Here is a 230,686-nt window from a genome sequence, read left to right as displayed (position 1 = left end):
TGTAGAGACATCTCTACACGTTTTTTAGTATACGTATCTGCTACAATTCCACGCTCATTAGGTAAGAAAGATGGCTACTACAAAGAATCCAGTTATTAAAACAATAAGTGGAATTCCAGTACTTTTCCAGCCCGAGCCTCCAGCTCCATTAGGAGAAGTGCCAATTTGCGCACGGTCTATAGCATCTCGTAAGTTTCCGGCATGATTACTTTCTAATTCCTTTTGGCGCAGCTGTTCTCGCTCATTTTCAGGTGTTCTATTATGAGTTTTCATATACACATCTCCACTTTGTCTCATTTTTAACTAAGCTCTTTTCTCATTTTTTTGCGCCAAATAACGGAACTAAGTAGTAAAAGAAAGGCTACTGCAAAAGGGAGCAGCGAATCCAGCAGTAATTCGTTCGCTTTGACATAGCGAAAAATAAATATACCGCCAAATATCAACATAATCATGAAGGAAAGCCTTATTAAATACGTATTAATACTCATTTTATTCACACCTTTCTACAAGACAATTTTAAAAGAATAGGTAAAAATAGTAAAAACTATTCCATGGACAAAAAATGCAAGGAATGGTTCTCTTTGTTATGGTGTTACCTCTACTAAAATTGCATCTCCATTTTTTCCAACCTTGACTTTGGCATGCTTTGCTTCTTGCTCGATTTGTAAACCGGTTCCTTCTGGAATAAAGTAATGCTCAATGCCGTATTGAATTCCCCAGCTGTAGTACGTACCTGTTATGAGAACATCACCTTTCTTTGCTTGATAAGGAGAATTCCACTTATCATGAATTTTATACTGCTTTGCGTATTCGAAAACACCTTGTTTATTTTTGCGAAGCAGCAGTTGAACACGTTGACCATCTTTAACCTTTTCTAATTCAATATCAGAAATTTCATAATGTAGCTCCACATAGTCTCCTTGTAAAAGAGAGCGTGGATCTAACGGAGCTAGCTCGAGCTTCACTTCTTTTCCACTTTGGAGAAGTATTTCATTTTTCATAAACAATCCGCCAAGAATCATAAGCTGTAGAGCAATGATGAATACTATTCTTTTTTTATGTTGCTCGATAAAGGAAGGGTGTTGTTTTTCAACAAGATCAAACTTATAGCTACATGCGGTAAATAAAGCACCTAATAGCAAAAGTGCGAACGATTTATCGAGAAGATCCCAAAGGTAGTCATAATATTGCGTTCCTAAAAAGATAAACCAAAAAATAATCGAAGCTGTAAACTCAAATTTCTTATCTTTCCGCACGCTTTTAAAGAGAAACGCCGTAGAAAAAGCAAAGAACAAGATGCTGTAGGTTATGTTTAGAGTAGGTGAATTCACGCTTCCAATAAGGGAAAGTGAAAAGATAAACGTAAGCAAAAGTGAGCTTCTTTTAAAAGGTAGGCAAGCTGTCAAACAACACACAATGACATTTAAAAGAATGAGCGCAATTAAAACGTAATCAAGTTGAATAGCTTCATAATAAGTTGTTGGTAGCTTAATAAGTATCAACAGCTGAGCAAGCGTGTAGATGGCTACGCGCAAGGATTTTTGTTTAGCAAACCATAGAAGTGAAACAAAGAGTGCTAGATAGATAAAAAACAACACATCGTATACAAAGAATGCGGACACTCCGCTGATTAAAAAACCTGTCATAAAAAGGGTATACTTAACGGTTGGAATAGCTGCTTTAATAAAGAAAAACGAAAGCATAATGGCTGTTCCAATCAGCATCATGAAGTTTTGTGAATACTCGCCAGTAAAGAGCGTTACAAGTCCACCAATGGATATGCTACCTAAAATAGAAGCGATTGCCGTAATTCCTATGATAATAATTTGTTTGATGACACGCAGCGATTTTTGTTGAGCATCAGTGTGAAGAGATAACCAGTTGATAAACCAAACGCTTGCTGCAACAAATAAAAACACAAATCCAAGTACCAAAAATAAGGTGAGCTCACTGTAGTTATCGAACAGATACCACAAAACTTGCTGGACAACGAGCAGCGCAGCGGCAACGATTGAAATTCCTAACAATCCTTTATGTGATTGTACTTTTGAAAAGTAAAACAGTGACACAATTGATAGAGCGATGTAAGCAATCAAAACGCTTACGCTTAGCACAGTATAATTTGGTTGTGAAATGCTTAAAAAGATGAAGTGAATGACAATAAAAGCACCATACATTACAATAGGCGACTTTACATATTGATTTTTTACGAATAGAAAGATAAGAGCGTTGATAAACGCCATTGTAAGGTAAAGAAAAATTTCTTCATTTTCTGTTCGGTGGAAAACGGCAGTTGGTGAAATATAAAAGTACATGGTGAGCTGAAGTAAGATAAACGAAAGAACATAAAACGGCTGATATTTTGTAAATACACTAAATAAAACGGCTGGTAAGAGCCAAATGAAAAATAACCAATACCCGTCTGCATGAGAGTTATAGATTTGCCCGACGAGCGCAGTGCTTAAACCAAATGAAATGGAGCTTGCAACGAGCAGCCAGTGACTAAGAAATGCTTGGTGAGGTAACAGCATTCTGCTAACAAATCCACTTCCGTAAAATAAAAGCATCATTGCCATGCTTAAGGCGATTTTTGTATAGCGGTCAAACCCTTGCCAGTTTGATGCAAAGAAATACAGTATTCCTGCCAACACTAACGAAATGCCCAGTAAATAACCAAGCTTTACAAGGTTTTGTCTCATAAAATCTCTCCTTTTTTCGCCTATACTACTATATACTAGCGTGGTAAGAAAAATTTTACAACAAACGAAGAATTTTTCTACTATTGTATAATATAGGTAGTTAAACGAAGGGAGAGGTTTACATGAATGAAGCATATATATGCAGCGAGTGTCATCAAACGTACCCTGTGAAAGACATGCTGTGGAAGTGCAAATGTGGAGGAGTATTGGATTTGTTAAAGGAAAAGGTAGCTTTCCAAAGTGAAAACATTCATCACCACCTGCCAACGATGTGGCGCTATGTTGATGCACTGCCTTTTTCAAAAGAAGCAGACAGCTGGAAGCGAGTAACAATGGGAGAAGGCAACACGCCGCTTATCTCCTTAGAACCAAATGCCCCCAATACGTATGTCAAAGTTGATTACATGATGCCTACACTCTCTTTTAAAGATCGCGGAGCAGCCGTATTGATTGCAAAAGCAAAAGAGTTAAAGGTAGAAAGTGTCATTGCGGATAGCAGCGGAAATGCTGGCACAGCGATTGCAGCCTATGCCAAAAGAGCCGGCATTGCCTGTGACATTTTTCTTTCAAGCGGTACGTCTCCAAAAAAGGTGGCGCAAATAAAAGCTCACGAAGCGCGCGTACGAGAAGTGAACGGAACAAGGGAAGACGTTGCAGCCGCTGCTCAGCAAGCAGTTCATAATGAAGAGAAGTTCTACGCAAGCCATGTATATAATCCCTATTTCTATGAAGGTACTAAAACGTATGCGTACGAAATTTGGGAGCAGCTGAACGGAGCACCTGATACACTCATTGTGCCTGTTGGAAACGGAACGCTGCTTTTAGGTGCATACTATGGATTTAAAGAGCTAAAAGAGAACGGATTAATCAAAAAAGTTCCTAAAATTGTAGCTGTACAAGCCAAAAACTGTTCTCCAATTCAACAAGCATTTAAAAGAGGAGAAAAAGAAGCCATGCCGATTTCAGGACAACCTACTTTAGCAGAAGGAATCGCCATTGCGGCTCCGGCTCGCTCTAAGCAAATTTTATCAGCTATTCGTGATACAGGTGGAGATGTTATTCGTGTGAGTGAAGAAGATATTCAAAAAGCAAGAACAATGCTTGCTGAAAAAGGATTTTACGTTGAGCCAACGACAGCTGCGAATTATGCTGGGTATTTGCGATATGCTTGTGAATCAACAGAGAAAGTCGTTATTCCACTTTGCGGAGCGGGGATTAAAGTGACGTAAGGAATAAAAGATTTTAAGCTGAATAGAAAAAAGAACAAACTCTAGAACGAGATTGAAAGAATTGGAGGAAGACAGATGATTTTAGTCAGCTCATGCCTAGCAGGAATGCCGGTGCGGTATAACGGTACGTCTTGTGAACAGTCAGTCATACAATCGTTGATTCACGCGAAAAAAGCCGTTCCTGTCTGTCCAGAGCTTTTAGGAGGTTTTACCACGCCGCGCGAACCAGCTGAAATTGTTGGAGGAAGCGGTGAAGATGTGTTAGACGGAACGGCGAGCGTAATTGAAAAGTCGGGTAGGGACGTGACAAGTTTATACATAAAAGGAGCTTACCAAACACTTAAAATAGTAAAAGAGCTAAACGCAACTGTCGTGGTTTTAAAAGAAAGCAGCCCTTCATGTGGAAGTTCGATGATCTACAACGGCGCGTTTCAAGGGACACAAGTTGTAGGAATGGGAGTGACAACAGCTCTGTTAAGAAGACATTCCATTGAAGTGTTTTCAGAAGAGGAGTATAAAGTACTACTTGGCACCAGTTCAAGTTAAATATGCATGAAAAGTGAGGAGTCCATGTGCGCAAAAGTAAAAAATTCTATACAGTAGCCATCATGATTTTTGGAGTTTTCGTAATAGCAGTTACTTTAAATTTTCAATCATTTATACATGCAAAAAATATGTGTATCCAAGATGATAAAGAGCCGCTAGCAGAGAAAACATTTTTGGCATTCAATTGGTCCGTAGCTTGCCAAGAGTAGAATGATATGTAAATTACAAAAAAGCCCAGTAACAATAAACTGGGCTTTTTACCATAATGATGTTTCACGAGTACTTATGCTTCAATTCGCTTTCTAAGCGTCCAAATTTGATAAATCATATAAAGGGATTGATAAATAGTTAGGTAGGTTAATAAAATCCATCCATTCATTAAATATGGATAGATTGATTGTTGTACAGGTGTTGATGTAAGAAAATCTCTAAAATAGATACATAACATTACAACAAATGCTATAAATAGGCATAAACTTAGTAAGCCTTGTGTTAACTTACTTTTCGTTTTCCCGTTTTCAGCAGCATACTGGTTTGCCCAGCCGTCTTTTTTAGTTGCTGTAAGGCGTTCTATCCATACTTGATTAAAGGTAACGAGATTGACCCAAAGATAAATTTCAGGGCTGATTAATAAGCCAGATAAAATAACGTCAATGGGTCGATGCATTGGGGTTTTCAGAGCTAAAATAACATTTAAAATAGAAGCTAGACCAATAGAATAGCCCATATCCAAGTCCAATAAAATTGGTCTGTTGCCAGCGCTACCGCCAGCAAAAGTACAAATAAAAGGCGAATGAGCAAATCACTAAGCGTTTTTAGCTGTGAGCGCCATAGCTTACCTTTATGTCGTGTTTTAACACCTAAGTTAGAATTAGTAAGCAAATCAACGGTTCCTGACTTCCATTTGTTTCGCTGTTCACGAAACGTATGGTAGGAGCGCATGGAGTCAACAAAGCATCTGGCAGAAGGGCTAATTAACGTTTTCCAATTTGCTTTTTGAAGCTGCCAAGTTAACAGCATATCTTCAACATCACTATCATTTTGCCAAGGACCATCGAGGTTATTTTGTTCAACAACTGTTTGTAAAGCTTCAGGTCGAAATAATGTTGCTTGTCCTCCCAATACGTACGTACTTCCACCATGATACTGCAAATCTAAAAGTCAGCTAGCCATGTCCTGCTTTTGTTGATGGGTCCACCAACGAGTAAGTGGGCCACCGTATTCACCACTTGCTAACTTTTGCTCATATTGAACATCGTCTTTAGACAGCTGGCTTTTCTTTTTCAGCATGCGCATCGTATATTTTGCCATTACACCACCAATATTTCGAGATGTCATCAAATCTTCCCAGAGGTTAATAAGGGCTTGCGGAGCCAGACGACTGTCTGCATCCATCCCTAATATCGCTTTAATGGATTCTTTATACAGCTGTTGATAAGTTGTGAGAGTTTTAGAATACAAGTCAAGCGTATCACCGTAAATACGTTTCCAAGCTGTGTTCAGTGCACCAACTTTGCGCTGTTTATTATTTTCCGTAATAAGAACTTTAACGTTTAAATTAAAGTCTTTAGCAGCTTGTTCTGCACGTTCTTTTGTGCGGTCGGTGCAGTTATCAGCAATTACAAATACATCCAAGTCTACTCGATTAGGTAAAAGTTGATCTCCTAATCCTTCCAAACAATCTCGGATTGACTTTTCTTCATTGTGAGCTGGAATAAAAGCTACAATTCGAGGCTTCATGTACTAAGCGCCAATACTTCCTGTACGCATGCTTTCGCTGTTCATCGTTAATACCCCTCCAACGGTATCAGGAAACCCAGCCATCATAGCTATTAAGCGTTAGATCTGAGGTTTTGCGTCCTAACCTTTCGATTAGTTTGCCTTTGGCTGAAAAATAAAAGTTTGTTTTCTTTCAAGAACAAAAATGAAGATTAAATACCTATATAAAGAATACTTTTTCTAGATTCTATCATAAAAATAGGTAAATATACCTTATGTTAATTCGACAAATCATGCTATATTTCCCGAAATTATATGGTAGAATATTCAATATAATGAAAAAGTAGGTGTTTCTCTATGTATACAAGTGAACAGCACGCTTCTCACATCCAGCGTGAGCTTGAAAAGTATTCACAGTCAGTTGTGAATGAGCTAAGGAAGGTGACTCAATTTACCTTCCATTCAGAAATCGATCTGCTCGATTTTACTGCTTTTCCACAGGTATTGGATTTGTCCATTACGATGTTTTCGATGGACCGTGATGCAAATGAAGTGTTTGGAGAAGAGTGCAGAAGCGATGAGTTTGCTGGAAGCTTTACGATTAGTGAAGAAGTAAACTACAATTATCTATCGGAAGAGGAAGAAGACGCATTTTGGGAGTTTTATGAGGAGAACGAAAAGGTTGAAGAAGCAGAACATAAGGCTATTGCAAGCTGGTTTTATAGCTGTTGGTTAGAAGCGGGTGGTTCTTCTATTAAGCTTCCAAGTTACTTTAGCTTCCACGACCACGACCTTTGCTTGGATTTGCATCAAAACAAGTGGATTTCCGACGGTGATAAGTGGTTTGAGTAAAGAGGAAAAATCTGCTGCTTTATTGCATAAAAAGTGATTATGAAATCGTTCGATACTTTTATTATCTGAGGTGTGAAGCGGAAAAGAAGGTAGTCACTTTACAAAGTACTAAGCTTTCTCAAAGAAATTTAAATTTTTGATATGAAACTATAGCAAACGGAAAAAGCTCTGTGAATCACTATGACAGAGCTTTTTACTGTTTATAGCACCTTCTCTAATAGCTTTCATTTGCTTTTACAAGAACAGACGATTTGACGTTTACTTTTGATAAGCAAGCGGTTAATATTCCGGCAGTTAGTATAAATCCGCCAATCATTCCGATGACGCCGTGCCAGCCGTAGTGGGACCAGAATATTCCGCCTAAGGTCCCGCCAACGCTTGACCCCGTATAGTATAAAAATAAATATAGAGATGAGGCTTGTGCTTTGTTGCGCAGGGCTCGCTGTCCTACCCAGCTGCTAGCGATGGAATGAGCGCCGAAAAAGCCAAAAGTAAAGAGGCCGATACCGATAATTTTTAATAGTAAGTGGCTCTCTAAAGTAAGGCAGACACCTGCAAACGCAACGAGTAGATTAATCAGCAGAATTGGCTGTTTACCGTGGTGATCAATGAGCTTTCCGTTCCAAATTGAACTGAATGTTCCAATCATCATGATAATAAAAATCCAGCTGATAACGGATTCGCTGAGTCCGTAAGGCTTAGCGGTTAGCACGTAGCCAATGTAATTGAACAAAGCAACATTGCTTCCTAATAGTAAAAAGCCAATGCAAAATAAAAAGAGTAATCCAGGGTCTTTTAAATGGTCAACTAGTGACTTTCCTAAGCTGACGACATTGAGGCTACGCGGTGTAAAGTGTGTAGAATGAGGGAGGCTGCGCCAAAAAAGAACCGTAGCAATTAAGCTAATAATGCCAATTAATCCAATGGAGAAATGCCAGCCTGCTGTGTCGTTGACAACTCCTGAAATGACACGCCCCGCTACGGCTCCAATGGCGTTTCCGCTAATGTATAAGCCCATGGCTGCACCTAAGCTTTTTCTTTCAATCTCTTCGCCAAGATAAGCCATTGCAACGGCCGGTAAGCCTGCTAAAGCAATTCCAACGAGTGCACGAAATACTAGTAACACATAAAAATTAGGACTAAAAGCTGTTAAAATGCAAAGCGCAGAAGCAGCAAACATTGAATAAACCATCACAGATTTTCGGCCCCATACTTCAGAAAGAGAACCAAAGACAAGCATACTGATGGCGAGGGTAATAGTTGTGATGGATAGCGACAAGCTTGCGATAGTCGGTGAAATATCAAATTCGTTTGTGAACGTTACCATTAATGGCTGAGTGCAATAAAGAATGGCAAAAGTATTGAAGCCCGCTGCAAAAAATGCAAAGCTCGTTTTGCGAAACGCTTTTGTTCCCTGCTGAATATAGCTCATACTATCATCACTTGTTCATGATCATATTCTCCACACATGTTTTATCCATCCTTTTGATTATTAATTTCGATTCTATAGCTATAGAAGAACTTCTCTCCTATATATCCTATCACTTCTGATATATAATGTATAATGCATAGTTATCATGATTTTAATGTATTTATGTAATGAGTGGAAGGGGTGTCAAACGAGGTGGAATGGCAGCAATTTGAGTATTTCCAGACTTTAGCACGCTTACAGCATATGACAAAAGCAGCCAAGGAGCTTTCGATTACGCAACCCGCTTTAAGCAGGTCGCTAGCTCGGTTTGAAGAGGAAATCGGTGTTTCACTCTTTGAACGACAGGGAAGATCGATTCGCTTAAATCAGTACGGTGAAATTCTACTAAAAAGCGTTACGAATATGATGAGTGAATTTGAGAAAGGGAAGCAAGAGATTCAGCATTTACTTGACCCTGACCAAGGTCAGGTTTCTCTAGGATTTTTACATACGCTGAGCACCAACCTCATACCTGATTTGCTTGTGGAATTTCGCAGACAGTATCCCAAGGTCAACTTTTCACTTAGACAGAGTCCAACGCATATTCTACTAGATCAGCTGGAAAAAGGAGAGTTAGACATTTGCTTAATCTCTCCCATGGGTATTAAAGAACCCGTAGCGTGGAAAGAGCTTTGGAGAGAAGAGTTATTTGCGATTGTGCCGACGAATCATGCTTTTGCCACAAAAGAAGCAATAACCATTGAAGAGCTAGTAGAAGAACCGTTTATTCATTTGAAAAAAGGGTTTAGCCTACGCGTCACGGTTGAACAGTTTCTACATGAAGTGGGCGTGAATCCTCATGTAACTTTTGAAGGAGAAGAAGCTGACACGGTTGCGGGTCTTGTTGCTGCGGGTCTTGGCGTATCAATTTTGCCAGATTTAAAAGGAGTAGATCAAAGTCATATCGTGAAAATTCCTATTCGCTATTCAAAATGTGAACGTCTTATCGGTCTAGCTTGGGTTGAAGGAAGATATATTTCACCAGCCGTGCAGAACTTTAAAGAGTTTATATTAAAAACGTTTTAGCCGTCTATCAATAAATAAAATCCCTTCTTTACGCATATACATGGGTATTAAAAGAGTGTGCCAAGCTATAAAGGAGGGATTTTACATGTCAACAGTTCCAATACCTCTTTATAAAAAATGGTGGTTTCTTGCGCTGATGCTTGCGCTAACGATTGTCTTTTTATTTTGTTCTGCACTTATTATTACGAGCTATCAAAAAATTTCACTGCTAGAAGAAGAGCTTGCTGAACTGACAGAAGAAAAGAAAGAAGTCCTCGTAGAAAAAAATCAGGCTTTAAAGCAGCTTGAACATGTAAAAATGCAGCTGTCTGAGCTTGAAGATAAGCTCGCAGGTCAAACGGCAACCAGTCATGATACGCCAACAGCTTTTTCAGCTACGCTTACGAATCCAATTTTGTCATTAGATAAAAAAGAGGTTGAGCATGTGGTTTATCAAGCTGCCGAAGAGAAATATCCTAAGAACAAAACGATGCAGCAGTACGTGATTAAAGAACAGCTTGAAAGCTATGAATATTTAAAAGAATACGAGATTACTTCGCAGTTTGAGCTAAACCACCTACATGATGCGATGAAGGCCCATCCAGATGATTTTACCGCGATGCAAATGGTATTTGAAGAAGAGTTAAAAGCTTACGAATATTAATGTCGAAATGCTATGCGGGTTATCGTATAGCTATTTTTGTCTGGAAATCTCGTGAAATTCCTGTATAGTGATAGTAGAAAATATTGAATTAACGGGTGAATAACTACATGAGCACAATTAAATGGAATGAAGCAGCTTATGAGATGCTGCAAGAATGGCTGAGCTTATATAACGAAAAAGAACCGCTGCGCTCACGCCATTTACGTAACGTAAAGGACAAGCTTCATCAGCTGACGGAACAAGAGTTTATGATGGAAGTTTCTAAAGAGCTGCATGAGGTTTATAAAGTAGTGAAAACAGAGCGCAAGCAGTATGATATGACTAACGGAGAATTTTTAGTGACAACGCTGCTTTCAACAGATTATCCAGCTTTTCTGGAAGCTCGCAGTCAAAACTTGCGCCGAGTAGAGAAGTTAAAACAACTACATACAGATATACTAAGCCTTTTTGAAACAAACATTAACACATCGTCTGACATGACCAGCTTGTTAAATCGTTTTTTCGATGTTATGTCAGCATATGGTCAAACAAACAAGCTAGCGAATCTTGAAGCGAAGTGCGCAGAATATTTGCCAGCGTTTATGGATGTTGATCAAAAGCGTGAAGGGTTAAAAGAAGATGCTTTAACTGTTCAAAAGCAAGAAAGTGAGCTGCTTGAAGAATGGAATCAGCTCCGAAAAAAGCGGTACGTGACAAAGCAAACAGCAACTGCGTTTCGTACGAAGCAGCACGAATACAATGAAAGCATTCGCCGTCTTACCGTAGCAAATAAACAGCTCGAAGAAATCGACTTACCTGGTTTGAAGAACAGTTTTGCGAATCTTGAAGCTGATATGAAAGCATACGCTATCGAGGCACTGCGGGCTATTGAAAAAGAAATTAATGAAATGATAAACGATAGCGAGCGTGCTCAACAACAGTTACAAAAACAAATCGAGAAAGTAAGCTACGTCGAAGAAATGGATGCGCATTATAAATGGCTATCATCGTTTATGAACGCTTCACGAACGTTTTTTCAAGGAAAAGAAATTGAAGCGTTCGACCAAGTAGCAGACCTGTACCGAAGCTCAGCTATTGCTGAATTTATTGAAGTTGCTGAAGAAGTACAAATGCTTACCGGGCCGGAACGTATGTCACCTGTTTCTCTTCCTTCTTATTTTGCTAGTTTGCAAGTGAAAGAAGAAAAGCTAAGCGTTCCAGCTACAGCCGACTATCCGGTTTTAGAAAAGCAGCAAAAAACAAAGCGAACGTTTCCCTTTTTCGTAGGGGCAGTTCTTGCAATCGTGCTCATTTTTATTGTGTATATGAATTTTGGCCGCGGGGTTACGGATGATAACACTGCACCAGCTATGACAGAAAAAGCAGAGGCAAAAGATAAGCAATCAGCAGAAAATGACCCAAAGCCTGTAAAAGACGTGAGTGAAACAGAGATTCACAACTTTGTAGGGTCTTATAAAGCCGCTTATTTTTCAAGCTTAAACAGCGGTGACTTTAGCGGAATGGCACCTTATATCGATGAAGATGCGCAAGTGTATAGTGATTTAGAAGCGTATATTACGTCTTTAGCTGGAAAAAACGTGTCGTTTGCCAATGATCAATTGCTTGTTAGTAAAGTTGAAAAGACAGGTGAAGGTAAGTATTCGGTGTATGCAACAGAAGAGTACACGTTTACCGATTCGTATGATGCCAGTACAAAGTTTGTAAAGAATCGAATCTATCGCGTGGAGCTAAAAGGTGAAGATAAGCTTAAAATTAAAAGTATTGAAACCACCAAAGACGTTCAAACGCCAGTTGAATAAACTATAGAGAAAGATCCTCCTCTCATCATTTAAGAGATTTTGAGAGGGGGATCTTTCTGTTCAAGCGTGTTTGCTTTAGGAGCTTTTTGAAGCGTAAGTAAAAAGACAACACCAAAGATACAAGCAGCTCCTACCCACTGAAAGAACCCAAACGGCTGCTGAAGCCAAAAGACCGTTGTCAAAACAGCAGCAAGAGGCTCCAGACTTCCTAACAAACTTGTTTCTTTTGGGGGGAGGCTATCTAAGCTTTTAATATACAGCCAAAACGCCAGCATCGTTCCAAAGATGATGACAAAGAGCAAGTAGCCGTACGCAGCAAACGTAAATGTATCAAAATGAGCTTCCCAAGGCGCTCGAATAAAGCTAAGCGCAACTCCGCCAACCACCATTGACCATCCAACAACAACCAAAGAGTTAAATCGTTTAAGAAGCCGAACTGCATACAGCGTATAAAAAGCGGAGCATACCGCAGAAAGCAGTCCCCATACGATGGCTAGATAGGGCACAGAAAGCGTTGAGAGCGACCCGTTTGTAAGAAGGAAGAAGCATCCGGTTAAAGCTAATAAAAGGATCGTTCCGTCTTGTCTAGTAAAACGCATTTGTCTTCGAAACAGCAAGTATACAATAATAATGACGGGTGCTAAATATTGAAGCAGCGTTGCGACGGCTGCATTTCCATGATGAATAGCTGCCATATATGTATACTGTACGCCAAGCATGCCCAATATGCTATAAGTGACGAGCTGAAGAGCCGTCTGCTTTTCTTTCCAAATGAAAAGGACTTCCCGGCGATTTTTACCAAAGCAGCTTAAAAGTAAAAGCAGCAATCCGGCTAGTAATAAACGCGTGGTCACTAGCCAGTTGACGTCAATTTCATAGTCTTGAAACAGCTTTTTTGTTACTGTTCCTCCAATTCCCCAAAACGTTGCGCCCACAATCACGAATAATAAGCCAGCACGTCGATTAGATTTCATTTGATTTCCTACCTTTACAAAATATCATGATAGTATAATCATAAAGAGAAAAAACGCGTATTTATATTCAAATCGAGCTTAAAAATATAAAAATATTGAGGTGGGCTATGAAGTTTAAGCAGTTTTTAATCAATGAACAAAACTTAAAAGAGCTAACGAAGCACTACACGGGAGCGCTGCCGATTGCTTGCTATGAGACGACGATACTAGAACACGCCAGCGGTTACATTCCGCTTCACTGGCACGATGAAATTCAGCTCATCTACGTTTTAAAAGGAGAAGCGATTTTTCAAGTGAACGAAGAAAAAATTAAGCTGCGTAGCGGGGATGGACTCTTTATTAACAGCGGCTGCTTGCATATGGCAGAAGATCTCAAGAAAACGGGCTGCGTGTATATTTGTTTAAACGTGCTTCCGCATCTTTTTTTACCTCAAGAGCTCTATACAACTTACGTTTTGCCTTACGTTCAATCCACCAATTTATCGTATGTATTGATTGATGGAAGCAAAGAGTGGAGCAGAGCTATTCAACAAGCTTTATTTGTCATTCGCAAGCTTGTGCAAACGAAAGAACCGCTGTTTGAAATTGAGATTACGGCTAATCTTATTAAGGTTTGGAAACAGCTCTTGGTTCACGCTTTTCAGAAGCAGTACGTGTACACAGAAGAAGTGAAAAATCAGCGCATAAAAGCTATGTTGACGTGGGTGCATATGAACTATAGCGAAAAAATTACTCTCGATGATATTGCAGCATCCGGTCAAATAAGCCGATCTGAGTGCTGCCGCTATTTTAAAAGGATGCTAGACGTTACGCCGCTTCAGTACGTGATGAAGTATCGCATTCAAAAAAGTATTCTGCTCTTAAAGCAAGAGGAAAAAAGCATTACGGACGTAGCTTTTGAAGTGGGATTTAACAGCACCAGCTACTTTATTGATCAGTTTAAAAAAATGATGGGAATGACGCCACTTGCTTATCGGAAAGGGAAGCTCTAAAAGTGTTTGTGGAAAATAATTGTAAAAAATGCGTTTCTCCCTTATCATAGTGGGTAAATCTACCAAACTATGGAATAGGATAAGGAGAATCAAATGAAATCAAGAATAAATGAACTCATTCAACATACAAAAGAGAAATTGGGCTTGCAAGACTACTATTTATATCGTTCAGACGTTAGGCGCAGTGCTACTATTTTAGGAAACACAGTCTATACACTTTCAATGGAGTGGTTTCCCAATCATGAACAAGACTTGTTAGATGAAGATCTTAACCCTACTGGAACAGCTGTAGTGGAAGTCGATTTTCACACAGGACTGTTTACAACTGCTATTTTCGTTGGCGGGATTTCTTATGCTGAAGGTGTCAAGCTTTCGATTGAAGACTCGAATGCTGTTGTTCGTTGGATTGAGAGCGAAACGGGACTTCAAGAAGGCACTCATTTTGTATTTCATAAGCGTAAGGACAAGCGAATGTCCTTTAGAAAAATCCTAAACGGTGTTTCCGTATCGCCATCTGGATTGATTGAAGTTGAAGTGGATGAAGCGGGGAATTTAACATTTTTCTCAATCAACGGAGATTTTTCAAAGAAAGAGACGTTTAACAGAGAAAAGTATGAGCTTACTCTACCGCAAGTGAAGCACATTGTGGCTGAGCAGCTAAAGTTAGCTGAATTTCCAAATATGAAGACGGAAAAAATGACGCCTGCTTATGCGATTGAAGAAGTATACATACGAAATCGCGATTTGTCGCTGATACCATTCAGCGTCATTGTTGCTGAAAAGGCCTATGTAGAACTTGATAAACTAATCAAGTGGGAAGGTGAAGTTCAACAAGCGTTTCAAGAAAAAAGCTTGACGCTAACAGAAGAAGTATCATTTAATCAAGCATTGAAACGAGAGCCACATCCTGACTTAAAAGAAGTGACGAAGGAAGATATTGAGCGGAGCATCGCAGCGGTTCAGCGCTTTTTAGCACAAGTATATAAGAGCGACTCTGGAAAGTGGTCTTTAAAATCTATACATCGAGACAAAGGCTACTTAGTCGCTAAAATACAATTAAAAGAACAAACGCAGAGTGTGTTGAAACGAAACATTCAGCTGTTTATTGATCGTTCTTGCTATGAGGTTATGAACTATATGGATACAAAGTCCCTTTTAGAAATGATTGCAGACTTTCAAAAAGCAGAAGAAGTAACAGTTGCGAAAGCAGAAGCGCTTGAGAAGCTGCACAATTTCATAGAACTTACGCCATGCTATGTTTATGACCGCAAACAAGGAAGGTACGTTCTTTGCGGAAAGCTAGACTGCCATTACGCTGTAAATGCTATAACTGGAGAAGTCGTTTCACTTGATGATCTGTAACAACAGGAGGTAAGGATATACAATGCGTTTAAATTTAAAAAGATTCACCGCTTTACTGATAGTAACGTTGAGCCTCACAGCTTGTCAAAGCGTAAACGAACAGGAAGAAACGCAACCGGAAGCGACAACAGAAGAACAAATAAAAGCAAGAGCACTCCAAGATGAATTTACGCGCAGCATGCTGAAATCCGCACAGGAAACGGAAAAAGGATACTATACGCTTGAATCCAAAACGGGGGAGTATGAGATGTTGTTTCCGGCTGGTGGGGGAATTTCTGAGACGCTTTATTCATATACAGAAAACCAAATTGAATCCTATGTAATAGGCGCAGTATACGATGATCAAGTAGAAGCGCAAATCCGTATCAACTATAACCAAGAGCTTTATAACGATAAAAAAGGAGTAAGTTATTCTATTGATTTTTTGACGAATAACTTAGGGATCTCATCAGCTTTTGAAAAAGTAGACTTGAAAAATCGAACATTGTATATAGCACCATTCAAGGTGGACGAAGACGCAGTTGGTTATGCGGCATATGTTCATCCCAAAAGTCAAAAAGGTGGAGTAAAAGTAGTATATTCAGTAGGGTGTAATCAGCTTCAGGTCCAGTGTGAACCATCAAATGAAAAAATAAAAGATCGAGCACACAAGGTAATGTCATCAATTACCTTTAAGTGAAATCGAAAACAGCTTATATAGAAATAGAAGAATTCCAAAAGGTAGGAGTTCTTTTTCTCTATAAGCCTTTTAACGTCTTCTCTGGCTATATGCTATAGTTGTTTTATGAATTTTTCTTGTGGAAAGAGATGAGATTAAGTGGATAATAAAATAGTAAGGCAGTAGAAGTTAGAACAAAACTTAAAAGACCTTAAAATAAACACGAAAGGTAGTGACCATCAATTATTTGATGAATGTATTGAAACGCTTGGAGAAAATACAGTAATCCTTTCGAACGAAAAGAGTCAAGCAATTACTAATTTAATAGAAGAAAAGTTTCCTATCTCTGTTTCTGGAAAAGTTGATTGGAGCAATATAGAAAATCATTTGCTTATTCAGAACAGGGAAGAGTTACTTCCACGCATTAAGCAAAGAGTAAAGGACTTTGAAGACAGAGTTTATCTCATTTGGGATGACAATTAACTTCCAGTAATCGAAACAAGCCTGAATCATATATTTCAATCTTTAGATAAAATTGAAGCAGTTAGTTTTTATTATTGTCTGTTTGGATAGGCTACACTTAGTTGGACAGAATTTTTAAGGTCAAGTAGACTACAGATAATACATTTGAGGAGAATCTACATGGCCAAAAGAGAACGCCGAACATTTACTGAAGATTTCAAGCAACAGATGGTGCAGCTATACCAAAATGGAAAACCAAGAAAAGAGATTATTCGTGAATATGACCTAACTCCTTCCTCTTTAGATAAGTGGGTGGGCCAGAGTCAAAGGTCAGGTTCTTTTAAGGAGAAAGATAATTTAACAGATGAACAAAAGGAATTGATAGAACTCCGAAAAAGAAATAAGCAACTAGAAATGGAAAATGACATTTTAAAGCAAGCCGCGCTGATACTAGGACGAAAGTAAATGTAATTAAGAATAACCAACACAAATACTCGATATCAGCAATGTGCAAAGTCCTACAAATCCCTAGAAGCGTCTATTATTATGAAGCAAAAGAAAGAAGAGCAGAGGATCCCGTTGTCTCTGATGTGGTCGAAATTTTTCACGCAAGCCGTCAAAATTATGGAACACGAAAAATCAAAGTTGAATTGAAAAAGCGTGGTCTTATCGTGTCTAGACGAAGAATTGGACGCATCATGCAGGAGCAGGGCCTTGTTTCTTCATATACAATCGCCCAATTTAAACCACATGCAAAATCGTGTAATGAATCAGAACAGAAGAATGAGCTGAATCGTGAGTTCGCCCAGGAACAAGAAATGACCGCAATCGTAAGCGATTTAACATACGTAAGAGTGAATCAAAAATGGAACTACGTATGTGTCTTTGTTGATCTCTTTAATCGAGAAATTGTGGGTTTTAGCACAGGACCAAACAAAGGTGCATTACTCGTTTATCGTGCATTAGCTTCTATCAAAGTCGATCTTAATAAGATACAGCTTTTTCATACGGATCGTGGAAATGAATTTAAAAATAAACTGATTGATGATGCTTTAAAGACATTTAATATCCAGCGATCCTTAAGTATGAAGGGCTGCCCATATGATAATGCAGTAGCCGAAGCGACTTTTAAAATTATCAAAACAGAGTTTGTGAAAGGAAGACATTTTAATAGTTTAGCAGAATTAACGAGGGAATTTCAGGACTATGTTCACTGGTTTAATAACATCCGAATTCATGGAACCCTTGGATATGCAAGCCCAATTGATTACAAGCATAGACACCTTAAGAAAATTGTCTAGTTTAGTGTTGACATACCAGTTTGATACAAATCTTACGCTTATAATTGAAATTTAAGATGAGCAAATCATTAAGGTTGGGTTTAGTGAACTATTAGGGAGATAGCTTAAATAACAATCTCTATACATGTTGATACCATAAAAGAAAGGTACATAAGTGCTAAAAATTAGGAGGAGAACTATGCATATAAAAACAAAAAAAACGCTAGCCATAGTTCTCAGTAGCCTGATTTTAGGTGGCTGTCAAATGAGTGACAAACAATCAAACGAAACAAAACCAGTAGAAAAGAAGCCAAGCGAAGTGGCCGTGGAGGAATTGCCAAATACCAGAGCCCTTCAAAATGAATTTACGCGAGAAATGATCAAGTCGACAAAAGAAACGGAAAAAGGATACTATACGCTTGAATCCAAAACGGGTGTGTATGAAATGTTGTTTCCAACTGGTGGGGAAATCGATGGCATTGGTTATACGCGAAAAGGTGAAAGCAGTGAGGCGTTTTTAGCTGGTATTCTGTATAACGATAAAACAGAAGCACAGCTTAGCGTTAGGTATACAACGGTTCTATCGAATGATGAAACGGGAATTGGATATGCCAAAGAACTCCTAACGAATAGTATAGGTGAAGACATGACCTTTAATCGAATTGATGGAAAAGGAAAAGTTACATATGTAGCGCCGTTTAAGAAAAAGGAAACAGGTTCGTATGGTTATGGTGCTTACATTCATCCAGATGAAGGATGGGGAGGAGTAGAGATTATTTATACTGGAAGTTGTATGGATGATCCTAAGTCATGTGGTCCTGAAGAGGAAGAGTTTAAAAAGCGTGCGTACAAGTTGATTTCCTCAGTAAAATTCTTAAACAAAAATGAGGCTAAAAAATAAGTGTTACACGTTATTACACAAACATAAAATCAGGAGGCACCAAATGCTCATAAAACGAAAACGAATCATACTCGTATTTCTCAGTAGCCTATTCGTAGGCGGCTGTCAAATGAGTGACGAACAATCAATTGAAACAAAGTCCCTAGACCAAAAGCCGAGCGAAGTGGCCGTGGAGGAATTGCCAAATACCAGAGCCCTTCAAGATGAATTTACGCGAGATATGATCAAGTCGACAAAAGAAACGGAAAAAGGATATTACACGCTTGAATCCAAAACGGGTGTGTATGAAATGTTGTTTCCAACTGGTGGAGGAATTGATGGCATTGGTTATACGCGAAAAGGTGAAAGTAATGAAACATTTTTAGCTGGTATTATGTATGATGACAAAGAGGAAGCAGAGCTTAGGATTAAGTATACAAACGTTTTATCGAATGACGAAACTGGCATTGAATATGCTAAAGAGCTTTTAACGAATAATATAGGTGAAAACATGACGTTTGACCGAATTGATGGAAAAGGCAAAGTGGCGTACGTAGCACCGTTCAAGACAAAAGAGTTTGGCTCATATGGGTATGGTGCTTATATTCATCCTAATGAAGGATGGGGAGGGTTGGAAATTATATACTCAACACGTTGTACGGATAAAACAAAGCCATGTGATCCACAAGAAGAAACGTTTAAAAAGCGTGCGTATAAGTTAATTTCCTCGGTTGAATTCTTAAACAAAAATGAGGTTAAACAATAAATGATAGTACTCGAACTAGCACAATTCAATCAAAATGCAGATGAGTAACAACCAAATAAAAAGAAAATTAGTTAGAATACATAAGTAAATTTACTCTGTAAGAATTAAATAATGATAGTTCCAAAAACCTACAAAAATCCATTTTTAAGTAATAAGCCCAATGTAAAAGCTAACCAAGTTTTTCTATAATAGAAGAATGTATACATAGAAAGAAAGTAGGAGGCACCAGATGTTCATAAAACGAAAGGGAATTGTAGCCTTACTTCTCAGTAGCTTTGTCATAGGAGGGTGTCAAATGAGTGACGAACAATCAAACGAAACAAAACCAGTAGAACAGAAGCCGAGCGAAGTGGCCGTGGAGGAATTGCCAAATACTAGAGCCCTTCAAGATGAATTTACACGAGATATGATCAAGTCGACAAAAGAAACGGAAAAAGGATACTATACGCTTGAATCAAAAACGGGGGAGTATGAGATGTTGTTTCCGGCTGGTGGGGAAATTAGTAGCGGCAGTTATACTAACAATCAAGGTGTAAATGAAGCTTTTATGGCTGGAGTGTTATATGAAGATAAAACTCAGGCAAGAATCAAAGTACAATTTAATCAAAAACAATCTAACGACGAAACGGGCATTCAATATGCACAGAAATTTCTTAAGAAAAATTTAGGTATTGAAGATGAATTTAAAAATATTGAGAAAAATGGTAATACGTTCTATTTAGCTCCTTTTCAATCAGAAAATGGTTATTATGGATATGGCGCATACATATACGACACGAGTAGAGATGTGGGAGGAATTGAATTTATCTACACAACAGAGTGTAGAGAATCTATCAGTCCCTGTCGCCCTAGCAATCAAGAAGTCATGGAGAAAGTTGAAAAAATACTTTCATCTGTAGAATTCAATAAGGAGAAATAAAGATAAGCGTTTCATCGTGTGAGCGATGGATGTAGTACTATATTTTGGTCTTTATTAATAAAAATAAACAGAATAAATATGAAAATTGATTACCTGACTTCTTTCTGCAAGTTCACTTTCTTGAGAAGGTAATCAATATGCGTAATATAATGAATGAGGCTATGAAACTAATAAAAACTTCACTTAGACGTAAAGTTTTTATATTAAACGTCACTTCTATTCCTTTCAGTAAAGCGATGACAATCATATAAGCTGTAATAGCCTGAAGTGTAAGAAGTCTAAACCATCTAGGTATCATTAACCACGTTTCCACTATAATCTTTGATAGCTTATTCAATACCTTTCACTTACCAACTAAATTAAATGACCACGCATTGTACTTTATCATATATGCCTGTCAAGGTCTAACTAAAAACCGATCTCAGTAAGAAGAAAAGACCACTTTCTCAAACTTCCTAAAATTAATGCGTAAGCAGTTTTAGCAAGAGAAAAACGCTAGTAATTTAACAAAAAAGGAGGACTTTATGAGTAGTAAAGAAAAAAGCATTCAGTTTTTTAAAGAATTTATAGATATTGACGGGCATCAAAATGGGATGTTTATTGAAACAGTGAGTTTAGAAAATCCTGTACTTTTATTTTTACATGGAGGTCCAGGGTTTCCACAGTACCCTGTTATTAAACAATCAGGCATGGGGTGGGAGGAAGATTTTACAGTTTGCTATTTGGAACAAAGGGGGACGGGTATGTCGTATAATGCATCAACACAAGGTGACATTACGTTAGGTCAATTAATTTCTGATGCATTAATTGTTACTGAATACTTAAAAACTAAGTTTAAGAAAGAAAAGATTTATTTGTGTGGACACTCCTGGGGGACTTTTTTAGGGAGTATTGTGGTTCATCGTTACCCTGAGAATTATCATGCTTACATTGGCATAGGACAAATGGGAAGACACTTTGAATCGAACAAAGACACATATGAGTTCTTGTTGGAAACAGCAATAAAAAAGGGAGATAAAAAAGCAGAAAAAGATATACGTTCAGTGACCTTTACTGAAGATTTCTACAAAAGTAAGGGTTATCGAAGGATATTAGGTCGCTACTTGAATAGGTTTGGTGGTGGCACGAAAAAAGTGGGGTATTCAAATTGGCAAAGCCTCAAAGATTTGTTTAGTTGCAGGCATTATTCTTGGAAAGAACGTGTGAATATACCAAAAGGGATTTTTGCAAGCTACGATGCTTTATCAGAAGCAATCGCAAAATCAGATGTCTCTTTATTAGCACCCAAGATTGAAGTGCCTGTTTTTATCATACATGGAGTGGATGACTATTCAACAAGTTATCGAGAAGCCAAACGATTTTATGAAAAACTAGACGCTTCTTCAAAAAAGCTATTCTCTTTTAACAACTGTGCACATTCTCCGTTTATAGAAGACCCTAATGCATTTAGAAACATTTTGCAAACTGAAGTTTTAAGATGATTTCTTTAAATAGAACGATAAAGACTGTTAAGATATAGACTAAACATATCCAAAGCAGCTCATTTACAATGTAAATGGGCTTATTGTCATGTGAAGAAATTTAAAAAATAATCGCTGTAAGTCCCCTTAGCTAACCAGTTCTAAAAGACTACCAAAATCCATTTTTAAGTAAAAAGCCTAATGTGAAAATTAACCAAGTTTTTCTATAATAGAACAATGTATGTATGGAACGAAAAAAAAGGAGGCACCAAATGTTCATAAAACGAAAAGGAATTGTAGCCTTACTTCTCAGTAGCCTATTCGTAGGTGGCTGTCAAATGAGTGACAAACAATCAAACGAAACAAAACCAGTAGAACAGAAGCCAAGCGAAGTGGCTGTGGAGGACTTGCCAAATACAAGAGCCCTTCAAGATGAATTTACGCGAGAAATGATCAAGTCGACAAAAGAAACGGAAAAAGGATATTACACGCTTGAATCCAAAACGGGTGTGTATGAAATGTTGTTTCCAGCTGGAGGAGGAATTGATGGCATTGGTTATACGCGAAAAGGTGAAAGCAGTGAGGCATTTTTAGCTGGTATTCTGTATAATGACAAAACGGAAGCGTTGCTTAGAATTAAATATACAAATGCTCTATCTAATGATGAAACTGGAATTGGATATGCAAAAGAACTCTTAACGAATAGTATAGGTGAAGATATGAAATTTGACCGAATTGATGGAAAAGGAAAAGTAACGTACGTAGCACCGTTCACGATGGACGAAGGTTTATATGGCTATGCTGCCTATATTCATCCTGACAAAGGTTGGGGAGGAGTAGAGGTTGTATATTCTGCAAGTTGTGTAGATAACTTAAAGTCCTGTAACCCGCAAAAGGAAACATTTAAAAAGCGTGCGTACAAGTTGATTTCCTCAGTAAAATTCTTAAACAAAAATGAGGCTAAAAAATAAGTGTTACACGTTATTACACAAACATAAAATCAGGAGGCACCAAATGTTCATAAAACGAAAACGAATCATACTCGTACTTCTCAGTAGCCTATTCGTAGGCGGCTGTCAAATGAGTGACGAACAATCAAACGAAACAAAACCAGTAGAACAGAAGCCGAGCGAAGTGGCCGTGGAGGAATTGCCAAATACAAGAGCCCTTCAAGATGAATTTACGCGAGAAATGATTAAATCAACGAAGGAAACGGAAAAAGGATATTACACGCTTGAATCCAAAACGGGTGTGTATGAAATGTTGTTTCCAGCTGGAGGAGGAATCGATGGGATTGGTTATAAGCAAAATGGTGAAAGTAGTGAGTCATTCTTAGCCGGTATTTTGTATGAGGATAAATCGTCAGCAGAACTTAGAATTAATTATAATACAATTCTATCAAATGATGAAACAGATATTGAATACGCCAAAAAATTCTTAACAAAAAACATAGGTGAAGACATGACGTTTGAACGAATTGATGTAAAAGGAAAGGTAATGTACATAGCGCCTTTTAAGATGAAGGAAACTGGTTCGTATGGTTATGGTGCATACGTTCATCCTGATAAAGGTTGGAGGGGATTGGAAATTATTTACTCAACACGTTGTACGGATAAAACAAAGCCATGTGATCCACAAGAAGAAACGTTTAAAGAGCGTGCGTATAAGTTAATTTCCTCGGTTGAATTCTTAAACAAAAATGAGGTTAAACAATAAATGATAGTACTCGAACTAGCACAATCCAATCAAATGAAGATGAGTAACAACCAAATAAACAGAAAATTAGTTAGAATACATAAGTAAATTTACTCTGTAAGAATTAAACGATGATAGTTCCAAAACCTACAAAAATCCATTTTTAAGTAAAAAGCCCAATGTAAAAACTAACCAAGTTTTTCTATAATAGAAGAATGTATACATAGAAAGAAAGTAGGAGGCACCAGATGTTCATAAAACGAAAGGGAATTGTAGCCTTACTTCTCAGTAGCTTTGTCATAGGAGGGTGTCAAATGAGTGACGAACAATCAAACGAAACAAAACCAGTAGAACAGAAGCCGAGCGAAGTGGCCGTGGAGGAATTGCCAAATACAAGAGCCCTTCAAGATGAATTTACACGAGATATGATCAAGTCGACAAAAGAAACCGAAAAAGGATACTACACGCTTGAATCCAAAACGGGTGTATATGAAATGTTGTTTCCAACTGGTGGAGAGATCGATGGGATTGGTTATACACGAGATGGTGACAATGGTGAATCTTTTCTGGTAGGTCTTCTGTATGATGATAAAGCGGAAGCGCAACTTAGCATTCAGTATACAAAAAATCTACTCAATGATGAAACGGGAATTGAATACGCTAAAGAGTTCTTAACAAATAACATAGGTGAAGAGATGAAGTTTGACCGAATTGATGGCAAAGAAAAAGTGACGTACGTAGCTCCATTTACGAAGAAAAATGGTGTTTTATATGGTTACGGTGCCTACATCCATCCTAAGGAAGGCTGGGGGGGATTAGAGATTATTTATACTGGAAGTTGTATGGATGATCCTAAGTCATGTGGTCCTGAAGAGGAAGAGTTTAAAAAGCGTGCATATAAGTTAATTTCCTCGGTTGAATTCTTAAACAAAAATGAGGTTAAAAAATAAGTGTTACACGTTATTACACAAACATAAAATCAGGAGGCACCAAATGCTCATAAAACGAAAACGAATCATACTCGTACTTCTCAGTAGTCTTGTCGTAGGCGGCTGTCAAATGAGTGACGAACAATCAAAGAAAACAAAGTCCCTAGACCAAAAGCCAAGCGAAGTGGCGACAGAAGAATTGCCAAATACTAGAGCCCTTCAAGATGAATTTACACGAGAAATGATTAAATCGACAAAAGAAACGGAAAAAGGATATTACACACTTGAATCCAAAACCGGTGTGTATGAAATGTTGTTTCCAACTGGTGGAGGAATTGATGGGGTTGGTTATACGCGAAAAGACGAGAGCAGTGAGTCATTTTTAGCAGGTATTATGTATGATGACAAAGCAGGAGCCGAGCTTAGCGTTAGGTATACGACACTACTATCAAATGATGAAAAGGACATTGAATACGCCAAAAGGTTTTTAACGAATAATGTAGGTGAAGACATGACGTTTAACCAAATTGATGGAAAAGGAAAAGTGACGTATGTAGCGCCGTTTAAGACGAAGGAGTTTGGTACATATGGTTATGGAGCCTATATTCATCCTGATAAAGGTTGGGGAGGGTTGGAAATTATTTACTCAACGCGTTGTGCAGACAAGACAAAGCCATGTGATCCACAAGAAGAAACGTTTAAAAAGCGTGCGTATAAGTTAATTTCCTCGGTTGAATTCTTAAACAAAAATGAGGTTAAACAATAAATGATAGTACTCGAACTAGCACAATTCAATCAAAATGCAGATCAGTAAGAACCAAATAAACAGAAAATCAGTTAGAATACATAAGTAAATTTACTCTGTAAGAATTAAACGATGATAGTTCCAAAAACCTACAAAAATCCATTTTTAAGTAAAAAGCCCAATGTAAAAACTAACCAAGTTTTTCTATAATAGAAGAATGTATACATAGAAAGAAAGTAGGAGGCACCAAATGTTCATAAAACGAAAAGGAATTGTAGCCTTACTTCTCAGTAGCCTTGTCATAGGAGGGTGTCAAATGAATGAAGAACAATCAAACGAAACAAGACCAGTAGAACAGAAGCCGAGCGAAGTGGCCGTGGAGGAACTGCCAAATACAAGAGTCCTTCAAGATGAATTTACGCGAGAAATGATCAAGTCGACAAAAGAAACGGAAAAAGGATATTATACGCTTGAATCCAAAACGGGTGTGTATGAAATGTTGTTTCCAACTGGTGGAGAAATCGATGGCATTGGTTATACGCGAAAAGGTGAAAGCAGTGAGGCGTTTTTAGCTGGTATTCTGTATAATGACAAAACGGAAGCGCAACTTAGCGTTAAGTATACAAACGTTCTATCGAACGATGAAACGGGAATTGGATATGCAAAAGAGCTCTTAACGAATAGTATAGGTGAAGATATGAAATTTGAACAAATTGATGGAAAAGGAAAAGTAACATACGTAGCACCGTTTAAGAGGAAGGAAACTGGCTCGTATGGATATGGTGCATACGTTCATCCAGATGAAGGATGGGGAGGTGTGGAAATTATTTACTCAACACGTTGTACGGATAAAACAAAGCCATGTGATCCACAAGAAGAAACGTTTAAAGAGCGTGCGTATAAGTTAATTTCCTCGGTTGAATTTTTAAAGAAGAAAGAAAGTGAACAATAAATGAGTGGTAACCAACTTGTAGAAACAAATGAACTATGGTTAAGAATTACAGACCTAGGTTATAAGGATATAAGTAAAGAAGAGTTTGCGCAAGAAGTAGAGCGGATTTATATTGAAGAAACAGGTAAGCCTTTAAAGGGAGAAATAAGCGTTGTGCGTTCTTCTGAAATTGATCAAATAGTGAAAGATGAGAATTCTTCTTATGACGGAACGGCTATACATATCTATTCAAAAGAACAGGACGTAAATGAGATGTACGTAGTATCTCAAGGGACAACAAACGCTGATGATTGGCTGTATAATATACGAGCAATGCAGGCTGGGGTAGATACTGCCCAAGCAGATAGTACTAACACTTTTGTGAAGGAAGCTCAGAAAGAGTTTAAAGAGAGAGCATCAGTAGAAGAGATTTCTAGTACCATTGGCTTGTCACATTCGTTAGCTCATAATAATAATACCGTTTCACAATTGCTAAATGGAAATTTTGACGAAGTTTACAGTGTAAATGGTGCCCAGTCAACATACTTTCAACTCTATAAAAAAGATTTTGAATTTAGAGATGAGGTAAATAAAAAATTCAACATAAGTTCAGCAGATTCTAAAGCCATCTACTCTCTGCCTCAAGACGAACTTAAAACTTTCGCAGAAGCGTATTATAAAGAAAAAGGTACGGTCATTCACCAGGTTATTTCTTCTGATGATCCATTGAACGCCCTGGCAAATATTCGAGGGTTTTTCACATTGGGTGATGTCACCATGATTGATACGAATCCTGACAAGCCAGGTCTAAAAGCCATTATTGACAAAATTCCAGATTCAGAGGTTAAAAGCTTACAAGATTTTGCATTAGTTTATGCAGAAGGGTTTCAGAACGGTGGAAACAATCAAGGGATTGAAGACTTAACGGGTGTGAATATGGACGTCGTCGATAAAATTATGAACGACGGAGTAGGAGCTGCTGTTGGCACGTATTTCAGCAAAGACCTTGATGACATGATTTCAGACGTCAATAAAAAAGTGCCGCCTTTGCTTGAAAAAGTTACGAACATCACGTCGAATGCAGATGTGATTTTTGGTGAATTGAAAAACGCAGGCTATATTACAAACGCACAGAAGCAAGTCGCAGTGGAAGAGCTTGCGAACATTGAAAAGTCATTAAAAATCATTGAAGAAAAAATTAATAGCATCGACGAGAACCGCAAGATGTCAGAAGAAATGATGAAAGGTACCAAGTACAGTCCATATGCGGGGCAAGCAGCTATGGCCAGCGGGTTTAACGTAATGGCTGGTGATGTGGATGCGGCTATTGCTATTTATCATGAAGTGCAAAATATGCAAGCGAGCGCTAAGCGATTACATGAAGAGTTAGGTTCAGTTATGGAAGAAATTATTGCAAGTCACGGAATCATTGAGATGTTAAATGCGCTAGGTGCTTCTAAAAATCAAGGATATTTAGGTAATGATTTGGTGCTGATGACTGGTGGAAACCAAGAAATTAAAGTTAATATTTCGGCTGCGGTGCGCATGTACCAAGAAGGACAGCAGGAACTTCAGAAAAAGAAAACGTATATCACTAAAATTGCTGAAAGGTTTCAAGAGCATATTATTGATGATTATGAAAACCAAAAGCAAAAGGTGCTTAGCGATATCCGTAATATTGAAACGAACCCGTGCGGTCAGCTTCCGCTTTTACGAAAGCACGTGTTTTTACCTTACTTTTCACCTGTGCAAATTGATAAAGTAGAAGTAACTGAACAGTTTAACGGTTTAAGCGGCATGGATATTTCTCACTTGATGGAAGGTTTAACTAAAAGCTTGACGGATAACGAAGACTTTTTAGAGTCAGCAAAGTCCAATATCGAACAGCTTTTCAGCAAGGACCGAGATCTTAGTATTCTATTTAACTATGTGCCTGGAGGATAACAGATGGAAGGAACTGAAAGCAAAACAGCGTTTATGTTTGAGCGCGTCTCGCCGCAAGAAGACTTGACGGATAGAACCCAACAATTTACGGAGCTCACGGATAAAATTGCCGCTATTGACGACGCATTGGAAAAGAAAATCCAGAAAATTGTAGTGGAAGACGATAGCAAAGGTAAAGTAGTAAACGCGATTGTAGAAGAAGCAAAGGAACAAAAAACAAAAAGCATCGCGCTTTTAGAAACGGTAGAAGAAGAAATTGAAAAGCTTGTTTCATCTTACAATGAACAAGTCGATGCAATAAAAAGTCAAAGCATGATGATTACATACAGAGAAATGATGTATTCTACTTCACCTTTTGGGAACGTGCCGAAAGGTCCACCTTATAAGTAATGAAGAGTAGTAGAGAAGTTGAAAATCCCGCTATTAACATAAAGTTGATAGCGGGATTTTTATGGTAAACATAAGTATTAAACTTTCTCTTCACTTCCAATTAATGATGTTCTGTATGAGTTATCAATGACGCATAGTCAGTTACATCTTGATTTTTTGGAACAATTGTATGGTTGCAGTGCTGAGCAATTTTAATGAATGCCCGCTTAATTTCCTCTTTTCCACGAGCTATTTATCCCGGCTTGATTGCTAAAATAGTATTCTCAGTATAGTACTCCATTAATTCATCAAAGCGTTCAGCTTTAACTAACAAATTACATTCTTTAATAATTTCTTTTAACTCATGCTCCATCTCAATTACTCCATTCCGTCAAAATAGTGGTAAGTTCTTCATGTGCGAACTACTTTTATCGTAACATGAATAAGTTATGGATTTTTTTAAAATAAAATGTAATATTTGTTAAATTAAGTAGTTAAAAAGTATGAAAAAAGGTCCGATATAATTAAAAATGGATATGAAATACGTTACCTCATACCTGAAATATAGTAAAGAAGTCTTGAGTGAAATCAGTATATTCTGTATATTGGATAGTAAGTGAATAAACAGATAAAAAGTCAGGTAGGAGAATGCCTATGAAAGAAACGAAAAGAGAGCGCTTTATCCGCGTAGCGGAAGCCAGAACAAACAAAATTATTGCTTTAATGGAGCTGCTTGGAAACTGCTCAAACAGAAATAACTACGAATACACGGACCAAGAGGTTGCGACCATTATGAAAACGCTAGATATGGAACTTGCGGCGCTGAAAGCGAAGTTTGATCAGCAGAGTGGGAAGAAGAGGGACCGGTTTAAGATTAAGGCAGATTAAAATATCTGCCTTTTTTATTAATAAGGCTCTGTTAAAGGTAAATGTTGATATTTGAAACCACCTCTAAATCTTATTATAATTAATTTTATGCCACCAGAAAACGAAATTAGTGCAATTGCATCAAATCTTTCTCAAGATAGTACAGTTCGCAAAGAATGGGAAAAGAAATTATCAACATTAAAGAAGGGGCAGTGTGTAGTATACGGTCCGATGTTACAACCTGATGGGACGTTAAAGCAAGTGCAGCCTGTAGTAATTAATATAAGTAGTTTAAACGGTAGATTGAATTAATAAAAAGTAGCGGTGTATGAACCGCTACTTTTTTAATATAAATCTTTAAGTAGAGAAGCAATATAAGTATCATTTAACCAATAGCATTGCTTTGTAATCATTTGACCGTCTGGTAGTGTTATTTTATCATTGCTATTTTGAGCTTTAGGGCGAATATGGCTTACACCGTTAAAATCCTTTTTAGGAAAGTTATTATGTGTTCTAGATGATTTGCCGTAAGGCTTTTCTTGGATAACAACACCGTTTTGAAGAATGGTATTTACTTCTTGCCATAACTGTTTCATCTTGGTTTCAATTGTATTAACAGGCATATTCCAAAGTTTAATACCTTTAAAGTATACTTCTCGGTTCGGATTCTCTTTTTCAGTTTCTTTATATTGAAATACAACGAATAAAAACTTTGTGTCATAGAAAGTTTGTCGAAGTTCACTTTCTTCCCAACTTTCTGTAGCCCAAGCATTAAAGTCTATATTTTTAAAAGACATACTTTCTTTAGGAACGCCATTAGGTTTTAGTCTAATTGTTTTAAACTGAATATTTGCTTTGGAAAACTCTTCAATTCCATCTAATTTCGTACCTTTAATACCAAGCAAAGAGCTAATAATTTGAGGAATAAAACTTTTAGCTTTAGGATTACTGTTAACGTTCAAACGTGCAGCCATCTCTGTAGGTGTTAGTCCTTTGTATGGTGCAAACCTATCAGCTAAAATTTCTTCTAATGATTTCTTTTTTAACTCGTTAGCCGAGGTAAAACTAACTAATTGATCGCTATGTAAATATTTTCTTACTAGAGCAGTCATATACGATTGTTTTAAAGAAAAAGCTCGTTGCATAGCACGTAGAGGAGAGTTAGGTTGTTCCCGCAAAGAATTTTTATTAGCTCCTTTAGAGCAAGCACCGAGGTAGTTTGTATCTCCCTCAGATAGTTCATGAGCTTTTCCTGCCTTAATTTTATTAACTATTGTGTGCCAATCTTGTTTAATAATTTCTAAATCCGCTTCTGGAAAAGTAAATAAAATACTTTTAAACACCTTTAAATCTTCGCGCTCTATACCTGGAATCCATTCGTAAAACATTAATAAAAGGTTTTGATTTTTTTTCCAAAAGCTTGATGTTTCAAACGTGTACTTAACTTCTTCCATGTAATTAATAATATTAAGTACCAATCTTTCTTTTGCAGAGAATGTTTTATTTTTGTTTTGCTTAAAAGGGGTCACTTTAAGTTCTAAGTTTAAATGTTCAAAGTCTGGTCGAGCATCGGAATTAATCTTATAGCCAAATAGGCTCTCTTCAATAACTTGACCAAAGCCCCCCTTAGAATTTTTGTTAGAGAGTCGATTGTAAGAGTCTATTTCTTTAAATGTTTTACCTTCAGCTTCTTTTGCTTTCAACATTACTTCATCAGTTGTTAGATATTCCATTGCTTAACTCCTTATACTATTTGTGTTTTTACAATTAAAGGATATAGTGTAATTATAATATATCAAGGTATATATTGCTAGATTTGGTGAATAATATAAGAAAAAGGCTTCTACATTAACCGTAGAAGCCTTTTTCTTATAACATTGTTGGTTGTTCAAAACCCTGTTCGTAAAATTTTTCCACATCTAGATTATAAATCTCTTTAATTCTTTCACCCATTAATGCTACTAGTCCTACAACTAAAGCATTTCCCATACAAAAATATCGAGTTCTTAAAGGCATCCCTGTTTCAGTCCATTTTGCAGGAAAGTCATTTAATCGTTCACACTCTTCTGGTGATAAATAACGAAGGCGTTTAGTATAAGGATCTTCAATAACGTGTGAACTGCGGTTTGAAGTACCTTCACTAGTTAGCATTGTTCTTCCTGGCAGCGTAAGGGGGTCTGGAAAGGACATTCCACCTTCTGAATAAATATATTTATGGCCTGTTTGTGCAATTCTCTCAATTTTTTTCGGACCTTTAAGGTATTTTAATTCTTCTAGTTCAGTGCGTCCTTTTTTATTAATCTTCGATTCATCAAGGTAAAATCTCTCATCTACTGGACCGAGTTCTTGATAAATTTCTTCGACTACTTCACCCAAAGTTTTTGGCGATTTTGTCAGAGGAATTAGTTCAGCTGTATAAACTTTACCATCACGCATAATACCTGCATTTCGATAATTTTCGCTAAACTCATCGGAGACATCGACGATATCACGTGGTAACGTAACAGATTTATCTTTATGTTTTAATGAAGGTTCTTTTTCGACTTTAAATGAAGGAGCAAAGAACCCTTTTTTATGAAGAATATCTTTTTCATCTAATTTAGCTTGCTGTGTTGCAAATTCAGTTTCAACTGTGTAAGCAAAGATAAAAACTCTACGTCTGCGTTGAGCAAAACCATAATCAGCTGCATTAATTACACGCCACTCAACGTAATAGCCAGCATCACGAAATGCTGTTAACATTATAGAGAAGTCTCTTCCACGTTGTTTAGAGGGTGATTTTAACAATCTATCTACATTTTCTAAAAGAACGTATTTTGGTTTTTTATATTGGACGATGTTCATGATTTCCCAGAACAGAACCCCTTTTTTACCTTGAATACCTTTTTCACCAGATAAGGAACGTGCAACCGAATAGTCTTGACAAGGGAAACCACCAACTAATAAATCGTGATCTGTGATGTCTTTCCATACTTTCGCGATGTCCTCATTTACATGAGACGAGTCATCTCCAAAGTTTTCTATATAGCAGTTAAACGCATGCTGACTTTTAGTGGATGGCTCCCATTGATTCATCCAACTAACATCAAAACCTCCTGCGTTTTCTAAGCCTAAACGAAATCCGCCAACACCGGCAAACAGTTCAGCTACTTTAATATCTTTCATTACCAAATAAGAACATCCTTTCGGTTTAGAATAAAGCTTAGCTTCTATTATAATAAAAATTGCTAGAAAGATCAATAGGAAAGAACCAATAGTAGTAACTTTTTAATTATACAATATGGAAGAGAAAAGATGATCAACTTAACTCGAGCTAAATTTAATTATTCTGTTAATCCTTCCCCAACCAACTCCCCATAATGCACAACCTCAACTCCATCAACTTCTCTCGCAACAACCGCAGCATCCACCATCGACAGCTGCGCAGCATAAACCCTATGGTCTGGATACGCTTTTGTTAGTTCCGCTAACCCTTGAGACACAACATCTAGATACTCTTGTTTTTCCCCGTTCATAATCAGATGAAAAGTATTAGGAATTAGATGAGACTTAGCTTCTATAGAAGAGTCAAATTTAGCTAGTGCTTGCATGGTACCATCAACTGTTTGGGGGTTGGTAAAGGCAAGGATAACAGGATTTTTTTCAGCTTTTAGCTGTGTAAATAATAGTTCGTCAATTTTAATAATGGGAACTGAGAGGTCGTTTAGCGGTAGGTGAGCCGTGAAAAAGGTGCAGGTTACTAAAATAGCATCTACGTGACAAGAAGAAATCCAGCTCATTGTATTGGCGAGCTTACTTTGAATAAATTCTGGTTTAAAGTGAGCATCAGCTTTTTGTCGGTCGAATCCGGGTTCGACGAAATGAATGAGTTCAGCTTGATGGGAGCTAAGCATTTTTTCAATGACTTCGATGTTTGAGTGGTGTGCATGTAGGCAAGCGATTGTTTTGGGCATGGTATCAGTTCCTTTTTTCGTTTACCCCATCATATCATGGAGATAAAAAAGGGTAAATGCTTATAGTTAAAAGTAGAGAAATGTGCGGAAGAATACTATGTTCTTACAATTCAGGGCTTCTAGGTAACACTTTTGCTTTTATATGTAAATGGCTTTTTGTTTAGCGAGTGCCTTCTATATGTGAACTATGTAATGACGTATTCATTTTATTATAGATAATAATATAGATATAATTTATCACTAGTGTCGCATTAAAATAATTCAACGCTTTATAAAAATCTAAATTTTCAGTAATTTTATCTTTGCATAAAAAAAGCCTTTATAATGGTTGGGCGGTAATAAACCATCCAAATCCAAAATAAAGGACAATAAGCATGGATAAGTTTACACGAAAAACATCATTTGAACAATGGTTTTCACCGATTTTCTCCACAAAACTCGAGGAATTGGTTGAAAGCTATCAATTAAATTACTATACAAAGAAGCTACACATTGCGTCATTCTTGAAATTGTTCGTATTCGCTCAGCTCAATGAAACCGAGAGTCTGCGTGCAGTCAGTGAGACATTATTTTCTGACGACCTTCAAAAAGCGACGCATTTAGAAGCGATTAGCTTTTCGCAGCTCGGACGCCGATTAAATCAAGTGCCGACTGAAGTGTTCCAACAGGTATTTTTGGATTTAGTTGCCCAAATTCACGAGAAATCACATTATGAGCAGCGCCGAGAAACGACAACACCACTGAAAATTATCGACTCGAGTACGTTGCCATTGAACTTGAAAAACCATAAGTGGGCTGAATTCCGTAAAACAAAGTCGGGCATCAAGCTTCATTTACGTCTTGTTTACGCAGAAAAAGGCTGTTCCTATCCAGATAAAGCGGTGCTGACAAACGCGAAAGAACATGATCGTGGTCAGCTGGAAGTACTCGTTGACGACAAAGAATGCATGTACGTCTTTGACCGGGGTTACTTGGATTATGAACGATTTGACCGCATGACAGACGATGGGTATTTCTTTGTGTCACGCTTACGAAAAAACGCTGTCATTCGTGTAATCGAGCCATTTAAACTGCCTGAAGACTCGCTTGTGTTTTCAGATGAAATGGTTTTGATTGGTACACCACAAAACCGTGCAGAAAACGCTTTTCGCCTCATCAAAGTGCTCGATTCAAAAGGAAACGAACTGCATCTGATCACGAATCGATTTGATTTAAGCGCTGACGAAATCGCTGAGTTATATAAGTCGCGCTGGGCAATCGAGCTATTTTTTAAATGGCTGAAGCAGCACTTGACTATTAAAAAGTTCTACGCACAAAGCGAACAAGGCGTGCATAATCAGGTGTACATCGCGATGATTGTCTATTGCCTGCATGTACTGGCACAACTGAACACGAATAGTTCGAGAACGTACTTACAAATTAGTCGTTTACTGAAGGCAGCTCCATGGAAATCCGCTCACTTATGGCTACGAAAAATCGCAGGAAAAGCGGTCCCATAAAGGGTTTCCCGCCTCTGTCACACTCGTCAACAGTTATAGTAAAAAAATGGATGTTTACTACCTCTGTTCAAGAGTATTCGTTTTTCTTTATAAAAGGAAAAATAAGAAAACAGAAAATTCAGTTAAAATTTATGCGACGCTAGTGATAATTTATGTAATAAAAAAGAAATATTTGGATAAATATGTTATGATGTTAATAAACAAATGAGTACTAACTAAAGAAATGTTTCCAGCATGTTAGGTGCGAGTATCAAGCTCACATAAACTACCTGGGACATTCGCACCTTATTATGAAGCAAATTCGGTTAAGATAGTTCATTTTTTGAAAGAATGTACAATCTTTTAACAGTTTTTTAGCTATTTTCTTAAGAATTAATGTGGTTTTTAACATATTTTGGTTGAAAGTCGCTGTCGCATCCTATATGGATGCGTGGATTGAAATACAATAGTTCTTAACATGGGGGGCAAGACTCTTAATGGCTCAGGTTTTTTGTCGAGAAAATGGGTGTGGGAACTCTGTCTCATCTCACTTATTGAAATTCACGTCATTGGAACGTGTGCGTGTGGATAGCCCAAAAAGATGAGAATCGTAATGGTTCATTGTTTAGAAGTCATTATTTTGTTATTTCCCACAATCGCTTTAAGTTATTCATAATCAAAAAGCTACGGCCAAATACTTTTAGATCATGTACGTAGAGTGGTGGCGTATTCACCTTGTTTTGTATGATAAATAAAAGCTTAGGCATAAGCGGGTTTCTTATGTCTATCTTTTCTTAAAACGATTGCCTGTATTCAAATAAATGAGCGCAAACACAATTGATACGACAAACACTATGATACCAATAACTAATAGCAGCTGGTTGGCGAGCACTTCGCTTAAACCTACCAGCAAAATCCCAAGCGAAATGGCATACATGATCTTGCCCATAAATTTACAGAGAGCCACCTCATCGTATTCCGCTTTTTTCTCAGCGGGTAAGGTATTATAGCCGGCGATCAAAAAACCGCCTTTTCCTTTTGAAAGAACAAACGCGAGAATAAGAAAAGGAATCAAAATAATAAAAGGAACAATCGCTTCTCCGATAAGAATTCCTCCTTTTTAGGGTTTCTAGACTATACGACGAGCGAATTGAAAGGTTTCATATATTTGAAAAAAACAACTTGTCTGAGCAGATAGCATGGGCTAATAAAGAAAACGCTTACATAACTATGTAGTATATCCTAAAAAAGAGGGGTGTTTGTTATGTTAGGTTTTCTTCAAAAAATCGGTAAATCGTTAATGCTTCCGATTGCGATTATGCCTGCTGCTGCGCTTTTGCTCCGGTTGGGTCAAGATGACTTCTTAGGTATACCGTTTATATCGGCAGCGGGTGACGCTGTTTTCGGGCATTTAGCTCTTTTGTTTGCGATAGGAGTTGCGATTGGATTTTCAAGAGATGGCAGCGGAGCCGCTGCGTTAGCAGGTGCTGTCGGGTACTTTGTACTGACAGAAGGAGCGGCTGCTATTAATGAAGAGATTAATATGGGCGTGCTTGGAGGAATTATCGCTGGGGTCATTGCCGGGCTTTTATATAACCGCTATCATACTATTAAATTACCAGACTGGCTTGGCTTCTTTGGTGGAAAACGTTTTGTGCCAATTGTCACATCGCTTGTGATGCTTGTGTTGGCTTTTGTGTTTGGGTATGCTTGGATCTTTGTTCAGCACTTTATCGATAATATTGGTGAGTGGATTATCGGAGCTGGAGCAGCGGGAGTCGGAGTATTTGGGTTCTTAAATCGTATGCTAATTCCGCTTGGCTTGCATCATATTTTAAATACGCTCGTTTGGTTTGAGTTTGGTGAGTTTACAAACGCTGCGGGTGAAGTTATAAAAGGAGACCTATGGCGCTTTTTAGCAAAAGATCCTTCTGCGGGAATGTTTATGACGGGCTTTTTCCCTATCATGATGTTTGGCCTTCCAGCAGCTGCATTTGCCATGGTTGCCGCTGCGAAAAAAGAGCGTCGAAAAGCGATGATGGGTGTATTTGCAGGTTTAGCACTGACCTCGTTTTTAACAGGGATTACGGAGCCAATTGAATTTTTATTTATGTTTTTATCACCGGTGTTATACGTGATTCACGCTATTTTAACCGGTTCTGCTATGTCGATTACGTACCTGCTTGATATTCATCACGGCTTTGGATTTTCAGCGGGAGCCATCGACTACTTCTTAAATTTTGGGATTGCACAGAAACCGCTGCTTTTAGCCGGTGTTGGCCTCATTTATGCGCTGCTGTACTTTATGATTTTCTACTATTTAATTATTAAGCTTGATCTAAAAACACCGGGGCGTGAGGATGGAGTAGAAGGGGAATTTGAAGAAAGCGGAGCGTTAACAGGTAGTTACGGTGACCTTGCGAAAGCTTACGCAGAAGCACTTGGCGGAAGAGGAAACTTGCTTGAAGTGGATAATTGTGTGACGCGCCTTCGTTTAAAAGTCAAAGATACGAGTATCATAAATGAAGTTGAGCTAAAAAGGTTGGGAGCGAAAGGTGTACTAAAGCTAAGTGGCCAAGACCTTCAAATAGTTGTCGGCACAGACGTTGAGTTTTTAGCCAATGAGTTGAAAAAGATGTAAAGAGAAGGAGACTGAGACATAAGTAGTTCAGCCTCTACTATACCTGAACGATTGAGAGTTCATAACTTTTAATCGTTCAGGTTTTTTGGTTGATTGTGAAAACGGAGATCCCGCAGCGCAGCGAGGAAGCTCAGGTTCCTCCCCGCGGAAAGCACGTGACCGTAGCGCAATGGAACGAACGTGTTGAGACAAATCAAAGAGATGGGAACAGCTCGTGTTCGTCTTTTAGAAGCACTCATTTTGTTATGTCCCAAACTCTTTTTTTACTATTTATGCCATAATAGTAAAATATAACATTTCGATAAGGAGAGATGTCGTGAATTCAAATCTCCAAACGTCTAAACCAGTAAAAGTCGTAATGAAAAAGATGCTTCGTATGACGACAAGCTTATTGCAGAAGCAACAAAAGAAGTAGTGAAAGCGCTGAAAGGTAAAAGCCATTAATTTAATAAGTTTTAATAATTCATAAAAAGATAACTTAAAAATGGTACTATGTTTTTATAGTGCCATTTTTATTAGAAGCAAGATAAATAGTTAGGGGAATACAAGATGAATAGTAAAAAATTAGGTAGCTTTCATGTAACTGGTCTTCAGCTTATCATCTCAGATCCGTGTTATCCAATTGAGTGTGCGGTAGACGACAGCGACGATTTTGCATGGCAATTAGAACCTGCTAAAAGGGGTGAGTGGACCGCAACAGTTTTCTATGAAGATGATTTTACGATAAGTAAATTAGTAGCTACGCACACTGATTTTAAAATGACTGATAATTGGATTGACACTGGAAAAGAAGTTGGAGTAGATTCAGCCACGGCAGGAATATTTGATGCATCCGTTTATGGAAGAGACGACGCAATTACATATCAAGTGGAAAATGTGCATGAGATTAATATGGATGAAGAAGGTCTTACGTATTATGTAGCTTGCTGCGATGCAGTCGCATCTTCTGAATATGAAGCTGGTATCGTCCCTGGTGGAGTTGTGTCGATGGCTGGAATAGGTGATGGTTACTATCCAGCTTACGTTCAATATGATAATCAAGAAATAGCCGCAGTATTATTAGATTTTTGGTTTGATGAAGAAGAGGAATAAAAACAAACTGCTTTTATATAAAAGTGTTAACATTTATAAAGGTAATCTTCAAGTGCGCTCTCTTGTGAGAACGCACTTTTGTATTTGGAAGGCCTATTTTCTGCTTTCATTAATCTTGAAATAAAATCCAAATTCAATCTAGACAGCTATATCACATTATGATATATTTTATTTAGTTATATCGTAATATGATATATCTTGAAGTGATATAAGAGGTGAGGATTTGGGAAAAACAGAGCAGTTAACAGATTCAATGTTTTACATAATGGCAGCTTTAACAAAGCCAAGGCATGGCTATGCTATTATGAATTTAATCGAAGAAACATCAAAGGGCACAATTACAATAGGGCCCGCTTCCATGTATACCATTATTAAAAAGCTGTTAGACAAAGAATGGATTTACTTATACGATGCTTCGGATTCAAGACGTAAAACGTATTTCCTTACCGATGCAGGAAGAACTGTGCTTAGAGAAGATGTAACCCTTAGAAAAATGATGATTGAGCTAGCTGAAACGGGATTGGGGGAGGATGAAGAATGAAACAAACCAAGTACATCATGTCAGGTGGCCTTGCTTTTGCTGAAGAGAAGGATATGAAAAAATTACGCCGATTTTCTTTAAAAGGATGGCACGTTACTGGTTTTAAATTTTTGGGGTACACGCTTGAAAAAGGAGAAAGCTCAGACTATATCTACAGCGTAGACTACCGATCCCTTGAAGTAGGAGAAGAAGATGAATACTTTGATGTTTTTGCATCCGCCGGGTGGTCTCACGTAACTTCAGAAGGAGATATTCATTTGTTTCGAGCAGAATCTGGTACAAAATCAATTTATAGCGACTCTGAGACGTTAGTTGAAAAATATAAAAGCTTGTCTAATTCCATGGGGTATATCGCGATTTCATTAGTAGTAATCACAGCGCTTGCGTGGTTGGGAACGATGATGAGCTCTGGAGTTTTACATTCGCTGCTGACTGTGATTGGTATCGTGCTAACAGTTGTTGCCTTTCCAGCAACTTTGACTGCCATCGCATCCTATAATAATAAATGGAAAGTGGAGGAAAAGAAGGGTTTAGTTGCTTTGTTGAAAATTATACCAGCTGCTCTTGTCATAATGGCAGTTCTTGTCTTGGTATTCGGTGATTATGACTCAGCTCGTCTGCTAGCCTATATGATTATTGGAGGAACTGTCTTTCCAGCAGTGATCTGGCTGATTATGTCTTTATTTCATAAAGTGAGAAACGAAGCTTAAATGAATAGCTCAAACAGAGAAAAGCGATTAGACTCTTTAGTTTCTAATCGCTTTTTCTTGTCATTCAAGTTTACTAGAAAAAGTGAATAATTGAATAGTAGTGAATGCTTATTGTAGCTCTTTAATCCTCTTCGTCAGTTCCACAAACTTCAAATCCAACTCTGCATAACCCTTATGATTTGGTGTAAGAAAACTTAGTTTCCCAAGTACTTCCTGGCGCTCCGTTTCAAGCGTTAAGCGGAGCTTTTCTTTGTCATCGATGGTGCTTGGCGTATCGCCTGATGTTTGTATCTGCTTTTTAATTCGTTCATTATCAATAACCAGCTGCACGGTAGTTACCTTTTCAACGAAATAGTGGTCATGAGAAACGACTAGCAGCGTTCCTTTGTACTGCGCTAGCGTTTTTTCGAGCTGTTCTCGAGAAGGTAAGTCAAGGTGATTGGTGGGTTCATCTAAAATCAGCACGTCTTTTTCGTCTAGAATGTACTTCATCAGCTTACATTTCACGCGCTCACCCATACTCATGTTGGCAATTGGCTCGTTCCACTGTGACGCGACAAAGCCTAAATGCTTCATTAAGTTTTGAACATGCCCTCGAGCTTCAAATGTTTCTCGATGAAAAAGCTCCTTTGGGGTTTGGTCAAGCGGAAGGTCAAATACTTCTTGCGTTAAGTACCCAATTTGAGCAGAAGGGGAAATTCATAGTTCGCCTTTTGTCGGCGCTTCGTTCTCCATTATCATTTGTAAAAGCGTCGTTTTCCCGCTGCCGTTAGGGCCTATAATCGCTACTTTCTCACCGTGCTGAATCGTGAAGTTTGCTTCTTTAAATAAGACACGGTCTATAAATGATTTTTCCAGCTCTTTTACTTCTAAAAAGCGGTTGCCGTGCTTATGGGTTGAAGTAAATGAAAATTGAACCTGATACTCCTCAGCGGGAGCTTCTGTTTTAAACTTTTCCAGCTCTTTTTCAAGACGCTTTTGTTTTGACTTCACCTGTGAATCTAAACGCTTGGCTTTGACGCGGTGATATTCTTTAAAACCTTCTTCTTTTGTTGATCGTGCATGACCTGACTGTGACCAAGCGGTAAGTTGCTTCATTTGTTTGTTGATACGCTCTTTCATTTTTTGTTGCTTTTCGTATTCTCGCTGCTGGGTAAGGCGAGCTTGTTCACGGTGTTTCATATAGTCGCTGTAGTTTCCGCTGTGCGCAATAACTTTTTGATTCTCAATAGACCAGATTTTTGTTGCGACCTGATCTAAAAAATAGCGGTCATGGGAAACCAAAAGGATCGTTCCTCGGTATTTCTTTATCTCTTTGATTAAAAGCGCCGTGCTGTCCGCATCTAGATGATTTGTTGGTTCATCTAACAATAAAAGGTCAGAGTAGTTCGCTAAACCTCTTGCAAGGCGGGCTTTCAGCTTTTCACCACCGCTCAGCCGCTGAAAGTTGCCGGTTGGCACGTTCCATTTCCTTAAAAGCGTTTCTTCTGATGATGACACGTCTTCAAATAAGTAGGAGCTTGCTTCTTGCTCGACCATAGAAATGGAAAGGTTGGGCTGAAAGTGCTGAATTTTTCCATCTGTTGGATTCATATCTCCAGTTAGTAAGCGAAGCAAGGTGGATTTGCCGGCACCGTTTTTACCGATAATACCTATAATGTCACCTTGCTGGATACTTACATTTACATCTTTAAACAGCGTGTATTCATCTAACTCAAGCTTCAATTTTTGTAATTGTAGTAGTTCTAACATCGAATCATCCCTTCGGTACAGGGAGAATAAAAAAATCCTCCCAATTTCATTGGAAGGATTAGTCGAGTCCGCATTATTGTCCCGCATAAAGAAGCCTATAAGCAGAGCGCTTGTAGGGATGGTTGAAAAATGGGCAGACTAATCCTAAGTTTTTAAGACTTGAAATTATGAAATTTCAAATGTAAAAAATTAGGTTAGTTATCCATTGTTCATCCATCATTCCTCTCGTATTTATTAGTGAAAATTGTAGCATGCTTACATACAATGAGCAACCCTATTTAGAAAATAAAGCCTTTTTCAAGATTTGTTACGTCCCGTTAGGATATTTATGGTAAAATAAATTCAATTTTATAGGAGGTGCAAGGAATGAATCACAATCAAGCATCTCTCAATTCTTCATCTGCTAAGCTGAAGATGATTGTATCCATGGTTATTTTTGGTTCAATCGGCTTTTTCTCAGAGCGGTCTAATTTACAGTCAGTGGAGCTTGTTTTTGTTAGATGCATGTGCGCGACGCTATTTTTAAGCACTTGTTGGGTGTTAACTGGAAAGTATAAAGAAGAAAAGTGGAGTAAAAAAGATATTTTTCAAACGTTAGTGTGTGGCGTGTTTCTTGTGTTAAACTGGGTATTTTTATTTAAGGCATTTGAACAAACGTCCGTTACGGTTGCTATTTCAATCTATCATTTGGCACCGGTGTTTGTTTTGCTTTTAGGAGCTATCCTTTATAAAGAAAAGTTAACCCTTATATCGGTGATGTCGCTGGGGATTTGTTTTATCGGTACTCTTTTGGTTTCAGGGATTAATGCTGGTACATCAATGAGCGATTTACTTTCTTCAGGGGTGGTTTGGGGGCTTTTGGCTGCGTTCTTTTATGCATTCACTGCGCTAGCAGGTAAAGGGATTAGAGAGCTAAGTCCTTATGCAACAACGTTTTTACAAACCCTGGTTGGAATCTTTATGCTGATTCCGCTCGTTAGCTTTCACTCTTTTTCTGAGCTATCTTCTATTAACTGGATAGTTGTAGCTACAACAGGCATCATACATACTGGTATCGTCTATTTGCTGTTTTTTGATAGTTTACGATTTTTATCGTCAAACGTCATTTCGGTTCTCGTGTTTTTAGATCCAGCGGTAGCTATTCTACTAGATACGCTTCTAACAGGCTTTAGACCAGATATTTTACAGAGTGTTGGCATTGTCCTTATTTTCGGAGGCATGGGGTTAACGATGATGAAAACGAAAAAGAAACCAGACTATTCATATCGTGAAGGAGAGAGTGTGAAATGATTGATCTTAAAATTAGACCCGTACATCCAAATGACGCAGAGGCTGTTCATGAAATTAGAATTCAGCCGTCCGTTGCGCGCCATACGTTAGCGGTACCTTCAGAGCGTGTGAAGACACCGAGCGAATTTATGAACAGTATGAATCATGATACGCATTTAATGGTGGCAGAGATTGAGGATAAAGTGGTTGGGATGGCTGGTCTTCATGTTAAACCAGCAAAGCAACGTCATATTGCTGTAGTGGGTATCTCTATTCATGCAGACTATCACGGAAAAGGTGTCGGCAGTGCTCTTATGGATTCACTACTGGACATTGCAGACAACTATTTAGGGCTGATCCGCTTAGAATTAGAGGTGAGTGTCTCAAATAAAAAAGCAATGAAGCTCTACGAGAAAAAAGGGTTTCAAGTAGAGGGGCAACTAAAAAAAGCGCATTTCTATGCAGGTGAATATCATGATGTGTTCATAATGGGAAGGGTGAAGTGAGGGGATTAGGTTGGGAAAGTTTGTAGAAAAAGGTTTTATATATGGTCTTGCTTTAGGCTTTTGTATAGGTGTGTTTTTTGTACCTTATAAAGAGGTATTGGACTCAGGAGAAGGATTCATTGAAATGTCACACATGGAACTTATTGACATTTTCGTGGTTTAATGCGAATCTGTGCTGCTAGTGGTCTTAGCGGAGCTGGAATTGGTTATTACTTATATGTTGATAAAATGAAGCACTCTAAGTAGTGGAGTGTTGTGCCGAGATTGAGACATAAGTAGTTCAGCCCCTGCTATACCTGAACAATTGAGAGTTCACAACTTTTAATCGTTCAGGCTTTTTGTTGATTGGGAAAAACCAGTTTGGAAACAGGGTGGAATGGAGCGTAGAACACTCGACTCCTCCCCGCGGAAAGCGTGTGGCGTAGCGCAATGGAACGAACGTGTTCAGACAAACTAAAGAGATGGGAACAGCTAGTGTTCGTTTTTTTGAAGCAATCATTTTGTTATGTCCCAAACTCATTTTTTATTAATTAATTAAGACCCTTATACTGCTATTTTCCTAACGAGGAATTTTTCCAATAATTTTAAAATGTATAATTATTTTCACTTTCTTTTATTGAAGCTATCGGAAAATTTGATTATAATGAGGTGTGTAAATTTTTCCATTATTTGAATAAGCTGATACTTATACCTTTTTCTTTGAAAAACTAGGTCAGCCATCCTTTACTGGTTATAAAGCGTTTATTCCTGTGAGAAAAATAGAGAAGTAAGATGATATAAAGGGGATTATAAATGAAGAAAGTACTGCTTGTAGCTTTTGTTTTTATATGTATAGTGGGCTGTTCACTTGGTGGGAAAACAGAAGTGGAAGGACAAGCTGTTTTCTCTGATGAAGGAAAAGAGTGGAGTGCTGAATACATATATGACCACAAGCTTTATCAAGAGCGCAAAACAAATTGGGTAACGCTAGAGCCAAAAGAGATTCAGCTAACGCCAGAACAATTGAAATACATTACGGTTGAAATTCAAACGAGTGATGGTGATACGGTAACGGGAAACGTAAAAGCTATGATGAATAAATTGGACGATAACGCTGTTTCTTTTTTAGTTGGTACGCTTAATGATCGAACATGTAAAGAAGATGTATTTAAAATGAAGATTATCTATAAAAATGAGGAAGAAGTACTGAATTTAAAGATGGCAGAGGATGAATAAAGAGAAGGCTGGTTGAAATGTTATAAAAATAATAAAAACATTTCGAAATCGACTAATACGTAGTATGATGATGGATGTACATACAGCGTGAAAGAGGTATAGAGATGGTTTTATTAGGAACGCTTGCAAATGGATTAGGCATTATTGTTGGAACGCTTTTAGGGAGCTTATGTCGGAACATTCCTGAAAGCATGAAAACTACCGTCATGCAAGCAATCGGATTAGCAATTGCGGTATTAGGAATTCAGATGGGCATGAAAAGCGAGCAATTTTTACTCGTGATTTTAAGCCTTGTTATTGGTACAGTAGCTGGTGAAGCGTTGAAGCTAGAAGAGAAGCTTTCGTCAATTGGCTCTTGGATTGAAAGCAAGGTAGGAAGCGGTCAAGGAAGTGTTGCTGAAGGCTTTGTAACGGCAACATTAATCTTCGTTGTGGGAGCAATGGCCATTATCGGTGCTCTTGATAGTGGTATTCGCGGCAATCATGACGTGTTGTATACAAAAGCCGTAATGGATGGATTTATCTCGCTGTTACTAAGCACAACGCTTGGGATTGGCGTTATTTTCTCAGCCATAGCTGTTGTTTTATATCAGGGATTAATAGCTGTTTTTGCTGCACAGATTGATCGATTAGTTCCAAATGCACTGATGGATCAGCTTATTATCGAAATGACGGCAACCGGTGGCATTATGATTCTAGCAATCGGCTTAAATTTAATTGGAATTACCAAAGTCAAGGTGGCCAATTTGCTACCGGCAATCGTTGTTGCTATTTTATTAGTGACGGGAATGTATGCTTGGATGTAGTAGACCTTTTATCAGAAGGTCTACTTTTTTGCTGGAAAATATGGATGAAAAGCTCGTTCTGTTGTGATCACTATATAAAATACGCGTACGGGGAGCAGTGAGGTGCTTTAAGTAATCCGTTTGAAAAAATCAGAAAATCTAAAAAAGAGGTAAGTTAGAAGCATTGCTATCGTAGATTAAGTAACAAAGGATAGAAAAAGGAGGAAAAGCTTTGTACTTTCCGTCTAAAAAAGATTGGTGGTTGTCGTATCTAATTTGGGGCATAAGTATTGCGGTTTTAGTAGATGGAATCTTTGTGATGGGATGGGGGATTTTTATGGTTCCGTTTATTCAAGATCATTACTTCATCCGACTAGCTGTTTTAGCGTTTTTTGCAGCTTTCTTGCTTTCGATTTGGTTTCGCACAGGGTATTACCTCACAGGCCAAACGTTAACTATTTATTATGGGCCTTTTAAGAAAAAAATAAATGTAAAGGAAATTCGCAGTATTTGCTTTGTCAAAATACCGTTTATTGCGCCCGCACTTTCGACTCAACAAATTCAAATCAAGTACAGCAAGCGTAAAACGATACGGATTTCACCTCGTGATCCAGAGGTCTTTGTTCAGTTTCTAAAAGTAAGAGCCACGTTTACGATAAAAGCTTAAAAGAGGCGTAGTAAGCTTTATTAGCTTAGCACGCCTCTTTTTTAATGCAGACATTTTCGAATACCTCCGTATTCTATCAGCGGCTTTGACACATAGCCGTCTGCTTCGAGTAAATAAATAATTGTTGCAGTGACGTATGGTACGTGAGCAGGATGAAGATCTAAATATTTTGAGAGCTGCAAGGAAGTAACGTCTCCTTTAAAGATATCGTGTCGGTTCACACAGACAAACGGGTACACATGCTTTACGATTTGCTTAGCGGTTTCTAACATCAACAAATCAATCAGGCCTCCTAATTGTATTTTAATATAAAGATATTCAGGAGTTTGTGTATTGATGACACGTATTTTTATAAGATAACGCTTACATTTGTTGGTTTTTAATTTATATGAAGATAATAAAAGAAAAAAGTAACCTGCTGAATAACTTCTTATACAGAAGCTATTCAGCAGGTTACTGCAAATGTTTCTTGCTCCAATCCCCCATGCTTTTGCATATGCTACTGGTGAAGAAGGTATTACTAAGCTACTAGCTGGAAAGAAAGGTCTTATCATTAATACCCACGGAACACCAAGCGCTGTTTATGATGAGATAGGCATGACGGCTGGATTAAAAATCACGTCAGATGTAGGGGTTTTTGATTTTACAAGAATTGAGCCTGTTGATCATTTATTATTCGGAAGTATCGGCTATTTAGATAAGGAAGGCTACAAAAAAATCTTTACTCAAATTAATGAGACGATTGATCGTCACTTCTCATAATTGTAAGCTAAGCACTAGAACCAACAGGGTTTTGGTGCTTTTTCTATTATTTGCTTTTTTTTTAATGCGTATGTGGATTAAAATGGAACTAAAAGAAAGGAAATGGAAATATGAGCTGCAAAATCATTTTTTTCGACGTTGATGGTACGCTAACGCATCACAAGAGCGGCGAAATACCTGAGAGTACAAAGTGTGCCATCAGTTTATTAAGAAATCTTGGCATTATTATTGTAGCAGCTACTGGACGCCCACTCTCTATGTGCGAAGAATTAAAAGAGCTAGGTATTGATGTGTTTATTACTGCAAATGGTGGTTACGTGACTTATCAGAATGAAGTTATACATAAAGTGAGTATGAGCAAGTCCAACGTAAAAGAGCTTGTAGAATTCTCAGGTTCCAAACAGCATGCTCTATCTTTTTACACGAAAGGCTTTCACATGAACGGAGTACAGGAAGAGGGTGTTTTAGCTGCTTTATTCGAAACCTTGTCGCTTCAAACCTATCCAGACACTCATCCTTCCATTTACGAAGAAGAAATCTATTTACTTTGTCTGTTTGGAACGGATGAAGTGGTGAATCAATACAGAGCTAGATTTCCTCACTATACGTTTCGTCGCTGGCACCCATATGTGGTAAACGTATTGGAAACAGACGTATCAAAGTCGCAGGCGATTGTAAAAGTGTTAGAGTACTTTAAGATACAACCTTCGGAGGCGATGGCTTTTGGGGATGGTGACAATGATATTGATATGCTTGAAACTGTAGGTGTTGGTGTTGCGATGGAAAATGGTAGTCAACGCTTAAAGGAAATAGCTGATTTTGTGACGAAAAAATCAGATGAAGATGGCGTGGAGTTTGCCCTTAGACATTATAACCTCATTTCACAATAAGAAAGAAGAAAGGACGTGTACAATGAACCAACCAATTCGAAAGCTTACTATAAAAGATTTAAAGCCTGCAGCTAAGCTGTTTGCGCGTGTATTTAACGAGGAACCTTGGAATGAACCATGGACGCTTCAAAGCTCTTATAAGCGGTTAATGGATATTAGCTTAACGCCTGTCTATCTAGGAATTGGTTATTTTGAAGACGAAAATGGTCCGCTTCTAGGCTTTATCGTGGGAAATGAAGAGCAGTGGATAAACAATAAGTATTTTTATCTCAACGAAATTTGTGTGGATACCAATGCTCAAATTAGCGGTATTGGGACGAGCTTATTAGAATTTCTAAAAGTACAGTTCAAACAGCAAGCAGTAGCACAAATCTACTTATCTACTGAAAAAGGTCACCGAAAGCCAGCAGCTTTCTTTCAGAAAAATGGGTTTGAATTAAACAAAGAACGTGTTGTGATGAGTGTGGAGTTAGAATAAAGTGGTTGGGAGCGACGTGAAAAGTATCTATGCACTCTGACTTATAGGAGGAACCGGCATGAGAAAATTTTTCCTGTTAATCAACTTCTGTTTTGCTATATTACTAGCAGGCTGTAATAGTAACGAATGAATTGATAGCTATGTAGTCATAAATAATACCGAATTAATTGTAGTTGAAAGCCCTGATGGACAGAAGAATGTTTTAGAAATGGTAAAAGAATAGGACGATTTAAAATGAAGAAAAAAGTAGTTAAGATTTTACTGGTTATGAGTGTAGGAATGAACGCTTACTGGCTGGTTAAGCATTATGCTTTTGATAGGATGTATGATCCCGATGAAAAGGAACAAATCATTCTAAATGAAATGATTCAAAGAACAATTGAAAGTAAAGACTATCAAGAGATTGCTAAAACAAAAGATATTAAATCTATAGAAAGCAGCATGGATAAAAATAAAGGTGGCAGATATCCATATTATTTTAATGTAAGCGTTCGAACAACTGAAGGTACATATTTGTTTGGCTGTAGTGATGAGCAGTGTACAGATATCGAAAAGTATGGAGAAACTTATTCGATTTATCAAGATGAAAAGCCGAGACTACCTCTAGAATAGTGCTGACAAAACCATAAGAGTATAGAAAATAAGTATTTAAGCCAATGATCTATTCACACAATTTAGAGGTTGGTTTAGAAAGTATGAGCTGTTTTTAGAAAAGATGTTACAGCTGTTTTTCGTGAAGAAATGATAGAAAAAGCTTTTAAGAATTTGGTTCTTAAAAGCTTTTTTATGTACTCTGAACATGTTAATAATTTTTTAAGCTCAGGTTTACAAAACGCTCACAAACGACCATTAAATCAGGAGAAAATGTTTTTCCATACGGCTTTAATTCGTTTGTGAAAAATTCTTCGTGAGCGCGCCACCAGAAGTTATAGTCACCTTCACCTTCAGCTAATGCGAATTCTTCTGATACCTCGTTCATCGGCAAAACGTCTACCGATTGAACTTGAATAACGGCAACTGGCTGATTGTTTTCGTCTAGCACAATCGAATAATCTCCTTTTTTTGGTAACTCTTCGTTTTCAAGTTCATAGAAAACATAGCCGGATGTGGTAGCTGTTTTTTTACCTTCAACAACTAAGGAAGCAAGCCAGCCAGAAGACGCGCCGAACTGAAATGCTTCTTTGTACGAGACGTTAGTAAGGTTGTTTTTTTTGCAAAAATCCTGCCAAAATTGATCGATTTCATTCATCTTTTTCACCTATTTCTTCAGAATACGATAATGATGAGAAGATACTGCTTTAAAACCAAGCTTTTCATACAAATCAACTGCTGGCTTATTTTCTTTCACAACCTGCAGGTAAACATAGTCAGCTTCTTGTCTTTGAGCACATTGAACGAGCGCGCTCACCAGCTCTTTGGCAATCCCTTTTCGGCGATGTTTAGCGTGTACAATTATGTTGCTGATGCATCCGTACCCTTGTTCAACTACCACGGATCCTAAACCCACCGTTTCTTTATTGCTTGATAAGCGCAGAAACGTCTTAGAAGCATGAATGCTGGAAAAGATATGAGTATAGGCGTCAAAGCGATCTTTTGAAAAGCCTTCTAACGTCAGAAACTCATCAATCCAAGCAGGAGTTGCTTCGCGTAAATAGTCGGCATCATACTGAATGTCCAGCTTGACATTTTGGAGCGTATCTTCACAGGCTGCCATCATCGTAAAGCATTCATCGCTTTTTTTATAACCTTTTGAACCCAGTGTTTCATCTAACTGTGCTGGTGAAAGCTGAGAGATATGAAAACATGACGCTGTGTTACGGCTTTCGTAAAAATTCTCAACCTTTTGAAGCCAGTTTAAATCAAAAGGAAGTGAGCCAACCGCGTGGACGCTATTGGCGCGCTTTGTATAACCAAACGTATAGCGCATCGTCCAATCACCGAGTTTTTCAGTTGTATGAGCTGGCCAAGCATTGGAAGCCAGTTGTTCAAGTAGGCGTAGTGTATCTGTTGTTGTTTGCATGCTGCGCCTCCTAGTCTATAAATCTTCTATAATTTTACAAGTATACACCTAATAGCAATCAGGTGGCAACCGTAAATCCTGAAGAAAACTGTGCTGGAATTCAGGTGTGTACTAAAGAGAATTGATAGCCGCTGTTTATAAAATTTTGCTGATTGGTTAGCGGAAGTGGAGTACCGAGCGTCACCTTTATGTTAGGAGGTAGTGCTTTCATGGCGATAGGAATCCACGGCCGCTTTTCTGAGACGACCACTGCATAAGCTGTTCCACCAATCACAAAGTTAAAGTAGTCATCATCTTCGTCTGTTTTCATGCTGAAAGTTTCTTTTAGCCAGCTTCGAAACTTTCCAACGTCTTTTACTGGAAATCCTACTTCTCTTATATATAATGCATTCAGCTTACCATAGCTCTTTAACTTATTTTCATGAATATAGTCATGTGCAATTAACTCAAGTAAGTTACCGTCACAATCGCGGAAATACACGTTTTTTCGACCGTTATGTTCATCGATAGGATTTCCTTCGTTTTGAGCTAACAAAAACACGCCAGATTTTTTTAAAAGTGTAACAGCATTAGTAAACAACTGATAAGACACCTGAATGGCAAAGTGTGCGGGCTTAATTGGTTCGTAGGATTCCTTGAAACTAAGCGTGCTATATGGAGTCAGTCTGAACTGAATAAACTCAGTTGTTTCGTTTGTTATTTCTAAATGTAGTGCTTTTTCATAAAATTGTTTGACACCTTGAATAGATACCGTAAGCAGTTCGAGATTTGCATAGTGGGTAATCATCATCATTCACTCCTTTACCATTAGTTTATGATGTAGTCCATAAAAACAGCCACGGTACAATGAATGAAAAGGAATACATCTTTAGTCGTAGAAAGGATAGATGTTATTTATTTACTTTTGTTATGTAAAAAAATAGAACAATAGTATAAAATGGGAACAGGGGTGTTGAAAAGTGGAAATTCGCCGCGTTGTTATTGATGACAGAGAAGAAGTCAGTCGATTCTTAGAAAAGCATTGGGGAAGTACAAAAATGGTTACTTCTGTTGGTGCGTATGACTGTTCCTCTCTGTGTGGGTTTATCTTATATGACGAGCACAATAACATCATTGGGTTAGTCACCTATGAAATACGAGAAAAAGAATGTGAAATAATCTCGTTAGATAGCTTGCAGGAAAACAGCGGATATGGCACGGCCCTCATGAAAGCAGTGGAAGAGAAAGCAAAATCCGTAGGTTGCACGAAGGTAACGCTCATTACAACAAATGATAACGTAAAGGCTCTTCGGTTTTACCAAAGGCGTGGTTATCATTTAGCTTACCTATTTCCAAACGCAGTTCAAGAAGCAAGAAAACAAAAGCCAAGTATTCCTTTGGTTGGTTATGATGAAATTCCAATTCGAGATGAACTGTTGTTAATGAAGAAGCTATAACTGAATGGAGGAGGATTTTGCATGTCAAACTGGAAAGGCGCAGCAGCGATTTGCATCAATGAAAATAACGAATTATTAATGGTGGCGCAAGAAAAGCCAAATCACCCAGAGCTATGGTCTGTTCCGTCAGGTGGGCTAGAAGGCGGTGAAACGTTTGAAGAATGCTGCGTTCGTGAAGTTTTGGAAGAGACGGGATACGAGGTTGAAATCCTAGGTCAAGTCCATGAATACGATACGGTCACATACGGTGTTGATGTGCATATTAAATATTTTGCTGTTCAGTTAGTAGGTGGAGAAAAGAAGCTCCAAGATCCTGATAACCTCATTGTTGATGTAGCATGGAAGCCTGTAGCAAAAATGGATGATTTATTTATGCTGTTTGAAGAAGAGCGGAAAATTTTACTGAGATACATTGAAGATGGAGTTTTAAAAGTGAACTAAAGCGGAGGATGGAAGTTGTTAAAGGTCATTAAAACAAAAGAGAAGCTTACGAAGTGGTTATTAATCGGGTGCTGTGGTTGTATCAGTCTTTTGGGATACGGCATATATCGGACATTTTTTGATATGAGTCGTCTTCCTGAAGGAAAATATCTTACTGAATCCACATCACCCGATGGTGCCTATACGCTAAAAGCATACCTCTCGGACGGAGGCGCAACTACCGGCTATGCTGTTCGAGGGGAGCTTGTTTTTAATAAAGGAAATAAAGAAAAGAATATTTACTGGAACTATAAAGAAAGCAGTGCGGATATTCATTGGCAAGGTAAAGATACGGTCGAGATTAACGGACACTCGCTGCATGTTCCAAATGATGTTTATGATTTTAGGCGAGAGTAATGGACGAATAGTATGAATGTATGTGAGCTTAATAGGTTTTCAGGAGGAGAAAATGAAAACAATCTATTTACTACGGCACTGTAAAGCTGAAGGACAAGATTCTGATGCCCCTTTAACGAAGGAAGGGAAAAAAGATGCCCTATCGCTAGTAGAGTACTTAAAGCCCTTATGTATTTCAACTATTATATCAAGTCCGTACATAAGAACGATTCATACGGCTGCACCTTTTGCAGCAGAGATTGGCGTTTCTATTAAGCAAGATGAGCGCTTAGCGGAACGTGTTCTAACAGGAAAACCCGTAGACAATTGGTTAGAGCTATTAAAGCAAACATTTCATGATGAAAATCTCCAATTGAAAGGTGGAGAGTCATCAAAAGAAGCAACTCAGCGTGCGCTAGCTGTTGTATATGAAGAGGTGGGTAATCTAAATGAAATCTCATTATTGGTTACGCATGGTAATTTAATGAGCTTGTTGTTACGACACTTTGATGCTAGTTTTGGATTTCAAGAATGGTCTAATTTATCGAATCCAGACTTATATCGAATAGATTTGTTTTCTACAAAAGGAGTTATGAAAAGGGTTTGGAATCAGAGGTAATGAAAAGAGGATAGACAATTTGTCTATCCTCTTTGTTTACTTAAAAATCAAAGTTGTCTGGATCTGGACCTACTCGGTGATTTTGGTTTAGTGCATCAATTTGTTTCATTTCGTCAGACGTTAGCTCGAAATCAAAAATATCAGCATTTTGGATAATACGGTGCTCTTTTGTTGATTTTGGAATCGTGATAACACCGTTTTGAACATCCCAGCGCAAGATTACTTGAGCCGTAGATTTATTGTGCTTAGAAGCAATCGCAGACAGTACATCGTTATCAAGCAGTTCGCCCTGCATAAGCGGAGACCAAGCTTCTAGCTGAATGTTTTGCTGTTCACAATAAGCACGAAGCTCTTTTTGCGTTAAGCGCGGATGATATTCGACTTGGTTGATGACTGGCTTCACCTCAGCATCTTGTAGTAAATCTTCTAAATGATGAATTTGGAAGTTGCTTACGCCAATTGCTTTTACCTTGCCGTCTTTATAAAGCGTTTCTAACGCACGCCATGCGTCCTTATATTTTCTTTCAACTGGCCAATGAATAAGGTAAAGATCTAAATAGTCTAATCCAAGCTTTTGAAGACTAGTTTCGTAGGCTTTAAGCGTTTCTTCATACCCTAAATCACTATTCCATACTTTTGACGTTACGAATAGCTCTTCACGTGAAAGACCCGTCTCTTGTAGACCTTGTCGAATTCCTTCACCAACGCCTTCTTCGTTTTCGTAGATGGCTGCTGTGTCAATACTGAGGTAGCCGTTTTTAATCGCAGCTTTTACAGCTTCAACTAACTCAGGTCCTTCTTCTACTTTAAATACGCCTAAACCAAACCCGGGCATCTTTACGCCGTTATTTAATGTTACTGTATCTTGTAAATGCGTAATCATGTTATCAACCTCCAATAGTAAGTACATGACTTATAATAAGAGAGAGTTAATAAAATGAAAAGTAAGCACTTTAAAGTGATATAGGTACTTCAAAGTGCCTATAGAGCTTATGAATAGACATGTACGTGCTCTTTAATAAAGTCTCTTAAGCTGTCAATCTCAAGCAATTCTTCTTTACAAAGCCGACCAAGATTCGTTAACTTTTCAATTTGCTTACTAGACACACGTTCGTAGTAAGCGTGCTGATGTGGCTTTTCTTGTGCAATTAGGTCATGCGAGACGTAGCCTCTTGCATCCAAATATTGATGATTTGGTAACACGCAGTATGCATGAATAAGCACCACTCTTGGTGCGCTTTCATCTTTAAACTTAAAGTCTGAATTCCACATAAACTCTATAGGATAGCCAAGCTCTTGGTGTAAGGCAATCACAAATAGGTGAGGGCGAGTAGTTATGTAGTCGAAAAGTTGAAAAGATGTATTTAGAATAGTTGTTTTTAACTGAAGTGTTGTTTCAAAGTGAGACACGCTGCATTACCTACCTTTTCTAGCAATATACCAGTATATTGTAATTTTTTCTTCCTTTTTTCTAGTTTAACTTATTTGACCAATTTAGTGTAAAATGATACCTGGAAGTATAGGGGTATTTTAACAATTTTCTCCTGATCAGAAAAGGAGAAACAGAAGGATAAACGAATATTGAATAGTATTCTTGGCTATCTTGTAAAGAACAGAAAATGGAGGTGAAGCGGTTGGAGCGAATCATTTATCATATGGAAGTAGATGGGCACCTGCTTGAGTATTCAGTTGTTGGAACAGGAACTCCGATCTTACTATTTCACGGGGGGCACTCGAACTGCCGAGAAGAGTTAGGGTATGAACGTCTTGTAAAAAGCGGGTTTTCAATCATAACACCGTCAAGACCAGGATACGGAGCTACTTCAAAAGAACTTGGCGAAACATTCGAACTAGCTTCTCGTTGCTATGCGAAGATGTTAGATCAGTTAGACATTAAAAAAGTACATATCATTGCAGTCTCAGCGGGAGGGCCGAGCGGAATTAGCTTTGCGTCAATGTATCCAAACCGTACAAATAGCTTAATTCTACAAAGTGCCGTCACAAAAGAATGGCTGTCTAAAAAAAGCCTCAATTATAAGGTAGCGAAATTTGCATTTCATCCGCTTACTGAAAAGTGGACGTGGAAGCTCGTGGCTCGTCTGTCAAACCGCAACGTACAGTTTATGTTTAAGCAGTTTGTTCCATCTTTTAGTAAACTTCCGGCAGAAGAAGTCATGAAACAAATGAAAGATTCAGACCTGGAAGCATTTCAGCGTATGAATAATCGCTATCGTTCAGGAAAAGGGTTCTTGTTGGATTTAGAGCATACGTCCAAGCAATTTCATCATTTGCTGACAGCGATTCAAAGTCCAACCCTTATTCTTCACAGCCTTAACGATCAAGCCGTCTCACTTGAGCATGCACATCATGCAAAAAAATCAATTCCAACATCAACTCTTTGTCTCCTTGATAATTGGGGACACTTGCTGTGGATTGGAAAAGATGCAGGAGATATTCATAATCAAGTTGAAGCATTTATTAAAAAGCACGACCTTGTGAATGGGCACGTTACTTTATAATATGGGGGAGAAAATGCATGACCAAAACAATTGATTTACAAATAGTAGATAACGTAGATAACTATATACAAAATTTGTCACAGCTTTTAATGACTTGCGTGGACGGAGGGTCATCAATTGGCTTTTTGCCACCTTGGTTGACTCGCGAATAAACATTACTTGACTGGCTTGGAGCGCGCATGCCAAACCTTTTTATTGGTCGATACGTCATAGGTGCTTTGAAGCTCAAGAAACTCGTGTTTTTCCAGGTAGTTTGGAAGGTACTTATTGTTTTTTCCTAAACTAAACGTAAATGCACGCTCAGTACCAATTCGCCAGGACATCATGCGCAGAAGTTCTGTTCTCGCTTGAATAGTCAGATGATCTACTGCATATAAAAATTCATTGCGGCAAAGGCCTTTGACAACGTACGTACAAACCCACCAAAATTCGTTGCAACAGTCTAGAAAGTTAGCTTCGGTTGGCATTTGAAGATGATACTGTTTATCGCTTAGAAGTTGTGGTGCCCTAAATAAATCATCTTTATCTAGCAATATGGTTGAAATACCTTCATCACCACGGTTCCAGTCTTCTTTAAGTGAAAGCGGACAAAGAGTTAAATCAATTCGCGTATAGCCTTGAAACAGCATGAGATAGCTGAACTTTCCTCCTAATGAAGGCGAAAATAACGTTGTTTGTTCCGGCATTTGGGTCAAAAAACGTTCTCCGAAATAGTCAATCCATGTCGGGTCACTTAAGAAGCTTTCCATCTCAGATACAATAAAAACAATATCGTAATCTTGAAAATGGTCACGAGGCGCCTTGGGATTGACACGTGAACCACACATCCCAACTGCTCGTACGCGGCCATCGTTTTTCGCATAGTTCAAAATAAGATTCATTACTTCTTCTTTACTGCGCACGTTCATTCTCCTTTCTTAAAAACGTTTATTTTCCATCCGCTTTTTTGATAAAATGGAATTATTAGGGTTTAATTTCATTATTTCATAGTGTAAAAGGGAGTGCAAAGATGAAGGTGCGATCTCTACAAGACCATCATGTTAAAGAGTTGATTCCGCTTATGGAACAGCTTGGTTATCCAACGAATTTGGAAGACCTTCAAGTGAGGCTATCCGCTATTCAAGCTTCGTCAGATTATCATACGCTCATCGCAGAGATAGACGGTGAAGTAGTGGGAATGGCTGGCTTATGTAAAAGCTATTTTTATGAATACGATGGCTCTTATACTCGTATTGTTGCATTTGTTGTTCATGAGAAATTTAGAAGAAAAGCCGTCGGGAAAATGTTGATCAAAGAAGCAGAAAGGTGGGCGAAGAGTCAAGGCTGCATGGCAATTGGATTAAACAGCGGCAACCGAGATGAGCGGCTGGCTGCGCATCTTTTTTATCAAAAAATGGGCTACCAGCCGAAAAGCACTGGGTTTATAAAAGAGATACGTTAAAACTTAAAGGAGCTACTGTGGCAGCGTGCTTTCAACTCTGAAAGAAAAAGATCACGCTTAGCCGGTGAGATTTTTACGCTTCCTAAAAGAGAAGATGTATAAAAGATTTCAATAGCATCCTTTGAAGCGAGAACTTTATATCCCGTAAAAACATTACGAGTTGGGGCTACCTTTGTGATTTCTTCATATGGAATACGAATCTTCAATACGCCCCCTTTAACAATAAGATAATCAGAGTGAAGTTCATACGTCGCAAAAAAACTAGACCATACCATGACGCCTCCACAAGCTAAAAATAATGCAATAGAAATAATAATATCAAGCAGAGTTGTTTCACTGTCTAAAAAAAGAGGAAGAAAAAATACTACGCCAAGGGTTGCTAAAGAAGTGGTTATTACCATACCAAAAAAGCGGTCGATATGAGATCGGAATTTCAAGAAAGCACCTCCGTTCATTTTTTGAAAACGAGTTAGTACTAGTTTATACGCTTAATGTAAGGAATTGGTTTCGCTTTTTACTAATGCGAAGTGAAAAAATAGATTTAGTATATTAGCTAAGAAAGGAAGAAACATATGAACATACCTACATTGGATACGAAGCGGCTCATTCTCCGTGAGTCAAAAGAAAGTGATGCCGTTCATATGCTAAGGTATTTATCTGACCCTGTAGTAATGAAGCATATGGGGTTAGAGCCTTTTCAAACGATTGATGATGTGAAAAGCGAGCTCAGCTGGTACAGAAATATAGTAAATGAAGGTACCGGGATGAGATGGGGCATTACATTAAAAGAAGAAGGCGTCATAATTGGAAGCTGTGGTTTTTTAGATTATGAATCTAGTCATGAAAGAGCGTCAGTTGGATACGAGCTTCATCAGGAATACTGGAGGCAAGGCATTGCAGCTGAAGCTATGAAAGCAGTCATCGAGTATGGATTTTCAAACTGGAAGCTACATCGCATCCAAGCCCTAATTGAACTAGAAAACATATCATCGCAGAAGCTTGTTGAAAAGCTTGGATTTCATCAAGAAGGATTGCTGAGAGAATATGAGCGCACGTGCGGGAAATTTGATGATTTGTATATGTACAGCTTACTAAAAAGGGAATGGAAAGAAAGAAGAGCCGACTAATGAGCGGCTTTTTTATTTATGATTCTTTATACCTATTATTTTGGCGGATTTAAGGGAACGTTGTCTTACTGTAGAAAAAAGAGAAAAATTTCCTATTTCTCTAATTAAAAGCAACTTTTAAACTATAAATATTGGAAAAAGTGGTAAAGAGGTGAACCTCATGGGATTTGAACAAATGCTTCAAAGTTTTTCAAGCACAATCTCAGGAAACGTTGCGGATGCTGAAGAGAAAATTCAGCGTTTAAAAACCGCAAAAACAGAGATTGAAAACGAAAAGAAACGGTCATTAGTAGAAATAAAAGAAGTAAAGGAACCAGACTTAGGAAATCATTGGAAAGGTGATATATCCACAAACTTTGATGATAACAGAAAGCAAGCATACAACGAAATCAACGATATTATCACGAACGATTATGACGACTATATAAATGCGATTAACCATAAAATCACGTGGTACGAGGCTCAAAAAGGCTTTTATAGCGGTGTTAGCTACCTTGTAAACGAAGCGGAATCTCTTTTAAATAAAGGGGAAGATGCAGTCGCAGATTTAGAGAATAAAATTAGTGAGATTAGGAGAAAGCTATAATGACATCAATCAAGCTCAACTATGAAGACGTCATGCAAAAGCTTGAAGACGTCGAAACAGCCATTCAAAAATTATCGCTCCCAGGAAACTCCGATGTCGGGGATAACAACCTTTCAAGCACAAACGAGTGGAAGTCACAGGAAGAAGAGCTGGGAAAGCTTTTAAAAACGTACATCACAGCCTTAGAAAAAAGCGTACAGGACACGAAAGCTAACGTGAAATTATTAAAAGAACAAGACGAAGCCATTGTGCGTTCATAATGAAAAAGGGTGAATCAAATGGGGAAAATATACGATGCAAAGGGCATTTCAACCTTTTCCAAAGAACGAGAAAAAGCGTATAAAAATCTTGAAGACCAGCTGCAGACCCTCCACAAAGCGCTAGCTGCCGTGTCTAAGCTGGATGATAGCCTTCAAGGAAAAGGTGCCGACAACATTAAGAAGTTCTATGAATACCAAGTTGATAACGCAAAGTGTTGGATTGATTTAGTCCAAATGACCAAGTCATATTTCTCAGCGCTGTACGTAAAAGCAGAAGACGCGAACCTAGCAGGAAACACGGTAGTTGACCTATCGTTTTTAGAGCATGATCTTAAACAGTCCGTAAGCCAAGCGAAAGAACTCGTTGCTCAGCAGCGAGAAGATCTTCAAACGATTTTGCATAAAGTGGACGACTTAGTCTCACTGTCTGCGTTTTCTGCCGAAGATTTTAACGATTCAATCGATAAAGCAGAAAAAAAGCGGGATGAAACGGTTGAAGCAGTTGAAAAATTGGATGCAGAGTGGTTAGAAGGTTATAGGCAAATGGAATCAAATTATTTGCTGACACAAGCTGCAACCAACAGCTTACACGGAGCTACGACGCAAGGCGGGCAGGCGTATCCAGTTTTATTTGATCAAAAAGCGTATCATGCAAGCGAGTTGTATAAAGTTCAAAAAGAAGCAAGCGAGTACGCAACGAACTACGTGACGTATCATGAAGAAATGAAAAATGTTCACGAGCTGAAAAAAGAAGCGGAGCGCCAAGCGGTTGAAGAAGCTAATAAAAAGTGGTATGAAAAAACGTGGGATACGGTTTCAACCTTTACAGGAGAGGTAACAGGATATTATGATTATAAACGAGCAGCCGAAGGCGTAGATCCCGTTACGGGACGTGAGCTTTCAACATCGGAACGCGTAGCGGCAGGGGCAATGGCAGCGGCTGGATTCATTCCCGTTGTCGGCTGGGCAGGTCGCGCAGCTAAAGGCGGAAAAGCCATCTATGTTACCGCCAAAGGTGTCAACGCTGCTGATCACGCGCTTGATGCGTACAAAACGTCCAAATCGTTTAAAGCGCTCGAACAAGCAGAAAAAGGTCTCTACGGCCTAGTCGCCGCAAACGGCATGTACGAATTCACAACGGGAAAAGACATGTTCGGCAATGCGATCTCCGAAGAACAGCGCCAAAACAGCCTGTTCCAATTGCTCGGCATTGCAGGCGCAGGTGCCCTATCGACGCGCTACGCAGCCAATATGGGTCAAGCCGTGGTGACAAAAGGAACCGAAAAGCTCACGCAAATGCGCAATACGCTTCGCACAAGTGCGGTTGCCAACGTCACCAAACAAGCGTACCAAAGTGTCAAAACCGCGCCCGCATCGTGGACACAGTCATTACATAAAACGTATACGAGTATTTTAGACAGCACCATGCCAAGGCTCATGCCCGAACTAGCGCCAGCCGGTCCAGCGCTTGCCCAGCAGACGGTAAGGGAAACCTTGCAGAATGTGAAGCAGCAAGCGATGCAGATGATCACACCCATCTACAATCCAAAAGTCAAGCGGTACCAAGACCCAGAAACAGGGAGATTTGTGGCGAATCCGAACGTGGAGCGTGTGGAGAAACCCGTTGGAGTGGAGAAGAAGGGTAAAGAGGTTGAGCGCGTTCGGAATGTTGAGAGTGTTCAGGGTGTTTCTAAGGGTACGGGTGAAGTTGCGGGGCTTAAATCCAGAAAATTATCTTCTGAACAAATTGAATTAGATTGGCTACCTGACAAGTATACTGCTGTAGAAGTAAAAGGAACAGTTAAAGTTGGTGGAAAGGAAGTAGATGTATCCAGAAGAGTGTACCAAATTGAGATTGATAAAAATTATGTACCTAATGATCCGAAGGCGCTAGGAAAGTCGAATGGAGAATTAATGGAAAAGGGGAAATCTCCATATATTGTAAAGGACGGGGTGGAAAGTAAAGTTGAATTACACCATTTAATTCAAAAAGAACCTGGTGGAATGGTTGAAATTGCGGAGTTAACTCATGATAAATACGATTCGACGCTACACGGTTTGGTTGAAAATGGAAAAAGTTTTAGAATTAATCCAGAACTTGAAAAAATGTATAATAACTTTAGAAGTAACTATTGGAAAATGCGTGCTAGTGAATAATAGGAGTGAGTTTAATTTATGGATGAAAGAATTATTAAGATGATCGAAAATTATGGTGAAGAAGATGATTTTTTTGGAGAAGTATCAGATGAATATATTAATAAGGCTGAAGAAAAACTTAGAGTTAAATTTCCTCGGAGTTATCGAAATTTTATAAAAAAATATGGTTCAGGAGGAATATGTGGAGTTGAGCTTGAAGGTGTTCAGGGTAATTTAGGAGCATCTGTAGTTGATGCAACAGAGAGGTGGAGAAAATTAGGGTTGGGTATGAACTTAATTGTTTTAGAGGACTCAGGAGAATTTGCTAGATGTATGTATTGTGCAGATATTAATGATGACAGAGTATTTAGTTTGGAAAGGGGGGGGACAGATTTACACCCAAGATATAATACATTTGATGACTATGTAATAGACATATTTCAAGAAGGAATTGATAACTGGTAAAAAACAATGAGTTAGTCCAGGGGATACTTATGAATCAATTAACGGACCCGTACAAACTCGTAAGTTTAATGCAGTAGTAGTGATGACCTACAAAGGTGTCATACTGTTAATATAAATCTTACAAATTTATGCTACTAAAAAACATACAAGCTTAGTGCACTTGATTGTCAACTGGGACTGAACCCGTTTTCGGTACAGTGATGAAAGTACCTTTAACCAGCTATCAAAAATTAATGAAATAATAGGTATAGGATTTAAGGAATTAAATCTATTTAAATTAATAAAGGACTTCACAGGTGGGCTACAGGAGATGTTGGCTCGCCTTTTGTTTATTAGGGAACTTAGAAGAGTCTATGATGACATACCGAATTCTGCTTTAAAAGAACTTATTGAATTAACCAAAAAAGTGTATCCAGAAATGAGGAAATAAAATGAATGATATTTTTGTTAAATCACTTTATGAGTCTATCATTAAAGAGAACCTTCAACTATACAAAGACATGTATGAAACAACGAATGTTATTTCTAAAACAGATGATTATTTGAAAAAAGCTATTGGTTTTTACGATAGTTTAACTGACGAAAATAAAGATACATTTATGAAGATAATTGAACAAACTATGATTGATACTATTTCAAACATGCTAGGAGTAATTGATGGAAGTTCGACTTTAAAAGATTGTTTGTTAGAACCTAAATTACTTCTCGATTCTATTGATACGGAAGGAGAACTGCAAGATTCGTTTTTAGAATTCATAGAAGAAAGAGATAGCAACAGCTAATTGGATTTTTTATTATAGAGGTCTTCATAAAGAGCGCAGTTAAAGTATATAAATAGTTTGAATGAATTCGATTACCTTGATTGGCTAAATGCCTTTCAAGTTTTTTTATTTTAATCTATATTAAATCAGCTGATACTTGAGTTAGAAAATAAGAGAATGATTTGTATGAGAATCGAGAGCTCATGAAGGTTGTACCATCATGAGTTTGGTTTTAATACTAGGATAGTGTGACAAGTACGATAATTAGGCGAGATGACGTTTTACAGGGTAGGGGTACTTATGATATAGAATGGCTAACAAACTAACGACAATGACAAAGCTCGTGGCGATAACCAATGGGTAACGTAAAGAGGTGCTGTTTTATTGTATAAGAAAATTAACTTATGGTTGTATTTTTACTAAAGACGGTCGTATAATACTCGCTATTCGTTAAAAAACGTTACGAAAATTACAATTTATGTAACGGGAGGGTGAGAAGTTGAACGTTGTTGGGTATATACGTGTATCGACACAAGGGCAAGCAAGAGATGGCTACAGCTTGAAGTATCAAGAAGATGAAATTAAAGCATATTGTGAAGAGAATAACTTGAACTTGATACATATTTTTAGAGATGAAGGAATTAGTGGCGCAAAACTAAATGAAGAAGCATTAGAAATAGACAGGGTGGGCTTACAGGAAATGTTGGCTCACCTTTCGTCTGTCCAAATTGATTATGTGGTGGTGCTGAACACAAGCCGATTATGGCGGTCAGACATTGTAAAGGTGTTGATACAACGAGAGCTAAAGAAATATGGCTGTGATATTAAAAGCATTGAACAGCCATTTTACAGTATCCATAAGAAAGACCCAAACGACTTTTTAGTGAATGGCTTAATGGAATTGTTAGACCAATACCAACGGCTTGAGATAGCACTAAAACTAACGAAAGGCAGAAATAAAAAGGCGAAGGAAGGTGGATATGCAGGGGGAAGGGCAACATTTGGCTATACAAAGCTAAAGGGTGAAAAGGAATTAAATAAAGTAATTAAAGAGTGGGAAGAAAATACTGGGCAAAAGTGGCCTGTGTATAATGAAAATGTTATTTCGGAAAGAACAGGTAAAATAATTAGGAAACAAGGAGATAAGTATGATGCTCATCATATAATTGAAAATACTTTTGGTGGAGAACATGAATGGTGGAATATGCATCCTGCAAAATTCCCAAATGAGCATCAAGCTGGTATTCATGGAGCTGGTTCACCAGCAAATACACTATTTAAAGGAGGTAAAAAATAATGAGCTATGAATTTATTAAGGAAAACCAAGAAAATAGTTTTTATCAAGTGAATGAAAACGAAATAAAAGAGGTTGAGAAGGAACTCGATTTAAAATTTCCTAAAGAGTTAGTTAATTTTTATATAGAGGTTGGCTACGGATTTATTAAAGGTTCAGAGTTTAATATTAATCGTATTATGGACCCATATTCAGTAAGGGATTTTCGATTAAGAGTTAATGATTTTGAGTTTTATCCCGACATAGAAATCTATGATGAATTTGAGAATAACAAACTAATATTTTTTGAAGGCAGTGAATCAGCTTTAATGTCAATAGAATTGAATGAAAATAATAGAAGTGCAGTTTACTATTATGATATTCAAATTGCGACTTCTCTAGAAGAATTTTTAAGAAAGATAGAAGAAAATGATAAATATTATTTGGAGTTACTAGTTGATTAAAGAACGATAATAAAACATACCTTGAATGGTTTTACGCCTTTCAAGGTTTTTTCTTTAATTTAAAATAAATTAACTGATATTTGAGTGAGACAATAAGAAAATAATTTGTTTGAGAATGGAGAGCTCATGATGGTAGTACCATCATGGAGTATCGTTTTAATACTTGGATAGTAAGAAAAGTACGATCATTAGGCGAGATGACATTTTACATGGCAGGGGTAGTTATGACAGGGTATGGCTAAAAAACTAATGAGAATGACAAAGCTCTTGGCGATAAAAGGTGGGTTACGTAAGAAGGTTACTAGTTTAGCATCAGGCAGACAAAAATTAGGTTGTATTTTTACTAGAGAGGGTCGTATAATACTCGCTATTCGTTAAAAAGCGTTACACAAATTAAAATTTATGTAACGGGAGGGTGAGAAGTTGAACGTTGTTGGGTATATACGTGTCTCGACAAAAGGGCAAGCAAAAGATGGCTACAGCTTGAAATGTCAAGAAGATGAAATTAAAGGGTATTGTAAAGAACAAGGCTTAAACTTGATTCATATTTTTAGAGATGAAGGAATTAGTAGTGCAAAACTGAATGAAGAAGCATTAGAAATTGACAGGGTGGGCTTACAGGAAATGTTGACTCACCTTTCGTCTGTCCAAATTGACTATGTGTTGGTGCTGAACACAAGCCGATTATGGCGGTCAGATATTGTGAAGGTACTGATACAACGAGAGCTGAAGAAATATGGTTGAGACATTAAAAGTATTGAACAACCCCCTTTTACAGTATCCATAAGAAAGACCCGAATGACTTTTTGATAAAAATATAACATATATTCTATTAAATTGAAAAATATGTTATTATTTTCATAACGAAACAACGGAACGATTTAAGCTAAGGGAGAGAAGAACATGGCTTCTTGGAATCCAGTTTACAGCTAGTCACAGAGATTAAAAGAAAGTACGTAGCTTCGTTTGGCTTGGGTACATATGATTTTAAAACGTGGATTGCAAAGCTTGGCAAGCAGGGGTATCACGATATATTTGACTGTTTGCATATAAATCAAAAAGATGAAGGCATGCATTTAATTGGAGCAAGGAGCGTAGAAACGGGTGAGCACCTCCCTTATTACAAGCTGATTGATCTAGCCAGCGCTTATGAGATTAAAGTGGTGGACCTTGAACGAAAAACGCTAGAACAACTACTTGTAGACATGAAGCAGATGAAATCAAATGAAAAAGAAGGCTGGGTTATAAACGTAGACGGTCACTACGTAAAGGTTAAATGCGATGACTATGTGAACATGCACCGCTTATTAGACCGAGTTTCGTCTGTGAACGTCATTATTGAAGCCATTGCGAACGAAGCGTTTGATGATTTAGTGTCAAAGATTCCAGATAGCTACAAAGAGCGAGTGAATAACGTCGCAAACCTTATTTTTACCTATTTAAAAAAGACAAAACAACAAATTAATGAGTGGTACGCAAAAGCTCCCAAGAAGACGCAGAAAGAGTTTATGATTTGGGTAGAACAAAATGTTCCTCAGCACATTAAGCCGTACGTGCGAAGCGAGTATTTAGGTGTGGAATATAACTTGCTGAAAAAAGGCAAGCTTGGCTACAAGAAAATGTCAGAGTTAGGGTACCGTGAATTCGTTTCAGAAACAAAAGAAGGTGAGTAAGATGGAAAATAAGCTCGGGGAATTAATTATGCTGGTGGGTCTTCCCGGAAGTGGGAAATCCACATTAGCTGAAGAACTAAGGGCCACTAAAAAATATGTTCACTTATCTTCTGATAACATCAGACAAGAGGTGACGGGCGATGTGAATAATCAAGACGAAAATAGAAGGATATTTGAAGTGATGAAGGAGCGAGCCATGGAGCTCTTAAAAAGCGGTCAGCATGTGATATATGATGCGACAAACGTTCATCGCAAACGGAGAAAGCATTTGATTACTCAAGTGTTCAAAGCAAGTAAAAAAAGCGTACTATTTAAATGAACATATTGACGGAGTGAAATCACGCAATCAACAACGTTCGAGAGTGGTGAAAGAGGAATCTATTAACAGGATGTATAAAAGTGTTCATATTCCTGTTGAAAACGAAGGTTGGGACGAAGTGGTCTATGTTTCAGCTAAGGAGCGTCAACTTATTGAACATAAAGAAGCTTGTGAAAAGCTTTTTATCCAGCACTTGCCCCATGATGAGTTATTTTCAGAACTAGCGCGCTATATACCAGACTTTAACGCGATTATTGACTTACCGCAAGACTCAAAGTATCACAGTTTCTCTGTTAGTCGACATACGTATTATGTTTATCAGTATATACAAGAGCACTATTCAGGCCCTAACAAGCTGGTTCTTTTGTGGGCAGCCCTGTTTCATGATCTCGGAAAAGGGACGTGTAAGTCGTTTGTGAACTACAAAGGGGAAGAAACAAAATATGTGAGCTTTATCGGTCATGACTATGTTTCTTCCCAGCTGGCAGCCTATTGGCTAACAGTGCTTGGGTATGAAGACGAGCTCGTTAAGCATGTGTCTGCACTAACTCAGTTTCATATGTATCCGATGGATATAGGCGATAAGAAGCTAAAGGAATTGAATGAGCTCCTTGGAGCGGAGCTTTTTCATCAGCTCATGATTTTGCATGAGGCAGATATACAGGCTAAATAAAAATAAGCAGCGAGGCAGAAGCCAGCTGCTTATTTCTATTAACCTTTAATCCTATCAAACGGCGTTTCTTTACCATTTATAAAGACTTTAAGCGTATGATTAGGCGAATCTAAGCTAAGTTTATAGATAAACGGCTTTTTTGTTTTGCTTTCTGATTCTGACTCATCCAGCTCAATGGTAATTACGTCATCTTTCTGTTTAAGGTCTGCTGATACTCGTTTAGATGTTTGATAAACAAGATACGTTTGATTGTCGCCGTCTTGAATGAGCTGAAGATCATATGCAGCCTTTGCTTCTTTTTCAATAGACTTTGGAGCGCCTTTCACTTCACTTATGCTTACTGTAGAGCTGTTGCAAGCTGAGAGTATAATGGCAGTAAGCAACCCGAGCATCATGTTTTTTCTCAACAACGCACCTTCTTTTTATCTTTATTTTCCAATTATTATAAGGGAAGGGTGAGTGGTTGTAAATATTTTCTTTTTATAGACGAACTTCATAGCGCTCTTTGCGCTTTAAACTTGGAAAAGCAATGCCAACTAAAATAAGAATAACGCCCATCCATTGAATAGAAGCAACCGATTCATGTAACACAAAAGTGGACATAAACACAGCGGTTGGCAGTTCTGAAGCACTTAAAATAGCACCAAGATTTCCGCCGACTTTTGGCATGCCGGTATTAAACAGAATCGGAGGAAGCAATGACCCGAATAACCCCATTAATAGCCCATACATCCATAAATGTGTAGATACGAGTTCTTCCACCATAAACGTCGGTGGCATAACAATAAAGATAAGAAGCGCAGCACCGGTTGTCATGATGGCACTTTTGCGGATTGGGTGAATCGAAATAGACGTGCGTCCGCTAAAAAAGATAAAAAATGAAAACGATACGGCAGCAAGCAGACCAAAGAGTATTCCTAGACCTGAAAAAGCAATCGTACTTTCAGCAACACCGGATGCTAAGAGTGAGCCTATCATAATAATAGCCGCTGCCACTAGCTGCTTAGAAGTAGGTGCTTTCTTGTCAAACACGTATTGTAAAATCATGCTGATCCATGTGAACTGTAGTAAAAGAATAATGGCAAACGACGCGTTGATGTAGCTAAGCGCGTAGTTATAAAAAATCCCTGTTAGTCCCATTGGCGTCCCGCTGAGCAGTAAAACAGCCCAATTTTTTTTCCGAAGAGGACTTTTGGGCACAAAGCTAGCCAGTATCCAAAGCAGAAGTGCACCTAGTAGATACTGACTTCCTGTTAAAGCATTCACACCAAACCCCGCAGCGTATCCAAGCTTCACAAAAGTTGAGACAACACCATACGAGCACCCACCTAAAAAGACAAGGAGAGCATAAAACCATAAATTCATAAAAATCCTCCTTTAAACAATACAAAAGCCACCCATCTTCGAGGAGATGGGTGGCGAAAAATAGCAGTAAAAAATCCACCTGCTGCAGGAATTGCAGCTTTTAAGGTATGTAACTAGCTTTATTATAAAATGATATCATGCAGCTATCAATAGAAATTCGATTAAGAGGTTTATATAAATATATCTCTTGCATTCCACAAAAAAACCATAGTATAGTATAATTTAAATCGTAATCGTTACTATTTAAATTAATGAGGAGGTATTTGATATGAAAAAAATACCGGTAACAGTACTAAGTGGTTATTTAGGATCGGGGAAAACCACGTTATTAAATCACGTGCTCCAGAATCGTGATGGCCTTCGCGTAGCGGTGATAGTAAATGATATGAGTGAAGTAAATATAGCGCAGAGTTGGTGAAGGAAGGTGGAGATTTATCGAGGACAGAGGAAAAGCTCGTTGAAATGTCAAACGGCTGCATTTGCTGCACGCTTCGAGAAGATCTGTTAGTTGAGGTTGAAAAGCTTGCTCAAAGAGGAAACATTGACTACATATTAATTGAATCAACAGGAATTAGTGAGCCGGTTCCAGTTGCTCAAACATTTTCGTATATAGATGAAGAGCTAGGCATTGATTTAACACAATTTTGTACATTAAACACGATGGTAACGGTTGTAGATGCCAATCGCTTTTGGCATGACTTTCAATCTGGAGATTCATTGTTAGACCGTAAAGAAGCGCTCGGTGAAGAGGATGCGCGTGAGATTGCAGATTTATTAATTGATCAAAATGTCACAAGCGGGTCCATCTGTTAGTATTGAACCCGTTTCATATTGGGTAGCGTCGCTTCCAGCCCTTGAACAAGAGCAGATCCAGCCTGCATCTGTTGACTTACGCCTGGGATTTAGCTACTTAAAGGTGAAACAGCATCAAGTTGGACTTATGTCTTTAAATGAAGAAATACAGTATGAGCATTTTGAAAATAGATAGGCTTTAAATTGGTTTTTTATGTTAAAATTAACAATAACAGAAAATCCCAAAAAAGAGGGTGACACGATGAAGGATAAAAAGAAACAAAAAATAATAATGAGCTTAATCATTGCCATTGTTGCGCTATTAGTTACATCATTCATCTTGTTTTTTAAAGGGTATTATGGGGCATCGCTAGGAGTCGGCGGCGTGTTTTTTGTGTTAGCAACAGCTTTGGGTCAGTGGTCTTCAACTAAAAACGAAGACTATGTGTATAGAAAATCAGGAGGTCCATACTTGTGATAAGGCTGTCGATGCTTATTAGATTAACTAGCGTCATAGATCTACTAGTCAAAGCCAAAAAAACAAACCAATCAAGAGGTTTGTTTTTTTATTTGAGCTCCTTAAGAACAACTTATCCTTTTTTCTTTAGCAAAAACATGATAGGGTATTAAATACTTAGAACTTTTTTAAAGAATGGTTTATTCATTTGATTAGTAACTACTCAAATATAACCTCTTTCTCATGAGGTGAATTTCTGTATCCACTTCAATACTTATATTAGAAATCCTTGATTTTCAGGCTTTGACAGAGGTTTAAATCGTAGGCACATTCATCATTTAAAAAAATTACTAAATGTGTTGACATTTATACCTATAGGGGTATATTATATGAGTAACGAAACACAGCACTTCAAAAAAGGAGGAACGCTGATGGAATATACGACTCAAATTCAAAATCGTGTTAAGCGTATAGAAGGTCAGCTTCGCGGCGTTTTACGCATGATGGAAGAAGGAAAAGACTGCAAGGAAGTTATAACGCAGCTTTCTGCAGCACGATCAGCAATCGATCGCACAATGGGTCTTGTGGTGAGCACAAACTTAGTAGAATGTGCGCTGGAAGCAGAAAGAAACGGCAAATCTGTGGATGAAATGATTCAAGAAGCCGTTGGATTATTAGTAAAAAGCCGCTAATTTTTTTAATATAAAATATACCCCTGTAGGTAAATGGAGGAATGGAAATTGAACGTAACAAAACAATTAGACGCAAAAGGTTTAGCATGTCCAATGCCAATTGTACGAACAAAGAAAGCAATGAACGAATTACAAACGGGTGAAGTACTAGAAGTTATTGCGACTGATAAAGGAGCAAAAAGTGACTTAACAGCATGGGCGAAGTCAATGGGACACACAATCGTTAAAGCAGAAGAAACAGATGACGTACTATCATTTTGGATTCAAAAAGGATAATTTTTTTAGCTAACATTATACCCATACGTGTATAAGTAAAAACAAGGAGGAATTTAACATGGAAAAGAAAAGAACAACAATTGTATTATTCAGCGGTGATTACGATAAAGCCATGGCTGCTTATATTATTGCAAACGGAGCAGCAGCTTACGATCATGAAGTAACCATCTTCCATACGTTCTGGGGATTAAACGCTCTTCGTAAGGAAGCAATGGTGCCAACTAAAAAAGGGTTTATGGAAAAAATGTTTGGTAAAATGATGCCTCGCGGCGCAGATAAAATGGGCCTTTCAAAAATGAATTTTGCAGGAATGGGACCTAAAATGATTAAAAGCGTCATGAAAAAGCACAATGCGGTGCCATTACCAGATTTAATTGAAATGGCAAAAGAGCAAGGTGTAAAGCTTGTAGCATGCACAATGACGATGGATTTATTAGGATTACAAAAAGAAGAGTTAGTAGATGGAATCGATTATGCTGGTGTAGCTGCTTATTTAGCAGACGCTGAAGAAGGTAACGTAAACTTATTCATTTAATGAGGAGGACTATTCATGAAAGAGATTTTAGCAAAAGATGTTGAAAAGAAATTAAATGAGTTAACGGTACTGGATGTGCGTGAAGTAGCTGAGGTAGCGGAAGGCAAAATTCCTAACGCTCTTCACATTCCGTTAGGGTTAATCGAATTTCGTATGAATGAGCTGGATAAAAACGTTGAGTACACGGTTGTGTGTCGCTCAGGTGGGCGCAGCTCTCAGGCAGTTCGCTTTTTAGAAAATCAAGGATTTAAGGTTCAGAACATGACGGGCGGTATGCTGGCATGGGAAGGGCCAACAGAATAAAAAAATTTGCAAGTTAATATACCCTAGGAGGTAATAAGGATGAAAGCCAACGAAATTTTAGATGCAAAGGGCCTAGCGTGCCCAATGCCGATTGTAAAAACAAAAAAAGCAATGAATGATGTAGAAGCAGGACAGGTGCTAGAAGTGCAGGCAACGGATAAAGGTTCAAAAGCGGACTTACAGGCGTGGGCAGAGCGTACAGGTCACCAGTATTTAGGCGTCATTGAAGAAGGCGACGTGTTAAAGCACTTCTTGCGCAAATCATCTAATGAAGAAGGAATTGAAAAGAAACATCCATACCTTGTTAGCAACGATGAACTAGAAGCAAAATTAGCAGCTAACGAATCGATTCTTGTAGTAGATGTGCGAGAAGAAGCAGAATATGGATTCCGCCATATTCCGAATGCAGTTAATATTCCACTAGGAGACCTAGAGGCGCGTATGAATGAGCTTGATAAAGGTAAAGAGGTATTTGTTGTTTGCCGTACAGGAAGCAGAAGTGATTTAGCAGCTCAAAAGCTGAGTGAAAGCGGATTTACAAGCGTAAAAAATGTTGTACCTGGTATGAGTGAATGGTCAGGAGAAACGAAATCATTAGCATAAATTTTTTTATCAAAATAAATACCCTAGGAGGTAATTTAGGTGACAGTAAATCAAATGAGTGCTGCTGAGGTAGCAAAAAAAGCAATTAACAAAGAGGCTTTATTTATCTTAGATGTTCGTAACGAAGATGCATTCCAAGATTGGAAAATTGAAAGTGAAAACTTTACGTATTTAAATATTCCGTACTTTGACTTATTGGATGGTGTAGAAGGTATTCTAAATCAACTGCCACAAGATAAAGACATATTAGTTGTCTGTGCAAAAGAAGGCTCATCGATTATGGTAGCAGAAATGCTTTCAGATGAAGGAAAAGACGTATTTTATTTAGCTGGTGGTATGCGCGCTTGGAGTGAGCATTTAGAGCCAGTGAAGTTAGGCGAATTAAAAGACGGCGGAGAGCTATATCAGTTTGTTCGTATCGGTAAAGGTTGTTTATCATACATGGTTGTGTCAAACGGTGAAGCAGCAATTATTGATTCAACACGCATGACGGATACGTATTTACAGTTTGCCGATGAGATAGGAGTGAAAATTACTCACGTATTTGATACGCACCTACACGCAGATCACATTTCAGGTGGACGCATGATTGCGGACAAAACAGGAGCTGCTTATTGGTTGCCGCCAAAAGACGCAACAGAAGTAACTTTTGCATATGAAGCGCTTGAAGACGGTAACGACGTGACAATCGGAAATACAACGATTCACATTCACGCGCTTTATTCACCAGGTCACACGATTGGATCTACATCTTTCATCGTTGATAATCGCTACTTATTATCAGGAGATATTTTATTTATTGATTCAATTGGTCGTCCTGACTTAGCTGGTATGGCTGAAGATTGGGTAGCTGATCTTCGTGAAAGTCTATACACTCGCTATCGTAACCTATCAGATCAATTAATCGTTCTGCCGGCTCATTTTATGATTATGGATGAGCTAAATGAAGATGGAAGCATAGCAAAACCGCTTCATGAGCTATATGCAAACAATCACGGCTTAAACATTGAGGATGAAGAAGAATTCCGTAAGTTAGTAACGGAGAACCTACCTCCTCAGCCCAATGCATATCAAGAAATTCGTCAAACAAATATGGGGAAAATGACGCCAGATGAAGATAAGCAGCGTGAAATGGAAATTGGACCAAACCGCTGTGCAGTTCGATAAAGAGGAGGAGAAATAATGGGAACTTTTGTAGATGCGACAGGATTAGCATGTCCAATGCCAATCGTAAAAACAAAAAAAGCAATGAATGAGCTAAATTCAGGTGAAATTCTAGAAATTCATACAACAGATAAAGGAGCAAAAAGTGACTTAGCTGCTTGGGCAAAATCAATGGGTCATGTGCTTGTTAAACACGAGGAAGAAGGATCTGTCTTCAAATTTTGGATTCAAAAAGCGTAACAAATAGAGGGGAACCACGCACGGTTCCCTTTTCTAATGAAAGGAGTCTATCACATGGATCTCTGGTTTGTAACGGTTATCTTTTTAATTGGGTTTATTGGTTCGTACTTATCTGGAATGCTTGGAATTGGTGGTTCAATTATTAAGTATCCAATGCTTTTATATATTCCTCCGATACTTGGTCTTACAGCTTTTTCAGCACATGAAGTCTCAGGAATTAGCGCTGTCCAAGTGTTCTTTGCGACAATTGGGGGCGTATGGGCGTATCGAAAAGGAGGTTATTTAAACAAAAACCTTATTCTTTATATGGGAGCTAGCATTTTAATCGGAAGCTTTATTGGTGGGTTTGGTTCTCAAATGATGTCAGAAGAAGGTATTAACTTCGTATATGGAATTTTAGCGTTAGTCGCTGCTATTATGATGTTTGTTCCGAAAAAAGGCATTGATGACCTGCCACTTGATCAAGTAACGTTTAATAAATGGTTAGCTGCTGGCTTAGCTTTCATTGTGGGAGTAGGATCTGGTATTGTCGGAGCAGCGGGAGCCTTTTTATTGGTACCGATTATGCTTGTTGTTCTTAAAATTCCAACACGTATGACAATCGCCTCTTCTCTAGCCATTACGTTTATCTCATCAATTGGCGCAACGGTAGGAAAAGTAACGACTGGGCAAGTTGATTACGGTCCAGCTCTTATTATGGTTATTGCAAGCTTAATCGCCTCTCCTCTTGGAGCAAAGGCAGGGCAAAAAATCAATACAAAGGTTTTACAAATCGCTCTTGCACTATTAATTTTAGCAACGGCAATTAAAATATGGATTGATATTTTGTGAGCGTAGAAATTATTCTGCGCTTTTTTCTGTTGTGAAAATGTGAACAAAAGTCGAATTTTGTCATTAAATGCTATGAATACCTATCCGAAATGAATATTTTTATGATAAAATAAAAATATTATGTTCGTCTTGCTTCATTAGAACTGCTTTGTGACTAAGGGTTTGTTAACGATTAAAAGAATGGAAAGACCAAAATAGGTTAACACTTGTACAAAAATGTATTTTTTGTGAACTTCTTCTTAGAAGTTAGTCAAATAAATAGTGAGTTGTTATTATTTAAGAAGAGCATGGAGTAGGAGACTACTTAAAACTACTTTTTTACTGCAAAGGCGGTAAAATTGACAAAGGAATGAAACAAACAATCATGCAAAGTACTACAAAAACAAATCATCATGCTGAACAAGCATCGTTACCAAAGCAAACGTTTGTGGCGATTTTATCCCAAACCATTAAAACAGGCATTATTAAATCGAATTTAATACCTATGTTTGCCGGGTTAACCTTAGCTTTGTACACATATGACATGAGTCTGTTTGATAATATTCCTGAAATTATTTTAGCTTTTATCGGCTCTTTCCTTGTGATCGGTGCAGCTGGGGCTTTTAATAACCTCTACGATCGCGACATCGATGCCATTATGGAAAGAACAAAAAGCAGACCGACTGTAACCGGTGAAGTGAAACCAACATTTGTATTAGTACTTGCAAGCAGCATGGCCATTCTCGGAATTGGAGCTCTTGCATTAACGACACCACTCGCTGCCTTGTTAGGATTTCTAGGGCTGTTTTTTTATGTGGTTCCGTATACAATGTGGACAAAGCGCCGCACAATTTATAATACAGAAGTCGGAAGTATTTCAGGGGCAATGCCTCCGTTAATCGGATGGGCAGCTATTTATCCAGACGTGACTCATCCAGCCATTATAGGATTATTCGTTGTAACTGTTATTTGGCAAATGCCACACTTTTATGCCATTGCGATCCGTAAACATGACGAGTACAAAGCAGCTAATGTACCAATGCTTCCGGTAGTTAAAGGGTTTGAGCGCACGTACATTCAAACAAATAGTTACCTCGCAATTTTAGTTGTCATTAGCTTTTTATTCGGAACGTTAAGCATAGGTTTAATGCTCGTTGCCTTGCTATTAAGCGTTGCTTGGTTTGTGCTTAGCATTACGGGGTACCGAAAAATGGATAAAGAAAAATGGGCAAAATCAATGTTTATTTTTTCACTAATTCATATGACGGTGTTATTTTCAACAATTATTATCTATTCATTAATAGGTATTTTCTTTAATATTTAAATCGAAAAGCGACTCCTTATCAAAACGGAGTCGCTTTTTTTAAATAATAACTGTTTAAATTTTCTAAAAAATACTTGCTGTTATAAAATGATTCGGTATATGATAAATATGAAACATACCAACCGGTTAATAAGTATAGCCAATTCTGCGAGGAGGGGAAAAGATGCATGTGAAAGAGCTCTTTGACCTAACAGGTCAGGTCGCAATCGTAACGGGAGGAGGCCGAGGCCTTGGTGAACAGTTTGCAACCGGATTAGCTGAAGCGGGCGCTCACGTTATCGTTTGCTCTCGAAAGTTGGAATCTTGTGAAAGCGTATCCGAAAAAATAAAAGAACTAGGCGTTGAATCGTTAGCAATACAGTGTGACATCACGAATCAAGAAGATGTTAAAAACGTGGTGGATACGGTCATTGCTCAGTTTGGAAAAATTGACATTGTGGTTAATAACAGCGGAGCAACATGGGGATCAAAGGTGGAAGAGATGCCTTTAGAAGCTTGGCAGAAAGTGCTTCAAACAAACGTAACAGGCACATTTTTAATGGCTCAAGAAGCTGGAAAACATATGATACATGCTAAAAAAGGCAAGATTATCAATATCGCATCGGTCGCTGGATTTGGAGGTTCACATCCAGAATATATGAATTCTATTGGCTATAACACAAGTAAGGGAGCCGTTATTACGTTTACGAAGGATTTAGCCGTAAAGTGGGGACAGCATAACATTCAAGTAAATGCAATTGCTCCAGGATTCTTCCCGACGAAAATGGCGGCTATGACGATGAGAGAAGGAAGAGATTACTTTTTAGAACAAACGCCGCTCAAGCGTTTTGGTACAGACGTTGATTTAAAGGGAGCAGCTGTTTTTCTAGCATCAAGAGCTTCCGATTACGTCACAGGTGATGTTCTAGTTGTAGACGGGGGGTTGCTCGCAACATAACTTATTAAATTTCAAAAGGCGGCGGAGAAAATGAAAGAACGCATCATGGAAACAAGCATTTTACTATTTGCAAAGAAAGGCTTTAAAGAAACGTCCATTCAAGATATTGCAGATGAATTGAACGTGACCAAAGGAACCTTTTATTATTATTTTAAAAGCAAAGAAGAAGTGCTGCTTGATATTCACCGCTCATATATTGAGCACTTAGTTGAAAATCAAGAAACCATTTTGCGTGCCGATGAGTTGTCTTGCGGAGAAAAACTCTATGAGATGATTTTTAAATTAATTTACGATATTGAAAAAGAGGGACTGCGAGCTAAAGTGTTTTTTCGCGAAATGCGCCATTTGAGTGATAACCACCTTTTAAGCATTGTGCCAAAGCGTGATCAGTTTAAAATGAATCTTCAAGATCTAATTGAAGCTGGAATAAAAGCTGGTGAATTTAGAAGGGACTTGCCAGCAGATATCGTAACGCTTGGAATCTTAGGCATCACAAACTGGAGCTATTTTTGGTTTCAGCCAAGCGGAGAACGTTCAGCACAAGAAGTAGCAGCGATTTTTTATAACATGCTAGTAGATGGACTACAGTTGAAAGGGGAATAAAAAAATGATCATTAAGCATATAACAGTTGTAGGTGCAGGGCAAATGGGTCATCAAATTGCCATCTTAGCAGCTTTAGGAGGTTATGAAACTACGATTCACGATATGAATGAACATTCACTCAATAGTGCAAGAAATCAGCTTCATACACTGTTAAATCGATGGATTAATAAAGGGAAATTAACCGTAAAGCAAAAGGATGAAGCGCTTGTTAGGCTATCGTATACTACTGATTTAAAAGAAGCTGTTTCTACTACTGACTTTGTGATTGAAGCGGTTGTTGAAAAGCTTGAAGTAAAGAGAAGCGTATTTGCTCAGCTTGATGAGTATGCGCCAAAGCACGCTATTTTAGCTTCCAATAGCTCGACGATCGTTAATTCTTTACTAGCTTCTGCAACGACTCGACCTGATAAAGTCGTAAATATGCACTTTTTCTTCCCACCGGTAGTCATGGACTGTGTAGAAGTTGTCATGAGTGAGAAAACAAGTCAAGAAACAGCAGCGATTACCATGAATGTATGTAAGCAAATGAATCGTACAGCAGTCTTGCTTCAAAAAGAAATCTCTGGTTTTATCGCTAATCGTATTTTAGGTGCTCTTCATAAAGAAGCGATGTTTCTTTACGAAAACGGTTATGCGGACTTCAAAGATATTGATTTAATTTGTAAAAAAGCGCTTAATCATCCGATTGGACCATTTGAATTAATGGATTTATCCGGTATTGATGTTGGCTACTACGTAATGAATCAGCGCTATGCAGAAACGGGAGATCCAAGCGATTTACCTCCCGAATTCCTAAAAGAAAAAGTAGAAAAAGGAGAGCTTGGGCGCAAGACGGGAAAAGGGTTTTATACGTATGAAAAAGAGCATATCAAAAAATAACGAGCAATCACCAAAGAAGGGGAGAGGTTAAACATGAGCGATACGAAAATTAAAGTGAGATTTTGCGAGACAGATGCGCTGGGTCATATTAACAATACAAGCTATTTTATTTATTTAGAAGAAGCGCGAATTGATTTCTTTGAAAAAATGGGTGTGAAAATGGATTCAAGCAAGTGGGCTTATTTAATTGCTTCCACCAAATGTGATTTTATTGCCCAAGGGTATTTTAATCAAACACTTGTTGTTTCCACGTATGTAACGCGCATCGGTCATAAAAGCTTTACGATTGGTCACGAAATTACGGACAGTAAAACGAATAGGTTAATTGCTAGAGGAGAAGCGGTTCTTGTTCACTTCGATTTTGACTTGCAAAAGAGCGTACCGCTTCCAGATGACGTGTGTGCGTTTTTACAGAATTATTTACAAACTGTTTAAGAGAGGGAGTGGAAACAATGTTTCAAGACGTAAAACCATCGTCGTTTGGCGGTACGTTCATAGTGAAGGCTGCGTCTGATGCATGCACTCCAGAAGACTTAACAAGTGAGCAAAAGCTAATCGCGCAAACTGCTAGTCAGTTTGCGATGGAGTGCTCAGTGTGTAAAGTATATAGCTCTGAAGCATTCGACACGGTGGTGGACGAAGCGCTTCAGCTACACGGCGGTGCTGGGTTTATTCAAGATTACGAAATTGAATCAGTTTATCGCGATTCGCGTATTAATCGGATTTTTGAAGGAACAAACGAGATTAATAGACTGGTCTTACCGACGCACTTTCTGCGAAAAGTAAAAAGTGGAGAGCTTGTTTTAAATCAGGAAACACTTGAACAAGCATATGGCGCTATAAAAGAAGAAAATGACCTTCTCCCTCTTGAAAAGAAAGCTGTTCACACAGTGCGCTATCTTCTTCTATTACTTTTAAGTGAAGCATTAAAAGTAGCAAAAGAGCATATAGTCCACGAGCAAGAAGCCTTAATGAAGCTTTCAAACCTTGCTATTGGTTTATATGCAATGGAATCAGCCGTCATCCGAACGGAAAAAGCAGTCAGGAAAAATGGGAAAGAAAACGAACAGCTGAAAGTTGATCTGACAGAGCTAGTAGTGGATTTAACGATGCGCGAGGTAAGAGATGAAGCGACGCAGCTTATTAACGGTATTGCTACTGGTAAAAAGCATCAAGCCCTTCACTATGAACTTCAGACTGTAATGAGCGATTTTCAATACGAAGGCACGTTTACTAAAACGCGAAGAGTGGCAGATTCATTGATTGAAAGCGATCGTTATACGTGTTAACTAAAAAGGAGGAGTAAAAATGAAAGCGATTCAATTCAAACAATACGGTAGTCCAGATGTACTAAGAGTGATTAATTTGGCAAGACCCGTCCCGAAAAAGAAAGACGTTTTGATTAAAGTAGAAGCGATTGGTGTTAATTACGCTGATACGGCTAGAAGAGAAGGAGCATACGTTGTTGATACGCCGCTTCCGTTTATTCCTGGTTCTGAAGTGGCAGGAGAGGTTGTTGAGCTTGGTGAAGAAGTAGAAGGAATAAAAGTTGGAATGAAAGTCGTTACGCTGCTTGGGTCACACCGAGCAACAGGATATGCGGAGTATACGCTTGCCGATTCTAGAGGTCTTATTCCGCTGTCGGACGGAGTTGATCTTAAGCAAGCAGCTGCCTTGCCGCTTCAAGGCTTAACAGCGTATCACATTTTAAAAACGATGGGGCGAATTGAAAAAGGAGAAACTGTTGTGGTACACGCTGCTGCAGGAGGCGTTGGTACGCTTGCTGTGCAGCTTGCGAAAAAGTTTGGTGCTAACGTAATTGCCACAGCGAGCTCAGATGAAAAGCTTGCTATTGCCAAGCGTCTAGGAGCCGATGTTCTCATTAATTATACGGAAGCAGGATGGCAAAACAAAGTGATGGAAGAAACAAAGCACGGAGCGGACGTAATTTTAGAAATGGTTGGAGGGTCCATTTTTTACGATTCTCTGCATTGTCTTGCGCCGTTTGGCCGTCTTGTATTCTACGGAATGGCAAGCGGTCAGCCTGTAAAATTTAATCCAGGAAGGCTGATGGAGAAAAACCAGTCCGTAATGGGGTTCTTTTTACCACAAATGATGGCAAAGCCTAGTTTGTATCAGCAAAGTTTACAAGAGCTGTTAACCTATATGAAAAACGGCGAGCTTGAACTGCTGATTGGTGGAACGTATCCACTTGAAGATGCAGCGCATGTTCATCGTTTATTACAAGGAAGAAAAACGACAGGAAAACTTATTTTAGTACCATAAATTTTCGAACTAAGAACATTTGATTTTACAGATGTTCTTTTTTTTAGTATTATATATAAGGTTACAGATCGTAACGTAAATGTAAGATTTTCAATGTAAAACAACCTATATGCATTATATCTTGCAAATATGAACAGATAGGTGGAAACAAAAAAATGAGTACTAACAAACCTTATAGAGTTCTTCTCTATTACATGTATGTTCCAATTGAAAACGCAGAGGAATTTCGTGATGAGCAGTTTGCGCTATGCGAAGAGCTTGAACTAAAAGGAAGAATTTTAGTAGCTTCTGAAGGAATTAATGGAACAGTTTCAGGAACAGTAGAACAAACAAATCGCTACATGGAAGTAATGAAGCAAGACCCTCGCTTTAGCGAAATGGTCTTCAAAATAGATGAAGCCGATGAGCATGCGTTTAAAAAATTACGCGTTCGCCATCGCCCAGAGCTCGTAACATTACGTCTTGAAAACGACATAAACCCACTTGAAACAACAGGTAACTATTTAAGTCCAAAAGAGTTTTTCGAAGCAATGCAGCAGGAAGATACGGTTGTAATTGATGCGCGAAACGACTATGAGTTTGACTTAGGTCACTTCAGAGGTGCAGTACGCCCAGATATCCGTAATTTCCGCGAGCTGCCAAACTGGATTCGTGAAAACAAAGAAATGTTTGAAGATAAAAAAGTCTTAACATACTGCACGGGCGGTATCCGCTGCGAGAAGTTCTCAGGCTGGTTAAAAGAAGAAGGCTTTGAGGATGTAAGTCAGCTTCACGGCGGAATTGTAACATACGGTAAAGACCCAGAAGTGCAAGGTGAATTATGGGACGGGCAGTGCTACGTGTTTGATGAGCGTATCAGCGTTCCTGTAAACCAAAAAGAACACGTAATTGTTGGTAAAGACCACTTTGACGGACAGCCTTGTGAGCGCTACGTAAACTGCGCAAATCCAGCGTGTAACCGTAAGATTTTAGCTTCTGAAGAAAACGAGCACAAATATTTACGCAGCTGCTCTCACGAGTGTCGCGTAAATCCTCGTAACCGCTATGTAAAAGAGCACGGTTTAACGGACGAGGAATTTGCACAGAGAGTAAAAGAAGTACAAGAACTAGCAACAACATAAAAAAACAGCATTCATTTAAGGCTCAAATCTCACACGATTTGGGCTTTTTTGGTTTGAATGAGTTACATACAAACCATTTATTTTTTTACAGGTAAAGCAGGAATGAAAGAGATATGAATGGAAAATAATGAAAAAGAAAGGAGTGTGGAAAGAATGAAGCATTTTATAGGTATCTTCACTCTAGCAGCTGTATTGACCGGATGCCAAGATCAGGCAGACGAGAAAAAGCAAGTTCCACCCACAAATCCCAAGGAAGAAGTTGAAGAAACGGTGACTACGCCGAAACCATCACAACCGATTAAGCAGCCTCCAGTTCAAGCAGTGGATGAAAATATCCACTTGTATATTAAGAAATATGCAGAGGCTTATGCAAAAGCCGTTACAGCAGGGTCAATTAAAGAAATCAGTCCGTTTTTGAAAAAAGGTAGTGTTCTATACAACGCGGAGCTTGCAAAAATCAATGAGCTAAACTCAAAGAAGATCTCGTATAAACTTTTGAACGTGAAGCTAATGGGCCTTCAAAAAACGGATGATGGGTACGTCATTAAAGTAGAAGAGTCCTTTGAACAAGCGGAACCTGGGAAAGGTTCACAAACAGTAATGTTTAACAAATCGTATACTACAAGCTACAAAGATGGTAAATTGATGATTGTAGATATAAAAGAGGAAGCGTAAACCAGTTAGCTAATCGTGCTAACTGGTTTCTTTTTAGAGTATATTTATAAATAAAACTATGTTCTAAATAATCATTATAAAGAAAAACAGCGGATTAACGAATTAAAATGTTATCAAAAATGATAATAATAAATTGATTTCTATCATAGGTGTGCTATTATTATCATATATGATAATAATGAAAGGAAGGTCTTGATGAGTTCATCAAAAGCAGACGCAATCTTACATCCAATCCGAATGCGGATTATACAGGAGCTAGCAAGCAAACCTTGTACAGTACAAGAGCTACTTCAGTGCCTTCAAGATGTTCCTCAAGCAACGTTGTATCGCCACTTAAATACGCTAAAAAAAGCGGAAGTTATTGAGGCAATTAAAGCACAAAAGATTAGGGGAACGGTTGAAAAAACGTACGCGTTAGCACAGGCTAGTGCTATTTTATCAGGAGAAGAAGTTCAACATTTATCTAAAACAGAACACTTGCAGCATTTTATGAACTTTTACACGATGCTCGCCAAAGAGTTTGAAGCATATCTAGAGGGAGACGTTAATTTTGAGAAAGATGGATTTGGGTACCACCAGCTTCCCCTTCATTTAAGTGAGAGTGAGCAGCAGGCGTTTTTAGAAGACTATAAAAAGCTGATAGATAAATATCAGCTTAAGCCACGAGAAGATCGCCGTATGCGTACGATGGCCGTCTCATTTATTCCAGAACGTCAAAGAGGAGAGAACTAAGATGCGGGAAAAAGAACTTCAGCTTACAGCTGTTAAGGCCATGCTAACAATTCCTGATGAGAAATCAGGTAAGAAGCCGGCTGTATTAATAATTAGCGGGAGTGGTCCAGTAGATTATAACGGAAACACCAAAAAGTTTGCGAGCAACGTTTATCGTGATTTAGCAGCGGTCTTTACAGAAATGGGATATGTCACACTTCGTTATGACAAGCGAAATCTCGACGCGTTTTACAAAACGACGTTAACGGACCTCATTCAAGATGCAAAAGAAGCTTTTCACGCTTTGCAAAATCAGCTTGAAGTAGATGATAAGCAACTATTTATTGCGGGACATAGCGAAGGGGCAATGATTGCTACAATGATTGCGGAAGAACTTCATGCTACAGGCTTAATTTTGCTAGCTGGTGCAGGACAAAACCTCATCGAAGCAACTGAGTATCAGCGAGAACGAGCTTATAAAGAAATCTCGGCTCAAGGTGGGTTTAAAGGTTGGTTATTCCAAAAGCTAAAGGTTATTGAAAAAGATCGACAAAAAGCTGATAATCTTTTCAAGCGTTTTAAAGAAGCAAAAGAAGACGTTGTGCGCGTGCAGCTTGTTCGTATGAATGCAGCATGGTGGAGAGAGCATATGGTGGTAAATATGCATCACTATTATGAAAAATTATCGATACCCATTTTAGCTATAACGGGATCAAAGGATGTGCAGGCAGATCCTAACGCACTTCAAACTCTAAAACCGTATCCTACAATTGAAACAGTAATCATTAAAGATATGAATCACGTATTAAAAATACAAACAGAAGAGCCTTCCATGATGAAGCTGCTGAAGCAATATAAGCAGACGTTTTCACAGCCGATTGCACCAGAGCTATGTGACGTAATGGGAAGCTGGCTTACGAAACAAATACAAGGAAGGAAGTCTCATGAATAAACTGATTTTAATTATATTTACTATTGCTGTTATTGCACAGCTGACGGGGATTGTTCTTTTATTTATAAATGCCAAGCTCGCCCTTCAGGTTTTTCTCTACTATGTGGCGGCAATTATTCTATTAGTTCCTTTATTAATCATAAAAAAACGGAAAACAAAAGAGGAGGATCCAAATGATTATCGTGACTACTGATAATGTATCAAACTATCAAGTAACAGAAACAATTGGGTATGTAAAAGGAAGCACGGTGCAGTCTAAAAACATCGGTCGTGATATTTTAGCAGGCTTAAAGAATATTGTAGGAGGAGAAATTAAAGAATATACGGAAATGATGGATGATGCTCGAAAAATCGCAGTTGCGCGCATGGTTAGAGATGCTGAAGAAAAGGGAGCAAATGCCATTGTCGGCTTCCGTTTAGTCAGTTCAGCTATTGCCAGTAACGCTTCTGAAATTGTGGCGTACGGAACGGGTGTGAAGGTAGTTAACAGTTAAGAATAGCCCCCTCTTAACACGCTTATGAAAATATATCTATGCTAAAAGTTTTAATTCTATTGTAAAAATATATTTACATAGAAATATTTACAAAGTATAATGGTTCACTGTAAAAAGTTTATGTAGGGGGCAATATACGTAATGAGTAAGTTTTTTAAAGTACTAACATCAAGTTTAGTTGTAGGAGTGTTACTGGCTGGTTGTGGTAGCAACTCTGATAGTTCTAATGGCGCAGAAGAAACAAAAGAAGAGCCAAAAGCAGCGGAACAAAAACCATTAAAGAATGATGTTCCAAAACCAGAGAAAGATGAAAGTGGAAATTACATACTGAACGTTCCTGGTCAAAAGGTAAAAGATGATGGTGCTACGGCAGAACTCTTAAAAATAAAAGAAGTAAATGAAACAGTCGATATTTCACCATTAAAAGTGACAATTGAAGATATTAAAGTAATTAAATTAACAGATCTAGACGAAGAGTTTGCTGAAGGTCTAGAGTGGATGGCTGACACAAAAATTAACCCAGAGGAAACTTCTTATGTTCAGGTTAATTACACTGCAGAAAACACATCTGACAGCAATATTGAATGGTACGATATTATGAATGTTGTTACCGATAAAGGTGAACAAATCGACGGACAACTTAAAGATTTTATTTCTGATGACGGAGATTCAGATTCACAATTCATTGGTAAAGTTAAAAAAGAATATACAGATGGTTTTGTTGTAAAAAATGAAGATATCAACTCTGTTAAGCTAGTTTTTGGTTATACTGAAGACGAAGACTATAACGAAATTACACCTGAACAAACGGTTGAATACACGTTTGAATAAGAAAAACTGCCGAAGGGAATTCCTATCGGCAGTTTTTTATACACAGATAGTTGGAATCATACATATAAAGGCATTATCCCTTTGGACGTACAAAACAATTTCTTACGAGCTGCATACAGTACAGAAATGTTGAAAAAAACGGATGGAAGAGTCGGAGTTGTGGGTAGCCCTCGTAGAAACTAAAGTAGTGGGCTTTGCAAACTTTACACCAGTTAATGAAAAATAGGAAAGTGAGCTGCTAGCGATTTACTTACTGCCAGATTATCAAAGAAAAGGAATTGGTACAGCACTTTTTGCAAAAGGAAGCCGTCATGTCAAAAAAGTGATTGTCCATGTTGAGCGCGAAAACCAAAGTGGCATGTCCTTTATCGTACACAAGGGTTTACAGTTACAGATGATTTTGATGAGGATTTTGACGGGCATCTCCTACAAACCGTTCAAATGACTCTTCAAATAAAGTAAAAGAATCAGTGAGTTAATACTGATTCTTTTTACGAACTCATTTTTATTAAACTATGTTCTAAATAAACAACAATATTAAAAACCTCAGTACTTAAAACCTCAGTACTTAAAACCTTTTCACAATATCATAATTTATTCATAATAACTACCCTTTTCATAAAAATAAAAATGCCTTTCTTTCTTAAAACGAGGTTGCTTTTCTTTTATAGAAAGCTTACACTAGTAAAGCATATTAAAAGGATGGTGTTTTATGAAAAAAAGAGATAATGTGATTCCTTTTACTCCTAAGAAAAACCCTTCGCATTATTCCCCAGCTTCCGTTAAGTTAGATAAGAAGTTAGTGGAGTTTCTCGAAATCATGGACTTTGATGATCGTAATGATTTTTTAAACGAAATGATTGATTCATTCTTTCAATATGTAAAGAGTGAAGAAGACGAAGTGCAATAAACGATAGGAAAACATCTTAACCAAACAGATGTTTTTTTGTTTGGTTTTATTTGTCTCCCCGACAAATGAGTTTTACTAGTATCTTCTTAGTAAAAGGCACAGGATATACGAATATATAGATGAATACATTCATTTTCACACATAATCTTCTCAACATATTTTCTTATTCCTAAAGTAAAAAAAGTGAGCTCAATGCTCACTTTTTTTGTTTGGACATTATAATAGAAAGAACTGAACAAACCAAAGCTTATACGCAATCATCAGAGTGCTCAGCATAATACCTGAAAACGCAGCAACTTTGTTTACTTTTCCTAATAATCCTACAAGTCCTAATAAAACGGGGACTATTTGATTAAAAACGATATCATAATGTAATAAAAAAATTTTAAAATAAATTCTTAAGAGTCAATTTGACTAATTTATATGACATAAAAGACACTATTTAGACAAGTTGTAACAAAACTAATAACCCTTTGAAATAATTATGTAATAAAACTATAGTATTCTTTATTTATCGAATTGGAAAAAGGGGAAAATTTTGATGAAAAAACTAATTATTACGTCAAGCTTAGTTCTATTATCATTGTTTGGAACAGCGACTGCAACATCTGCGGCGTCAACTACATATAAAGTAAAAAGTGGAGATACATTATATAAAATTGCTTCTGTACATAAAGTGTCGGTAAAAGACATCCAGTCATGGAATAACTTAAAATCAGCAACAATTCGTCCGAATCAAGTGTTAAAAGTAGCCAAGCCACAAGCGGCTAAAACGTCAGCTAAGCCAGCAGCAAAAGCGCCTGCTCCTGCTGCAAAAAAAGAATTTACGGTGACAGCTACGGCTTATACAGGAAGCTGCAAAGGATGCAGTGGCATTACCGCAACGGGCATCAATTTAAAGAAAAACCCTAACTTAAAAGTCATTTCTGTTGACCCAAAAGTAATCAAACTAGGTTCTAAAGTGTGGGTAGAAGGCTACGGTACTGCAATTGCGGGTGATAAAGGTAGCGCAATTCGTGGCAACAAAATCGATGTATTTATTCCAAATCAAAAAGAAGCATTAAAATGGGGACGTAAAACGGTTAAAGTTCGCATTCTATAGTCTTTAAATCATTAGCTAAATGGTGTTCTGCTATGGTATACTAAAGTCACCATTTGCTTTATTGATTAATCTTTGTTTCTCATGGCCTACTTATTCCAAATAAGTAGGCTTTTTTGTGTTTTCTCTTTGAATGAAACAATGGATACAGGGTATACAAACAGTAAGGTCAAAATATTTTTAAAGGAGAGAATACGAATGGAAACAGTGAATACAGGTGAGATTTTTACCATTGTGGATGAAAATGAACAAGAACAGGATGTTGAAGTTTTAGGAAAGTTAACCGTAGACGGAGAAGAGTATGTTGCTGTTGCGTTTGTTGAAGAGCTATTGATTGAATCAGAAGAAGATATTGACGTCTTTTTCTTTCACATTGAACCAAACGGCGAATGGGCTAGCATTGAAGACGATGAAGAATTTGAACGCATTTCTACTTTATTTGAAAATACGCATTAAATCAACTACGGAAGTCGCCGTGGTTTTTGCTCCCTTATATTCCCGCTTATAAAACCACACTCACTTTCAAATTCTATACGTATCTACACGATATAAGAAGTAGGGCATGTTTAAGAAATTAATGGTTATTTTACTTTTGATTACCTGTTTTTTTCTGCTTTTTCAATGGGATGTAAAACAAGGATATAAAAAGTACACGAAGGCTCACCCATACACGGAAACTACAGCGTATACCGGAAAGCTAACGATGTTTCCTGAAGGAAGCAAGCTATATACATCATTATTAACAGACATGAAACAAGCGGAAAGCTATATTTACCTTCAGTTTTTTATCTTTCGAGATGATCCAATTAGCATGAAGTTCATTGAATTACTAAAAGAAAAAGCCAAACATGGCGTGGACGTCAAATTTTCGGTGGATCGCTTTGGTGGGAAAGGCATTTCATCATCATTAATTAAAGAGATGGAAGAGAGTGGCATTGAGTTTGCATTTAGTCGACCTTTGCAATTTCCTCACCTTTTTTATAGTTTAAATCACCGAAATCATCGAAAGCTCGTTGCAATTGACGGCCATACGTCTTATATTGGCGGATTTAATATTGGAGAAGAGTATTTAGGCAACAACGAAAAGTTAGGATATTGGCGTGATTATCACCTTCGAATTCAAGGGAACGGTACGTATGAAATCGAAAAGCAGTTTTTAAAAGATTGGGGAGAAGATACGGGCGCTACTAAAAACCCCCATTCTTTAAACAAAACGGCGTCTTCGAACAATCAATCAGCCTATCAGCTTGTTTTCGCAACGGGAGAAACGCTCGAAAATCAAGTGTTAGATATTGATGACATTCCTATCTGGGAAAAGTTATTAGTAAATACGCCTGAATGGATTTACTATTATTTTTAACAAGCCGACGCATATTACGTCAGCTTGTATACTTCTCTGGCCGTTGCTTCAAGTATGTACATGACAGGAAGCTGAGTAGTGATGTTAAGTGGAAGATTCGCGATTTCTCTACGCTCTTCCGTTGCGTAGTATGGAATGACAATATGCGATAGGTGCGCTAAGGTAGAGGATTTTGTGTTGGTAATGCTGATAATCTTGCTTCCTTCTTCCTTTAACCGCGTGACTTGATCCACCGTTTGCGGGGATTCTCCTGACACGGAGAGCGCAATGGTAATACTATTATCAAGTTGCTGAGCGTTAATGGGAAAGTAGGGGTCATTAATCGCAATTGAAAACTTTCCTAAGCTTGAAAAATAACGTGCTCCGTACTGCGCTAATATACCTGAACTTCCAAAGCCAACGAAGAGAACATGATTAGCTCTTACGACCTCATGGGCTGCTTCGGTAATAACTTCATCAAGATTTCCCTTTAATGTACGCTCCATAAATTCATACGCGAACTCTTTCATTCCTTTTACACTTTCTTCGCTTTCGCTTTCTAAATACAGCTTTAGCTTTACTTTAAATTCACTAAATCCGTCACAGCCTACTTTTCTACAAAAACGTAAAATTGTTGAGGTAGATACGTGAGTGGCAGTTGCCAAGTCTCGAATACGCATATAGATGACCTGTTCACCGTTGTTTAAAATATAATTGTAGATGTTATAATCTAAGTCATTAAACGTTGAAATAACTTCACTTGAAAACATAATTAATCTCCCTGTGTAACAGTATGTTTTTATTGTGTAACAAGTTTCATTATGAGAGACACGTGTCTAAATTGCAAAGAAACCTATTCTTTCACAGCAAAAATATATACAATTACACTACATTATAAAAGGATGGTGCTTAGATATGGCAAACGTAACATTAAAGTTCCCAGACAATTTCTTATGGGGAGGAGCAACGGCAGCGAATCAAATTGAAGGTGCATTTGATGAAGGTGGAAAAGGGTTATCTGTTGACGATGTGATTGAACGAATTAAGCCTGAAGACCGCAAGAAACTCCATCTGCCGTTCCCGACATCAAAAGAAGTTAAAGACGCATTAGCAGACGAAGAAAATCGCCATTTCCCTAAGCGATATGGCATTGACTTTTACCATCGATACAAAGAGGATATTGCGTTATTTAAAGAATTAGGTTTCAAAACGTTTCGCATTTCCATTGCGTGGACGCGTATTTTTCCAAACGGTGTGGAAGAAGAGCCTAACGAAGCTGGACTAGCTTATTACGATGACTTATTAGATGAATTAAGAAAAAATGGTATTGAACCGATTGTAACGCTGTCTCATTATGAAATGCCTCTACACTTATCTCTTGAATACGGAGGCTGGAAAAATCGCGTGGTAGTTGACCATTTTACACGCTATGCTAGAACTGTATTAGAACGATATAAAGGTAAGGTGAAGTATTGGATTACGTTTAATGAAATTAACTCCATTTTAATGAGCCCTTTCATTAGCGGAGGCATGCTGCGAGACAAGGTTGAAGAAGGAAAGCTGTTAGAAGCAACGTTCCAAGCAGCACACCACCAGCTTGTAGCAAGTGCAAAAGCGGTAGAAGCATGCCATGAAATAAATCCAGAGGCTCAAATTGGCTGCATGGTACTCGGGATGATTAATTACCCAGACAGTCCGCACCCAGAAGACGTACACGCAGCGCTAACTGATCAGCGCAAGACGTTTTTCTTCACTGATGTTCAAGCGCGCGGTCATTATCCAGCATACATGAACCGTTTCTTCAAAGAACATGATATCGAGCTTGATATCCATCCGGAAGACGAACATACTTTAAAGAACAATCTTGTAGACTTTGTTTCGCTTAGTTACTATATGTCAACGGTGTCAGCAAGACCAGAAACAGCTGGTGAACAAGCGGTAGGCAATATTTTAACTAATTTAAAAAATCCGTACCTAGAAGCATCAGATTGGGGATGGCAGATTGATCCTGTTGGCTTGCGCACCCTGCTCAATATGTTTTATGAGCGCTATGAAAAGCCGTTGTTTATTGTGGAGAACGGACTTGGTGCATTTGATAAAGTCGAAGAAGACGGCAGTATTCATGATGACTATCGCATCGATTACTTGAAAAAACATATTGAACAAATGAAAGAAGCTATTGCTGATGGGGTAGAGCTCATTGGCTACACGGCTTGGGGGCCAATTGACTTAGTCAGCTTTTCCACGTCCGAAATGTCAAAGCGCTACGGATTCATTTATGTGGACCTTGACGACGAAGGAAACGGTACGCTAAATCGTTCGAAAAAAGATAGCTTTTATTGGTATCAGCGCGTGATTGGAAGTAATGGAGAAGAGCTTTAAGTAGGAAAGAGGCTGGGTCAGTCCCAGCCTCTTTTAATTTAATTCGTTTTTGGCGTTCCGTGAATATAACCTGGAGCTGGCTTAAGAATAGGGGCTTGTCCAGTTGCTTTTGGTTCTTCAATATATGAAAACTCTCCTTGTCCATCAAAGGAGACTGAAAAATGGATTATGTATTTTATATAGTCGTAGCACTGTTTACTTTTTTCATGGTGAAGCAATTCTTTCCCACAAAAGGAATTAGAGAAATTTCAACAGCAACCTTAAAACAAGAACTAAACGATCGCAATAAACAATATATTGATGTTCGTACACCGGGAGAGTTTCGAGGGAATAAAATTCGAGGATTTACGAATATTCCTCTTCAACAGCTTGACCAAAATACAAGCAGCTTATTAAAAGACAAAGAAGTTATTGTTATTTGTCAAAGCGGGATGAGAAGTAAAGCAGCATGCAAGCTTCTTAAAAAGAAAGGCTTCAATCACATTACAAATGTTAAAGGCGGAATGAATGCTTGGAATTAATATGAATCAGGAAATAGAAAACGATAAAATGAATTTAATAAACAAGCCCAAGAAAAACTAAAGCTACTAGGATAATCAAACGGAGGAGGGATGAGATGAGTAATCAAGATATAAAAGCTAAAGAAACAACGAAAGATTCAAAGTATATTCAGCAGCATCTCGCGAATGAACGAACGTTTCTAGCTTGGCTTCGAACGGCTATTTCAATTATTGGTGTGGGTTTTTTAGTAACAAATCTACACTTTACAATGCGAGCTACACTATCTCCGCTTGGTGATCAACTTGCAACAATCATTGGCATTTTATCTGTAGGAGTAGGAATTGTTACGATTATTGTTTCAGCTGTGGCATATGTGAGAAAGATTGAAGCCATTAACAGTCAAACATTCCGCCCAGCCGTCATCAGCATGGTACTTCTCGGTGTATTTGTCATTATTATTTCGCTTATTTTTGGCACTTATTTCTTTATCATTTAAGAGCTTTCACAGCGTAGTATGATTAACTGTTCAAGGGCAATCATCCGATCAGCTTCAGCAGTTTATATGGGGTGTTATCACATTGGCTTGCCTGCGACTATCGTCATGCTTGCTGGTGTCTTCATCGCATTGAAACATCACCTTCCGCTTATAGCTGCTATAGCAATAGGTATCATGTGCTGGCTAGTATGTTTAAGTTTACAAAAGGGAATTGAACTACTTATCACAGTAAGATGATATGGTTCAATCGAATCATACTGCGCATGAGAAACTTATGCTAAGATTGTAAAATACTAAATGATAAGCCATTATATAGAAAAAATGGATAGTAGAAGTGGAAAAGCAAATGATTGTAAGGTGACAGCACCATAATGAAAGCTCTTTATAATAGTTTTGCAAATTTGTTTTTTCTCTTAGGTGGATGCTTTTTAATAAGCCCGCTGTTATTATATCGCTTTATTCACAGTGATTATGACCGGTATATCTGGGTTATTAATGGTCCTTATCCGTTTAGTCATTTAGGAAGCGACCCCTTTCAAATACTGGCAGGAGTTTTATTTCTTAGCATAACGGTTCTTTTTCTAGTTACGGGTTTATTATTTCGAATCAGCGCAAAAAACGTTGAGTTAGACTGACGAAAAGCGGAGGAGAAAAGATGAAAGATATTATTGCAGAATTAGAGAGAATGAAAAAAGATATTTCGGAGCGTTTCGATAGTTTAAAAACAAATATCGAGCAGGATTTAGGTGGAATTGATAAACAGATTGAGTCATTGGAAAAGTTGCAAACATCACCTAAAAAGCAAAGCGAATAACATATACATAATCAGTAAGCGAGTATTACCAAAAAGGACGATAATGTTTATCTTCCTTTTTGGTTTGTTAACGCGTAGTAAAAAAGAAACACGGGTGCTAGCCTGTGAGAAGATGAAGAACGTTATTCCTCATCTTCAAAAACAATCATCACTCCAACAATCTCTTTTAATCAATTATATTTTACTTTTACCTCATACATTCCGTCACCATAACCAGATTTCGAGATTGCGCCGTTTGAAACTACCACCCCTTGCTCATTTGAAATGTCTACATCATCTAAATAATTTAACAGACGGATCAAATAAGCTAATCGCGTAGCGGGCACGGTTGTCGTATTCATTCATCATAAGTCTGGCTTGACCAACGAAGCGGCCGTTATATTCTACGCACCATTCAAGTTTGTTTTTACGAATAGCTTCGACAAATTTTAATGCACGCTCTCTTGTTTTGGGCTGAATATCGGATGAGGTACCGCCATACATACGGACGAGCTCTGGATGTGTTTCTATTTGAAGATAATCATCAACGTCACGATCAATGGGTTGACGAAGTATTACTTTTTCACCTTGGATAATAGGAACATCATTCACTTACTTCACCTCATTTATGTAGAAGGTTTATTTTAACCTGTTCTTTCAAGTAGACATACTGTTGGGCATTTGTATCTTGAAAAGCTTCACTGCGACTTGAAGGAATATGCTGATACGATATAGGTTGATTAAACTGCGAAGCGGTTAGGTCGTAGTATTCATCATTAATCCGATTGTAGAAGTGCCAACCTTCAGCAGCGGGTGTTTTTACAATATCTCCTCCAAACAAGTCGTGGATTACTAAAGATGTGACCCCACACTGACCTTTGGCTGGATTTTCTTTCGTCCATTTTGAGCTAGAGTGGAGCGACCATGCCCTTGTGAATACGCTAAATAGGGAGGCGATATCAATATTTAATTCATTCATACAAAACCTCTGTTGTTAATATTTTCTATATTATACCTGATTATGTAGGATATTGCTAGATAAAGACAAAATCTAGTGAATAAAATGAACAAAATGCACATAAAAGACGTTTTACTTATTAAAATGTTTGGAAAAAGATGCTACAGTTGTAGTATGATATTATTATCAACACTCTATTTAAAAGTGATTTCGGTGTTTTAGATGCGAAATTTTTTTACTTTTTCATCACTTTTGAATAGTTTCTAATCATCATACAATTAGACTGTGATATAGTTATAGTAGTGACGAAAAAGATAGGTTCCTACATCGCATCTCGGTTTAGCTGATTAAGAAGGGGAACATCTACATCTTTTTTGAAAATTTAGGGGATGGGGAAGGTTATCATGAGCAACGTACAGACAAAAACAGACGTTATCTTAATAGGCGCCGGCATTATGAGCGCGACTTTAGGGTCGTTACTCAAAGAGCTGGCACCTGAGTGGAAAATTAAAGTATTTGAGTCACTGACAGACGCGGGAGAAGAAAGTTCAAACGAATGGAATAATGCAGGAACGGGGCACTCTGCATTATGTGAGCTTAACTACACATCTGAAAAAGCAGATGGATCTATCGATATTACAAAGGCAGTAAATATTAATGAACAGTTTCAGCTATCAAGGCAGTTCTGGTCTTATCTCGTAAATAGTAACTTAATTGGTAATCCTAAAGACTTTATCATGCCGATTCCACATATGAGCCTAGTACAAGGTGACCAAAATGTTTCCTTTCTGAAGAAGCGTTTTGAAGCGCTTTCAAAGAATCCGCTATTTAAAGGAATGGAATTTTCAGATGACCCAAACAAGTTAAAAGATTGGGTGCCACTTATTATGAATGGTCGTAAGGTAACTGAACCAATCGCGGCAACTAAAATTGATGAGGGGACAGACGTCAATTTTGGTTCTTTAACGCGCATGCTATTTGATCATTTGAAAACAAAAAACGTAGAGCTTAACTATCGACATAGCGTAAAAAACATTAAACGTACAAGCGATGGACTTTGGGAGCTTAAAGTTCAAAACTTAAATACGGGTTTAACTGAATACCATCAAGCTAAGTTCGTCTTTATTGGAGCTGGTGGAGGGAGCTTACCGCTTTTACAAAAAACAGGTATTCCTGAGTCAAAGCGTATCGGTGGATTCCCAGTAAGTGGACTCTTCATGGTCTGTAACAACCCGGAGGTTATCGAGCAGCATCATGGAAAAGTGTATGGAAAAGCAAAAGTGGGTGCACCACCGATGTCAGTACCTCACTTAGACACGCGTTATATTGGAAACAAAAAAGCGCTGCTGTTTGGACCATTTGCCGGGTTCTCACCAAAATTCTTAAAAACAGGTTCGAATTTAGATCTTATTGGCTCAGTGAAGCCAAACAATATTTTAACAATGCTTGCTGCTGGGGTTAAAGAAATGGCCCTTACAAAATACTTAATTCAACAGGTTATGTTGTCTAATGAAAAGCGTGTGGAAGAGCTTCGTGAATTTATTCCAGATGCAAAAGGAGAAGACTGGGATATTGTTGTAGCTGGTCAGCGCGTACAGGTTATTAAAGACACGGAAGCTGGCGGAAGAGGAACGCTTCAATTTGGTACAGAAGTTGTAAGCTCTTCAGACGGAACGGTAGCTGCGCTTCTAGGTGCATCACCTGGAGCTTCAACCGCTGTTCACGTCATGCTTGAAGTATTAGAAAAATGCTTCCCAGATCAAATGAACGCTTGGGAGTCAAAAATTAAAGAAATGATTCCATCATACGGCATGTCGCTTTCTGACAATCCGGCGTTTTTCGAGAAGATTTATGCTTCAACTTCCCATACGCTTGGCTTGAGTGAGAAGGAATCGGTTTATAATTGAGAGAATACTATAGTTAGAAAAGAACCCATTACCTTGTTCAGGTGATGGGTTTTTCATAAAGAAAGGCCAAAAAACTTTCTTTTATACATATTTCTGTTATATCATTTCGTGATTATTTATTGAGATAATAAGGCTTTTGGTTTATAATGGAATTAACCATTAAAAGATTGAATTTTCTGAAATATATTTCGGTTCCAAAAATGAAATTTTCAATCTCAACGATGAAAAACTGAAAACACACTAAAATTTTGAGGAGGGGCTTTTATGGAATGGAAGTATTGGAAAGTCGTATTACGCTATGGTCATGTAGGAAAACGAAAAGATGTGACGGTTGCACGCTATCTCGTAACGCCTTCTCATTATAATTTAGTCATGGTGATGGACATTGGAAAAGAAATGCCTGGCGTAAAAAGTGAGGGAGTTGTTCGATTAACGGAAGTCGGGTTAGAAGAGTACCTGGCTGGCAAGAGAGCAGAAACGGAAAACTTTTACTTACAGCAGCTTTTTAATTACGAGCTGAGAGCATAGAAAAACTTTCATTAAGAAGCACCACTTAATTTATTTCTTCTACTACCTTCATCTTCTACCATGCAAGCTGAGCTGTTAACTGTTCCACAACTAGCCTTCAACGAAAACAGTATTCATTGTGTTCCAACATAGAAACAAGAATAGCTGAAAGATATAAATAGCTAGCGGTTCTTTTTCGGATGTAAGTAGATTCAAGTGTTGATCCGCCTAACCATTAAACTCTCGGTAAGACCTAAGACGTAGTTGAAATTGATTCTCCAGCAGCTGTTTGAACATTTAATGCTTCTCTATACTTAAGTACATACAAAAAATAGTTGGAGAAGAGAGTATGACTGAAACCATAATAAACCTTGTAGAAGAGTGGGGAATCTGGGGTGTCCTTCTTTCCTTGTTTATTGAAGGGAGTGCATTCCCCTTTATTGGAACATTTTTTATCGTAACGGTAGGCTTTATTTTAGATTTGTCTTGGTTTGGAATCGGTGGGATTTCTCTATTAGGAAGCTTCTTATATGCTGTAGGTAGTTATCTTCCTTATAGAACAACATGCATTTATTTTCAATGTCTAAAAAGGTTTTAAAATAGCTTAAAAACCTCCTGTTGCTGGTTAGAGCTAATTCTTTAGTGAATCAGTTTTGTTTAGAGATGAAAATGACAAGATATCATCTTTTAGCGAATGTCATAGGGCTCTTTCTTCTTTTCTGCATTTGCTATAGTAACTTTTATATGATAAAATTAAGTTAATTATTTTTGTTCGGTATAGAATCAAGAGAAAAGAAATCTGTTCCATCGAAATTTCAATCTTAAGATAGTATGGTTGGACAAGGGTAGTAATACATATGTGGATTATTCCACAGCAGGAGGCAATATTATGGAACAAGGTACAGTAAAATGGTTTAATGCAGAGAAAGGTTTTGGCTTTATCGAAGTTGAAGGCGGCGAAGATGTATTCGTACATTTCAGCTCAATTCAAGGCGAAGGCTTCAAATCTTTAGACGAAGGTCAAAAAGTAACGTTTGACATCGAACAAGGTCCACGTGGTGCACAAGCTGCTAACGTTAACAAAGTAGCATAATTAAATTAAGTAAAAAAGACTCCACCTCGGAGTCTTTTTTACTTATGAATTCAAATAAACAACTTTATGATTTTAATCGAAGAAAGGGGAACGGTTATGGCTGAGAAAATGTTTAAGGATGGAGAAACCGTAAGCATAAAAGCATCAAACGAATCCGTGACAATTTTAAAAGGGCAGTATGTGAAAAACATGAAAAGATACTCTTATATCGTGGATAAATATCCAAGTACTTTTTTCTTTGAAGAAGAGTTAATAAAACAGAAATAAAAGCGGGCTTTATAAAAAGTTAACATAGACAATACGAACAGTAAAAAGGAGTGGAAACCGCTCCTTTTTAGTTTTTTATAAAAACGAACTTCATTATTTCTTTCATATACGCATAAGGGTGGTTGTTGGATAAAGTCCAAAATGGAATCATCGACATTCAAAATAACTCCGATAGAAACAATTTGAAAGTTTTCAGAGTCACTTAGATAATCGTCGTCTTCATATCCGCTCAATATAGACCAACCTAAGTCACTCTCATCATGTGGTTCATCCCTAAGCATAAAGTTGAACTCCTGTTTTTCTAGTACATCATCACTTAATTTTATGACGTTGTATCCGTATCGTCGAGTTTAGTAAATACAATTGGTTTTGCACTTAGCATTGGTGATAAGTTTAATTTTAACTGCGATAGCTTTCCTTCGGTTTCCATTTCATATGCAATTAATAAATTCATTTCTGAATAAGAAATATCCCACTTTACGGTGAACATATTGTAATGATGATGTTTCATCTCCGTATGAAGGGATCCCCATTTTAAATGTAACAGGTCATTTTGTATATCAACTTCAATTTTCCCATATGCAGGGTGCTCAAATATTCCTGTATACTCTTTTAATTCATGTGTAGGGCTTGTTTCTTTTACTTGTGGAAAAGGTTTATCTAACTCTTTCATTATTTCTTTAAACTTAGCTGTATCTTCCGCAGATCTTTTATGCCAGTCGATTGCATCTAGCTCCAGAATCTCATCATAAATTTGATTTGCAAGGTAAGTTGGGAGTAGAGTCGTTCCAGCGTTTGTCAGAATAACAAGGCCGATATTTTCTTCTGGTATAAAAGAGACGAGTGCTGAAAACCCATCAATGTTCCCCCCGTGATGAATGACTTTGTAACCGCGATACGCACTAATAAACCACCCAAGTCCGTAGCAAGTGAGCGCTGTTTCAGACGTAGATAGCAGCGGATCATCAGGAATTGGAATATGCGGTTCATACATTTGCTGCAGTAAATTTGGTGTAATAAGTTCATGCTCTCCAGCTTTTCCTTGATTTAAATGAAATAAAATCCACTTAGCCATATCTTCTATCGTTGAGTTTATGCATCCCGCAGCACCAACCGTATCAATGTTACGCAACGGAATTTTAACGGTATCTTTATCTTTTTCAATGTATGGAAGTGCGTGGTTATCATTTTCTTGTGAAGTAGTAACTGAGAAATTTGTATTTTCCATATGAAGAGGTTGCAAAATATGCTCACTTACATACTGCTCCCATGTTTGGTTCGTGATTTTTTCTACCATATAGCTCATAGTTACATACATTAAATTATTATATAGAAAAGATGTGCGAAATGGTGCATCAAGCTCTAAGTGCTTAATTTTCTCCATAATTTCTTTTCGCGTGAATGAAGATTGATACCATAATAACTCATGACGACTTACCCCAGAACGATGGGAAGCTAAATCACGAGCTGTAGTTTGTGAGCTTATCAGAGGGTCATGGAGTGAAAAAGTTGGAAGATACGTTTGAACAGGTTCATCCCAGTCAAACTTTCGTTGTTGAGCAAGTAAACTTAGAGAAAGTGTACCAAAAGCTTTTGTAGATGAGCCGATTGCAAACAGCGTGCTAGGTGTAACAGGTTTTTTATTTTCAACGTCACGGTATCCAAATCCTTCAGAAAGAACAATTTCTCCATCTTTTACGATTGCGACTGCTGCTCCTGATACATTTAGCTCTTTCATCATTTCTTTTGTACAATTACGCAGGTGATCTGTAAGAGAGGACTTTATTTTTTGCATAAGGCTTTTCTCCTTTACCATTTTTTTCTACAAATAGGTTACTTCGAGGTAAAGAAGGGAAATACCTTCTTGTTAACAAAGATGTCATAATTTCCAATGTTCTTATTAATTAGTAGATTAATAATTTTGATAAAAAAGATAAGACAAAACAATTTAATTGGTTTTATGGTTCCGGTACAAAAATTAACTTAGTATAAGTATACTATCAGAAAGAAACTTTTCACTAATCTCTTACGAATTGAACAAATAGAAATTTCATTTGCTCCAACAAAAAAGCACACCCAGCATTCCAAATACAAAATATTCTCCTATTAAATTAACATTTAGAGAACAATAAACGTATTAGTTATTAATTGACTTGCACAAATGTTATACGTTACTATTGAAGAAACTTAATACTCCAAAGGGGAGTAGCTGTACAACACAGTCGTCATTACGAAACAGTCAGTTTCCGGCTTTGTTGGCAATCTTAATTGTTAGCAAGACCTTTGCCTACGCTTTTAGTTAGGTAAAGTGTGTCTTTATAAATTAAACGCTTTTATCTACTAAAGAGATAAAAGCGTTTTTTTATTTTTATCGATTAAAAATGAGTATGAGGAGTGACTATTTATGTTTAAGAAGCTGTTTAATTCATTAACGAATAATAAGCATTACAGCAGCAGTGATTATAAGAGAAGAAAGTCGAAATCTTTCAAGAGCTATAGTAGTAGTGACGATTATAGAAGAAGTCGCGATCGTCATGATAGTTATGGTCACCACCATGGATAGGCTACACTAAGTTGGACAGATAAAATAAGGGGATGTAAACTTAGACTATTAACTTAAGGAGCGTGCTACTATGACACGTCAACGTCGAACTTTTACACCCGAATTTAAACTGCAATTAGTGAAGCTTTATGAAAATGGCAAATCTCGCGCAGATATTGCCAGAGAATATGATATTACACCATCTGCTTTAGATCGTTGGATTAAAAACTATCTTGAATCTGGTTCATTCGCTGCGAAAGATAATCGAACAGAAGAAGAAAATGAACTTGCTCGATTACGTAAAGAAAACCAACGTTTACTGATGGAGAACGATATTTTAAAGCAAGCAGCGCTGATCATGGGACGAAAATAAATGTGATTCGTAACAATTCTCACAAATATTCAGTATCAGCAATGTGTGACGTCCTCAATATTCCAAAAAGTACTTATTATTATCATGCCGATGAAAGGAACGAATGCGCGAAGAAAGCTGAAGATAAAGAGCTTTCTAGAGAAATTATGCGTATTTTCAAAGAAAGCCGTAATAATTATGGCACACGAAAGATCAAAAAAGTATTAGCAAAATTACCTAAAGCCAAGCAAGTTTCACGTCGCCGAATTGGTCGATTAATGAACGAAATGGGTCTTGTTTCAAACTACACTGTGGCACAATTTAAACCACATCGATCAACTTGTAATGAAACTCCTGTTAAGAACGAATTACAACGCCAATTTACACAAGAAGCACCGTTAGCTGTCATAGTCAGCGATTTAACATACGTCCGTGTCGGAAAAAAGTGGCATTATGTATGCCTATTTGTCGACCTCTTTAATCGAGAAATCATTGGTCATAGTGCTGGTGTGAATAAGACAGCAGAGCTTGTGTATCAAGCCATTGCAAGCATCCAAGCGAATTTGAATGATGTCAAAATGTTTCATACAGACCGTGGGAAAGAGTTTGATAACAAGCTTATTTCAACGGCACTTGATACGTTTGGTATCAAACGATCACTGAGTATGAAAGGATGCCCTTATGACAACGCTGTAGCTGAAGCGACATTTAAGGTATTTAAGACAGAGTTCGCTAACGGAGCTCATTTCTCTTCCCTTGAACAACTAGCTCTTGAACTTAACGATTATGTGCATTGGTTCAATAACATTCGAATTCACGGAACATTGGCCTATTTAACGCCTGCTGAATTTAAACAACAGCCCTTATAATTTTTGTCCAGTTTAGTGTTGACATTCCACCACTATAAAAGAAAACGGAAGAGTGGTAGTTTCTTTAGTAGCTGAGTAGAAGGATGGGTACTAATAAGCAGTATAAAAATAATGCTAAAAAAACAAAAAAGGAGAAGTCTTTTTTATAGAAGGCTTCTCTTTTTTTGTGGTGGATTGTATGAAGGTTGGATTTCTGACCTCTTCGCTGCCAGCGTGGAAAATGAAATTCCCTGTAGTTTTCTACTATGTTCATAAATACCTCTATATCAAGGGTTCAAGGGGGTTTTTAAAATTTAAATGAACTATAGTTTCCCTTGATTTTCTATAGTGTATGACCAAAATATGACCAGAGTGTGACCAACATTTTTTGGTGAATGTAGCTTTTCTTTTGTAGAATGATAGGACTTTGAGATGTGATAGTGTGCCGTAAGTTACCTTTCCACTTAGGTGGAATTACAAGAAAGCAATTAGGAATAATGTAGTCTGACCATAAAGCATAGTGTTTTTATACGTGATATAAACTAGAAATAAATATTTGTGCCTATGACTATTCCCTTTTATTTTGAATTTATATCCTTTTTAATGAATCAACTAGCTTATAAAAGGGATTATTATCCTATTCAGATAGTGTATTAGCAGTTTTATAATGGATAATAGAGGAAAAACTCAAACCAAAGATATATTAATCATAAAATAAAAGAGGGTATGTAATGGGAAAAGTATATGAAGCCAGTACGCTTTTAGCTTATGCCAAAGACAGGGTGCAGGCGTACAAAGCATTTGATGAACAGCTAGATGCATTAAAAAAAGCCCTTCATGCCGTGGCTACACTGGATCATGAATTTCAAGGGAAAGGTGCCGACAGCATAAAAGGCTTTTATACATCACAAGTAGATATGGTCACGTATTGGGAAAGCCTTGTATCTTCACATCAATCCTATTTTAATAGTATTGCAGATTATGCGGAACAAGCTAAATTAAAAGGTGATACGGTTGTAGACGTATCGTTTTTAGAGCAAGAGCTGGCTGTTGCTAATGATCGCTCTAAGCAAATGGTCGAACAGCAGCACACTGAACTTGAAGCGATTTTAAGCAATATTGAAGATATTATACATATTACACCGTTTTCCACAGAGGCCTTTGAAGATGAGCTAAGCGCTGCTGAGAAAAAAGAATAGAAACTATTACCGCAGTAGAAGAACTAGATAATCAACTTTCAAGTGAATATGAAATGTTAAATTCTTTCTATGAATCCGTTCAATTTAGTGTAAATGGTTTGGAACAGCTGACTTCTCAAGGCGGCAGCGCTTATCAGCTCACTTTTGATGCCAAAGCTTACAAAAATAGCGAAGCATACGAAACACAGCAGCAAATTGATAAAGTTGCTACGGGGTATGTAGAGGGGAAAGCAGAACAAAAACAAGAAATTAAAGAAAGAAAATCAGCCATTGAAGCTGAGAGACAAAGACAAATCCAAGCCAATAAGCCGTGGTATGAAAAAGGCCTGGATATTGCAGGAGAACTTACGGGATACTATGATTTTAAACGAGCCGCAGACGGAGTCGATCCGGTTACACATAAAAAACTGTCTGCTACCCAGCGAGTCACAGCTGGAGCAATGGCAGCAGCTGGATTTATCCCGTTCGTAGGTTGGGCAGGACGAGCGGTAAAAGGAGGCAGCGTTATCTACAAAACGGCAAAAGGCATGAGTGCTGCGCATCATGCAATGGCTCTTTACCAAACACCTAAAGCGTTTAAAGTGCTTGAACAAACAGAAAAAGGATTGTATGGACTTGTCTTAACAAATGGCATGTATGAGTATACAATGGGGAAGGACTTACTAGGAAATAAGCTTACTAAAGAAGAGCAGCAGGCTAGTTTGTTTCAATCCTTTGGGGTTGCGGCAGGCGGTTTACTTGCTTCAAAAGCATCCACTCAGCTTGTCGAAAAAGGTGCACAGGCAGTTACGAAAAAGTTCAATGATATGCGCAACGTAGTTCGTACAAGTAAAGTTACTCAATATGGAAAAGACATTCAGCAGGCGATGCGAAAAATGCCAGCAGCTGGTATTGATAAAGCCAAAAAGATGTATGATGCTGTATTAGATGCGAAAGTACCGAGGTTCTTACCGCAGGAAGCACCAGTGGGTGTGAGTGTAGACTTTGCGCAGCAAACTGTACGGGATGTGTTGAAGAGTACGGCTAAAGATACGATGAATTTTATGGGGAAAGACTACTTTGACGGAAAACGTTGGCGTGATGCTAGGGGAAGGTTTATAAAGAAGAAGGATCCCAACCATGTTAGTAAGATGGAAAATAGCCAGGTTGAATCTTTAAAAGAAGATTCAAAAATTGATAAAACAACACATTCGATTTCGGTAGTAGAAAATAATACTAACAGATATAGCGGTACTGGAGTCAAAATTAATTCTGACTTAATAAAGAGATATATTAAAGATGTTGAAATGAGAACATCGAGAAAACTGTCAAAAAACCAAATAGAGAAGCTTAAAGAAGCGTTAAGAAATAAGGAATATCAAAAACTTTCTCCTATAGAAACCCGGAAGCATCGACGGGCATTTAATAAAATTAAAGACAAGCTCATTGAGGAATGGGAGATAAAAACGGGACAAAAATGGCCCACTTACAGTGAAGATATTATTTCAGAGAATACAGGTGAACCAGTTAGAAGAAAAGGCGATAAATATGATGCACATCATATAATTGAAAATAGCTTTCGGGGAGAACATGAATGGTGGAATATACACCCTGCAAAATTTCCAAATGAGCATCAGTCTGGTATACATGGTACGGGATCACCGGCTAATGAATTATTTAAAGGAGATAATTAAATTATGAGATACGATTTTGTTAAGAATCAAAAAGATAATCAATTTTATCCTGTAAGTAGAAATGATATTGAAGAGGTAGAAGGAACATTAGGGTTAAAGTTCCCTTTTGAATTAAAGAAGTTTCTTTTAGAGATTGGTTATGGCTTCCTTCAAAGATCAGAATATAATATCAATCGTATTATGGGGCCTTCTTCCATCAGAGATGCTAGATTAAAAGTTAATGATTTTGAATTTTATCCTGATATAGAAGTTTACGAAGATCTTGAAGAGGATAAATTAATATTTTTTGAAGCTAATGAAAGCGCGTTGCTACTAATAGAAATAAGTGAAGAGCAAAATAATGCTATTTATTATGATGATATAAAAATCGCAGATTCCTTAGAAGAATTTTTAAAGAAAATCATGGAAGATGATAAGTATTATATTGATTTAGAATAATACGATACTTATTTAATATTAAAGGCTTTATTTATATTAAACAATGAACAATAGATAAAATAAAGAACCCAACAAATAAAAAAATTAGCGAAAATAATAAATACTTATTCAAATTATAATAGAAAATTGGTTTATTTAAAGAGTGTATTAGACAAGTAGAACATTAATTTTCATTATTGGATAAGACTGTAACAAAATTTCTATATTGTATACTTCATATATCTTTAGTTAACATAATGTCTCTTTCCGGAACCAAGCAAGCAAAAGAACCCTTGCGGCAGTAGGGTTCAGCTAAGGGTTCCTTTGCTTGAGTATGCATCTTTTTATACACCGTTGATATGACTACGTTTTTTGGGTAGTTGAAAGAAGCGAGAATGTATAAAAAGAGCTCCTTTTATACATATGCTCGCATGAGAAAATATAGTATTTTCAGCAAAAATCTGTTATTATATGTCTGCACATGCATTTTATAGTAAAAAGCCACCTGTCCTGCAATTTACTGGATGGCTTTTTATTTTGTTAACGATAATATTTACTGAATTTTCTTTTTACAGATTCAGTTATAGATATAGTTAGTAGGGAGATAAGTGATGAAGTAAAAGCAGTAAAGCTAAGTGTCCCTACTCTCATACCCATCCTCCAATAAGGAAACTGACGATAACACCACCCACACTAATCACTCCTACACTTAAAGGCGCTATATACTTAATAGTAGGTTTTTTCTACTGAGTGCACATGAGAGTACAATTAAACTAGCAATCATAATTGTAGAAACTATCTGTAAGTCACCCATTATTAACAGCCTTTAAATTCAAGATATCCACACTAGCATATTCTCCTAATGAAGTATCAAATAACACCTTGCTCAATCATAGCATCAGCAACTTTTATAAATCCGGCAATGTTTGCACCTACGACAAGATTACCAGGAGCGTTGTATTCTTGAGCAGCTTTCTTGCTATTTTGGTATATGCTTTTCATAATCGCATGTAATTTGCTATCGACTTCTTCAAAAGTCCAAGAAAGCCTAGTGCTATTTTGAGCCATTTCTAATGCTGATACAGAAACACCACCAGCATTTGCCGCTTTAGCAGGGGCAAATAAAATATTGTTCTCTAAGAAAATCTCGACAGCTTCTAATGTAGATGGCATATTTGCACCTTCACCAATTGCTTTTACTCCATTGGAAAGTAATAATTCTGCAGAGTTTTGATCGATTTCATTTTGAGTAGCACATGGTAAAGCAATATCACATGGTACTGTCCAAATTCCATTAGAACTTTCCACATAAATCGCTTCAGGATGATCAGCTACATAAGTACTTATACGTTTCTTTTCTATTTCCTTAATGCGTTTAATTGTCTCTAAGTTAAGACCATTTTTGTCATAGATATAACCATTCGAATCGCTGCAAGCAACCACTTTAGCCCCTAGCTGCATCGCTTTTTCAATTGCATAGATTGAGACATTTCCTGACCCCGACACAACAACTGTACTGCCTTCAAAGCTAAGATTATTATCTTTTAACATTTCTTCAACAAAGTAAACTGTTCCGTATCCAGTGGCTTCTTTACGAGCTAAACTTCCACCATAACTAAGGCCTTTTCCTGTTAGAACGCCTGCTTCAAAGGTGCTACGCATTTTTTTATATTGCCCAAACAAAAAGCCAATTTCTTTACTTCCTACACCAATGTCACCTGCAGGAACATCCGTATCAGGTCCGATATATTTGCTAAGTTCTAGCATAAAGCTTTGACAAAAACGCATTATTTCTCCATCTGATTTTCCTTTAGGATCAAAATCAGCACCTCCTTTACCGCCACCAATTGGTTGACCAGTTAAAGAGTTTTTAAAAATTTGCTCAAATCCTAAAAATTTAATAATACTTGCGTTGACAGATGGATGAAATCTTAACCCACCCTTATATGGACCAAGTGCGCTGCTATATTGGACGCGAAACCCTCGGTTTACTCTAACATTTCCGTGATCATCGACCCACGGTACACGAAAAGTGATGACTCTCTCAGGTTCAACGATTCTCTCCAAAATAGCTTGGTTAATATACTGAGGATTTTTAACGAGAACAGGTATTAAAGAATCGAATACTTCTTTGACCGCCTGATGAAACTCACTTTCATTTGGATTTCGTTTTTTAACTGTTTCAAATACTTGATTAACATAATTTTGTACGCTTTCTGTATACGTCGATTGATTTTTTTCAATTGTTATCATACTTATCCGTCTCCTATTTATTAATTTATAATGAAAATTTTAAAAATTTTTCGTAATTTTTTAGAGTTGTTAGTATAAATATTTTATAATTGAAATAATGATCGAATCAATATAAAGAAACGATAATATCAATGCTTTTTATGCATTAACTAATAAGGAGGATATAAAATGGACTTTAGACAAATCCGTTATTTCATGGAGGTGGCTACACGCGAACACGTAACTGAAGCCGCCCACTCTTTACATGTAGCACAATCCTCGGTAAGTCGACAAATAGTAAATTTAGAAAATGAATTAGAAGTTGATTTGTTTATCAGAGAAGGAAGGAGGGTACATTTAACGCCAATTGGAAAAATATTTTTTGAACGAATGAAACATGCCATGAATGTGATAGACGATGCGAGACGTGAGGTTAAGGAATATTTAGATCCTGAAAAAGGAACAATACGCATTACTTTTCCGATAAGTTTAGCAGCGTATACATTACCAACTGTAATCTATGCATTTAGATTGCGCTATCCGGAAGCAAAATTTCAGTTGAAACAAGCGCTTTACCAGGAATTAATTGAAGGTGTGATTAAAGGAGATTTTAATCTTGGTCTGATAGGTCCACTTCCTCTCAAAGAAAAAAAACTTGAACAAAAAGTTTTATTTACGGAAAATATTGTGGTTCTTTTGCCAATTCACCACCGCCTTGCAAAAGAATCCTCCGTAAAACTTCAAGAACTAATAGACGAACCGTTTGTTTTATTACCTGAGGGTTTTGTCTTTCGAGATATTGTTGTAAATGCTTGTCAGAATCTTGGCTTCACACCAAATGTTGCCTTTGAGGGGGATGATATCGATGCGTTGAAAGGGTTAGTTTCTGCTGGTTTAGGTGTAACACTCATGCCAGAAGTCACGCTAGTCGATAGCTTGCCACGCTCAACAGTTAAAATACCATTGGTTGAACCAAATGTAACAAGGACTGTAGGGGTTATTACCCCAAAGGAACGGTCACTACTTCCAACGGAAAAGTTATTTTATGATTTTCTTCAGGAATTTTTCACTAGATTAGATGATTTTAAGAACTAATTTATACTTAAGAAAAAGCACGTAACCAGTATAGAAAAGTAATATATTACATCTTTAGTTACCATAATATTCTTTCTGGAATCCAAACCAAAAAGAATCCCTTAAAAAGAAGGGTTAAGATCATGAATTATGCAGCTTTTATACATATGCTTGTTTTATATAATAAATCGCTTTCATGAAGAAAATATGTTATATTTAACTTACTAACACACACATTTCATATCTAGTTTTATAAAAAGCTGCCTCTCCTGACGCTCCGAGGCAGCTTTTTATTTTGTTAATGGTAATAAATATTTTAACATCTTGTAATAGATCTAAATATTTTGTCCGCGAAAGTATACGTTTACGAACGGTTTTTGATTGACAAGAGGAAGAGAAACACAAAAGGAGTGTAAAAATAGAAAAAACTCGTCAACAAGAGGCTTTTATTTATCAAGACAAAAACTTCCTTTTTCTATAGATAAAAATATATCTAATAAAATATTCTTGTCATATCTCATAATAAACTTTATAAAAGCACTAATAAAAAATACATAGTATGTTATAAGCTTACAGTGTACAACGTACAACGCTGCCAGCATAAAGATTACTTAAACAGATGATTTGTTGTTGAAAATTACCAATCACTTTGATTATCAATTACTCAACAAACTATTGATATGTAGTATTAATTACATAAAAAATAAACGTTTATTTCTTTAGCTTTATGAGCAGCGACATTTAAACGAAATAGTTTTAGATGTCTATCTATAACTTACGATCAATATCACCTTTAATTAAGGAAAGCTGTTCTTGTTCTATTCTACATATTTCAAGAATTTCGTGACGTCCGTTTTCTGGCACTATACAACAGGGAGCATAGAAGGAAATATAAGCAATAAAAAGCGGTGAATCATAGCTTTATTAAGGTATTCTCATCATAAATAAAAATTTATATTGACAATGAAATGATATTCGTTTTATAATTATCTCGAATTAAAGATATTTTAATCAAAGATAAATTCAATTAAAATTAGAAGTAGAAAGTGATGATATTGAATAAAAGTTTAGCAGAAACCGTTTTTAACCTTTCAGAAAGCTTCTAAATTTAAAATCAAAAAGTTATTGAAGATTTCTTTATAGCTTTGGGTGATGAAGAAAAAAGCTGTCATTAGAATTTTAGGCAAAATACAGTATTGCTAACTATAATCATCAAAGTTAATAAAATGATAAAAAAATAGGAGGAATTAAAAATGATTAGTATTGGTTTATTATTAATTCGTTTAGTAATTGGATTGTCATTTATGGCCCATGGAGCTCAGAAATTATTCGGATGGTTTGGTGGTCATGGATTAAAAGGAACAGGAGGGTGGTTTGAGTCCATTGGAATGAAACCAGGTGTTAGAATGGCCTTGATAGCTGGGTTATCAGAACTTGTAGGTGGTGCTTTATTTGCTGTAGGATTTCTTACACCTCTTGCGGCTCTTATGATTGCTGGAACAATGTTTATAGCTATTATTAAAGTACACGGTCCAAACGGCTACTGGGCAACACAAAATGGTTATGAATATAACCTTACATTATTAGTTGTTGCTATTAGTATTGCTATAATCGGTCCAGGATACTACGCAATCGACGCCCTTATCTTCTAAAAGGAAAAATGGTAAAGTAAAGAATAATTTATTAAAAGTAGTTAGATACGTATACTTTGTTACTCTAGAAGTTAAACATATGAATTTTCGGATAATATCTCGAATTCGAGATATTATCAGTTTAATCATTTGAGTTTATTAAAGGGATATCTTTTATATAGCGTACCTAGGTAATTTTGGTTAGATTGAATATTCCATTGCTTTATGAAGGACAATTAAAATATGGTAAGGGAGAGATGAAGAATGACAAAAAAAACTACAGGAATCCATCATATTACAGCGATTGTAGGTCATCCACAGGAAAATGTTGATTTTTATGCTGGTGTATTAGGTTTACGCTTAGTCAAACAAACAGTCAATTTTGATGATCCGGGTACGTATCATCTTTACTTTGGTGATGAAGCTGGAAAGCCAGGAACAATTATTACCTTTTTCCCGTGGGCAGGAGCACGCCAAGGAGTAATAGGTGATGGTCAAGTAGGTGTAACTTCATACGTAGTGCCAAAGGGCGCCATGGATTTTTGGGAGCAGAGATTATCAAAATTTAATATTCCGATAACAAAGATGGAACGATTCGGAGAACAATATTTAGAATTTGACGATCCCCATGGTTTACATTTAGAAATTGTTGAAAGAGAAGCTGGTGAAAAAAACACGTGGCAATTTGGTGAGGTTACACCTGAAGTAGCGATTAAAGGCTTTGGGGGAGCAACATTATTATCTGCTCGTCCTGAAGAAACAGCCAAGTTATTAGAGGATGTTATGGGTCTTGAAAAAGTAGGTGAGGAAGGAGATTTCATTCGTTTTCAATCATCTGCTGATATCGGAAATATCATTGATTTAAAGCTAACGCCAATCGGTCGTGGACAAATGGGTGTTGGAACCGTTCACCATATTGCATGGCGTGCTGAAAACGATGAGGACCAGTTAGAATGGCAAAAACACGTAGCTAGTAATGGATATGGAGTCACAGCTGTACGAGATCGAAACTATTTTAATGCTATTTACTTTAAAGAACATGGAGAAATTCTATTTGAAATTGCCACAGATCCACCAGGTTTTGCACATGATGAGTCACAAGAAACAATGGGAGAAAAGTTAATGCTGCCTAAGCAGTATGAAACTCATCGAGCTCAGCTTGAAAGAGAATTGCTTCCTTTTGAAGTGAGAGAACTAGACTAAATTCGAGTCTGAGTGCTTATTTTGCTTTCAATTCATCAATCTAATCTATTTCAACTAAGAAAAAAATGATAAGAAAAGAGAGGTCTTTCTATAGAAAGACCTCTCTTTTCTTATGGAGCGTAGGGGATTCGAACCCCTGACCCCTTCGCTGCCAGCGAAGTATTCTCCCGCTGAACTAACGCCCCGATATGTAAGTTCTCTTTTATTTTATAAATCTCTATAACGTCTGTCAATTCGTTTTTTGTATATTTTCGAAATAAAGCAACAATTTTTTTAGGTTTCATTTTTTCCACACATTTATTTAGTATAACTAAAGGTGAATAAGTAATGATATCAATATTGTAAGCGTTAACTTATTGCGTTCATTACTTAATTTGTATAGATCTGATACTAGGGGGAGCATTGGGTGGAAGCAGTTAAATTAACACCAAAACCAAAAAGACAAAGAGAGGTACACAAAAAGAAAACCTCAGCCGCTATTTATCAAACAGTGTGGAGGTGGCATTTTTATGCAGGACTTATTTTTGCACCATTTTTAATCATATTAGCGTTTAGCGGTGCGGTGTATTTATTTAAGCCACAAATTGAGTCAGTTCTTTATCACGACCTGTATTACGTAGAAGAAAAAGGAGATATACTACCTTCAACAAAACAAATAGATGAGGTCCAAAAAGCGTATCCAGAAACAGCTATTACTTCAATAAAATATTATGATGATCCACTTCGTACAGCTGAGATTGGGATTATGACAAATGGAGAGATGTCTTCAGCATTTATAAATCCGTACACTGGAGAAGTAGCTGGAACTCTCTCAGATGACGAGAAATTCACGACTATTTTCAAAAAGATTCATAGTGAATTGCTCATTGGCGGAACGCTTGCCAATCGACTTGTAGAGCTAGCTGCCTGCTGGGCTGTTATTCTATTAATTACGGGTCTGTACATATGGTGGCCAAGAAATAAAGCGTCGATATGGGGAACAGTTTTGCCAAGGTTTAACCGAAAAGGAAGAATATTTTGGCGAGATATGCACGCTGTTCCTGCATTTTGGCTATCGTTATTTATGTTAATTTTAATTCTAACAGGACTTCCTTGGTCAGGAGTGATGGGAGAGCAAATTAATCGACTTGCTACGTATTCAAACACGGGCTACCCACCATTTGCACATAGCTTTGGTGAAAAGCCTGAATCAATTGTTAAAACAAAAGACGTAGCAGAGGATATACCGTGGGCTGCAGAAAACATTCCAGTTCCCAATTCATCTGTTACTGGCTACGTGCCGCTTTCTCTTGAGAAAGTGACTGATATAGCACAAGCTGAAAAAATTCAAAAGCCATATACAATTTCAATGCCTCAAGGTGAAAAAGGTGTTTATACCATTTCAACATCTCATACTAAGCCCGGCGATAATGCAACTCTTCACGTTGATCAATATTTAGGTGCTATTTTAAGCGATGTTCGCTTTGATGATTACGGTATTATGGGAAAAGGAATTACAATGGGAGTTGCGCTTCATGAAGGAAGGCTATTTGGCGTAGCAAATCAAATTCTCGGCCTCATTACGTGTCTTGGATTAATTGGTTTAATTGTTAGTTCGTATGTTATGTGGCGTAAGCGAAAACCTCAAGAAAGTTCCGGAGCACCACCTAAGTCAAAGGACTCCAAAGTGACAAGAGTTGTTTTCTTTATCATGCTTGGACTCGGGATCGTCATGCCACTTGTTGGAATTTCAATTATTGCGGTATATTTGTTGGATAGGTTTGTATTTTCAAAGATACCCTCTGTTCAAAATTAAGTGCGTAACTTTTCGCTGCTTGCCTTGTTTCATGGCAAGCAGTTTTATTATACGTAATAACCTTCAAATATGTTAAAATAGTAAAAATATTCATTCGAAAACTTGGAGGCTATTATGAAATACGACGTAATTGTAGTTGGAGCCGGCTCAATGGGAATGGCAGCCGGTTATTTTTTAGCAAAAAAAGGGCAAAGAGTTTTACTTATTGATGCCTTTGATCCACCCCATGCGAGCGGAAGCCATCACGGCGAGACGCGCATTATTCGCTATGCATACGGAGAAGGAGAAGAGTACGTACCGCTTGCACTCCGAGCAAAAGAGCTGTGGGAAGAGCTAGAAAAAGAAAGTGGACGATCGTTCTTTTTAAAAACGGGAGTACTGAGCGTAGGAGAAGAGACCTCATCGTTTATTCAAACCGTCATTTCAAGTGCAAAAACATATAGTCTACCACTTGAAGTGTTAAACGCAGTTGAAATACATACGCGATTTCCTGGAATCACTGTTCCGGATTCGTTCATTGGCTGTTTTGAACCAACCTCAGGCGTTTTAAAATGTGAAGATGCTATTCGCACTTACAAAGAGTTTGCGTTAAAATACGGAGCTGAGCTGTTAACTAATCATCCTGTGAAAGGTATCAAAGTAACAGAAGATAGCGTAAAGGTGCATACAGGTGACAACGTATATGAAGGTAAACGTTTGGTTCTTTCTGCCGGAGCCTGGTCCAAAGAGCTGTTAGCTAAGCTAGGACTCAATCTTCCTGCAACACCTATCCGCAAGACCTTTGCGTGGTTTGAAGCAGATGAAAAATTTTACGGAGAAGGGAAATTCCCTGCGTTTTCATTTGATACAAAAAGTGGGATGTACTATGGGTTTCCAAGCATTGACGGAGCGGGTTTAAAACTAGGCCGTCATGATGGCATTCAGCAAGCCCAAAATCCAAATGAAGAGATGGCGCCTTTTAACGATGGAGATCGTGCAGAACTGGAAAACTTACTTCGTAGCTATATGCCGCAAGTAGGAAAGCTGAAGTTCGGCAAAACGTGTATGTACACGATGACACCAGATGAAAACTTTATTATTGATACGCACCCATTGTATAAAAACGTTGTGTTCGCAGCAGGGTTTTCAGGGCACGGATTTAAATTCAGCAGCGCTGTTGGTGAAGTAATAAGTGATCTTTTGACTACAGGTAAAGCACCGTATGACTTATCATTATTCTCAGCAAGTAGATGGGAGGTAGAATAATGAAATTTTCAATTGTAGACGTATTTTCGCAAGGAAAGTATACGGGAAACCAGCTAGCTGTTTTTAAAGAAGCAGGACATTTATCAACAGAAGAGATGCAAAAAATTGCCAAGGAAATTAATTTCTCTGAAACAACGTTTATTCTATCAAATGAGCCTACTGAAAAAGGGTATCCTGTCCGTATTTTCACACCAGGATTTACTGAAAAAGATGTAAATGTAGATGCTCCTCCTCTGTTTACAGATGTTTTTTGGTTAGGCTACATGCATGAGATGACAATGCACGGGTTAGCTGGATATAGTATATCTTTTAGTGTGTCGACCAGAAAAGATATACGAGATCACTATTTCCAATGCAACATTGATGCTATGGGGATTTATAATAAGTCGATTGAAATTCTTTTATCCAAAGGTATTTATCAACAATCTCCCTATTTTTCTACATCTCAAAGGAGTCAATCAGTTACAGAGATAGGATATGTTATGGATTTATTCGGAGATAAAAGACCTTTAAATTCAATGGAAGCGGGAAACATTTTTTTTAATCTAAAAAAGAGTATTGCGGCTAAGGCTCTCGTCATTGGATTTAAACAAGTAATTAAAGATAAAGACATTCATAAATTTATGGATAATTGTTTACGTACAGTTAATAAAAATATAAATATTTTCTCTTCTATCCTTCAGTATGAAAACCTTAAACCTCCCCAATTATTAGACAATGAAATTACAAATTCTGATGTAGCTCCTTTTTCAGATAAATTAATGGTGTTTCATACTGGATTTTTATTTAATTTAGCCACCACGTATTATGCTGCAGCTATGGTAACAAGTATGAGGATAGATGTGGCTGGACATTGTGACGCCTCTATTTTTCGGGATTTGAAAACGATCTCATCTTTTGGGAGAATTATGATTAAAAAAGGGTGGATAGAAAAACTACCAGAGGCGGATGATCGTAAAGAGTTACCTAATAATTAACGAAAGTTTTTACTTTTTTATAAATGTTTAAGATGGATTGTCAACACTAAACTAGACAGTTTTCTTAAGGTGCGTAAATTTGTATGCCACTGGACTTAAATAATCTAAAGTACCGTGGATGCGTAGATGGTTAAACCAGTGCACATAATCTGTAAACTCTCTTTGTAACTCTTCTAAGCTATCAAAATGACGTTTCTTTACGAACTCTGTTTTGATGATTTTGAATGTTGCTTCTGCTACTGCATTATCATACGGACAGCCTTTCAAACTTAGAGATCGCTTGATGTTAAACGTTTCTAGGGCCTCATCAATGACTTGGTTCTTATATTCTCTTCCTCGGTCAGTATGGAACATTTGAACCGTATGTAAATTACCTTTTATTGACGATAGAGCTCGATAAACTAGTAAAGCATCTTTGTTCTCACCTGTACTAAATCCAACGATCTCCCGATTAAAGAGATCAACAAATACACATATGTAATACCATTTTCTGTTGACTCTTACATAAGTTAGGTCGCTGACCACGACAATCAATTCTTCCTCTTGTGTAAATTCACGATTTAACTCATTCGCTTGATCACTTTCATTTGGTTTATCCTTATGGGGTTTAAATTGAGCTACAGTATAAGCTGAAACAAGTCCTTGTTCGTTCATAATTCTGCCGATTCGACGACGAGAAACCAATTTCCCTCTTTTCTTTAGCTCATGCTTTATCTTTCTCGCACCATAATTTTGGCGGCTTTGATGGAAAATTTCTATGATGTCTGAAGTTATATCATCTTCATTCTTTCGTTCTTTTGCTTCATAATAATACGTACTTCTAGGGAGTTGTAGGACCTTACACATTGCTGATATCGAGTATTTATGCTGGTTGTTCTTAATCACATTTACTTTCGTCCTAGTATCAGCGCGGCTTGCTTTAAAATATCATTCTCCATCTCTAATTGCTTATTACGTTTCCTAAGTTCCTGCAGCTCTTTTTGTTCGGGGCTGAGGTTATCCTTTTCTTTGAAGGAACCAGAGGACTTACTTTGATTAATCCACTTATCAAGCGAAGATGGTGTTAACTCATATTCTCGAATGATGTCTTTACGAGGCTTTCCATTCTGAGATAGCTGCACGATCTGTTGCTTAAATTCTTCGGTAAACGTTCGACGTACTTTTTTTGTCATGTAGATTCTCCTCATAACTGATTAGTATAGTTAATTCTACTTGACCTTAAAATTTCTGTCTAACTAAGTGTAGCCGATCCAGAACATAAATATTATGACCTGCAACAAAATTATTTCTGCCTTGTTATGAGTGAAAACTTTCAGTCAATCAAGTTAGAGGAACCAGAGATGCAAAGTTTATTTGGTGTTAAAAATGAAGAGGAATTTAAAGCAACCAAACAGCTCTTAAGTGACTGGTTAATTAAAACAAATGCTTATAGAGAAGCAATTCTTCAATCTCTTAATGAACATAAAGAGCATGGTACAAAAGAAGGAAATGAAGATACTAAAAAAACAATTACATTCTTAAAGGAGTTATTAGAACTGAAAACAATAGACATAGAGCAAGCGCCTATCTAAGGAACGGTTTATTATTTTCACTATCCGGTATAGTAAAGAAGCTCCAGAACTAATTTAATCGTTCTGGGGCTTCCTTGGAGTTAGTATAGTTTCATGGACACCATTTAATTAAAATACCTTTAAGCTTTATGAAGCCTGTATTACACATAGCTAAAAACAGATAATTGCGATGATTACCTGGATATGAGATGAATAATACATAGGTTACGCTAATCAAATTTCTTTATCTTAATTATCACCCAATAAGAGGAGCAAATAAATGTCTAGTTCTAAAAGACAAATGATAGACGCTGCTTTAGCTCAACATTATAAAAGAGGAGGTGGTTCAAACGGGATAGAGCTGAAACAAATTGAAAACCTTTAATCCTAATTTGAAATAACTTCGTCCAGAAAAGATTTACCTCGAAAGGAATCTTTTCTGGACAAGTACAGTATTAACAAAAACTTATAGATTAATAGGTTTTAGATGTCGCAATTGCTTGTTCAAGGCTAGAGACAATTGAGATTTTACTGAAATCAATCCCGATTTGAATAGCAGTTTGTGCAATTTCAGGTCGAATACCTGATAGTGTAGCTTTTACACCTATTAAGCTTAATGATTCAATTAATTGAAAGATTTGATGAGCCACCATTGTATCAATAATGACTACTCCGGATAAATCAAGCAAAAGGTGACGAATCCCCTTATCTACACATTGATTTAAAGTGTTCTCAAGAATAAACCTAGCGCGGTCTGTGTCAATCTCACCTACAATAGGAAGTAAGGCTAAGCTTGAACTCAATGAGATGATAGGTGAGCTCAGTTCTATAATCAGTTCTTGCTGAGCCTTCAATCGTAGCTGAGAATGCGCATGGTATTCTCTAGTGAATACAGTCATGACGTAATTAAAGTTTTTAATCACAACACGATTCCACCTATTGATTGTTTCTTGTGAATACGTTTCACTACTTGTCCGAACAAATTCTTCAATTAAATCCAAATACTGATTTTACGTAACGAAAAACTCATGTAAAATGACGTCGATTGGCGTGTTTAAATGTTCTTCATCTTTTGAAATTGAATTAATCCATTCATCGAAGTGAATGGAAAACTGTTCACTTGACTCGTTATTATCAAAGACTTTACAAAATCGAATATGAAATTCATGGTTTTGCTGTTTTACTTTATCAATTACGAGTGGATCATTTGAAGCATATACACCTAATGAATTTTCTTTGTCTAATGATTCATACCAGTTTTCAGTCAAAGACCATGTGCGTTCAACTAAAAAATGATATAATTTGTGATTTCTATGCATCGGTTATTATCTCCTTATACAAGTGATGGCCATCATCGATCTTTCATGTTGTAAACAGTAAAGTCGTTATTATCTTATAAAGAAAAAAGCCCTGGATTTAAAGGGCTTTTTCTGCTCTTAAATTATTGTGCATGCAGTTTTCACTTTATTAAATTTAAAATAGACTGCTTTGTGCTTGTTTATCTTAACATATTAATATAGAGAAAAATACCTTTTTTAGTGTATATATGCTCACAAGGAGTATTTTGCTAACAGCAGTTAACTTAGCTTGAAGGGGGTATAGTATAGCTTTACAGACAAGCATTCAAAGCGTAGAATGACTCTAACGAATAGACAATTTACTATTTTAAGAATCTTAAAATGTGGGTTGATCTTATATAAGGGAGCGTCCACAATTGGAAAATCAGTTTTCTCAATTAATAGAGAACAACGAAAGCGTTCATATTTATTATAATATTAACGATAAAAGAAATTATTTGGACAATCTAGTGCCGTATATTGTTTCAGGTGTAGAACAAGAAAGACATACGTTAGTAATTGAAAGTGAAAGATTAATTCCGCTCATTTTTAAAAAGTTAGAGGAAATGCTAACTAAGGAACAATTAACATATATACACATTCTACGTTTCTTTTTGTTGGCTTATGCTGCAGTCTATTTGACGTTTTGTTTCGGTCAATTCTTTCGTTGAGATCCGCTTCTAGCTCCACAAAATATATCGTACCGCATTTTGATTCAAAAATGTCGCATACTTCTTTAACAAAATCCCAATCGCTTTGCATATCAAACGCCCATACATAAGTGAAAATTATACCTTCTGCGTCACTTTTTGCAACAGCTTCAAAGATTTCTTTACGGAACAAATCTACTAATCTCCACATTTCTTCGTTGAATTGAAACAAAGGAGCAAGAAGCTCAATAGTCATATGGTTATGAAACAGCTTCAGTCCCGTACTTTTCTCTAACTCTTGTCCTACCGTCATTTTCCCAACCGCCTGTGGGCCGAATATGAGAACGAACTTCATCTAGTTTCTCCTTTCTGCCGTAAGCTTACTAGATTATCATTATATACATTTGGTAAATTTTATCACAAATAAACAAACAGCGGAAGAAGAGATTCCAACAACTAACAATTTACCGTAGAGGTGCGGAATTGCACCAACTCCAATCAAGAATGATAGCATAGCTTCTTCATAACCACGGCTTCTGCTTATCTCAAAAAAGCATTAAAAAAGGATGAAGGTATACAATACCCTCATCCTTGGATTTATATTTCTGCTGAACATCTTGAAAACAAAACAATTTCATGATAAATTAGTATAGATGCGTATCTATATTTGTTATCGATTATAATTTTCCCTACTATAATTATAATATAGAAATGATGCGCTAGTCAACTATTTTTTAAGGGGTGTTTGCGATGGGTTCGGAACTTCAGCAGGAACAAAAGCGCGTAGACGACGTTACGGAAAGAATTAATGAAGAAATAAATAAGCTAGAAGAAGAGACGACAAAGCGTAAAGAAGAAGTCATTCATATTCGCAAGCACTTTTGGGATGAGGTTAAGGTAAATACGGATACGTTTGATGATTACCTTGAAACGATTATTGGGTTACGTCAGGAAGCTCAGGCGCTATCAGTAACTCAAAGTACACATAAACATTCCTCTAAGCGATTATCCACGTTGCATCGGATGAAAGAACTTCCTTATTTCGGTCGTATTGATTTTACAGAAGAAGGAGATTCAGCTCCTGAAAGCATTTATATTGGAATTGCTGCTCTTAATGACCAAACCGGAGATGATTTTTTGGTTTACGATTGGCGAGCGCCTGTTTCCAGCGTCTATTATGATTATCAGCCTGGGCCGGCTCATTATATGACGCCTGGTGGCATGATTCAAGGTGTGCTTGAAAAGAAATGGCAGTACCTTATTCGTAACGGGGTGATTCAGTCCATGTTTGATACAAGTTTGACGATTGGAGATGAAATCTTACAGCAGGTTTTAGGTAAAGGTACAGATAAGCAAATGCATAGTATCGTTGCGACAATTCAAAAAGAACAAAATAAAATCATTCGCCACGATAAAGGACGATTATTGATTGTTCACGGGGCAGCTGGAAGCGGAAAAACCTCGGCAGCTCTGCAGCGAATTGCGTATTTATTGTATAAATACCGAGACCACATCAATGCGGATCAAATTATTCTGTTTTCACCTAACTCTATGTTCAGTAGCTATGTTTCAAACGTACTACCAGAGCTTGGAGAAGAAAATATGCAGCAAGTGACGTTTCAAGAGTATTTAGACCACCGCTTAAGTAAAGCATTTCAAGTAGAAACGCCGTATGAACAGTTAGAATATGTTTTAACAGCTAAAAAGACATCTTTCTATCAATCGAGGCTCGCAAGCATACGCTTCAAAGCATCTACACGCTTTTTCGAAGCTGTTCAAGCCTACAGAAAATCGCTTGAATCAGAAGGGATGCTATTTAACGACGTTGTGTTTAGAGGGAAAGCAGTTGTAACAGCAGAAGAAATGGTAGAACGATTTTACAATTTTGATACATCTCTCCGCTTTCATAATCGACTTGAAAAGTTAAGAGATAGGTTATTGAAGCAGCTAACTGACTTTCAAAAAACCGAAAGCAAAAAGCCTTGGGTTCAAGACGAAATCGAGCTTTTAAGCAATGAAGATTATCATAAAGCACATGCGTATTTAGCTAAAAAACGCGGATTTAAAAGAGAAGACACCGCTGATTACGATATGGAACCACAAGCGCTTGCAAGGCTGATTGTGCGTCAAAAGCTAAAGCCGCTGCGAAGCAAAATTAAAGCGCTGCAGTTTATTGATTTTATCGGAATATACAAACAGCTGTTCACGAATTCTCTTGAAATAACGAAACACTTAAAAGACAAGGCGCCTGCTAATTGGCCTGACATTTGTGACATCACGGTCGATACGTTAGAGAAAGATAAGCTTTTTTATGAAGACGCTACGCCGTTTTTACTTCTAAAAGAAATCATTGAAGGGTTTCAAATAAACAGCGCTATTAAGCATATCGTCATTGATGAAGCGCAGGACTATTCGCCGTTTCAGTTTGAGTTTTTAAAACGTTTATTTCCAGCTGCACGAATGACAGTACTTGGTGATTTCAACCAGGCCATTTTTGCTCATGCAAGTGAAAATGCCGACTTTAAACTATTAACGAACCTTTATGGTGAAGAGCAGACGGAACTGATTAACATTACAAGAAGCTATCGATCGACAAAACCAATCATTGAGCTGGCGAGAAGGCTTGTGCCGAATGGAGAAACAATCGTTCCATTTGAGCGCGAAGGTAAACGACCTGCTCTTACACAGCTGTCAGATTATGATGAGCTCCATCAAGCAATTGCCTCCAAGGTTGATGAGTTCAAGAGCGAGGGCTACAACAGTATTGCAATTATCTGTAAGTCTGCAGAAGAAAGCGCATCTGCGTACTTATCTTTAGCTAGCATTAAAGATCTGAAGTTGTTAAAAAGCAACTCTCTTGAGTATGAGCAAGGAGTAGTAGTGGTTCCTGCGTACTTATCAAAAGGAATTGAATTTGATGCCGTTATCATCTACAACGCATCAGAGAAAGTCTACGCTGAAGAAAGTTTACGCCGTACTTTTTACACAGCTTGCACAAGAGCCATGCATGATCTTCACCTATACAGCGTAGGGAAAGCAAGTCCGTTTTTAGACAAAGCCCTTCTTGAAAGAGCGCTTGACGCTTAGGGCAATAAAAGATATTTACTTCTTCTAAATATTGGGTTATGATGGAATTATCATGGAGATATATGGAAGGAGCATAATGCAGATGGCTGGCATTCAATAATGGTTAATTAACAAAATGAATAGACAAATTCCCTTTTTTTACGAAAGGGTTGTTTTTCATTGTTACCATTATAGGATACGCCTAAGCTTATGTATGAGAAGACAAAAGAGCGGGTGCCTATTAGCATCTGCTTTTTTTGTTAGTCCATATCTCCAATCGTACGTTGGTTGGCGCGTCCGCAAGGAGATGCAAATATGTCTAAATTAACAAACAAAATTGCTGTTATAACAGGAGCAAGTCGAAGCAAAGGGATAGGCTCAGCCATTTGTATAGAGCTAGCCAAAGTGGGGGCAGATATCTTCTTTACTCACTGGTCTCCTTATGATCGACAAATGGACTATTTTGAAGAAGAAGATACAAGTTGGTCAAAAGAGTTAGTAACCGAAATTAAAAAATATGGCGTAAGATGCGAAGCGCTGGCACTTGATTTATCTAAACCTGATGCACCAGCACAGCTTCTTGAAGAAGTTCAAAAGCGACTTGGGACACCTTCTATTTTGGTGAATAATGCCACTCATTCCATTGACGTAGACTTCCGGAATCTAAATGCAGAAGTTCTTGATAATCACTATGCAGTGAACGTTCGAGCCACCTGTCTTTTAACCGCTGAATTTGCGCGGCGATTGGATGGCAAACATAGTGGGCGAGTCATTAATATGGTATCCGGACAAGATAAATCACCTGAACCAGGAAACCTTGCATATATCGCAACAAAAGGTGCAGTATCTACATTTACAAAATCAATCGCGATTGAACTTGCTTCTTTAAATATTACGGTAAATGCTGTAGACCCTGGTCCAACCGATACAGGCTGGATGAATGAAGAGTTAAAGCGAACTTTACTACCTCGCTTTCCAATGGGAAGGATTGGCGCGCCTACTGACGCAGCAAAACTTATTGCCTTTCTAGCTAGTAATGACGCAGCGTGGATTACCGGACAAATTATTCACTCTGACGGTGGTTTTTTGTAAATAAATCAATTTTCTTGTCCGCTAACATCAATTTTGGCATTTTTTCATACTATAGATTGAGGTGAGACTATGCCAAGAGTTCAGTATAAGGATTCAGACGTTGCATTAATGGCTAGAATGATACGAGCGGAAGCAGAAGGTGAAGGACAGCAAGGAATGTTATACGTTGGAAATGTCATTGTAAACCGAGTAAAAGCGAATTGCCTTGACTTTAAAGGTCTACGAACAATTCCGCAGGTTATTTATCAAGTGCAAGGAGGTAACTATTCCTTTGAAGCTGTTCAAAAAGGGAATGCTTTTTATCAACGAGCAAGAAGTACAGAGAAAAGATTAGCCAAGAAAACGCTTGATTTTTGGCGTGAGTATCCTGCAAAATATGCGCTTTGGTATTTTAACCCATACGGTCCGTGTCCTCCAACTTGGTACGGCCAGCCATTTGCAGGTCAATATAAAAACCACTGCTACTACGAGCCGCAGCCGAATACGTGTGACAGTGTGTATACTGGATCGTAAAGTTAATTTAAAATAAAAAAGAGTTCATCGCCTTTATATTTTAAAGATGAGCTCTTTTTTTGTTTTAAAACCGCAAAAAGTTTTGAGGCGTAACACGATATTTTCTACTACATTAGTATAGCTATGTCCAAGGGGATTTTGAAATCTCGGTACAATATAGAAAAATTTAATATCATTGTTTCGAAATATATACTCTAGACGCTCAAGGTAAATTCCTTCCATGGCTAGCTCAATACCAAAAGTAGCAGCTTGATGCAGGGTAGCGGATTCAATAAAGCCAAAATACGTGGGCTGCTTAATGAGAATATTGCTTTTTCCATTTGGGAAAGGCATTGAGACTAATAGATTAAGAGCTTGCTGAGAGCCAGATACAATAAATAATTTGTCTGGATTGGTAAAAACCTGTAGAGTTTGCAAATAGTTCACAAGCTGAACTCGTAGTGAATAAAGACCTTGCTGTTCAGAATAAGTAAATAGTTCTTCTTTATATAGATCTATCGCTTGGTACTGTTTTGGCGTTTCCTTTACTTACGAGCTGGGCAATGAAAACTCTACCTGTATCTCACGGAGCTGTAGAATTAGCACTTTTACCCTTAGCCACAGCAGGCTTTGCGATCATTAGAGCAAATGAAGCTCCTTCGCTTACGTTTTGGATTTCAAGCTTAATCGGCTCTTTGTCAGTCAGTTTCTAGCCTATGTAGCTTGGTACAGCGGAATGGCGATGGGCGGCATTTTAAAAATAAGTCAAATTCAATATCTACAGCCGTTTCTGATGATTGTTTTTGCAGCGCTCTTTTTGAACGAATCTATTACATTCTTTACAATTGTAACGGCTGTGGTTGTAGTAATAGCAGTCATTGTAGGTAAAAATACTGGAGTCACGAAGAAAAGTTCTGCATCAATCAAACAATCAAGATAGATGCCGTAAATATGTATAGAAAAGAATAGTTTATAGGCTTGTATCCGTTACCAACTCTCCCATCTTTCATAAGCTAATAGAGAAGGGAGAGACAAGTCATATGAAAAAGATTTATCTTGATGCCGGCCATGGCGGCAAGGACTCAGGTGCAGTCGGTAATGGCTTATTAGAAAAAAATCTTGTTTTAAAGCTTCAGCAATACATGATTAGTTTTTTGAATACAAATTATACTGGTTTTACACTTCAAACAACGCGCACAACGGATACGTTTTTAAGTTTGTCAGAACGCGCTTCTAAAGCAAATGCTTGGGGAGCTGATGTATTCATGTCTATTCACGTAAACGCTGGTGGTGGTACAGGCTATGAGGATTATATTTACAATGGATCCGTCAGCTCAGCAACCGTAAACTATCGCAATCGCGTGCACGAACAGGTCATTCCTGTACTAGCAGCTTACAACCATACAAATCGAGGCAAAAAAGCAGCAAACTTTGCGGTTTTACGCTTAACGAATATGCCAGCTGTTTTAACTGAAATTGCGTTTATTGACACAACGAAGGATGCAAATCTTTTAAAAAATGAAGCTTTCTTACAAGCGATGGCAAATGCATACGCAAGAGGGATTGCGGTGTATTTAAATTTACCTGTTCGCCAATCAACGGTTTATACCATCCAAGCAGGAGATACGTTTTATAAAATTGCGAATATGTATAACATTACCGTTGAAGCGCTGAGAAATGCGAATCCTGGCGTTAATCCAACTACTCTACAGATTGGCCAGGAAATCTATGTTCCTGTGCGCACATATATAGTAAAAGCAGGAGATACGCTGTATAAAATCGCAAGGATGTATAGCGTAACAGTTCAACAAATCCAAGCAGCGAACCCAGGTATTGACCCATCTGCACTTCAAATTGGTCAACAAATTAGGATTCCTTCATAAAAAAGTAGAAAAAGGGCTTATCTTTAAGCTCTTTTTCGCTTATAATAGCGCTTTAGAGTAGGTGTTTAGGTTCATTTTTTTTGAATCTCTTTTTATAGACGGAAAAAAATTCTATAATAGACATAAGGAGGAGAGGTATGTACATTGTTTATATTATTGGCACAATCTTAATTCTAGGGTTAATAACGACTTGTATTTACCTTTATCGCCGAAATGTACAAGTCGAAGAGAAGTATGTTACCCAGCTGGAGCTAGCACAAAAGGAAGCGGCTGTTTCCATCGCTGCTTGTGAAGAAGAATACAAACAGAAGAAACAAGCTGATTTAACAGAGAAAGAAGAGCACTACAAAAATATTATCAGAGATTTACGAGAAAAACATACGGCTCAGCTAATTAAATCGACAAAGTATATAAAAAGCTTGGAAGCTTTTTCGAAAAATAAAGGTGAAATTGTTATTCATAAAACGTTAACGACATTACAAACAAACTTAATTCATAAAAATAAAATTACAGCTGATGACATGATTATTATGGGAAACGTTTTTATGCCTTATTACATGAACGAACAGCTATTTATTCGACAAATTGACCACGTTGTTTTAATGAAAACTGGTATTTATTTGATTGAAGTGAAGAACTGGAGCGGAGATATTCTTTATGGTATTCGAAAAGACCAGATTCATGAGCTGTCATTTTTAGTCGATTCACTATCCACTCGGGTAGCACGAACAGAAGAACAAACCTTTGTATTTACGAAAACAAGTGAAGGTGAGATTAAAGTAATGAGTAAGCCTCATCCTGGAAAAGAAGTCCAGCAACACGCGGCTAGCTTAAAGTCTTACTTGCAAAAATTACGTCGCGATATACCTGTAGTAACACCAATCGTTTATTTTAACGGTGATTATAATACGAGTGTAAAAAACTACTCACAAAACCATTCACTTTGCTTTTCTACTAAAGATGACCTATCTGTCTTTTTCACTGAACAGTTAAAACAACAGCCTATCTATACAACAGAAGACTTAAAGATGTTTAAAGAAACGCTTGAAAAAGCAAGTTATCATTTCATTCATTCCTAGTTGTTAAAACGAACACAGCTTACTAAGGTAAAAGAGTAGTATACGTATTGACTAAAATGGAAAGTAAATACCTAAAATATGTTGTGTAAAAAGTGCTTTTATAAGCACTTTTTTTCATCAAGAAAGGATGGGAACCAATTGAATGTTCGTCAAATTTCAAAAGAAGACACGTGGCAACTTAGGCAAAGCGTAATGTGGCCGGATAAGAATATTGAGTATGTGAAAATAGACAACGATCATGAAGGAATTCATTACGGGCTATTTGATCATAATGAGCTTTGTTCAGTAATCTCACTCTTTGTCCAAGGTGATACAGCTCAGTTTCGTAAATTTGCAACTGATACAAGTCGTCAAGGAAAAGGCTACGGTACGACTTTACTAAATTACGTCATAAATGAAGCGAAAGAGATGAATACAAAAATAATTTGGTGCAACGCCAGAAAGAACAAGACCACCTACTATAAAAGATTTGGTTTAACGCCTTCTAATGAGACGTTTCAAAAGGGCGGCGTTGACTATGTTATTATGTCAAGACACCTATAATTTTGTTTGATTTTGAAAAAATATCCTGATATGGTGCTATAATGTAAATATCGATGATTATAGTAAAGCAGGTGAAATGAATGGATCTAGGTTATAAAGACAAAGCCGCGCACCATGCGATGGGCTTTGAATCAAGCTATGACTATTATGATGAGCAGTACAAGATTAACGACAATCCAACTGTTTGGCGCTATATGAACGCAGATCATTTTGAGTCCTTGCTATCTACAAAATCACTATTTTTCACAAAGCCCACTGCGTTTCTAGATCCTCTTTCTACGAATTGCATGATGTGGAATATGCGCGATGTTGATAAATCCATGTTTGCAACCACTGAAGATTTAAAAAGCTATCTTGAAAAGGTCTATGAATTTTCTGCATTGTCCTCTTGGCATATAAATGAGCATGAGTCAGCAGGGATGTGGGATTTGTTTTTGAAATCTCAAGATGGCATCGCCATTCGCACGACATACGACCGATTATTAGGAAGTATTAAGGATTTACGCTATAAAGTTTTTGCGCGTAAAGTTCAGTACATTGATTTTGCTAAAAAGCAAGTGAGTGAAAATATCTTTGATACGCTTTTTTATAAGCGAAAATCGTACAGCTATGAAAACGAACTGCGGTTGCTTATTATCGCAAGTCGCATTGATGCATGGAAGAGCCAACAGCTATTTATTAAAGAAGAAATCTATGCTAGCGAATGGCAATCGCGTATGGACGCTTTAAAAGAAAGATCTTTTGCATTTTCTCATCTGCACGGAAATCTTGTACGCTGTGACCTGGCTCATTTATTTACAGAGATATACGTATCACCCAAAAGTTCTCCTGCTTTTGTTCAAAAAATAAAAGCGTTATTATGCGAGCACGGCTTAGCCTATAAGGATGTTATTCAGTCTGATTTAGCGAGAGACTATATATATTAACCGTATGAAATTTCTCTTCTCACTCCATTATAAGAATGGAGGTGTAGATGATGAAGCAACCGGTTGTAATCTGTCCAAAATGTCAGTCTGCAAGCGAATTAGGATCTGTGTTAACCGCACAGTCCAATCAAAACGTCATTTATCATTGCTCACAATGTGACTATCAGCTTCGCAACGTATATACGAATAAAGGGTGATGATCTAACAAGAAAAGTCAAGGTGTTGCAACACTTTGACTTTTCTTGTTGTTCGTAGTTCAATAAGTTTTATAGTTAAAAAGAAAGGGTACTTCACATGAGAGAACATAAGAGGTGGGTTGACGTCCTTAAGGGGGTTGGCATTTCTGCTGTCGTTATAAGTCACAGTGGACACGAACTGGCGCAGCATTATCTATTTTGGTTTCATATGCCGCTATTTTTTATGATTAGCGGCTATTTATTTTTTGAAAAACAAAGTCTTAATTCATTAAATAGGTGGGTTGTCAAAAAAACGATTATCCTTATGGTTCCATACGTATCATTTGGGCTTTTGATTCTAGGATATATTACATGGAAGACTAATGACTTTGCGGCTATTCCTTCCACTTTAGAATCCCTTCTATATGGAGGAAGAGCACTAGGTTTTTATTACGGCGTTTTTTGGTTTGTTCCATGCTTACTTTTAACACAAATTTTATTCGGCTATTTGGTTTTCTTTATACAATCCAAGCTAATAAAAATAGTTATTTTTATGACCATCTATGTAATGGCATATTTGTATTCTGTTTCAAAAATTCACACACAATTTATTATGCCTTGGAGTATGGATACAGTTCTAATGGCTATGACTTATTATGCAATTGGCTATTTCTTTAAAGAACGATTAACTACTGGGCTCAATAAAATTACGCAGCTAGTCTGTAGCGTGTTTATTCTTTTAGTCATTTTATTAGATTACAGCAGGCTGTTAAACTACGAGCTGGATTTAAAAGTAAATATGTATAATCATTTTGGTCTTGATCTTTTATTGCCAATAGCTATTGTTTTGCTATTGATACAAGGCAGTAAACTTATTCAAAGTAGTATATTGGGCGCAGTGTTTGAGAAATTTGGACAAGCATCTTTAACGATTATGTTTTTACACGTTCCAATTCAAATTATTTTGCGCGAAAATATTAGTTTGCATCCGCTTATCATTGGAGTCGTTAGTTTACTAATCAGTTTTTGTGCCCATATGATTTTTAATTCTTTTTTAGTTGCCAGACGCGTTTTCTTAGGCAAAATCTATGGAACAAGCAAAGAAAAGAATAGGAGTTATTATAGTCACTAAAGGAGTTTTAGTTATATGAAGCAATACAATTTTACTGAGGGCTCAATCTTAAAGCAGCTCATTTTCTTTTCAACGCCAGTGCTATTAACGAATTTGCTTCAGGTATCTTATCAGTTCATTGATAGTCTATGGGTCGGTAATTTATTAGGGTCTGATGCTTTAGGAGCCATTGCGGTTTCAGGTACCGTTATTTTTACGATCTTATCATTTATTATTGGAATTAATAATGCCAGCTTAACAATTTTATCTCAGCAAAAAGGAAACGATGATAAAGAAGGGCTATCTCGTTATTTAAATGCGTTTGTTGTGATATTATCGGCTTTAGCAATCTTACTTGGCGTCATTGGCTTTTTAAACTCAGAGACAATCTTGAAGTTACTGGGCACTCCTGAAACAATGCTTGTCCACGCTACAACATACTTACAAATTAACTTTGTCGGAATTTTATTTTTGTTCGGGTACAACTTTATCGGTACTGTACTACGAGCAGTAGGAGATAGTAAAACCCCGCTGCGATTTGTGTTTATCTCGGTTATTTTAAATGCTGTGCTTGATCCAATCTTTATCTGGACGTTTGATTTAGGCATTGCAGGAGCTGCGTATGCAACCATTTTATCTCAGGGCTTTGCGTTCATTTACGGTCTCATGTATATTCTTAAAAAGCAGCTTGTACCGTTTTCAATTCCTACTTTACCCAAGGGAGAAGAAACGGCTCTTATCTTTAAATTAGGTATTCCATCCGGTCTACAAATGACCGTTATTTCAGCCGGCGTGATGGCAATCATGAGCGTTGTTACATCTTTTGGTAACGACGCAGTTGCTGGATTTGGCGCAGCTCAACGCTTAGATAGCATTCTTATGCTTCCAGCGATGGCGCTTGGAACGTCTGTGAGCAGTATGGCAGGGCAAAACATCGGTGCAGGGAAGTGGAGTCGTGTGAATCAAATAGGCCTATATGGAGTTGTATATAACTTTGCAATAATGATGCTTGTAGCTGTGGTTATCTTTTTCTTAGCAGAGTGGGCGACTCGCCTATTTATTCAAGACGAAGGAGCCGTGGCGTTTGGTACACATTATTTAAAAGTCGTCGCTTTCTTTTATCCGTTCCTTGGCATTAACTTTATTTTAAACGGAGTTGTAAGAGCGTCAGGAGCGATGTTTGCGATTCTCGTGTTAAACATTATTTCATTTTGGGTGCTACGTTATCCGCTCACGTATTTATTCGCTAAGTGGCTAGGTGAAACGGGTATCGGACTTGGCATGGGTACGAGTTTTGTAATAAGCAGCATTATCGCATTTGTTTATTACAAATATGGAAAATGGGATCAGAAACAAATTTTCGCTTCTAAATAAAGCACTGTAAAACCCCTCTTATTGTCTTTGGAAATAGGAGGGGTTTTATTATTATTGTTTGTCTTTATTCAATTTCTCAGTAATCTCTTTCACTTGTTGTTCTATTCGATTAAGCTGTTTTTTGCTCTTTAAAAATGAACGAAACAAAAATACTAGAAGTGCAATAAACAAGACGATAAGTCCAAAAGTCACGAGTTGAAATATAATATCACCAATGTTGTACGTACTCATATAAAACAATCCTCCGTTAAAGATGAAAATATAACCATTATTTTAACATAAAATTACATATAAAAGTAGGTGGAATAGTAAATTGGTAGTATAAATAGAATTAAGATTCTAAGTTAAAGGCAGAATGAACAAAAGTAACTCCTTTGTACTCTGCTTTATTCTGCCTTTATCCCAATCTCGATAAAATATCTCTTGCTTCGTTTTTAATATTCGCTACACACTTCAAATAAAACATTTACCCCCTTTTCTAATTCCTCTAATGACGCGTACGCATACGACAGACGAATATGATATAGATCCCTTGTTTCATAAATGTAGCCAGGATTAATTAGAACATTTTGCTTTAGCAAATTAAGAAATAGTGCTTTATTTATATGGGGAACTGCTGTTTATTTAATAATAGGACTCTTTTAACCTAAAACAAAAACAAGCATCTGAAGGAGTATGTCGGATGCTTGTTTAGCGTTCTTTTTTACCCTCATGTTTCTCCGCAGCATTTTTTGTTACTACTATTCCCGTTAACCCGGCCGGCCGTCATGCTAATGAGAAAGCTCCACAAGAGGTAGCGCCATTCTCCTGTAAACAGCGCAACACATAAAAAGACAAGGACTTGCCCAATAAAAGCAAACCACGAAGCGAACCAAGCTAAGCGTAGATGTTCTTTCATTACATTACTCCAGAGCATTTCATCTTTTTTTCACGAATTCTACCTATTCTATACCTATTCAATCTTTTTTATTTCATGTTTTTAATCGCAAACATCGGGTAAAGATAGAGAGTGCTTACAAATATAAGATAATGACAATAAAGAAAAACAAGCAACGAAAGGGGAAGCGGTCATGCAATCCTATGAACAACACCTAGAAACCCAGCGTGAACGAGTACTACACCAGCTCATTAATTACGGATGCTATAAGGCAAAAGATGGACGACATTTATATGAGCTTTCTATGCTCGAATTAAAAACGATGTACACAGAAATCCAGAAGCAGCGCATTAACTCCGTGCTAGGAGAGCGATAACTTAAGTTTTTCAGCCGCTACATAACCTTTTCGAGTTAATTTTGTGCCACCACGTCCTTTTTGCTTCATCACTAATCCTTTTTCTTCTAACATCTCTAAACGATAGCGCACCTGCTGCTCAGAAAGAGGCGTGTGGGATGCTTCAGCAAACTCAACCAAACGCTTGCGACTAGGCGTAACTCCTTGCCTAGTTAACGCATAAATGCCCTTCAATAAAATCAACTCATCCATCCCAAGCTCTTCAAGACTAGAATCTGATTGGTTCTGGTCTTTTTGATAATCACTTAGTTCAAAGAAACTGTTAGAAGGTAAATCATCAATGCTGACTTCATTCACGTCACAAACTGCTAGCATATACTTCACCGTATTCTTTAATTCTCGTACATTTCCATACCAAGGATAATGAGATAGTGCTTCAATGACTTGTGGCTGGATATAAACATCCGGCTGTTCACTTTCTTGAATAAAGCGCGCCATTAAAATAGATAAATCACCGGTTCGTTTTCGCAAAGGTGGAAGCTTTAAATATAGCACTTTCAAACGATGGTATAGATCACGGCGAAACGCGCCTTCGGTAATTATGCTTTGCAAATCACAGTTTGTAGCTGCGATAATTCGAACATCAATAGGGATGTTTTTGGTCCCACCAACTCTTCGAACCTCTTTTTCTTGCAGCACACGCAATAGCCTAGCCTGTAGCTTAGGGCTGCTGTCGCCAATTTCATCTAAAAAAATGGTCCCTCCATGACCTTGCTCAAAAATCCCTTGTTTCCCACCTTTTTTTGCACCGGTAAATGCGCCTTCTTCATAGCCAAACAGCTCGCTTTCTAGTAGATCTTCGGATAACGCACTAAAATTGACGGCTAAGAATGGTCCATTTCAATGCTCTTTTTCTTCGTTTTTACTGTCGCATAGTTGTTCTGTTATTTCTTTCAAATGTTCTAACGTTATGTACATAAAAGAAGTCAAAGTATGTAAAATGTTGTATAATTAGACATATTAAACCTGAAGGAGACACTACATGACAAAAACGAAACAAGCTTTAGTTCAATTTTCAGCTAAGACAATCGATGAAGCGCCTGAGTACTACAGCTACGCTTTTCCTGTTCAGAAGATTAAAGAGTATTTAAAAACAAAGACAGGTCACGATTTCCAACTATATGTTGATAGCGATACGTCTAATGAGATTTGGGAAGTACTTGAAGAAGATCTAGAGCTTCACCCTGAAAGTGTTACGGAACTCGCTTCCGTTTTTGACTGCTTAGAAATGGGGATTATTTCTTCCAATCATACAGACAAAGAAATGGAGCTTATTTTAAAACCATCGCTCTACAATCACCTTTATTATTATGAAAAGCATAACCTAGCGCTTGTGCGTATGCCTGCTTTTCAAAAGAACGAATTGACTCAGTATGACTACATTTTGGCATCAAGTGAAGAAAGCCTATCATCCTTTTTAGACTATGTGTTAAAACGTAAGCGGGACTATATTAAAGATTACGTGACCATTTTTATTGATACAGAAGATGGTGTTGAAAATCATAAAGAGAAGATTACAACGCTTGTTAAGCGGGACGAAGTTTTTTTAGAAGATAAGCTCAAAAATCAAATCTATCGTTCTATTGACGAATTTTTCACAAACGGCGGAGAGTTTTTTCATACGTATCAAATTCCATATAAACGTGGAATCTTATTGTATGGAAAGCCTGGAAACGGTAAAACAACGCTTGTCAAATCGATTGCAACGAGTATTGAAGCTCCCGTTGCCTATTGGCAAATTACTGAGTATACGTCCAGTTATTCGATTCAAGAAGTATTTTCTTCCGTTGCAAAAATGAGTCCGATGGTGCTCGTTATTGAAGATATTGACTCTATGCCTCAAGGAATTCGCTCTGTCTTTTTAAATACTCTTGATGGCGCGACATCTAAAGAGGGGATTTACTTAATCGGCACAACCAATTATCCAGAACGTATTGATCTCGCGCTTATTAACCGCTCCGGGCGATTTGACCGCGCCTATGAAATTAAGCTTCCAACACCGAGACTTCGCGAACAGTATCTTGTGAAGAAAAACAGCAGGGATCTTTTGACGGCAGAAGAAATTAAAGAGCTTGTTTCTGCTACAAATGAATTTTCATATGCGCAGCTTAATGAGCTGTATAACAGCATTGCTCTTCAAAAACATTATGAAGATAATGTCAACATCATCGATATTTGTAACGAATTAAAAGCAGATAATAAAAAAGGCCAGCGTAATGCTTGGTCAAATAACGATGAAGCGAATATTGGATTTTAAACTAATACTTTTTTGTAACATAAAAAACCAATTTTACGATCTAGTGTAAAATTGGTTTTTTCGAAGATTAGGAGAATGTATGATGAACCTTTTTTACTTTAATCATGAAAACTACACGGGTAATCACTTGCACGTAGACAGCTGGCAAGACGAGAACACAGCGTATTTAGAAGGCATTGCTTTGGAACGAAAAAATGGAACAATGGATGTGTTTTTTCAAGGGACTGATTTACTGTCGGACGAAATGAAGAAAAAAGGAAACATTCATGAAACATTCGGCATTTTTTTAGGGAATGTTAAAAACGCTGGGGATGCCTGTAACCTCTTTTGTCGATGGGTTCAAAACAATCCTTTATAAGCAGTCATTTTTTAGCTACATAAGGCGATTCGACAGAGCTCGCTAACAAAAGTTTAAATTTTCAGATAAATATATTAGAATTTTTTGTAAACACTTTCACATTTCGACAACGTTTTCAAAAAAGAGTCTGTATACTAATATCCAGGGAGAGGCATTCAAGGGAATAAGTTTGACGTCACCGTTAATTAATCTGTGCATTGGGTTTTCAAACTAAACAGTATTCATTCTAATAAACGGACACTACGTTTTATGTCACTTTGCCATTATGGACCCTTGAAAGAAAAGCAGAAAAAAGCAATCTACATCAACATTCAATAGAGGTCAACGGGGGGATATAAATGAGTATTCACATTGAGTTAAAGATGATGAGAAACTACGAAATACTAGAAGACATGACACTAGTCGAATTAGCACACACAGGCGATGATGAGTCGCTCAATCACTTGATTAATCGCTATCGTAATTTTGTACGAGCAAAAGCACGTCCTTATTTTCTCATTGGTGCTGAGCGAGAAGACCTTATTCAAGAAGGCATGATTGGCTTATATAAAGCCATTCGTGATTTTAAAGAAGATAAAACGAGTTCATTCCGAAGTTTTGCAGAGCTCTGCATCACAAGGCAGATCTTAACAGCTATTAAAACAGCGACTCGTCAAAAACACGGACCGCTTAACTCATCCGTGTCGTTGGACAAGCCGCTTTCGGATGATGAATCAAACTATACACTTTTAGATTTACTATCAGAAGAAAATCGTACAAACCCTGAAATGATGCTGATTAACCGTGAAAAATCACTTGATATGCAGATGAAAATTTCTGAATTATTAAGCGAATTAGAACGAAATGTACTAAACCTTCACTTAGAGGGGAAATCTTATTTAGAGATTTCTAACGAGCTACAGACGCATGTAAAGTCAATTGATAATGCCCTGCAGCGCGTGAAGAAAAAGCTCGAGCGCAACTTACAAATTAAGCAAGCAATTTAACATCAAAAACAGCATTTAGACGCCTAAATGCTGTTTTTGATGTTATTGGAAATATCAGATTACATAATAGAATCCTTATTTAAACTACGGTGTTCTTTTCAATAAAATCTATTGACATATTTATCAAAAATATGATAATTAAATAGTGATTAGCACTCCGGACAAAAGAGTGCTAATCATCTACATATTCATGCAACGGGAAGGAGATTTTTTATGACAAAGAAAGAATTTAAAGCTGAATCAAAACGACTGCTCGACATGATGATTCATTCGATTTATTCTCAAAAAGAAATTTTCTTACGCGAGCTCATTTCAAACGCAAGTGATGCGATTGATAAAATCTATTACAAAGCGTTAACAGATGACTCACTATCATTTGAAAAAGATCGCTACTTTATTAAAGTAACGGCAGATAAAGAAAAACGTACGCTTACTATTAAAGATACAGGTATTGGCATGACGCAGGAAGAGTTGGAAAACAACCTTGGCACAATTGCGAAAAGCGGCTCTTTGGCGTTTAAAGCTGAAAATGAAGCAAAAGATGGACACGATATTATCGGTCAATTTGGCGTTGGTTTTTACTCAGCATTTATGGTTGCTGATGAAGTAACCGTGACGTCAAAAGCACTTGGAAGCGATACTGCTTACCGCTGGAATTCAAAAGGAGCAGACGGCTATACGATTGAGCCTTGTAAAAAAGCCGAAGTTGGTACAGAAATCGTCTTAAAGATTAAAGAAAATACGGAAGAAGATCAGTATGATGAGTATTTAGAAGAGTATCGCTTAAAAGCTATTGTTAAAAAGTATTCAGACTTTATTCGCTACCCAATTAAAATGGACGTTACTGAGAGCAAACCAAAAGAAGGCAGCGATTCTGAGTTTGAACAGGTAACGGAAGAACAAGTCATTAACAGCATGGTGCCAATTTGGCGTAAAAATAAAAGTGAGCTAACAGATGAGGATTACGACGCGTTTTATCAAGAAAAGCGCTATGGTTTTGACAAACCGCTGAAGCACATTCACATTAGCGTGGATGGAATGGTGCGCTACAACGCTATCTTATATATTCCAGAAACAATGCCGTTTGATTACTATTCTCCTGAATATGAAAAAGGCCTAGAACTTTATTCAAGCGGCGTATTAATCATGAACAAATGCGCGGACCTTCTTCCAGACTACTACAGCTTTGTGAAGGGTCTTGTTGATTCAGAAGACTTATCGCTCAACATTTCACGTGAAATGCTGCAGCATGATCGTCAGCTAAAACTGATTGCGAAAAACATTAAAAATAAGATTACGAGTCAGTTGAAATCTCTTTTAAAAGATGATCGTGAAAAGTATGAAACGTTCTTTGGTACATTTGGTCGCCAGCTAAAATACGGCGTGTACAGCGACTTTGGTGCAAATAAAGATACGCTAAAAGATTTACTATTGTTCTATTCATCAAAAGAGCAAACGCTTGTAACGCTTAAAGAATATATTGAACGTATGCCTGAAGACCAAAAGTATATTTACTACGCATCTGGTGAATCGTATGACCGCATCTCAAAAATGCCACAAACAGAGATGGTTCTTGATAAAGGCTATGAGATTCTTTACTTTACCGATGAAGTGGATGAATTTGCGATTAAGATGCTGATGTCTTATGAAGATAAAGAATTTAAATCTGTTTCAAGCGGTGACTTAGGAATTGAAGCAGATGAAAAAGAAAGCGCAAAAGAAGAAGAAGCTGACAGCAAAGACCTTCTTACGTATATGAAAGAAATGTTAGCCACAAAAGTGAAAGACGTTCGATTATCTAAACGTCTAAAAACTCATCCTGTTTGCTTATCAACTGAAGGTGACGTAACAATTGAGATGGAAAAAATCTTAAAAGCAATGCCAAATAATCAGCAAGTACAAGCTGACAAGATTTTAGAAATCAACCCAAGTCATAACGTGTTCCAAGCGTTAAAAATAGCGTTTGAGCAGGATAAAGAAAAAGCAGAGCTTTACACAAATCTTCTCTACAACCAAGCTCTTCTTATTGAAGGTTTACCGCTTGAAGATCCGATTGAATTTACAAACAACGTGTGTAAAGTGATGGTATAACGTAAAGGAAGCAGAAATGCTTCCTTTTTCAATGCAAAAATGTAACGGTTTACAAATGGTTTTTGGTAAACTAAAAGCGGGAGGGATTTTTATGACAAAATATCCAATAATAGAAGGCGCAGAGCCGTTTTACTTTGAAGGAAACGAAATTGGTATTTTAGTATCGCACGGTTTTACAGGTACTACACACAGTGTGAAGCCTTTGGGGGAAGCTTACCATAAAGCTGGCTATACGGTTTGTGGTCCCCGTTTAAAAGGACACGGCACGCACTATGAAGATATGGAAACGTCAACTTATCAAGAGTGGATTCAATCGGTAGAAGAAGGCTATGCATGGTTAAAAGAGCGCTGCCATACCATCTTTGTGGTCGGTTTATCAATGGGAGGCACACTGACGCTTTATATGGCAGAAAATCATCCCGAAATTAAAGGAATTGTATCAATAAACGCAGCTATTGACATTCCTGCTTTAAATCCACAGGCATTCGAAGCAGATCCTCATACTCGTTTTCTTGATTCAGCTGGATCTGATGTAAAAAAAGAAAACGCAGATGAAATCGGCTATGACAAAACGCCTGTCGCGTCACTTAAAGAACTATATAAGCTGCTTGGAATTGTTAAAAATGATTTACCCAAAATTACTTGCCCGACCCTGATTTTTGTATCCACAGAAGATCACGTTGTTCCACCGCTAAATAGCACATACATAGCTGAAAACATCAGCTCAGCTGAGAAGAAAGCTATAACGCTTGAAAATAGCTACCACGTGGCGACATTAGATAACGATCAGCAAATCATCATCGATGAATCGTTGAAATTCTTTAAAGACTATCAATAAGTAAAGAGCTCTACACTTAGGTGTGGAGCTCTCAGTTTGTCGACAAAAGGGATTCGGAATGGTCTCATTCCGAACCCCTTTTTAGCTTTTTATGGGATTTGAAGCTATTTAATAAAAAGACAGACCTCTTCGAGTTCATCATTTAGGCCATTTTTGGACCTTGCCACGTCCAGTTGGCCATCTTCTTCAGGTTCATGGCAGCGAAAGTAAGCATCGCCTGCATCGACAATTTTTTAAGTCCCCTTAACGTTGTCCAACGCATGCCATGCTTTTCTTTTCCATCTGCGAATACACGCTCAATGGTTTCTTTACGTTTGGCATAAATCTCTTTCACCTCTGCGTGATAGCGAAGATGGTCTGCCTCTTCTACGTATTCCTGCCAAATATGACGCGTCACCACTTTCTGGTGGTCTTTACTCTCCGTACATCTGGCTAAAAATGGGCATGTCGCACAAATCTGTTTTGGCGATTTGTACTCCCGATATCCTTCTTTATTCGTTGTCGAGTAGGCCAAGATCTCACCTGCCGGGCAAAGATAACAGTCAAAGTATTCGTCATACACATAGTCATGTTTTCGGAAAAAACCTTTTTTCGTACGTGGTCGTGTGTATGGCAAGGCAGGGGTCATCCCCTGTTCCAATAAGTAACGGGTAATCGCAGGAGTTTTGTACGCGGCATCTGCGGCGACCGCTTCAGGCTTTCCGACTCTCTCGATGACCTTTCCGACCAATGGCTCTAAAATCTGACTATCATGTGTGTTGCCAGGTGTGACCATGGTGCCAAGCACAAAACCGTTACGATCCGCGGCTGCGTGAAAAGAATAGGCGAACTGCTTCGTCCGTTCATCCTTCACATAGTAACCACTCTCTGGATCGGTGGTGCTTTCTTTGATTTCTTTCTTCTCTTCCTTCTCAAACTTGTCCGGAGGAAATGGTTTTTTTCCGTGATCTTCCCGGTCCTGGTTAATCTCTTCTTGAAGGCGTTCCTGATACGCGCGTGTCTCTTTGCGAACGACTTTCTTTTCAAATTTGCGTTTGTTCGCACTCGCTTTAACATGGGTCGAATCCACGAAAACGTGCTCGGCACTGATTAGCTTTTTCTCGGCAGCTTCCTTTAAGATGCGATAGAAAATCTGTTCAAACAGATCGGTATCTTTAAAACGGCGTTCATAGTTTTTTCCGAACGTAGAGAAATGAGGCACTTTATCGTGGAAACCATACCCAAGGAACCAGCGATAGGCCATATTGGTTTCCACTTGTTCAATCGTTTGGCGCATGGACCGGATTCCAAACGTGTATTGAAGGAAGGTCAATTTAATTAAGATGACAGGATCAATACTGGGACGACCGATTTCTGAATACATGTCCTTCACCAAGTCATAGATGAACGAAAAATCAAGTGCTGCCTCTATTTTACGAACCAAGTGGCTGGCCGGTACCAATTGATTTAACGTAATCATTTCTAATTGATCTCGTTGAATGGGATTATGTTTCGAAAGCATGTCAATCACCTCAAGTTATGTAGTACTTCCATTGTAAAATAAAAAAGACTGTAGGCAAACTGGATTTCTTCCAGTTTGTCTACAGTCTGAGAGCTCTACACTTAGGTGTGGAGCTCTTTACTTATTTTTTGTTAATTTCATAATTCTAAGAACTCCCCAAGCTGCTATTCCAAGAGACAGCGCAAGTAATGCTAGAACGATCAAAATCCCACAAAAAGTATCCATACTTAATTCACCTCTACTTGTACTACGAAATTACTTTTCGAAAGTTTCAGATTTAAAAACTATATTTTTCCTATTACGGTTGTTGAAGAATGAACATAATCTGGTAGAATTTGAGAATGGTATTTTATTAAAAAGGAGTGTCGGTTTAATGTTGTCAAAAGTACATGTAATTGTAACGGGGGCAGGAGCTGGGATAGGAAAAGAAATTGTCACATCATGTTTAAGTGAAAGAGCTCATGTTGTTGCTTGTGATATCAGCGAAGATTCATTAAATGAACTAAAAGCTTCATATTCAACTAATAAACTTTCTACATGACGTTTTACTTTGCTTTTTATATTATTCCTGCTATCGCGAAAAGAAGATAACTTATAGGGGGGGAGATTTCAATGAATCAACATTTTATTATTATCGCTGCTATTCTATTTGTTTTAGCTTATTTCATAGGTGTCAAAAAACAAACTTGGCTGCTATCAGGCTATAACCAGCAGCGTGTACGAGATAAAGATAAACTTGCAAGGCTCGTAGGGGCTTATAACTTCATTATGGGCATGATGATGTTGGGAGGCGCTTTTATTTCTCACCCAGATGTTCAAATACTTTTTCCCATTTTAATTATTGGATACTTGGTATTACTCGGCTATGTTAATACAAAAATGGTTGAGTAGCTTCAAAAGCATTCTACACCTAAAGTTGTAGAACACCTCCATCTATCATCTGATGTCATTGATTAAGGTTTTCGCTATGATGATACTTATAGAAAGAGGTGTATGAATTGATTAAAGATTTATATGAAGCACATTTACCCGTAAAAGATTTAAATCGTTCGATTACATTTTATGAGAAGTTAGGATTAGAGCTTTCTCATATCCATAGCGACCACCTTGCTTTTTTTTGGTTAAAGAAAGGAGAAAGTTGGCTTGGTTTATGGGAAACGCAACAAGTAGAATTAGACTACCATCCTTCTATCCGCCACGTTGCTTTTCACGTAACGTTGGAAAATTTGAGGTCATCAGTATCATGGTTAAAAGAAAGGCAGATAGCTCCCAGAGAAGCATTTGGCTTTATGCCTCATGAACCGTTTGTAATGGCCCATGATGGCATAGCCCATGCAAAGATTCATTTTTATGACCCCGATGGAAATAGCCTAGAGTTTATCTGCAAAATTCCAAACCCCACTAATATCGTCGGACGAATGTATTTAAGCGAGTGGGAAACCATTTATTCTTAAAGCTTTTTTACATAAAACAGCTCCTTTCTATAAAATGAGAAGAGCTTAATCTTTATAATTACTTTAAACTATAAAGTGGGGTGATAAAAAATGAATAGTAAACCGATTAATGAATTAACAATTGACGATTTAAAGGACTATAAAATCTGGCAGTGGGCCCTAGATGAAGAAGAGAACGAACACCAAGATGAGACATGGGTTACGCCTGCTGCCACGGATAACTTTACATCAGATTTAAAGGGATCTATCGTATTAGGCACACTATACATAAACGCTAACCAAACAATGCCTATTATGTGCAGCCTGGATGTTACTACTCATGAAGTTTCTATTGATTCAGTTATTGTGTATAAGAAAGAAGGTGATGCTGTTTTTCAACAAATGATTGATTACGGTCACTTTAATCATTATCAAGAAGATATTGCATTCATTCGTAAGTACGGCAAAGACTGGCTATAACTAAAAAAACAAAAAGAAAGCGATTACAAAAAATTGTATCTTGCTAGAATACTAGTAAGACATGAAAACGGATGTGGTGGTTAGTGATGCTTCAACCAAAAGAGTATGACAAGCTTCTCGGTATCTTGGAAACATCAGCGGAAACAAAAGAAGTCGAGGGCATACGTAGCGTAATTAAACATATACCAGATTTACATATAGCTGGAGATTTAGATCCACGTGTTTTAAAAGTAATCAGCAGTTATACAAATCATTCAGAGGAAGAACAAACAGAACCTGCGAATGTTTCAATTGAAGCCATTCGCGCTAGCATGGGCTGGCTTAATAGAGACGTTACAACTACAGAAATTACAACAGAGTTACTCAGCATTCCGAGCAAAGAGCATGATATTCCTGCACGCATCTATCGTCCTATATCAAATGAGCTCTTACCAGCAGTCGTGTTTTTTCATGGAGGAGGGTTTATTGGAGGAAGCTTAAAAACGGTTGAAAACCCTTGTAAAGCACTAGCTGAAAAAGCGCACGCAGCGGTTGTTTCTGTCGATTACCGTTTAGCTCCTGAACATCCATTTCCCGCTGGCTTAGAGGATTGTCTAACTGCGGTGAAATGGGTGTATGAAAATGCTGAAAAACTCGGAATAAATAAAGAGCAACTAGCAGTTTGTGGTGATAGCGCCGGTGGCAACTTAGCTGCAGTTTGCAGTTTACTTGATTCCCAGCAAGGAACAAATCGAATAAAGTATCAAGCGCTTATTTATCCTGTTGTGAATCCTGGGCGAATTGATACAGAAGATCATAGATGGGACATAAATGAATATGAAGTTTTTCATCATCATGAGCTAATTAAAGGAGTTATTCTAGCATTAGCTGGCTCTAGCTCAATGCTCAATAAGCTGTATCTACAGGGAGCGGATGTTACTGATATACGCGTATCTCCTTTATTAGCCGATGATTTAAATGGTCTTCCAGAAACTCTTATTATTAATGCTGAATATGACTATCTCCGCTTACAAGCCGAAGCGTATGCTAGAAAGCTTGCACGATCTGGGGTTAAAACAAAAATGATTCAGTATAAAGGAATGGACCACGCTTTTATAGATAAGATTGGAGATTATCCGCAAGCAGAAGATTGTATGAATGAAATTGCAAAGGAACTTAAAAGTGCATTTAGAATCAATTGCTAGCTTTGTATGTTGAAAGGCGAGTATATTCATGGCTCGTCTTTTTTTATTTGGTGAGTATATACTTCACTTTAATTTTATTATGTAAACTTTATATATGAAACATCACTTTCCTTGATGTTCCAAATCAATGCGCATACAATGAAAGAAGGAATCAACAGATAGGCCATCCAGATTGATGAAAGCGATTCCTGTTTTTATGTGAGACCTGGCTTTTTCGTTCAAAAAGTAGATAACAGGAGAGGATACCATATGAATATTAAGTCACTTGATTTATTTTCACAGAAGTTCCACCAAAACCCTTACGAATACTATGAACAAATTCGTCTGCATGAACCGTTTGCAAAGGTAAAGCTTTATACAGAAGCTCCTGATTCTTGGATGGCTTTTACATATGAAGCTGCCGAAGCTGTGCTAAAAGATGAGCGCTTCATCAAAGATATGCGCACCGTATTTCCTGGCGAAATGACGGATGAAAACGTACCGCCGATTTCTCAAACGATGCTTTTTGCAGACCCACCCAATCATCGTCGTCTCCGCAGCCTTGTCCAAAGTGGCTTTACTCCTAAAAAAATTATGAGCTTAAGCGGACGCATTGAAGAAATTGCGCGTAAGCAAGCTGAAAAAATGAAAGAACATGAGACAGTTGATTTTATTGAAGCATACGCATTTCCAATTCCTATTATTGTGATTTGTGAACTCCTCGGTGTTCCACAAGAAGATCAGCTTGATTTCCAGCGCTGGTCAAACGTATTGGTCGATATTAACGAAGCTTCTCAGTATGACGAAGTATTGATGGAGTTTATGATGTACTTAGAAAAACTCATTCACAATAGACGACAATCACCACAAAATGATCTACTATCTCATTTAATTCAGGCAGAAGAAGACGGAGATAAGCTTACTGCGACTGAGCTGTATGGTGTTGTCATGCTGCTTATCGTTGCTGGTCATGAAACGACTGTCAATCTCATTTCAAACGGATTGCTTGCACTTCTTACCCATCCAGACCAGCTTGCTTTATTAAAAAATGACCCTTCCTTAATTTCAAAAGCCATTGACGAATTTTTACGATACAATGGTCCAGTCGAATTCAGCACGGACCGCTGGGCGCGCGAATCCTTTACCTTTATGGGACAGCAAGTTCAAAAAGGGGATCACGTTATCGTGTCATTGGCCTCAACAGGACGAGACCCAGAAGTATTTTCACATCCAGAGAAACTTGACATTACACGAGAGAAAAACCCTCATTTAGCGTTTGGGAAAGGCATTCATTATTGCTTAGGTGCGCCACTAGCCCGATTAGAAGGTGAAATTGCGATTCGCGTGCTGCTTGAAGAATTTCCAAACGTAGGCCTTGTTGCTAATTTGTCTGATTTAGAATGGCGACAAAGCTTTATTATTCGAGGTCTAAAGGAGCTTCCAATTCGTTTAGCCTAACGTTAACTAAAAGGAGCGGTCAAAATGAGTATTATTAATTCATTTAAAACAATTCCAACTACGTGTATATCAGACGCAATGGCAGGGTTAAACAATCTTAATTCATCCATCAAGCCATTAAAAGAAGAATACAAAGTTGTCGGAAGAGCCTTTACCGTTAAAATGCCTGTAGGTGACAACTTAGTATTTTTAAAAGCCATTAAAGAAGCGAAGCCAGGTGATGTATTAGTAGTAGATGCAAAAGGAGATACGTATCGAGCAATCGCTGGAGACTTCATCGTTGGATTAGCGCAAACATTGGGTATTAATGGAATCGTCGTGGACGGGGTCATTCGTGATGTCGTCGGCGTAAAGAAGCTAAACTTTCCTGTTTTCTGCAAAGGAACAGCCGTAGCAGCAAGCGGGAAATCAGGGCAAGGTGAGCTAAACGTCCCTATTTCATGTGGCGGAACCACTGTTCATCCAGGCGATATCATTGTTGGTGACGCTGACGGCGTTGTGGTCATTCCAAAAGAGCATGAGCAAACCATCCTAACAAAAGCGACTGAAAAAGTGAAGTTTGATGAGTTGCGTGATCAAAAAGTATCTGGAAATCGAGATGAAGTTATAAACTATTTAAATGATTTTCTTTCAAAATCTTAAACCTTTATTCTCTAAAGCTACTAATCATGAAGATTGGTAGCTTTTTCTATCTCATTAATAGTTCCTAATAAATAGCGTAAAAGGTATAATTAGTTAAAGAAACTAGGTTCTGGTTTCTGTTTATATTCTGGTGCTTTATAGAGTGAAGAGTAAAGTACTATCTAAAAAGAAGGTGAACGTATGCAGCTCAGTATGAAAGTAAAAGGAGAAGGTGCAGAAAACGTATCGCGGTTAATTGCAAAAAACCCTTCCAATCCTTATGAACGAATGGAAAAAGGACAGAATGTCAGGTTAGCTTTTACAACTTTTGAAGCCTATGAAGCGGAGTTTATTATTTACGTTGATGTGGATCCTATTGAACTTGTAAAAAGTGGATCCAATCATTTTGATATTACCCACTATATCAACGATCGTGAATTTGCGGTCAGCAGCTTGTTTTGTTCCTACATACGCAAAGCACTTGGGACAGCTTTAAACGGAAAGCCGAAAGAAGAATATAGCGAGTGGGTACATCATGCTTTTGATCTTGAAGTTAGCTTCGGTCCTATTGCCTCACATTTACCAGATCAACGAATCCAAGAGCTTTTTGAACCGATGGGCTATACTGTTGAAATAGAGCGAAGAGACATTGATTATACGTTTGATTTAAAAACACGAAGCACGGCTCGTTACGTAACGTTAAAAGGAATAGTTACAGTCCAACAAGCCCTTCAGCATTTGTTCATTTTAATTCCAGTCTTGGATAACTTTAAGCACTACTTTTTGGATGAGCGAGAAATTGAAAAAATAGAGCGCTACGGCGAAGGCTGGCTAGATGCTCACCCCTTGAAAAGTTATATCTACGAGCAGTCGCTTCGTTTTAAAGACCTTGTTAAACAAGCGAACGTAGCAACAAATACTGAAAAAAAGCAGAAGAACGATGATACAGATCAAGCTAAAACACCGCTAAACGAGCTACGCTATCAGGCAATTCTTAAAAAAGTACAGTCTCTTCCTGCTAAAGGAACCGTTGTGGACTTCGGTTCGGGTGAAGGAAAGCTAGCTACTCGTTTAGGATTCATTCCAGGCATAGGTGAAATTTTAGCAGTAGAGCCTTCACAATCTGCACAGCTAAAAGCATTGGAGCGATTTGAAAAAGCTGCTGCCAAACCAAACTTCATTCAGCCTCGTTCTGTTTGGGGATCGTTGTTTTACTATGATGCACAGCTTCAAGGTGCAGACGTCATCATTTTGTGTGAAGTCATTGAGCATATCAATGAAGAACGACTGCCTGGCATTATGAACACAATCTTTACGTTCTATCAACCAAAATCACTGATTGTGACAACGCCAAATCAAGAATACAATGCCGTTTATCAAATGAATGAAACAATGAGACACGCGGATCACCGCTTTGAATGGAATAGACGAGAGTTTGCAAGCTGGTGTGAAGCTTGGACGCAGGATTTTCCTTATTCCATAACCATTGAAGGCATTGGAGAAGAAAATGACGAGTACGGATCACCGACACAAATGTGTACGTTTGAACGAAAAGAGGGAGACAATTGAAGAAATTATTTTTACCTCCTGCAGGAATTGTACTTTTAATGGGGCCCTCAAATAGCGGCAAAACAACGTTGCTAGAGTCCTGGATAAAAAAAGGCTATGTCAAACCTTCTGAAACGGTGAGCTCTGATCAGTTTCGCTTATTAGTAGGAGATACAGATTTTATTGAATGGACAAGCCGTCCAAAAGATGAGGCAGACGTGTTGTTGCAAGAATATCAAACAATTTCCCAAAAAGCGTTTGAAACAATGGAATACATCATTGAAACTAGGTCCAAAATGGGGAAATTAACGATTGTCGACGCAACGCATCTATATGAAGACGACCGTAAGAGATATATCGACTTAGCGAAAAAGAACCACATACCGTGCATTGCACTTTTGCTTGATGTACCAACTGAAACGTTGCTTGAACGTGATGAAAACAGAGAATTCCCACGTGGTAAAAAGCGAGTCAAACAGCAAGCGCAGGTATTTGCTAAAAGCAAGCGTTCTATTAAACGAGAAGGCTTTCGTCAACAGTACGTATTAACAAAAGAAGATATCAGTGAATTAGAAGTCGTTCGCACCAAAAATAAGCTTGAACTTGACGTTGGAACAGGAATAGACGTAATCGGTGATATTCACGCGTGCTATGAAGAGCTAATTCAGCTTCTTGAGCGTCTTGGCTATGAGCCAAATGAAGAAGGCTTTTACACGCATCCAAACGGACGTAAATTTCTATCCGTTGGAGACGTGATGAGTCGAGGGCCTCGTTCTCTTGATAGCATGCTGTTTTTCAAGCGGCATGTAGAAGCTAATCTTGCGTATATGATTGACAGCAACCACGGTTGGAAAATTGCAAGATGGTTAGGCGGGAGAAATGTCACGTTGTCGCACGGAGATGAAAAGGTTGCGGATGAGTTTACTCGCTATGAGGAAGAACACGGAACTAAAAAAGCGGAAGCCTTAAAACGTGAGCTAAAAGACTTTTTGCTAGAAGCGCCGTCTCATTATATTCTGACAAAAAATGATGTTCGCGTAGCTGTAGTAACGCATGCGGGTATAAAGGATGAATATATCGGAAAGCAATCCTATCACATCTCAGACTTTTGTCGATACGGGGATTCTGAAGAATTTTATGAGAACGGAAAGCCTATACGTAAAGACTGGTATACAAATCACCACACAAAAGAGCTCATCATTTGGGGACATGACTGTAAAGTTCAGCCGCTTGTTGTGAACAATACTGTTAACATTGATCAAGGGGCCGTATTTGGCGGCTCGCTGACGGCTTTTCAGTATCCAGAAAAACAGTTTGTTTCTGTAAAAGCAAAAGAAAACTACTCTGGAACGGAGGACAACCCACTCACACAGTGGCAGAAAAAAAGGTTGGATCCACCGAATATTGCACGCTTTCTTAACGGCTATTCGGTACTAACTGACACGTATGGAGATATTAAAGTTCTTGAAGGAACGGCCAAGTCAGCAATTGATTCTGTTTCTCACTTCATGATTCCAATTGAAGAGCTTATTTATATTCCACCAACCATGAGCCCCACACCAAAGCCTCCAGTACTGGAAGGATATCTTGAGCACCCAAAAGAAGCGTTTGATTACTATCAGTCAAATGGCGTTCAAACAATGGTCGTCGAGAAAAAGCACATGGGAAGTCGCGGCGTACTGCTATTATTCAAAGATAAGGAAACTGCTGTTCATTACGTTGGCAGAGAAACGCTAGGAACCATTTATACGCGTACAGGACGCTCCTTTTTTGCAAAAGACGTAGAGGAACAGATTTTATCGACTTTAAATGAAGACCTAATGCGTTCTAATTATTTCTCTAAATACAACACAGACTTTGTTCTGCTTGACGCTGAAATTTTGCCGTGGAACTTAAAAGCAAAAGAGTTAATTAGCTCTCAATACGCGCACGTAGCGGAAGTTGCACTATTAGACCGCAGAAAATTAAGTGAAAAGCTGAAAAAAGCCTTAAAGCATAATCAAAGCATTGAAACGTGGCTATCTGAAGTCAATCTAAAGCTTAAAAATGCTGAGATTTTCAACGAAGTTTTCCAAAAATACTGCTGGAACATTGACGGAGTAGAAGGCATTCAAATTGCCCCGTTTCACGTCTTAGCTCACAGCGGCGAAACGTTCTTTGACAAAACGCATCTGTGGCACATGGAAAGAAACGCTGAGTTTAGCTCATTATCGGATTTATTTATTTCAACAGACTTTATGGTCGTACATGACGAGAAATCAATGAACAAAGCGATTGAGTGGTGGGAATCCATTACGGAAGAAGGACACGAAGGCTTTGTGGTGAAGCCGGAAACGTTTATCGCAAGAAATGAGAAAGGTAAGCTTTTACAGCCTGCTATCAAGGTGAGAGGACGTAAATACCTCCATATTATCTACGGAATGGATTATTTAATGCCTGAAAATCTCAATCGTTTAAAACAGCGGAATACCGGTAAAAAGCAAAAGCATGCGCTACTGGAGTTTGCTTTAGGTATCGAAGGTATTACGCGCTTTGTAAACAAAGATTCGATCGAGCGAATTCATGAATGTGCCCTTGGAACGCTTGCTCTTGAAATGGAGCCTGTGGACCCTAGACTGTAAGAAAAAAGAAAAATCGTGCGAGGAGCATCACAAAGCGCCATTATCGGCTATTTTTTAGATGAAGACTACAACGGCAAAGGCTATATGACTCAAGCAGCAAAGCTATTTGTTACCTATGCGTTTACTGAATTAAATTTACATCGCATTCAAGCTGAAGTTCAGCCTCATAACGTTGGGTCGATACGCGTATTGGAAAAAGCAGGATTTCATCAAGAAGGTCTTGCAACGAAAAATCTTAAAATCAGAGGAGAATGGAAGGACCATCAGGTGTTAGCCATAATTAATCCAGCTGATTGATGAAAACAAATAGGAAGCAGAGGTGGGAGAGAGCTTGAAACAAAAAAGGCTACGTGATTACGGGGTAACGATTGGAAAATTAGAAACCGGCGCATATAACGCAATTACGGATGTTAAAGGCGTTACGGTCGGGCATGTGACTATTAGCGAAGATGAACAGCAAACAGGAGTAACAGCAATCTTACCTCACCAAGGGAACATTTTCCGCGAAAAGCTCATTGCATCAAGTCACGTCATAAACGGATTCGGAAAAACAATCGGAACTATTCAAATAAATGAGTTAGGAACGTTAGAATCTCCAATCGTTTTAACGAACACGCTAAGCATCGGGACAGCAGCCGATGCGGTCATTGATTATATGTTAGAACAGAACGAAGAAATCGGACGAACAACCGGAACGATAAATCCTGTTGTCTGTGAATGCAATGATATGATTTTAAACGATATTCGTTCAAAGACAGTGACGAAAAAACATGTACTCAAAGCTTTAGAGACCACTTCAGAAACAGTCGAAGAAGGCTCTGTCGGTGCAGGCAGAGGCATGGTTTGCTATTCGTTAAAAGGAGGAATCGGAACGTCATCTAGACAAATTCAATTAACTCATGGCCTATATACAATCGGTGTCCTTACCTTAACTAATTTTGGTTCGTTACCTGATTTAACGATAAACGGACAGCCAGTTGGCTCACAGCTTTATAACTCGATGCATTCTTTAGAAGAAATACCAGACAAAGGCTCTGTAATCGTTATTCTTGCTACTGATTTACCCGTGACAGAAAGACAGCTCAATCGCATTTTAAAACGAACGGTAACGGGCTTATCACGTACAGGATCTATTATTACAACAGGAAGCGGGGAAGTCGTCATTGGATTTTCAACAGCAAATAAAATTCCTCATGATAAAACGTCTTCTTGCCTTTCAATTTCAGCTATTCATGAAGAAGATATCGATTTAGCATTTCGAGCCGCTGGTGAAGCCACTGAGGAAGCGGTCTTAAACTCACTTATTACAGCAACTCATGTTGTTGGCAGAAGCGGCAATAAACGACCGGCATTAAAAAATCTATTAGAGATTTACGGAATTCAGTTAGACTGAAAACCAATACGTGTGTACAGTTATTTATAGAAAGGAAACTTTGTATTGGCTCAGTTTGATATGAAAACAAAGGAAGAACTACTAAAGTAGGTTTGGGGGATAAACTATGAAAAACCTGGGAGATCTTTACTTTTTCTGTGGAAAGATGGGAGCAGGAAAATCAACTAAATCGAAGCAATTGGCTGCGGAAAAACATGCGGTGCTGTTATCCGAGGATGAATGGCTTTCAGCTTTATATCCGAATGAAATCGCATCATTTGATGACTATCTAAAATTCTCAGCACAGCTCAAACCGTTAGTGAAAAAGCATGTCCAAAATATACTAAGTGTTGGTACAGATGTAGTGATGGATTTTCCAGGAAACATTCAAAAACAGCGAAAATGGCTTTTAAGTATCGCGTCAGAAGTCAACGCAAATCATCAGCTAATTTTCCTCAACTTAAATAACGAGCAATGTTTACGTCAAATCGCACAAAGACGTAACGAACAACCTGAAAGAGCAACTTTCGATACTATAGAGACGTTTATTCACGTTACTAAGTTCTTTGAAGAGCCAGATGTATCTGAGGGTCTAAACATTTTAGAGTTTAACGAATAGCTCAACCAAACCGTCACCTGAAACCACAGGTGGCGGTTATTCATGTAATGAAGGGGAAGATGTTTATATTTTTTATTTTTCTAGTTTACATAATATACATTATAGGAAGTTATATAAATAATAGATTTTTTGTCTCATTTAATAAGTAAACTTTAGATAGTGAGATAAAAAAAGGAATTTATTAATGTATTGTATTGAAATTATATTATAGAGCTTGATACATGATTAACTTAAATAACTCCTGATCAAACGTTCGATTGCTTCAGTTTCATTTGGTGTTGCAGATGCCAACTACATAAACATATAGCAGCATCTCCGTTTAGAAAAAATAAATCTACTGTGATTGAATTTTGTTCTAAACGTTACTTCATAGACTTTATATGATTAGTTTCTTAAATAGTTTACATAATATTTCCTGTAAACGTAAATTTTGAGTTTAAAGATTTTTTATCCCTATATTGGATTAATATTCATTTTGGTTTGTATAACACCCGTATTTATTGTAACTATATCCATTTCCGTTTATTTTTATACAAATTAACCCTCTGTTTTTCTTTGTTTTCAATCTCTAACCTTGCTGTTATCACATTTACAGTTGTAGTTTTGTATACATTGAGGTATAATGTATAACAAATAGAGATCGGCATATGTTGGGTGCTTAATCATCCGATTTTAAAGGAGCGATACTTGTGAATATTACAATTTATTATGGTAACCATGAAGATAAAACAATTCATACAATGGATTGTCACGTAGATATTGATGTAGACGACGAAGATTTAGTTTCTTTAACAGATGTACGCTAAATCCATCATATAGAAAATAAATGTTCAAAACACAAATCAACTGGTTTGTGTTTTTTTATGTTTACTCTCCCCCGCTTTCTTCGTAAGACATAGCTACTTTTTTATTTTTATCCCCCCTTTACTTTTCGTTCTTTTTCTCGTATGATTTAATAAGAACGTATGTTCGATTTATCAATTGCAAGGAGTGTTTGTTAGATGAGCAATAGAAAAAGAAAAAAGCCGCTTCCCCCTACCCTTTCTAATACTGGTTTTATCGGAGCAACATTCGCAGATACAAATGAGCTGCTTGCAAATGAATATCACTTTTCACGTAAACAGATGAAGATCACTCACCACGTATTGGATGCACTATTACAAGGTGTGACGCAGCTATTTCAACAGCATAATGTTGAAGCCGCTCTATCTTGTGTTTATTTACCTAAATATAAAAAGATTGGTCTTGTGTTATCTAAGCAACCGTTTGGGCGTCGTGAAGGTATTGGCTACTTTATTAATTACTTAAAAGAAGTTGGTCATATTGATTGGGATGAAAAAACAAAGGATTATGAAATACATAACACGAGCTTTATAGGCGTTGTCTTTGCAGATTTAGAAAAGATTTCAAAGTTTACTTTTGAATTTGAACTTCAGCTTCTAGCTAAATTTGTAAAAGAACTAATTATCCCTGCGAAGGAGCTCTTTTTACAGCACCATATAAGAGCCTATATCTCAGGAATTGAAAATGATGAGCAGCATAAGTTAGGATTTGTACTTTCGATTAAGCCTTATGACGAACGGAAAGAAGCGGATTTATATTTTGTTGAATATTTAAAAGAACGCGGTCTTTATGAAGCGGATGAATCTGAAGAAGAATTAATTCCCATACATACGAAGTGGAGTCTATTCTCCAAATAAAAATTCCCATTTCTCACAGCTGAGGGTGGGAATTTTTATGTTTTTTTGGTTACTATAAACAAATTAGTAGTAACTACTAATAGTTAGTATTATAATAGAGATTATAATGATGCACTGTCATTATAGACATTTTTTTATAGAAAAGGAGTCGTGGCAATGATTCGTTTAGAAGAACTAATTCCAAAAGAACGCTATAATTTAACGGAGGAATTTGAAAAACACGCATCTGATCACCTTGCGATCAAATGGCAAGATGCTGATGGTCATCGAGAAGAAATTACATATAATAATCTATTAAAACGAGCAAATAAAGCCGCAAATTCATTAACAGAACTAGGTTTAACAAAAGGCGATCACGTCTTAGTCATCATGCCCCGCTTAATTGATTCATATGTCATGTACTTAGCATGTTTAAAAGCAGGTATTGTCATTATTCCTTCTTCAGAAATGCTTCGAGCAAAAGATATCCAATATCGTTTACACCATGCCCAAGCAAAAGCGATTATTTCATATTCTCCATTTTGTCAAGAAGTAGACCAAGTAACAGACTTACCTTCTTCTCTAAAGCATAAAATTGTTTTGGGAGATGCTGTGAACTCTTGGACATCCTTAGAGCCTCTTATGGATGCAGCGAGTGATCAGTTTGAAGCCGCTGATACTCATAGAGACGATACGGCCTTTTTGCCTTACACGTCAGGTACAACTGGCAATCCAAAAGGCGTCGTTCATACACACGGATGGGCATACGCTCATCTACGTTTAGCAGCGCGTGAATGGCTAGATATTAAAAAAGGTGATATAGTTTGGGCAACAGCAGGTCCAGGCTGGCAGAAATGGGTTTGGAGTCCATTTTTATCAGTTTTAGGTCAAGGAGCAACAGGAATTGTATATAACGGCCGATTCGAACCAGAGAAGTACTTAGCGATTTTACAAGATGAGCAAGTGAATGTGTTATGCTGCACGCCGACAGAATACCGCTTCATGGCAAAATCAGCAAACTTAGATTCCTTTGACTTATCTCATATTCATAGCGCAGTATCAGCTGGTGAACCGCTAAATGAAGAAGTAATGAGCGTGTTTAAACAACACTTTGGTATTCAAGTCCGTGATGGATATGGCCAAACAGAAAACACGCTTTTGATTGGAACATTAAAAAATGTAGACGTTAAGGTTGGTTCAATGGGTAAACCGATGCTTGAAGAATTTATTGAGATTGTTGATGAAGACGGCAACCCATGTGCCCCTGGTGAAATTGGAGATATTGCGGTTCGTAAAGACCTCCCTTCGCTTTTTAAACATTACTACAAAGACGAAGAGCGTACGAAAAAAGCGTTTTGTGGCAATTATTATCTAACGGGTGACCGAGCTTCTAAAGATGCTGATAATTACTATTGGTTCCAAGGCCGCAGCGATGATATTATTATTAGCTCTGGCTATACAATTGGACCTTTTGAAGTTGAAGATGCTTTGATTAAGCACTCTGCTGTCAAGGAATGCGCCGTAGTTGCAAGTCCAGATCCGGATCGTGGTAACGTAGTCAAAGCCTTTGTTGTGTTAACTGACCCTGCGTTAACTGCTGATGAATTATTAATTAAAGATTTACAAAATCATGTTAAGCACCTAACAGCACCTTATAAATATCCTCGACTAATTGAATTTGTATCTGACTTACCAAAAACAAATTCAGGTAAAATTCGTCGCGTTGAGCTGCGTGCTCGTGAGCAGCAAGTTACTCAATAAGCAACAAAACGCCGAAGCGAATAGCCGCTTCGGCGTTTTGTTTAATTTTGTTTACAGGTAGCGCTGTGCAGTACGAACTTCAACTGTTAGCGTTCCCCCTGCAACGTTTGTATACGTCTTAATAATAATTGGATATGATTTATTGTTCATAAATTTAAAATCAGGTCCATTCCATGAAACAGTAGCATCTCTTCCTTTAGGAACATATCCTACGTCTTTTGAATGATGAGAACGCGCAACGATTTGTACTCCAGCTTTATCTACTGCGTTAAATAACGTGGAAGATGTTTGACAGATTCCTCCACCAATCCCCATGACTAGTTCTTTGTTGATGATTTCAGGAGCTTGCTGATAACCGCGTTCTACCGTACGAGGCCCTACAACACTGTTATAAGAGAAATAATCACCAGGTCCTAAAATAGTGTTGTTAATAGCTTCAGCAGAGAGCTGGATATTTCGATTTCTCCCCGTGTCGTTAGGGCGAAATTTCGTAGTGAAAGAAGCAATTGGTACTTCACTTACTCCTGTTGCTGCTTGCACAGAAACGTTTGGTGGTGTTTCATAAATTGGAACCGTAATTTCTAATTGATTTGTGTTTAAATTTTGCAGACTCGCTACAAGTTCGTCTTCTTTTAAAACAATCCGGTTCGAGCCTCCAATTAATGCTCCATTTCCATCTAGCTTCATGCTTTGCATTGGTGTATCGATTCCTTTTGCTAACTCGGAGGCAAGTGCTTTTATCTCTTTATTATATACTTCCTTATCAGCAAAATTAACGGGTTTAAATTCTCGCATTAATGCACCAGTACGAGAATCTTTTAATTGGTACGTTAAGTCTTCTACTTTAATAACCGGCTCTTTTTTTTCTTTTTTCTCTACAGCTTTTTGTTCTTTTTCTGCCGCTGTAGCTGCCGCTTGTTGTGCAGAATGGTCCATATACATATCAAATGCAATATAACCGCTGACCAACGTGGCACTTGCTAAAAGTGCTGCTATAACCTTTTTCATGTAATTGTGATCCCCCCATATTTCGGCTTTACCTCAATATGTCTTTCTTTTAAAAATATGTATGTTTCACTATATTATATAAAAATATAGAAATATTCGTCTATCAAAAAGTAAATATTTTTAAGAAGAAAAGGAAAGACTGAGAAAAGCCAGAATCATTTACACACCCCTTTTTGAAACGAACCATCTGTCTGAAAGCGCTATTGATACTATCATAATAGCACGAAATAAATAATAATTTAACGAATTTTGGAAATTAAATTTAACTTTTTTCTATCTAGACTTCATCAAACTGTCACAAATAGAGAAGGTCTTTCATTTATACAAAAGCTTTACACATGTTATAATAATTAGTACAAATGTATGAATCTAGAGGAGGCTCCACAGATTGACGCAGTATAACAAAGAAAATGTGAAAGAACAGTTAGAAAGCATTGATCAAATTAAAGAGGCGCTAGTGAAGTATCGAAACGCTGTGATCGGTGAAAAGTATGATTTACTTCCCTACCACCTTACACCTACAAAAGAGACAATCTTAAAAACTGTTTATGATAAAGAAAGCTGTATTGTTAGCGATATCACAAAAGTACTGGGCCTTTCCCCAGGTGCCATTACCATTGTGTTAAATCAACTCGAAGATGAACAGCTCGTAACGCGCATTTATAAAAAGAAGAATCGTCGCAGCGTATGGATTGAGCTAACTGAAAAAGGAAAAGACGTTGTGGAAACGTTACAGCAAACGCGTACGGATTTTTGGCTCAGTATTTTATCTCATCTGACAGATGAAGAGCGTTCACAATACATTCATATTATGCAGAAACTTTCAAAAACATTAAGCGAATAAACAAAAAAAGCGGTATAATCACCGCTTTTTTTGTTTGTTTTTTAAGCATGAGCTAAAGCTAGCTCTTTTACTTTTTTCTTCATAATTTTACCGACGCTGTTTTTAGGAAGAGAAGGTACAAATACGATTTCAGGAACCTTATAAGCTGTTAATCGTTCTTTGCAGTATTCTTTAACCTCTGTTTCTGTTACACTAGATTCTTCTCTTAGCACCGTATACGCGTAAGGAACTTCTCCATATAAGTCATCTGGCATACCAACTAACGCCGTTTCCAACACATCATCAATGCTTAAAATCACATCTTCTACTTGGTCTGGATAAATATTGTCTCCTCCATATACAATGACATCTTTGTAGCGACCATCAATGTATAGGAATCCCTCTTCATCAAGCTTCCCTGCATCTCCCATAGATAACCAGCCGTCATGTAACACAGCTTGTGTTGCCGCTTCATTCCCCCAGTATCCCTTAAAGATGTACGGGCTTTTCACAAGGACTTCACCAATTTCTCCTGTTGCAACTGCCTCTCTTGTTTCAGGGTTAACCACTTTTACTTCAACACCTGCAATTGGTTTTCCAACAGAGTTTACTTTATCCCAGCTCATTTGAGGTGCCCAGGCGCTGATCACCCAAGCTTCTGTACTACCGTAACCTTGTGCTACCGTAACACCATGCTTTTCTAAGTTACGAATAAGTGATTCAGGTACTTTTGTTCCACCTGATAAAGCTAGCTTCCACGGTAAGTTTTCGCGAGGATTTTGCTCGAGCTCTTCTAATAAGTACGTAAGAGCCGGTGGCAAAGCTAATAATAGCGTAATATTTTCTTTATCAATAATGTCTAAAATCCGTGCTGGTTCGGTCTCTTCTGAACAAACCATTGTCACGCCGCTTTTAATGCAGTGAAACATAGAGTTCATTGAGCTCATATGGAAGAATGGATGCACAAATAAATAGTGCATTTCAACATGAATTAAATCCTCTGTTCTTCCGCTTTCTAAGTATTTTCGAACGCCACCATGTGAAATCATGCAGCCTTTTGCGTTCCCTGTTGTACCTGACGTAAACATCATTAAAGCCGTATCTTCTTCAGTTACTTCATAGTCAAATGAAGGTTCTTCTGCTGAAAATTGATTGAATTGTTCACTAAACTTAGGTTCCCGCTCTAGCACTACCGTAAAGTTCAATTGGTCAATTGCTTTAGCCCCTTCCACAACCGTTGAAAATTCTCGATGATGTAGGAGCGCTTTTAACTTTCCACTTTCAATAATGTGGTCTAATTCGTAAGGTGTCATATTTTCACTAAGCGGGCTTACAACAGCTCCAATTTTTACAATTGCCATCATAACAGTTGGATAAGCAGCGGTTGTACGAGCTAAAATCCCAACTCGATCTCCTTTTGTGACCCCCTGACTTACTAAAAAGTTTGCAATTCGATTAATTTGATTAGAAAACATTTCATATGTATAGCGTTGTTCACCTTCTACTAACGCTTCTTTATTTGGCGATAGCATCGCTCTCTCTGCAACTAGATGTTGAATCGTATTTGATTTCATCTTTATCTCTCCTTTACGTTTTCAACATAACTATTGAAAAAAAATGAATTAAAATAGTTTAATTACTAAAATATTAGTGACCCAAAGAATAATATCAAAAAAACATTCATTAGTAAAATTTCAATAGTCCCATATACTCTATTCGTATAGTTTAAAGACAAAAAAGAAGCATTTTAGACCCTGAAACCTGGTATATCAAGAATGTAAGAGCTTTTAACAAAATTCAAATAAATACTAAAAATAGTCATAAGGGTGTATGGTTTTTCTAATTTATGGTTAAAAAGCGTTTTAAAATGATTTTATTTTCTTATTTATGAAATTTATTTTGTTTTTTTACTTTAAAAGTGTTTAAAGCATAACTTTTGAGTGCATAAGAATCGTATGAAATAATAAAGAAAGAATAGAGCTGAAAGGAGAATGTATATGAAAGTATTAGTTATTGGAGCCAATGGACAAATCGGTCAAAAAGTTGTAAGACTATTACACGCTAATGAACAATATACCGTACGCGCAATGGTTCGTAAGGAAGAACAGCTTGAGAAACTAAAAAATGAAAATATTGAAGCGGTCTATGCTAGCCTTGAAGGAACGGTAAAAGAATTAGAAGCAGCAATGAAAGGCTGCGATGCGGTAGTCTTTACTGCCGGTTCAGGAGGTAGCACCGGGTCTGATAAAACGTTGCTAATTGATTTAGACGGAGCAGCCAAATCAATTGAAGCAGCCGAAAACGTAGGAGTTAATCGTTTTATCATGGTAAGTGCCCTACAAGCACATCATCGTGAAAACTGGAATGAGAATTTAAAGCCTTATTACGTAGCGAAACACTATGCTGACAAAATCCTAGAAGCAAGTAGTTTAGACTATACAATCATTCGACCAGGTGGATTGACGAACGACGCTGGTACGGGTAAAGTAGACGTTGCCACAAACTTAACGCGCGGAACAATTCCTCGTGAAGACGTAGCCAAGGTTGTGGTTACTAGCCTTACAGAAGAAGGAACTTACAAAAAATCGTTTGACTTATTAGCAGGCGATAAAAACATCGAACAAGCTCTAAAGACATTATAATAAAACAGGCGGTCGTAACCGCCTGTTTTATTTATTTAATAACTGGGTGAAATGATGCAAAATCTTAGCAGTTAGACCCCAGATTACACGATTCTCATAATAATAAAAATGCTCTTCCATCTTGCGTGTTTGCCAATTATAATCTTCTCCTCCAATGATATCATCAAATGGGAAGGTTGAATCAGGCTCTACTTTAAAATGAATATGATGAACTTCAGGTGGATTCTCTTTAAAGAACGAAAGGGGTACGGTAAATATTTCCGCTACCTCAGAAGGGTTTGGACGTAGTGGCAAATCATCTTTTAAAACCCCGATATACGGATAAATAATAGTTCCGAATTGCGACACGATATAATCTAATGGTTTGACATTTTCAACCGCTTTATTTTCAATACCCAGTTCTTCTGTCGTTTCTCTCACTGCTGCATCTTGAGGTGTTGAATCATTTGGTTCAATCTTACCCCCAGGAAAACAAATCTCACCAGGTTGCCTACGCAAATGGTGGGCCCTTACTTCGAATAACACATGAAGCTCATCTTGTTTTTGAACAAGTGGGACCAAAACGGCAAACTGTAAAAATTCATCCATGCCTAAAATGTTTGGATTTCGCTTAGTTAATGTTTCGAGTATGTCATTTAGCTTCAATGTACCACTTCCTTTTCTCTCTTTTTTGTAGTAACAGCATAGTTTGTTGGTTAAGGCTTGTCAACTTCCATACCCTTTAAAACTGATAGTAGCACATCTTCATCTTTATCCTCTTTAAAAATAGCGGGATGAAGCAGCTGAGCTAGCTTTTTAAGACCAACTAATAATCGTGGAGATGGCCGGCAAAATAATGCCTCCTCTAAAATATGTATATCCGTTTCCGACAGTCTTAATTCTTCCCAACCAGAACGTTTTTGGATCACTTTTTTATTGACGTTCTTTTCGGCTACCCCAACCCACGCAAGACATATCGCTTGAGGTTTTCTCTTTTTGACTTCTTCCCACGTTGTTTGAACGCTTGGTTCACTGTAATCTTCAAACATATTTTTTGCTCCGGCAAGCGCACTAATTTCAGTTAGCCAGTTTGAGCCACCTGGCGTAAACAAAGGCTTCGGCCACCATTCCCAGTAGATGTTGGGCTTGTGTGTAATACGCTGGGCTAACTCTTTATAGTAGGTTATTTCTTTATCAAATCGCTGCACAATTTTTTCTGCATAAGTACCTACTCCAATTAAATCCCCTACAGTCAGAAGGTCATTTCTAATATCACTTAAGGACTGAGGATTTAACGTAACGAAAGGAAGGTTCCTTTTTTTTAATTCTTCAATGTTTCGCTCCATTCCAGGAACGCTTAAAGAAGCTAAGATTAAATCCGGCTTCAGCTCCTCAACCAAGTCCATATCAATAGACAAGTCAGGACCTAATCTCGGTAATTTTTGCACGCTGTTCGGCCAATCTGAATAGTTATCGACCCCTACAAGTAAATGCTCGCATTGCAAATAACCAATGAGTTCAGTGTTGCTAGGGCATAAAGACACAATTCGCATTAAAACTCCTCCTTATTAAAAGTCTTTATCTTTACAATACTAGAATTACAGAAAAAAAGACAGCAGACATTCTGTTCACTATTCTTTAAGAGAATTTTTATAAAAAGGTAATTTTTCATCGTTTTTTCACTTTTCTCTTATATAGTAAAGACAGTACTTTTTTTATAGATATGCCCCTTTTCACTCGTCTCTTGTAGACGAGCTTTTTTTATGTTCTAAAATATGGCTAATATAGAAAAGGTATCGGACTAAAATCCAATACCCTTTTCGTTACGAATTTATAATCCCAAGTCTTCAATTTGTTTAACGATGCTTGAGATGTCTTGAATGGATTGAAAGAGCTCCGTATTTTCAAGCGCTGCAGGATCCAACTTTCCACCCTCTATGTTTTCTAGATACGTATTGATTCCGTCTAGCGCTTTCTCATTTTGCTCTAGTACCTGGTTGTGTAAGTCAGCTGCTAATTCAGGGGCATTGAGCTCATTGAAGCTTTCAATTTCTCCTTTCATGTCTTCTAGTTTCGTTTCAAATTCCGCTGCGGCTTTTGAATCTGCAATGGCTTGCTGTGCTAATTCGGGTGCTTCTTCAGCAAATGTTTTTGCCTCCTGTACATAGTCTGTCGCTTCGTTTACGTATGTGAGTGCGTCATTTGCTCCTTCCAGCATTGAACAGCCACCTAATGCAAAAGACGTGCTGGCTAGGATTCCTATCAACCATTTTTTCATTTGTTTTCCTCCCAGAAATTTATTTTCAACCTTTTAAGGTAGAAACCAATAAAAAAACCATCTTCACAATGTTTTTTGTAAAGATGGTTAAAATGACCTTTACCAAAAAAACATTTGGCAAAGGTCTCGCTAACAATATTACATATTGCCAACAAAGCCGGAGAGATTCTCTCGGAATGACGACCTTGCTGTAGCAGCTACTCCCCTTTGGGAATTCCGTATAAACTTCTAACATCATTCTACCTTATTTATAAGAAACGCGTCAATTCTCACGAAGGAATGGTTTTTCCATTTAGATAATCAATGGTAGAATAAGAGAATCATAATGATAAGGGAGAGAACGTCTTGTCTGGACAGTCTAAAATACTCGCGTTTGTGGATATTGAAACAACCGGCTTAAGTCCCGCTAGTTGTGAAATGATTGAACTTGGAATTTTACTTTATGAATACGACGAACAGCTCCAAACCCTCACGGAGCTAGACCGCTATAATGGATTTGAAATGCCGACATACCCAATTTATCCTCATATTACTCGGCTAACTGGGATTACAAATGAAATGGTGGAAGGTCAAAGATTTAATGATGAAAAAGTGATCGAGTTGTTTAAGCAAGCTGATGGTATTATTGCGCACAATGCTTCTTTTGACCGTAGCTTTTTACTAAAGCGCTATTCCTTTTTACAAGACCTGAAATGGCACTGCTCGATGAGATCAGTAAAATGGAAAGAATACGGATTTGTCAATAAAAAGCTAACAACGCTCTTAGATGCACATGGAATTTCTAGAGAACATGCTCACCGTGCGATGGATGATATTGAAGCAACTGCTTTCTTGTTACAAAAAACCAATCCAGAGGGTAATATGTACTTAACCGAAGTTTTAAAGAAAGCCATGGGCAAACCAAAATCTGTTGTGAAACGATAAAAAGCATCTCATTTAGCTGAGATGCTTTTTTGTACTAAAAATGGGTTTTTCCATTCCATTAGCGTTCCGTAGTTACAAGACTCTTCATCTTCTAAATAGTTCTCTATCACTTTAAGCGGTGTTCGACCACAGCGCAGCAAAAATGTAATAACAGGATCTTGAATGGTACCTTTTGAAATTTCTTGGATATATTGCTCTGGCGTTAGCTTATCCTGATATAGGTGGTAAGCAGGCATCCTCCCTCCACCTATTAGCCGGTCTAGTTTCAGATGAATGACGACATCGTACATGGCAGTCATCATCCATTTCCCTAACCCTAACTTACGGTAAGCAGGGGCTACACTAATATCTACAACATATAATGAATTCCCGTTTGGGTCATGATTACGAATATAACCGCTATCCGTAACGTCCGCCCACGTATGATTTGGTGATTTAGGGTCAAACTGAACTAATAATCCCGTCATGCTTCCTACTACTTTACCGTTTACTTCTATACACAATGCTCCCTCTGGGAATAGCGTAACGTGATTGGTAAGCTGCTCGATATTCCACCATAAATCAGACGGAAACGGAGGTGGAAAACATTCTTGCTGAATAGCAATTAAATCTTGAAAATCAGCTTGGTGATAATTTCGAATGATGGCGGGAACAGGCTTTTTTTCGTCAAACACAAAAAACTCTCTTCGGTACACATTCATCACTCCTTATCGAATCAAGACCTCTTCTTTTTCCCAATCGGTATATAAATCTGTACGACGATCACGCCACGTTGTTACCGATCCGCTTTCTCGAACTTTATAGAGTAATTCCAAGTCTAGATCAGCTGTGACAATCATATCTTGGTTGATTTCACCTTCAGCCATTAATCCTTTAGGTGGAAACGGAACATCGTTTGGGGTAATGATTGCAGCTTGACCAAAGTTGGCGCGCATAAAATCGACGGTAGGGAGTGAACCTACTGTCCCCGAGTTTACTACATAAACTTGATTTTCAATTGCTCTTGCATGGCTCGTATAGCGTACGCGGTGAAACCCATGACGATCATCTGTACATGACGGGCAGAATATTACGTCTGCACCTTTTGCTTTTGCCATGCGTACAATCTCAGGGAATTCAATGTCATAGCACGTAAGCATCGCAATTTTCCCTTTGGTTGTCTCAAACACCTGCAGGTTTTCTCCAGGCGTCATGTCCCACTCATGTAGCTCCGTTGGCGTCATATGAAGCTTCGCTTGCTCACCTATACGTCCATCTGGATAAAAAAGGTGCGCTACGTTATACAAACGCCCTTCTCTTTTTATTACGTGTGTACCTGCAATAATATGAATGTTCATTTTAATGGCTAAGCTCATAAATAAAGAACGATACTGCTCGGTAAAGTCCGGTAAATCCTGAATTGTTAATGCTTGTCCTTGGTGGTTACCAATCGACATTAACTGTGTTGTAAAGAATTCTGGGAACATGACAAACTCTGCTCCAAATTCTTCTGCTGTTTTGACATAGTGCTCAACTTGATGAGCAAATTCCTCAAAGGATTGAATTGTATGAAGATGATATTGAACCGCTGATACTCGAAGTTTCATAGGTTCCTCCTTTCCAAACTTATTTGTCTATTTTTTTCTTTTAGTAAAAAAAGATCTGCTAGCTCTCGGTAAATGGCCACAATATCGTCTATTTTCATTCGCACTAAGCCGCTTGAGGAAGGAGCCACGAAGTCAATTGTCCCTTCAATAACCGAAACCTCTTGAATTCCCCAAGGAACGTTTCTGCGTTTGCTGTATTGTTCGTAGACACCTTTTCCGACGAAGCAAACGACTTTTGGTTGATAAGTACGAATTTTATGAGCGAGCTGCTTTCGTCCTTCTTCATATTCTTCTTTCGTAATTTCCGCTGCCGCTTTTGTAGGACGATCTACAATATTCGTAAGACCATAACCAAGATCTAGTAAATCTACATCCTCTTCAGGCTTATAAAGTCGTGGTGTTAATCCGGACTTGTATAAAATACTCCAAAATCGATTGCGAGGATGTGCAAAGTGATAGCCTGTTTCACTTGATCGAATACTTGGATTAAAACCGACAAATAGAATTCTTAAGTCTTTCTTAATGCAATCTTGTACCAAATCCATGCCGTACCTCCTAAAAAAATCATCCATCTAGTATGAATGATTTTTTAGAAAATTATACGTTAAATACGAACAACGCGTCCGTTAAATTTTTTCTTCCAATAGCCTTGCGTCATATCAGCAATGCCGACGCCTTTACTTTGAGCACCAATGAATTTTCCATTTCCTACATAAATGCCAACATGTCCATCTGTTTTATATGTGTTAAAAAAGACAAGGTCGCCTGGCTGCATTTGTGAAGCGGAAATTTGTGTACCAGCATGCTTTAATGTTTCAGTGCTTACATAGCCGCGAGGTCCTAGCTCAACGCCGACTTGTGAATATGCCCAGTGTACAAACGATGAGCAATCAAAGAATCCGCGGTTGATATCCGCTTGGGTACGACCTCCACCAAATACGTATGCAGAATTACCAATCCATTTATTCCCAACCGTTGCGACATTAGAATGAGATGCAGCAGGAGCTGATTTAGCCGCTGGTGCTTCAACAGTAGCTTTTGATGTAGCTTTCGTACTTTCATTGTCTTGAGCAGGAGCTGCTTTTTCAGCAATAGATTGACCTGAAGCTGTAGCTACCTGCTGCTCAGCTTTTTCAGCTGCTTCTTTTTGTTCTTGCTCTCTTTGTTTTTTAGCTGCAATGCTGTCTGTTAACGTTTGTTCTTGCGTTGATAAATCTGTTTCTTGTTCCGTTAAAGATGCTACTTGCTGTGCATTTTCTGATTTTTTTTCATTTAACTGAGCAGCAAGGGTTTCTTGCTCCGCTTTTTGCTCCGCTAAATATTCATTAATACCCTTTAGCTCTTCTTTCATCGCTTCAAGATCTTTTAGTTTACCTTTTACAGAAGACTGTTTCTGTGCTACTTCATCTTGCATCTCTTTAGTTTCTTTTAGAATATCACGGTCTGCGCTAATGATTGTTGACACAGCTACCGAGCGGTCAACGAAATCCGAAAAGCTTTGTGAACCAAGAAGCACTTGAACATAATCAACGCTGCCTCCAGCTTCTTGAAGTGCTTTTGCACGCTGAGCCAAAACTTGATTGCGCTCTTCTAGCTTTTCATTTAGCGTATCGATGTCTTTTTGAAGGATGTCTATTTTTTCAGTTGTCTGCTTAATGCTGTCTTCTGTATCCGTTACTTTCTTTTCGTTTTCCTTAGCTGCTAATTTTAAACGCTCCAACTGAGCTGATAAGCTGCTTTGTTCTTTTTCTAAACGCTTCTTTTCTTCATTTGCGCTTGAAATTTTCCCTTGTAGTTCTTCACGCTCTTGTTGAATCGTCGTTTTTTGGTTTTCCATTTCATTTATCGTTGAGGCAAATGCTTCAGTTGAAAACACGCTTGATAGTCCTAAAACAACCGCTGCATTGGCAAAAATAGCTTTTTTATTCACTTTAAATTCCTCCATTACTTCATCTGTCTAATCCTCTATGTATATATCGAACTATTATTGTCGAAAAATAGCTAAAAATAGTCTTTTACTACGAAAATTATACCACGATGTATTTATATGAAATATTACAATTTCATTTCATAATTGGAAGACTTAGTGAAATAGAAGAAAAAAATAGCACGCAAACGCGTACTATTTTCCTGATTACTTCTCTATAGTTTGCTGATAGTATTGCTCTAGAGCTACAATCGCGCTCCCCATTCGTTCCTGAAGCGGAACTACCACGCGCTTCACGCCTTGATCATTTAACGCAGCAGCCGTTACTTTTCCAACTGATAACGCCACAACGTCTGTCTCAAATGCTTCTAAAACCTCTTGTTCTTTTCCTTTTTCGCGCGCAAAGGAAAAAAGGTTACGAGGCTGAGGAGCGCTTGTAAAGTTGACTGCGTCTACCTTCCTAGTTAGTATTTCATCTAACAGTTGCTCCATCACGTCAGTTTGAGGAGGAATGTGCTTATAAGGAAGAATATCTTTGGCCTTGGCGTTTTGATCATTTAAAAAGGTCATTAATGCAGGCGCAGGATCTCCATGAAGCTGAAGCGCAACTTTACATCCATCAAATGAGTGACTCTTTAACTCTCGCACCAGACCAGCTGTACTGCCATCATCATCGCGAACCGTTGGTGTAACGCCTAGCTTTTTTAGCATATTAATGGTTTTATAGCCACGAGCCCCGATTTTAGCGTTCTTTAATGCCGCTAGGAATTCAGAAGCTAGCCCCATTTTATCAGCGGTATTGTATAAGATTTCTGTACCAATACCCGTAGTGAAAATAAACCAGTCGTACGTACCTTGAACAAGATCTTTTACGTCTTCTTCAAGATGAGTGTCATCTAAAAAAATTGTTCCTTGTGCCGGTCGAATAAGAGCCGTCCCACCTAAGTTTTCTACGATTTTTTTAATGTCCTCTACTTTTCGCTGACCAGCAAGGGCGACTCGTTTTCCTTCTAATCGTCTCATTGTAAACTCCTCCGTTTATGTAAATTACTGCGCAAATGGAGATGTGTGTTGAGGAATATATCCTAATTTCACTGAAATCTCCGCTGCTGCCGTTGTTACTTTTTTAATTAAAAATGGCATTCTTTCTTCATGAAAATGTGCATCAATTCCTGCAACGCTAATTCCCGCTACAATTTCTCCTTTATGGTTAAAGATTGGAGCTGAAACAGCTGTTGTATAATCTTCAAGCTCAGAATGGCTAATTGTATAGCCGTTTACACGTGCTTTATGAAGCTCTTCATTTAATTTTTCTTTGTCGGTAATTGTGCCTATGCCTATTGGTTTTAAATCGGTTACCTCTAAATAGCGCTGCTGCTCTTCAGATGATAAAAAAGATAAAATAATGCGAGAACAAGCACCAGCATAAAGCGGCGATTTTCGTCCAATCGATGTATAAAGACGTACGGGGTGCACGGCTTCAATCTTTTCAATATACATCGCTTCATCTCCATCGCGAACGATCAGATTAACGGCTTCTTCTACTTCATCGCGAAGCGCTTGCATAATCGGCAGCGCAAGCCCTCTAACATCTAGTCGATCGGCTACAAGTTGACCAAACTGCAAAAAAAGAAGCCCAAGCTCATAGTGGCCATATGGATCTTTCGTTAAAAAACCCATTTCTTCTAAGGATCCAAGCATTCGGTGCAGCGATGTTTTAGGGATATTTGTCTTATTCATTAACTCATTGAATGTAAGGCGAGGGTGATCAATGAACAGCGTTAGAATGCTCATCGATTTCACAACCGTTTTATTTTTATCCTGCATACTCACGCTCTCCTTTAATTTGAACATATTTTCACAATCTTTGTTTTATTATACAACAAACTAGCGGAAAGTACCTTATTTTAGGATGTTTTTTCGCCTTTAATTAGACATAAAAATAAAGAAAGCACCCTGTATAAAGGCGCCTTCTGTTATTACTTATAAAGTTGTTGCTACCTGCTCTGGCTGAATCTCATATATTTCTAAAAACTTCGTTGTAAAATCTCCTTCTAAAAATTTCTCATGTTCTAGAAGGGATAAGTGAAACGGTATGGTTGTGTGCACTCCTTTAATATAAAATTCGCTGAGTGCACGCTTCATGCGCTGAATAGCTTCCGTACGATTTTTTCCGTAAACAATCACTTTAGCAATCATCGAATCATAAAAAGGTGGAATTGTATAGCCTGCATATACTGCGCTATCTATGCGTACCCCAAACCCTCCAGGTGGAATGTACTCTGTTACTGTTCCCGGTGAAGGCATAAAATCACGCCAAGGATCTTCCGCATTTATGCGACACTCAATTGCGCATCCAGAAAAAATAGTGTCTTCTTGCGTGAAGGATAGCGGATAACCTGCTGCTGCTAAAACTTGCTCTTTAATCAAATCTACCCCTGTTACTAACTCTGTTACTGGGTGCTCAACTTGAATACGCGTATTCATTTCCATAAAATAAAACGCACCGTATTTATCCAGTAAAAATTCAACCGTACCTACACCATAGTAGTTCACTGCTTTTGCAGCTTTCACAGCAGCATCTCCCATCTCATCCCGGAGCTTTTCGCTAAGCGCTGGTGACGGTGACTCTTCGATAAGCTTTTGATGACGCCTTTGGATGGAGCAGTCTCGTTCTCCTAAGTGAACAACGTGTCCATGCTTGTCCGCTAAAATTTGAATTTCAACATGACGCGGGTCTTCAATAAACTTTTCCAAGTACACGCCTTTGTCTCCAAACGCTTTTTCCGCTTCTTGCTGAGCTTGACGAACTGCTTTGTGAAGCTCTTCTTCATTAAAAGCCGTGCGCATTCCTTTACCGCCTCCACCAGCGGATGCCTTTACAATGACAGGGTAGCCAATTTCTTTTGCAATCGCAGTAGCTTCTGTACTACTTTTAATTAAACCGTCGCTTCCTGGTACAATTGGTACGTTTGCTCGCTTCATGGTATCACGAGCTTTTGCTTTAGCTCCCATATCTAAGATAGCCTGAGATGAAGGACCAATAAACGTTATCCCATACTCTAGACAAGCATCTGCAAACTGTGCACTTTCAGATAAAAAACCATACCCAGGATGAATCGCATCTGCATGTGACACGTCCGCTGCGCTGATGATGCTTTTACTATTTAAGTAGCTATCTTTAGGACTTTTCCCACCGATGCAGTATGCTTCATCAGCCATCTGTACATGAAGTGCATCGCGGTCTCCAGTAGAATACACAGCTACGGTTTTGATGCCAAGTTCCTTACATGCACGAATCACACGAACAGCAATTTCTCCTCTGTTAGCAATCAACACTTTTTTAAACATCGTCTCACTCCTTATTAGCGCTTATTGTTTGATTAAAAATAGAGGTTGGTCGTATTCAACAATATCGCCGTCTTTCACAAGAACCTCTATAATTTCTCCTTCAATTCCCGCTTCTACCTCATTAAAAAGCTTCATTGCTTCTACAATACAGACGATATCATTAGCACGAACTCTATCACCTTCCGATACAAAAGGTGAAGCTCCTTGTTCAGGAGAGGAGTAGAAGGTTCCGACCATAGGAGAACGTACTTCGCAGACCGCTTTTGATGGCTCCTCATTTTTTAATGGAGGTGTGAGTTCTACCTCATTGTTTTTACTAGGCGTTAACACTTTTGTTGCTTCTTCCGTTAGTGTTTTATCAAGAACAATCACTGTTCCATCGTGTTCCACATGTAGCTTTTGAATGCCACCTTCATTCATTAAAGCTATAACCTCTTTTAATTCTGCAGTATTAATCATCCTTTTCTCCCCTTTCGTTTTTTAAGCTTCTTTTTGATAAAGTGCAATTGAACACGCTAACTGCTTCATAGTTTTTTCGTTTTCTAAATAAATTTGTTCAGCTTCTTCTAGGGTAATATATTGAAAATAAATGCTTTCTCCAGGCTTCACCTGAGCTAGAACTGGTAAGTCAGCCGTGATAACCTGAGCCATTTTTGGATAGCCACCCGTGGTTTGTCGATCTGCTAATAGAATGATTGGATTTCCGTCTGGCGGTACTTGAATAGATCCATTCGTTACGGCTTCTGATAGCAACTCTACTTTTTCAGTAAGTACCATTTCAGGACCAGCAATTCGATAACCCATGCGATCTGATTGAGTACTAACTTTAAAGGCTTGTTCACTAAAGGCTTGTTGACTTTCTTTAGTAAACAATTCAAATTGACTACCTTTTATTACACGGATAATCGGCTTTTTTTCAAACGGTAAGCGTTCGTGAAAATTCACGTACCAGTTTGGCATATATACACGGCTTGCCAACTTTACATGCTGATGTTGAGAACCCGTGAATTTAATTACATCGTTTGCCTGTAAAGCGCGCCCTTTGAAACCACCTAACTCGCCGCGTAAATAGGTACTTTTACTATTCATAACAGGAGATAGTAAAAAACCACCCTTTACTGCCAAATAAGCTCGACACCCTTTTTTACATGGTCCAAATTGAAGGGTACTTCCTTTTGACACGTAGATTGGTTTCCACATATGAACGGGTTCATTGTTAATGCTCGGTGCTAAATCACCTCCAGTGATAGCGATTACACAATCCTTTTCAAATTCAATTGTTGGACCCATTAAAGTCATTTCTAAGCAAGCCTCTTTTTCATCGTTCGCAACTAATAGATTTGCTACGCGCAAAGAATACGTATCCATAGCTCCGCTCACTAAGACACCGTGTTTTTGGAAGCCAGTTCGTCCTAAGTCTTGTATAGTCGTGAGTAAACCTGGCTTTAAGACCTTTATGCTCATGCTTATCTCTCCTTTGTAAATTTTAAAAATTCATGCTCTGTAATAGGGATGAATTTGACGATATTACCTGCTTCAAGTAAGCTAGGTGGATTTTGCTCTGGTAAAAATAAAGGCTTTGGCGTTTGACCAATCAGCTGCCATCCTCCAGGCGTAGAGATGGGATAAACGCCTGTTTGCATTCCAGCAATCCCAACAGACCCTTTTGGAATGCTGGCGCGAGGAGACGACCTTCTCGGTGCCTTGATTTTCTCTGACATACCGCCTAAGAATGGAAATCCAGGCGCAAATCCAACCATATATACGAGGTATTCACCACTTGAGTGGATGGATATAACTTCATCAGACGTCAAGCCATTGATCTTCGCTACATCTTGTAAATCGGGTCCATATTCGCCACCGTAGCAAACCGGAATTTCTACAGTATGAGATGGTTGATTTTTATGGTGCGTTAAACTAGCAAGCTTTTTCTCTACTAGAGCTGAAACAATTTTAAAAGGAGATATTAAAGATGAATCTTTGCCTTGATATGTTTGATAGACAATAAGCGGGTCGTAAAAAATCGTTAGGTTTGTAAATGCAGGGACACTCTCGACAAACCCTTCAAACGGTGTATCTTCAAGCATATTCATAAGCGCCATGATTTGTTTATGAGTACTAATGCTCATTTCTGAACCAAATGTTACAACCACAGCCGAATCTCCAAGTGGGGTCAGCTCTGCGATTGTTTTCTTGTTATCTACTGCTTTAATCACGTCTTTCACCTCGTTTATAAAATTCCAAGCTCATCATCACGTATATCCGTAATGAGCATGTGCCCTGGAGCATGCGTAATCATAATAGACGGTTTAACCTCCATCGCAACAGCTTGTGGAGTAACTCCACAGGCCCAAAAAACAGGCACTTCACCTTCGTGAATGGTCACTGCATCACCAAAATCAGGATGATCAATTTGTTGGATACCGATTTCTTTTGGACTACCAATATGAAGAGGACTTCCATGAACGGAAGGAAAGCGCGAGGTAACCTGCACCGCGCGAGGTACGTCTCGAGAAGGCATAGGACGCATACTTACAACCGTTACGCCTTTAAATAAGCCAGCTGATTTACATTCAATATTGGTTTTGTACATCGGGACATTACATTTCTCCTCAATGTGTCGGATAGGTATACCATTATTTAACAAGGCGTCTTCAAACGTAAAGCTGCAACCAATCAAGAAACCTACCATATCTTCTTCCCAAAGCGATGTAATATCCGTTATTTCTTCCGTTAATACACCTTCTCGATATACGCGGTACTTAGGTAAATCTGTACGAATATCTGCTCCTTTTGCAACGGTTAAATACGGTGATCCAACCTCTGTTACGTCTAATAATGGACACGACTTTGGGTTACGCTGACAAAATAGTAAAAAGTCATACGCATGTTCTTGTTTTAAGATTGCTAGATTTGCTTGGGCGTATCCATTCGCCATCCCTGCTGTTGGTCCAGTAATTTTCATTTCACGAATAAGCTTACGAATTTTTTCAGGTGTTTCAGTTGCGTAACTCATATTTGGTCTCCTTTCAACGATACGGAGGTGAATAAAATAATCCACCTCCAGCTCAGTTATTTAAATAATAAAGGCAGTTGATCAATTAATGTATATCCCCCCATTAACGCCATCACGATAACCACAAGGCTACCCGAGATCGTTAACCAAAGAGGATGTTTATAATCTCCTACAATATCTTTTCGGTAAGCAGCAACTAAGAGCGTTCCAAGAGCAATTGGTAAAATCAATCCATTTATTGCACCAACTAACAGCAATACTTTAACTGGCTTTCCAATGACTACAAAACATAGTGTTGACACAATAATGAAGCTGATAATTACCCATTTATGATGCTGCTCTAAGCGTTTGCTAAATGTACGAATGAACGATACGGATGTGTAAGCAGCTCCAATAACAGACGTAATTGCAGCTGACCACATAACAACTCCGAAAATTTTATAGCCAATATTTCCTGCCGCTAGCTGAAAGACTGAAGCGGGTGGATTGCTTGCATCTATTTGAAGCCCTTGTGATACAACGCCAAGAACTGCTAAAAAGAGCGCAATACGCATAACAGACGTGATTAAAATTCCTACAACAGAACTCTTTGTCACTTGTGGTAGTGCATCAACACCTTTTATTCCTGCATCTAATAGTCGGTGACCTCCAGCAAACGTAATATAGCCACCTACCGTTCCACCCACTAACGTGACAATAGCAACAATATCAATCGTATCCGGCATTACTGTTTTTTACTACAGCTTCTCCAACAGGAGGTGCCGTTTTAAACGCTACAAAAAACATTAAACCAATCATGACAAAGCCTGCGTACTGTGTGAAACGATCCATGGCCTTTCCAGCTTCTTTAATTAAAAAGATTGCCACTGCAATGATTGCACTTACAATTGCACCGTATTCAGGTGCGATACCAAACAAGGCATTTAATCCTAATCCAGCTCCTGCAATGTTTCCTACGTTAAAAGCAAGGCCACCCATAACAATTAGCCCAGCGATGACATAACCGAGGCCTGGCAACACCATGTTCGCAATATCTTGTCCTCTTTTTTCGGATACAGCGATAATTCGCCAAACGTTGGTTTGTGCAAAGATATCTAAAATAATTGATACTAAAATAACAAATCCAAAACTAGCTGCTAACGTTTGAGTAAAAACAGTAGTTTGAGTTAGAAACCCAGGACCAATAGCAGACGTGGCCATTAAGAAGGCGGCCCCCATCATGAGCGTCCAGTTAAGCTTAGGTACTGGCGACAGTTGCTGTTTTTTTGATTGTTTTATCGGCTCCATAATTAATTCTCCTCTCAATTAGCGGCATGATACGGCGACGCGTGTAATATCTGCTTGCTTAAAGGCTGTGTTAAGTGCATGAGCAAACTGCAAGGCATGTGTTCCGTCTCCATGAATGCAAACTGTATCTGCTTGAATCGGCACTGTTGTTCCTTGTTGAGACTGCACTTCTTTTTGCTCAATCATTCCAATAACTTGATTAATTGCTACTTCATCTTCTTCGATTAAAGCACCTTTCATTGTTCGAAGAGTTAAAGAACCATCTTCTTGATATGTACGATCAGCAAATACTTCATTTGCTGTTTGAAGCCCTATTTCTTTTCCTGCTTTTATGAGTTCACTTCCAGATAAGCCGAATAAAATAAGTTCTGGATTTACTGCATATACGGCTTCAGCAATTGCTTTTGATAATGCAGCATCTTTCGCCGCCATATTATAGAGAGCACCGTGTGGCTTTACATGCTGCATAGTACCTCCTTCCGCCTTTACAAATCCGTAGAGTGCACCAATTTGATATACGACTAAATCATACGCTTCACTAGGACTAATTTGAATATTCCGACGTCCAAACCCGCGTAAATCCTGCAAACCAGGATGAGCGCCAATAGCTACATCATGATGCAAGGCAAGTTTTACGGTTTCTCGCATGACGGTTGGATCTCCAGCATGAAAGCCACACGCGATATTAGCCGAAGAAACAAACTTTAAAATCTCTCTATCATTTCCAATCTTATAAACGCCATAACTTTCACCTAAATCACAGTTCACGTCAATTCGTTTCATTTCTTCATCCCCTTATCTATCTTGTTGTACCGAAAAATGGAACTTAAATTCCGTTTTTCGGTTAAATTGATTTTATCATTTAAATGTCTGATACACAAGATAGTTGTCAGAACATTTAACATATTAGGTCAATTCTATTAATTGAAAGGTTTCTAGATAGGTATTTCACTACAGGAAAAAAGAATCTCGAAATCCAAGGTTTTCTAAGTCATAATTCAAAAGGTAGTCTTTTTTACAAATGGATAGGAGGAAGAAAATGAAAAAACATCAACTAATTGCTGCATCTATTGTAGGTATCAGCTTACTTTGGACCACCCCTACTGAGTTCAAAGCAGCGGAAATGGATACTACTAAAGTGGTGAAGACGGCTGCTGAATTATCAGGAATCGACTATGTAAGCGGTGGTGAAACAAAATCAGAAGGTTTCGATAGCTCAGGGTTCATTTACTATGTAGTAGAAACAGCTTTAAATGTAGATATGCCGCGCACGTTAGAAGGGCAAGGTGAGTTAGGAACAGAAGTGAATAAAAGTGATTTAACAACCGGAGATCTGTTATTCTTCTCTACAAGCTCATCTACCATTACAAGCGCTGCAATCTATATTGGAGATGGAGAGATGATTTTCCCTTCTACTTCAAAAGGTGAAGTGGTTAAAGAAAGTTTCAAAGATAGTTCATTTTGGAATGAACATTTTATCAAAGCGAAAAGACTCAGTGCCTCTACCTTTTCATTTCCAGACTATAAAATTGTCTCGGAGAGTCGAGAGCAGCTAGGCGTTTCGTATCAATTTGGAGAAGAACGTCCAGAAGTTGGTTTTGATTGTTCGGGCTTTATTCAATATGTATTCAAAGAAGCATATAACGTAGCGCTCCCACGTTCTACGGATCAACAGTGGAACTTTGGTACATACGTTAAAAAAGAAGACCTACAAGTCGGAGACGTTGTCTTTTTTGAAGATACATACCGCAGCGGAATTTCGCACGCAGGTGTTTACATTGGTAAAAACCGTATGATACATGCTAAACATAAAGAAGGCGTCACCATTGATTATTTAACGGATGATTATTGGCAAGATAAATACGCTGGTGCCAAAAGAATGCGCTAATCATAAAAAAAGACCGCCTTCAAGCTTGAAGGTGGTCTTTTATGACAAGATCATTTTGACAAAAGTGGTTGGATTGCTATCAGCTACTGCAAACCCTAGTCGTTCCCAAAACTGATTGTACCTTTTGTCTTCAGAGACGTTTAGCTTTATTTGATCCCCATGACACTTCTCTTCAAATAAGAGATAAGCTTGCGTTCCAAAACTATACCCCTGATAATCTTTATGAATCACAAAAGTATGAATGTGACAAATATTCTTAACGGTTTCAGTATGCACATAGCCAATATACGTGTCCTCTAACTTAATTAGCAGCTGCTCACCAACTGACTTTATGTTTTTCGTCTTCGTCGATTTTAACATTTCTTCAACGATATAATGTGTATCTGCTACGACTGTTTCAAATGTAATCATGCTGTTAACTTTCCTTTCGTATATATGCTTAGTTCCACAAATGTTGTTGATTAAAATAAGATGTAATTTCTTGAAAGGACGCTACTTTTACGTGCGGAACGTTCTTTTCATCTAACAAATCTTGAAGAGCAGCTTTTGCAAACGTGATGTCTGCGCAAGCCGCTGGGTGTGAGTCTGGTTCACTATCACCGGCAAAATAGACCTGCTCATATTTTTTCTTGAAATCCTGAATAACTAACGATTTATCAATTCCGTAACGCTCAGAATAGCTCCAGTGCTTAGGATCAATTTGCAAGTGAACATTTTTTTCATGGAACACACCGGTATTTGAAAGTACTTCCACATTCTCTACACCATGCTTCTTCAGAAGAGGTCGAATATAGTAATCTGAACCTGCGCTTAAAACATAAAAATCTCCGCCTCTTTTTTGTACTTCTTGAATAAAAGCAGGAACTCCAGGATCAATTTCAATTCCATCAATGTCTTGTAAAATGACGTCCTCTGTTTGGTTAATTGAGCTGAAGACAGTTGACAAAAAGTCAATGTCCTTCAGCTTACCTGACTTCCATTCTTTATATAGCTTTCTACCTTCAGGAAAATGTTTTTCAATCACAATCCAATAAAAATCCTTTTGTGAAATGGTACCATCAAAATCTGATACAAAAGCAAAGCGTTTCATTTTATCTTCCTTTCATGTGAGCTACATCTCTAAAAGTTCTCGCAGTTCCTCTTCCGATAGACTTGTTAGCATCGTTTCACCCGGTTGAATTACCTGGCTAATCAACTCTCTTTTCTTCTGCTGCATCTCATAGATTTTTTCTTCAATCGTTCCTTGCGCAATTAAGCGAATTACTTGTACAACATTCTTTTGACCAAGGCGATGGGCTCGTCCGGCAGCCTGTTCTTCAACCGCTGGGTTCCACCATAAATCATATAGAATTACGGTATCTGCACCCGTTAAATTCAGCCCTGTCCCACCAGCTTTTAACGAGATTAGAAAAATATCATGTTCGCCTTTATTAAAACGGTTGGCCATCTCTACTCGGTCTTTTCCATCTGTTTGGCCATCCAAATAGAAAAAGGAAATGTTCTGTTCTGCAAGCTTTTCTCTAATGATATGAAGCATGCTCGTGAACTGTGAAAAAATTAGCATCCGCTTTCCGTTAGCTAATGCTTGATGAACGGTTTCAAGTAGCTGTTCCAACTTGCTGGACTCAGCTTCGTAGTTTTCAATAAAGAGAGCTGGATGACAGCAAATTTGACGTAAACGCGTTAAGCCAGCTAAAATCTTCATACGGTTTCGCTGAAAATCTTCTGTAGTTAACGAGCTTTTTAATTGCTCTAAATATCCAACGTACAGCTCTTTTTGTTCTTTTGACAGCTCTGAGCGCTGCGTTGTTTCAATTTTATCAGGAAGTTCTTTTAGAACGTCCTTTTTCACGCGACGGAGAATAAACGGGCGCACTAATTTGCTAATCCGCTCTGAGGTCATCTTTTTAAACCCTTGCTGACTTGGTAACAATCCAGGTAATATCGTTTGAAAAATAGACCATAGCTCTTCAAGTGAGTTCTCTATCGGTGTACCGCTTAATGCAAATCGCTTTGGAGCAGATATTGCCCGTACCGCTGCTGCCGCTTTCGTAGCATAGTTTTTAATCGTTTGAGCTTCATCTAAAATTAGAGCATGAAACTCTCTTTCTTTATACAACGACATATCCTGTCTAAGCGTTGGGTAAGACGTAATAAAAACATCTGCGTTCTCTTGAAGCAAATCGCTTCTCTCTTTTGGAGTTCCAGCAATCGTGTGCACCTTTAAAGAAGGCGCGAATTTCTCAAATTCATTCTTCCAGTTGTAAACTAAAGAAGCTGGTACAACAATTAAAGATGGATGCAATACAGCGTCTTGTTCTTTTTCTGAAAGTAAATAAGCAATGGTTTGAAGCGTCTTTCCAAGCCCCATATCATCAGCCAGTATACCGCCTAATGAATAGGTTGATAAAGATTTAAACCACCGAAATCCCGTATACTGATAGTCTCGAAGCTCTGCATGCAGCCCCGAAGGTATACGCCAATTACTTTGATCGGGTGCTCCGATACGTTTAACAAGCGTTTGAAACGCTTCGCTTAATCGACCTTTAGCCTCCTGTGATTGACCAAGAATTTCTTCAACTTGCATTCCTTTATATAGCGGAACGTGAAGGCGATTCTCTTCTAACTCTTCTTTTTTCACATTTAGCTCTGTAAACAAGTCCTGAATCCTCTGAAATCCATCTTGCTCAAGAGAAAGAAATGCTCCATTGTTTAAACGATAATATTTTTTCTTTTCAAGGACAGACCTAAGAACTTCTTGCACCGTTTTTTCATCAATTCCAGCCAAGTCAAAGTTGATTTCTAATAGATTGTTTTGCTGTTTTAAATCAATGCTTGTGATCAAATTTGAAGCATCATAGAGGGTTTCTTGCTTTGCTTCTTCACTTATACGGATGTCTACAAGTTCTTCAAGTTGAGGAAGAATACGAAATAAGAATTCAAACAACGCTTCTTCATCTTGCTGAAGGTAAAGCTGGTTTTTATAAATATTAATGGGTGCATGTTCAATAATATCCATAATAATTGCTTCTTTTTCCATATCTCGTACCAGAATAAACTTAGGTTTTTCATCGGTATTGTGAAAGGGATTAATCATAAAATCACCGTAGTGATATTCAAGCGTCACAAGAAGCTGTTCGCTTTCTTTCTCTACCCACAGCTTTGCCTGTAATGGCGGAGACATAACTTGATTTTCTACTGCTTGTGAAATTTTGACTTCTCCTACTTTGCGTAGGCCAGGTACTACTTGTGATAAAAACGTTCCCATCTGTTCATCATCAACTGATAGAACCGGCTGAACCGGCATGTTTTCCAGTAATCCTTCTACAAGCTTCCGCTGCTTCTTCGTGAGCTCATAAAAATGACCACTCGCAAAAATCCAATGATAACGATTAAAAAAAGAAGCTTCATCTAGGTCCCGAAAATTAATTTGAAACTCTTTGGCTTGATTTTCATCAATAAAAAAAGAAAATGGAAGGCCTTCTTTTTTCAGTAACACATCTCTATACGTCTCATCTTCATGAACAAAAGTCCAGTCTCTTCCTTGAAGTGCGTGTAAGAGTGATTTTGCTACAGACGTCGGGATAACAAGATCTTTGTTAGTAACGGTTCGCCTCGGAGAAGCATAGGTTTGTTTATAAAAGCGTTCGCTTTCGACAATTTGCTGTAAAAGGTTAAGAACGACTTCATCTTCTTTCTTAAAATAATGTACAACCGGATCATATGAAAACCGCTTGGTGAATTCATGCGGTTCATCCTCAGCTACATCATCTAAAAAAGACCGTAAATTCTTCACAACATAGGTACGCTCAACCCCTACCTTTACCTCAATTGTTAAGTAGAGCTCTCCGTCTCTAGAAAAGCGTTCTGAATGCGACTTACAAATATATTCAACCGATAATTGTTCTTTCTCATCCCTGTTATCACTTTCAATAACTGATTGATGAAAATCTGCGAAGGATTGAATAAAAGAATTGACGCGCTGGTGTTCATAGCTTTTCCGGCGAGATGTTGATGCAACGTCAGTTTTTGTTGCTTGTTGTTCACAAATGGCTAAAAGAACCGCTACCTCATGCTTACATTCACCAAACTCATGATAAGCTAGGCATTCACAAGAAGAAGCGTAACCTTGTTCTTTCATTTGAATCATAACCGTATATGATTCCGTTCCTTCAACAAACCCTATCCATGTTTTCGTTTGTTCATTGTATTCTAAGTCTGTTACTCGCTGTTGTTGATAATATGTATGACCTCTATAGTAGGTTCGACTTGAATATGCATCTTTTAAATACGCTTCATTTAACATTCGCATCTTTTTAAATCTTCCTATCGCTAAATTTTTTCCTCATAAAACAAATCATGCTCAAGTAATCTTGAGCATGATTTGTTTAATCTCTCTATTATATCATGTACATCCATTCGGTACTACCGAGCACATTTTTAAACATGATGCTCTACAGCATATAGAGCAGCTTGGGTGCGATCTTGAACCTGAAGCTTTGATAGAATGTTTGAGACATGCGTTTTAACCGTCTTTTCTGTTATATGTAAAGCAGCTGCAATTTCTTTATTACTTTTCCCTGAAGAAATTTCTTTTAACACTTCACGCTCTCGCTTTGTTAATAAATCTAACAATAAAGGCTCTTTTTTAACAGGTTGGGTTAATTTATTTAATAAATGAGCTGTTATCTTGGGACTTAACTGGTATTGACCGTTTATTACATTTCGAATTCCCACTATCAGCTCATCAGGGTCACTTTCTTTTAACTGGTAACTTTCCGCCCCTGCTTCTAATGCCGGTATTACGTGATCTTGATCTGAAAAGCTCGTTAGAATCAGTACTTTCACATTTGGCTGCTCTTGCTTAATTTGTTTAGTAGCCTGAATGCCATCAAGCTCTGGCATTGATAAATCCATCACGACAAGGTCAGGCTGTAGTTCTTTCACTTTTCGAACGGCTTCCTGGCCGTTTGACGCTTCGCCCACAATTTCTATATCGGGCTGGGTTTGTAAAAATAACGCTAACCCTTTGCGAACAACATGGTGGTCATCTGCAATTAAAATACGTATGCTCATCTTTCTCTCTCCTTAAAACGGAACAACAATTTGAATCGTTGTTCCTTCTCCTAGTTTACTAGTTACATGGAATGTACCGGATTGCTTTTCGACTCGTTGCTTCATTGCTCTTAAACCAATTGTAGGAAGCATTGCCGACTCATACTCTTCATAGCAAAAACCCATTCCTTTGTCGCTAACTGTCATAGTAACCTTTTCTTTTTGGATTGATAGAAAAAGATTTACATCGTGTACATCGGCATGCTTTCGGCAGTTATTCAAGGCCTCCTGCCCAGCTCTAAACAGCATTTCTTCCACAGAAGCTGGTAGAAAAGCCGTTCCTTCTCGAATTGCGTTTACGTTTAAACCAATCATTTCACCATAGCTTGTTAATGCACAAACAAGCCCTTGCTGTAATCCATCTGGACGAAGCTGTAAAATCAGCGCTTTCATCTCAGCTTGCGCTTGACTAGCCGTTTGTTGAATTATTTCAAACATATCCTTGGACGCCTCATGGCCAGTTTTTGTTCCTGCTTTAGCCGTGAGCTGAATTGAGAATAAAAGCTGATTAACAGAATCGTGAAGGTCTTGTGCTAAGCGATTTCTTTCATCTCTTAGTCGCATTTCTTGTTCTTTTTTTGTTAAGTCTAACCGTTTAATAGCCGTTCCAATTTGGAGCGCAACAGCACCTAATATATCAAGCTCTTGTTGATCAAAATACTGTTTTCCTGGTGCCGCAACGTTCAATATGCCAAACTGTTCTTTTCCTGAATAAAGAGGAACGGTTGCATGATGAGTGATGTTATTTGTTTCTCCCCAATCGTGAACTGTAGCTTCATCCAGCCTTTTGCATTCCATTGTATTTGTCGCTTTTGTTAATTTACCATTACAATAGCGGCTAACACACCAACAGCTGCCGTTACGCATAGGTTGAATTTGATGATTCGTTAACGCGTCCGGTAGATTATGAGCAGCCATGAGTTCATAATCTCTACACTCGTCAATTAAAAAAATCCACCCCGTATGTAATTGAGTTGCTTTAAGCAATTGAACCAGGGTATCTTGAAGCATTTGCTTTACGTCTGTACTTTCATTTAGGATTTCTGCAATATCCTTTAATATCTTTAGTTCATTCAATTGTTTTTTTGTCATCTTCATCACCTAACTTAGTTATATAGCTATTTTATCATAAAGTAATGGTAGTTCATTCCAACTATCGCTCGTTTTTTGAAAAATATAAAAATAGTTTGTTAGATTCTTTAACAATTCGCTAGCGTTCGATTTTCATTCAAACTATACTACAATTAATACAAGAAATCGCAAAAAAATGTCAGAAATTGATGATTTATTTCATAAAAAAATATTATTGAAAACGCTTCCAAAAATAGATTGTTAGTGCTAAAATGAATTTATTAAAAGGATAGGGATGTGACCGTCATGAATAAATTGTTTTTAGAAGAATTAAAATACATTATCCAATGCGAAGTGCCTCTGACAACATATCGCTTAACGCAATTAGAAGAAAAATTCTCAAAGCGATCAGAGCTTATTATTGAAATGTATCAACTTCTCTTCGAAAAGCGTCATGTTCTTTTATTTATAGACAATCTGGAAGCGGCCGTGTACGAATATCTTGTGAATCGTGAAATCTCAAATGCAAAAACTCGTTACGGTGCGGTTTTGTTTGTGGCAAATTTATTTGGTGAAACACCTACATATATAAAATGTAAGATTGCGAAATATCAGCAGTCCTCTATTTCGAATATGAGTGCGTAGTAATAGGTTGTTTGCGAAGAGAAATCCTTCAACCGAGGATTTCTTTTTGCTATTTAACAATCGTTCCTTTTTCCTCAGCTGGAAGATAAAAGGTTGTGATTGAAAATCGTCTATCATGTAAAATCTTCAGCGTATGACATACTGACTTATAATTTAAAGGAGGCTGATAAGATGAAGGTTATGTTTTTTGTAGACCGCTATTTTTTTCTTGAAAAGCAGGTTCACGAATACATGAAATTACTAGTTGTCAAAACCCCTGAACAAGTACTGCATTATTTTGAAAAACAATTAATGAGATATCAACGTTTATTATTACTCCAAAACCTTGACGCGTATCCTGATAGTGTTATTACCTCGATTCATTATCTAATTAAAGATTACTCTTCTGCTATTCACAAAGTCCAAACTTATTTAAGCTATCAAAAAGAACTGCAAGTGTTAAATGATTAATGACAAGGAATGTTACATGAAAAAGCCCTCTAGCTTATTCATTTTATCTAGTAAATGAGCTAGAGGGCTTTTGTTTGTTTTAGATTTTCATGATTCCGCCTGTGCTTGCCGATGTAACAAGTTTAGAGTAACGAGCAAGATACCCTTTTTTCACTTTTGGTTCAAAGCCTTTCCAATTAGCTTTACGAGCTTCCCAAACTTCAGGTGCCACTTCTACGTCCATGCGGCGCTCTTCAATATCAATTACGATATGATCTCCATTTTCAACAAATGCAAGTGGTCCACCTTCAGCAGCTTCTGGTGAAGCATGGCCAATTGATAAGCCACGTGATGCTCCAGAGAATCTTCCGTCTGTTAGTAAGGCTACTTTTGCCCCTAATCCCATTCCCATAATTTGAGAAGTAGGAGCTAACATTTCAGGCATTCCTGGTCCTCCTTTAGGTCCTTCATAACGAATGATAACTACGTCTCCGGCTTTGACTTTGCCGTTTGCAATGCCGTGAAGGGCTTCGTCTTGAGAATCGAATACTACAGCTGGGCCTTCATGACGTGTTATACCGTCTTGAACACCACCAGTTTTAATGATAGCACCATCTGGAGCCAAGTTACCAAATAAGACAGCTAGTCCACCTTTTTCTGTAAACGGCTTATCGATTGGATGAATAACATTGTAGTCTTGTACTTCACACCCCGCAATGTTTTCACCTAATGTTTTACCTGTAACGGTCATTGTATCTAAATGAAGTGCACCTGGCTTTTTCGCAAGCTCATTAAGTGCAGCAGATACACCACCTGCTTCGTGTAAATCTTCAATAAAGACATCAGATGCTGGTGCAAGCTTAGATAAATGTGGTACGCGTGCTGCTACTTCATTAATGCGTTCAAGCGGATAGTCGATTTCTGCTTCGTTCGCAAGCGCTAGCGTATGTAAAACAGTGTTTGTTGAACCACCTAGAGCCATATCAAGCGCAAACGCATTGTCAATTGCTTTTTCTGTTACGATATCACGCGGTTTTAAATCTAGCTTAATTAATTCCATTAACTGCTTCGCTGATTTTTTCACAAACTCTTTACGTTCAGGTGCAACAGCCAAGATCGTACCATTTCCAGGTAGCGCTAAGCCTAATGCTTCAGCTAAACAGTTCATTGAGTTAGCCGTGAACATCCCAGAACATGAACCACATGTCGGACAACCAAACTGTTCTAATTCTTGAAGTCCTTTGCCATCAATTTTCCCTGCTTGGTAAGCACCTACGCCTTCAAATACTGAAGATAATGAAATGCGTCGACCATCGCTTGTTTGTCCGGCTTTCATCGGTCCGCCGCTTACAAAAATAGATGGGATATTTAAGCGTAAGGAAGCCATTAGCATTCCTGGCGTAATTTTATCACAGTTTGGAATACAAACCATTCCGTCAAACCAGTGTGCTGAAACAACTGTTTCTACTGAATCGGCAATGATTTCACGACTTGGAAGTGAGTAGCGCATACCGATATGTCCCATTGCAATCCCATCATCTACGCCGATTGTATTCATTTCAAACGGAACGCCGCCCGCTTCGCGAATAGCATCTTTTACAATTTTCCCGAACTCTTGCAAATGTACATGCCCAGGTACAATATCAATATATGAATTTACAACAGCGATAAACGGTTTATTAAAATCTTCTTCTTTTACTCCAGCAGCACGTAGTAAGCTTCTATGAGGTGCTCTGTCAAAACCTTTTTTGATCATGTTACTTCTTAATTCTGTCACAATAATTCCCTCCGTATTCGTAACGATCTAAAGAAATATAAATCTTTTAAATTATTTAACAATTTTTAATATAGATACTAATTTAACAAATTAACATGTGCTTTGTAAAGGCTTATAACAAAATAAGCAGATTTTTATGTTGAAATAATAAAAAAACCTCGATGGTTTCAAAGAACCTCGAGGTTTTTATGGATTATGCAAATACTGAAGTTAATACTGGAACAACTTGTTTTTTACGTGATACAACGCCTTTTAATAGCGCCATGTTGTTCACTAGCGGTACTCCATATGCTTGCTCTACTTTTGAAACTTCTGCGCCAAGTGCAATAGCAGTTGAATCACTGTTTAAGATATCTGTTACAACAAGTAAGAATAAGTCTAATTCTTTCGCTTGGATTGTTGCTGCAATTACTTCTTCAATTTCTGTTTTACGTTCAATCACATCATTTACATCCACTGCGTTTACTTGAGCAATTTCTACTTTGCTAGCGCCCATTGTAAATTCTTTTGCATCAAGTGAAATTAATTCAGCTGCTGTTTTGTCTCCAAGGTCTGCACCTGCTTTTAACATTGCTAGTCCATATTCTGCTGCATCTACACCAGCGATAGCTGCAAGCTCTTTTGCTGCTGCAACGTCTTGGTCTGTACAAGTTGGTGATTTAAACAATAGTGAATCAGAAATAATAGCTGATAACATTAACCCAGCAATATTTGGCTCGATTTCAACACCATTTTCTTTGTACATTTTGTTTAAAATTGTTGCTGTACAACCTACAGGCTCTGCACGATAGTATAGTGGATCTGCTGTTTCAAAGTTTGCAATACGGTGGTGATCAATTACTTCAAGTACGCGTACTTGGTCAATGTCTATTGCACTTTGTTGACGCTCGTTGTGGTCAACTAAAATAACTTCATTTACTTCTTTTGATACTTCAGCTACAAAGCGTGGTACTTCTGCGTTGAACTTCTCTAACGCAAATTGCGTTTCACCATTAATGTCCCCTAAACGTACAGGTTCTGCATTCACACCTAGCTTTGTTTTTAAATCCGCATAAGCAATTGCCGAGCAGATTGTATCTGTGTCTGGATTTTTATGTCCGAAAATAAATACTTTTTCCATAGAACTCTCTCTCCTTCTAACTATGTAAATAAAAGTCTTGTTCCTTTGACGTAAACTCTACGCGTTAGGAAGCAACATTGACATTTTAACACAAACTTTCCTGTTCGTTTTACTATTTATTGAAAAATTCTTTTCTTTAGATAAAATAATTCCTTTTTATTCGGTATGAATGGATGGAATTATTTTATGTAAGCGCTTTATTATTTGATTTCAATTTTAAATGCACTATCTTGCCACCTCTGATAAAGATAAAAAAGAATGGCCACAGCGGTCATAATTTAAAAAAGCTGGAATGCATTTACAGAGTGCATTTCATAAATCCCTAAACGTTGGAAAAATGGGCTCATTATATAAGCTTGAAATAAATCAAAGATGGCATTTAAGATAAAAAACGCCCAAAAGCCGGGATAAGTAAAATAAAAAATAAGAAGTGTACCCACAAAAAATACGCCAAATACAAACGGGGTCATATCCTCTAAGAAAAACAGCGTTTGGTTAACTTCCCACCAATCATAGCGTTTAGCCATTTCAAAGAAATCGTCAGCATAACAATCCCAAAAAGCCCAGCGAAAACATACCGCTTTATGCGATTGCTATCAAAGAAAAAGAATAACAGCCATGGTCCAATAAACAATCCCAACATTACGGTTTGTGTCACGCATATAGCCTCCTTTAATTACATTTTACTGTTAATGTGCGTAAAAGAGGGAATTATATGAATAACTATCAAAAAAAGAAAGCTAGCACGCATGCTAACTTTCTTTTTTTTTGGGGGAGATTACACCACTTCTATTAAACGCTCTCTGTGGGTGCAGATTCTTTTAGATGGTGGTAAAAATCGTGTAGCTGCGATTCATACTGAATTCTCAGCTTGTACTCACAGGGGGTAAATTCAACTAGATGAGACGCAAATAAATAACCAACCAATCGATGAAGTTCACCAGCATTCATTTCCACTCCAGCTATTTCGCATAACTTTCTTTGAATAACCTCTTCTAGTACACGCACTTTTTCATCATGTGATAAAAATAGCACCCCACCAACCCCTTATCTTTTCTAATGAAACATGTTCACTTTAAGTATAAAGTAAAAACCAGGAAAAAAGAACTGTTTCCTTGGTTTTTACTAACATTTTTATTGAATTATACCTACTTTACTTCTATACACCAATTAAAGTGATCTTCAACCATTCCACTTTGTATGCCTGTTAGCGTATCATACAATTTCTTTGTAACTTCTCCAGTTTTTCCACCATTGATACTCATACCTTCATTTTGCCAGAATAGCTCACCTACTGGAGAAATAACCGCTGCTGTTCCTGTTCCAAATGCTTCTTCTAATTTACCAGCTGCATAGGCTTCCTTAATCTCAGCAATTGAAATCTTGCGTTCTGAAACAGGGATACCCCAGTGCTTCAATAGCTCAATAACTGATTTGCGGGTGATACCTTCTAGAATACTACCGTTAATAGACGGAGTAATAACTTCACCATCTACTTTAAAAAAGATATTCATACTTCCTACTTCTTCAATATATTTGCGCTCTACGCCATCTAACCAAAGTACTTGAGAGTAACCTTTTGTACCAGACAGCTGCTGCGCTTTTAAGCTTGCCGCATAATTTCCGCCTGTTTTCGCACTACCTGTCCCTCCAGCTACAGAGCGGACAAATTCATTTTCAACCGCGATTCGTACCGGAGCAATGCCTTCTTTATAATAAGAAGCTACAGGCGATAAAATAATAATAAATTGATAACGATCAGATGGTGAAACGCCTAAATATGGTTCTGTTGAAATAATAAATGGACGAATATATAAAGACGTACCTTCAGCATTTGGAATCCAATCGCGGTCCACTTGAATTAGTGTTTTTAGCGCTTCTAACGCTAACTCTTCATCTAAGTGAGGAATACATAGACGATCATTTGATTTGTTTAATCGTTTGAAATTCTCATCGGGTCTAAATAATAATACCTGCTCTTTTTTTGTTACATATGCTTTTAAGCCTTCAAATACTGATTGACCATAATGGAAAATCATCGATGCTGGATCTAACGTAAGAGGCTGATAAGGAATAATTCTCGGATCATGCCAACCTTGACCTTCTGTGTAGTCCATAATGAACATATGGTCCGTGAATACTTTACCGAACGCCAATTCACTAGCGTTGGGTTTTTCTTTTTTTGTTTGAGTTAATGTTACATCAATATTGTACTTTGTCATGGTTGCTTCTCCTTGCTTTCTTGAATTTAAGGGTTATTTACCTTTATATAAATTCCATTGTACATCTAGATGGAAGATTGTCACAATAGGTAAAGATGAAAAATTCTAAATTTTTTATAAAAAGATTTTTTAACACTTACATTCCGATTTTCACACGCAGTTTATTATCCTGAATGGAAAACTGCTTAATCGTTCCAATTGGAATCAGTTTCACTTTATCAATTTCGTTCAGATCAATGTGGATTTGCCCATCTTTATAAGTCGTTACTGGAGGTTTATCAAATAGTCTCTTTTTAAGAAAATCGCGGTTGGTAGGTTTCATTTCATGAATTTGAAATAAAAGCACACGTCCGTTAGCTGAAGAAGGTTCCAACTTTATTTGAAAGGGAATCTTTAACAAATATTTATGAACACTACCTTTTACTTCAATGATATTTTCTTGAAAAATGATACTTAAATTCTGAATTTGATCTTGTTTCTTTAACTGTCTCTGAAACAAGCGCATAAGCATAGCAGCTGAGATAGGTACTGTAATTCCCCCATCCGCTAGCTTTTCTTTTGCTTTAAGCGTTCTCTCGTCATTTGCTACCTGTTGAAATTTGCGTTGTATCCATTCTTTCATGATGCACCTCCATAGTTTAATAACGTCTTGTAATAGTGTATGAGTAGAGAGCTTATTCATTTTCATAAAATTATCATGCTCTTTTATGTGTCACAAAACATACCACCGGGTTATTTTTTTGGAAAAATAGCGAAAAAAAACTTATATTTTTTAGTTACATTCACTAATGACAGAATATTCAAAACGGATTAAGATGGTATCAACACCTATTAATGTTACATTTTATAACATCAATTGTGATATAATGAAAGGAGATTTTGTATGAAGAAAACACAAAATCCATTAGCACTTACTTCATTAGGCTTGCAACACGTACTTGCGATGTATGCTGGAGCTATCCTTGTTCCGTTAACCGTGGGGCGCGCTTTGCATTTAAGCGCACATGAACTCGCCTATTTAGTTGCAATTGATTTACTAACATGCGGCATTGCTACCTTATTGCAAGCTTGGAACAACCGCTGGTTTGGAATCGGATTACCGGTTGTACTCGGAAGCTCGTTTGTTGCGGTTACACCAATGATAGCAATTGGCTCGCAGTATGGAATTAACGCAGTATACGGCGCTATTATTGCAGCGGGACTGTTTATCGTTTTATTCGCTAACTTTTTCGGTAAAATCGTTAAACTTTTCCCACCGGTTGTAACAGGGACAGTCGTGACGATGATTGGCTTGTCACTTGTGCCATCAGCCGTTCGAAACATGGGTGGTGGTGTTGGCAGTGAAGAGTTTGGATCCGTAGAAAATTTAGCATTAGCTTTTGGCGTTCTCGCTTTCATTTTATTTTTAAATCGTTTTTTCACAGGTTTTCTACGAGCATTGTCCGTACTTCTGGGCATTGTAGTAGGAACAATTGTTGCAGCGTTTATGGGCATGGTTAATTTATCAAGTGTAAAAGAAGCCTCCTGGCTACATATTCCTACTCCATTTTATTTTGGTGCACCCACATTTGAAATTGGACCTATCCTGACTATGATACTAGTTGGTGTGGTAATCATAATTGAATCTACGGGTGTTTTTCTCGCACTAAGCAAAGTCTGCGAGCGTGACTTAAACGATCAAGATTTTATTAAAGGTTATCGTGCTGAAGGGTTAGCTATTATGCTAGGCGGTATTTTTAACGCTTTTCCTTACAATACGTTTGCTCAAAACGTTGGACTTGTTCAACTCTCAAGAGTAAAGACAAGAAATGTCGTAGTGGTAGCAGGAGTCATTTTGATTACGTTAGGTCTTATTCCTAAAATTGCTGAATTAACAACAGTTGTTCCTACTCCGGTACTCGGTGGTGCTATGATTGTATTATTCGGAATGGTTATTTCATCAGGAATTAAAATGCTGAGCAACGTTGATTTTTCTAATCAAAGTAATTTATTAATCATTGCCTGTTCATTATCACTTGGATTAGGGGTAACGGTCGTACCTGATTTATTCGCCCAGCTCCCAGCTGGACTCAAGATTATTGTAAGTGATGGTATTATTACAGGAAGCATTGCTGCTATTTTACTAAACATATTCTTTCGTTCTAGCGAAACTACGAATAGGCCTATCGTGACGTTCAAAAAAACTGATTATTCAGAATCAAAATAATGAGGTGCTAACATGATGAAGCAAACGATTCACGAAGTAAATGAATTACCTGAGCAAACATTTATTGGATTATTTCAAGATATCTATGAACATTCTTCTTGGATTGTAAAAAAAGTTGCTCCACTCCGGCCGTTTAGTTCTCTCCAAGAATTTCATCACCGAACAATCAGAGTTATTGATGAAGCTTCTAATCAAAGAAAATTAGACTTACTACAAGCTCACCCAAATCTAGGAGCTAAAATCGCCATGACGACTCACTCTATAAATGAGCAAACAGGCGCCGGTTTAACCTCTCTTACAGCGGAAGAGTATGAACATTTCACAAACGCAAACAAGACCTATATGAATCGCTTCGGTTTCCCTTTTATCGTTGCTGTAAGAGGAAAAACGAAAAGCACAATCTATCAAAGCTTAATTGATCGACTACAAAACGATAAAAAAACAGAGTTTACAACAGCGTTAGCTGAAGTATATAAGATTGCTTATTTTCGATTGGTAGACAAAATAAAAACTGAGGAGCGTGTTACAATGACGAATCAATCAAATCGCCAAATGTATTATGGAAAAGGAGATGTATTTGCTTATCGTACGTATTTAAAACCACTTAAAGGTGTGAAGGTCATTCCAGAATCCGAATTCAGTGGCCGAAATAACATCGTATTTGGCGTCAATGTAAAAGTGGCAATAGGAGGAAGTCGGTTTTTATCTTCGTTTATAGAAGGTGATAATAGTCTTGTTGTTGCAACAGACTCTATGAAAAATTTTATTCAGCGTCATTTAGGCAGCTATGATGGTTCAACAATCGAAGGCTTCTTAAAATATGTTGCTGAAGCATTTTTAGATAAATATCCTCAAATGGAAACAGTTCAATTAACTGGAGACGAAGTTCCATTTGAAGCCACAAACGGTATGGTAGGCAATACGCTAACTGAAAGCAAGCTTGTTTACAAAAGATCTCGAAATGAATATGCTCAAGCTGGTATTAAAATAGAACGAACGGTCCAAGGTCAACAAATTACTGAGCAATATAGTAAACTAAAAGATTTACAGCTAATTAAAGTAGAGGGAAATTCATTTGTCGGGTTTGTTCGAGATGAATATACAACGTTACCCGAAGACTCTAATCGCCCACTTTTTGTTTATTTAAATATCGGATGGACATACACTCAACCAGAAGACGCAATAGGTGATACCCCTCTTTCTTATGTAGCAGCGGAACAAGTAAAAGACATCGCATGCTCAGTGTTTAACGAGACTGAAACACCATCTATTCAAAATTTAATTTATCTAATCGGCATTCGCGTGCTCGAACGCTTCCCTCAACTAAAAGATGTCACGTTTGAGTCACAAAATCACACGTGGGATGCAGTCGTTGAAGATATTCCAAACTCTGGTGGCAAAGTGTATACTGAACCAAAGCCACCGTTTGGTTTCCAAGTCTTCACGGTAACACAGGAGGATGTCAAAATAGCTGTTACATCCGCACTTGAGGAGTCAAATTAACATGACCACGCTTTCGACTCATGTTTTAGATTTAGCAAATGGAAAACCAGCTAAAGGGATAGCTGTTTCACTCTACAAACTTCAAGACGATAATGAACGGTTGTGGATTGGAGATACAATTACAAACGAAGGCGGACGAATTGACCAACCTTTTTTTAGTAACGAAACGTTCACCCCAGGCGAGTATGAGCTTTTATTTGATATCGAACCTTACTTTATAAGAGAATCAGTTCAAACGAGCACGCCTGCTTTTTTAACAAAAGTAGCGGTTAGGATTGGGCTTTCAGAAGCATTTGAGCATTATCATGTCCCTCTTCTTGTTTCTCCATGGGGATATCAAATCTACCGAGGTAGTTAAACAAAAAGGAGCAGCGTAGACTGCTCCTTTTTGTTTAAACTTATTCAACATCTAATAATTTACTCATGATGTATTCGTCTACATATTGCCCATTAATTCGCAGCGAATGCTTTTTTGTGCCTTCAATTTGAAACCCGATTTTTTTATACAAATGAATTGCAATTACATTTTCAACTACAACTGTTAGCTCAAGGCGGTGAATTTGCTGTTCTTTTGCCCATTCTTCAAGCTGTTGAAACAACTGCAAACCAATACCCATTCCTCGATAGTCTTTTAAGATTCCCATCGACACATACGCGATATGGGCACTTCGGTTCACCACTCCACCTACAGCCTGTAAGTAACCAACCAGTTCACCCTCTACTTCTGCTACTAAAAGCGTAGAGTTTCGCTGTTGTTTCATCATTTCAATTTGCTTTTCCTGTTGCTCTGAACTTAGCTTTCGTTCGTTTTCTTCAAAAAGCATATACTGACTTTCAGTTTCTACTTGCTTAATCATCTCAACAAATTGAGGCGCATCAGTCATCTCTATTTCACGTATCACAATTGACTCCCCTTTTTTCTATCTAGCATTTATTTTAAAGGAATATGAAAAGTAACGCTATTGTCTTGCTTCGAATGACTCATGTGAAGAATGTACAAAAAGACGCCCAATTGGGCGTCTTTGATGCGTTTTGAGGCGAAGACCGTATGACCACATTCATACGTTTAGCAAAAGCATATCCTTCGACTTACACAAATTAGCTCATCGCTTCTTTACTATAGCACGGTCAAAGCGAAACAGCAAGCTTTTTTTAATTCTTTCGTCATTTTTCGTTCTAAACTTCAGAGAACTTCATATGTATGCTACAAAAGGATAAGGACGTGATACTTATGCTTCTAGCGAACCCTCCTCGTTTTTTTTGGTCACTCGCTCGCCATAATCAGATGATAGAGTGCCCAAGAAAATATGCTTATCAGTACTATTTTTCCCATCACGGTTGGCTTTCTTCTTCTACTGAACTTGCAAAACAAGCCTATCGCTTAAAGAAAATAGTTACTTTGCCGCTATTAGTGGGACAAGCAGTCAAGCAAGCTATTCGGAATTATTCCTTTACCACAAACACAGAATCAATCGAAGAGCACATGACTGCAATGCGTAATTTCATTGATCAAGAACTGCGTCGTGCTTATTTGCAAACACGAGATCATGGCGACGATTGGTATCATGAACCGAACGTGTACACCATGATGCTCGAATACTACCAAAAAGGTTATTTAGCAGATTATGAAATTCAACAAACAAAAACGTCTATCGAGAGGTGTGTAACTTCTTTCTTTCGAAGTAAAACATTCAGAGAACTTCAGTCAATTGATTTAATTCAAATTCTCCCTCAAGAAGCGTTTTGCTCAGTAGAGCTCAACTCAGTCAAAATATTTGTTTCACTTGACCTTCTCTACCATAAACCAACTACAAACGAATACATTATCGTGAATTGGCAGACGGGAAAGCAAGCACATGATCATCTGACACAACTTGCCCTTTGCGCTTTTTATATACAGCAAACTTATAATGTACCACTGAATGTCATTCAGATTCGTAACGAATACCTTTATTTAGGAGGGAGTCACACCTATTATGTGACAGCAAAAGAAATAGATGCATTCCATCATACTATTAAAGAGAGCCTGATGAACATGCATCTATATATCGAGCACTCAGAATACAATCAACCAAAGCCACTAAGCGCTTTTCCGATGAAACAAAGTACTCGCTGTAAACAATGTGTCTACCAAGAGCTCTGTGAAAAAACAGATTAAACGATTATTCTTGATTTAAAAACTCATGTAATTCACTCAGCCTCTTAATCTCATGAAACGGTACAACTTTATCCGCTTTTTTGTCATCACGATTCACCCAGACAGAGCGTATCCCAGCTCGAGAAGCGCCAAGAATGTCCGTCATTAAATTATCACCAACCATAATCACTTCATCTTTTGATAAGTTTAACAAAGATAAAGCATGATCAAAAATCGACGGATCCGGCTTCCCTCTTCCAAATGCTCCAGAGATGACAATCTCATCGAAATAAGGAACAATTTCTGGCGTAATCTCTAGTTTTATATTCTGAAGTTGAGGCGACCCGTTTGTTAATAGCAACAGCTTATAGTTTGATTGTAGTTCATTTAACACATCAAACGTATCTTCATATACGAACGGATTACGGCGACGCTCTTTAGGGAATCGCTCTGCAAGCTCTGCACCAAATGCTTCGTCATCAATTCCAAGTGACTTTAATCCTTGCGTCCACGCATTCTTGCGATAGATTGGTACAATTTGTTTCATTTTTTGGAAGTTCTCATGTTCATCATGGAAATCTCCCCATAGCCCTTCAAATGGATTAATACCAATCATTTTTGTAAACTCGTACGTTTCGTATGTAGCATAAAGTGAAGAAGCCGCTTCGCGTACAGCTGCTTCTAACTCAATAGGATCAACATCATATTTTTCACTCGCGTACTCACACGTTGCACGGAACGCTTCCGCAACGCTTTTTTTATCCCATAACAACGTATCATCTAAGTCGAAAAAAATTGCTTTGATGTTCATTTTACCAGTACTCATTCAGACACCTCTTTTATTTATTGAAAAAGTTGAACTATTCTAACACTAGATTACCTTGTTCAATTAAAGAAGTCTAGCTAAATTCGAACTCTACCTAAATGATAGCGTTATCATTTTAAAAAACCTTAGTTAGAATGTAACTGAGAGAGTAGAATGTGATATGATGAAAAGACTGAGTATGTACTTGGAGGTAAATAAATGAAATCAATGGAAGAAATGTACGGTTTTACGACTGCGAAGGTTGGAAAGCGCCTGAGTAGGCTGGTAGCTAGTTTTCTAAGACCCTACGACATAACGCCTGAACAATGGACGGTATTAAAAAAGGTATCAGAATCTGATCGAATTACTCAAAAGCAGCTAGCGATAAAAGCAGATAAAGATCAAGCTACACTCACAAAAATTTTAGATTTGTTAGAAAAAAGCGGTCACTTACAGCGTATTAGAAATCCTGAAGATCGCCGCTCTTACTATATTCAACAAACAGAAAAAGGAATGGCTTTGCAAGAGGAAATAACAGGTCCGATTGAAGACCTTTTTAAAATGCTAACAGCGGAAATTGATGAAGCCGATTTAGCTGCTTATTTTAACGTACTTCAACAATTAGAAAAAAAAGCAGAATCTCTTCAAGAAGAGATTGGACATACATAAAGCAGGCATTTCACTTAAAGCGCCTGCTTTAAATACATCTTGCCATTTTTAGCACATCTTCAATTTGTCTCAGCGTTTCCATTGCTTCTTCATCTAGTGCCGTAAACTTAAACGCAATTGACTCGGCCTCTGCGTTAACGAAGGGTTCTTTGTTAGTATCCTTTCGAAACGCTGTAATGTTTTCAAGTAAATATTTAAATGGTGATGTTAAGTTACTTCTTCGAAAGCGTAAACTCACCGTTGAAGGCGTTCGTTTTTGCAACTCATTACTACCTTCGTATTGAATAGCTCCTATGTACCGATCTCCCGCTTCCCTTGATTCTTTATTCCGGTATAGCTGTACAGTTTGTGTCGTGCCGTGCCAATCAATGTACAACCCTGCGCTTTCACATAAATCATGAATGTAATGAAAAATTTCGGTCACTTCTCCGAAATGATGTTGAAGCGGATGCTTAACACCCATTGCACTTCGCCTCCCTTTTTTAGACCATTATATTTGATGAATGAAGGGTTTATTCGAAAAAAGAAGCGAAATGAGAGAGTTTCATTTTATAAGTTTACATAATATAGTTATAGGAACCTAACGATAACCGGAATTTCGAAATGCATCATAAACCGTATCTTCTTGTAATTTTTCTAGGTAAATATTAGTCGTTGCAATGGAGGCGTGTCCAACTACTTGTTTCACCACCGATAATGGTACGTCATTCGCTAAGCTGTTCGTAATGAACGTATGACGAAACCAGTGTGGTGAAATAGACGAATTACCTTGAATCGCATAAACCGCTGTTTTGATGAGCCGATAAAGTGTTGTATACGATAATCTTTTTTTGACTCCTGTTTTGACAAATGGTTTAAGTTGAAAGAAAAGCGGCGTTCCATCCGACGGATTCAGCATCGTCGATTCTCCTAAACTTTCTCGGTAGTGAAATAGAGCATTTTGAACGTCTTTAAATACTGGAATTGTTCGCTCTTTTTTTCCTTTTCCGAACACATCTACTAACATATTGCCACGACGATCTTCACGAAAGCTTCCCCAATTCAAGCTTAATACTTCACTAGACCTCATTCCGCTTAAATATAAAAGCATACCGATTAAGCGATTTCGTGCTTGGTACTCTTCTTTTAGCATGGAATGTTTTACCGTATCTTCAAGCGCTTTTACAATGAGCTCAGCTTCTCTTGTGCTTAACTCTCTGTATTCCGTTCGATTAACCTGTTTCTTTTCGCTATAATGTCCTTTTGAAACAGTAGGCTTTTCGATCCATGTTGTATAGAGCGCACTATAAAAATGGGTTTCATGACCAAACGTGAGCATCCTTCTGAAAAACTCTAGTTTTCTTGCTGCGCTTCTTTTGGCATAGGTTTGATTCATCCAATGATTAAATGCCTTCACTTCCATAAACCCAATCTCTTTTAAGGAAACGTCTAACTCTTTAAAAAAAGTCAAAACTGTTTTTAAATCTTGATTGTACGCTCGAATGGTATGCGGAGATAGCTCAGGTTTTATCATTTTAATTTTCATAAAAAGCTCAACAAACGTTCCATCGTCTGTATGACCCAACGATAGATTTTGGTTTTCATCTAGTAGATTTCCCCACTGTTCTTTTAATTGCCGAAATGACAGAGAGGATTGACTTTGTATCAATACGTTGTCATTTTTCATCATTTCCACCTTCTTTTAACTAATATCTTTTATAAGCTTCAAAATCTACCCTAAGGCGTTTTTTACATCTTGAATGTATTGGTATTAAAATCAATTTAAAACGAAAAATAAACCTATTTAAAGAGGTCGTTTTTTTTAACGACTCAATAATTGTGTAAAAATATGTAATTTATTAGCGATTTTTCCGTTTTTTCTTTACTTTATCATACTAACGCAAGATAAGAAAGAGTTATCTTGCGTTAGTATAGTAAAGTATTTTCTTATAAAAAAGCTCAGGTAGACTCTGAGCTTTCAATAAGATTCTAACTGAGTAATGACGAGCTTTTCATTTTCATGTACGATTGTGTACACTCGGTAATACTCTTTTTCTTCTGTATGTTCATTAATGGTAATGTTCATAACTTCTTTCGTTTTTACTTCGTAGCTATTTGCTTCTTTAGACGTCCATTCTAAAACTTCAACCGTTGCAAGATCTTCTCGTATTGTTCGATCATAGAGTGTTTTGACAAGCTGCTGTTGTTCGCTAAACAACGTGCTATCTTTTTCAAAATAATGTTGAATGCGATCAAATTCATTAAGATTAATTGCTTCTGTTAAATCACGTAAATACGTTTCCGTAAACGAACGAACAACCGAAGCGTCTACTTCTGTAACCTTGTTCAAATCTACATCATTATCTTCCAAAGGCAAAGTTACTGGCACATCCTCTTGAACTTCGTTAATCCGCTCTGAACTCTTTGCCAAAACACCAAATTCTCCAGAATCATCTTTAAATAGTAAGATTTTTTCTTGATTACCATGTTCATCTTCAATAGTCGTTTCTTTGTTAAACGAAACTGCTTCGTTAGGCGTTATTTTTTTCAGATATTCTAAATACTCATCTGACGAAATATCTAACGGTTTTTGACGATACGTCATTTCGTCCCATTCATTTAACTTCCAACCATCTTTTCCGTATTTCATATTCAAGTAAATAGTTGTACCTCCGTTCCCTTTTTCGTCCAGTGGCTGAATAGCTGAGATTGAAAATTGACCGGGTCGGTTGTTAATCACTTTAAAACGTACGGTTGTCGCTAGATTTGGAATAGACTGCTCATCACATTGACAGTAATAAGAAGTGGCGATTGTTTTTAGTTTCGTAGCAACTAATGAACTCGTAGCAAATTCTTTGAGCCTAGGGCTTAGCAATTGAAAATCTGCTGGTTTCTCTTCACTGTCCCATCCCTCTTGTTTACCTAAGATATCAAATGTTTGGATAACATTCTTCAACGAATCTGTAGCAAGCTGTTTGGCTTCTTCATTTGTCACAACGGGAAGAGAAGAACTCTTTTGTGTCTCATTAGCAGACTCATCGACATCAACCAGAACGGTAGCTTCTGATTCAGGCTCTTTTGGTGTCGGAGCCGGAGCAGACTTTGTCTCACTACATGCTGACAGCACAAGCCACAGGGAACAAATTATGGCCACCATATATAGATTTCCCATTTGAATCCCCCTTTTTTCTTTTATCTTGTTTAACTTTCAAACGTGGACAGCTCAAATGCGCCTGCAGGAATCGTCCATTTAGACTCAGAAGCCTTTTCTAAATGATGAATAACAAAAAGAGAATTTGCTTTTAGGGTCACGACAATTGTTCCTTTATTTCCATTATTGTCCGTATCGTAATGAATAACAGCTTGATTATGTTTAAAAATTATGTTTTCTGCTTGTACTGTAGCTACTTCTACTGAATTTGGTGGCTTATAGGCATGAATCTTCACCGTAGCCTCTGAGCTAGAAGAAGCATAAAACTCTACGATTGGAGCACCTTTTAAGTCAGAATTGGCAGTGGACCATTTACCGTTATATTCATTTAAGCTAGCTGCTCTTGTAATAGCTGGTGCATTTGACTTCGTTTCTTCTGCTTTATCCATTGTATACGGCTCTACGCTTTTAATTCGCAATGTACCTTGATCGCTTATTAGCGTATACAATTGATTAATACTCTTTGTATAATCCTTTTTATTAGGTTGATGGATGGTGACCTCTTCAAACGTTTGTAAATTTATTTGATTTTTCTCAGCTTCATACCAGTTCACAACTTGAAACGTCTTTAGTTCTTGACGAATTCCTTGCTCCGAAAAATTATCAATTTTCATTACTTGCTGTTTATAAAACTCACTATCTTCTATTATATATGTCTGAATTGACTTAGCTGATTTATGAAGGATTCCATCATGTAAAGCCTTGAAGTAGCTATTCATAAACTGCGAGATTATTTTTTCATCTATTGTATCTGAAATATCATATCTGTACTGGTTTTCAACAACATCTTTCTTTGCTTCTTGATCATGACTTTCTATCTCTCCTGCAATCATCAAGTCCGTATCGACTTCAGTTGCTTTTTGAGCTTTTTGCTGACATCCTGCGAGTAAAAGGGATGTTGCAATCGTCATGTAAAGGAGATTACGTTTGTTCATTAACATGATTCCTTCCTACAAAAAATGGTATGTATATTCTTCCAACAAACAGACCTAGTATACCATTCTACAAAAAAACCCTCAACCCTTTCATAAAAAGAACAAAAACACTGAAAACATGTAAATTGGTTTAAAAACGCAAAAAACCTATAGGATGTTACTCCTATAGGTTTCATTCCTTTTATTTATGATGCGCGATTTAATACCACTCTTGCAGCAGACGGAATTAATACGGCTAAAATGATTAGGCAAGCAATCATGGATCCCACCATTGCTAGTCCGTTCATCGTAAATGAATACCATAATGCAGATACTCCTTTTGGCGCATAAGAGCCCCAAAAAATAATCCCTGCAACAAAGTGCCAAAAATAGCGAGCAACGCTGCCGATAACAATTGCTAAAATAATAAATGTAAATGCTTTTGTTCGATTGTTAGTAGCTAAGTTCTGCTTAATAGCACCAGACAATAGCCCTGCTAGACCAATGAATGCAAATGCAATAAAATATTCGATAAATGCTTGTAGAGGTGTTAATACATAAGCAGTACCCGTGACAACTTGTAGCAATCCCCACAAAAATCCAGCTACCACGCCTGATTTAAATCCCCATCGAAAGCAAATAATGAAGATTGGTACCATGGAAAATGATATGGACACGGCAGGTGCAATTGTAATTGATGGCAATATATCAATTATCATTGCTAGAGCTGCAAAGATTGCCACTTCAATTTTCGCTTGTAAAGACATTCCTTTGTTCATCGTCTTTTCACTCCTGTTGTAAAATCATTAGTATTCAACGACAAACACAGGAGGCAGCACAAGCTGCACGCTCCACACTCCCTACGCTAGCATTAACTAACAGGTTCAAAGGGTCAGAACAATTGGTTCACTCTCAGCCATTCAGGCTCCCCCTGTGGTACGTTGATATGTATTATTAGAACGCTTTCTATTATAACATAATTCTCAAACAAGATACTATTTAATTTCACTTAAAGAATCAGTTGATAAAACAGAACATCTTGCCATTGATTGAACTTCCATCCTACTTCTTTAAATTCCCCACAAAAGTTAAATCCAAACTGTTCATGCATTTTAATACTTTTATCGTTTCCTTTTGTAATACCAGAAATAACAACGTGATGATTTAACTCTTTTGCTTGTACTAGAATAGCTTCCATTAACCTTTTACCAATTCCAAATCCTTGGTGAGCTTCATCTACATAAACGGAGAGTTCAACTGTTCGAATATATGCTTCTTTATCACGGTAGGAAGACAAAGATGCGTATCCAGCTACTTCACCATTTCGTTCAGCAACAAGCAGTGGAAACAGTTGACTTTGGTCGTGAGATTCAAACCAGCTTTTACGTTGCCCAATTGTTACAGGAGTTAAGTCAAATGTTGCTGCGCTTTGGCGTACTGACTGATTATAAATAGCCACCATTGTAGGTAAGTCTTCTGCTAAAGCTTTTCTAATTACTGTCATGATGTATCGTGCTCCTTTTTCAAAATGATGTTTCTATTGTACTTGTTTTTGTCAGAATAATCTACACAAAAAACCTGATGCAAAAGCATCAGGCCTCATTTTATATATTGATAGGATTGCAGTACGCGTAGGGCTTCGGATGTTGAAGTAACCGTTGCAAATTCATTGTGAAGAGATGATAAGCTTAAGCGATGAACATCTTCTGCTGCAAAAGTTGTTTCACCGTCATATGATAACAGATTGAAACACGCAGTTGCATCGTGGATGACGTAAGTGCGATAACCTAAGTTTCCTGCCATGCGTGCCGTTGTAGAGACGCAATGGTTCGTTGTTAAACCTACTAGTATAAGCGTATCGTATCCGTTTTCCTTCAGATAGTTATCCAGTTCTGTTCCTATAAAACAGCTATTTTTATGCTTTCGAATTAAGTATTCATCACCAACAGGACCGAAACCTTCTTTGAAACGGAATCCTTCCGTCCCTGGAAAAAGAGGAGATGTTTCGCTTTTTGAAGCATGCTGGACATGAATAACCGGAAACTGCTGTCTCCTCCAAGCTTGTAAAAGAGTGAGCATATTATCTTCTGCATGAATATTATTACGAGTTCCCCAAGCATCTTGTTCAAAACCTTTTTGTACATCTATTATGATTAAAACAGGGTTTGATTGAATCATTCCAGTCATCAACTTCTTTCATCAAAATTTTAAAATGGAGATTACATACGTACAACCATTCACATCAGCTTTTGACGCATGCTTTGTGTGTTTTGGTAAATAAATACGATCTCCCGCTTCGCACTGAGTTGTTTCTCCCTCAACTGTAAAATAAATAGATCCTTTAATAATATGAAGAATCTCGTCGGTAGGGTGAGTATGACTTGGGTGTTCCTGCCCTGCAACATCATGTTGAACCTCTACATAACCGGTATGTTTTGGAAGTAGTTCATGTATAACTTCTTCAAGACCACCGCCAATTCCTTTTTTAATAAAGGCTTTTTTTAACTCCATCTCTTTCACTCCTTTTTAGCTTGAATGGACATTCTGTTGGGAACGAGTTGTTAACATCTCGTAAGAAATACTGCTTCCATTCATGATTTTCTTGATCTCCATACCATCCTAGATGAGGATGCGCTTCAACTTTGTCGTAATCTTCAAGTCGATTCCGAACCGTTTTTTGAACTTGCTGTCCCATTTTTGTATGAGGAGTCATTCCCTCAAACACCCATCTAGGCTGAAATGTAATTATGAAACTGCTGCTCTTTCGGCTTTTTCGTAATTCATGTACAGGCGTATTACAGACAACAAATATTGGCTCACCTTCAAAACAAAACTCCCATAGAGGATCGTTAGGGTTTTTGGGGATTTCTTCGGGCCAAGGCTTTCCATCAATTCGATGTAAAAATGTGAGGGTATCCCAAAACATCGTTTCATACTGAATCATCGTACGTTTTTTATGTTCAGGCTCAAAGAACACAACAAATGATGTATAGCGACCTAATGTGCGAAAGCATGCCATATATTCTTTAAGTGCATCTGCACAGAGCCTGATATCTTTATAATTATATGGTGAAGACACAAACGCAAATCGCAGCAAATCTTTTTTTAATCCCTCTACTCCTAAAATGCAGGGGAAAGGGTTCTCTTCAGAAAGCATGTCTTGACTAAAATCACTAAAAACCGCTTTTCCCCATTCAGGAACAATAGGCGAATCCATAATTTCCTTGCTATTGAATAGCTTTTTATTTCTCATTAAAACCCTCCTTACAGATTTCCACCAGATATTTTTATTAGAAACAGGGACGCTTTATATTCGTTTTCCTTGTATTTTCCAAATTCACAAACGACCGGAATAGGAAATAAGTAAACTTTTAGAAAGAAAGGCTTTTGGTAGGAATTCCACCGATTTGCCTATAGAAGACCGTTTATCACCATAATTTTATATCCTCGTTGCAGTCAACCTCTTTTCGCAGCAGAATAAACAATGTCTTTTAAGGTTTCTGTAAACTTTTTTTGTTCATCGTAAAAAAGGCCGTGACCGCTCTTTTCAAAAGGAATTAACGTTGAACCCTCAATTCCTTTATGCATGGCTTCAGCTAAAGGAAACGGACAAATTTGATCTTTCTTTCCGTGTAAAATATACGCTTTTACAAAAATTTGACTCAAGTCTTCACGGAGATCTTCATCACGCAGTGACTTTGCTGTTTTAATCGTTCCGTGACCCGAAGCTTCTAGACCTAGTAATTGAAACCAATCTCTAAAAGAAGAGCTAATTTTTGAATTAAAAAATTTCTGGCCAAAATCGGCGAGCATAGCTGGTCGATCTTGATACGTCGCTTGAATGATGCTATCTACTTCTCCCTTAGAAAGTCCATAAGGAAAATCGTCTCTTTTAATAAAGTTAGGGACAGCTGCACCAGCTAGAATCAGTTTGTTCACACCAAATCCTAAATGTCTACTCATATACCGCAAGGCGATTGCTCCTCCCATTGAAAAACCAACTAACGTTAGAGCTGAAAGTTGTAAGGCGTGAATAACTGCTCGAACATCGTCGGCTAATGAGTTATATGTATAGCCTTTGAACGGTCGACTTGATTTTCCAAACCCGCGTAAGTCTATTGCAATGCAGCGAATCCCATGTTTCGGAAGCTCATTAAACTGATATTCAAACATTTTATGATTAACTGGCCAGCCGTGAAGAAACAGTATAGGCATTCCACTTCCAATGTCTTCAACATATATTTTCGTACCCTTTTGATCAACGGTAAGGTAATATCCCATAAAAATACACTTCCTTTCATTATGCCTACTTTATTTTTATGTTGATATTCTCTATTCATGTTGATATTTTCTTAGCTGCTATTTTTTATTTATATTGATTATTTAGAACATAGTTTATATAGAATTTATATAAACTAAAAAGAACGCTGCAAAACAGCGCTCTTTTTAGTTTATTATTTTGTTTTTTTTTCAATCCACATATCAATAACGTCCCCGGATTCCGCTTGATCGATTGCAAATGAACCGTTGCTATAGCGATCGCTTGGTCGCATTGACGCTGGATCAATGCGCTCTGTTTGATTTTTCTCAGACTGTATCACAACCTCATCTTCCTTCGTGACAATCTTCACTTTTGTAATTTGATGAGGATTTGCTTTTAATTCACGAACCATTACTAATCCACGTTTCGCTCGAGATGACTGCTCAAATTCTGTCATTTTTGTTTTCTTAATAGCACCTCGGTGCGTTGTAATAAATAAATCTGTTTCCTTCACTTTTTCTTCACTAAAAACAGCTCCGCTAACGACATAATCATTTTCTTTCAAATTGATTCCTTTTACACCTGCAGCGCGCGTTCCAACAACATTGACTTCCTCTTCAGCAAACCATAAACCGTATCCTTGGCGAGTGGCAATAAAGACCTGCTGCTTGCCATTTGTTACGTACACATCAACTACTTCGTCATTACCTTTTACATTCACAGCGACTAGAGCTTTAGAATAACGTTGCGCCTTATACTGTAGCAACTCAGATTTTTTAATCATGCCGTTTTTCGTAAAGAATAATAAATAGTAATCTTCTTTAAACTCTTTAATTGGAATGGCTTTCACAATATGGTCGTCTTTATCAATTGGAACAATGTTCATGATATGCTGCCCCATATCCTTCCATCTAATATCAGGAAGTTCATGTACAGGGAGATATAAATAGTTTCCTTTTCTTGTGAAAATTAAGAGCGTTTCTGTTGTATTAATTTCTAACTTTGAAAGAATCCGATCCGTGTCCTTCATACCAAAATCCTGCCCATTCGAAGCTGAATATGAGCGTAAGCTTGTGCGTTTGACATAGCCATCCTTTGTGACCGTCACAATGACATCTTCAGAAGGAACCATAACTTCTAGGTTAATTTTAATTTCTTCAATCTCCGCTTCAATCTTTGCGCGGCGCTCGTCACCATACTGCTTTTTCACGCGGCGAAGATCTTTTTTAATAACGTTAAAAAGCTTTTTTTCACTTGCTAGAATGGCCTCTAGCTCTGTAATCTTTTCTGTAAGCTCTTTTGACTCCTGTTCTAACGCTGTAATATCAGTATTTGTTAAGCGATATAGCTGTAAGGAAACGATTGCTTCTGCCTGCTTTTCTGTAAAGTCAAATTGCGTGATTAAGTTATCCTTCGCATTTCGCTTGTCTTTTGACGCTCGAATGGTGGCAATTACTTCATCTAAGATGGATAAAGCTTTAATTAAACCTGCAACAATGTGTTCGCGTTCCTTCGCTTTTGTTAATTCATATTTCGACCGATTGGTTACGACTTCACGCTGGTGCTCAATATAAGCATCCAAAATGCTTGGTAGATTCATTAACTTCGGTCGTTTCTTTGAAATAGCTACCATATTAAAGCTGTAAGGCACTTGTAAATCAGTATTTTTATATAAATAGTGTAAGACACCTTGTGCATTAGCATCTTTCTTTAATTCAATGACAATTCGCAGACCTGTGCGATCGGTTTCATCACGAACTTCTGCAATGCCTTCTACTTTGCGATCAATGCGAAGCTCATCCATTTTTTTAACAAGGTTTGCTTTATTCACCTCAAACGGAATTTCTGTAATCACAATTTGTTGCTTTCCGCCGCGCACATCTTCAATTTCTGCTTTTCCGCGAATGATTATTTTCCCTTTACCTGTTTCGTAAGCTTTTTTGATTCCATCAATGCCTTGTATAATACCCCCAGTTGGAAAATCTGGACCATTAATGACGGTCATTAGCTCCTCCACTGAGCTTGATGGGTTATCAATTCGCATAATCGTTGCGTCAATGACTTCTCCAAGATGGTGAGGTGGAATTTCAGTAGCATACCCGGCAGAAATTCCAGTTGAGCCATTTACAAGTAGACTCGGGAACATGGCTGGGAGCACCGTCGGCTCTTCGCTAGTGTCGTCAAAGTTAGGAACAAACTCTACCGTTTGTTTGTCAATATCACGTAATAACTCAGATGCTATTGCTGATAAACGTGCTTCCGTATAACGCATTGCTGCCGGTGGATCACCGTCAATACTACCGTTGTTCCCGTGCATTTCAACAAGTACGTTTCGTACTTTCCAATCTTGACTCATACGCACCATCGCATCATAAACCGAGGAATCTCCATGCGGGTGATAGTTACCGATTACGTTACCAACTGTCTTTGCTGATTTACGAAACCCTTTTTCAGCCGTGTTTCCTTCCACATGCATTGCATACAAGATGCGGCGCTGTACCGGCTTTAATCCGTCTCTTGCATCGGGTAGCGCGCGCTCTTGAATAATATATTTACTATATCGTCCAAAGCGGTCGCCAATTACATCCTCAAGAGGTAAATCTAAAAATCGTTCTGTTTGTGTCATTGTACATCCTCCTCTGAGACCGTTACTACATTTTCGTTATCTAAAATATTTGGATCTTCTTCTAGTCCAAACGCTACGTTACTTTCAATCCATTTTCGTCTTGGTTCTACCTTATCCCCCATTAGCGTAGTAACACGACGATCTGCTCGGGCTGCGTCATCAATGCGCACACGAATAAGCGTTCTTGTATCAGGATTCATAGTGGTTTCCCATAGCTGATCTGCATTCATTTCTCCTAAACCTTTATAACGCTGAATCATATAGCCTTTGCCAACTTTTTTTATCGCCCCTTCTAATTCTTCATCACTCCAAGCATATTCTAGAACTTCTTTCTTTCCAGTTCCTTTGCTTACTTTATACAGAGGCGGAAGGGCAATAAATACTTTTCCTGCTTCAACTAATGGTTTCATATAGCGATAGAAGAATGTTAAAAGTAGTACTTGGATGTGAGCTCCATCTGTATCGGCATCGGTCATAATGACAATTTTGTCATAGTTAATATCATCCACTTCAAATTCAGCTCCAACACCGCCGCCAATTGCGTGAATAATCGTACTAATCTCTTCGTTTTTAAAAATGTCTTGAAGCTTCGCTTTTTCAGTATTAATAACTTTACCTCTCAAAGGCAGTACAGCCTGAAAACGACGGTCACGACCTTGTTTAGCAGAACCACCAGCAGAGTCTCCCTCAACTAAATATAGCTCATTTTTTTGTGGATTACGTGATTGTGCAGGTGTTAACTTACCGCTTAGAACCGTTTCTTGACGCTTTCTTTTTTTACCGTTACGTGCGTCTTCTCTTGCTTTTCTCGCAGCTTCTCTTGCTTGAGCAGCTTTAATGGCTTTTTTTACAAGCAGCGAGCTTACGTCTGGATTTTCCTCTAAAAAATACGCTAACTTTTCGGAAACAACAGCATCTACAGATGAACGTGCCTCACTTGTCCCGAGCTTCCCTTTTGTTTGACCTTCAAATTGAAGAAGTTCTTCTGGGATACGAACAGAAACAATCGCACCTAATCCTTCACGTATGTCCGTCCCTTCAAGGTTTTTATCTTTTTCTTTTAGAAGATTTACTTTTCTTGCATATTCGTTAAACGCACGTGTCATCGCCGTTTTTGCTCCGGATTCGTGCGTTCCACCGTCTTTTGTACGAACGTTATTAACAAAGGATAAAATCGTCTCTGAATAACCATCGTTAAATTGAAACGCAAATTCTACTTCAATATTATTCTGAAAACCTTCAAAAGAAACAACTGGATGCAGCGTATCTTTTTCTTCATTTAAATATGTAACAAAAGCTTCAATTCCCGTTTCATAGTGAAACACTTCGTGCTGATTATGTCTCTTATCAATTAGTTCAATTTTAAAACCTTTTAACAAGAACGCCGATTCACGTAAGCGTTCGCTTAATGTATCAAAGTTATAAACAGTTGCTGAGAAAATGGATGGATCCGGCTTAAAATGAATGGTCGTTCCTGTTTTTCTCGTTGTTCCCTTTTTCTCTAACGTTGTAACGGGTTTCCCGCCGTTTTCAAAGCGTTGTTCATAGATGGTACCATCGCGGTAAATTGTAACCGTTAACCATTCAGATAACGCATTTACAACCGATGCACCTACACCATGTAAACCACCGCTTGTTTTATAGCCACCTTGCCCAAACTTACCTCCAGCATGAAGTACTGTTAAGATAACTTCAGGTGTAGGTTTTCCTAATTTATGCATACCGGTCGGCATTCCGCGCCCTTTATCCTGCACTGAAATGGAATTATCTTGGTGAATGGTTACAATGATTTCTTCACCATATCCTGCTAGCGCCTCATCAACCGAGTTATCGACAATTTCATAAACTAAATGGTGAAGCCCTCTTGTATCTGTGCTTCCTATATACATTCCTGGTCGTTTACGAACAGCATCTAATCCTTCTAATACTTGAATTGCATCTTCGTTATAATTAAATTTTTGCTTTTGAGCCATTCATACATACCCCTTCCATACAAACACACTTTCCTCATTATGTAGAAGACAGCAGTGCGCTGCCTTTTATATGTTTATCTTTACTTGTTCGTGTTTCATCCGCTCAGTAAGAACATACGTTTCTATTTTAGCACACTTAAACGATTTTAGCACATATTTCCGTATTATAAAAGCTTATATAGCTCTATCCCTTGATTATAGATGACCTTTGAAGCGTTGTCTAACAGTCATTTGATCGAAGATATGAAAAACCCATGCTTCCATTCACGCATGGGTTTTTCATATCCTATCAAAGATTTATTTCGTTAACGCATGTTCCACTTTAATACAACGATCCATAACAACCGTATAGCCTTTACTTGCTAAAAGTTCATATGCCTCTTCATTTATTAGTCCTAGCTGAGCCCAATAAATATCCGCATCAATTTCTAAGAACTCTTTCGCAACATCTAATAAATGCTCAGATCTTCTGAACACGTTTACAATATCAACATGCCCCTCAACATCTGTTAATGATTTTACGGCTTTTACACCTAATACTTCATCGACTAATGGGTTAACTGGTATAATTTCATAACCAGCTTTTTGCATAGCTTCTGAAACCATATACGACGTTCGTTCTGGATTATCTGATAGCCCTACTACTGCAATTCGCTTACTATCTTTTAGAATCTTTCCTAATTCTTCACGTGATGGAATTTGAACTGTCACACTTTTCATCTCCTTTTATGCTTAAACGTTCGATGTATAAAATAAATTTCCTGCATATGTTACCCGTTTTTTAGTATTTTGTAAACATTTCCTTCAAACTTACAGAAAAAAAGACTCTGCTGAAAAACTATGTATGGTGTTTTTGCTATCTCATGGTAAAATAGATACGATATATAGATAAAGGAGCTTTTGTCAAATGGATTATCTATTACCTATTCTGGCCTATATCATCGGCTCTATTCCCTTTGGACTAGTTGTTGGAAAATGGGGATATGGCATCGATATACGTGAACATGGGAGCGGAAACCTAGGAGGGACCAACAGCTTTCGAACGCTAGGAGTAAAAGCAGGTATCCTTGTAACGCTGGGAGACATTTTAAAAGGAACGTTTGCTGCTTCATTAGCTGTTTTGTTTCATTCAGGACTTCATCCTCTTTTCGTCGGTTTATTCGCCGTTATTGGACATACATATCCGCTATTTGCGAAGTTTAAAGGTGGCAAAGCCGTTGCCACATCTGCAGGTGTTTTATTATTTTATGAGCCTCTTTTATTTTTAACATTGCTTGCTTGCTTCTTCATTTGCTTATACATCACCAAGTATGTATCGCTATCCTCAATGATTGCAGGTATCATTGCATTTATTTATACACTATTTACAGGCGAACTAATTTTAATCATCATTGTTGGATTCTTGGCTTCTTTTGTCATTTATCGCCACCGCGCGAATCTTGGTCGAATTCGTCAAGGGACGGAACCAAAAGTTACGTTTTTCTCAAAAAAGAAATGAAGGTAAAAACCCTTCATTTCTTTTATTTTCATCGTTGTAAGCGAATACATTTATATTTTTTAGCTATACTGACAGTAGGAGGTGATTGAGATGAAGCCGAGCCGCTGTCCAATGTGTAAGCGTGAAAAAAAGATTCATAAACAAACGCAAAGCAGTCGTTATTGCATTCATTGCTGGGAAACAATTGAGAAGCCCTATGAATTTAAATGAAGAAGGTAGTCAAAGTGGTTATTTAGAACATTGTTTACTTTATAACTCCTTTGACTATCTTTTTTACCCTTCCACGTTCATCCAATTGTATTAATGGTAATTTTAGCTTTTTTCTACTATAATAAGAAAGGAAACCTAGTGATGGAAGGAGCACACACAATGAAATTAAACGTAACAGAACAAGCTGCCCAATGGTACAAAGATGAAATGATGTTAGAAGGCAATGAACATTTGCGCTTTTTCGTTCGCTACGGTGGTTGTAGTAATGTTCAAAAAGGATTCTCGCTTGGTATTAATAAAGACCAGCCGTCCAATATCGGTGTCAAAGCTGAAGTTAATGGTTTAACATTCTTTGTAGAAGAAGAAGATCTTTGGTATTTCGATGGTCATGATTTAAAAGTTGTCTTTAATGAAGAGGCAAGTGAACCTGAATTTATTTACGAAGCATAATAAAAAAAGCATCGACTATACATCGATGCTTTTTTTACTCTTTGCCTTTTTTAGCGTTTTCATAAGCTGCATGCCATTCCGGCAACTGCTTTCGAATGGAAATCGGCTTGAAGTTTTCTTTTTTCACGCAAACATGCGAAGAAGTTCCAGTTAGAGCAATACTTCCATCTGGCGTTATAATTTCATATCCATACACAACGCGCAAGCCATCATAATAATCAAGCCACGTTTGAATTTTAGCTGTTTCTCCGTAATGAAGTGGCTTTTTATAGGAAACGTTAATGTCAATGACTGGTGATAAAATACCATCTTTCTCCATTTCAGCATAATTAAAGCCCAAATCTCGAATAAACTGCGTACGCCCTAATTCCATCCACACTAAGTAGTTTGCATGATACACTACGCCCATTTGGTCCGTTTCACTATAGCGTACATCAATTTCTTTTATTGAAATCATGATTTTATTTCCTCCTACATCGCAATCATACGGGTACTATATTACCACAAATTGGTGTAGTTTCACTACTTATCGGCTCGCGTTTTAATACGTTGTGAAACTAAGCATCTTCTGGATACGATACAGCAATGTTTGAAAAATGGTCATTTTATTTTCATATTTTTCATACGGAAGAGTATAGGTTGCATCTTTGTTTCCCCATAAGCGTGTAAAATATTTATTCATTTCTTCCGAGATATCTTCGTCAGATCCTGCGGTAATTTTAATATTGGTTTCTAAATTCAAGTCATCTAAATTACGCTTTGTAAAATTGGCTGATCCCCCAATGATCGTACTCTGGTCCTTTCCGCGAACAAATAGAGTTTTTGGATGATACTGTTCTTTGTCTGTGTTATACCATCGTACTTGTATTTTATTGTTTGAATCATCTAATAGCTCAGCAGCTACAGGGCGATTCGGAAGGCCAATTTTTTCTTGTCCAAAAGCATTGACGTTCGGGTCTAAAACAAGTCGGACTTTAGCTCCTTTATTTGACGATTGTACTAGCTTTTCTACAACTTTGCGATCAGCAAGATAAAACATACCTAGCCATACTTCATCCCCTGATTCTACTTGATCCAGTGTATTGAGGATTTCTTTATACACTTTTCCTTCCGTTAATAGCTGTACACCAATGTCACCGCTCGGAGCTTTTTCATAGCTCAGCTTCGGGATTTGTACATCGCTCGAAAAATCGACAACTGCTTTTTCTGTTTTAACAATCTCACCAATGATATCTCCCTGCACTTCAAAAGCCATATTGGAATGATGACCACTTGCATCGTGAGGGTTGGCTGATGAAATAACGGCTGTCTTATCAGTAGCTACAACTTTCCGATGGTTAGCTTTTACATTAAAAAGCTTTAAATAGGACCTCGCCGTAATTTTCGGTGCATTCTCACCAAATGGGTTGGCAAGCCATCCTTCTCCAGATTGTCCAAACCACTGTAAAAAACTTCTCCAAACGCTTGAGTATAGAGGGTTGGAGTCTCTAAGCTTTGTAACATCTGTCTCAACAACCTTAATCCCCGCTCGTTTTAATGATTCTAGCCACTCTGATTCATGTGAACCATACGTTGTATTTACCTCATCGGTAATGAAATAGATGTCTACGTTTGGTTGCTCCTTTTTCTTTTCAATTAACTTTCTCGCTAGCGTATCGCTAATAGGTGGATAGGTTTCACCTTGGTCATAGTAGCCGTTAAATAAGAACATATCCATAACGATAAAGTTTTCTGCATTGTCAATCGCTTCAAAAATCCGCCGAAAAATTTGCTGCTCGCTTTTAACTTCATCACCGCTTTGATAAGTTAAGTCATATAACAGCGATACGTCCTTTACGTAGTGTACGTTTCCTTCGTATGAAACGCCTTCAGGTAGCGGCTTATATGTATGATAGCATGCGACAATTGTCAGTAATAATATAAGTGCAAGCATGAGATATGTTGCTTTTTTTGTTAATAGGCGCCCCACCAGTTCTCCTCCTCATAAGTAGTATCAGCTGTTTATTCCCTTTCCTTGTTCATTAGAAACATAAAAGAAACATAAAGGCCAATTCTGGCCTTTATGTTTCTTAGTTAGTCGAATTAGGATATCCTTCTTCACGAACTTTAGATTCGTCTTGAATTTCATTGCGCATTGCCTCTATACTTACTTCTCGATTATGATTTTTTTGCTCAATTTTCGCACGCTCTTCTCCAGTCGCTCGCGTCATTGTAGCCTCAGCTTTTTCGATATTATCAATCGTGTTTTGAACCATTGATTGTAAGCGTTCTACATTGTTGCTACGATCATCTGGGTTTGGTTTACTCCATGTCATAGTAAAATCCTCCTTTAAAATCCTTTTTTTGTACATCTCTAGTATGCAGCGGTTTTTTCTTTGTATAAGTGGAAAATAACACCCTTTTAAAACACAAAAAAAGTCGCTGTTCAGCGACTTTCTATTCTCCCTTTGTTTGAATAACCTGAGGGTGTTTTCCTGATTTATCTTGCATTTTCTTGCCATTGTTACCACCGGCTTCTCGCGGCTGAGTGCCAATGTGGTCAGGTACAAAACGTTTGGCGAATTTCTTCGGATTTCCCATGTTAACCCCTCCTTGCTGTTACTGTAACCAGTTTCAGAAGGAACTATTCAGCCTTTTCAAGCATACGTTTTTCTAGACGCTCTTCAATCGCAAGCTCAATTCGCTCGATCTCTTGTTGGTCTTCTAACAACTTGCTTTTATTCTCTCTTACTAACTCTTCAAACGTGCGTTTATTTACTCTTCTCATCTTTATCACCTATCCTTTTTAATTTTTGAAAAGTCTGAAAAATAACTATACAATAAATTACTATTATTTTTGCCATAATCCTTCACATTAAACCTAAAAAATTCAAAATGCTCCAAATTTGATCATTTTTTTTGTTAAAACACGTAGCTTTTTCTAAAGTAAAGATCGATTTTTGAGCATACTTTCTATACGAACATGCCTATGAAAAGGTTTCATTTTATTCACAAAAAAAAGCAGCCATTATGAGCTGCTTTCAGACGCAAAGGTCTCCATTTGTTCTAGCGTCATTGGTCCGTTAATACGCTTAACAATTTTACCTTTTTCATTAATAAAGTATGAAGTTGGGATTGTCATCACACGATATGCTTTCGTAGCTACCTCATCTTTTTCATCTAGAAGCACTTGAAACGATAGTTTGTTTTCTTTTAAAAAGGTTGAAACACTTTGTTTACTACCTTCAGACGACGTTAAATTTACAGCTAGGATATGAACTTCCTTTCCTGATGTGTCGTGAAACTGCTGCATAGCTGGCATTTCTTCTTTACAAGGAGGGCACCACGTAGCCCAAAAATTCAAGATAATCTTTTTTCCTTTAAAGTCTGATAGCTGAACTGATTTACCTTGTGTATCCTTTAACGTAAACGGAGGAGCTTGATCTCCAGGTTCTAAACCATACGGCTCTCCATTTGCTACTTCAGCTTGTCCTTCTTTTATGTTCAAGTCTTCATACGATGATAACTTTTCTCCTTCATCATCTTTTGGTGCTAAAGCTTGCCACGCTGCAAAGCTTGCAAAGCCTACCAGTAAAAGTGTTGCTATAACTTTTTTTAGCATTATGCTTACTCCTTTCAGCCAGCTTCTATGAAATTACAGACCCTTTTTCTTTATATATGTACAAGAACATGCAAAATCATCCTAAAATGTGAATCTTTTATTATCATACCATATCCGAAAGCGTTTTATGAAAAACGAAAAGAAAAACGCACCTTAAAAAGGTGCGCTTCTGCTATCTTATGCGTGCGTTTTTGATTGAAGCTTATCGCGTAGTACCATCTGTAAGATACCACCATGACGGTAGTAATCAATTTCAACTTCGCTATCAAAACGAACTAATACGTCGAACTCTTTTTTGTTCCCAGCTTCATCCGTTGCAGTAACTTTTACAAAGTCACGTGGTTTTACTGTTTCATCAATTTGAACACTAATTGTTTCAGTTCCAGTTAAGCCTAATGTTTCAGCGCTTTCGCCTTCTTTAAACTGAAGTGGAAGAACACCCATTAACACAAGGTTTGAACGATGAATACGCTCAAAGCTTTCAGCGATAACCGTTTTAATACCAAGTAAGTTTGTTCCTTTAGCAGCCCAGTCACGAGAGCTTCCCATTCCGTAATCTTTACCTGCTAATACAACAAGACCTGTGTTTTCTTCTTTATACTTCATACAAGCATCGTAAATGCTCATCACTTTATTTTCAGGCCAGTACGTTGTCCAGCCACCTTCAGTACCTGGTGCAATTTGGTTTTTAATACGGATGTTTGCGAACGTACCGCGCATCATTACCTCGTGGTTACCACGACGAGATCCGTATGAGTTAAAGTCTCTTGGCTCAACGCCTTTATCTTGTAGATACAGGCCAGCTGGTGATGATTTTGCAATTGAACCTGCTGGTGAAATATGGTCTGTCGTTACAGAATCTCCAAACTTCGCTATAACACGCAGGTCATTTAATGCTTCTACCTCACCTGGCTCTTCAGATAACCCTTCAAAGAACGGCGGGTTTTGAATATATGTTGAGTCATTATCCCACGTGTAAAGCGCTTCTTCACTTGTTTCAATTTCGTTCCAACGCTCATTATCATCAAACACGCGATCATACTCTTTACGGAACAATTCTGGCGTTACAGTTGCTTTTACTACTTCTTTAATCTCGTCTTGAGAAGGCCAGATATCGCTAAAGAATACTTCTTTACCGTCTGCTCCTACACCAATCGGATCTTTCTGCAGGTCAATATCAACTGTACCAGCAAGAGAATACGCTACAACAAGCGGTGGAGATGCTAAATAGTTTCCTTTTACAAGCTGGTGAATACGACCTTCAAAGTTACGGTTACCTGACAACACTGACGTAACTAATAAATCGTTATCTGCAATTGCTTGCTCGATTTCGTCTTCTAATGGACCAGAGTTTCCGATACATGTTGTACAGCCGTATCCAACTACGTTGTAACCAATTTTTTCAAGGTAAGGAAGTAAGCCTGAGCTTTGTAAATAGCCCGTTACAACTTTTGAACCTGGTGCTAATGATGTTTTTACGTAAGCTGGAACATCTAATCCTTTTTCAACTGCTTTTTTAGCTACTAAACCAGCCGCTACTAATACGTATGGATTTGATGTATTTGTACAGCTTGTAATTGCAGCAATAGCAATTGCACCTGTTTTCATTGTTGTTTCTGTACCGTCAGCAAGCTTAAATGTTACTTCTTTTTCTACATCAGAAGTACTTAAGCCAAAGCTTTGATTACTTACAGGAGCTATTAGCGCTTTTTTAAATTCACTTTGCATGTCTGAAAGTGGAATTAAATCTTGAGGACGCTTTGGACCTGAAAGGTTTGATTCAATTTCGGCTAAGTTAATTTCTACTACATCTGTAAACGTTGGCTCTACTGCATCTGGAGTATAGAATAAGCCGTTTTCTTTTGTATATTGTTCGACAACCTGAATATCAGCTTCATCACGACCCGTAAGACGCATATAGTCTAACGCTTCGCTATCAACTGGGAAGAATCCACAGGTTGCTCCATATTCCGGTGCCATGTTAGCAATTGTTGCGCGATCTGCTAATGGAAGTTGAGCTACACCTGGTCCGAAGAATTCAACAAATTTTCCAACAACACCTTTTTGACGAAGTACTTGCGTTACTTTTAAAGCAAGGTCTGTTGCTGTTGTACCATTTGGTAATTCACCAGTTAGCTTCACTCCAATAACTTCTGGTACTGGGAAATACGAAGGTTGACCAAGCATTCCTGCTTCTGCTTCAATACCACCAACGCCCCAACCTAGAACGCCAATACCGTTAATCATTGTTGTATGAGAGTCAGTTCCGACCAATGTATCTGGAAACGCTAAGTACTCTCCGTTTTCTTCTACTGCATGGACTACGTTTGCTAAATATTCTAAATTTACTTGGTGTACGATTCCTGTTGCAGGAGGTACAGCACGATAGTTATCAAATGATTTTTGAGCCCAGTTTAAGAACTTATAGCGCTCTGTGTTGCGTTGAAACTCAAGATCCATATTTACTCGTAAAGAATCTAATGTTCCCGCTTTATCTACTTGAACCGAGTGGTCAACTACGAGATCTACTGGAATTTCTGGATTAATTTTATCTGGGTCTCCACCTAAATCAGCCATTGCTTTACGTAAAGATGCTAAGTCAACAACTGCTGGTACACCTGTGAAGTCTTGAAGAATAACTCGTGATGGCTTAAACGGCACATCTACTTCTTGAATTTCATCAGTTCCCCATTTTGCTAAATTTTCTACGTGCTCTTTTGTGATTACACGTCCGTCTACTTGACGAAGAACGGATTCTAATAATACTTTAATTGAATACGGTAGTTTTGAAACTGCTCCTAAACTGGCTTCTTCTAATGCTTGTAAGCGGTAATAATTATATGTGCTACCGTTAACTGTGAATGACGAACGAGCGTTAAAAACGTCTTTTTTAGTCATTTCATTACCCCCTTAAATGCTATGTATAAAGGATTTTACTTACCCCATCCTCTATTCCCTTCACCATCTATCTTAATATAATGTTATACATAAGTAAATAAAAAGAATGTTATTAATTTACATAAGTTTTTCTTATAACATAATCATTAATCACAAACATTTTCTAATAATTCATATTTCATCGACTTTTGTGCATATTAAAAATGGAGGTGAATAAAATGGCTAATCATAAATCAAAGCACGTCATTCCTGGAGCTAACGCTGCTAGCGCTCAGGGAAAAGGAGCAGGTTACAATGAAGAATTTTCAAATGAGCCGCTAACTGAACAACAAAAGCAAAATAATAAAAAACGCAAAAAAAATCAATGAGCTAGTTTAACATCGTGCTTTATCGTTCATAATGATTATCAGTGTTAGATAAGCACATACCTTAAACCTCATGATTTCTAGCATAAAAAGCCATGTTTTCACATGGCTTTTTGGCTATTTATTCATTCACTTCGTTCATAATTCCCTGCAAGTCCTGCTGAAACTGTGTAAGCTGCTGACGCTGCGTTTCAGTAGCTGTTTCCAGCGCATTGTTAATTTGTTCATATGTTTCATTAATTTCTTCTTTAAGAAGCTTTAGCTCATGCCCATACGCCGCATCGTGTTTTACAATATTTGATTGTGCATACGCATCTAGCGTTTGTTTATGGCCTTGTTGAGCTGCTTGAAAAGCCTGCTGACTATTTTTATGATATGGCATAATATCTCTCCTTTTTTACATTGTTCTGTTGTATTGTTTCATATCCCTCTGCTATTCATACCCCTCTTTTACAGGTTAAAAATGCCGAGCATAGATGCTTCTATAATGAGCGACATTAAGAAAGAAGCAACGAAAAGGAGGAGCTTTCATATGAACAAAAACGATAGTAAAGACATGCATAAAAACGCACCTAAAGGACATCAAACTGGGCAACCTGAACCGCTTAGTGGATCTCATAAAGTAAAGAATCGTCAACATACTCGTCAAAAGCATAATAGCGGTCACGATATGTAAAAAAAGAGCCCTTAGCGGCTCTTTTTTTGTTTATTAGCTTGCATCGCTTGAATTTCCTCTGGCAGCTCGTTATCTCTTTCTTCTGAAAGAGATAACGGCATAACTCCTGATAAAATTTCTGTTGTAACTTCATCATTTCTGCGTTCATTTCGAGTCACAGTATCATTTCCTTTCTATACATCATTTCACAATCTTTGAAAGCTTGCATATGATGGTTATGGAAGAACGTGTATCATAACGGAGGAAACAAGTATGAACAACAAACATTCTAAAAACGATTGCTCAAAAAGTTTTCAAGAACTGCTAGAGTTAATTTTGGAAAATCCTTTTATGAGCTATTTAGATTATGATTCTGTTCGCGCAGATTTATTCGAAACGGAAGATACTTATATTGTGGAAATAGAGCTTGTTGGCTATCATCCTCACCATATCCATGTATCAGTTGAATTACAAACTCTTCTTCTTGTAGCAACAAAGCAAGTGAGCTATGAGCAATATGATGATAAACGGCATACGTCTCAAAAAGCTTTACGTGAGGAAAAAATTGAAAAAACAATTGATTTTCCTTTTTTGTTAACCAATAAAAAAATTGTCGGAACCCTTCAGAATTCCATACTAGAAATTACCATTTACAAAAACTCCAACGTGACTTCTTCCACTGCTTATGTTCCTATCCAACCCTTCTTCAGCGAATAAACTCTATTCAAATGCTCTCTTAAATTGTTTATTTAGAACATAGATTAATTAAGGCTATTTACGTTTTAATAGTCTTAATTAATGATGTACATATCTTCTCTTCCTCGTTGCACACTATAGAAAAAAAGAGGTGATCTTTTGCTTCATACAGCATGGAAAGGCCAGCTGTCTTTTGGACTGATTGAATTTCCAATTAAGCTTCACGGGGCAGTTGAAGACAAGGACATTAAATTACGAACGCTGCACTCGGTTTGTTATAAACCCATCCATCATGTAAAGCGCTGTGAACATTGTGAACGTGATGTTGCATCAGATGAACTAATTAAGGGGTATGAAACAAGTGAAGGTCATTTTGTGACATTATCAGAACATGAGCTAGATGAGCTAAAAAAGCGATTTTCTCAAAGTAAGACCATTGACATTTTACATTTTGTCGAGCTAGAAGAAATTGATTCAATCTACTTTGATAAAAGTTATTATATTTCAGCCAATGAATTTGGTGGGTACGAATATAGCGTCTTATTGGAGGGGCTTGCACTAAGTGGAAAGGTTGGTATTGCAAAGGTCTTTCTATATTCCAAGCAGCAGCTTGCAATCATTCGTTCTTATGGAGACTGCCTTTTATTACAAACGCTGCACTTTCATGAAGAGCTTCGCCATGTACAAGACGTGCCTCATGTCGACGCCTTACCTTCTCTATCAACCAAAGATCGTGAAGCAGCTGTGGAAATCATTAATAAGTTGTCCGCTCCGTTTGAACCAAAAATGCATCATAACGACTATCGTGATATGCTACATGAACTAATTCAAAGCAAAGACGCTATGGCTTCTTTCAGTCAACAGCAGTCTGAACAAGACGTTACAAAGCTTATGCAAATGTTAAAACTAAGTATCGATCAATCCAACTTAAAGCCGAGAAAGCCTCGTAAAAAGGCGATTCAGAAAAAGGCATAAAAAAGCGAACAATGTTAATTGTTCGCTTCAGTTTGTCGACAAAAGGGATTCGGAATGGTCTCATTCCGAACCCCTTTTTAGCTTTTTATGGGATTTGAAGCTATTTAATAAAAAGACAGACCTCTTCGAGTTCATCATTTAGGCCATTTTTGGACCTTGCCACGTCCAGTTGGCCATCTTCTTCAGGTTCATGGCAGCGAAAGTAAGCATCGCCTGCATCGACAATTTTTTAAGTCCCCTTAACGTTGTCCAACGCATGCCATGCTTTTCTTTTCCATCTGCGAATACACGCTCAATGGTTTCTTTACGTTTGGCATAAATCTCTTTCACCTCTGCGTGATAGCGAAGATGGTCTGCCTCTTCTACGTATTCCTGCCAAATATGACGCGTCACCACTTTCTGGTGGTCTTTACTCTCCGTACATCTGGCTAAAAATGGGCATGTCGCACAAATCTGTTTTGGCGATTTGTACTCCCGATATCCTTCTTTATTCGTTGTCGAGTAGGCCAAGATCTCACCTGCCGGGCAAAGATAACAGTCAAAGTATTCGTCATACACATAGTCATGTTTTCGGAAAAAACCTTTTTTCGTACGTGGTCGTGTGTATGGCAAGGCAGGGGTCATCCCCTGTTCCAATAAGTAACGGGTAATCGCAGGAGTTTTGTACGCGGCATCTGCGGCGACCGCTTCAGGCTTTCCGACTCTCTCGATGACCTTTCCGACCAATGGCTCTAAAATCTGACTATCATGTGTGTTGCCAGGTGTGACCATGGTGCCAAGCACAAAACCGTTACGATCCGCGGCTGCGTGAAAAGAATAGGCGAACTGCTTCGTCCGTTCATCCTTCACATAGTAACCACTCTCTGGATCGGTGGTGCTTTCTTTGATTTCTTTCTTCTCTTCCTTCTCAAACTTGTCCGGAGGAAATGGTTTTTTTCCGTGATCTTCCCGGTCCTGGTTAATCTCTTCTTGAAGGCGTTCCTGATACGCGCGTGTCTCTTTGCGAACGACTTTCTTTTCAAATTTGCGTTTGTTCGCACTCGCTTTAACATGGGTCGAATCCACGAAAACGTGCTCGGCACTGATTAGCTTTTTCTCGGCAGCTTCCTTTAAGATGCGATAGAAAATCTGTTCAAACAGATCGGTATCTTTAAAACGGCGTTCATAGTTTTTTCCGAACGTAGAGAAATGAGGCACTTTATCGTGGAAACCATACCCAAGGAACCAGCGATAGGCCATATTGGTTTCCACTTGTTCAATCGTTTGGCGCATGGACCGGATTCCAAACGTGTATTGAAGGAAGGTCAATTTAATTAAGATGACAGGATCAATACTGGGACGACCGATTTCTGAATACATGTCCTTCACCAAGTCATAGATGAACGAAAAATCAAGTGCTGCCTCTATTTTACGAACCAAGTGGCTGGCCGGTACCAATTGATTTAACGTAATCATTTCTAATTGATCTCGTTGAATGGGATTATGTTTCGAAAGCATGTCAATCACCTCAAGTTATGTAGTACTTCCATTGTAAAATAAAAAAGACTGTAGGCAAACTGGATTTCTTCCAGTTTGTCTACAGTCTGAAGCGAACAATGTTAATTGTTCGCTTTTTTCACTACAGATTCTTTAGGAATAATGGTTCCATAATCTACGGGAACTTTTATATACTGAGTAATTTGTTTGTTTTCTACAAATACAACTACATTTTCCTGACTATTTAATACGCTGTTTAATGTAGCATCCGACCATTTAAATCCAAGTTCTTTATTAACATCCTTTACTGACGCTTCTGGGCCAAAGACATATACTTCATCCCAGTTAAAATCAAAGAGTTCATTAAAATCAATCACTGCGTAGTCGCTTTTCGTTTCTTCTTTTGTTTTATTTATCTCATCTACTAATTGAGACTCTAGCTGTGCCTGATTGCGTTCACTATAGGCACGATCAATAAAAAATGTAGCTAATAATGCAGCTACTGTGAATAATAAAATCTTCTTCACAACCTGCTCCTCCTGTCAGATTCATCGTTGTCGTATATACATATGATGCGACTCTATCTTTTTACATTTTAGAAAATTCAACAAGAAATTACAACTAATATCTAAATTTGTCACAGAAATATTACATAAAGTTTGCTTTTGTATAAAAAGTAATTCTTCGTCCATACTAAGAAGAAAAGGCAGGTTTATAAAACACATGAAGCACATTTCCATTATCATCGTAAAATTCATTTCGTGTATGATTGCGTTCGCTATTGGACTGGATTTATTTTTCGATGCAACGTTTGTTGACATTTTATCGTTTAGCGCTTTTGTAACCGCTGCATCTTACATATTAGGTGATCGCATTATTCTTCCCGCTTTAGGTAATAAAGCAGCTACTGCTTTTGATTTTATTTTGGCCTATATGAGCGTATGGATATTCGGGACAATTCTATTAAATAACTATATGCAAATCGCATGGGGAAGCATTTTATCCGCAACGATTATTACCGGTGTTGAAGTGCTTGTACATCGCTACTCATTAGCGCACTTCTTTCAAAATCGAACGCGTACTGTAAAAAGAACAGAGTTTCGAAAAGGTTTTGCATATGGCACTGAATTTGCGGAAGAGCACGATTCAGATATTCATGATCCTCAAAAAAAATAACCGGAAAGCGGGCGCTTTTCGGTTATTTTTTTATTTTGACTAGTGACCAATACTGATTATTACGTATAATAAAAGTAAAGAAAGGTGGTGATTACCTATGAAAAACCGCGACAAACAGCGAAAGAAAAAGCGCAAGATCCTACAGGATTATCTCAAAAACAAGCTTAAAAATTTAAACCCAAAACAGTCTAAGGGTCCTGTATCTAATTATAAAAACCGCTAAAACCTAAAAGGGTTAATGAATAATCTCTGTCTTACCAATTTCCCACTCTAAGTCGAATAATAGCTGATCAACACCGATAATAATAGTATCTAATCCATTCCAAAACACAGAGGATAACATGCCCTTTTTCTTCATGCCTAACAAGAGTTCATTCATAAATGTCTCAAGAGAAATGTCAATGACTCTGCAGCCAGATGGTGCATGCTGTAAACAACACTGTGCATATTCTTTGCAAGGCCATACGGGTACTAATCGCTTATTGTCATCATTTCCGGTCATCTTTACCTGATTATGTTCATCAAGAACAATCCAAACTCGTTTGCATTTAATTACTTGCTCGATAAAATACGTGTAGCGATCATGAGCAGAAGCATTTACTAATTGCTGAAATATTGATTGTTCTACCATCATTGTTCCCCTCCATTTTCTATTTTTTTAAAGGAGTTCAATTGAACTTATTTTCAGTATATAGATTCGTTAAGAAAACGGTGCCACCTTACGTTTCTTTTAAAGAATATACTAGTTAAATTTGGTCAAAAGACCTAAGATAAAGTCTTGGACTATTTTTTCATTGGTTGGTAAAAAAGGAAGAGCTCCAATTCCTATTTTTTCAATACTTTTAAGAAAGTAGTCTACAGATGTTTTATCATTGCTTGGGAACAATACAATCGCCTTTTCAATGATGCGCTCATTTTTACTATTTAAAATGGCATCACGATATCGATGCATCGTATTCAGGTCTTCTTCTTTAGGAATAAGATCGTGACCTTTTCGGTGTACCCGATATTTGGCATCAAAAACATAGTTCACGTATTCTCCACTATTTTTTTCCAATGTCAATACTAAATCTGGTCTTTGGGTGGTCGTGTGCTTTGATCTGAATTCCTTTTGATAAAAAAGATAGATACGTTTTCCGCTCTTTGAAACGAATTCATGATGTGATGCTCCTGTATTCATGAACAGCTCATTTTGTGTTATTTTTATGCTGTTATGTGTTCTTAATGTGGCATACGCCTGAAGTAGATCGCGTATTCGTAAATAAACCCAATACTCATATAACCAAGCGGTATTTTTCAGAGATAGCGTATAAAACTCTCCATTCAATGTAATTCCTCGCATCAGCATCATATAGTACTTACACACTTCTTTATATAACGGAACTTGGCGAATACGACGATCTATCGAATAGATTGATTTAGTGCTTATCTGGTTCCAAAAAAAGTTGGAGCGAACTGTTTTTACAGCCTGCTGCATGCGATTAATCTCTTCTATCATGTTTCGTTTCACCATGGAACGATGATACTCTTCCTTTCGATTCATGACGTGTAAAAAAAGCTGCTCTAGCTTATTCTCAACAGTCGTTAACATCCATTTTACCGTTTGATTTTCAAACGTATCTACGGTATCGCTTCTACTTGTGCCAATGACTTTGTTCGGTATTACATACTTATTTCGTTTTAAGCGAACACCCCTTTTAGCAGGTACGAAATAATTAGGGTGTTTACGCAAGTATCCTATTGATAAGCTATCTGACTTTTTGAGCTGGTCTCCTCTCATAAAATCTCTCTCTTTTAAAACAGTGCGTGTTGGCTGCTTTTCTATCTGCTTAATATATTTCATAAATGGTTGAAAATGATGAGATATAAGGTGGTAAAACTCGAGCCAATTCCCGTCTTTTACTGTTAAATTCAAAGATCCTTTTAAATACGTATTACCTACCAGTTTGTAGGCCATCCCATACGTTGATTGATTAATGGATTCAACTATGGAAAGGTAATCGCTTTTATAGTCCATTTTGGTAGGAAAGATTTCAAGCGTAAAAGCTATTATTTTATCTGTTCCGCTCATAACATGAAAAGTTGTATAGCCAATTTCATTTTGTAGAAGAATTGTACTGAACAAAATTGACTGTCCGTCTCCATACACACTCCGACTTTTTTGCTTGATGCCTGTCATTTCATTTACTAAAAACAGCTCTTTTTGTCCCTTTGACACCACCATTACTTCATACTGTTCATTTTCAAAAAATAAGGGCTGGAGAGGTGAATTTTGTACATGCTCTCTCTCCTTAGGATGATACACTTCGACCTTTTCAATATCTTGCCCTGTACAAGAAAAAAACATCGACTCGCTTACTTCCTCATTAAGTGTTTCAGCTTTTCCGCTAATGGTGACGGTACAGTTTCTCATGGCAATTTTAACGAACGGTATTTGTCCAGAATGATGTATATCCAAATGCCTCATACCTTCTAATCATCTCCATTACTTTTTTCGCACTGCGAGGAAAACGCATTCGTTCCGCTTCAATAACAGCTGTTTCAATATTTTGATCAACAAATGTATTCGTACAGTAATAGTATAGTTCCTTTAATACGTCAAACGTGTATACGTCACCTCCACTAATGCGTGGAGCTATTTTTTGCAACAGCTGAAAGTCAAATGCCTGATCAAACGTAAACACGCCGCTTTTAATAGCATAAATCATATAAAAACAGATTTCGTCTCTCATTCGATAACCAACTTGACAATCGATAGGCCTTAATAATTCATTTAGAGACATTAACTCATTTGTAACCTCATTAATTAGCTCCCCATGCTCAACGTATGCATCTTTTAAATGAATATACAAGCTTTGAATCTGTGTTGTTTCGATTCCTGCTGTAACTAAAGAATCCTGTGTAAGACTTTCAAAAGAATCGAGGTGAATTGTATTAAGCTCGACGGTATTCGTCCGATCTAACACTTTTTGGCTGAATGAGTGCGTCGTTTCGTCCATATTAACCGTTCCTACAATTAATAAGTTAGGAGGGATGTACACGTCACGAAACATCCTGTGACCTGGCAACAGAGGCGCGGTTTTAATTTTACGCTCTTGCCACTTCCGGCTTTCTATTACGCTTAACACGTCGCTTAAATAATGTTCAACACGGGCTAAGTTCATCTCGTCCAATATTGCCACGTATGTATAAGTGGGATGTTGAATGGCTTGTTGCACAATTCCTAAGAAGGCTCCTTTTCGAAAATCGCCTCTGAGGTCGATGTAGCCAAGCAAATCCGATCCGTCATGCCAGTCTGGTCTGACGGGAATTAAGGCCAACCTTCCATTTTCAAACGTTGCGCCTAGACTTTCTGCTAACAGCTGTGCCAGTTTCGTTTTCCCAGTTCCGCTCATGCCTGATAAAATGATAAAGGGCTTTGTTTTTAACGACAAATAAATGTTTGTTAAGTCTTCATCTTCATACGTAAAGCCTTGTGATTTGATATATTCTTTCATATGAGTTATTACATCTTTGTCCGATAAAAGCTCTTTACTCATTCCATGCGCTTTTAAAAACTGACGATGGATTTCAATAAATAATGTGAGATCTTCATAAAGCTGACGATCACTTGCAAAGTCTTCAATGTGATAAGGCACGTATAACGCTACGTTATCTTCAAAACTCTTTGCATCACTACTTGTGCCAATCATTAATAAATGATCTTTTTTTATTCGCTCATGCTCGGGAGTAAAAAAGCGAATGTCAGCAATAGTAGGTGCATCTTCTTCTTCTCTTTTTAACACAAGGTATAGTCTCTGTCCGTCTTCACTCAGCGCATACGATATCGCAAGGCCCGTTACGCTCTTTTTGTCCACAATGTTGATATAGGGGAAAAGCGCTGTTTGCATTCCGGTTATTTTGAATTCTTCGCGGTTAACTTCAGAAAGCTTATAAAGTGAAAGTGGAATTCGTCTCGTTAGCATATTGTCGACTTCGTGAGAAAGCAAAGCATCGCTTTCTTTTGCAGAAAAATTTTCAGCAACGTATAGCAATCGTTCTCGTAAACTCATCGACTCATTCCTCCTTTTCTATACGTAAAAGCATCGCCAAAAGACCATGCTTGTTTTCTCCAGTATTTTCTTATCTTTATTATATAGTATGCGCTTTAATTAGAGAAATGTTATGAAAGCCTGTTTCCTTACAGTCTTGTAAGAAAACTGTAAGCTCGTGTAGTAGGGTGTGATTATTACCTTATTTTATAATTGAGAAACAAAAGTAATCTTCCATCCAAAGTAAACACACTCACTAATTAAATTTTAAATAGAAAATAAAGGATTAAAGGAGAGATTTAAATTGAAGTATTTTTTCCAAGCAGGCGCATGCGTCATTTTACTAGTAGGTGGTATTGTTATTTTCACTTATGCCGGCATTCAATTTCTATACGGAAAAGTAAGAGAATCAACAGCCAGAAATCACGGATAAAACCATGCTATAACAAGGAGTTTATCATGCCTCTATTTATTACTATGAATAGATAATAATCGCACTATTCTCGTTGACAACATGGTTTTGTAAACTAGATTTGTTATAATAAAATACATATAACTTATTACAAGAGACTCTTGGAGGTTTTATGTTACAAAAGTTCGGTTATTCTCAATATGAAAGTCAAGTATATGAAGCGCTTGTATCGAGCGAAGAGTCGTTGGACGCAACGGCTATCGTGCGTGCATCTCAGGTACCAAAAGCAAAAATCTATGAAGTATTAGATAAACTCATTGAAAAAGGTGTCGTGTTAAACACTCTTTCCGGTAAAAAAAAGTTTTACTCTGCGGTATCACTTGATGTCATTATTAAAAAGTTAAGCTTAGAATTTGAAGAAGATATTCGCGATTTGCAGTCTTATAAGATTAAGAAAGTTAGTCAAGATGATCACGTGTGGACACTAAAAGATGAAGCAACTATCATAGCTACAATCGATGAACTTATTCAAGATGCGTCGCATTCCATTTTGCTATCGGCTTGGAATACAACGCTTGAGCACTACCGCCCCTTGTTAGAAGAGAAAGAAAGAGAAGGAATTTCAGTTGAAATCTTAACAATTGGAGATTTGCGCACGACGTTGGAAAATACGAGCACGCTTCACCCCATGGAACACCATGAGAAGCTAGAACCATCTCAGCTCGTCATCGTGGATGAACAGTCCTTGCTGTTTGCAGGAATTGAAAACGAGACGTGGAAAGCCATTAAGACAAACTCTCAGCCCCTTGTTAAAGTATTTACCGACTTTTTTTATCATGATGTCGCTCTTACATATATCACAAAAAAATACCAAGAGCAGCTGCTGGAAGATGAAACGATTATGCGACTTCTTACTCGTCTTCGCTATTAGTAATCTCCCCAGCTCTCACGCTACTTTCTTACTCCATATAGACGTTAATTAAAAAAAGATTGCTTTTACGCAATCTTTTTTTAATTTTGCACTTGAAAGGAGCTACAATAAAGGTTACTATTACAGTTGTAACTTTTATTAAAAGGAGTTTTATTTATGAATCATAAAGTGTACATACTTGCGATTGCTTCCTTCGTTGTAGGAACTGTTGAGCTTATTTTAGGAGGCATTCTCGACCTCATCGCAAGTTCATTTCAAGTATCAATTGCAAAGGCTGGATATCTAATCTCCATTTTCTCTCTTGTCTATGCAATTTCAGCACCTGTATTGTTAAACATTACGGCAAAATTCGAACGTAAAAAAGTTTATTTATGGGCTTTATTTATCTTTTTACTAAGTAATATCGTAGCTTTAGCTAGTACGGGTTACTCCATGCTGATGGTTTCTCGCATATTAGCTGCTATGAGCGGATCGTTCATTATTGTGTTATCTACAACAATGGCATCGCGCCTTGTGAAACCTGAATATCAAGGCAGAGCACTAGGAATTGTATTTATGGGTATTAGCGCTTCGTTAGTACTTGGGATTCCGATTGGCATTTTTATTGGAAACGCGTTTGGTTGGCGTGAAGTCTTTATTTTAATTGCACTTTTAACAGCGATTATTATGGTTATCGTTGCAATTAGCATGGAACGCTTAGAACCTGCTCCAGTAGTACCGATTAAACAACAGCTTAATGCACTTCGAAATACAAAAATGCTGTCTATTCATATCGCAACCTTTTTTGTATTAGCTGGTCACTTAACGCTGTATGCTTATTTCACACCGTTTTTACAAGAAACATTTGGATTATCAAGCGGAATGGTGACGCTTGTATACGGCATTTTCGGATTAGCAGCCGTAGCAGGTGGAGGTTTTGGTGGCATTCTTTCTGATAAACTTGGAGCACCTACTGCCGTCATTGGAATTATCGGTGCCTTTTTTCTAAGCATGGTCGCTCTTCCTTTTGCCGTTAAGCTGCCTTTTATTTTATTCTTAATTGTGATGACGGTTTGGAGCGCTCTAAGCTGGGCCGTTTCACCAGCTCAGAACAACTTAATTATTCAAAGCGCCAAAGACAATCCCGATGTATTGATTAGTACAAATGTTGCCATTTCTCACTTGGGAATTGCTGCAGGATCTTACGTGGGTGGAATTATTATTAACGGCTATTCATCTCTCTTTAACGGTTGGGTTGGTTCTATTTTAGTTTTACTAGGTCTACTAGCAACCGTAATTGCTGTAACGCGCCCAAGCATTTCCACTAACTCTATTCAAAGTAAATAAGAAAACCCGCTGCTTGTAGCAGCGGGTTTTATCGTTGATAACGATGACCGTTTATTAGCCCTCCAATTAATAAAATAGCAGCGGTTAAATAAAACCAAATCATTAAGATGATAATACTCCCCAACTGACCATATATTTCAGAATAACTACCAAACTTCACGTAATACGAAAACCCAGTTGAAGCCACTTGCCAGCCTAGCGTTGCGAAGATAGCCCCTGGCAATACTTCTTTCCATGCAATTTTGGCACTCGGCACCATTTTATAGAAAAAGATAAAGAATAAAAGCAGAAAACTCGTACCGATTCCCCAACGAATAATGGTCCAGCTTGTATACCAAAAATCCGGAATTTTAACTTTTGTTACGATAAAGTGTCGTGAAATTTCCTCTATAATTGGAACGAAAAGCGACAGTGACACGATAATCATAAAGCCAAGCGTCAAAATCAAATCATTTATTAATGCATGAAGAAAAGTTTGCTTTCGCTCAATTTGATGCGCATCATTTAACGAGCGTACAAGAGACTGAATCGCCATTGAAGCAAGCCAAAACGTAGCAATTAAGCTAAAGGACAATAATTTCTTTCCGCTTTGGTTTAAAACAGACGTAACCGACCTTTCAATAATATCGTATGCACTTTCCGGCACAAACGGCTGAATAAGCACCAATAAATTATTGGTATCAATCGGAAAGAAGCTTAGCAATGAAAATAAAAAAATGATAAATGGAATAAAGGACAATAAAAAATAGTATGCTGTTTGCGCTGCTTGGTCAAAAAAACGCTCTGAAAAAAAACGTTGCAAGACCGTTTTTGATGTTTGAACTACCATTTGTATACACCTTCTTTTTGTACATGCACTTTGCTTTAGTATAATAAACTAAAATATGTTTCATTACTTATTTCTTCGTAAAGCATCTCACCCCTTTGCTTAACCAAACGAGTAAATCAGCATATAAGATCATCAGAGACTTGAAAAATGAGCTGAAATTCCTAAAATAAATATCTAAGTGTTTCGTCGTTAGCCATGAAAAATATAAATTTATTTCCCTTTTTTATCTGTTGTAAACATTTTGGTACTAAATAAGTCTTTATTATTAGACTTTGTTACGATGATGACTTTTATTAGTAGCTTACACGCATAAAAAAAGCTCATGTAGACATGAGCTTTACCATAGTGGCTCTTCTTCATCACTTAACTCGTATGAAAAAGGCATCATCATAATTGAAACAACAAATCCGAGGACGGTAACCGTCATTACATTTTGAAGAGGAAAATTAAGTACGGATAAGATAAGCCAAAGAATCAGAGGTGTAAATAAGTAGATTGACAATCTTTTTTGAGATTTTGCGGACATATATTGCTCTTCTCCACAATGTGGACACTTCATCACGTTTCGAAGCGTTAATAATTTTTTAACAGATGTTTTCCAATTCCATTTATGGTCACAGTTCTTACAGGTGGCCATTCGCATCACACTCCTATAATATAGAACACAAATTTACGTTCTTGTCTCCATTATACACTATTTTTTGATTTCCTCAAAATTAGTCAAAAAAAAGAGAAAGGCTACGTGCCTTTCTCTTGGTACTTTTATCCTACTATCTCTAAACTTTTTTTACTTTCACTTTCATGATAACAAACGCTACAACTGCTATGATAGCAGCAACTAAGAAAGGTGCTTGAGGCGCTATTGCATGACCGATTACACCTGATAATAACGGTGCAAATGCAGATTCGTAAGCTAAGCATAACCCCTAACCAAAGAAGACAAAACTAATTTGCAAGGCACTAATCGGTAAAATAAGAGGTGTATAGGCTAACACCGTAAAAAAGCCATAATAATAAAGCATTCCGGAAAGCGCACCTTGGGTAAACGGCTTACACTTATAGAGCTGAATAATATCTTTAAAGCCTGCTGCCTTTCTTAGCCTACTAGAACCAGGTTGTTTAACGATTGTTAAAACGAGAATAAATGCAATAAAAATCAAAATACTAGTTCCGATAAACGGTAGTCTCCATGAAGAGCTACCAAGTACACCACCAACAAGTGGTCCACCTGCCATTCCTAATCCGATAGCTGCTTCGTACATTCCAACCGCTTGTTTCACTTCACCTGATAGTGCAATTAACAGCGTCATAGCAGTTGCGAAGAAAAATGAATTACCTAACCCCCAGCCGGCACGGAAAATGGATAGCTGTGGAATATTATTAGACAAGCCACAAAGCGCAGCGAAAATTGTTACGATAATAAGTCCTGTAACCATCAAGCGTTTATCTCCAAATCTGGAAGCTAAAATCCCAGCTGGAATCATCATGATAGCCATCATTAATAAGTATGACGTAAATAGCATTTCAACTTGCCAGTGAGAAGCTCCTATTTGAGCCGCAATCTCTGGTAAAATTGGATCTACAACTCCTATTCCCATAAATGCTAAAAACGTAGCAAAAACCGTGATGACTTGACCAACACGGCTTTTAGAATGTTGTTGTTCCACACGCGTCACTCCTCTTGTTCCTTTCGCTTCCGAATGTCTGTAGCTCGTTTATGCATGGCCTCTAATTCCTCTTTAAATGTCATCATCTTATCGACTTTGTACATAATCATTTCCATTTGAGTATGAATCATATTTTCAATTTCCAATACATCTTGAGCTGAGACATCCTGATCTCTTTTTGCTTGTTCAATCGTTCTTTTTAACGACATAAACTCTTGAAGTTCTTGCAGGGAAAAGCCAAGTACTTCTTTTGCTTCTGCTACTTTTTTCAACTCACTTACTTCATCTTCCGTGTAGAGTCGAACATTTCCCTTTGTACGTGAAGGAGGCAAAATTAGCCCTATTTCTTCATAGTAGCGAACTGCTCGTTTTGTTAAACCTGTCATTTTTGTTACTTCATCAATTTTGTACATGTACAGTAAACCTCCAGGGATATAACATTAACGTTAACGTTAACGTAAACTTTACTTTCATAAGAATACCTAACGTTAACGTTAATGTCAACGTATTGATTTTGATTCACTTATAATTTCAAGCATATTTTCACTCTATATTTTAGATAAGTTTTGCCGTCTTTTAAGAAATTTTTAAGAATTCCTTTCACTTTTCTTTACGATTGCTCCTTAGACTAAGTGTATCACCTTAGAACAGACCGTCTATTGATTATACAAAGGAGGATACTCAAATGAAAAAGGCGACTAGGTTTCAAGATTATAACGGAGAACG

Annotated in this window: 245 protein-coding genes, 1 tRNA gene, 18 pseudogenes and 2 riboswitches (1 of these 266 cut by a window edge); of the genes and pseudogenes, 162 read left to right on the top strand and 102 right to left on the bottom strand. The window is 37.8% G+C overall.

Annotated features, from left to right (window positions below; all coding sequences use genetic code 11):
• Window positions 1-57: 57 nt before the first annotated feature.
• Both MKZ18_RS11405 and MKZ18_RS11400 read right to left on the bottom strand, forming a co-directional pair.
• Window positions 58-273, bottom strand: coding sequence for a DUF6366 family protein (locus MKZ18_RS11405; protein ID WP_025911843.1), 216 nt, complete (start codon window positions 271-273; stop codon window positions 58-60).
• 311 nt (window positions 274-584) lie between these two features.
• Window positions 585-2,699 carry a GDYXXLXY domain-containing protein gene (locus tag MKZ18_RS11400; RefSeq protein WP_340842518.1) on the bottom strand — a complete coding sequence of 705 codons (2,115 nt, stop codon included), beginning with the start codon at window positions 2,697-2,699 and terminating at the stop codon, window positions 585-587.
• Window positions 2,700-2,821: 122 nt separating this feature from the next.
• Here MKZ18_RS11400 and thrC point away from each other — a divergent pair, with 122 nt between their 5' ends.
• Window positions 2,822-3,928: a threonine synthase gene (thrC, locus tag MKZ18_RS11395; RefSeq protein WP_340842519.1), complete on the top strand. Its 1,107-nt coding sequence runs from the start codon at window positions 2,822-2,824 to the stop codon at window positions 3,926-3,928.
• 75 nt (window positions 3,929-4,003) lie between these two features.
• A complete protein-coding gene (locus MKZ18_RS11390; RefSeq protein ID WP_076513470.1) occupies window positions 4,004-4,474 on the top strand; it encodes a DUF523 domain-containing protein in 471 nt (156 codons plus the stop codon).
• A gap of 283 nt (window positions 4,475-4,757) precedes the next feature.
• On the opposite strand, the gene MKZ18_RS11385 is transcribed toward MKZ18_RS11390, so the two are convergent.
• From MKZ18_RS11385 to MKZ18_RS11375, 3 genes are read right to left on the bottom strand one after another with little or no spacing between them, the layout of a single operon-like run.
• Window positions 4,758-5,201 carry a hypothetical protein gene (locus MKZ18_RS11385; protein ID WP_318757607.1) on the bottom strand — a complete coding sequence of 148 codons (444 nt, stop codon included), beginning with the start codon at window positions 5,199-5,201 and terminating at the stop codon, window positions 4,758-4,760.
• On the bottom strand, window positions 5,180-5,626 hold the full coding sequence (locus MKZ18_RS11380; RefSeq protein ID WP_318757608.1) for a glycosyltransferase: 447 nt from the start codon (window positions 5,624-5,626) through the stop codon (window positions 5,180-5,182). The genes MKZ18_RS11385 and MKZ18_RS11380 overlap by 22 nt, the downstream gene beginning before the upstream one ends.
• A gap of 9 nt (window positions 5,627-5,635) precedes the next feature.
• Window positions 5,636-6,214, bottom strand: a complete 579-nt coding sequence (locus tag MKZ18_RS11375) for a glycosyltransferase family 2 protein (protein ID WP_309599062.1) — start codon at window positions 6,212-6,214, stop codon at window positions 5,636-5,638.
• Between the two features lie 67 nt (window positions 6,215-6,281).
• A riboswitch (cyclic di-GMP riboswitch) is annotated at window positions 6,282-6,366 on the bottom strand.
• A 184-nt stretch (window positions 6,367-6,550) separates the two neighbouring features.
• Here MKZ18_RS11375 and MKZ18_RS11370 point away from each other — a divergent pair.
• Window positions 6,551-7,045 carry a hypothetical protein gene (locus MKZ18_RS11370; RefSeq protein ID WP_076513770.1) on the top strand — a complete coding sequence of 165 codons (495 nt, stop codon included), beginning with the start codon at window positions 6,551-6,553 and terminating at the stop codon, window positions 7,043-7,045.
• A gap of 214 nt (window positions 7,046-7,259) precedes the next feature.
• Here the strand turns inward: MKZ18_RS11370 and MKZ18_RS11365 are convergent, their stop codons facing one another.
• Window positions 7,260-8,477, bottom strand: a complete 1,218-nt coding sequence (locus tag MKZ18_RS11365; RefSeq protein WP_340842520.1) for an MFS transporter — start codon at window positions 8,475-8,477, stop codon at window positions 7,260-7,262.
• A gap of 192 nt (window positions 8,478-8,669) precedes the next feature.
• On the opposite strand from MKZ18_RS11365, the gene MKZ18_RS11360 reads away from it, so the two are divergent.
• The 3 genes from MKZ18_RS11360 to MKZ18_RS11350 all read left to right on the top strand — a co-directional run bounded on the left by MKZ18_RS11360 (window position 8,670) and on the right by MKZ18_RS11350 (window position 11,984).
• Window positions 8,670-9,542, top strand: coding sequence for a LysR family transcriptional regulator (locus MKZ18_RS11360; RefSeq protein ID WP_340842521.1), 873 nt, complete (start codon window positions 8,670-8,672; stop codon window positions 9,540-9,542).
• A gap of 85 nt (window positions 9,543-9,627) precedes the next feature.
• Window positions 9,628-10,185: a hypothetical protein gene (locus tag MKZ18_RS11355; protein ID WP_340842522.1), complete on the top strand. Its 558-nt coding sequence runs from the start codon at window positions 9,628-9,630 to the stop codon at window positions 10,183-10,185.
• A 107-nt stretch (window positions 10,186-10,292) separates the two neighbouring features.
• Window positions 10,293-11,984: a TcaA NTF2-like domain-containing protein gene (locus MKZ18_RS11350; RefSeq protein ID WP_340842523.1), complete on the top strand. Its 1,692-nt coding sequence runs from the start codon at window positions 10,293-10,295 to the stop codon at window positions 11,982-11,984.
• Window positions 11,985-12,013: 29 nt separating this feature from the next.
• Here the strand turns inward: MKZ18_RS11350 and MKZ18_RS11345 are convergent, their stop codons facing one another.
• On the bottom strand, window positions 12,014-12,958 hold the full coding sequence (locus MKZ18_RS11345) for an EamA family transporter (protein ID WP_061784948.1): 945 nt from the start codon (window positions 12,956-12,958) through the stop codon (window positions 12,014-12,016).
• Between the two features lie 107 nt (window positions 12,959-13,065).
• On the opposite strand from MKZ18_RS11345, the gene MKZ18_RS11340 reads away from it, so the two are divergent.
• The 18 genes and pseudogenes from MKZ18_RS11340 to MKZ18_RS11260 all read left to right on the top strand — a co-directional run.
• The gene (locus MKZ18_RS11340) at window positions 13,066-13,950 is read left to right on the top strand and encodes an AraC family transcriptional regulator (RefSeq protein WP_061784949.1); all 885 of its coding nucleotides are present in this window, start codon (window positions 13,066-13,068) and stop codon (window positions 13,948-13,950) included.
• Between the two features lie 93 nt (window positions 13,951-14,043).
• On the top strand, window positions 14,044-15,312 hold the full coding sequence (locus MKZ18_RS11335) for a hypothetical protein (protein WP_061784950.1): 1,269 nt from the start codon (window positions 14,044-14,046) through the stop codon (window positions 15,310-15,312).
• A gap of 22 nt (window positions 15,313-15,334) precedes the next feature.
• The gene (locus MKZ18_RS11330; RefSeq protein ID WP_061784951.1) at window positions 15,335-15,991 is read left to right on the top strand and encodes a hypothetical protein; all 657 of its coding nucleotides are present in this window, start codon (window positions 15,335-15,337) and stop codon (window positions 15,989-15,991) included.
• Window positions 15,992-16,186: 195 nt separating this feature from the next.
• Entirely contained in the window at window positions 16,187-16,453 is a 267-nt protein-coding gene (locus tag MKZ18_RS21095) for a CDI toxin immunity protein (RefSeq protein WP_427625262.1), read from the top strand.
• A 159-nt stretch (window positions 16,454-16,612) separates the two neighbouring features.
• A protein-coding gene (locus MKZ18_RS11325) for an IS3 family transposase (protein ID WP_139325296.1) occupies window positions 16,613-17,733 on the top strand; the annotation gives its coding sequence in 2 pieces (ribosomal slippage) (window positions 16,613-16,862 and window positions 16,862-17,733; 1,122 coding nt in all).
• Window positions 17,734-17,977: 244 nt separating this feature from the next.
• Window positions 17,978-18,613: a hypothetical protein gene (locus tag MKZ18_RS11320; RefSeq protein WP_340842524.1), complete on the top strand. Its 636-nt coding sequence runs from the start codon at window positions 17,978-17,980 to the stop codon at window positions 18,611-18,613.
• 43 nt (window positions 18,614-18,656) lie between these two features.
• Window positions 18,657-19,358, top strand: a complete 702-nt coding sequence (locus tag MKZ18_RS11315) for a hypothetical protein (protein ID WP_139325292.1) — start codon at window positions 18,657-18,659, stop codon at window positions 19,356-19,358.
• A gap of 295 nt (window positions 19,359-19,653) precedes the next feature.
• Complete coding sequence (locus tag MKZ18_RS11310; protein ID WP_144593815.1) at window positions 19,654-20,277, top strand: hypothetical protein; 624 nt, start codon at window positions 19,654-19,656, stop codon at window positions 20,275-20,277.
• Between the two features lie 524 nt (window positions 20,278-20,801).
• Entirely contained in the window at window positions 20,802-21,758 is a 957-nt protein-coding gene (locus MKZ18_RS11305; protein WP_061786695.1) for an alpha/beta fold hydrolase, read from the top strand.
• 251 nt (window positions 21,759-22,009) lie between these two features.
• A complete protein-coding gene (locus MKZ18_RS11300) occupies window positions 22,010-22,708 on the top strand; it encodes a hypothetical protein (RefSeq protein ID WP_076513754.1) in 699 nt (232 codons plus the stop codon).
• Between the two features lie 43 nt (window positions 22,709-22,751).
• Window positions 22,752-23,453 carry a hypothetical protein gene (locus MKZ18_RS11295; protein ID WP_139325290.1) on the top strand — a complete coding sequence of 234 codons (702 nt, stop codon included), beginning with the start codon at window positions 22,752-22,754 and terminating at the stop codon, window positions 23,451-23,453.
• A 293-nt stretch (window positions 23,454-23,746) separates the two neighbouring features.
• Window positions 23,747-24,382 (top strand): hypothetical protein, encoded by a 636-nt coding sequence (locus MKZ18_RS11290; RefSeq protein ID WP_076513750.1) that lies wholly within the window; start codon window positions 23,747-23,749, stop codon window positions 24,380-24,382.
• 43 nt (window positions 24,383-24,425) lie between these two features.
• Window positions 24,426-25,127: a hypothetical protein gene (locus MKZ18_RS11285; protein ID WP_139325289.1), complete on the top strand. Its 702-nt coding sequence runs from the start codon at window positions 24,426-24,428 to the stop codon at window positions 25,125-25,127.
• Window positions 25,128-25,422: 295 nt separating this feature from the next.
• Window positions 25,423-26,058, top strand: a complete 636-nt coding sequence (locus MKZ18_RS11280; RefSeq protein WP_076513747.1) for a hypothetical protein — start codon at window positions 25,423-25,425, stop codon at window positions 26,056-26,058.
• Entirely contained in the window at window positions 26,059-27,981 is a 1,923-nt protein-coding gene (locus MKZ18_RS11275; RefSeq protein WP_144593814.1) for a DUF6792 domain-containing protein, read from the top strand. It abuts the gene before it with no gap.
• Between the two features lie 3 nt (window positions 27,982-27,984).
• The gene (locus MKZ18_RS11270; protein ID WP_119542760.1) at window positions 27,985-28,371 is read left to right on the top strand and encodes a hypothetical protein; all 387 of its coding nucleotides are present in this window, start codon (window positions 27,985-27,987) and stop codon (window positions 28,369-28,371) included.
• A 633-nt stretch (window positions 28,372-29,004) separates the two neighbouring features.
• On the top strand, window positions 29,005-29,238 hold the full coding sequence (locus MKZ18_RS11265; RefSeq protein WP_197414243.1) for a hypothetical protein: 234 nt from the start codon (window positions 29,005-29,007) through the stop codon (window positions 29,236-29,238).
• Window positions 29,239-29,316: 78 nt separating this feature from the next.
• Window positions 29,317-29,529: pseudogene (locus MKZ18_RS11260) on the top strand (hypothetical protein); the annotation flags it as partial.
• Window positions 29,530-29,561: 32 nt separating this feature from the next.
• Here the strand turns inward: MKZ18_RS11260 and MKZ18_RS11255 are convergent.
• From MKZ18_RS11255 to MKZ18_RS11245, 3 genes are all read right to left on the bottom strand, one after another.
• The gene (locus tag MKZ18_RS11255; protein WP_061786537.1) at window positions 29,562-30,950 is read right to left on the bottom strand and encodes a Sau3AI family type II restriction endonuclease; all 1,389 of its coding nucleotides are present in this window, start codon (window positions 30,948-30,950) and stop codon (window positions 29,562-29,564) included.
• A 136-nt stretch (window positions 30,951-31,086) separates the two neighbouring features.
• The gene (gene dcm, locus MKZ18_RS11250; protein WP_061786541.1) at window positions 31,087-32,382 is read right to left on the bottom strand and encodes a DNA (cytosine-5-)-methyltransferase; all 1,296 of its coding nucleotides are present in this window, start codon (window positions 32,380-32,382) and stop codon (window positions 31,087-31,089) included.
• Window positions 32,383-32,540: 158 nt separating this feature from the next.
• Window positions 32,541-33,170 (bottom strand): hypothetical protein, encoded by a 630-nt coding sequence (locus tag MKZ18_RS11245; protein WP_082802781.1) that lies wholly within the window; start codon window positions 33,168-33,170, stop codon window positions 32,541-32,543.
• A 374-nt stretch (window positions 33,171-33,544) separates the two neighbouring features.
• On the opposite strand from MKZ18_RS11245, the gene MKZ18_RS11240 reads away from it, so the two are divergent.
• A complete protein-coding gene (locus tag MKZ18_RS11240) occupies window positions 33,545-34,669 on the top strand; it encodes an IS4-like element IS4Bsu1 family transposase (RefSeq protein WP_100347207.1) in 1,125 nt (374 codons plus the stop codon).
• 763 nt (window positions 34,670-35,432) lie between these two features.
• Here the strand turns inward: MKZ18_RS11240 and MKZ18_RS11235 are convergent.
• The gene (locus MKZ18_RS11235; protein WP_224840234.1) at window positions 35,433-35,723 is read right to left on the bottom strand and encodes a DUF3784 domain-containing protein; all 291 of its coding nucleotides are present in this window, start codon (window positions 35,721-35,723) and stop codon (window positions 35,433-35,435) included.
• Between the two features lie 189 nt (window positions 35,724-35,912).
• On the opposite strand from MKZ18_RS11235, the gene nagE reads away from it, so the two are divergent.
• The 4 genes from nagE (at window position 35,913) to MKZ18_RS11215 (ending at window position 39,632) form a co-directional block, all read left to right on the top strand.
• Window positions 35,913-37,289 (top strand): N-acetylglucosamine-specific PTS transporter subunit IIBC, encoded by a 1,377-nt coding sequence (gene nagE, locus MKZ18_RS11230; protein WP_061786694.1) that lies wholly within the window; start codon window positions 35,913-35,915, stop codon window positions 37,287-37,289.
• 549 nt (window positions 37,290-37,838) lie between these two features.
• Window positions 37,839-38,381 (top strand): hypothetical protein, encoded by a 543-nt coding sequence (locus MKZ18_RS11225; protein ID WP_144593940.1) that lies wholly within the window; start codon window positions 37,839-37,841, stop codon window positions 38,379-38,381.
• A 223-nt stretch (window positions 38,382-38,604) separates the two neighbouring features.
• Complete coding sequence (locus MKZ18_RS11220; RefSeq protein WP_025908014.1) at window positions 38,605-38,922, top strand: PadR family transcriptional regulator; 318 nt, start codon at window positions 38,605-38,607, stop codon at window positions 38,920-38,922.
• Window positions 38,919-39,632, top strand: a complete 714-nt coding sequence (locus tag MKZ18_RS11215; protein WP_144593939.1) for a DUF2812 domain-containing protein — start codon at window positions 38,919-38,921, stop codon at window positions 39,630-39,632. Before MKZ18_RS11220 ends, MKZ18_RS11215 begins: the two co-directional genes overlap by 4 nt.
• A 108-nt stretch (window positions 39,633-39,740) precedes the next feature.
• Here MKZ18_RS11215 and abc-f read toward each other — a convergent pair.
• Window positions 39,741-41,384, bottom strand: a pseudogene (gene abc-f, locus MKZ18_RS11210) (ribosomal protection-like ABC-F family protein).
• A gap of 366 nt (window positions 41,385-41,750) precedes the next feature.
• Here abc-f and MKZ18_RS11205 point away from each other — a divergent pair.
• From MKZ18_RS11205 to MKZ18_RS11180, 6 genes are all read left to right on the top strand, one after another.
• Window positions 41,751-42,674 (top strand): DMT family transporter, encoded by a 924-nt coding sequence (locus MKZ18_RS11205; protein ID WP_062954694.1) that lies wholly within the window; start codon window positions 41,751-41,753, stop codon window positions 42,672-42,674.
• Window positions 42,671-43,159, top strand: coding sequence for a GNAT family N-acetyltransferase (locus MKZ18_RS11200; protein WP_062954696.1), 489 nt, complete (start codon window positions 42,671-42,673; stop codon window positions 43,157-43,159). The genes MKZ18_RS11205 and MKZ18_RS11200 overlap by 4 nt, the downstream gene beginning before the upstream one ends.
• 10 nt (window positions 43,160-43,169) lie before the next feature.
• The gene (locus MKZ18_RS11195; protein ID WP_156413504.1) at window positions 43,170-43,322 is read left to right on the top strand and encodes a hypothetical protein; all 153 of its coding nucleotides are present in this window, start codon (window positions 43,170-43,172) and stop codon (window positions 43,320-43,322) included.
• A 629-nt stretch (window positions 43,323-43,951) separates the two neighbouring features.
• Window positions 43,952-44,374: a hypothetical protein gene (locus tag MKZ18_RS11190; protein WP_025908009.1), complete on the top strand. Its 423-nt coding sequence runs from the start codon at window positions 43,952-43,954 to the stop codon at window positions 44,372-44,374.
• Between the two features lie 104 nt (window positions 44,375-44,478).
• A complete protein-coding gene (locus MKZ18_RS11185) occupies window positions 44,479-45,180 on the top strand; it encodes a DUF554 domain-containing protein (protein WP_061786438.1) in 702 nt (233 codons plus the stop codon).
• A gap of 211 nt (window positions 45,181-45,391) precedes the next feature.
• On the top strand, window positions 45,392-45,826 hold the full coding sequence (locus tag MKZ18_RS11180; RefSeq protein ID WP_025908007.1) for a PH domain-containing protein: 435 nt from the start codon (window positions 45,392-45,394) through the stop codon (window positions 45,824-45,826).
• 41 nt (window positions 45,827-45,867) lie between these two features.
• Here MKZ18_RS11180 and MKZ18_RS11175 read toward each other — a convergent pair whose 3' ends face one another.
• Entirely contained in the window at window positions 45,868-46,098 is a 231-nt protein-coding gene (locus tag MKZ18_RS11175; RefSeq protein WP_224840247.1) for a hypothetical protein, read from the bottom strand.
• Between the two features lie 211 nt (window positions 46,099-46,309).
• Between MKZ18_RS11175 and MKZ18_RS11170 the strand changes: the two are divergent.
• From MKZ18_RS11170 to MKZ18_RS11155, 4 genes and pseudogenes are all read left to right on the top strand, one after another.
• Window positions 46,310-46,588: pseudogene (locus tag MKZ18_RS11170) on the top strand (NAD(P)H-dependent oxidoreductase); the annotation flags it as partial.
• 110 nt (window positions 46,589-46,698) lie between these two features.
• Window positions 46,699-47,478, top strand: coding sequence for a Cof-type HAD-IIB family hydrolase (locus MKZ18_RS11165; protein WP_340842525.1), 780 nt, complete (start codon window positions 46,699-46,701; stop codon window positions 47,476-47,478).
• Between the two features lie 22 nt (window positions 47,479-47,500).
• Complete coding sequence (locus MKZ18_RS11160; protein ID WP_340842526.1) at window positions 47,501-47,956, top strand: GNAT family N-acetyltransferase; 456 nt, start codon at window positions 47,501-47,503, stop codon at window positions 47,954-47,956.
• Window positions 47,957-48,190: 234 nt separating this feature from the next.
• A complete protein-coding gene (locus MKZ18_RS11155; RefSeq protein WP_061786441.1) occupies window positions 48,191-48,568 on the top strand; it encodes a hypothetical protein in 378 nt (125 codons plus the stop codon).
• Between the two features lie 190 nt (window positions 48,569-48,758).
• On the opposite strand, the gene MKZ18_RS11150 is transcribed toward MKZ18_RS11155, so the two are convergent.
• From MKZ18_RS11150 to MKZ18_RS11140, 3 genes are all read right to left on the bottom strand, one after another.
• Window positions 48,759-49,205, bottom strand: a complete 447-nt coding sequence (locus tag MKZ18_RS11150) for an ASCH domain-containing protein (protein WP_025908002.1) — start codon at window positions 49,203-49,205, stop codon at window positions 48,759-48,761.
• Window positions 49,206-49,214: 9 nt separating this feature from the next.
• Window positions 49,215-49,976: a GNAT family N-acetyltransferase gene (locus MKZ18_RS11145; protein WP_025908001.1), complete on the bottom strand. Its 762-nt coding sequence runs from the start codon at window positions 49,974-49,976 to the stop codon at window positions 49,215-49,217.
• A gap of 100 nt (window positions 49,977-50,076) precedes the next feature.
• Window positions 50,077-50,763 (bottom strand): VOC family protein, encoded by a 687-nt coding sequence (locus MKZ18_RS11140; protein ID WP_340842989.1) that lies wholly within the window; start codon window positions 50,761-50,763, stop codon window positions 50,077-50,079.
• Window positions 50,764-50,935: 172 nt separating this feature from the next.
• Here MKZ18_RS11140 and MKZ18_RS11135 point away from each other — a divergent pair, with 172 nt between their 5' ends.
• From MKZ18_RS11135 to MKZ18_RS11120, 4 genes are read left to right on the top strand one after another with little or no spacing between them, the layout of a single operon-like run.
• Window positions 50,936-51,412 (top strand): GNAT family N-acetyltransferase, encoded by a 477-nt coding sequence (locus tag MKZ18_RS11135; RefSeq protein ID WP_239429154.1) that lies wholly within the window; start codon window positions 50,936-50,938, stop codon window positions 51,410-51,412.
• Window positions 51,413-51,433: 21 nt separating this feature from the next.
• A complete protein-coding gene (locus MKZ18_RS11130) occupies window positions 51,434-51,853 on the top strand; it encodes an NUDIX hydrolase (protein ID WP_025907998.1) in 420 nt (139 codons plus the stop codon).
• Window positions 51,854-51,868: 15 nt separating this feature from the next.
• Window positions 51,869-52,249, top strand: a complete 381-nt coding sequence (locus MKZ18_RS11125; protein WP_025907997.1) for a DUF5412 domain-containing protein — start codon at window positions 51,869-51,871, stop codon at window positions 52,247-52,249.
• 52 nt (window positions 52,250-52,301) lie between these two features.
• The gene (locus MKZ18_RS11120; protein WP_340842527.1) at window positions 52,302-52,847 is read left to right on the top strand and encodes a histidine phosphatase family protein; all 546 of its coding nucleotides are present in this window, start codon (window positions 52,302-52,304) and stop codon (window positions 52,845-52,847) included.
• A gap of 40 nt (window positions 52,848-52,887) precedes the next feature.
• On the opposite strand, the gene MKZ18_RS11115 is transcribed toward MKZ18_RS11120, so the two are convergent.
• Together MKZ18_RS11115 and MKZ18_RS11110 are read right to left on the bottom strand one after the other, a co-directional pair.
• A complete protein-coding gene (locus MKZ18_RS11115; RefSeq protein WP_025907995.1) occupies window positions 52,888-53,730 on the bottom strand; it encodes an aldo/keto reductase in 843 nt (280 codons plus the stop codon).
• Window positions 53,731-53,837: 107 nt separating this feature from the next.
• Entirely contained in the window at window positions 53,838-54,257 is a 420-nt protein-coding gene (locus tag MKZ18_RS11110) for a hypothetical protein (RefSeq protein WP_341344547.1), read from the bottom strand.
• A 224-nt stretch (window positions 54,258-54,481) separates the two neighbouring features.
• Between MKZ18_RS11110 and MKZ18_RS11105 the strand changes: the two genes are divergently transcribed.
• Window positions 54,482-55,366: an alpha/beta fold hydrolase gene (locus MKZ18_RS11105; protein ID WP_061786566.1), complete on the top strand. Its 885-nt coding sequence runs from the start codon at window positions 54,482-54,484 to the stop codon at window positions 55,364-55,366.
• A 17-nt stretch (window positions 55,367-55,383) separates the two neighbouring features.
• Window positions 55,384-55,518: a hypothetical protein gene (locus MKZ18_RS11100; RefSeq protein WP_260864969.1), complete on the top strand. Its 135-nt coding sequence runs from the start codon at window positions 55,384-55,386 to the stop codon at window positions 55,516-55,518.
• Window positions 55,519-55,521: 3 nt separating this feature from the next.
• Here the strand turns inward: MKZ18_RS11100 and MKZ18_RS11095 are convergent, their stop codons facing one another.
• Window positions 55,522-56,268, bottom strand: a complete 747-nt coding sequence (locus MKZ18_RS11095) for an aminoglycoside 6-adenylyltransferase (RefSeq protein ID WP_186317464.1) — start codon at window positions 56,266-56,268, stop codon at window positions 55,522-55,524.
• 107 nt (window positions 56,269-56,375) lie between these two features.
• Between MKZ18_RS11095 and MKZ18_RS11090 the strand changes: the two genes are divergently transcribed.
• Window positions 56,376-56,807: a GNAT family N-acetyltransferase gene (locus MKZ18_RS11090; RefSeq protein WP_240046453.1), complete on the top strand. Its 432-nt coding sequence runs from the start codon at window positions 56,376-56,378 to the stop codon at window positions 56,805-56,807.
• On the opposite strand, the gene MKZ18_RS11085 is transcribed toward MKZ18_RS11090, so the two are convergent.
• A complete protein-coding gene (locus MKZ18_RS11085) occupies window positions 56,804-57,244 on the bottom strand; it encodes a PH domain-containing protein (RefSeq protein ID WP_025907988.1) in 441 nt (146 codons plus the stop codon). The two genes, MKZ18_RS11090 and MKZ18_RS11085, sit on opposite strands and share 4 nt — an antisense overlap.
• 135 nt (window positions 57,245-57,379) lie before the next feature.
• On the opposite strand from MKZ18_RS11085, the gene MKZ18_RS11080 reads away from it, so the two are divergent.
• The 13 genes and pseudogenes from MKZ18_RS11080 (at window position 57,380) to MKZ18_RS11020 (ending at window position 66,544) form a co-directional block, all read left to right on the top strand.
• Window positions 57,380-57,934 carry a GNAT family N-acetyltransferase gene (locus MKZ18_RS11080; protein ID WP_062686881.1) on the top strand — a complete coding sequence of 185 codons (555 nt, stop codon included), beginning with the start codon at window positions 57,380-57,382 and terminating at the stop codon, window positions 57,932-57,934.
• A gap of 160 nt (window positions 57,935-58,094) precedes the next feature.
• Complete coding sequence (locus MKZ18_RS11075) at window positions 58,095-58,520, top strand: YwqH-like family protein (RefSeq protein ID WP_025907986.1); 426 nt, start codon at window positions 58,095-58,097, stop codon at window positions 58,518-58,520.
• Entirely contained in the window at window positions 58,520-58,780 is a 261-nt protein-coding gene (locus tag MKZ18_RS11070) for a DUF5344 family protein (RefSeq protein WP_025907985.1), read from the top strand. The genes MKZ18_RS11075 and MKZ18_RS11070 overlap by 1 nt, the downstream gene beginning before the upstream one ends.
• An 18-nt stretch (window positions 58,781-58,798) precedes the next feature.
• Window positions 58,799-60,937: a T7SS effector LXG polymorphic toxin gene (locus MKZ18_RS11065; protein ID WP_144593935.1), complete on the top strand. Its 2,139-nt coding sequence runs from the start codon at window positions 58,799-58,801 to the stop codon at window positions 60,935-60,937.
• Between the two features lie 18 nt (window positions 60,938-60,955).
• A complete protein-coding gene (locus MKZ18_RS11060; protein WP_144593934.1) occupies window positions 60,956-61,381 on the top strand; it encodes an SMI1/KNR4 family protein in 426 nt (141 codons plus the stop codon).
• Between the two features lie 431 nt (window positions 61,382-61,812).
• Window positions 61,813-62,163: a transposase gene (locus MKZ18_RS11055; RefSeq protein ID WP_076513988.1), complete on the top strand. Its 351-nt coding sequence runs from the start codon at window positions 61,813-61,815 to the stop codon at window positions 62,161-62,163.
• Window positions 62,164-62,641: 478 nt separating this feature from the next.
• A pseudogene (locus MKZ18_RS11050) lies at window positions 62,642-63,178 on the top strand (recombinase family protein); the annotation flags it as partial.
• Window positions 63,170-63,439 (top strand): annotated as a pseudogene (locus tag MKZ18_RS11045) (LXG family T7SS effector ribonuclease toxin YxiD); the annotation flags it as partial. The pseudogenes MKZ18_RS11050 and MKZ18_RS11045, both read left to right, overlap by 9 nt.
• Window positions 63,439-63,879 carry an SMI1/KNR4 family protein gene (locus tag MKZ18_RS11040; protein ID WP_144593932.1) on the top strand — a complete coding sequence of 147 codons (441 nt, stop codon included), beginning with the start codon at window positions 63,439-63,441 and terminating at the stop codon, window positions 63,877-63,879. The pseudogene MKZ18_RS11045 and the gene MKZ18_RS11040, both read left to right, overlap by 1 nt.
• A 423-nt stretch (window positions 63,880-64,302) precedes the next feature.
• A pseudogene (locus MKZ18_RS11035) lies at window positions 64,303-64,691 on the top strand (recombinase family protein); the annotation flags it as partial.
• 99 nt (window positions 64,692-64,790) lie between these two features.
• On the top strand, window positions 64,791-65,552 hold the full coding sequence (locus tag MKZ18_RS11030; RefSeq protein ID WP_144593931.1) for a hypothetical protein: 762 nt from the start codon (window positions 64,791-64,793) through the stop codon (window positions 65,550-65,552).
• Between the two features lies 1 nt (window position 65,553).
• The gene (locus MKZ18_RS11025) at window positions 65,554-65,871 is read left to right on the top strand and encodes an ATP-binding protein (RefSeq protein ID WP_341344546.1); all 318 of its coding nucleotides are present in this window, start codon (window positions 65,554-65,556) and stop codon (window positions 65,869-65,871) included.
• Between the two features lie 70 nt (window positions 65,872-65,941).
• Window positions 65,942-66,544 (top strand): HD domain-containing protein, encoded by a 603-nt coding sequence (locus tag MKZ18_RS11020; protein ID WP_144593929.1) that lies wholly within the window; start codon window positions 65,942-65,944, stop codon window positions 66,542-66,544.
• Between the two features lie 38 nt (window positions 66,545-66,582).
• Here MKZ18_RS11020 and MKZ18_RS11015 read toward each other — a convergent pair whose 3' ends face one another.
• The gene (locus MKZ18_RS11015; protein WP_076513629.1) at window positions 66,583-66,951 is read right to left on the bottom strand and encodes a hypothetical protein; all 369 of its coding nucleotides are present in this window, start codon (window positions 66,949-66,951) and stop codon (window positions 66,583-66,585) included.
• 73 nt (window positions 66,952-67,024) lie between these two features.
• Entirely contained in the window at window positions 67,025-67,909 is an 885-nt protein-coding gene (locus MKZ18_RS11010) for an EamA family transporter (RefSeq protein ID WP_138116956.1), read from the bottom strand.
• A 268-nt stretch (window positions 67,910-68,177) separates the two neighbouring features.
• Here MKZ18_RS11010 and MKZ18_RS11005 point away from each other — a divergent pair.
• From MKZ18_RS11005 to MKZ18_RS10860, 30 genes and pseudogenes are all read left to right on the top strand, one after another.
• Window positions 68,178-68,695: pseudogene (locus tag MKZ18_RS11005) on the top strand (GTP-binding protein); the annotation flags it as partial.
• Window positions 68,688-68,897: a hypothetical protein gene (locus MKZ18_RS11000; RefSeq protein ID WP_225001820.1), complete on the top strand. Its 210-nt coding sequence runs from the start codon at window positions 68,688-68,690 to the stop codon at window positions 68,895-68,897. The pseudogene MKZ18_RS11005 and the gene MKZ18_RS11000, both read left to right, overlap by 8 nt.
• Window positions 68,898-68,963: 66 nt before the next feature.
• Window positions 68,964-69,179, top strand: a complete 216-nt coding sequence (locus MKZ18_RS10995; RefSeq protein WP_025907967.1) for a hypothetical protein — start codon at window positions 68,964-68,966, stop codon at window positions 69,177-69,179.
• A gap of 410 nt (window positions 69,180-69,589) precedes the next feature.
• Window positions 69,590-69,850, top strand: coding sequence for a metal-sensitive transcriptional regulator (locus tag MKZ18_RS10990; RefSeq protein WP_078990544.1), 261 nt, complete (start codon window positions 69,590-69,592; stop codon window positions 69,848-69,850).
• A gap of 48 nt (window positions 69,851-69,898) precedes the next feature.
• Window positions 69,899-70,126: a sulfurtransferase TusA family protein gene (locus MKZ18_RS10985; protein ID WP_025907965.1), complete on the top strand. Its 228-nt coding sequence runs from the start codon at window positions 69,899-69,901 to the stop codon at window positions 70,124-70,126.
• Window positions 70,127-70,184: 58 nt separating this feature from the next.
• On the top strand, window positions 70,185-70,661 hold the full coding sequence (locus tag MKZ18_RS10980; RefSeq protein WP_061786346.1) for a DsrE/DsrF/DrsH-like family protein: 477 nt from the start codon (window positions 70,185-70,187) through the stop codon (window positions 70,659-70,661).
• 15 nt (window positions 70,662-70,676) lie between these two features.
• Window positions 70,677-70,964 (top strand): rhodanese-like domain-containing protein, encoded by a 288-nt coding sequence (locus tag MKZ18_RS10975; RefSeq protein ID WP_061786347.1) that lies wholly within the window; start codon window positions 70,677-70,679, stop codon window positions 70,962-70,964.
• Window positions 70,965-71,003: 39 nt separating this feature from the next.
• Window positions 71,004-71,567, top strand: coding sequence for a sulfurtransferase TusA family protein (locus MKZ18_RS10970; RefSeq protein WP_340842528.1), 564 nt, complete (start codon window positions 71,004-71,006; stop codon window positions 71,565-71,567).
• A 54-nt stretch (window positions 71,568-71,621) separates the two neighbouring features.
• On the top strand, window positions 71,622-72,734 hold the full coding sequence (locus MKZ18_RS10965) for an MBL fold metallo-hydrolase (protein ID WP_445677372.1): 1,113 nt from the start codon (window positions 71,622-71,624) through the stop codon (window positions 72,732-72,734).
• A 15-nt stretch (window positions 72,735-72,749) separates the two neighbouring features.
• Window positions 72,750-72,971, top strand: a complete 222-nt coding sequence (locus MKZ18_RS10960; RefSeq protein WP_025907960.1) for a sulfurtransferase TusA family protein — start codon at window positions 72,750-72,752, stop codon at window positions 72,969-72,971.
• A gap of 54 nt (window positions 72,972-73,025) precedes the next feature.
• Complete coding sequence (locus MKZ18_RS10955; RefSeq protein ID WP_328100758.1) at window positions 73,026-73,802, top strand: sulfite exporter TauE/SafE family protein; 777 nt, start codon at window positions 73,026-73,028, stop codon at window positions 73,800-73,802.
• 349 nt (window positions 73,803-74,151) lie between these two features.
• Window positions 74,152-75,105: a heme o synthase gene (cyoE, locus tag MKZ18_RS10950; protein WP_025907958.1), complete on the top strand. Its 954-nt coding sequence runs from the start codon at window positions 74,152-74,154 to the stop codon at window positions 75,103-75,105.
• A gap of 163 nt (window positions 75,106-75,268) precedes the next feature.
• Complete coding sequence (locus MKZ18_RS10945; protein ID WP_025907957.1) at window positions 75,269-76,042, top strand: SDR family oxidoreductase; 774 nt, start codon at window positions 75,269-75,271, stop codon at window positions 76,040-76,042.
• A gap of 30 nt (window positions 76,043-76,072) precedes the next feature.
• Window positions 76,073-76,645, top strand: a complete 573-nt coding sequence (locus MKZ18_RS10940) for a TetR/AcrR family transcriptional regulator (protein WP_025907956.1) — start codon at window positions 76,073-76,075, stop codon at window positions 76,643-76,645.
• 4 nt (window positions 76,646-76,649) lie between these two features.
• Window positions 76,650-77,525 (top strand): 3-hydroxyacyl-CoA dehydrogenase family protein, encoded by an 876-nt coding sequence (locus tag MKZ18_RS10935; protein ID WP_025907955.1) that lies wholly within the window; start codon window positions 76,650-76,652, stop codon window positions 77,523-77,525.
• Between the two features lie 33 nt (window positions 77,526-77,558).
• Window positions 77,559-77,960, top strand: coding sequence for an acyl-CoA thioesterase (locus MKZ18_RS10930; protein WP_025907954.1), 402 nt, complete (start codon window positions 77,559-77,561; stop codon window positions 77,958-77,960).
• Window positions 77,961-77,977: 17 nt separating this feature from the next.
• Window positions 77,978-78,814 (top strand): acyl-CoA dehydrogenase family protein, encoded by an 837-nt coding sequence (locus MKZ18_RS10925; RefSeq protein WP_144593927.1) that lies wholly within the window; start codon window positions 77,978-77,980, stop codon window positions 78,812-78,814.
• Window positions 78,815-78,833: 19 nt separating this feature from the next.
• A complete protein-coding gene (locus tag MKZ18_RS10920; protein WP_025907952.1) occupies window positions 78,834-79,811 on the top strand; it encodes a quinone oxidoreductase family protein in 978 nt (325 codons plus the stop codon).
• 155 nt (window positions 79,812-79,966) lie between these two features.
• Window positions 79,967-80,932 carry an oxygen-dependent tRNA uridine(34) hydroxylase TrhO gene (trhO, locus tag MKZ18_RS10915; RefSeq protein ID WP_025907951.1) on the top strand — a complete coding sequence of 322 codons (966 nt, stop codon included), beginning with the start codon at window positions 79,967-79,969 and terminating at the stop codon, window positions 80,930-80,932.
• Window positions 80,933-81,085: 153 nt separating this feature from the next.
• The gene (locus MKZ18_RS10910) at window positions 81,086-81,607 is read left to right on the top strand and encodes a TcaA NTF2-like domain-containing protein (protein WP_078989716.1); all 522 of its coding nucleotides are present in this window, start codon (window positions 81,086-81,088) and stop codon (window positions 81,605-81,607) included.
• A 195-nt stretch (window positions 81,608-81,802) separates the two neighbouring features.
• Window positions 81,803-82,339: a helix-turn-helix domain-containing protein gene (locus tag MKZ18_RS10905; RefSeq protein WP_025907949.1), complete on the top strand. Its 537-nt coding sequence runs from the start codon at window positions 81,803-81,805 to the stop codon at window positions 82,337-82,339.
• Between the two features lies 1 nt (window position 82,340).
• The gene (locus tag MKZ18_RS10900) at window positions 82,341-83,270 is read left to right on the top strand and encodes an alpha/beta hydrolase (RefSeq protein WP_144593926.1); all 930 of its coding nucleotides are present in this window, start codon (window positions 82,341-82,343) and stop codon (window positions 83,268-83,270) included.
• Complete coding sequence (locus MKZ18_RS10895) at window positions 83,263-83,463, top strand: hypothetical protein (protein WP_025907947.1); 201 nt, start codon at window positions 83,263-83,265, stop codon at window positions 83,461-83,463. The genes MKZ18_RS10900 and MKZ18_RS10895 overlap by 8 nt, the downstream gene beginning before the upstream one ends.
• Window positions 83,444-83,764: a YbjQ family protein gene (locus tag MKZ18_RS10890; RefSeq protein ID WP_025907946.1), complete on the top strand. Its 321-nt coding sequence runs from the start codon at window positions 83,444-83,446 to the stop codon at window positions 83,762-83,764. The genes MKZ18_RS10895 and MKZ18_RS10890 overlap by 20 nt, the downstream gene beginning before the upstream one ends.
• Window positions 83,765-83,905: 141 nt before the next feature.
• Window positions 83,906-84,595, top strand: coding sequence for a hypothetical protein (locus MKZ18_RS10885; RefSeq protein WP_025907945.1), 690 nt, complete (start codon window positions 83,906-83,908; stop codon window positions 84,593-84,595).
• A 235-nt stretch (window positions 84,596-84,830) separates the two neighbouring features.
• Window positions 84,831-85,040, top strand: coding sequence for a GNAT family N-acetyltransferase (locus tag MKZ18_RS10880; protein WP_309247712.1), 210 nt, complete (start codon window positions 84,831-84,833; stop codon window positions 85,038-85,040).
• A 267-nt stretch (window positions 85,041-85,307) separates the two neighbouring features.
• Complete coding sequence (locus MKZ18_RS10875; protein ID WP_025907943.1) at window positions 85,308-85,505, top strand: hypothetical protein; 198 nt, start codon at window positions 85,308-85,310, stop codon at window positions 85,503-85,505.
• A gap of 541 nt (window positions 85,506-86,046) precedes the next feature.
• Window positions 86,047-86,607 (top strand): 3D domain-containing protein, encoded by a 561-nt coding sequence (locus tag MKZ18_RS10870; RefSeq protein WP_025911279.1) that lies wholly within the window; start codon window positions 86,047-86,049, stop codon window positions 86,605-86,607.
• Between the two features lie 195 nt (window positions 86,608-86,802).
• Window positions 86,803-87,060, top strand: a complete 258-nt coding sequence (locus MKZ18_RS10865) for a DUF1292 domain-containing protein (RefSeq protein ID WP_025911278.1) — start codon at window positions 86,803-86,805, stop codon at window positions 87,058-87,060.
• A 106-nt stretch (window positions 87,061-87,166) separates the two neighbouring features.
• Window positions 87,167-87,964 (top strand): phospholipase D-like domain-containing protein, encoded by a 798-nt coding sequence (locus MKZ18_RS10860; protein ID WP_144594153.1) that lies wholly within the window; start codon window positions 87,167-87,169, stop codon window positions 87,962-87,964.
• Window positions 87,965-87,978: 14 nt separating this feature from the next.
• Here MKZ18_RS10860 and MKZ18_RS10855 read toward each other — a convergent pair whose 3' ends face one another.
• A complete protein-coding gene (locus tag MKZ18_RS10855; protein WP_025911275.1) occupies window positions 87,979-88,713 on the bottom strand; it encodes a MurR/RpiR family transcriptional regulator in 735 nt (244 codons plus the stop codon).
• Window positions 88,714-88,858: 145 nt separating this feature from the next.
• On the opposite strand from MKZ18_RS10855, the gene MKZ18_RS10850 reads away from it, so the two are divergent.
• The gene (locus tag MKZ18_RS10850; RefSeq protein WP_144594154.1) at window positions 88,859-90,325 is read left to right on the top strand and encodes a glycoside hydrolase family 1 protein; all 1,467 of its coding nucleotides are present in this window, start codon (window positions 88,859-88,861) and stop codon (window positions 90,323-90,325) included.
• 38 nt (window positions 90,326-90,363) lie between these two features.
• Here the strand turns inward: MKZ18_RS10850 and MKZ18_RS10845 are convergent.
• Window positions 90,364-90,477 (bottom strand): annotated as a pseudogene (locus MKZ18_RS10845) (manganese catalase family protein); the annotation flags it as partial.
• Window positions 90,478-90,486: 9 nt separating this feature from the next.
• Between MKZ18_RS10845 and MKZ18_RS10840 the strand changes: the two are divergent.
• The 3 genes from MKZ18_RS10840 (at window position 90,487) to MKZ18_RS10830 (ending at window position 92,136) form a co-directional block, all read left to right on the top strand.
• Entirely contained in the window at window positions 90,487-90,846 is a 360-nt protein-coding gene (locus MKZ18_RS10840; RefSeq protein ID WP_061785122.1) for a rhodanese-like domain-containing protein, read from the top strand.
• A gap of 95 nt (window positions 90,847-90,941) precedes the next feature.
• Window positions 90,942-91,322 carry a YidH family protein gene (locus tag MKZ18_RS10835; RefSeq protein WP_035321257.1) on the top strand — a complete coding sequence of 127 codons (381 nt, stop codon included), beginning with the start codon at window positions 90,942-90,944 and terminating at the stop codon, window positions 91,320-91,322.
• Between the two features lie 655 nt (window positions 91,323-91,977).
• A complete protein-coding gene (locus MKZ18_RS10830) occupies window positions 91,978-92,136 on the top strand; it encodes a hypothetical protein (protein ID WP_153301160.1) in 159 nt (52 codons plus the stop codon).
• Window positions 92,137-92,409: 273 nt separating this feature from the next.
• Here MKZ18_RS10830 and MKZ18_RS10825 read toward each other — a convergent pair whose 3' ends face one another.
• Window positions 92,410-92,727, bottom strand: a complete 318-nt coding sequence (locus tag MKZ18_RS10825) for a GNAT family N-acetyltransferase (RefSeq protein WP_144594155.1) — start codon at window positions 92,725-92,727, stop codon at window positions 92,410-92,412.
• A 10-nt stretch (window positions 92,728-92,737) separates the two neighbouring features.
• The gene (locus MKZ18_RS10820; RefSeq protein WP_061785125.1) at window positions 92,738-93,094 is read right to left on the bottom strand and encodes a YunG family protein; all 357 of its coding nucleotides are present in this window, start codon (window positions 93,092-93,094) and stop codon (window positions 92,738-92,740) included.
• Between the two features lie 383 nt (window positions 93,095-93,477).
• Here MKZ18_RS10820 and MKZ18_RS10815 point away from each other — a divergent pair, with 383 nt between their 5' ends.
• The 5 genes from MKZ18_RS10815 to MKZ18_RS10795 all read left to right on the top strand — a co-directional run bounded on the left by MKZ18_RS10815 (window position 93,478) and on the right by MKZ18_RS10795 (window position 96,847).
• On the top strand, window positions 93,478-94,980 hold the full coding sequence (locus MKZ18_RS10815) for a malate:quinone oxidoreductase (protein WP_144594156.1): 1,503 nt from the start codon (window positions 93,478-93,480) through the stop codon (window positions 94,978-94,980).
• Window positions 94,981-95,244: 264 nt separating this feature from the next.
• Window positions 95,245-95,508, top strand: coding sequence for a hypothetical protein (locus MKZ18_RS10810; RefSeq protein ID WP_025911268.1), 264 nt, complete (start codon window positions 95,245-95,247; stop codon window positions 95,506-95,508).
• A gap of 328 nt (window positions 95,509-95,836) precedes the next feature.
• Entirely contained in the window at window positions 95,837-96,085 is a 249-nt protein-coding gene (locus tag MKZ18_RS10805) for a hypothetical protein (RefSeq protein WP_061785127.1), read from the top strand.
• Between the two features lie 291 nt (window positions 96,086-96,376).
• Window positions 96,377-96,580, top strand: a complete 204-nt coding sequence (locus tag MKZ18_RS10800; RefSeq protein WP_025911266.1) for a cold-shock protein — start codon at window positions 96,377-96,379, stop codon at window positions 96,578-96,580.
• Between the two features lie 96 nt (window positions 96,581-96,676).
• Window positions 96,677-96,847, top strand: a complete 171-nt coding sequence (locus tag MKZ18_RS10795) for a hypothetical protein (protein ID WP_165932551.1) — start codon at window positions 96,677-96,679, stop codon at window positions 96,845-96,847.
• Between the two features lie 74 nt (window positions 96,848-96,921).
• Here MKZ18_RS10795 and MKZ18_RS10790 read toward each other — a convergent pair.
• Window positions 96,922-97,167: pseudogene (locus tag MKZ18_RS10790) on the bottom strand (immunity protein Imm33 domain-containing protein); the annotation flags it as partial.
• 2 nt (window positions 97,168-97,169) lie between these two features.
• On the bottom strand, window positions 97,170-98,642 hold the full coding sequence (locus MKZ18_RS10785) for a serine hydrolase (protein WP_061785128.1): 1,473 nt from the start codon (window positions 98,640-98,642) through the stop codon (window positions 97,170-97,172).
• A gap of 838 nt (window positions 98,643-99,480) precedes the next feature.
• Here MKZ18_RS10785 and MKZ18_RS10780 point away from each other — a divergent pair.
• The 4 genes from MKZ18_RS10780 (at window position 99,481) to MKZ18_RS10765 (ending at window position 103,899) form a co-directional block, all read left to right on the top strand.
• Window positions 99,481-100,610, top strand: a protein-coding gene (locus tag MKZ18_RS10780) for an IS3 family transposase (protein WP_318757758.1) whose coding sequence is annotated in 2 segments (ribosomal slippage) — window positions 99,481-99,760 and window positions 99,760-100,610 — 1,131 coding nt in all. Because the reading frame shifts where the segments join, the coding sequence is not laid out codon by codon here.
• A 710-nt stretch (window positions 100,611-101,320) separates the two neighbouring features.
• Complete coding sequence (locus tag MKZ18_RS10775) at window positions 101,321-101,788, top strand: T7SS effector LXG polymorphic toxin (RefSeq protein ID WP_144594157.1); 468 nt, start codon at window positions 101,321-101,323, stop codon at window positions 101,786-101,788.
• Window positions 101,789-101,841: 53 nt separating this feature from the next.
• Window positions 101,842-103,461, top strand: a complete 1,620-nt coding sequence (locus tag MKZ18_RS10770) for a pre-toxin TG domain-containing protein (RefSeq protein ID WP_144594158.1) — start codon at window positions 101,842-101,844, stop codon at window positions 103,459-103,461.
• A gap of 3 nt (window positions 103,462-103,464) precedes the next feature.
• On the top strand, window positions 103,465-103,899 hold the full coding sequence (locus tag MKZ18_RS10765) for an SMI1/KNR4 family protein (RefSeq protein WP_013083517.1): 435 nt from the start codon (window positions 103,465-103,467) through the stop codon (window positions 103,897-103,899).
• Window positions 103,900-104,748: 849 nt separating this feature from the next.
• On the opposite strand, the gene gdhA is transcribed toward MKZ18_RS10765, so the two are convergent.
• Window positions 104,749-106,131: an NADP-specific glutamate dehydrogenase gene (gene gdhA, locus MKZ18_RS10760; RefSeq protein ID WP_076513662.1), complete on the bottom strand. Its 1,383-nt coding sequence runs from the start codon at window positions 106,129-106,131 to the stop codon at window positions 104,749-104,751.
• Between the two features lie 168 nt (window positions 106,132-106,299).
• Between gdhA and MKZ18_RS10755 the strand changes: the two genes are divergently transcribed.
• The 3 genes from MKZ18_RS10755 to MKZ18_RS10745 all read left to right on the top strand — a co-directional run bounded on the left by MKZ18_RS10755 (window position 106,300) and on the right by MKZ18_RS10745 (window position 110,018).
• Entirely contained in the window at window positions 106,300-107,205 is a 906-nt protein-coding gene (locus MKZ18_RS10755; RefSeq protein WP_144594159.1) for a LysR family transcriptional regulator, read from the top strand.
• A gap of 1,232 nt (window positions 107,206-108,437) precedes the next feature.
• On the top strand, window positions 108,438-108,836 hold the full coding sequence (locus MKZ18_RS10750; protein ID WP_061785131.1) for a DoxX family protein: 399 nt from the start codon (window positions 108,438-108,440) through the stop codon (window positions 108,834-108,836).
• A gap of 243 nt (window positions 108,837-109,079) precedes the next feature.
• Complete coding sequence (locus tag MKZ18_RS10745) at window positions 109,080-110,018, top strand: ring-cleaving dioxygenase (protein ID WP_025911258.1); 939 nt, start codon at window positions 109,080-109,082, stop codon at window positions 110,016-110,018.
• Window positions 110,019-110,131: 113 nt separating this feature from the next.
• Here MKZ18_RS10745 and MKZ18_RS10740 read toward each other — a convergent pair.
• Window positions 110,132-110,203: transfer RNA gene (locus MKZ18_RS10740), tRNA-Ala, on the bottom strand.
• A 221-nt stretch (window positions 110,204-110,424) separates the two neighbouring features.
• Here MKZ18_RS10740 and MKZ18_RS10735 point away from each other — a divergent pair.
• The 3 genes from MKZ18_RS10735 to MKZ18_RS10725 all read left to right on the top strand — a co-directional run bounded on the left by MKZ18_RS10735 (window position 110,425) and on the right by MKZ18_RS10725 (window position 114,035).
• Window positions 110,425-111,813, top strand: coding sequence for a PepSY-associated TM helix domain-containing protein (locus MKZ18_RS10735; protein WP_144594161.1), 1,389 nt, complete (start codon window positions 110,425-110,427; stop codon window positions 111,811-111,813).
• 102 nt (window positions 111,814-111,915) lie between these two features.
• Window positions 111,916-113,058: an N-methyl-L-tryptophan oxidase gene (gene solA / locus MKZ18_RS10730; RefSeq protein WP_260864989.1), complete on the top strand. Its 1,143-nt coding sequence runs from the start codon at window positions 111,916-111,918 to the stop codon at window positions 113,056-113,058.
• A complete protein-coding gene (locus MKZ18_RS10725) occupies window positions 113,058-114,035 on the top strand; it encodes a DUF3231 family protein (RefSeq protein ID WP_260864990.1) in 978 nt (325 codons plus the stop codon). The genes solA and MKZ18_RS10725 overlap by 1 nt, the downstream gene beginning before the upstream one ends.
• Before the next feature lie 51 nt (window positions 114,036-114,086).
• Here the strand turns inward: MKZ18_RS10725 and MKZ18_RS10720 are convergent.
• A protein-coding gene (locus MKZ18_RS10720; protein ID WP_341344545.1) for an IS3 family transposase occupies window positions 114,087-115,207 on the bottom strand; the annotation gives its coding sequence in 2 pieces (ribosomal slippage) (window positions 114,087-114,958 and window positions 114,958-115,207; 1,122 coding nt in all).
• Between the two features lie 168 nt (window positions 115,208-115,375).
• Between MKZ18_RS10720 and MKZ18_RS10715 the strand changes: the two genes are divergently transcribed.
• Window positions 115,376-115,606, top strand: coding sequence for a hypothetical protein (locus MKZ18_RS10715; RefSeq protein WP_144594186.1), 231 nt, complete (start codon window positions 115,376-115,378; stop codon window positions 115,604-115,606).
• 452 nt (window positions 115,607-116,058) lie between these two features.
• Here MKZ18_RS10715 and MKZ18_RS10710 read toward each other — a convergent pair whose 3' ends face one another.
• From MKZ18_RS10710 to MKZ18_RS10700, 3 genes and pseudogenes are all read right to left on the bottom strand, one after another.
• Entirely contained in the window at window positions 116,059-116,508 is a 450-nt protein-coding gene (locus tag MKZ18_RS10710; RefSeq protein ID WP_341344544.1) for an STAS domain-containing protein, read from the bottom strand.
• Between the two features lie 87 nt (window positions 116,509-116,595).
• Window positions 116,596-116,904: a hypothetical protein gene (locus tag MKZ18_RS10705; RefSeq protein ID WP_341344543.1), complete on the bottom strand. Its 309-nt coding sequence runs from the start codon at window positions 116,902-116,904 to the stop codon at window positions 116,596-116,598.
• 618 nt (window positions 116,905-117,522) lie between these two features.
• Window positions 117,523-117,927 (bottom strand): annotated as a pseudogene (locus MKZ18_RS10700) (AAA family ATPase); the annotation flags it as partial.
• A gap of 395 nt (window positions 117,928-118,322) precedes the next feature.
• On the opposite strand from MKZ18_RS10700, the gene helD reads away from it, so the two are divergent.
• The 3 genes from helD (at window position 118,323) to MKZ18_RS10685 (ending at window position 122,243) form a co-directional block, all read left to right on the top strand.
• Complete coding sequence (helD, locus tag MKZ18_RS10695) at window positions 118,323-120,659, top strand: RNA polymerase recycling motor HelD (RefSeq protein WP_144594184.1); 2,337 nt, start codon at window positions 118,323-118,325, stop codon at window positions 120,657-120,659.
• 294 nt (window positions 120,660-120,953) lie between these two features.
• Window positions 120,954-121,730 (top strand): SDR family oxidoreductase, encoded by a 777-nt coding sequence (locus MKZ18_RS10690; protein WP_061785201.1) that lies wholly within the window; start codon window positions 120,954-120,956, stop codon window positions 121,728-121,730.
• Window positions 121,731-121,799: 69 nt separating this feature from the next.
• A complete protein-coding gene (locus MKZ18_RS10685; RefSeq protein WP_061785200.1) occupies window positions 121,800-122,243 on the top strand; it encodes a cell wall hydrolase in 444 nt (147 codons plus the stop codon).
• Window positions 122,244-122,327: 84 nt separating this feature from the next.
• Here the strand turns inward: MKZ18_RS10685 and MKZ18_RS10680 are convergent.
• Window positions 122,328-122,747: pseudogene (locus MKZ18_RS10680) on the bottom strand (aminotransferase class I/II-fold pyridoxal phosphate-dependent enzyme); the annotation flags it as partial.
• Between MKZ18_RS10680 and MKZ18_RS10675 the strand changes: the two are divergent.
• From MKZ18_RS10675 to MKZ18_RS10640, 8 genes and pseudogenes are all read left to right on the top strand, one after another.
• Window positions 122,738-123,162, top strand: a pseudogene (locus MKZ18_RS10675) (EamA family transporter); the annotation flags it as partial. The pseudogenes MKZ18_RS10680 and MKZ18_RS10675 overlap by 10 nt on opposite strands.
• Window positions 123,163-123,262: 100 nt before the next feature.
• The gene (locus MKZ18_RS10670; RefSeq protein ID WP_061785197.1) at window positions 123,263-124,105 is read left to right on the top strand and encodes an N-acetylmuramoyl-L-alanine amidase; all 843 of its coding nucleotides are present in this window, start codon (window positions 123,263-123,265) and stop codon (window positions 124,103-124,105) included.
• A 137-nt stretch (window positions 124,106-124,242) separates the two neighbouring features.
• Complete coding sequence (locus MKZ18_RS10665; protein WP_025910999.1) at window positions 124,243-125,184, top strand: nuclease-related domain-containing protein; 942 nt, start codon at window positions 124,243-124,245, stop codon at window positions 125,182-125,184.
• A 138-nt stretch (window positions 125,185-125,322) separates the two neighbouring features.
• A complete protein-coding gene (locus MKZ18_RS10660; protein ID WP_061785196.1) occupies window positions 125,323-125,727 on the top strand; it encodes a GNAT family N-acetyltransferase in 405 nt (134 codons plus the stop codon).
• Window positions 125,728-125,807: 80 nt separating this feature from the next.
• On the top strand, window positions 125,808-126,653 hold the full coding sequence (locus tag MKZ18_RS10655; protein WP_341344542.1) for a DUF2971 domain-containing protein: 846 nt from the start codon (window positions 125,808-125,810) through the stop codon (window positions 126,651-126,653).
• Window positions 126,654-126,700: 47 nt separating this feature from the next.
• Complete coding sequence (locus MKZ18_RS10650) at window positions 126,701-126,850, top strand: hypothetical protein (RefSeq protein ID WP_169799843.1); 150 nt, start codon at window positions 126,701-126,703, stop codon at window positions 126,848-126,850.
• A gap of 97 nt (window positions 126,851-126,947) precedes the next feature.
• Window positions 126,948-127,961 carry an acyltransferase family protein gene (locus MKZ18_RS10645; RefSeq protein WP_061785194.1) on the top strand — a complete coding sequence of 338 codons (1,014 nt, stop codon included), beginning with the start codon at window positions 126,948-126,950 and terminating at the stop codon, window positions 127,959-127,961.
• 15 nt (window positions 127,962-127,976) lie between these two features.
• Window positions 127,977-129,314 carry an MATE family efflux transporter gene (locus MKZ18_RS10640; protein WP_061785193.1) on the top strand — a complete coding sequence of 446 codons (1,338 nt, stop codon included), beginning with the start codon at window positions 127,977-127,979 and terminating at the stop codon, window positions 129,312-129,314.
• Between the two features lie 51 nt (window positions 129,315-129,365).
• Here MKZ18_RS10640 and MKZ18_RS10635 read toward each other — a convergent pair whose 3' ends face one another.
• The 3 genes and pseudogenes from MKZ18_RS10635 to MKZ18_RS10625 all read right to left on the bottom strand — a co-directional run bounded on the left by MKZ18_RS10635 (window position 129,366) and on the right by MKZ18_RS10625 (window position 130,212).
• Entirely contained in the window at window positions 129,366-129,545 is a 180-nt protein-coding gene (locus tag MKZ18_RS10635) for a DUF4083 family protein (protein WP_076512949.1), read from the bottom strand.
• Between the two features lie 203 nt (window positions 129,546-129,748).
• Window positions 129,749-129,925, bottom strand: a pseudogene (locus tag MKZ18_RS10630) (PLP-dependent aminotransferase family protein); the annotation flags it as partial.
• A gap of 98 nt (window positions 129,926-130,023) precedes the next feature.
• Window positions 130,024-130,212, bottom strand: coding sequence for a hypothetical protein (locus tag MKZ18_RS10625; RefSeq protein WP_025911008.1), 189 nt, complete (start codon window positions 130,210-130,212; stop codon window positions 130,024-130,026).
• A gap of 172 nt (window positions 130,213-130,384) precedes the next feature.
• On the opposite strand from MKZ18_RS10625, the gene fbpA reads away from it, so the two are divergent.
• The gene (fbpA, locus tag MKZ18_RS10620) at window positions 130,385-130,567 is read left to right on the top strand and encodes a Fur-regulated basic protein FbpA (protein ID WP_025911010.1); all 183 of its coding nucleotides are present in this window, start codon (window positions 130,385-130,387) and stop codon (window positions 130,565-130,567) included.
• On the opposite strand, the pseudogene MKZ18_RS21090 reads toward fbpA, so the two are convergent.
• A pseudogene (locus MKZ18_RS21090) lies at window positions 130,553-131,446 on the bottom strand (sigma 54-interacting transcriptional regulator); the annotation flags it as partial. The gene fbpA and the pseudogene MKZ18_RS21090 sit on opposite strands and share 15 nt — an antisense overlap.
• Window positions 131,447-131,588: 142 nt before the next feature.
• Here MKZ18_RS21090 and MKZ18_RS10605 point away from each other — a divergent pair.
• From MKZ18_RS10605 to MKZ18_RS10585, 5 genes are all read left to right on the top strand, one after another.
• On the top strand, window positions 131,589-132,863 hold the full coding sequence (locus tag MKZ18_RS10605; protein WP_341344541.1) for an ATP-binding protein: 1,275 nt from the start codon (window positions 131,589-131,591) through the stop codon (window positions 132,861-132,863).
• Window positions 132,864-132,942: 79 nt separating this feature from the next.
• A complete protein-coding gene (locus MKZ18_RS10600) occupies window positions 132,943-133,221 on the top strand; it encodes a hypothetical protein (RefSeq protein ID WP_138116989.1) in 279 nt (92 codons plus the stop codon).
• A gap of 338 nt (window positions 133,222-133,559) precedes the next feature.
• Window positions 133,560-134,207 (top strand): RNA polymerase sporulation sigma factor SigH, encoded by a 648-nt coding sequence (gene sigH / locus MKZ18_RS10595; protein ID WP_061785188.1) that lies wholly within the window; start codon window positions 133,560-133,562, stop codon window positions 134,205-134,207.
• A 213-nt stretch (window positions 134,208-134,420) separates the two neighbouring features.
• On the top strand, window positions 134,421-136,298 hold the full coding sequence (htpG, locus tag MKZ18_RS10590) for a molecular chaperone HtpG (protein WP_144594182.1): 1,878 nt from the start codon (window positions 134,421-134,423) through the stop codon (window positions 136,296-136,298).
• A gap of 91 nt (window positions 136,299-136,389) precedes the next feature.
• A complete protein-coding gene (locus tag MKZ18_RS10585) occupies window positions 136,390-137,136 on the top strand; it encodes an alpha/beta hydrolase (protein WP_076513024.1) in 747 nt (248 codons plus the stop codon).
• Window positions 137,137-137,278: 142 nt separating this feature from the next.
• Here MKZ18_RS10585 and MKZ18_RS10580 read toward each other — a convergent pair whose 3' ends face one another.
• A complete protein-coding gene (locus MKZ18_RS10580) occupies window positions 137,279-138,637 on the bottom strand; it encodes an IS1182 family transposase (protein WP_144594447.1) in 1,359 nt (452 codons plus the stop codon).
• Window positions 138,638-139,010: 373 nt separating this feature from the next.
• Between MKZ18_RS10580 and MKZ18_RS10575 the strand changes: the two genes are divergently transcribed.
• The 14 genes and pseudogenes from MKZ18_RS10575 to mbcS all read left to right on the top strand — a co-directional run bounded on the left by MKZ18_RS10575 (window position 139,011) and on the right by mbcS (window position 153,392).
• Entirely contained in the window at window positions 139,011-139,178 is a 168-nt protein-coding gene (locus MKZ18_RS10575) for an SDR family NAD(P)-dependent oxidoreductase (protein WP_081801899.1), read from the top strand.
• A 71-nt stretch (window positions 139,179-139,249) separates the two neighbouring features.
• The gene (locus MKZ18_RS10570) at window positions 139,250-139,528 is read left to right on the top strand and encodes a DUF3784 domain-containing protein (protein WP_025911024.1); all 279 of its coding nucleotides are present in this window, start codon (window positions 139,250-139,252) and stop codon (window positions 139,526-139,528) included.
• A gap of 107 nt (window positions 139,529-139,635) precedes the next feature.
• A complete protein-coding gene (locus MKZ18_RS10565) occupies window positions 139,636-140,091 on the top strand; it encodes a VOC family protein (RefSeq protein ID WP_144593753.1) in 456 nt (151 codons plus the stop codon).
• Window positions 140,092-140,181: 90 nt separating this feature from the next.
• Window positions 140,182-140,550, top strand: coding sequence for a hypothetical protein (locus MKZ18_RS10560; RefSeq protein ID WP_260864954.1), 369 nt, complete (start codon window positions 140,182-140,184; stop codon window positions 140,548-140,550).
• Window positions 140,551-140,636: 86 nt separating this feature from the next.
• The gene (locus MKZ18_RS10555) at window positions 140,637-141,734 is read left to right on the top strand and encodes an alpha/beta hydrolase (RefSeq protein WP_144593754.1); all 1,098 of its coding nucleotides are present in this window, start codon (window positions 140,637-140,639) and stop codon (window positions 141,732-141,734) included.
• Between the two features lie 249 nt (window positions 141,735-141,983).
• The gene (locus MKZ18_RS10550; RefSeq protein WP_144593755.1) at window positions 141,984-143,171 is read left to right on the top strand and encodes a cytochrome P450 family protein; all 1,188 of its coding nucleotides are present in this window, start codon (window positions 141,984-141,986) and stop codon (window positions 143,169-143,171) included.
• A 24-nt stretch (window positions 143,172-143,195) separates the two neighbouring features.
• The gene (locus MKZ18_RS10545) at window positions 143,196-143,813 is read left to right on the top strand and encodes an RraA family protein (protein WP_061785180.1); all 618 of its coding nucleotides are present in this window, start codon (window positions 143,196-143,198) and stop codon (window positions 143,811-143,813) included.
• 180 nt (window positions 143,814-143,993) lie between these two features.
• Window positions 143,994-145,361 carry a 3' terminal RNA ribose 2'-O-methyltransferase Hen1 gene (locus MKZ18_RS10540; RefSeq protein ID WP_061785179.1) on the top strand — a complete coding sequence of 456 codons (1,368 nt, stop codon included), beginning with the start codon at window positions 143,994-143,996 and terminating at the stop codon, window positions 145,359-145,361.
• Complete coding sequence (locus MKZ18_RS10535) at window positions 145,358-147,961, top strand: polynucleotide kinase-phosphatase (RefSeq protein ID WP_144593756.1); 2,604 nt, start codon at window positions 145,358-145,360, stop codon at window positions 147,959-147,961. The genes MKZ18_RS10540 and MKZ18_RS10535 overlap by 4 nt, the downstream gene beginning before the upstream one ends.
• A 9-nt stretch (window positions 147,962-147,970) precedes the next feature.
• Window positions 147,971-148,258: pseudogene (locus MKZ18_RS10530) on the top strand (GNAT family N-acetyltransferase); the annotation flags it as partial.
• Window positions 148,259-148,292: 34 nt separating this feature from the next.
• Complete coding sequence (locus MKZ18_RS10525; RefSeq protein ID WP_144593757.1) at window positions 148,293-149,354, top strand: DmpA family aminopeptidase; 1,062 nt, start codon at window positions 148,293-148,295, stop codon at window positions 149,352-149,354.
• Window positions 149,355-149,460: 106 nt separating this feature from the next.
• The gene (locus tag MKZ18_RS10520; protein WP_144593758.1) at window positions 149,461-149,952 is read left to right on the top strand and encodes an AAA family ATPase; all 492 of its coding nucleotides are present in this window, start codon (window positions 149,461-149,463) and stop codon (window positions 149,950-149,952) included.
• 1,001 nt (window positions 149,953-150,953) lie between these two features.
• Window positions 150,954-151,652, top strand: coding sequence for a hypothetical protein (locus tag MKZ18_RS10515; RefSeq protein ID WP_100347768.1), 699 nt, complete (start codon window positions 150,954-150,956; stop codon window positions 151,650-151,652).
• Window positions 151,653-151,808: 156 nt separating this feature from the next.
• Window positions 151,809-153,392 (top strand): acyl-CoA synthetase MbcS, encoded by a 1,584-nt coding sequence (gene mbcS / locus MKZ18_RS10510; RefSeq protein WP_251385595.1) that lies wholly within the window; start codon window positions 151,809-151,811, stop codon window positions 153,390-153,392.
• Window positions 153,393-153,443: 51 nt separating this feature from the next.
• On the opposite strand, the gene MKZ18_RS10505 is transcribed toward mbcS, so the two are convergent.
• The gene (locus MKZ18_RS10505; protein WP_025911045.1) at window positions 153,444-154,400 is read right to left on the bottom strand and encodes a VanW family protein; all 957 of its coding nucleotides are present in this window, start codon (window positions 154,398-154,400) and stop codon (window positions 153,444-153,446) included.
• Window positions 154,401-154,788: 388 nt separating this feature from the next.
• Between MKZ18_RS10505 and MKZ18_RS10500 the strand changes: the two genes are divergently transcribed.
• Complete coding sequence (locus MKZ18_RS10500) at window positions 154,789-155,244, top strand: MarR family winged helix-turn-helix transcriptional regulator (RefSeq protein WP_138117000.1); 456 nt, start codon at window positions 154,789-154,791, stop codon at window positions 155,242-155,244.
• Window positions 155,245-155,285: 41 nt separating this feature from the next.
• On the opposite strand, the gene MKZ18_RS10495 is transcribed toward MKZ18_RS10500, so the two are convergent.
• Entirely contained in the window at window positions 155,286-156,797 is a 1,512-nt protein-coding gene (locus tag MKZ18_RS10495) for a class I adenylate-forming enzyme family protein (RefSeq protein ID WP_144593760.1), read from the bottom strand.
• Between the two features lie 423 nt (window positions 156,798-157,220).
• Here MKZ18_RS10495 and MKZ18_RS10490 point away from each other — a divergent pair, with 423 nt between their 5' ends.
• Window positions 157,221-157,865 (top strand): SDR family oxidoreductase, encoded by a 645-nt coding sequence (locus tag MKZ18_RS10490; protein ID WP_025911050.1) that lies wholly within the window; start codon window positions 157,221-157,223, stop codon window positions 157,863-157,865.
• 27 nt (window positions 157,866-157,892) lie between these two features.
• Here MKZ18_RS10490 and MKZ18_RS10485 read toward each other — a convergent pair whose 3' ends face one another.
• The 3 genes from MKZ18_RS10485 to MKZ18_RS10475 form a co-directional block, all read right to left on the bottom strand.
• Window positions 157,893-158,510, bottom strand: a complete 618-nt coding sequence (locus tag MKZ18_RS10485) for an NUDIX hydrolase (protein WP_025911052.1) — start codon at window positions 158,508-158,510, stop codon at window positions 157,893-157,895.
• A 50-nt stretch (window positions 158,511-158,560) separates the two neighbouring features.
• Window positions 158,561-159,397, bottom strand: a complete 837-nt coding sequence (locus MKZ18_RS10480; RefSeq protein ID WP_144593761.1) for a cobalamin-binding protein — start codon at window positions 159,395-159,397, stop codon at window positions 158,561-158,563.
• 278 nt (window positions 159,398-159,675) lie between these two features.
• Complete coding sequence (locus tag MKZ18_RS10475; protein ID WP_144593762.1) at window positions 159,676-160,122, bottom strand: DUF6376 family protein; 447 nt, start codon at window positions 160,120-160,122, stop codon at window positions 159,676-159,678.
• A gap of 345 nt (window positions 160,123-160,467) precedes the next feature.
• On the opposite strand from MKZ18_RS10475, the gene MKZ18_RS10470 reads away from it, so the two are divergent.
• Window positions 160,468-161,046, top strand: a complete 579-nt coding sequence (locus MKZ18_RS10470) for an exonuclease domain-containing protein (protein WP_025911058.1) — start codon at window positions 160,468-160,470, stop codon at window positions 161,044-161,046.
• An 8-nt stretch (window positions 161,047-161,054) separates the two neighbouring features.
• Here the strand turns inward: MKZ18_RS10470 and MKZ18_RS10465 are convergent, their stop codons facing one another.
• The 13 genes and pseudogenes from MKZ18_RS10465 to MKZ18_RS10405 all read right to left on the bottom strand — a co-directional run bounded on the left by MKZ18_RS10465 (window position 161,055) and on the right by MKZ18_RS10405 (window position 172,996).
• Entirely contained in the window at window positions 161,055-161,741 is a 687-nt protein-coding gene (locus tag MKZ18_RS10465) for a GNAT family N-acetyltransferase (RefSeq protein WP_025911060.1), read from the bottom strand.
• 12 nt (window positions 161,742-161,753) lie between these two features.
• Window positions 161,754-162,632 carry a carbon-nitrogen hydrolase family protein gene (locus tag MKZ18_RS10460; protein WP_025911061.1) on the bottom strand — a complete coding sequence of 293 codons (879 nt, stop codon included), beginning with the start codon at window positions 162,630-162,632 and terminating at the stop codon, window positions 161,754-161,756.
• A complete protein-coding gene (mug, locus tag MKZ18_RS10455; RefSeq protein WP_341344540.1) occupies window positions 162,629-163,177 on the bottom strand; it encodes a G/U mismatch-specific DNA glycosylase in 549 nt (182 codons plus the stop codon). The genes MKZ18_RS10460 and mug overlap by 4 nt, the downstream gene beginning before the upstream one ends.
• A gap of 59 nt (window positions 163,178-163,236) precedes the next feature.
• Window positions 163,237-164,562, bottom strand: coding sequence for a C40 family peptidase (locus MKZ18_RS10450; RefSeq protein ID WP_061784616.1), 1,326 nt, complete (start codon window positions 164,560-164,562; stop codon window positions 163,237-163,239).
• A 204-nt stretch (window positions 164,563-164,766) separates the two neighbouring features.
• Entirely contained in the window at window positions 164,767-165,582 is an 816-nt protein-coding gene (locus MKZ18_RS10445; protein ID WP_144593764.1) for a uroporphyrinogen-III synthase, read from the bottom strand.
• Window positions 165,583-165,606: 24 nt separating this feature from the next.
• Window positions 165,607-166,386 carry an IclR family transcriptional regulator gene (locus tag MKZ18_RS10440; RefSeq protein WP_025911067.1) on the bottom strand — a complete coding sequence of 260 codons (780 nt, stop codon included), beginning with the start codon at window positions 166,384-166,386 and terminating at the stop codon, window positions 165,607-165,609.
• A gap of 156 nt (window positions 166,387-166,542) precedes the next feature.
• Entirely contained in the window at window positions 166,543-167,910 is a 1,368-nt protein-coding gene (gene accC / locus MKZ18_RS10435; protein WP_144593765.1) for an acetyl-CoA carboxylase biotin carboxylase subunit, read from the bottom strand.
• Window positions 167,911-167,931: 21 nt separating this feature from the next.
• Window positions 167,932-168,369, bottom strand: coding sequence for an acetyl-CoA carboxylase biotin carboxyl carrier protein (accB, locus tag MKZ18_RS10430; protein ID WP_144593766.1), 438 nt, complete (start codon window positions 168,367-168,369; stop codon window positions 167,932-167,934).
• Between the two features lie 21 nt (window positions 168,370-168,390).
• Window positions 168,391-169,374, bottom strand: coding sequence for a 5-oxoprolinase subunit C family protein (locus MKZ18_RS10425; RefSeq protein WP_138117007.1), 984 nt, complete (start codon window positions 169,372-169,374; stop codon window positions 168,391-168,393).
• Window positions 169,375-169,376: 2 nt separating this feature from the next.
• Entirely contained in the window at window positions 169,377-170,126 is a 750-nt protein-coding gene (gene pxpB, locus MKZ18_RS10420; protein WP_239428739.1) for a 5-oxoprolinase subunit PxpB, read from the bottom strand.
• A 14-nt stretch (window positions 170,127-170,140) separates the two neighbouring features.
• A complete protein-coding gene (locus tag MKZ18_RS10415) occupies window positions 170,141-170,926 on the bottom strand; it encodes a putative hydro-lyase (protein WP_061784622.1) in 786 nt (261 codons plus the stop codon).
• Window positions 170,927-170,982: 56 nt separating this feature from the next.
• Window positions 170,983-172,213: pseudogene (locus MKZ18_RS10410) on the bottom strand (NRAMP family divalent metal transporter).
• A gap of 18 nt (window positions 172,214-172,231) precedes the next feature.
• Window positions 172,232-172,996: a LamB/YcsF family protein gene (locus MKZ18_RS10405; RefSeq protein ID WP_138117009.1), complete on the bottom strand. Its 765-nt coding sequence runs from the start codon at window positions 172,994-172,996 to the stop codon at window positions 172,232-172,234.
• A gap of 256 nt (window positions 172,997-173,252) precedes the next feature.
• On the opposite strand from MKZ18_RS10405, the gene MKZ18_RS10400 reads away from it, so the two are divergent.
• Window positions 173,253-174,101: a C40 family peptidase gene (locus MKZ18_RS10400; protein ID WP_163071279.1), complete on the top strand. Its 849-nt coding sequence runs from the start codon at window positions 173,253-173,255 to the stop codon at window positions 174,099-174,101.
• A 39-nt stretch (window positions 174,102-174,140) separates the two neighbouring features.
• On the opposite strand, the gene MKZ18_RS10395 is transcribed toward MKZ18_RS10400, so the two are convergent.
• From MKZ18_RS10395 to MKZ18_RS10375, 5 genes are all read right to left on the bottom strand, one after another.
• Window positions 174,141-174,512 (bottom strand): GNAT family N-acetyltransferase, encoded by a 372-nt coding sequence (locus MKZ18_RS10395; RefSeq protein ID WP_061784626.1) that lies wholly within the window; start codon window positions 174,510-174,512, stop codon window positions 174,141-174,143.
• Between the two features lie 28 nt (window positions 174,513-174,540).
• Window positions 174,541-175,191 (bottom strand): MtnX-like HAD-IB family phosphatase, encoded by a 651-nt coding sequence (locus MKZ18_RS10390; protein ID WP_061784627.1) that lies wholly within the window; start codon window positions 175,189-175,191, stop codon window positions 174,541-174,543.
• A 21-nt stretch (window positions 175,192-175,212) separates the two neighbouring features.
• Window positions 175,213-178,413, bottom strand: a complete 3,201-nt coding sequence (locus MKZ18_RS10385; protein WP_144593769.1) for a DEAD/DEAH box helicase — start codon at window positions 178,411-178,413, stop codon at window positions 175,213-175,215.
• A 128-nt stretch (window positions 178,414-178,541) separates the two neighbouring features.
• On the bottom strand, window positions 178,542-179,177 hold the full coding sequence (locus MKZ18_RS10380) for a response regulator (RefSeq protein ID WP_061784629.1): 636 nt from the start codon (window positions 179,175-179,177) through the stop codon (window positions 178,542-178,544).
• A gap of 12 nt (window positions 179,178-179,189) precedes the next feature.
• A complete protein-coding gene (locus tag MKZ18_RS10375; protein WP_340842531.1) occupies window positions 179,190-180,308 on the bottom strand; it encodes a GAF domain-containing sensor histidine kinase in 1,119 nt (372 codons plus the stop codon).
• A gap of 285 nt (window positions 180,309-180,593) precedes the next feature.
• Here MKZ18_RS10375 and MKZ18_RS10370 point away from each other — a divergent pair, with 285 nt between their 5' ends.
• Together MKZ18_RS10370 and MKZ18_RS10365 are read left to right on the top strand one after the other, a co-directional pair.
• Window positions 180,594-180,932 carry a hypothetical protein gene (locus MKZ18_RS10370; RefSeq protein WP_025911084.1) on the top strand — a complete coding sequence of 113 codons (339 nt, stop codon included), beginning with the start codon at window positions 180,594-180,596 and terminating at the stop codon, window positions 180,930-180,932.
• Between the two features lie 171 nt (window positions 180,933-181,103).
• On the top strand, window positions 181,104-181,382 hold the full coding sequence (locus MKZ18_RS10365; protein ID WP_061784631.1) for a hypothetical protein: 279 nt from the start codon (window positions 181,104-181,106) through the stop codon (window positions 181,380-181,382).
• Between the two features lie 79 nt (window positions 181,383-181,461).
• On the opposite strand, the gene ilvD is transcribed toward MKZ18_RS10365, so the two are convergent.
• The 6 genes from ilvD to MKZ18_RS10335 form a co-directional block, all read right to left on the bottom strand.
• Window positions 181,462-183,138 carry a dihydroxy-acid dehydratase gene (ilvD, locus tag MKZ18_RS10360; protein ID WP_025911088.1) on the bottom strand — a complete coding sequence of 559 codons (1,677 nt, stop codon included), beginning with the start codon at window positions 183,136-183,138 and terminating at the stop codon, window positions 181,462-181,464.
• A 193-nt stretch (window positions 183,139-183,331) separates the two neighbouring features.
• A complete protein-coding gene (locus tag MKZ18_RS10355) occupies window positions 183,332-184,258 on the bottom strand; it encodes a manganese-dependent inorganic pyrophosphatase (protein ID WP_025911090.1) in 927 nt (308 codons plus the stop codon).
• 278 nt (window positions 184,259-184,536) lie between these two features.
• The gene (locus tag MKZ18_RS10350) at window positions 184,537-184,785 is read right to left on the bottom strand and encodes a hypothetical protein (RefSeq protein WP_226372916.1); all 249 of its coding nucleotides are present in this window, start codon (window positions 184,783-184,785) and stop codon (window positions 184,537-184,539) included.
• A 265-nt stretch (window positions 184,786-185,050) separates the two neighbouring features.
• Window positions 185,051-185,293: a hypothetical protein gene (locus MKZ18_RS10345; protein ID WP_025911092.1), complete on the bottom strand. Its 243-nt coding sequence runs from the start codon at window positions 185,291-185,293 to the stop codon at window positions 185,051-185,053.
• A 113-nt stretch (window positions 185,294-185,406) separates the two neighbouring features.
• Window positions 185,407-186,480: a branched-chain amino acid aminotransferase gene (locus MKZ18_RS10340; RefSeq protein WP_025911093.1), complete on the bottom strand. Its 1,074-nt coding sequence runs from the start codon at window positions 186,478-186,480 to the stop codon at window positions 185,407-185,409.
• A gap of 136 nt (window positions 186,481-186,616) precedes the next feature.
• Entirely contained in the window at window positions 186,617-187,102 is a 486-nt protein-coding gene (locus MKZ18_RS10335; protein WP_076512975.1) for a hypothetical protein, read from the bottom strand.
• A 261-nt stretch (window positions 187,103-187,363) separates the two neighbouring features.
• Between MKZ18_RS10335 and MKZ18_RS10330 the strand changes: the two genes are divergently transcribed.
• The 3 genes from MKZ18_RS10330 to uraH are packed head-to-tail and all read left to right on the top strand — an operon-like array spanning window position 187,364 to window position 190,547.
• Window positions 187,364-188,686: a nucleobase:cation symporter-2 family protein gene (locus tag MKZ18_RS10330; RefSeq protein ID WP_025911097.1), complete on the top strand. Its 1,323-nt coding sequence runs from the start codon at window positions 187,364-187,366 to the stop codon at window positions 188,684-188,686.
• A 12-nt stretch (window positions 188,687-188,698) separates the two neighbouring features.
• A complete protein-coding gene (gene pucL, locus MKZ18_RS10325) occupies window positions 188,699-190,189 on the top strand; it encodes a factor-independent urate hydroxylase (RefSeq protein WP_144593770.1) in 1,491 nt (496 codons plus the stop codon).
• A 1-nt stretch (window position 190,190) separates the two neighbouring features.
• Window positions 190,191-190,547, top strand: a complete 357-nt coding sequence (gene uraH, locus MKZ18_RS10320) for a hydroxyisourate hydrolase (protein ID WP_025911100.1) — start codon at window positions 190,191-190,193, stop codon at window positions 190,545-190,547.
• Window positions 190,548-190,587: 40 nt separating this feature from the next.
• On the opposite strand, the gene MKZ18_RS10315 is transcribed toward uraH, so the two are convergent.
• Window positions 190,588-191,094, bottom strand: a complete 507-nt coding sequence (locus MKZ18_RS10315) for a GNAT family N-acetyltransferase (protein WP_025911101.1) — start codon at window positions 191,092-191,094, stop codon at window positions 190,588-190,590.
• A 326-nt stretch (window positions 191,095-191,420) separates the two neighbouring features.
• Here MKZ18_RS10315 and MKZ18_RS10310 point away from each other — a divergent pair, with 326 nt between their 5' ends.
• Window positions 191,421-192,347 carry a PD-(D/E)XK nuclease family protein gene (locus tag MKZ18_RS10310; protein ID WP_025911102.1) on the top strand — a complete coding sequence of 309 codons (927 nt, stop codon included), beginning with the start codon at window positions 191,421-191,423 and terminating at the stop codon, window positions 192,345-192,347.
• A 4-nt stretch (window positions 192,348-192,351) separates the two neighbouring features.
• On the opposite strand, the gene MKZ18_RS10305 is transcribed toward MKZ18_RS10310, so the two are convergent.
• Window positions 192,352-193,152, bottom strand: a complete 801-nt coding sequence (locus tag MKZ18_RS10305) for an HAD family hydrolase (protein WP_225002091.1) — start codon at window positions 193,150-193,152, stop codon at window positions 192,352-192,354.
• A 198-nt stretch (window positions 193,153-193,350) separates the two neighbouring features.
• Between MKZ18_RS10305 and MKZ18_RS10300 the strand changes: the two genes are divergently transcribed.
• A complete protein-coding gene (locus MKZ18_RS10300) occupies window positions 193,351-193,800 on the top strand; it encodes a MarR family winged helix-turn-helix transcriptional regulator (protein ID WP_025911105.1) in 450 nt (149 codons plus the stop codon).
• Window positions 193,801-193,828: 28 nt separating this feature from the next.
• Here the strand turns inward: MKZ18_RS10300 and MKZ18_RS10295 are convergent, their stop codons facing one another.
• From MKZ18_RS10295 to MKZ18_RS10235, 13 genes are all read right to left on the bottom strand, one after another.
• Window positions 193,829-194,263: a hypothetical protein gene (locus tag MKZ18_RS10295; RefSeq protein WP_025911107.1), complete on the bottom strand. Its 435-nt coding sequence runs from the start codon at window positions 194,261-194,263 to the stop codon at window positions 193,829-193,831.
• A 117-nt stretch (window positions 194,264-194,380) separates the two neighbouring features.
• Complete coding sequence (locus MKZ18_RS10290) at window positions 194,381-195,469, bottom strand: tyrosine-type recombinase/integrase (RefSeq protein WP_260864953.1); 1,089 nt, start codon at window positions 195,467-195,469, stop codon at window positions 194,381-194,383.
• Window positions 195,470-195,757: 288 nt separating this feature from the next.
• A complete protein-coding gene (locus MKZ18_RS10285; protein WP_025911109.1) occupies window positions 195,758-196,951 on the bottom strand; it encodes a TcaA NTF2-like domain-containing protein in 1,194 nt (397 codons plus the stop codon).
• Between the two features lie 29 nt (window positions 196,952-196,980).
• Window positions 196,981-197,925 (bottom strand): TcaA NTF2-like domain-containing protein, encoded by a 945-nt coding sequence (locus MKZ18_RS10280; protein WP_340842532.1) that lies wholly within the window; start codon window positions 197,923-197,925, stop codon window positions 196,981-196,983.
• A gap of 185 nt (window positions 197,926-198,110) precedes the next feature.
• Complete coding sequence (thiT, locus tag MKZ18_RS10275) at window positions 198,111-198,683, bottom strand: energy-coupled thiamine transporter ThiT (protein WP_025911111.1); 573 nt, start codon at window positions 198,681-198,683, stop codon at window positions 198,111-198,113.
• A 60-nt stretch (window positions 198,684-198,743) separates the two neighbouring features.
• A riboswitch (TPP riboswitch) is annotated at window positions 198,744-198,846 on the bottom strand.
• 67 nt (window positions 198,847-198,913) lie between these two features.
• Entirely contained in the window at window positions 198,914-199,408 is a 495-nt protein-coding gene (locus MKZ18_RS10270) for a GNAT family N-acetyltransferase (RefSeq protein WP_163071101.1), read from the bottom strand.
• A gap of 95 nt (window positions 199,409-199,503) precedes the next feature.
• Window positions 199,504-200,082: a cysteine hydrolase family protein gene (locus tag MKZ18_RS10265; RefSeq protein WP_025911113.1), complete on the bottom strand. Its 579-nt coding sequence runs from the start codon at window positions 200,080-200,082 to the stop codon at window positions 199,504-199,506.
• Window positions 200,083-200,103: 21 nt separating this feature from the next.
• The gene (locus tag MKZ18_RS10260; protein ID WP_025911115.1) at window positions 200,104-200,415 is read right to left on the bottom strand and encodes a cupin domain-containing protein; all 312 of its coding nucleotides are present in this window, start codon (window positions 200,413-200,415) and stop codon (window positions 200,104-200,106) included.
• On the bottom strand, window positions 200,390-201,157 hold the full coding sequence (locus MKZ18_RS10255) for a YqcI/YcgG family protein (RefSeq protein WP_138117017.1): 768 nt from the start codon (window positions 201,155-201,157) through the stop codon (window positions 200,390-200,392). The genes MKZ18_RS10260 and MKZ18_RS10255 overlap by 26 nt, the downstream gene beginning before the upstream one ends.
• 203 nt (window positions 201,158-201,360) lie before the next feature.
• A complete protein-coding gene (locus tag MKZ18_RS10250; protein ID WP_341344539.1) occupies window positions 201,361-202,185 on the bottom strand; it encodes an alpha/beta fold hydrolase in 825 nt (274 codons plus the stop codon).
• A 173-nt stretch (window positions 202,186-202,358) separates the two neighbouring features.
• Window positions 202,359-204,791: a DNA topoisomerase IV subunit A gene (parC, locus tag MKZ18_RS10245; protein WP_025911120.1), complete on the bottom strand. Its 2,433-nt coding sequence runs from the start codon at window positions 204,789-204,791 to the stop codon at window positions 202,359-202,361.
• Complete coding sequence (gene parE, locus MKZ18_RS10240) at window positions 204,788-206,764, bottom strand: DNA topoisomerase IV subunit B (protein ID WP_025911122.1); 1,977 nt, start codon at window positions 206,762-206,764, stop codon at window positions 204,788-204,790. The genes parC and parE overlap by 4 nt, the downstream gene beginning before the upstream one ends.
• A gap of 297 nt (window positions 206,765-207,061) precedes the next feature.
• A complete protein-coding gene (locus MKZ18_RS10235) occupies window positions 207,062-207,484 on the bottom strand; it encodes a CoA-binding protein (protein ID WP_242531504.1) in 423 nt (140 codons plus the stop codon).
• Between the two features lie 187 nt (window positions 207,485-207,671).
• Between MKZ18_RS10235 and plsY the strand changes: the two genes are divergently transcribed.
• Entirely contained in the window at window positions 207,672-208,262 is a 591-nt protein-coding gene (gene plsY, locus MKZ18_RS10230) for a glycerol-3-phosphate 1-O-acyltransferase PlsY (RefSeq protein WP_061784640.1), read from the top strand.
• 369 nt (window positions 208,263-208,631) lie between these two features.
• A complete protein-coding gene (locus MKZ18_RS10225) occupies window positions 208,632-208,922 on the top strand; it encodes a HesB/YadR/YfhF family protein (protein ID WP_025911127.1) in 291 nt (96 codons plus the stop codon).
• 34 nt (window positions 208,923-208,956) lie between these two features.
• Here MKZ18_RS10225 and MKZ18_RS10220 read toward each other — a convergent pair whose 3' ends face one another.
• From MKZ18_RS10220 to acnA, 7 genes are all read right to left on the bottom strand, one after another.
• Entirely contained in the window at window positions 208,957-209,379 is a 423-nt protein-coding gene (locus MKZ18_RS10220; RefSeq protein WP_242529468.1) for an acyl-CoA thioesterase, read from the bottom strand.
• Window positions 209,380-209,463: 84 nt separating this feature from the next.
• Window positions 209,464-210,891 (bottom strand): phospholipase D family protein, encoded by a 1,428-nt coding sequence (locus tag MKZ18_RS10215; RefSeq protein ID WP_340842534.1) that lies wholly within the window; start codon window positions 210,889-210,891, stop codon window positions 209,464-209,466.
• A gap of 100 nt (window positions 210,892-210,991) precedes the next feature.
• Window positions 210,992-211,237 (bottom strand): small acid-soluble spore protein Tlp, encoded by a 246-nt coding sequence (gene tlp / locus MKZ18_RS10210; RefSeq protein ID WP_340842535.1) that lies wholly within the window; start codon window positions 211,235-211,237, stop codon window positions 210,992-210,994.
• A gap of 121 nt (window positions 211,238-211,358) precedes the next feature.
• Window positions 211,359-211,502, bottom strand: a complete 144-nt coding sequence (locus tag MKZ18_RS10205; protein ID WP_025911133.1) for an acid-soluble spore protein N — start codon at window positions 211,500-211,502, stop codon at window positions 211,359-211,361.
• 43 nt (window positions 211,503-211,545) lie between these two features.
• Window positions 211,546-211,689, bottom strand: coding sequence for an FbpB family small basic protein (locus MKZ18_RS10200; protein WP_076512981.1), 144 nt, complete (start codon window positions 211,687-211,689; stop codon window positions 211,546-211,548).
• A gap of 240 nt (window positions 211,690-211,929) precedes the next feature.
• The gene (locus MKZ18_RS10195) at window positions 211,930-212,523 is read right to left on the bottom strand and encodes a peroxiredoxin family protein (protein ID WP_025911136.1); all 594 of its coding nucleotides are present in this window, start codon (window positions 212,521-212,523) and stop codon (window positions 211,930-211,932) included.
• Window positions 212,524-212,700: 177 nt separating this feature from the next.
• Complete coding sequence (gene acnA / locus MKZ18_RS10190; RefSeq protein WP_341344538.1) at window positions 212,701-215,421, bottom strand: aconitate hydratase AcnA; 2,721 nt, start codon at window positions 215,419-215,421, stop codon at window positions 212,701-212,703.
• A gap of 218 nt (window positions 215,422-215,639) precedes the next feature.
• Here acnA and sspO point away from each other — a divergent pair, with 218 nt between their 5' ends.
• On the top strand, window positions 215,640-215,789 hold the full coding sequence (gene sspO, locus MKZ18_RS10185; protein WP_025911139.1) for a small acid-soluble spore protein O: 150 nt from the start codon (window positions 215,640-215,642) through the stop codon (window positions 215,787-215,789).
• Window positions 215,790-215,907: 118 nt separating this feature from the next.
• Here sspO and MKZ18_RS10180 read toward each other — a convergent pair whose 3' ends face one another.
• Window positions 215,908-216,168 (bottom strand): hypothetical protein, encoded by a 261-nt coding sequence (locus MKZ18_RS10180; RefSeq protein WP_061784643.1) that lies wholly within the window; start codon window positions 216,166-216,168, stop codon window positions 215,908-215,910.
• A gap of 150 nt (window positions 216,169-216,318) precedes the next feature.
• Here MKZ18_RS10180 and MKZ18_RS10175 point away from each other — a divergent pair, with 150 nt between their 5' ends.
• Complete coding sequence (locus tag MKZ18_RS10175; RefSeq protein WP_061784644.1) at window positions 216,319-216,462, top strand: small acid-soluble spore protein P; 144 nt, start codon at window positions 216,319-216,321, stop codon at window positions 216,460-216,462.
• 11 nt (window positions 216,463-216,473) lie between these two features.
• Here MKZ18_RS10175 and MKZ18_RS10170 read toward each other — a convergent pair whose 3' ends face one another.
• Entirely contained in the window at window positions 216,474-216,620 is a 147-nt protein-coding gene (locus MKZ18_RS10170) for a hypothetical protein (RefSeq protein ID WP_156413425.1), read from the bottom strand.
• Between the two features lie 94 nt (window positions 216,621-216,714).
• Here MKZ18_RS10170 and MKZ18_RS10165 point away from each other — a divergent pair, with 94 nt between their 5' ends.
• Together MKZ18_RS10165 and ku are read left to right on the top strand one after the other, a co-directional pair.
• The gene (locus MKZ18_RS10165; protein WP_222482789.1) at window positions 216,715-217,158 is read left to right on the top strand and encodes an Hsp20/alpha crystallin family protein; all 444 of its coding nucleotides are present in this window, start codon (window positions 216,715-216,717) and stop codon (window positions 217,156-217,158) included.
• Between the two features lie 138 nt (window positions 217,159-217,296).
• Window positions 217,297-218,112, top strand: a complete 816-nt coding sequence (ku, locus tag MKZ18_RS10160) for a non-homologous end joining protein Ku (protein ID WP_061784646.1) — start codon at window positions 217,297-217,299, stop codon at window positions 218,110-218,112.
• Between the two features lie 138 nt (window positions 218,113-218,250).
• Here ku and MKZ18_RS10155 read toward each other — a convergent pair whose 3' ends face one another.
• Window positions 218,251-219,609 (bottom strand): IS1182 family transposase, encoded by a 1,359-nt coding sequence (locus MKZ18_RS10155; RefSeq protein ID WP_144594447.1) that lies wholly within the window; start codon window positions 219,607-219,609, stop codon window positions 218,251-218,253.
• Between the two features lie 101 nt (window positions 219,610-219,710).
• Window positions 219,711-220,115, bottom strand: a complete 405-nt coding sequence (locus tag MKZ18_RS10150) for a hypothetical protein (protein ID WP_025911145.1) — start codon at window positions 220,113-220,115, stop codon at window positions 219,711-219,713.
• Between the two features lie 196 nt (window positions 220,116-220,311).
• Between MKZ18_RS10150 and MKZ18_RS10145 the strand changes: the two genes are divergently transcribed.
• Entirely contained in the window at window positions 220,312-220,764 is a 453-nt protein-coding gene (locus tag MKZ18_RS10145; protein WP_076512982.1) for a YndM family protein, read from the top strand.
• Window positions 220,765-220,999: 235 nt separating this feature from the next.
• Here the strand turns inward: MKZ18_RS10145 and MKZ18_RS10140 are convergent, their stop codons facing one another.
• From MKZ18_RS10140 to MKZ18_RS10130, 3 genes are all read right to left on the bottom strand, one after another.
• A complete protein-coding gene (locus MKZ18_RS10140) occupies window positions 221,000-221,398 on the bottom strand; it encodes a DUF2750 domain-containing protein (protein WP_025911147.1) in 399 nt (132 codons plus the stop codon).
• Window positions 221,399-221,506: 108 nt separating this feature from the next.
• A complete protein-coding gene (locus MKZ18_RS10135; RefSeq protein WP_340842536.1) occupies window positions 221,507-223,222 on the bottom strand; it encodes a DUF2357 domain-containing protein in 1,716 nt (571 codons plus the stop codon).
• The gene (locus MKZ18_RS10130) at window positions 223,185-224,816 is read right to left on the bottom strand and encodes an McrB family protein (RefSeq protein ID WP_061784649.1); all 1,632 of its coding nucleotides are present in this window, start codon (window positions 224,814-224,816) and stop codon (window positions 223,185-223,187) included. Before MKZ18_RS10130 ends, MKZ18_RS10135 begins: the two co-directional genes overlap by 38 nt.
• Before the next feature lie 283 nt (window positions 224,817-225,099).
• On the opposite strand from MKZ18_RS10130, the gene MKZ18_RS10125 reads away from it, so the two are divergent.
• From MKZ18_RS10125 to MKZ18_RS10115, 3 genes are all read left to right on the top strand, one after another.
• Entirely contained in the window at window positions 225,100-225,228 is a 129-nt protein-coding gene (locus tag MKZ18_RS10125) for a hypothetical protein (RefSeq protein WP_257788883.1), read from the top strand.
• A gap of 151 nt (window positions 225,229-225,379) precedes the next feature.
• Window positions 225,380-226,138, top strand: a complete 759-nt coding sequence (locus tag MKZ18_RS10120) for a TrmB family transcriptional regulator (protein WP_025911150.1) — start codon at window positions 225,380-225,382, stop codon at window positions 226,136-226,138.
• Window positions 226,139-226,294: 156 nt separating this feature from the next.
• Entirely contained in the window at window positions 226,295-227,464 is a 1,170-nt protein-coding gene (locus MKZ18_RS10115; protein WP_144594393.1) for an MFS transporter, read from the top strand.
• 28 nt (window positions 227,465-227,492) lie between these two features.
• On the opposite strand, the gene MKZ18_RS10110 is transcribed toward MKZ18_RS10115, so the two are convergent.
• From MKZ18_RS10110 to MKZ18_RS10095, 4 genes and pseudogenes are all read right to left on the bottom strand, one after another.
• Window positions 227,493-228,293 (bottom strand): YihY/virulence factor BrkB family protein, encoded by an 801-nt coding sequence (locus MKZ18_RS10110; protein ID WP_025911152.1) that lies wholly within the window; start codon window positions 228,291-228,293, stop codon window positions 227,493-227,495.
• A gap of 337 nt (window positions 228,294-228,630) precedes the next feature.
• A complete protein-coding gene (locus MKZ18_RS10105; protein WP_025911153.1) occupies window positions 228,631-228,930 on the bottom strand; it encodes a TIGR04104 family putative zinc finger protein in 300 nt (99 codons plus the stop codon).
• Window positions 228,931-229,069: 139 nt separating this feature from the next.
• A pseudogene (locus MKZ18_RS10100) lies at window positions 229,070-229,960 on the bottom strand (MFS transporter).
• A 5-nt stretch (window positions 229,961-229,965) separates the two neighbouring features.
• Window positions 229,966-230,373 (bottom strand): MerR family transcriptional regulator, encoded by a 408-nt coding sequence (locus MKZ18_RS10095; protein WP_078989783.1) that lies wholly within the window; start codon window positions 230,371-230,373, stop codon window positions 229,966-229,968.
• A gap of 272 nt (window positions 230,374-230,645) precedes the next feature.
• On the opposite strand from MKZ18_RS10095, the pseudogene MKZ18_RS10090 reads away from it, so the two are divergent.
• Window positions 230,646-230,686: pseudogene (locus MKZ18_RS10090) on the top strand (SulP family inorganic anion transporter); it runs 1,596 nt beyond the window's last position.

It is taken from the genome of Priestia sp. FSL W8-0001 (genome assembly GCF_038050335.1).
Taxonomy (GTDB): Bacteria; Bacillota; Bacilli; order Bacillales; family Bacillaceae_H; genus Priestia; species Priestia flexa.
Note: the sequence above shows the minus strand (reverse complement) of the source record. Positions and strands in the feature narration are given on the sequence as shown.

Coding starts and splice junctions, on each gene's coding strand:
- MKZ18_RS11405 (WP_025911843.1), bottom strand. CDS start 273: ATGAAAACTCATAATAGAACACCTGAAAATGAGCGAGAACAGCTGCGC.
- MKZ18_RS11400 (WP_340842518.1), bottom strand. CDS start 2,699: ATGAGACAAAACCTTGTAAAGCTTGGTTATTTACTGGGCATTTCGTTA.
- thrC (WP_340842519.1), top strand. CDS start 2,822: ATGAATGAAGCATATATATGCAGCGAGTGTCATCAAACGTACCCTGTG.
- MKZ18_RS11390 (WP_076513470.1), top strand. CDS start 4,004: ATGATTTTAGTCAGCTCATGCCTAGCAGGAATGCCGGTGCGGTATAAC.
- MKZ18_RS11385 (WP_318757607.1), bottom strand. CDS start 5,201: ATGGGCTATTCTATTGGTCTAGCTTCTATTTTAAATGTTATTTTAGCT.
- MKZ18_RS11375 (WP_309599062.1), bottom strand. CDS start 6,214: ATGAAGCCTCGAATTGTAGCTTTTATTCCAGCTCACAATGAAGAAAAG.
- MKZ18_RS11370 (WP_076513770.1), top strand. CDS start 6,551: ATGTATACAAGTGAACAGCACGCTTCTCACATCCAGCGTGAGCTTGAA.
- MKZ18_RS11365 (WP_340842520.1), bottom strand. CDS start 8,477: ATGAGCTATATTCAGCAGGGAACAAAAGCGTTTCGCAAAACGAGCTTT.
- MKZ18_RS11355 (WP_340842522.1), top strand. CDS start 9,628: ATGTCAACAGTTCCAATACCTCTTTATAAAAAATGGTGGTTTCTTGCG.
- MKZ18_RS11350 (WP_340842523.1), top strand. CDS start 10,293: ATGAGCACAATTAAATGGAATGAAGCAGCTTATGAGATGCTGCAAGAA.
- MKZ18_RS11345 (WP_061784948.1), bottom strand. CDS start 12,958: ATGAAATCTAATCGACGTGCTGGCTTATTATTCGTGATTGTGGGCGCA.
- MKZ18_RS11340 (WP_061784949.1), top strand. CDS start 13,066: ATGAAGTTTAAGCAGTTTTTAATCAATGAACAAAACTTAAAAGAGCTA.
- MKZ18_RS11335 (WP_061784950.1), top strand. CDS start 14,044: ATGAAATCAAGAATAAATGAACTCATTCAACATACAAAAGAGAAATTG.
- MKZ18_RS11330 (WP_061784951.1), top strand. CDS start 15,335: ATGCGTTTAAATTTAAAAAGATTCACCGCTTTACTGATAGTAACGTTG.
- MKZ18_RS11320 (WP_340842524.1), top strand. CDS start 17,978: ATGAGTGACAAACAATCAAACGAAACAAAACCAGTAGAAAAGAAGCCA.
- MKZ18_RS11315 (WP_139325292.1), top strand. CDS start 18,657: ATGCTCATAAAACGAAAACGAATCATACTCGTATTTCTCAGTAGCCTA.
- MKZ18_RS11310 (WP_144593815.1), top strand. CDS start 19,654: ATGAGTGACGAACAATCAAACGAAACAAAACCAGTAGAACAGAAGCCG.
- MKZ18_RS11305 (WP_061786695.1), top strand. CDS start 20,802: ATGAGTAGTAAAGAAAAAAGCATTCAGTTTTTTAAAGAATTTATAGAT.
- MKZ18_RS11300 (WP_076513754.1), top strand. CDS start 22,010: ATGTTCATAAAACGAAAAGGAATTGTAGCCTTACTTCTCAGTAGCCTA.
- MKZ18_RS11295 (WP_139325290.1), top strand. CDS start 22,752: ATGTTCATAAAACGAAAACGAATCATACTCGTACTTCTCAGTAGCCTA.
- MKZ18_RS11290 (WP_076513750.1), top strand. CDS start 23,747: ATGAGTGACGAACAATCAAACGAAACAAAACCAGTAGAACAGAAGCCG.
- MKZ18_RS11285 (WP_139325289.1), top strand. CDS start 24,426: ATGCTCATAAAACGAAAACGAATCATACTCGTACTTCTCAGTAGTCTT.
- MKZ18_RS11280 (WP_076513747.1), top strand. CDS start 25,423: ATGAATGAAGAACAATCAAACGAAACAAGACCAGTAGAACAGAAGCCG.
- MKZ18_RS11275 (WP_144593814.1), top strand. CDS start 26,059: ATGAGTGGTAACCAACTTGTAGAAACAAATGAACTATGGTTAAGAATT.
- MKZ18_RS11270 (WP_119542760.1), top strand. CDS start 27,985: ATGGAAGGAACTGAAAGCAAAACAGCGTTTATGTTTGAGCGCGTCTCG.
- MKZ18_RS11265 (WP_197414243.1), top strand. CDS start 29,005: ATGAAAGAAACGAAAAGAGAGCGCTTTATCCGCGTAGCGGAAGCCAGA.
- MKZ18_RS11255 (WP_061786537.1), bottom strand. CDS start 30,950: ATGGAATATCTAACAACTGATGAAGTAATGTTGAAAGCAAAAGAAGCT.
- dcm (WP_061786541.1), bottom strand. CDS start 32,382: ATGAAAGATATTAAAGTAGCTGAACTGTTTGCCGGTGTTGGCGGATTT.
- MKZ18_RS11245 (WP_082802781.1), bottom strand. CDS start 33,170: ATGCCCAAAACAATCGCTTGCCTACATGCACACCACTCAAACATCGAA.
- MKZ18_RS11240 (WP_100347207.1), top strand. CDS start 33,545: ATGGATAAGTTTACACGAAAAACATCATTTGAACAATGGTTTTCACCG.
- nagE (WP_061786694.1), top strand. CDS start 35,913: ATGTTAGGTTTTCTTCAAAAAATCGGTAAATCGTTAATGCTTCCGATT.
- MKZ18_RS11225 (WP_144593940.1), top strand. CDS start 37,839: ATGAATAGTAAAAAATTAGGTAGCTTTCATGTAACTGGTCTTCAGCTT.
- MKZ18_RS11215 (WP_144593939.1), top strand. CDS start 38,919: ATGAAACAAACCAAGTACATCATGTCAGGTGGCCTTGCTTTTGCTGAA.
- MKZ18_RS11205 (WP_062954694.1), top strand. CDS start 41,751: ATGAATCACAATCAAGCATCTCTCAATTCTTCATCTGCTAAGCTGAAG.
- MKZ18_RS11200 (WP_062954696.1), top strand. CDS start 42,671: ATGATTGATCTTAAAATTAGACCCGTACATCCAAATGACGCAGAGGCT.
- MKZ18_RS11190 (WP_025908009.1), top strand. CDS start 43,952: ATGAAGAAAGTACTGCTTGTAGCTTTTGTTTTTATATGTATAGTGGGC.
- MKZ18_RS11185 (WP_061786438.1), top strand. CDS start 44,479: ATGGTTTTATTAGGAACGCTTGCAAATGGATTAGGCATTATTGTTGGA.
- MKZ18_RS11175 (WP_224840247.1), bottom strand. CDS start 46,098: ATGTTAGAAACCGCTAAGCAAATCGTAAAGCATGTGTACCCGTTTGTC.
- MKZ18_RS11165 (WP_340842525.1), top strand. CDS start 46,699: ATGAGCTGCAAAATCATTTTTTTCGACGTTGATGGTACGCTAACGCAT.
- MKZ18_RS11160 (WP_340842526.1), top strand. CDS start 47,501: ATGAACCAACCAATTCGAAAGCTTACTATAAAAGATTTAAAGCCTGCA.
- MKZ18_RS11155 (WP_061786441.1), top strand. CDS start 48,191: ATGAAGAAAAAAGTAGTTAAGATTTTACTGGTTATGAGTGTAGGAATG.
- MKZ18_RS11150 (WP_025908002.1), bottom strand. CDS start 49,205: ATGAATGAAATCGATCAATTTTGGCAGGATTTTTGCAAAAAAAACAAC.
- MKZ18_RS11145 (WP_025908001.1), bottom strand. CDS start 49,976: ATGCAAACAACAACAGATACACTACGCCTACTTGAACAACTGGCTTCC.
- MKZ18_RS11140 (WP_340842989.1), bottom strand. CDS start 50,763: ATGATTACCCACTATGCAAATCTCGAACTGCTTACGGTATCTATTCAA.
- MKZ18_RS11130 (WP_025907998.1), top strand. CDS start 51,434: ATGTCAAACTGGAAAGGCGCAGCAGCGATTTGCATCAATGAAAATAAC.
- MKZ18_RS11120 (WP_340842527.1), top strand. CDS start 52,302: ATGAAAACAATCTATTTACTACGGCACTGTAAAGCTGAAGGACAAGAT.
- MKZ18_RS11115 (WP_025907995.1), bottom strand. CDS start 53,730: ATGATTACGCATTTACAAGATACAGTAACATTAAATAACGGCGTAAAG.
- MKZ18_RS11100 (WP_260864969.1), top strand. CDS start 55,384: ATGACCAAAACAATTGATTTACAAATAGTAGATAACGTAGATAACTAT.
- MKZ18_RS11090 (WP_240046453.1), top strand. CDS start 56,376: ATGAAGGTGCGATCTCTACAAGACCATCATGTTAAAGAGTTGATTCCG.
- MKZ18_RS11080 (WP_062686881.1), top strand. CDS start 57,380: ATGAACATACCTACATTGGATACGAAGCGGCTCATTCTCCGTGAGTCA.
- MKZ18_RS11075 (WP_025907986.1), top strand. CDS start 58,095: ATGGGATTTGAACAAATGCTTCAAAGTTTTTCAAGCACAATCTCAGGA.
- MKZ18_RS11070 (WP_025907985.1), top strand. CDS start 58,520: ATGACATCAATCAAGCTCAACTATGAAGACGTCATGCAAAAGCTTGAA.
- MKZ18_RS11065 (WP_144593935.1), top strand. CDS start 58,799: ATGGGGAAAATATACGATGCAAAGGGCATTTCAACCTTTTCCAAAGAA.
- MKZ18_RS11060 (WP_144593934.1), top strand. CDS start 60,956: ATGGATGAAAGAATTATTAAGATGATCGAAAATTATGGTGAAGAAGAT.
- MKZ18_RS11055 (WP_076513988.1), top strand. CDS start 61,813: ATGAATGATATTTTTGTTAAATCACTTTATGAGTCTATCATTAAAGAG.
- MKZ18_RS11040 (WP_144593932.1), top strand. CDS start 63,439: ATGAGCTATGAATTTATTAAGGAAAACCAAGAAAATAGTTTTTATCAA.
- MKZ18_RS11025 (WP_341344546.1), top strand. CDS start 65,554: ATGGAAAATAAGCTCGGGGAATTAATTATGCTGGTGGGTCTTCCCGGA.
- MKZ18_RS11020 (WP_144593929.1), top strand. CDS start 65,942: ATGTATAAAAGTGTTCATATTCCTGTTGAAAACGAAGGTTGGGACGAA.
- MKZ18_RS11010 (WP_138116956.1), bottom strand. CDS start 67,909: ATGAATTTATGGTTTTATGCTCTCCTTGTCTTTTTAGGTGGGTGCTCG.
- MKZ18_RS10995 (WP_025907967.1), top strand. CDS start 68,964: ATGAAGGATAAAAAGAAACAAAAAATAATAATGAGCTTAATCATTGCC.
- MKZ18_RS10990 (WP_078990544.1), top strand. CDS start 69,590: ATGGAATATACGACTCAAATTCAAAATCGTGTTAAGCGTATAGAAGGT.
- MKZ18_RS10980 (WP_061786346.1), top strand. CDS start 70,185: ATGGAAAAGAAAAGAACAACAATTGTATTATTCAGCGGTGATTACGAT.
- MKZ18_RS10975 (WP_061786347.1), top strand. CDS start 70,677: ATGAAAGAGATTTTAGCAAAAGATGTTGAAAAGAAATTAAATGAGTTA.
- MKZ18_RS10970 (WP_340842528.1), top strand. CDS start 71,004: ATGAAAGCCAACGAAATTTTAGATGCAAAGGGCCTAGCGTGCCCAATG.
- MKZ18_RS10965 (WP_445677372.1), top strand. CDS start 71,622: ATGAGTGCTGCTGAGGTAGCAAAAAAAGCAATTAACAAAGAGGCTTTA.
- MKZ18_RS10960 (WP_025907960.1), top strand. CDS start 72,750: ATGGGAACTTTTGTAGATGCGACAGGATTAGCATGTCCAATGCCAATC.
- MKZ18_RS10955 (WP_328100758.1), top strand. CDS start 73,026: ATGGATCTCTGGTTTGTAACGGTTATCTTTTTAATTGGGTTTATTGGT.
- cyoE (WP_025907958.1), top strand. CDS start 74,152: ATGAAACAAACAATCATGCAAAGTACTACAAAAACAAATCATCATGCT.
- MKZ18_RS10945 (WP_025907957.1), top strand. CDS start 75,269: ATGCATGTGAAAGAGCTCTTTGACCTAACAGGTCAGGTCGCAATCGTA.
- MKZ18_RS10940 (WP_025907956.1), top strand. CDS start 76,073: ATGAAAGAACGCATCATGGAAACAAGCATTTTACTATTTGCAAAGAAA.
- MKZ18_RS10935 (WP_025907955.1), top strand. CDS start 76,650: ATGATCATTAAGCATATAACAGTTGTAGGTGCAGGGCAAATGGGTCAT.
- MKZ18_RS10930 (WP_025907954.1), top strand. CDS start 77,559: ATGAGCGATACGAAAATTAAAGTGAGATTTTGCGAGACAGATGCGCTG.
- MKZ18_RS10925 (WP_144593927.1), top strand. CDS start 77,978: ATGTTTCAAGACGTAAAACCATCGTCGTTTGGCGGTACGTTCATAGTG.
- MKZ18_RS10920 (WP_025907952.1), top strand. CDS start 78,834: ATGAAAGCGATTCAATTCAAACAATACGGTAGTCCAGATGTACTAAGA.
- trhO (WP_025907951.1), top strand. CDS start 79,967: ATGAGTACTAACAAACCTTATAGAGTTCTTCTCTATTACATGTATGTT.
- MKZ18_RS10910 (WP_078989716.1), top strand. CDS start 81,086: ATGAAGCATTTTATAGGTATCTTCACTCTAGCAGCTGTATTGACCGGA.
- MKZ18_RS10905 (WP_025907949.1), top strand. CDS start 81,803: ATGAGTTCATCAAAAGCAGACGCAATCTTACATCCAATCCGAATGCGG.
- MKZ18_RS10900 (WP_144593926.1), top strand. CDS start 82,341: ATGCGGGAAAAAGAACTTCAGCTTACAGCTGTTAAGGCCATGCTAACA.
- MKZ18_RS10895 (WP_025907947.1), top strand. CDS start 83,263: ATGAATAAACTGATTTTAATTATATTTACTATTGCTGTTATTGCACAG.
- MKZ18_RS10890 (WP_025907946.1), top strand. CDS start 83,444: ATGATTATCGTGACTACTGATAATGTATCAAACTATCAAGTAACAGAA.
- MKZ18_RS10885 (WP_025907945.1), top strand. CDS start 83,906: ATGAGTAAGTTTTTTAAAGTACTAACATCAAGTTTAGTTGTAGGAGTG.
- MKZ18_RS10875 (WP_025907943.1), top strand. CDS start 85,308: ATGAAAAAAAGAGATAATGTGATTCCTTTTACTCCTAAGAAAAACCCT.
- MKZ18_RS10870 (WP_025911279.1), top strand. CDS start 86,047: ATGAAAAAACTAATTATTACGTCAAGCTTAGTTCTATTATCATTGTTT.
- MKZ18_RS10865 (WP_025911278.1), top strand. CDS start 86,803: ATGGAAACAGTGAATACAGGTGAGATTTTTACCATTGTGGATGAAAAT.
- MKZ18_RS10860 (WP_144594153.1), top strand. CDS start 87,167: ATGTTTAAGAAATTAATGGTTATTTTACTTTTGATTACCTGTTTTTTT.
- MKZ18_RS10855 (WP_025911275.1), bottom strand. CDS start 88,713: ATGTTTTCAAGTGAAGTTATTTCAACGTTTAATGACTTAGATTATAAC.
- MKZ18_RS10850 (WP_144594154.1), top strand. CDS start 88,859: ATGGCAAACGTAACATTAAAGTTCCCAGACAATTTCTTATGGGGAGGA.
- MKZ18_RS10840 (WP_061785122.1), top strand. CDS start 90,487: ATGGATTATGTATTTTATATAGTCGTAGCACTGTTTACTTTTTTCATG.
- MKZ18_RS10835 (WP_035321257.1), top strand. CDS start 90,942: ATGAGTAATCAAGATATAAAAGCTAAAGAAACAACGAAAGATTCAAAG.
- MKZ18_RS10830 (WP_153301160.1), top strand. CDS start 91,978: ATGAAAGATATTATTGCAGAATTAGAGAGAATGAAAAAAGATATTTCG.
- MKZ18_RS10820 (WP_061785125.1), bottom strand. CDS start 93,094: ATGAATGAATTAAATATTGATATCGCCTCCCTATTTAGCGTATTCACA.
- MKZ18_RS10815 (WP_144594156.1), top strand. CDS start 93,478: ATGAGCAACGTACAGACAAAAACAGACGTTATCTTAATAGGCGCCGGC.
- MKZ18_RS10810 (WP_025911268.1), top strand. CDS start 95,245: ATGGAATGGAAGTATTGGAAAGTCGTATTACGCTATGGTCATGTAGGA.
- MKZ18_RS10805 (WP_061785127.1), top strand. CDS start 95,837: ATGACTGAAACCATAATAAACCTTGTAGAAGAGTGGGGAATCTGGGGT.
- MKZ18_RS10800 (WP_025911266.1), top strand. CDS start 96,377: ATGGAACAAGGTACAGTAAAATGGTTTAATGCAGAGAAAGGTTTTGGC.
- MKZ18_RS10795 (WP_165932551.1), top strand. CDS start 96,677: ATGGCTGAGAAAATGTTTAAGGATGGAGAAACCGTAAGCATAAAAGCA.
- MKZ18_RS10785 (WP_061785128.1), bottom strand. CDS start 98,642: ATGCAAAAAATAAAGTCCTCTCTTACAGATCACCTGCGTAATTGTACA.
- MKZ18_RS10775 (WP_144594157.1), top strand. CDS start 101,321: ATGGGAAAAGTATATGAAGCCAGTACGCTTTTAGCTTATGCCAAAGAC.
- MKZ18_RS10770 (WP_144594158.1), top strand. CDS start 101,842: ATGTTAAATTCTTTCTATGAATCCGTTCAATTTAGTGTAAATGGTTTG.
- MKZ18_RS10765 (WP_013083517.1), top strand. CDS start 103,465: ATGAGATACGATTTTGTTAAGAATCAAAAAGATAATCAATTTTATCCT.
- gdhA (WP_076513662.1), bottom strand. CDS start 106,131: ATGATAACAATTGAAAAAAATCAATCGACGTATACAGAAAGCGTACAA.
- MKZ18_RS10755 (WP_144594159.1), top strand. CDS start 106,300: ATGGACTTTAGACAAATCCGTTATTTCATGGAGGTGGCTACACGCGAA.
- MKZ18_RS10750 (WP_061785131.1), top strand. CDS start 108,438: ATGATTAGTATTGGTTTATTATTAATTCGTTTAGTAATTGGATTGTCA.
- MKZ18_RS10745 (WP_025911258.1), top strand. CDS start 109,080: ATGACAAAAAAAACTACAGGAATCCATCATATTACAGCGATTGTAGGT.
- MKZ18_RS10725 (WP_260864990.1), top strand. CDS start 113,058: ATGAAATTTTCAATTGTAGACGTATTTTCGCAAGGAAAGTATACGGGA.
- MKZ18_RS10715 (WP_144594186.1), top strand. CDS start 115,376: ATGCAAAGTTTATTTGGTGTTAAAAATGAAGAGGAATTTAAAGCAACC.
- MKZ18_RS10705 (WP_341344543.1), bottom strand. CDS start 116,904: ATGCATAGAAATCACAAATTATATCATTTTTTAGTTGAACGCACATGG.
- helD (WP_144594184.1), top strand. CDS start 118,323: ATGGGTTCGGAACTTCAGCAGGAACAAAAGCGCGTAGACGACGTTACG.
- MKZ18_RS10690 (WP_061785201.1), top strand. CDS start 120,954: ATGTCTAAATTAACAAACAAAATTGCTGTTATAACAGGAGCAAGTCGA.
- MKZ18_RS10685 (WP_061785200.1), top strand. CDS start 121,800: ATGCCAAGAGTTCAGTATAAGGATTCAGACGTTGCATTAATGGCTAGA.
- MKZ18_RS10670 (WP_061785197.1), top strand. CDS start 123,263: ATGAAAAAGATTTATCTTGATGCCGGCCATGGCGGCAAGGACTCAGGT.
- MKZ18_RS10665 (WP_025910999.1), top strand. CDS start 124,243: ATGTACATTGTTTATATTATTGGCACAATCTTAATTCTAGGGTTAATA.
- MKZ18_RS10655 (WP_341344542.1), top strand. CDS start 125,808: ATGGATCTAGGTTATAAAGACAAAGCCGCGCACCATGCGATGGGCTTT.
- MKZ18_RS10650 (WP_169799843.1), top strand. CDS start 126,701: ATGATGAAGCAACCGGTTGTAATCTGTCCAAAATGTCAGTCTGCAAGC.
- MKZ18_RS10645 (WP_061785194.1), top strand. CDS start 126,948: ATGAGAGAACATAAGAGGTGGGTTGACGTCCTTAAGGGGGTTGGCATT.
- MKZ18_RS10640 (WP_061785193.1), top strand. CDS start 127,977: ATGAAGCAATACAATTTTACTGAGGGCTCAATCTTAAAGCAGCTCATT.
- MKZ18_RS10635 (WP_076512949.1), bottom strand. CDS start 129,545: ATGAGTACGTACAACATTGGTGATATTATATTTCAACTCGTGACTTTT.
- MKZ18_RS10625 (WP_025911008.1), bottom strand. CDS start 130,212: ATGAAAGAACATCTACGCTTAGCTTGGTTCGCTTCGTGGTTTGCTTTT.
- fbpA (WP_025911010.1), top strand. CDS start 130,385: ATGCAATCCTATGAACAACACCTAGAAACCCAGCGTGAACGAGTACTA.
- MKZ18_RS10605 (WP_341344541.1), top strand. CDS start 131,589: ATGACAAAAACGAAACAAGCTTTAGTTCAATTTTCAGCTAAGACAATC.
- MKZ18_RS10600 (WP_138116989.1), top strand. CDS start 132,943: ATGATGAACCTTTTTTACTTTAATCATGAAAACTACACGGGTAATCAC.
- sigH (WP_061785188.1), top strand. CDS start 133,560: ATGAGTATTCACATTGAGTTAAAGATGATGAGAAACTACGAAATACTA.
- htpG (WP_144594182.1), top strand. CDS start 134,421: ATGACAAAGAAAGAATTTAAAGCTGAATCAAAACGACTGCTCGACATG.
- MKZ18_RS10585 (WP_076513024.1), top strand. CDS start 136,390: ATGACAAAATATCCAATAATAGAAGGCGCAGAGCCGTTTTACTTTGAA.
- MKZ18_RS10580 (WP_144594447.1), bottom strand. CDS start 138,637: ATGCTTTCGAAACATAATCCCATTCAACGAGATCAATTAGAAATGATT.
- MKZ18_RS10575 (WP_081801899.1), top strand. CDS start 139,011: ATGTTGTCAAAAGTACATGTAATTGTAACGGGGGCAGGAGCTGGGATA.
- MKZ18_RS10570 (WP_025911024.1), top strand. CDS start 139,250: ATGAATCAACATTTTATTATTATCGCTGCTATTCTATTTGTTTTAGCT.
- MKZ18_RS10560 (WP_260864954.1), top strand. CDS start 140,182: ATGAATAGTAAACCGATTAATGAATTAACAATTGACGATTTAAAGGAC.
- MKZ18_RS10555 (WP_144593754.1), top strand. CDS start 140,637: ATGCTTCAACCAAAAGAGTATGACAAGCTTCTCGGTATCTTGGAAACA.
- MKZ18_RS10550 (WP_144593755.1), top strand. CDS start 141,984: ATGAATATTAAGTCACTTGATTTATTTTCACAGAAGTTCCACCAAAAC.
- MKZ18_RS10545 (WP_061785180.1), top strand. CDS start 143,196: ATGAGTATTATTAATTCATTTAAAACAATTCCAACTACGTGTATATCA.
- MKZ18_RS10540 (WP_061785179.1), top strand. CDS start 143,994: ATGCAGCTCAGTATGAAAGTAAAAGGAGAAGGTGCAGAAAACGTATCG.
- MKZ18_RS10520 (WP_144593758.1), top strand. CDS start 149,461: ATGAAAAACCTGGGAGATCTTTACTTTTTCTGTGGAAAGATGGGAGCA.
- MKZ18_RS10515 (WP_100347768.1), top strand. CDS start 150,954: ATGAGCAATAGAAAAAGAAAAAAGCCGCTTCCCCCTACCCTTTCTAAT.
- mbcS (WP_251385595.1), top strand. CDS start 151,809: ATGATTCGTTTAGAAGAACTAATTCCAAAAGAACGCTATAATTTAACG.
- MKZ18_RS10505 (WP_025911045.1), bottom strand. CDS start 154,400: ATGAAAAAGGTTATAGCAGCACTTTTAGCAAGTGCCACGTTGGTCAGC.
- MKZ18_RS10495 (WP_144593760.1), bottom strand. CDS start 156,797: ATGAAATCAAATACGATTCAACATCTAGTTGCAGAGAGAGCGATGCTA.
- MKZ18_RS10490 (WP_025911050.1), top strand. CDS start 157,221: ATGAAAGTATTAGTTATTGGAGCCAATGGACAAATCGGTCAAAAAGTT.
- MKZ18_RS10480 (WP_144593761.1), bottom strand. CDS start 159,397: ATGCGAATTGTGTCTTTATGCCCTAGCAACACTGAACTCATTGGTTAT.
- MKZ18_RS10475 (WP_144593762.1), bottom strand. CDS start 160,122: ATGAAAAAATGGTTGATAGGAATCCTAGCCAGCACGTCTTTTGCATTA.
- MKZ18_RS10460 (WP_025911061.1), bottom strand. CDS start 162,632: ATGAAACTTCGAGTATCAGCGGTTCAATATCATCTTCATACAATTCAA.
- mug (WP_341344540.1), bottom strand. CDS start 163,177: ATGGATTTGGTACAAGATTGCATTAAGAAAGACTTAAGAATTCTATTT.
- MKZ18_RS10445 (WP_144593764.1), bottom strand. CDS start 165,582: ATGAGACGATTAGAAGGAAAACGAGTCGCCCTTGCTGGTCAGCGAAAA.
- MKZ18_RS10440 (WP_025911067.1), bottom strand. CDS start 166,386: ATGCAGGATAAAAATAAAACGGTTGTGAAATCGATGAGCATTCTAACG.
- accC (WP_144593765.1), bottom strand. CDS start 167,910: ATGTTTAAAAAAGTGTTGATTGCTAACAGAGGAGAAATTGCTGTTCGT.
- accB (WP_144593766.1), bottom strand. CDS start 168,369: ATGATTAATACTGCAGAATTAAAAGAGGTTATAGCTTTAATGAATGAA.
- MKZ18_RS10425 (WP_138117007.1), bottom strand. CDS start 169,374: ATGAGCATAAAGGTCTTAAAGCCAGGTTTACTCACGACTATACAAGAC.
- MKZ18_RS10415 (WP_061784622.1), bottom strand. CDS start 170,926: ATGAGTTACGCAACTGAAACACCTGAAAAAATTCGTAAGCTTATTCGT.
- MKZ18_RS10405 (WP_138117009.1), bottom strand. CDS start 172,996: ATGAAACGAATTGACGTGAACTGTGATTTAGGTGAAAGTTATGGCGTT.
- MKZ18_RS10400 (WP_163071279.1), top strand. CDS start 173,253: ATGAAAAAACATCAACTAATTGCTGCATCTATTGTAGGTATCAGCTTA.
- MKZ18_RS10395 (WP_061784626.1), bottom strand. CDS start 174,512: ATGATTACATTTGAAACAGTCGTAGCAGATACACATTATATCGTTGAA.
- MKZ18_RS10390 (WP_061784627.1), bottom strand. CDS start 175,191: ATGAAACGCTTTGCTTTTGTATCAGATTTTGATGGTACCATTTCACAA.
- MKZ18_RS10385 (WP_144593769.1), bottom strand. CDS start 178,413: ATGCGAATGTTAAATGAAGCGTATTTAAAAGATGCATATTCAAGTCGA.
- MKZ18_RS10380 (WP_061784629.1), bottom strand. CDS start 179,177: ATGAGCATACGTATTTTAATTGCAGATGACCACCATGTTGTTCGCAAA.
- MKZ18_RS10375 (WP_340842531.1), bottom strand. CDS start 180,308: ATGACAAAAAAACAATTGAATGAACTAAAGATATTAAAGGATATTGCA.
- MKZ18_RS10370 (WP_025911084.1), top strand. CDS start 180,594: ATGAATAAATTGTTTTTAGAAGAATTAAAATACATTATCCAATGCGAA.
- MKZ18_RS10365 (WP_061784631.1), top strand. CDS start 181,104: ATGAAGGTTATGTTTTTTGTAGACCGCTATTTTTTTCTTGAAAAGCAG.
- MKZ18_RS10355 (WP_025911090.1), bottom strand. CDS start 184,258: ATGGAAAAAGTATTTATTTTCGGACATAAAAATCCAGACACAGATACA.
- MKZ18_RS10350 (WP_226372916.1), bottom strand. CDS start 184,785: ATGGCTAAACGCTATGATTGGTGGGAAGTTAACCAAACGCTGTTTTTC.
- MKZ18_RS10340 (WP_025911093.1), bottom strand. CDS start 186,480: ATGACAAAGTACAATATTGATGTAACATTAACTCAAACAAAAAAAGAA.
- MKZ18_RS10335 (WP_076512975.1), bottom strand. CDS start 187,102: ATGAAAGAATGGATACAACGCAAATTTCAACAGGTAGCAAATGACGAG.
- MKZ18_RS10330 (WP_025911097.1), top strand. CDS start 187,364: ATGAAGAAAACACAAAATCCATTAGCACTTACTTCATTAGGCTTGCAA.
- pucL (WP_144593770.1), top strand. CDS start 188,699: ATGATGAAGCAAACGATTCACGAAGTAAATGAATTACCTGAGCAAACA.
- uraH (WP_025911100.1), top strand. CDS start 190,191: ATGACCACGCTTTCGACTCATGTTTTAGATTTAGCAAATGGAAAACCA.
- MKZ18_RS10310 (WP_025911102.1), top strand. CDS start 191,421: ATGCTTCTAGCGAACCCTCCTCGTTTTTTTTGGTCACTCGCTCGCCAT.
- MKZ18_RS10305 (WP_225002091.1), bottom strand. CDS start 193,152: ATGAGTACTGGTAAAATGAACATCAAAGCAATTTTTTTCGACTTAGAT.
- MKZ18_RS10300 (WP_025911105.1), top strand. CDS start 193,351: ATGAAATCAATGGAAGAAATGTACGGTTTTACGACTGCGAAGGTTGGA.
- MKZ18_RS10295 (WP_025911107.1), bottom strand. CDS start 194,263: ATGGGTGTTAAGCATCCGCTTCAACATCATTTCGGAGAAGTGACCGAA.
- MKZ18_RS10290 (WP_260864953.1), bottom strand. CDS start 195,469: ATGATGAAAAATGACAACGTATTGATACAAAGTCAATCCTCTCTGTCA.
- MKZ18_RS10285 (WP_025911109.1), bottom strand. CDS start 196,951: ATGGGAAATCTATATATGGTGGCCATAATTTGTTCCCTGTGGCTTGTG.
- MKZ18_RS10280 (WP_340842532.1), bottom strand. CDS start 197,925: ATGAACAAACGTAATCTCCTTTACATGACGATTGCAACATCCCTTTTA.
- thiT (WP_025911111.1), bottom strand. CDS start 198,683: ATGAACAAAGGAATGTCTTTACAAGCGAAAATTGAAGTGGCAATCTTT.
- MKZ18_RS10270 (WP_163071101.1), bottom strand. CDS start 199,408: ATGACAGTAATTAGAAAAGCTTTAGCAGAAGACTTACCTACAATGGTG.
- MKZ18_RS10265 (WP_025911113.1), bottom strand. CDS start 200,082: ATGATTCAATCAAACCCTGTTTTAATCATAATAGATGTACAAAAAGGT.
- MKZ18_RS10260 (WP_025911115.1), bottom strand. CDS start 200,415: ATGGAGTTAAAAAAAGCCTTTATTAAAAAAGGAATTGGCGGTGGTCTT.
- MKZ18_RS10255 (WP_138117017.1), bottom strand. CDS start 201,157: ATGAGAAATAAAAAGCTATTCAATAGCAAGGAAATTATGGATTCGCCT.
- MKZ18_RS10250 (WP_341344539.1), bottom strand. CDS start 202,185: ATGGGATATTACCTTACCGTTGATCAAAAGGGTACGAAAATATATGTT.
- parC (WP_025911120.1), bottom strand. CDS start 204,791: ATGACACAAACAGAACGATTTTTAGATTTACCTCTTGAGGATGTAATT.
- parE (WP_025911122.1), bottom strand. CDS start 206,764: ATGGCTCAAAAGCAAAAATTTAATTATAACGAAGATGCAATTCAAGTA.
- MKZ18_RS10235 (WP_242531504.1), bottom strand. CDS start 207,484: ATGAAAAGTGTGACAGTTCAAATTCCATCACGTGAAGAATTAGGAAAG.
- plsY (WP_061784640.1), top strand. CDS start 207,672: ATGGATTATCTATTACCTATTCTGGCCTATATCATCGGCTCTATTCCC.
- MKZ18_RS10225 (WP_025911127.1), top strand. CDS start 208,632: ATGAAATTAAACGTAACAGAACAAGCTGCCCAATGGTACAAAGATGAA.
- MKZ18_RS10220 (WP_242529468.1), bottom strand. CDS start 209,379: ATGATTTCAATAAAAGAAATTGATGTACGCTATAGTGAAACGGACCAA.
- tlp (WP_340842535.1), bottom strand. CDS start 211,237: ATGACATGGAGTAAACCAAACCCAGATGATCGTAGCAACAATGTAGAA.
- MKZ18_RS10205 (WP_025911133.1), bottom strand. CDS start 211,502: ATGGGAAATCCGAAGAAATTCGCCAAACGTTTTGTACCTGACCACATT.
- MKZ18_RS10200 (WP_076512981.1), bottom strand. CDS start 211,689: ATGAGAAGAGTAAATAAACGCACGTTTGAAGAGTTAGTAAGAGAGAAT.
- MKZ18_RS10195 (WP_025911136.1), bottom strand. CDS start 212,523: ATGCTAAAAAAAGTTATAGCAACACTTTTACTGGTAGGCTTTGCAAGC.
- acnA (WP_341344538.1), bottom strand. CDS start 215,421: ATGACTAAAAAAGACGTTTTTAACGCTCGTTCGTCATTCACAGTTAAC.
- sspO (WP_025911139.1), top strand. CDS start 215,640: ATGGCTAATCATAAATCAAAGCACGTCATTCCTGGAGCTAACGCTGCT.
- MKZ18_RS10180 (WP_061784643.1), bottom strand. CDS start 216,168: ATGCCATATCATAAAAATAGTCAGCAGGCTTTTCAAGCAGCTCAACAA.
- MKZ18_RS10175 (WP_061784644.1), top strand. CDS start 216,319: ATGAACAAAAACGATAGTAAAGACATGCATAAAAACGCACCTAAAGGA.
- MKZ18_RS10165 (WP_222482789.1), top strand. CDS start 216,715: ATGAACAACAAACATTCTAAAAACGATTGCTCAAAAAGTTTTCAAGAA.
- MKZ18_RS10155 (WP_144594447.1), bottom strand. CDS start 219,609: ATGCTTTCGAAACATAATCCCATTCAACGAGATCAATTAGAAATGATT.
- MKZ18_RS10145 (WP_076512982.1), top strand. CDS start 220,312: ATGAAGCACATTTCCATTATCATCGTAAAATTCATTTCGTGTATGATT.
- MKZ18_RS10140 (WP_025911147.1), bottom strand. CDS start 221,398: ATGATGGTAGAACAATCAATATTTCAGCAATTAGTAAATGCTTCTGCT.
- MKZ18_RS10130 (WP_061784649.1), bottom strand. CDS start 224,816: ATGAGTTTACGAGAACGATTGCTATACGTTGCTGAAAATTTTTCTGCA.
- MKZ18_RS10120 (WP_025911150.1), top strand. CDS start 225,380: ATGTTACAAAAGTTCGGTTATTCTCAATATGAAAGTCAAGTATATGAA.
- MKZ18_RS10115 (WP_144594393.1), top strand. CDS start 226,295: ATGAATCATAAAGTGTACATACTTGCGATTGCTTCCTTCGTTGTAGGA.
- MKZ18_RS10110 (WP_025911152.1), bottom strand. CDS start 228,293: ATGGTAGTTCAAACATCAAAAACGGTCTTGCAACGTTTTTTTTCAGAG.
- MKZ18_RS10105 (WP_025911153.1), bottom strand. CDS start 228,930: ATGGCCACCTGTAAGAACTGTGACCATAAATGGAATTGGAAAACATCT.
- MKZ18_RS10095 (WP_078989783.1), bottom strand. CDS start 230,373: ATGTACAAAATTGATGAAGTAACAAAAATGACAGGTTTAACAAAACGA.